Source organism: Chelativorans xinjiangensis (assembly GCF_009812055.1).
GTDB classification, from domain to species: domain Bacteria; phylum Pseudomonadota; class Alphaproteobacteria; order Rhizobiales; family Rhizobiaceae; genus Chelativorans; species Chelativorans xinjiangense.
In genome coordinates this window covers 1-221,634 of the sequence record NZ_WQNH01000011.1, presented here as the reverse complement: position 1 = coordinate 221,634, position 221,634 = coordinate 1, and the positions used below count along the sequence as shown (strand labels likewise).

Sequence of the window (221,634 nt, the reverse complement as noted above, 5' to 3'; positions counted from 1 at the left end):
GATGTGACGAATACGGACCCGCGCTTCCCGGCTACCCATTGAGACAGATCAAGGCGGCGCGGAAGGAAGCTGCCTTTCCTGTACCTGAGACTGAACGAAGGCCGGGAGCGGCACCATGAAAGCCAAGGACATCATGACGACCCGCGTCGTGACGGTCACTCCCCACCACAGCGTCAGACATGCCGCCCAGATCATGCTCGACCATGGCATCAGCGGCCTGCCGGTGACCGACGACGAGGGGCGTCTCGTCGGCATCGTCACCGAAGGGGATCTGTTGCGGAGGGTAGAGCTTGGCAGCGCCGGACTTGTCGGTGCCATCCGTTCGCCGGACCGGGTCCGGCAGCAGGCGCGCGACTACATCAGGAGCCATAGCTGGAAGGTCGGCGACCTCATGACCGAGCATGTGATCACTGTCGAGGAGGAAACGCCGGTCGGCCGGATCGCCGCATTGATGGAGGAGCGGCGGGTCAAGCGATTGCCCGTGATGAGAAACGGCAGGCTGGCGGGCATCGTCAGCCGCGCCAATCTGTTGCGCGCCATAGCCGTGGCGAAGCTCGAGGCGCCGGTGAGAGGCGACGACGCGATCCGCCGCAGCGTTCTCGCCCGACTTGGCGAGGTGAATGAACTCAGTGACGTCAGTCTGGGCGTCATCGTCTCGGGCGGCATCGCACACCTTTGGGGCGACGTCGATTCCGAATCAACCCGCCAAGCGGCGAATGTGGTTGCCGAGGGCGTGCGCGGGGTCACCGGCGTCGTCGATCATCTGGGCCTCATCGCGGCGGACGACCCAGCTGCAGATCGGCACGGGCCAAGGGCGACAGGCGAATGAGCTCCATTGGCCAATCGGTGGAAGAGGCCTTCAGATACGGCATCGCAGCCGGCGCGACAGCCGTCATGACGCCCGCCACCGAATCATGCCACCGGAGGATGTCGACAATCTCCACCGCTGCATCAATGCGTCATTGCAAGCGTCCAGAACCTTGCCAACACCGGCATCCCACTGAAGCGGCCCCATCCGGTGCGCTCCCTCCCTCAGTTGCTGATCGAGCCAAGTACGGCTATCAAGGCGTCGATATCGATCGGCTTGTCGAAGAACGCCAAAGCATTGAGCCGCTTCGCCTGGGCGTGCACCTCTTCGGTGGCCCGGCCGGATACGACGATAGCGGGGACAGGGTTATCCATGGCGCGCAGCTTTTCCAATACGTTGAGACCGTTCGCGCCCGGCAGGTTGACGTCGAGGATCACACAGGCGCCATCGTTCTGCACGCCATGGGCAAGAAGCTCCTCGCCGCTGGAGTATTCGTCAACCTCATAGCCATAGAGTTCCAGCACCATTCGCAGGGAATCGCGAACGGCTTTGTCATCTTCGATGACTAGGATGGTTGGCTTCAAAGCACCGATCTCAGTTATGTCTTCAGCACATAATGGAGTTTTGGGGCGGGTAACTCCGTGATCCACATCAATATCAAGAGTGCCGATTAGCCAGCCGATCAGTGCCTTGTCTGGATCGCGGGACATTGTGATCCGAGTTGGGGCCGACACCTGTTTCGCGAACCAGAGGCACGGTAAAGTGAAACGTGACACCGGCCGAGGCGTTGCGGGTGAACCATATCCGACCGCCGTGCGCTTCAATGATGGCTTGCGAAATGGAAAGACCAACGCCCAGGCCTTGCGCCTTCGTCGTGACAAATGACTCGAACAGGCGGCTCGCTACATGGTCGCTCAATCCCCGGCCGACGTCCGACACCACGACGCGGACAAACGCAGCTTCGTCCAACGCAGCACCGATTGTGACCTCCCGCCGGGATAGGCCCTCCATCGCGTCTATGGCGTTTCGCACGAGATTAACCAGAACCTGCTGGATTTGTATGCGGTCGACGTGAATGCGTAGTGCATCGTCGGGAAGCTTGAGATGGACCCGCACACCACGCCCGGCAGGTCCGGCCATGGCAAGTGCGAGCGCCTCCTCTATCAGGACGTATAGGTCGGCGTCTTCGAACTCGATTTCCCGCCGCTCGACGAAGCTTCTGAGCCGTCGGATGATGTCGGCCGCGCGCCGGGCCTGTTGTTCGATCTTCTCGAAACAGCTCGCTGAGGACAGGTCTTTTTCACTATGATGTTGGCGGGCGGCGTTGCGGCCTACAAGCGCATAGTTAGTGATCGCCGCGAGCGGCTGGTTGATCTCGTGTGCCAGGCCGGCGGCCAACTGGCCCATTTCGCTCAGCCGGCTGACGTGGAACAGCTTGGCCTGGAGTTCCTGTACCCGGCGGTGCTCATGGTCCAAGTCCGAGAGGTCGCGGATGAAGCCGATGAATATCTGGCTGCTGTCCACGGTGGTCTCGCTGACGAAGAGCTCGATCGGGAATGTCGAACCGTCCTTGTGCTGCCCGACGACGACACGCCCGATCCCGACGATTCGTCTTTTGCCGGTCGCCAGATAGTCCGCAACGTAGGCGTCATGGCGTTCGCGAAAGTGGGGCGGCATCAGGATCTTCACGCTCTGCCCGACAGCCTCCTCGCTGGCATATCCGAACAACTTCTCGGCCGCCGGATTGAACGAGCGGATGATGCTGGCAGAATCCATCGTGACGATTGCATCCGGCGCACTGCGAACGACGACCTGGAGCAACCTCGCATCCGGCGGCGAGTTCAGAGTCGTTCGTTCGGAGGCACGCTGTTCTGTTGCTTTCTTGGGCATGCTGAATTCACGCTCGCCGCATCTGATATATGGCTTGAGCGGAACGACGCGCGATGCACATCGACTGCGCCGTGACACGCATCACGTCATCGCCCGGGGACGTAATGGCGCAAGCCTGCAGTACGGTTGCCATTAGCGTTGACGCGTGACGTCAGCATCTCAAGTACCCCACCCGTGTATAAGCCCCAGCGTCTCTCTTTTCGCGCTTGGTGTCTCAGGCACCACTCTGACAGGTGCACCCTATGTCTTTGGTTGATAACAACCTTTGATTTGGATCAAGCCCTGCGTCCGCCGATGTGCTTGGCGGCATCACCTCGCTCAAGACCGGACGTCACCAAACTCACCGCCTTTGCGGATCAAGCAGGATCGTGCTTCGGATTTAGCTTTCCGTTCAGCCGTCCGATTCCGGCGGCGATGTACTGCGATGAACGGGTCAGAGGTGGGATCGTCAGCCGCAGGGCATTGAGGCGATCATCGACCGGCACCAGTTGTCGAGCGAAACCGAAAGCCCTCCTGACCAATTCGCGGCGGCGCCATATCCACCTCCTCGCCGATGCCGAAATCTACGGAATGACCAAGTCGCAGTCGCCGCAAGTACTACCCGCGCACAAGTCTCCTTGAAGGGGAGCAAAGGGTGGGTCGCTCGTGGCGGCTTCCCGCGCCTCGTCGGCTTCAAAAACCGTTGGTCGATGGCGGCGCGGCGCTTGTCGATCATGGCCAGCACCGGCCAGGCGAGGATGGCGAAATTCACCATCTGTAGTGCCAATGTCCACCAGTCGATCTGCATGGTCAGCCGGTGTAGGGATTGGCGAACAGAAGCAGGAGCGCGATGACGAGGCAATAGATCGCCATCGTCTCGATCATGGCGAGCCCGACGAAGAGCGTGCGAGAGATGGTTCCCGCCGCTTCGGCTTGCCGCGCGATGGCGTCCATGGCGGCGACTACCGAGCGGCCCTCCGCAAAGGCCAGTCCGATGGCGCCGAAGGAGACGGCAACGAAAGCGCCGATGATGCTGATGAGTACCGGGTCCATGGAAGCTCCTTAGCTGGCCTCGCCGCCTGCCGTGGCGGCGCCGATGAAGACAGTTGCAAGAACGGTGAAGATGTAGGCCTGTATGAACCCGAGAAGCAGTTCCAGCGCCATGAAGGGGATGGGCACGAACAGGCCGGTCAGGCTGATTACCAGCGCGATGACGAACTCCCCGCTCATCACGTTGCCGAACAGGCGCACCATGAGGGAGAAGGTGCGTGTGATCTCCGACAGCACGTTCAAGGGTAGCATGATGAGCTTCGGCCTGGCGAAGCTGGCTAGATAGCTACCGAGCCCCAGCGCTCTGGCGCCATAGTAATGAACCGATAGGAAGACGACCAGCGCCAGTGCTGCGGGCGTTTCCAGCCGCGCCGTCGGCGCCTGCGTGCCGGGCAGGATGCCCGAAAGGTTCGCCGCCATGAGGAAAAGGAAGAGTGTGCCGATGAGGGGCAGGAGCGACCGGCCGTCTCGGTGCAAGGTCTCGCCGGTCTGGCCGACGATGCCCTCCACGATCACCTCGACGGCGGCCTGCCGCCGGCCCGGGCGCAATTCGAGCCGGCGCGTTACGAGCCTTGATGTCAGAACCAGCACCAGACGGTGCTGACGAGCGGAGAACCTTCCATCAGCTCGTCCTCCCCTTGGATCTGAGCGCTAAGGAGCGGGCAACGAGGAAGCCGAGAAAGCCCGCGAGCAGCGGCGCTGCGCCAAACCAGGAGAGCACGCCGAGGAAGGCGACGGCTGCCGCAGTGCGCATCAGCATCCGGCCGCAAGCGTCAAGCCAGCCGCGGCCTGCAACGAGAAACCTCTGCCGTGCGGCGCAGGGCACGGAAATAGGCGAGGCCGAACAAGATGCCGGCAAGGCCGGAGCCAAGGATCGGCAGAAGGGCGACGGGCTGCGAGATGTTCATTCCTGATGCATCCTCGTCCATGCGAGTGTGGAGCCGACAGCGAGCCCCACCACGAGCAGACCCAGGGTCCAAAACAGGCCCGAGCCGAAAATGCGGTCGAGCCAGCGCCCAACGAAGACGCCGATCAGCGTCGGCGTGACGATCACCCAGCCGAGCGCGCCGATCATCGCCAGGTTCTGGCCGATGGAACGCTCGCCGACGCGCTTCCATAATTCGCGGCGCTCGCGCCTTCGCCGCACGGCTTCGTCGAGCCGTCGGTTGCGGTGGCGGTCGTCTTCTTCGGGACCCGCCGTCATTCGCCGATCTCCGGCGGCCGCAAGCCCGACCCGCTCCGTTCGCCGCCCAGCCGCAGGAAACGATAGATCTGACGAAGTGCCGCCAGATAAAGCCGCTGCGCACCCGCCCGCGCGCTTTGCTCCTCGACGAGCTGGCGATGGAAGCGGGAAAGCATGTCCGCTTCAAGCTTCTGCAGATCGTCGCCGCAAACGGCCTCGCGCGTAGCGATGGCGATTGTCTCGCCGCCGCGTATTTCCAGCATGCCGCCGCGCACGGCGACATGATGCTCGTCGCCATCACCGTTGCGCCAACTCACCACCGAAATAGAAAGCGCCGTGAGAAAGTCGGTATGGCCAGGCAGGATCCCGAAGGCGCCGTCTCGTCCTCGGCGCGCAGATGCGCGACGTCTTCGGCTTCGACCACGACGGCAAGAGGCGTTGTAGCGGTCAGCTTCATGGCGACCTGCCCGCGTTTTTTGCTTCCTTCTCGCGTGCCTCCTCAAGGTCGCCCACCATGAAGAACGAGCTTTCGTCCCAGCCATCCGTCTCGCCGTCGAGAATGGCCTTGGCGCCGGCGAGCGTCGCTTCCAGCTCTACAGCGCGGCCGGGCCGCCCGGTGAAAGCTACCGTCACCATGAAAGGCTGGGTGAGGAAGCGCATGAGGCGGCGCGCTCGCTGGACGGTGGTGCGGTCGGCCGCGCTCAGTTCCTCGATGCCGATAAGCGCAATGATCTCTTGCAGCTCGCGGTAAAGCGCGCGTCGATTACTGAGCCATGGACAGCGACGACTTCGCCTCTCGTCTTGCCGTGCTCGCTTTTCGTTCCACTCACTGCCACGGGCTTGAGCCTTTGAGATATGCTTGCCGGCAACCGGCTGCCTGTAGCCCCGAAAACCTTGGATGCAGACTGCCTGCGCGGTTTCATGCCGAAAACGGCATTCTTCGGCTGAGCCGCGCACCGGCTTTCACACAGCCCCACACTTAGGCGGGCCGTCCAGACCCTCATTGACCTGCGTCAAGGTACCAACCCTTTGACGGCAACATACTTGTAACAAAGCGTCGTGAACGATCCGCCGGGTGGTGCGTTAGCTGGGTACGAGACTCGAAGCATGGCACAAGGAGCAAGCGCAATGAACAAGCTGCAGCCAGTGGCTCTTGGCATCGCGTTCGGCATTCTGGGAGCCGTCTACATTTTCATCCTTGGCATCACGGCGATGTTCGGCTGGGGCACGGCCATGATCGAGCCGATCACTTCGTTCTATATCGGCTATGGTGCATCGATCGGCGGCGCCATCATCGGGGCGATCTGGGCCTTCGTGGACAGCTTCATCGCCGGCGCAGTGATCGCTTGGCTCTACAATATGGTGGCCCGTGAATAGGTTTGAGCGAGCCTTCTGCGCGAGTTCCGAGCCGTCGGTCGCAATGTCGGCTGCACCTGTCGATATCTCACCAAAGATCGCGGCCAGAAGCACAATGCCGACGCGCGGATCGAAACCGTCCGGTTCCGACAGGAGCTGGTTCAGCGTCTGCTCCCTCTCGCCGCCGCCATATCCCGTCAAGTTTGTCGATGAAGATGATGCAGGGAGGCGGCCTGGCGCGCTTGCTCGAACGGGTCGCGAACGCGCGCCGCCCCCACGCCGACGAACAGGACCCCCTTCGGGATCCGCGCTCCGAGTCGGCCGTACTTCTCACGATCTTTCAGGAAGGAGACAATCTCCTTGAGCTCGACCTTGGCCTCGTCCACGCCGGCCACGTCGTCGAACGTAACCCCTGTCTGACGCTCCACATAGACTTTGGCCTTCGATTTGCCGATGTTGATAAGGCCGCCCATCCCTTGTCTTTCGGCGAAGCCACGGAACAGGAATGACCAGAGGATAAAGAAGAACAGGATCGGGATAACCCAGGAAAGGATGGTCGTCAGCCAAGTGCTGTCGGTGCCGCCCGAGATTTGAACACCGGCCCTTTCGAAAGCCGCCGCCGTATCAGGGTCCATCCTGGCCGCAACGAAAAGGCTCCTGCCCTGTTGCGGCTCCTTGAACCGACCCTGAAGCGTCGTCTCCGTAATGGTGGCGGATGCCACTTTGCCGTCTTCCACCATCTGCACGAGGTCGCTGTATGGGAGCTGGGCGACATCACGCGAGGCGAGCTAAAGCTGGAACATGCCAAGCAGAATGAAGGCGAGGATGACGTACCCGATGTTGAGCGTGTGCTTGCGGTTCATGCGCATGGTTCCGAGCGGCTGGGCCGATCCATCTGGCATTCTTTCAAATGGCAGCGGGCTTGACCTTGATACCGCTCAAGAGCACCTCTCCTCAGCCGGCGCTTCATTCACGATGCACAGGGCGAGCGCCAGCGCCAGCCCTTCCGGCAGGTTCTGAAGCCCTATGCCGACGGCAAGGGTCATGCCGCCGGCAATATTTCCGCCACCGAAACCCACCCCCACGGCAAGTCCTTCGGGCGCATTGTGGATCGTGATTGCGATGACGAAAAGCCAGATGCGCGCAAGCGCCTGCGCCTTCGGTCCCTGCCGGCCCTGAAAGAAATGTTCATGGGGAACCAACTCGTTGATCGTCGCCATCGCGGCAGCGCCGAGCGCCAATCCGCCCGCGGCGATGGCAGCCGGCAGCATGTTTCCGCCGTGAAGCTCGCGCGCCGCTTCGATGCCCGGCAGAAGCAGGGAAAAGAACGACGCCGACAGCATCACCCCCGCGGCGAAACCGAGAAGGACACCATTCGCACGCTGGGAGACAGATTTGCCAAACAGAGCGGGCAAGGCGCCCACGCTGGTCATCAGGCCGGCGATCAGACTGGCGAGAAAGCCAACAAGGACCATATTCATGGTCTCACCACAACGCTGCAGCGGGCAAGGTCTTCCGCCGCCTGGCGGAGAGCATGCGGGCTGCTGCCCGAATTCGGATCTCCTTCATCTTTCAGTATCGGTCCGATCTCGGAGCCGTATCGATCAGACCGGAATTGCAGCCGACAGCGCCACCGCCGCACCGCGCAAGCCCGCATCCTGGCTCTTGATGACCTGTGAGCCGCTCCAGAAAGGAAAAGAGCCTGCCCTTGGACAGGAAGGCGCCGCGGAATGCATCGGTGGCGAGCAGGTCCAGTATTCGCGGCACAATTCCACCCCCCAGATACACGCCGCCTCCGGCACCATAGAGCAGAGCGACATCGCCGGCGAAACGACCAAGCCATTTCACGAAGAGTTGCAGCGCCAGCTCCGCGAGCGGATCCTCCTTCGCAAGACTAGCCGAGCTTTTCGACGAACAGGATGCCGCCGTGAAGTGGATGATCAAGAACGTGATCACCGAGGCGCGCGAGGCCGGCGCCAAGATCGGCCTGTGCGGCCAGGCGCCGAGCGATCATCCCGAGTTCGCCGCTTTCCTCGTCGAATGCGGCATCGATTCGATCTCGGTGAGCCCGGACAGCTTCATTGCGGTGAAGAAGCAGGTGGCGGCGGCGGAGGCCGACCGGAAGTGCTGATGCCGTCGCCGAGGCGATCGGCCATGCCCTCGATCCCCACGAAGAACGCGACTTCAAGGGCGGCGGGCACAAGGCTGTAGTCGCCTTGCGGCAATGTCCGGGGAAGCGTTCGCGGTCAGGCTCTCTCTTTTCTCATCGCGAGCTTCTCGACCGAGACCTCATGGTTTGCGCAGCCGCATTCGGCGAAAGCAGCAATGTTTGCGATGGTGGTCTCGGCGATGTTGGTAAGCGCCTCTCTCGTGAAGAAAGCCTGATGGCCGGTGATGAGCACGTTGGGGAAGGTCAATAGCCGCGCGAACACATCGTCACGGTAAGCGGGGACCCGCGCAACCTTGATGCCCAGATCGCGTGCCGCTTCCAGATCGACATTGTTGAAGCCGGCACTTCTCAGCGCCACCAGCCGGATGCCGACCCCACGTAGCGCCTCCCTACGCGGGCGTGCCGACCGCCATGCCGTCGATCGTCGCCCTGGCTTCCTTGCGCGCCTCTCTCGCCGTTTCGGAAGCAAGCCGCGAGCCGATCGTGGCGATCCTCGCTGCCTCTGCCGAATAATCGGAAGCTGCATTCTGCATGAAGACGCCGAACACGTCGAAAGTATCGTTGTACTCGCTGCTGGCCGTGAGATCGTCGATGAGCTTCACGTCTTGCTCGAGACGGTGTTTCAGAAACGATAGCGCCTCGATCTGGTAGCGCATGATCGCCTTGAAGGTATGCGTCTGAAGCCACGCCGCCGCTTGGACGAACTGCTGTCCGTCCCCGATTGAGAACCATGTGAGAGGTGGCGATTGCACGGGCATGTCCTGCATTTGTCCGCTCCTGAAGCTGTCTGTCGGCGAGGCAAGAATCCGAATTATGCAGCATGAAACATAGATGCCTGTTGCGGCAGGCTCATTGACGCGGGTCAAAGGCCGCCGCCACGGCTTGGGCTCGGAAGAGAGCTCAATGAAGGAGCTGCAGCAATGAGGAAGCCCAAGACGTGGATCCTGGTCGCCGACGGGGCGCAGGCACGCATCGTACGCGAGCTCACTCGGGATCCCGAGACCGGAGAGCGTCTCGAAGACATCGTCCATCGGATGCAACACAAGCCGCTCCGGCAGATCATGTCGGATCGGCCAGGACGCGCTTTTGCCTCGCATGGCGCGCGGCGCTCGGCGATGCAGTATCATGCCGACCCCGTTCGCGAGCGACAGAGACAGTTCGCGGCAATGCTGATCGACGAACTCGAGAAGCATCACGCGGCGGGAGCACTCGAACGGCTGGTCGTCATCGCGGAGCCGCGCATGCTCGGCCTCATCCGCGAAGCGCTCCCACCGGCGCTCAAGCCCCTGGTCGTCGAAGAGTTCGGCAAGGACCTGATCAAGCTTCCAACCGAGAAACTGTACGCGGCGATCGCCGATCTGGGCGTGAACGGACTTCATGCGGAACGGTGATCGCATCCCGGCCCGGCCTTGATGCGCATCAAGGCCGGGCCGCCGCATCCGGCTTTCAATGCGGTCAGAACGAAAGGCCCGTCTATCCATGGAAATGCCGATCTTCTCCGCCCGCAGCCTGACGAAGGTCTACCGCTCCGGCGAGGTGGAGGTCTTCGCGCTTCGCGGCGTGGACCTCGATCTCCAGGAGGGCGAGATGGCCGTGCTGCTCGGGCCGTCGGGCAGCGGTAAGTCGACCCTTCTCAACATCCTGGGCGGGCTCGACCACGCGACGTCGGGGACGGTGCGTTTCCGAGACGAGGAACTCACGGCCTATTCCGAGCGCCACCTTACCCGCTTCCGGCGCGAGCATGTCGGCTTCGTCTTCCAGTTCTACAACCTGATCCCCAGCCTCACGGCGTGGGAGAACGTGGCTCTTGTCACGGAAATCTCCGCCGCCCCGATGAAGCCTGAAGAAGCGCTGGAGATGGTGGGGCTCAAGGACCGGATGACGCATTTCCCGGCCCAGCTTTCGGGCGGGGAGCAGCAGCGCGTGGCGATCGCCCGCGCCATCGCCAAGCGGCCGGAGGTGATGCTGTGCGACGAGCCCACCGGCGCGCTCGATTCCAAGACCGGTATCCTCGTCCTCGAGGCTCTCTGGCGCATCAACGCGGAGTTGGAGACGACAATGGCAATCATCACGCACAACGCCGGCATCCGGCAGATCGCGCATCGCGTCTTCACCTTCCGCGACGGACGGATCGCCGAAGCCGAGGTCAACGAGAGGCGGGCGAAGCCCGCCGAGGTGAACTGGTAGGGCGATGTCGGTCCTCGACCGGAAGCTTGTTCGCGACCTCGCCCGCATGTGGGCGCAGGTGCTCGCCATCGCGCTCGTCATGGCCTGCGGCGTGGCGACCATCGTGCTGGCCATCGGCGCCTACCGTTCGCTCGACGAGACGCGCGCCGCCTTCTACGACCGTTACCGCTTCGCAACCGTGTTTTCCGGGCTGACGCGTGCGCCGCTGCATCTCAGGGACCGGATCGCGTCGATCTCCGGTGTGAGCGGGATCGAGCTGCGCATCGTCAAGCCCGTGCTCCTCGACATCCCCGGCATGGCGGAGCCGGCGACCGGCATCGCCGTCTCGATCCCCGACCATGTCGAGCCCGCCGTCAACCGGCTCTATCTGCGCGCGGGACGCCTGCCGGAGCCCGGGCGTGTCGGCGAGGTCGCCGTGACAGAGCCCTTCGCACTCGCCCATCGGATGGCGCCCGGCAGCCGCTTCGACGCCATCATGAACGGGCGCAAGCAAACGCTGACCATCACCGGCATCGTGCTGTCTCCGGAATTTATCTACGCCATCGGTCCCGGCGACCTGATCCCCGACCAGCGGCGCTTCGGCGTGTTCTTCATGCCGCGTGCCACGCTCGCCGGAATCTTCGACATGCACGGCGCCTTCAACGACGTCGCCCTGCGCACCCAGAGGAATGCCGATCTCAGCGCGGTCATCGACACGCTCGATGCCCTGCTCGAGCCCTACGGAGGAACGGGCGCGCACGATCGGGAAGACCAGATTTCGCACATGTTCCTGGACAGCGAACTCACCCAGCTCCGCGCCATGGCGATGGTCATTCCGCCGGTGTTCCTGTTCGTCTCGGCCTTCCTGGTCAACATGATCCTGACGCGGCTCATCGCACTTGAGCGCGAGCAGGTCGGGTTGATGAAGGCCCTCGGCTACGGCCCGATGGCGATCGCCTGGCATTATGCCAAGCTGACGCTGGCCGTGGCCCTGATCGGCATTGCGATCGGCTCGGTCGCCGGCAACTGGCTGGGGCGCGGCATGACGGATCTCTATGCGCGCTTCTATTCGTTCCCCTTCCTGATCTTCCGGCAAAGCCTCGATCTTTATACCATTGCCGCCGCCGTCAGCGCGCTGGCGGCGTTGGCTGGCAGCGCCCGCGCCATCTGGGGCGTGGTGGGTTTGCCACCGGCCGTGGCAATGCAGCCGCCAGCGCCGACGCGCTATCGCAGTCTGCTGGGAAGCGGATCGCGCCTTCTGCGGGTGTTCTCGCAGCTCACGATCATGGCTCTCCGGCACCTGATCCGCTGGCCGGTGCGCACCCTTACGACCGCCCTGGGAACGTCGCTTGCCGTGGCGCTCCTGATCACGGCGCTGTTTGCGTCCGATTCGACAGCCTTCATGGTCGACACGGTGTTCACCCGCACGGAACGCCAGGACGCGACCCTGTCCTTCGGCACCGAGCGCTCTCCTCGCGCGTTGCAGGAGGTGGCCGCCATGCCGGGCGTGCTACGCGCAGAGGCTTTTCGCACGACGCCTGTCATCCTGCGCTATGGCCATCGCGAACGCCGGGTCGCGATCCAGGGGATTGTTCGGGAACCAGATCTTTCCCGCGCACTCGACAAGGCTCTCGATGCCGTGGAGCCGCCGCCTGCAGGGCTGATGATCTCCGAATGGGTCGCCAACCTGCTCGGCCTCAGCATCGGCGATATCGCCGAGGTCGAACTGCTGGAAAAAGGCCACCGGATGGCGACGGTGCCGATAAGCAGCATCGTCGAAAGCTATATCGGGCTCGCCGTCTATATGCGCACTGACGCCCTCGACCGTTTGATCGGCGACGGGCCGCGGCTCTCCGGGGTGCATGTGGCCGTCGACCCCTCGCGCCTCCGCGAGCTTTACAGCACCGTCAAGCGCACGCCGGCGGTGGCGGCGATCGCCCTGCAGGGGCTGTCGCGCGAGCGCTTTCGCGAGACGATCGAGGAGAACATCACGATCATGACGACCGTCTATACGGCACTTGCCGTCATCATTACCTTCGGCGTCGTCTACAACTCGGCACGCATCCAGTTCTCGGAGCGGGCACGGGAACTGGCAAGCCTGCGTGTTCTCGGTTTCGGAAAAGGCGAGGTGTCGAGCGTGCTTCTGATCGAGCTGGGCGCGATCGTCGCAATCGCGCAGCCGCTCGGCTGGCTGCTCGGCTATGTCTTTTCCTGGACGGTGGTGAACGGGTTTTCGAGCGACCTTTTTCGCGTGCCGTTCATCGTCAACCGCTCCACATTCGCCACTTCAAGCCTTGTGGTGTTCGGCGTCGCCGCACTGTCGGCGCTGATCGTGCGCCGCCGCGTCGACAGGCTCGACCTCGTGCGTGTGCTCAAGACAAGGGAATAGCCCGATGAAATCCGCCTGGTTCAAACGCCTCCTCATGGCACTTGCCGCCGCCGCCGTGGTCGCGGGGTTTGCATGGTCGCTGCGCGAGCAGCCGTCGCTGGTCGACGTGGCCGTGATCCGGCAGGCTCCGATGAAGGTGACGATCCGCGAGGAAGGGATGACCCGGGTGCGTGAGGTCTACACCGTCTCCGCACCCATTGCCGGATATCTGTCGCGTACTGCGCTCAGAGAAGGCGATTTCGTGGAAGCCGGGAAAACAGTCGTCGCGGAGATCCAGCCCCTCGACCCGCCGCTGATCGACCGGCGCACGGAGGCGGAGCTGCTTGCCGCCCGCGATGCCGCCCGCTCGGGCGTCGGCATCGCCGAGAGTGAGCTGCAGCGCGCCGAGACCGCCTTGCGGCTCGCCGAAACCGAGCTTGAGCGGGCGCTCAAGCTGCACGGGCCCGGGGTCATCTCGGAGAGCGCGCTGCAAAAGGCGGCTAACGAGGTCGAGCTCCTGAAGGCCGCAGTGGAAGCCGCCAGGGCGACGGTCGGATTCCGCCGCGCCGAACTGGCGAGCGCCGAGGCGCGGCTTTTGCAGCCCGGCCAGCGCGATCCGGAGGCGGAAAGCTGCTGCGTCAGCGTGCTTGCGCCTGTGGACGGAACGGTCCTCGCCGTTCTGGAGAAGAGCGAGCAGGCCGTGGCCGCTGGAGCACGTATCGCCGAGATCGGCGATACGGGAGATCTGGAGGTCGTCGTCGATCTGCTTTCGGCCGACGCCGTTCGCATTGCGCCGGGCACGAAGGCGCTGGTGCGCGATTGGGGCGGCGACCGGCCCCTCGAAGCCACGGTCCGGCGGGTCGATCCGGCCGCCTTCACCAAAGTCTCGGCGCTGGGCATCGAGGAGCAGCGTGTCAACACCGTTCTCGACCTCGACGACAGCGACAATCGCCTTGGGCACGGTTACCGGGTCTTTGCCGAAATGACCGTCTGGGAGTGCGCAGACTGCCTGCAGGTGCCGATCAGCGCCCTGTTCCGGAATGGCAGCGCTTGGAACGTGTTTGTCGTCGACAACGGCCGCCTGCGCCAGGCTGACTTGGAAATCGGTCAAATGAACGATGAGATGGCCGGGGTGCTGGGCGGTATCGAGGCTGGCGATGTCGTCGTCCTCCACCCCGCGGACACACTCGAGGAGGGCAGCCGGGTCGAGCGGAGGGAGTGAGGCGCGGGCCATCTGGCCTAATCCCGCCGGATCAACTCGCCGGGATGCAAAGAGGGCGATAGATTCGACCATGGCGTCGAGAACGACGACCGCTCCAGCCTGTCACGAACCATTGTCCGCGCAAAAGATTCTCAAATAAGGAGGGTGGCGAGCGGAGTTCCTCTGCCTGCGTTGAACTACCGGGTGGGCGCGCCGAGAAGCCGACGTTCGCTGAGCGTCTCAAGAGAGGTCGTTCACTCGCACAGGATTCGGCCCAAGCAAAATTATTCTCCGTGGATAGGAGTATACACAACCCGGTCGACCGCGCTCTGGGCGGCAGGCAGGTGACCGCCAGTCGTAACGGGATCGCCGCCCGCTACTTTCTCATCGGCCAACTAGATGTCCGAAATCATGGCTCCGCGACAGACCCGCCGATGGCACCGCCCTTGATGGAATGCTTCTCAGCGCCCGAGAGCGGTAAGCCAATCCCCAAAACTCTTCATATCATCCGGTGTGTCCGCGCCACTATACGCGCTGTGCTCAGCCGCTGCATGCTCGCGCGCTTCGCGTGGACTGTAGCCGAATTCGAGCTTGAACGCGCGGCTGAAGTTGGCCGGCGTATCGAAGCCGGCAGCTTCCGCAATCTCGAAAATACGCTGGTTGTTGGCTGGATCGCTGAGTGAGGCATGCGCCACCAGCAGCCGCTTTCTTCTTATGTAATGCAGGACGCCGCCGCTGGGCTCGAACAGCTGGTATAGCCGTGTGCGGGAAATGCCGAGCTCCCGGCACAGGCTCTCGGGCGTAAGGTCGGGTGAAGCCAGGTGCTGCCGGATGTTACGGCGCGCCCGCTCCATGAGGCCTATGCCGTGCTGCTCCGTCGCATGCTTATGCTTGACCGAAGTCAGGCTCATGGCCACCATGTCGCGCAGCGCGCTAACAATTCCGGGGAGATCCTCCGCGACAAGGCTGCGCAGCGAAGTCTCCACACTGTTAATATAGTCGTCCAGCAGATGGGCCAAGTTGCCTGACAGGATCGAATTGTTGGCAGCATCGAGAATTGCCGCCGAGTCGCCGAAGAGATCGCGGGGAAGGTAGACGACAACGGCTTCCGCATCGGTGATACGGCCCCAATAGGGGTGCCCAAGCGTCCGGAATACCGCCTTGCCGGGCTCGTTCTGCGCGACATAGCCGTCTACCTCTGTCCAGCTGCGTCCGCTGCGCAATATGGTGATGTGGCAATGATCGATGGGCCTGGCGCGCACCTTGGCTGCCGACCGCCGGTAGCTGTGTGCGGCCACGCGCTGCTGCGCAATAATCACGCTACCCAGGTTCCACGCGACGTGATCGGCGGGAAAGCCGTCCTCGGGTGTCTTATCATCAGGCAGCCGATATTCGGCGACCGTCTCCATATAGGACTGCCACGCGCTGAACTGCTGCTTTTTCGGCAAATCCCGCGTGGAGAACTCGATCGGCTTCAAAATGGGAGGTCCGCGTATCGCGGGTGCGTCCCGAACCGGCTGTTCGCCTCGCGGCCAACGGCGTCGCTCCGGCCTTGGTTTCGCCGTGGAGGAGCCGGCTTCTTCGATCTTCCACCCAGGGGTTTGAGAGTCCCGCCCGCCGTTCATCTGTTACCTAAGCCTCCCTCATGGCTGTCGGTTCTCAGAGTGTCGGATACCAATCGTCCATAACGATCGGTGACGCACTTTGTTCCACGCCGGAAGACAAGTCAGACGACCCGCCGAGCCCTGCTCGCAGATACGGAAAAATGTACGCTGCGATAAATTCGCGGATTCTGAGGTAATGACAGACTTTTCCCAAGAGCATATTTTATCGACATGGCTTGGGAGATAAGCAGTTCGTAGTATCCTAACATGATACACATCTCTCCTGCAAAGTGACTAGTACTATATAAGCACAATGCGATGAAGGATAGCGCACGCGCTCCCTTCACCAGGTGCTTATTGCCCAGCGGGGGGCAAAATATCATGCTTGAAAATGCTGTATCGCAGAGAATTCTTGTGACCGGCGGTTCGGGCTTTCTTGGTTCACATTTGTGTGAAGCTCTTCTACGCTCCGGCCATCATGTGATCTGTCTCGATAATTTTTCCACAGGTCTGCGCCGGAACATCGAGCATTTGACAGACACTGAACACTTCAGCTTCATCGAGCATGACATAGTCACGCCTATCGACTTCGAAGTCGATCAGATATTCAACCTCGCCTGCCCAGCGTCGCCTCCGCACTACCAGGCAAACCCGGTACATACGACAAAAACGAGCGTGTTGGGTTCGCTGAACCTTCTCGAGCTCGCTCGCCGCCACAATGCACGCATTCTCCAGGCTTCGACCTCCGAGGTTTATGGCGATCCTAATGTGCATCCACAGGTCGAGAGCTACTGGGGTAATGTGAACCCCTTCGGTCCCCGTGCCTGCTACGACGAAGGCAAACGGTGCGCCGAGACGCTCTTCTTCGACTACCACCAGAGCCACGGCATAGCGGTAAAGATCGCGCGCATCTTCAACACCTATGGACCGCGCATGCGGCCCGACGACGGCCGTGTCGTTTCCAATTTCATCGTCCAGGCGCTGAAAGGAGACGACATCACCATCTATGGCGACGGTAGCCAGACTCGTTCCTTCTGCTTCGTGGACGACCTGATTGACGGCTTCCTACACCTCATGGCCTCGCCGGCTTCTTTCACGGGGCCGGTAAACCTCGGCAATCCTTGCGAATTCACCATCGGCGAGTTGGCAGAACAAGTGATTGAACTCACCGGATCGACGTCGAGGATCGTGCATCGTCCGCTACCGATCGACGATCCCCGCCAGCGCCGCCCCGACATCTCGCTGGCCATGCGGGAGCTAGATTGGCAGCCGCGCGTGACGCTCTTTGAAGGCCTCGGCAAGACGATCCGCCATTTCGATCGCCTGTTGGCGGACACCGACCCCAAACTCGCCGAGGTCGCATGATGTCGGCGGATCGAATCCTCGTTACCGGCGGCGCCGGCTTCATCGGAAGCCATACCGCGAAGCTGCTCAGCGCCAGCGGCATCGAACCCGTCGTTTTCGACAACCTGTCGACCGGCAACCGCTCCTCGGTGCGCTGGGGCCCGTTCGTCCATGGCGACATCCTGGATACCGCCTTACTTGCCCAAACAATAGCGCGCTACAAGCCGGCGGCGGTCATCCATTTCGCGGCCTGCGCCTATGTGGGTGAATCCGTCGAGCAGCCGGCCAAATACTACCGGAACAATATCACTGGAACCCAATCACTGCTCGACGCCTGCCTCCAGAGTGGGCTCGGCAATGTCATCTTCTCCTCGAGCTGCGCAACGTATGGGGTGCCGGCGCATCTTCCCATCGTCGAAGGTGCGCCGCAGATACCGATCAACCCCTACGGTCGCACAAAGCTGATCGCCGAGCACATGCTGCGCGATTATGCGGCCGCCTACGGTCTGCGCTACGTGGCTCTTCGCTATTTCAACGCCTGCGGAGCCGACCCCGAGGGCGAAATCGGCGAACGGCACAATCCGGAGACGCATCTGATCCCGCGGGCCCTGATGGCCGCGGCGGGTGCGATCCCATTCCTCGAGGTCTTCGGCGACGACTACGAAACCGCCGATGGAACCTGCGTTCGCGACTATATCCACGTCTGCGATCTGGCGCAGGCCCATGTCCTTGCCTACGAACACCTGGCGGCAGGAGGGTGCGACCTGGCCGTCAATGTGGGCACCGGTCGCGGCACGTCAATTCGCGAGATTCTTGCCGCGATCGGCCGCGTTACCGGCCGGAAGGTGCCTATCCGCATGCACCCACGGCGGGCGGGCGATCCGCCGGCGCTCTACGCCGACCCGAGTTTGGCACGTACGGCAATCGGCTTCTCCGCCGAACACTCCGACCTCGATACGATCATGCGTACGGCCGCACCCTTCTTCGGACTGGAGGTACGGCCACAATGAACGTTGCCTCCAAGAGCGCTATCAGATCTACCGGCACGGGCGCCGCGCCGCTGCTGGTCTCCGTTTTCACCAGATACCGGAAGATCGAGTATCTGGTGGGCGGGGCGGTCTGGGCTGCAGCCCTCGTTTACTTCTGGGCGTGGTGGCTGAAACCCGAGCATCATTTTAGTGTGGCTGGCTCGGTTCTGGTCACCGGGGTGCTCGCCTGGGCAACACTTCTGCCCGCCTATTTTCTGGTGATCTTCTATCGCGGCCGAAAGCCGAACGGCCCGCTGCGGCTCCCGGTGGGCAGCCGTATCGCCATGGTCGTAACCAAAGCGCCGGCCGAGCCCTTCCCCGTGGTGGCGCAGACGCTGAAGGCGATGCTCGCCCAGGAAGTGCCGCACGACACCTGGCTGGCGGACGAAGACCCCTCCCCCGAGACACTCGATTGGTGCCGCAGGCACGGCGTGTTCGTCTCTACCCGCAAGGGACGGACTGACTATCATCGCACCACCTGGCCCCGGCGCACACGCTGCAAGGAGGGCAATCTCGCTTTCTTCTATGACCACTACGGCTACGAGCGCTACGACTTCGTCGCGCAGCTTGACGCCGATCACGTGCCCGAGCCCGGCTATCTGTTTGAGATGCTGCGGCCCTTCGCGGACCCTGCGATCGGCTATGTTTCCGCACCCAGCATATGCGACCGCAATGCGCATGAAAGCTGGTCGGCGCGCGGCAGGCTCTATGCGGAAGCAAGCATGCATGGCTCGCTTCAGGCTGGGTACAATGGCGGGCTCGCGCCCCTGTGTATCGGCTCACACTATGCCGTGCGCACCGAGGCGTTGAAACAGATCGGGGGCCTCGGTCCGGAGCTTGCCGAAGACCACTCCACGACCTTGATGATGAACGCCCATGGCTGGCGCGGCGTGCACGCGCTGGACGCGATCGCCCATGGCGACGGGCCGCGCACCTTTGCCGATCTCGTGACCCAGGAATTCCAGTGGTCGCGCAGTCTGGTCATGCTGCTCCTGCAGTATTCGCCCAAGCTCGTGGGCAATCTGCCGCCGCGCCTGAAATTCCAATTCCTGTTCTCGCAGCTCTGGTATCCCTTGTTCTCGCTCTTCATGGCGCTGATGTTCGCAATGCCGATCATCGCGCTCCTGCGCGGCGAAATTTTCGTCGGCGTTACCTATCCCGCCTTCCTGGCCCATTTCGCTCCTCTGTCCATCGTCCTGATTCTGATGGCCTATCGCTGGCGCGCGGGCGGCACGTTCCGCCCGGCCGACGCCAATGTGCTGAGTTGGGAGGCGATGCTCTTCCTCCTGGCGCGCTGGCCCTGGGCGCTTGCTGGATGTGCGGCCGCCGTTCGCGACTGGCTCACCGGCTCGTTCGTCGATTTCCGCGTCACACCCAAGGGTACCTCCGAAGTGGATGCGCTGCCCATACGCGTGCTCGCTCCCTACGGCGTGCTCTCGCTTGCCTCGATATTGCCTGTGCTGGCCGTGGAGGACGCCGGCGATACGCGCGGCTTTTATCTTTTCGCCATCGTCAATGCGTCGCTCTACGCCATCCTCCTGCTGGTGATTGTAACCCGGCACGCCCGTGAGAACGCTGTCAGAGTGCGGACCCGCCTCCATCGGCCCGCCCTGGCGGCAAGCCTCCTCGCTCTCTTCGTGTTGCCGGGGGTCGCCACAGCCGAGCGCGGGAAACAGGGGCTCGAAGCGCTCTCCTGGGGAGCGGGCAATTTCCACCTCTTCGAAAATCGCTATTCGGTCGCCGGCGCCGGTATAGGCCAGCCGGGACTACGCAGGACCGTCTTCAACCCGGGATGGCGGCGCGCGAATCCAAGCACAACACACTGAAAAAAAGAAAGGGCGCTCTGCGTAGGAACCCATGAAAATAGCAGTTATCGGAACCGGATATGTCGGCCTGGTCAGCGGCACCTGCTTTGCTGAATGGGGCAACGAGGTGGTCTGCGTCGATAAGCATGCGGAGAAGGTCTTGGGCCTCCAGCAGGGCAAGCTGCCGATCTATGAGCCCGGATTGGACGAACTCGTGGAGCGCAACTACGCCGAGGGCCGGTTGTCTTTCACCAGCGACATCGCCAAGGCGGTGAAGGACGCAGTCGCCGTGTTCGTCGCGGTGGGCACACCTTCGCGGCCCGGCCACGGAGATGCCGATCTTTCCTTCGTTTACATGGCGGCCCGGGAAATAGCGCCGTTGCTTGCGGAGAACGCCGTGGTCGTGGTGAAATCCACCGTCCCGGTCGGCACCGGTGATGCGGTTGAGAAAATCATCGCGACCAAGCGCCGCCGTGGCACCTTCTCGGTGGCTTCCAATCCGGAATTCCTCAGGGAAGGTGTCGCCATTCGCGACTTCCTCAAACCCGATCGCGTCGTGATCGGCGTTGCCGACGAGCGTGCCCGCGAGGTTCTCATGGAGATCTACGGCGCGCCGCTGGCGAAAGTCGATGCGCCCATCGTGGTGACACAGCGGCGCACCTCCGAGCTCATCAAATATGCCTCCAACGCCTTCCTGGCAACGAAGATCACCTTCATCAACGAGCTTGCCGATCTTTGCGAGCAGGTGGGCTCCGACGTAGGAGAACTGGCGTTGGGCGTGGGGCTCGACAAGCGTATCGGCGCGAGCTTCCTCAATGCCGGCCCGGGTTATGGCGGCTCTTGCTTTCCCAAGGACACGCTGGCGCTCCTGCGGACTGCACAAGATCACGGGGTGGCCCTGCGCATCGTGCAGGAAGCGGTGAGCGTCAACGAAGCACGCAAGCGCAAGATGGCGCTCAAGGTGATGGATGCCGTCGGAGGCGATGTCGACGGGCTCACCATTGCTGTCCTTGGCCTCACCTTCAAGCCCGACACCGACGATATGCGCGAGGCGCCCTCCGTGCCGCTGATCGAGACGTTGCAACGCTTCGGCGCCGTTGTGCGCGCGCATGACCCGGTCGGCATGGATAATGCCGCGCGGCTGCTGGAGAATGTCGAACTCCTTGAAGACCCTTATGAATGCGCGCGCGGCGCCGATGCCGTTGTCATCGTCACGGAGTGGGACAGCATCCGGCACCTCGACCTTGTCCGCCTGCGTCGGGTGATGCGCTCACCAATCCTGGTCGACCTGCGCGGTGCGTTTGAGGTGGGCCGAGCGGAACGGGCGGGCTTCTACGTCTGCGCCGTCGGCCGCCCCGCTACACGCCTGGTCGAACTCGCACCGGACCTTTTCGACACCAGATACCGCCTGCCCGGCGCGAATGCGGCGGGTGGACGGCGCGTCCTCGGAGGAAGATATGACCACTAAGCAAACCATAGAAAGCGCTCGCCGCCCTTTCCTGCCTGTGTTGCGGCCGGCCATCTTGTCTCGCGTTCTGGCAGGACTGCTGATGCTATCCGGCGAGGGCTGGGCAGCCGCGGCCAAGGTCACTCCGCCCGAGGATGCGCGCGCGATGACGGGCGTGGAACTCTATATGCTTTATCGCAACAAGTCCTGGAAATGGGAGCATGGCGCCGGCCGCATGGAAGATGAAGGGCGGGCCTTCAAGGCTTGGTCGGAATCCGGCGACAGTCAGGTCTGGGCGACCGGTCGATGGATCGTGACGGATCAGGGCCTCTTCTGCATGAAAGCCGATTGGCACACGCCGACTGGCACCTATGCGAACAAGACTTGCTTCAAACACAGGATTTCCGACCTCACGATCTACCAGAAGAGAGAGCCGTCGGGCGACTGGTACGTCTTCAGGCACACCGTGCCGAAGGACAGCGACGAGTTCGCAAAGCTCGTGAGCGAAGACTTGGTCTCTTCGAAACTGGAGTTCGTCGAAACATCCCCCAAGGACGGCCGTGAGAAGACGTCGCTCCAGCAGCAGACGACGGACGATGCAGAGAGAAAAATGGAGAACTAAGATGAGCAGAACATCGAAAACAGCAGCCCTTTCGGCTGCAGCCATATTGGCATCGGGAGTCGTGTTCGCGGCCAACAGCCCGCGCGGCATCCCCGATCCGAACTCGACCACAGCTGGAACCCCATCCGACAAACGGCCGGTCATTACCCCGTCATCCATCTCGTTCGGGGCCTATGATCCTCATGGGGATTTTGGCGAAGATCCCAATTCGACAATCGAACATCTCTTCCTCCCGTGGGAGGACGTGGACCTTTCCACCCTCACCATAGCAGACGAATACGCGTTGGCGCGCGGCCGCTCGCTTCTGATCAGCGTGGAGCCGTGGTCTTGGGATCGCGACTGGCGGGTGTCGTCGGAGGAGCTCTACCGCGGCATTGTGAGTGGCCGCTATGACGCCAATGCGGCAGCGGTCTGCTCGGAGGTGGCGAAACTCAAGAGCCCCGCTACCGTCCGTTTCGCACAGGAAATGGATGAGCAGGACAACCAGTTCACCTGGGCGCAGTGGTCCGGTCCCGAGTATATCAGTGCTTATCGGCGCTTCGTAACCGAGTGCCGCAAGCACTTGGCGAACGCCGAGTTCATGTGGTCGCCAAAGGGTAATGCGGATCTTCAGGACTACTATCCCGGCGACGATGTCGTGGATGTGATCGGCCTGTCCGTCTTCGGCTATCAGCCCTACGACCGGGAGAAGACCGGCCGCGACCAGACGTTCGCGGAGCGTCTGGCGCCCGGCTACAACCTTGTCAAGGACTATGGGAAGGCGATCGTAGTCGCCGAGCTGGGCTATGAGGGTGACCAGGCCTACGTCCGCCAATGGGCGGAGGCAGTCACCAAGCGTCACGCCGAATTCCCGGAACTCACGGCAGTTGTCTACTTCAATGACCGCGAGGTCTATCCGTGGCCGGACGATTTCGGGCTCCCCAACTGGCGGGTTGTCGAGGAATCGACGAACTGATGCACAACAAATCGGAACAGTGGAGTACACCCATGCCTCGTACGGCACTCTTGGCAGCTGCCGTTGTCGCCGGCCTCGCGGCCGGCGCCTTCGGTATCGCGGCGGCCTCGGCCCATCCCAACGAAGCCCAATCGGCGCGGCCGCTCACCAGCAACGAAGTCTACCAGATCTATGCCAACCGCTCGTGGATCTGGAAGGAAGGCGCCGGCTTTTTTGCCGTGAAGAAGCGTGAATTCAGCGCTTGGTCCCGCGAAGGAGGGGCGCCCTCTTACGGCATTGGCCGCTGGTTTATCACATCCCCTGGGAAGCTCTGTTTCAGGGCAGAATGGCGCGCGATGGATGGTTCCGCTCCGGCGGTAACCTGTTTCAGCCACCGTGAAAAAGACGGTGTCATCTATCAGAAGCGCGAGCCGGACGGCGAATGGTACGCCTTCAGGCAGATGCCCGCCAGGATGAGCGACGAATACGCCAAGCTGCGCCATGGCGACTATGTCGTCACCCGCGTGCGCCGGATCGAAGCAAGGCTTGGCAACCGCTAAAGCTTGTTGCCCATCCAGTCCATGGAGCCCGGCGCATCACCGACGGTCACAGGGAGAAGACGGCCGGCCAGCGCTGTCTTCTCCTGCCCCTTGCCGCTTCATCACCGCGCAGAGCGCGTGAAGCATGTGGACGTACGTCCGAAACCGCTCGGCGTGCAGATATACGGCGCGTTGCCAAGATATTGGCTGCTTGCCAGCTTGACAGTGGGCTGCGTTCTGGTCGCTTTGGCCTTTACCGCTTTCTTCACGATCGGCTTGTCGACCGATGCCGGATATGCATATGTTCTAACGGAGTGGAACGAAAGCGTCGTCGCCTCGTCGGAGCCCAGCTTGGAGCATCCGGCCATCGGGATGAGCAAAAATGCAGCTCCCACTATAGAAAGTATACGCTTGGAAACTACATTGTAACTCTTGGATCTATAGTATCTCCTAGATGCATGATTCATCGCAAACTGTCCTCTTTATTGCCTACTGTCGGAATTGATACCTCTTATCCATTAAATAGCTGTGTAAGAAATCCCAAAAGAACGACATTTTCACTGAAAGGGTTCATTAACGGTGTCGGTTTGAAACCCGCCGTGAAAAACAATTGCACGCCCGGGACATTGATACGCAGTGAGCTCGGCTGGGAGGCAGACATGGCCCCGCTTTACCGAGCAAACCTCAACCCGCTGAGTCCCCGCCTGAGAAAAGCGCGAAAGATTCTGGGTGCGACCAACCATCTCGAACTCGATATTATGTACGCTGCGATAACTTTTAGTACGCGGCGCTAACGCCCTATTCCGCCTCATTGGTTAAGATTTGCATGAAGATTTGGTTTGGCGGGGACGCTTACGTCATGTGGCGATTTCTCCCAACCATTACTTGCTGTCAGGGCACCGCCAGGGCCGGTGGGATATCCACCATCAGTGTCATCAAAGGCGTGGAGACACCGGATCGTTCGCGCGATGCCCAAAAAATCCGCATGAGGAGAGGCGGGCTTCGACATGAACACAGTGGCTCTTAATCTTGAAAAGCATTCACGTTTTGGTGCCTGCCGAGAAAGGCGGACGGCTGAAGCCGAATTGTACGCTGGCGCCGACAAGCAGAACGAGCAGGCAAGATGCCTTTTGCTCATAGAAAGCGCGAGGCTCAAACGCGAATGCCTGAGGCAGGCGCTGGTCAGTCACCCGCTTGGCATGGAGGTCGTTGCGGTTGGCTCGATCAAAGAATGGAGAGATGAAGAGGAAACCCATCCCTCACTGGGGGCGATACTCCTAAACATTGGCGAGCAGGATGTGATGGAAAATAGCGTCGCCGAGCAGATCAGAGAACTTTCCTCCGGCTTCCGCTCCGTTCCGGTCGTTGTTCTGGCCGATAGCGATAACCTGGAACAGATATTGAAGGCGCTCGAATATGGTGCGCGCGGCTTCATACCGACATCGGTCGATATCAACGTCTGCATCGAAGCAGTCGCGCTGGCCATGTCGGGCGGAACATTTATTCCTGCCAGCAGCGTGCTGGCCATGCGTCACCTGATCGATGACGGTATGCAAGGAACACAGCATTTATACGCGATGTTCACGCTCCGCGAAAGAGAGGTCGTCGAAGCCATTCGGCGCGGCAAGCAGAACAAGATCATCGCCCACGAGCTCAAAATGTGCGAAAGCACCGTGAAGGTTCATATTCGCAACATCATGAGAAAGCTCAAGGCAACGAATCGGACAGAAGTTGCCTACAAGCTCAGTAAGCTCCTTCCCTGCTGAAGGCTGAGTGATGATGATGAGGAAGGTGGGAGTAGGAGGTACGGATCGGCATCGGTGAGTAACCCCGTTGCTATACGGAACTTCAGTGGCCCACCCACGGTGCGATGGCTTTGGCCAGAAAATCCACGAACGACCTCCACCCTCTGTCCCGGTTGCGAGAATCTTCTCGCGCAGGTCGATTCCGCCGGCCAACCGGCGGTCGGGCCGATTTGTCTCGACCCGCCGCCGCATGCCGTGTTCGCGTTGGCCAAACTCATGCGGCCCTGCTCCTCAACGCCGCAGCAGAGCAGCCACGCTGCTCGCCATCGCCAAACAGAGAACGAGACCTGCCGCAGCGGCGTATGTCCAGGCATATCCAACCTTGTCGATCATCGGCGTTGTGGCAAATGGTGAGACGACCTGCCCGACGAAAACGGATGTCGTGAGAATTCCACCGACGACGCCGCGGCATTGCGCGGGGGCAATCGTGAGAGCCAGCGCGACAAAATTCGGCATCACGAGAGCAAAGCCCAACCCGATCGCAACCGCACCGGCAAGCGTTGCCGCAAACTCCGGTCTTGAAGCTATGCCTGCGAAACCGAGCGCCATTAGCACATATCCGATCGCAAAAACGCCGACCTCGCCGAACCGGCCGCTCGCCCGGTGATAGGCGAGTGCGGCCAGTCCGCCTGCCAGCGTGAGCGCCCCGAGGACCATACCCGTCCCCGACGCGCTGTCGTAACCTCGCGCTTCCAGAAGGAAGGGAACCTGGGTCGGCATAATGAAGAAGAGCGCCGTCGTCCCCATCTGGAGCGCTGCGAGTCCCATCATCGGCCCAAGCCACTTTTCGCCGAGAGATACGAGGGATTGACAGGGCGCCGCAGCGCGGTCGCGCCGAATTGCGGGCTCTGCAATCGCCCTGCAAACCAGCAGCAAAAGCAGAACAGGCAAAGCATAGACCGCGAAGGGCAAACGCGGCGAGGTTGCGGCAAGCCAGCCGGCGAGCGTAATAAATGTGAACCCGCCAAAGTTTCGCGCCGAGACCTGCAGACCCGCAAGGCGTTTTAGAGCGGTACCCTCGTAGTAGTCCCCCAAAAGCGCGGTTTGAGAGGTCATAATCATCGCCACCGCGAGGCCGAGCGCGAGTCTGCTCATCAGGATGGACGTCAGATCGGGAAGGTAGAGGCCGGCACTGCCCGTAATCGCGAACAACAGGATGCCGATTAACAGAAGCCAGCGCCGCCCGAGACGATCCGCCGCCAGCCCGGCGAGCGGAGCGCAGAAAATGAAGGTGAGAGAGGGGGCTGGGACCAGCAGTGTCGTCACAAACCGCGCATTGGGGTGATCGGCGAACAACTCCGAAAGCCCGCCCAAAGCGGGGCTGATCGTGGCGTTGGCCATTGTGGTCAGTGAGGCGGCGAACAGCAGGGCGAGCGCTCGAGGGTCGCGCAACACGGCACCACGATCCACGATCATTTCGGACGACATAGCTTGCTTCCTCTTGCAGATTTCCAGCAGGAAGCGCATGCTACGACTTCAAGTCAACTTTAGGTCAATAGGGAAATCATGAAGGTTATCGACATCGGTGAGATGGCAGCGCAAACGGGCCTGTCGCCATCCGCTCTGCGCTATTACGAGGAGATCGGGCTGATCGCGTCGATTGGACGAAAGGGCCTGCGACGGCAGTTCGATCCCCAGACGATCCTGCAGCTTTCGCTGATCCAGCTTGGCCGGTCAGCCGGGTTCTCGCTGGACGAAATCCGGGGAATGTTCGGTGCCGATGGCCAGCCGGATTTGCCGCGCCCAGAGCTTCGTGCCCGTGCGGACGAGATAGACCGTCAAATTCGCGACCTTACAAAGTTGCGCGAGGCGCTTCGCCATGTCGCGGATTGCCCGGCGCCGTCTCATATGGAATGCCCCACATTCCGCCGCCTGCTGCACATCGGAAACCGCCGCGGGCGGCCCCTGCCCCAATCTCGGGTTGTTCGCGGCCCCGGTCGATCAAAATAACGGGGCCAACACCCTTGTGAGAGCGGGATTGATATCGGCACGGGGGAAAGGTCGATCCCATCTTCATGTCAGCTTGGAGGAGGGACAGCCTTTCTCAGGGCAGTCCGTAATCGAAAAGAACGTCATCCGCTCGTGACGCGGTTGCCCATTAGCGCGATCAGGGGATCGCAGGTTCCACTCCGACCAACTTCATTAAATTTTTACCCGAATCTCCCATTCATGCGCTTTCCCATGAATTGCGTGTGAAGGTTATGACCAAGAAGCTTGCAACTTTCTGTCTCTTGGGCGGCATGCTTGCCGCTACGGCCGGTTGTTCGACGACCGACAAGACAATCGCCGGCGCAGCCGCCGGTGGTGTCGGCGGCGCAGTGGCCGGCAACGCGATCGGCGGAAGCGGGGGCGCCTTGATCGGCGGCATCGGCGGCGCGGTCGCCGGTGGCATGATCGGCCGGAACCTCTAGCGCTCTGCGTGCATTTGGGCGCGCAAAGGGCGCCCCAGGTCTTTGAATCCAATCGGCCCGATTCTCGGGCCGATTCTGTGACACGACGTCACGAAGCGCAGCGCGCCGTACCGTCCTCCTCGACGGCAACCGCCGGACGGGTCGCCTCCGCTTTGGCCATCATCAGGGGCCCTACCCCTTTGGGATCGTCGGCTACCACCGGCTCGGTCAGATAGTAGCCGGCGGTGCCGTCGCGGTAGACGCCGGAATAGCCGCCGAGGCCCGCCACGCGGCAGATGCCGCCGAGGCGAACAATGCCGTCCTCCGACCGTTGCAGTGCCCGCTGCGCCAGCGCCAGAAGGCTTTCCCCGCCGAGCGCGGCAGCGCCGTCGACGAGCCTCAGCCTGCCGGCCTTGATGAGCGCGTATGTCAGCATGGCCGTCGCCGACGTTTCCGCGTAATTGCCGGCAAGGTCGGGCCGGTCGATCACCTGCAGCCACATCGCCTCTCCGGTGCGGAAGGCGGCGATGCGCTTGAGCAGCGCGGCCGCCTCCCCGGCAATGCCCGCCTCGGCCGCGCGCTCCACTCCGATCAATTCGATGATGTCGACCAGCGCCATGGCGAGCCAGCCCAGCGCCCGCGCCCAGTGGGCGGGCGAGCGGCCGGTGTCCGGGTCGGCCCATTGCTGCTTGCGGCTTTCGTCATAGCCGTGGGCATAAAGACCCGTCCTCGCCTCGTGGGTAAGCGAGAGCGCGATCTGCAACTGGAAAAGCGCGTCGTAGACAAGAGTCCCGTCGCCCGTCATGCGGGCGAACTCGATCTGGAAGGGCAGTCCCATATAGAGGCCGTCGAGCCAGATCTGCCGGGGATAGATTTTCTTGTGCCAGTAGACGCCCGACTCGGTCCGCGGATGTCCGGCAAGCTGCCGGGCAAGCAGCCTGGCGGCGGCGGCGTATTTCTCCTCGCCGGTCAGACCGTGAAGATAGATCAGCGCCCTGCCGGACAGGACGTGGTCGATGTTGAATTCGCCGACGGAATAGCCCGCCAATTCTCCCTCGGGCGAGACCTGCGCGTCCACCAGGCGCTTCAAGTGCGCGAGCCATCGCTCCTCACCCGTAGCAAGATGCAGAAGGGCAAGCCCGCGATAGACGCAGCCGTCCTCGTAGCACCACGCTCCCCCCTTGTAGGGCGCGTAGGCCGCGGCATAGGTGTCGAAATACGCCATCATGCCGCGACCACTCCCCCCGTCCTCCCCGGACGCTCCAATCTTTCCCCAAACGCCGCGAAGGCGCGGCAAGGCACGCCGAAAGGAGGAAAAACGGGCGCAGGAGAGATGGGATGGTCCGGGGTCATCGGTGCCATTCGGAAAGAACTTCAGCAGAAAGCGGCGGCGGTGAACCCCGCCGCCGCGGTGGACATCAGAACTTCGCCAGGACGCCGTTCACGCCCTCGATGATTTCCGTGGAGGCATCGGCCGCGGAGATATTGCCGTAGGCGAACTCCTCCAGCGTGTCCTTGAAGATCTCGCGCACCTCGGGGTGCTCGTTGAAAGGCGAGACCGTCGGCCCCTTGGCCTCGATGACGAGCTTGTGTGCTTCCAGCAGCCGCGGGTTGATGGCACCGCCTTCGGCGAGTGTCTCGGCGGCGATCCGGCTCGCCGGTATGCCGCGTGTATCGCCAAGCGCCTCGATGCCCTCGGGTTCGTTCAAAAGGCAGTTGACGATCTGGGCGGCCGCCTCGGGGTTCTTGCTGTTCCTGGAGATGGAGAAGAGCATGGACGGCTTCCGGTACACACCCTCCGTCGCGGCATCTTCGACCGTCAGGAGCCCTACGGGCACGAGCTCGCCGTTTTCGATGGGATCGTTGAACTTCCCATAGGTCGAATCCCATTCATAGGAGCCGGCGATCTTGCCCTCCGACCAGGCAGGCAGCTCGAACAGATCCACGTTGCCGCCCCCCGCGACCGTCTTCCAATCGCGGATGACACCCTTGTCTGCGAGGCTCTGGTTGAACTCGATGCCCTTTTGCAGTTCCTCCGCCGTCCAGGCGACGGTGTTGGTGGCGGGATCGACGAGATCCTTGCCCGTCATCTGCGTCGTCACCAGCGAGACGTTCAGGATGGCGCCCAACCCTTGATCCCCCCCTTGCGCGTCGAAAGGATAGTAGTCCTCGCCCAGCTTTTCCTTGAAGACGGCGGTGGCCTCGATCAATTCGTCCCAGGTGGTGGGCAGCGGAAGTCCGGCTTTGTCGAAGGTGGCTTCGTTGAAGAAGAAGACGCGGCCGGTGGTGGAAACCGGAAGGCCGTTCAGCTTGCCGTTCACGGTGGCACTATCAAGCTGGTCCTCCGACCACTGGCTCAGGTCGATGGTGTCCGAGTACTCGTTCAGGTCCGCAAAGCCGTCGCCTTCGAGCGAGAAGAGCGGCAGCCAGGGCCAGTTGATCTGCATGATGTCGGCCTCTGTGCTGCCGGCAAGCTGCGTGGCCACCTTCTCCTGATGGCCGGTCCAGCCGGTGAATTCCGGCTTGATCGTGTGGCCATGCTTCTCGCCGCAGGCTTTCAGGGCCTCCTGCGTCGCCACATGGCGGCTGTCGCCGCCCCACCAGGACATGCGCAGATCCGCCGCCGAAGCGGAGCCCGCACTGAGGGCCATGATCACGGCCAATGCTGTCGTTGTCTTTCTCATTTCATCCTCCCAAGTTTCTTTCGGGTTCAGGCATTCGCCGAGAGACTGACATTCCTCCCCGTCTCCCGGTCGAAGATGTGGACGGCCGTCTCGCGCGGGATAAGCCGGATGCGGTCGTCACGTATGTCCTCTGGGTGGTACTGCTCGGAGGGCACGACGACGACGAGGCGGATATCGCCGACGTCGACATAGAGGTAGACCTCGTGGCCCATGAACTCGATATGCGAGACGTGGCCTTCCAGAGCGTTCTCCTCGTCGTTTGCCGCAATGCGCAGATGCTGCGGCCTCACGCCGAGAAGCACCTCGCCGCCGCGCACGTCGAGACGATTGCCGACATCTTCGCCGAAAGTGAGCACCTGATCGGCTAGGCGGATGTTGACGCCGCCATTCACGGCGAGCGTACCCTCCATCAGGTTCATCTCCGGGCTGCCGATGAAGCCCGCGACAAAGGCGTTCTCCGGCCGGTTGTAGAGCGTGACGGGATCCGCCACCTGCATGATGCAGCCGTCCTTCATCACGCAGATGCGGTCGCCCATGGTCATGGCCTCGGTCTGGTCGTGGGTGACGTAGACGACGGTCGAGGACTGGCCCTCGCGCTTCAGCCGCTTGTGCAGGTCGGTGATGCGCACGCGCATGGAGGCGCGGAGCTTGGCATCGAGGTTGGACAAGGGCTCGTCGAACAGGAAGACGTCCGGCTTCTTGATCAGCGCCCTTCCCACCGCCACGCGCTGCGCCTGACCGCCCGAAAGCTGCTTCGGCAGCCGGTCGAGCAGCGGATCGATCTCCAGGGTGTTCGCCACCGCCTCGGTAGCATCCTCGATCTCCGGCTTCGGCCGGCGCTTCAGCTTCAGGCCGAACGCCAGGTTGCTGCGCACCTTCATGTGCGGGTAGAGCGCGTAGTTCTGGAACACCATGGACACGCCGCGCTGGCCCGGCGCCAGGTTGTTGACGATCCTGTCGCCGATGCGGATCTCGCCGCCGGTGATGGTCTCGAGCCCGGCGATCATTCTGAGCGTCGTCGACTTGGCGCAGCCGGACGGGCCGACCAGCACCATGAACTCGCCGTCGTCGACGTCGAGGCTGATGCCGTGCACGGCCTTAAAGGAATTGCTGTAGACCTTTTCGAGGTTCCTGATCTGCAGGCGGGCCATGAGCTTAACCTTTCACTCCACCGGTGGAGATGCCTTCGATGAAGTATTTCTGGGCCAGGAAGAACACGGTGAGCGCGGGCACCAGCGCCAGCACCGACATGGCCAGGATGCGGTTCCACTGAAACGCCTCGGTCGTGTCGATCGACAGCTTCAAGGCCAGCGAGATCGGATACTTGTCGACCGAGGAGAGGTAGATGAGCGGCCCGAGGAAGTCGTTCATCGTCCATATGAACTGGAACAGGCACACCGAGATCAGCGCCGGCGCCAGCATGGGCACGACGATATAGATCAGCGTCTGCAGCGTGTTGGCGCCGTCGACGCGCGCCGCCTCCTCCATGTCGCGCGGGATGGCGCGCAGGAACTGGATCAGCATGAAGACGAAGAAGGCGTCGCCCGCAAAGGCCGAAGGCACCCACAGCGGCAGGAAACTGTCGAGCCAGCCGAGGTCGCGGAACAAAAGATATTGCGGGATGCGCGTCACCACATTGGGCAGGAGCAGCGTGGCGATCAGGGTAGCGAAGAGGATGCGCTTTCCCGGAAACTCGAAGCGGGCGAAGCCGTAGGCCACCGCCGCACAGGAGATCGCAGTGCCGATCGTCTTCGGCAGGATGATGAGGAAGGTGTTCCAGAAGAAGGTGGCGAAGGTGTAGGGGGTGGAGGTCCTCCACCCGTCGATATAGCCGTTCAGCGTCGGCTCCGACGGGATGAAGCCGGGATTGGCGAAAATCTCCGAGTTGGTCTTGAAGGAGGCCCCGATCAGCCAGATGAGCGGGTAGAGCATGAGGAAGCCCACCCCCGCCAGCAGTGCATAGCGCACGGCCGAGGAGATGGCGTGCATGCGGCGGCCTTCGGCCAATGTGCGCGCGGAATCGAGCTCGGCGGTGGTGCGGACGGTGATCTCTTCTGCCATCGTCAGCTCCGCTTGTCGCCGGCGTAATAGACCCAGTGCCGCGACGACCAGAAGGCGATCAGCGTCAGCACCATGATGATGGCGAACATTACCCAGGCGATCGCCGAGGCGTACCCCATATGGAACTTCTTGAAGGCCTCCTCGTAGATGTAGAGGGGCAAGAGGTAGGTCGATTTCAGCGGCCCGCCCTCGGTGATGACGTAGGGGCCGTTGAACTCCTGGAAGGCCTGGACCATCTGCATGATCAGGTTGAAGAAGATGACCGGCGTGATCAGCGGCAAGGTGATGTAGACGAAGGTGTGCCACTTGCCGGCGCCGTCGATCGCGGCGGCCTCGTAAAGCGTCTTGTCGATGCTCTGGAGGGCGGCCAGGAAGATCACCATGGCCGAACCGAACTGCCACAGGCGCAACAGCGTGATGGTGAAGAGGGCATTGCCCGGATCGCCGAACCAGTTCACCGGCTCGCCGCCGAAGGCGGTGATCGCCATGTTCACCAGCCCGGCATCGGCGAAGATGTAGCGCCACAGCACCGCCACCGCGATCGATCCGCCGAGGATCGACGGCACGTAATAGGCGGTGCGGAAGAAGTTTATGAATTTCAGCCGGTAGTTCAGGATGTAGGCGATGAAGAGCGCGAAGATCAGCTTCAGCGGCACCGTCATGAACACATAGAGAAGCGTCACCGAGAGCGACTTGCGGAAGGTCCTGTCGCGGGTGAAAAGCTCGGTATAGTTCTCCAGCCCCGACCACTGCGGCGGCCGCATCAGACTGTAGTCGGTGAAGCTCAGATAGAAGGACGCGACGAAGGGGACCGCCGTGAAGATCAGAAGCCCGGCGATATACGGCGCCACATAGGCAAGGCCGAGATATTTGCTGTCGCCGCCCATCAGCCGGCCCGGTTGAGGGAGCCGCCGCCGATAAAGGCTATTGCAGCGCTGCGGGTGTCTGCGAAATCATGCATGTCGATGGCACAAGACGACACCGCCGGCCTGCACTGGCAGACCGATACAGACTCTCGGTATCGTCGATTCCTCCCAGAATGACGTGTTTTTTCGCGCTTGCCGCGACGAATGGAGCCAGTATCCTGCTGCAACAGCCGGTTTGAAATTGACAAATCTGGAAAAAGGGATGGACAAAATCGAAGGCGGTGTGTTGGCGGGGATTCCGGAGAACGCGCTGAAGCTCACCCTGACCCGCTCGACCATCAAGATGCAGCACTCGCGCACCTGGCGCGTCGACAAGTCGAACAGCGTGCATGACCTCGTCATCTGCCTCACCGGCAGCGGCAGCTATATGGTCGATGACGGCGCCTACACGCTGGCGCCCGGCGACGCGATGCTGATCCCGGCGGGCAGCCGCTTCGTCGGCTGGCATGCCTCGGGCGAAGCCTATACCGGGGTCGCCCAGCACTTCACGCTCGACCTCTTCGGCAAGCACGACCTCATCGCGCAGATGCGCATCAATCGGGCCGTGCGTTTCTCGCGCTGGCCGCTCCTGGAGCCGGTGGTGCGCTATTATCACGACATCGCGCCGGCTTCCTCGACGACGCTTATCCAGCACCACCTCTTCATGTTCATCCTCATCGAGTTCCTGGAGGACGCGTTCATCGCCTGGAACGCGCAGCCCGTCAGCGCCGTGGGAAACGCCGACGGCATCTCGCTCGGTATCATGCTGGCGGCAACGCGCATCACAGCCGACCCGCTGGACGAGGACATCGCCGAGCGCGTGGTCGCCGATGCACCCTACAATCCGGACTATTTCAAGCGCGAGTTCCGCCGCCAGATCGGCTGGACGCCGAGGAAGTTCCAGGAATTCAAGCGCATGGAACGGGCGATGAACCTGCTTGCCAGCGGCAACACCGTGGGCGAGACCGCCGCGCTCGTCGGCTATTGCGACGTCTACTATTTCTCACGCATGTTCAAGCGCCACATCGGCACCAGCCCCGCCGGCTACAAGCTGGCGGTGAGGGAGAGCCAGGACGGCAAGTTCCCGCGCGGCGAGGAGGATGGGCAGGTCATCTATCCGCTGGTGGAGAGGGTGGAGTAGGAGCGAACGCTCGCCCGGCTGTCTGGCGCGATCCTAGCCCGCACGTCATCCCGGAAAGCCGAAGGCTTGTCCGGGACCCATTCCGTGACATCGACATTCCGGAATGGGTTCCGGACAGCCTCCGCTATCGCTCCGGCTTCCGGAATGACGCTGCGTTGAGTTAATCACCGCGCCAGCCACCCTCCATCGACCGGCAGCACGGCCCCGTGCACATACGCCGCCGCGTCCGACGCCAGAAACACCGCGGCGCCGCCGATGTCCGACGGCTCGCCCCAGCGGCCGGCCGGGATACGTTCCAGGATCGCCCGATAGCGTGCCTCGTCCTCGCGCAGCGCCTTGGTGTTCGAGGTGGCGATGTAGCCCGGCGCGATGGCGTTGACGTTGATGCCCTTGGCCGCCCATTCGCAGGCCAGTAGCCGCGTCAGCCCAACGATGCCGTGCTTGGAGGCCGTGTAGGAGGCGACGCGTATGCCGCCCTGGAAGGAGAGCACCGAGGCGATGTTGATGATGCGCCCGCCAGCCCCCCGCGCGAGCGCGGCCCGCCCGAAGGCCTGGGACAAAAGGAACGCCGCCTTCAGGTTGACGTCGATCACCTCGTCCCAGTCGGCTTCCTGGAAGTCCACCGCGTCGGCGCGGCGGATGATGCCGGCATTGTTGACGAGGATGTCGAGCCCCTCCCCGGCCACCTCCTCGACTTTCCCTGCGGCGGCCTTCGGGTCGGCCAGGTCGAGCGCCAGCCCCTCGGCGCTGCCTCCGAGCGAACGAATGCGCTCTACGGTTTCGTCCATGGCGGACCGGCCCGCGCAGACGACGTGCGCGCCCGCCCGGGCCAGCGCCTCGGCGATCCCTTGGCCGATGCCCGTATTGGCGCCCGTCACCAGGGCGCGGCGGCGCGAAAGGTCGAACGGCTTCACCGCATGCCTCCGATCTCCACCATCTCCACGTCCTTGTAGTCGATATTATCGCCGGCCATGGCCCAGATGAAGGTGTAGGAGGAAGTGCCGGCGCCGGAATGGATCGACCAGCTCGGCGAGATCACCGCCTGGTGGTTGGCGACCACCAGATGCCGCGTCTCCTGCGGCTCGCCCATCAGATGGAAGACCCGATGATCCTCCGCCAGATCGCGGTAAAAATAGACCTCCGAGCGGCGGTCGTGCAGATGTGCCGGCATGGTGTTCCAGATGGAACCGGTCGCGAGCCGCGTCATGCCCATGACGAGCTGGCAGGTCTCCAGAACGTCGGGGTGGATGAACTGGTAGATGACGCGCTCGTTGCTGCTTTCGGTACTGCCGAGCGCCACCTGCGCCGCATCGTCGATCCTGATGAGCCGCGTCGGGCAGGTGCGGTGCGCCGGCGCGGAGACGAGATAGAAGCGCGCGCCATCGCCCGAAAAGGAAAGCGGCCCGGCGCCCATGCCCACATAGAGCATGTCGCCGTCCGCCACCTCGTAGCTGTCGCTGCCGGCGCGGATTTCGCCTGAACCGCGCACGCAGGCGATGCCGATCTCGCGGCGGTCGAGCAGGCTCTCGGTGCCGGCCTCGGGAACATGGTCGATGGTAACCGCTCCGCCCACCGGCTCGACGCCGCCAATGATCATCCGGTCGTGGTGGGAATAGACGAGGCGCGCCTTGCCCGGCTGGAACAGGTCCTCGATGAGGAAATGCCGGCGCAGTTCCTCCGTCGTCATGGTCTTCGCGAATTCCGGGTGGATCGGGCGGCGGGTTTCCGTCGTCATGACTCCTCCTCCTGCAGTTGGCCCTCCGATCGGGGCCGAAAACGGACTTCGGCGGTCCGCTACTCCTCGCGGATCGGCTCCACCACGAAGAGACCGCCCTGATAAAAGGCCTCCGGCGCGTCCTTGGCCGGCGGCGGAGCCTTGGCGTAGACCTCGTCGCGGTAGACGGCCGAGTTGTCCTTCGGCCGCCAGCCGAGATAGCCGACATGGCTGTTGTCCCACCAGCAATCGTCGTTGTGGGATACGCCGTAGATGACCGGGCAGCCGAGCCGCGGCACGGCGAAGACGCGCTCGACCAGCGAGACGAAGTCGTCGGGGCTCAGCCACGTGGCCAGCATGCGGCGGTCGACGGGCTTCGGAAAGCACGAGCCGATGCGCACAAGGGCGGTCTCGATGCCGAAGCGGTGGTGGTACATCTGCGCCAGCCCCTCGCCGAAGTGCTTGGAGACGCCGTAAAGCGTATCGGGCCTGGGCGGTGCGGTGTGGTCGAGGTGCTGGTCCTGGCTGTAGAGCCCGATCACGTGATTGGAGCTGGCAAAGAAGATACGGTTGCAGCCATGCTTGCGGGCGGCTTCATAGAGGTGGAAGACGCCGTGGATGTTGGCGTTGGCGATGACGGAGAACTTGTCCTCCACCGACTGGCCGCCCAGATGCACGACGCCGTCGCAACCCTCGACCAGGCGTTCCACGGCGCGGGCGTCGCCAAGGTCGCATTGTACGCATTCCTCGTTCGGCCCGGCGGGGCCGATATCGGCGATGTCGGAGACGCGCAGCGTCTCGGCGAGATGGGCAAGCCTTTGGCGGGCCATCTTGCCCAGCCCGCCGCCGGCACCGGTGATGAGAAGTCGTTTCAGCATGGGTACTCTCATTGGAACAGGTTGGCCTATTGGAACAGATTGGGCAGTGTCATCGATATGGCCGGAATATACGTCGTCAAGAGCAGCGCGACGAGGATGGCCAGATAGAACGGCCAGATCGTCTTCACCGCGTCCTGTATCTTCACCCCGCCAACGGCGCAGCCGACGAACAGGCACGCCCCGACCGGCGGCGTGCACAGCCCGAGGCCAAGGTTCATCAGCAGGATGATGCCGAACTGTATTGGGTCGACGCCGATGGAGACGGCAACCGGCAGGAAGATCGGCGTGCAGATGAGGATCAGCGCCGCCATGTCCATGATCATGCCCAGCGCCAAAAGGATGAGGTTGAGCATGAGCAGGATGACGAGCGGGTCGTCGGAGACGATGGTAACCGCGCCGGCAAGCAGCTCCGGTACCCGATAGAGTGCCAGGAGATAGGCGAAGCCTGAGGCGCAGCCGACCAGGATCATCACCAGCGACGTGGTGATGACGGACCGTAGCACCGCCACCTTGAAGTTTTTCCACGTCAGTTCGCGGTAGACCAGCGTCGTCACGGCAATCGCGTAGATTGCACCGAGGGCGCCCGACTCCGTCACCGTCATGATGCCGGAGAGCACGCCGCCGACGATGATGACGGCGGTGAAGAGGCCGGGAAGGGCGACGACGAAGCTCGACGCCAACACCGCCCAGCCCGGGAAAGCCTCGCCGCCATAGCCGCGCTTCACGGCCACCAGATAGGCGGCGATGCCAAGGCACAGGCACATCAGGATGCCCGGCACGATACCGGCGATGAAGAGCCTGGAAACCGAGACGCCGCCTGCAGCGACGGCAAACAGGATCATGTTGTGGCTGGGCGGAATGACGATACCGGCAATGGAGGACGTGACCGTCACATTCACATTGTAATCAGCATCATAGCCCTTTTCCTTCATAACCGGAATCAGGATGGAGCCAAGTGCCGAGGTATCGGCCACGGCTGAGCCGGAAATGCCCCCGAAGAGCATCGAGGAGGCGACGTTGACGACGCCCAACCCGCCGCGCAGCGCGCCCACGGCCGCCGCCGCGAGACGCACGAGCCTGGCGGCAATACCGCCCTGCATCATCAATTCGCCGGCGAAGATGAAGAAGGGGATCGCCAGGAGCGAGAAGACCGAGATGCCGGAAAGGATGCGCTGGAACGCCACGAAAAGCGGCAGGCCCTCATAGAGGAAGCCGGCGACGGTGGCGATGCCGAGCGCGAAGGCCACCGGCACGCCTGCAACCATCAGGCCGAAGAAGAGGCCGAAGAGTAATGCCAAACCCATAGGGGGCAGACCTTTTGCTAGCGGCCCAATGCGCGAAGGCGGCGATAGAGGCCGGTGGAAACGAAGAGAACCATCAGAACGCCGCAGATGACGAGCGGCGCGGCGCGCCAGCTTTCCGAGAGGCCCAGAAGCGGTATCTTTCGATTGAGGTTGGTGGCGACGAGATGCCATCCCTGCCACGCCATGAAGGCGCCGAAGACGATGAGCGCCACATCGGAGATCACCTCCAGCACCCTGCGCGGCAGCCGCGGCATCGCTTCACGCACGAAGTCGATGCTGAGATGCGTGTTGCGGCGGATGCCGACCGCCGCCCCGAGAAAGGTCACGTAGGCGACGATCAGAAGCGCGGCCTGCTCGACCCAGGTGGGTGTATTGTTGAGGATGTAGCGGCCGTAGACCAGCCAGCCGAAGATCACGATGAGAATGACCAGAAGCACGCCGGCCACGCGGAGGCAGAATTCGGAAGCCGCGTCCAGAAATCGCTCGACCGTACCCCCCTCGCCCGCCGCATGGCCGGGCTGCCCCTGATCATCCTGCATCGCCTGTCTCCGTTGGCCGCCGAACGTCGGCGCCTGCGGCGCCGACGGCGTTTCTCAACCTATTCGGTTTCCTTGATCGCTTTGATCATCGGCTCAAGGTCAGGATTCTCCTCGATGAACGTGGCGTAGATCGGCTCCATCGCCTTCTGGAAAGCCGCCTTGTCCGCGACCTCGTTGATGGTCACGCCGGCTTCCTCGACCTTCTTCCGGCTAGCCATGACCTGCTCGGTGAACAGCTTGCGCTGCGTCTCGGCGGATCTGATGGCCGCCTGACGGACGATCTCCTGATCCTCCGGCGACAGCTCGTCCCAGCTCGACTTGGCGACGCAGACGCATTCAGGAATGATCAGATGATCGGTGATCGAGTAATAGCGCGCCACTTCGTAGTGGCCGGTCGAATCGAAGGACGCATAATTGTTCTCCGCCCCGTCGATCACCCCTGTCTTCAGCGACTGGTAGACTTCGCCGAAGGCCATGGGCGTGGCGTTGCCGTCAAGCTCGCCGACCATTCCCACATAGAGGTCGTTGTTCATCACCCGGATCTTGAGCCCCTTCACGTCCTCGGGCTTCGCGATGGGATGCTTGGCGTTGTAGAAGCTGCGCGAGCCTGAATCGTACCAGGCGAGCGACACCAGGCCGTACTCCTCCATACCCTTGGAAAACTGGGCTCCGATCTCGCCGTCCATCACGCGGTACATGTGCTGAACGTCCTTGAACAGGAAGGGCAGCGAGACGACGTTGGTGACGGGGATGATCGGCCCCATCGGACCCATGTTGAAATTGCCGAAATCGAGCGCACCGTTGCGCGTCTGCTCGATCGCATCGGGCTGGTCGCCCAGCACCGCACTGTCATAGACGGTCGCGTTTATCCGCCCTTCCGTTTTCTCGGTCACCTCGTCGGCGAACTGCTTCATCGCGACGGTGTTGGGATAGCCTTCCGGATGGATATTCCAGCCGCGCCAGTCTACAGCGGCCGCGGATCCGGCACCCGCAATAAGAACAGCGCCGGCTATGGTCGCGGCGCGGATCGTCGTTATCGCATTCATTTTATTCCTCCCTGTTATGATAGTTGTCATATATCCCTGGATTTTTATAATATGTCTTTGGCAGCCGCGTCAACAAGAGCGAAGCACGCAGCGCGCATTGACACGGAAGGGGCCACCGGCACAATCATGCGCCGGCATGGAAGGAGTTCGAGATGGCGGGTGGCGCTTCCAGGAATCCACGCGGAACGGAACGGCGCGAGGGCCGCATCAACCTCGTCGGCATGGTCGGCGACGATCTCAGGCGGCGCATCGTCGAGGGTGAGCTGAGCGTCGGCGAAAAGCTGCCGAGCGAGGCCGAACTGACACGGCACTACGAGGTGAGCCGCACCGTCGTGCGCGAGGCCATCGCCTCGCTGCGCTACGACAGCCTTGTCGAGGCGCGGCAGGGCGCGGGCGTGTTCGTACGCAACAACCGGCCGGCCGGCGGCTCGCCCTTCCCACAGCCGGACATGGCGCGGATTTCATCCATCATCGAAATCCTGGAGCTGCGGGCGGCAGTGGAGATGGAGGCGGCCGCCCTTGCCGCCGCCCGCCGCTCGCCGGCACAGGAAGAGGCGATCATGGAGCGCTACGACGACATCGATGCGCTGATCGCCGAGGGCAAGCCGACGCGCGATGCCGACATGGCCTTCCACTTGGCAATTGCCGACGCCACCAACAATCCGCGCTTCCGGGAGTTTCTGGAACTGCTGGGCATCAGCGCCATCCCCCGCGCCATGTTGCAGCCGGACGCCGACGCCGCGACGCCGAAGGATTATCTCCTGAAGATCCAGGAGGAGCACAGGCGCATCGCCGAGGCGATCTCCCTGCGCGACGAGGAGGCGGCACGCCAGGCCGTGCGCGTCCACCTGATCGGCAGCCAGCAGCGTTACCGGTCGCGGCTCCGGCCGCAGGTGTGATGTCCCCCCGGGCGTCATCCCGGAAAGCCGAAGGCTTGTCCGGGACCCATTCCGTGACTCGTCCACCTTCCGGAATGGGTCCCGGACAGCCTCCGCTTCGCTCCGACTTCCGGGATGACGCGCGCGCGTGTGTGAGGATGAGAGAGGGCCGGCACCCCCTTCTTGCCCACAACAACATGTCATACATACATTGACACATGTATGATAACTCTTATGATCGTTGCCGTAGCCTCCAAGCATAGGAAAGCCTCAACACCATGGACCCCCTTCAACTGAAGTCGGCGCTCGGGGCCGGCCTTTTGTCATTCCCCGTCACCGCCTTCGACGCAAACGGCAATTTCAACAAGCGCCCCTATCAGGAGCATATTTCCTGGCTGTCCGGCTTCAAGGCGAGCGTGCTTTTTGCCGCCGGCGGCACGGGCGAGTTCTTCTCGCTGGCGCCCGATGAGATGCCCGCCGTCGTCGAGGCGGCAAAGGCGGCGGCGGGCGACACGCCCATCGTTTCGGGCTGCGGCTACGGCACGCGCATGGCGGTGGAGATCGCCAAGGCGGCCGAAGCGGCGGGCGCCGACGGCATTCTGCTTTTGCCGCAATATCTGATCGAGGCCAGCCAGGAAGGGCTTTACCGGCATGTGAAGGCGGTTTGCGAGGCGGTTTCCATCGGCGTCATCGTCTATAACCGCAACAACGCCATCCTCCAGCCCGACGCGGTGGCGCGGCTTTGCGAGGAGTGCCCCAACCTCGTCGGCTTCAAGGACGGCTCGGGCGACATCGGCCTGGTGCGGCAGATCACGGCAAAGATGGGCGACAGGCTGACCTACCTCGGCGGCATGCCGACGGCCGAACTTTTCGCCGAGGCCTATCTCGGCGCCGGCTTTTCCACCTATTCGTCGGCCGTCTTCAACTTCGTGCCGGCGCTGGCACAGGAATTCTACGCGGCGCTCCGTGCCGGCAGGCAGGACGTCACGCTACGCATCCTCAACGAATTCTTCTATCCTTTCATGAAGATCCGCGACCGCGCACCGGGCTACGCCGTCTCCGCCATCAAGGCCGGCGTGCGTATCGTCGGCTTCGATGCAGGCCCCGTGCGCCCGCCGCTCACGGACCTGACGGAGGAGGAAGCGGCCATGCTCGAAAACCTGGTAGCGCCGTACAAGTCATGAAGATAACGCAGGTCCATACCCATATCCTCGAACACAGGCTCGACCGCGTCTTCGAAAGCGCCTCCATGCGCTTCGACCGGCGGCAGCACTGCCTCGTCGAGATCGTCTGCGACGACGGCACCATCGGCTGGGGCGAGTGCCTTGGCCCGGCCCTCCCCAACGCCGCGGTGGTGAAGGCCTATACGGCAGCCCTCATCGGCCGCGACCCGCTGGAGACGGAGAAGATCTGGCTGGAGCTCTACAACCTCCTGCGCGATCAGGGTCAGCGCGGGCTCACGGTCACCGCGCTTTCGGGCATCGACATCGCGCTCTGGGATATCAAGGGCAAGCATTTCGGCGTGCCCATTTCTGTGCTTCTGGGCGCCCGCTTCCGCGAGAGCGTGCGCGCCTACGCCACCGGCTCCTTCCGCACCGAGGGCGTGGACCGCGTGGAAAGCGTTGCCGCGGAAGTTGCGGGCTACCGCAAGGAAGGCTTCCACGCCGTCAAGATCAAGATCGGCTTCGGCGTGGAGGAGGATCTGCACGTTATCGCAGCCGTGCGAGAAGCCATCGGCCCGGACCTGCGGCTGATGATCGACGCCAACCACGGCTACGACGCCCTTGAGGCGGTCCAGCTTGGCGAGCGGGCCGATCAGTACGGCATCGACTGGTTCGAGGAGCCGGTGCTGCCCGAACAGCTTGGTGCCTACCGCGCCGTCAGGGCCGGCCAACCCATCCCCGTCGCCGGCGGCGAGACGTGGCATGGCCGCTACGGCATGCTTGAGCCCATCGAAAGCCGTTGCGTCGACATCGTCCAGCCGGATATCTGCGGCACCGGCGGCTTCACCGAGATGCGCCGCATCGCCGATCTCGCGGCCATCCACGGCGTACGCCTGGTGCCGCATGTCTGGGGCACGGCGGTGCAGATCGCCGCCAGCCTGCAGTTCATGGCCGCCCTTCCGCCAAACCCGCCGCGGCCTGAACCGATCGAGCCCATCCTGGAGTTCGACCGCACGGAGAACCCGTTCCGCCAGGCCGTGGTGAAGACGCCGCTGGAGCATGAGAACGGCCTCGTGCGCATTCCCGACGGCCCCGGCCTCGGCATCGAGATCGAGCGCGACGCGCTCAAGGAATTCGCGTTGAAAGAGGGCTGAGGTGATCGAACGCAAATATTCGGGCGAAAAGCCCAGGACGCCGATGCCGGCGGGCGCCACCGACACGCAGATGCACATGTACCTGCCGGGTTTCCCTGCGCTGCCCGGCGGGCCGGACCTGCCCGAGGGCCTTCCAGGCCCCGACGACTACCGCAAGGTGATGGAATGGCTCGGTATCGAGCGCGTCGTCATCACCCAGGGCAACGCGCACCAGGCGGACAATGCATGCCTCGTCGCCTGCCTCAAGGAGATGGGCCCGGTATCGCGCGGCGTCGCCGTCATCACCGGCGAGACGTCGGACGCCGAGATGGAAGCGCTGCATGCGGCCGGCGTACGCGGGGCGCGCATCATGGACCTGCCGGGCGGCGCGGTCGGGCTTAAGGCGCTGGAAGCCGTCGATAAGCGCGCCAAAGCCTTCGGCTGGTGCCTTGCCGTACAGTTCGACGGCACCCACCTGCTCGAGCATCTGCCGAGGCTCGAACGCCTCGAAAGCCGCTACATCATCGATCACCATGGCAAGTTCTTCTCCGGCGCAACACCGCAGTCGCCCGAGATCGACGCCCTGAAACACCTCGTCGACCGCGGCAATTGCTGGTTCAAGTTCGCCGGCTGCTACGAATCCTCCCGCTCCGGCCCGCCGGACTTCGAGGACATCGCCGCCGTCGCCCGAAAGATGGCGGCCTACGCGCCCGAGCGCATCATCTGGGGCACCAACTGGCCGCACAACCTCGTCAAGCGGACGGAGGACTATCCGGACGACGCCGCGCTGCTCGACACGGTGCTCGGCTGGGTGCCGGCGGAGCATCACCGAAAGGTGCTGGTGGAGAGCCCGGCAGCGCTGTTCGGGTTCTAGCCCGCGTTTCTCTCCTCTATACGCCCCAACGGAAGGGGCGGGGCCCCTTCGCGCGCCCCTCTGTCCTGCCGGACATCTCCCTCACACGGGGGAGATTGGCTTTTGCGTATGGTTTCGCCAATCGACAAGGTTGCAGAACACGTGCCGGAGCAAGCGGCCGGCCAATCTCCCCCTCGTGGAGGAGATGTCCGGCAGGACAGAGGGGGGCGTGAAGGGGTGTCGCCGTTTCCGCACGAACGGGAACTACACCGGTGCCAACGCCCGCGCCTCGCCGCCCCTCAGGAACTCCAGAACCATCGCCGCCGTCCAGGTGAACTGACCGCCGCCGCAGGGCTCGCCCGTCAACGGATCGTAGTATTCGGCGAAGCCGCCCTTCTCGATCAGTTGCAGGCTGGAGGCGCGGATCGTTTCCGCCACCGCGTCCATGCCGGCGGCCGCCAGGCCGTCGGAGACTAGGTAGTTGACGATGAGCCACGCCGGGCCCCGCCAGTAGCGCTTGGCGTCGAAGCGCGAGTCGGCGGGGTCGTGGCTCGGCACGACATAGCGGCAGCGCTTGGCGATCTCCATGATGCGCGCGCCGATAGCGCCGGCGCGGGCCTCCGGAATGGCGGCGAAAACGGCGATCAGCCCGCCCACGGAGGGGCTGTCGATCAGGCCGTCCGTCGTCCGGTCGAGACACAGATACTGGCCATGCCTCTCGCTCCACAGTCTCTCCAGCGCCGCAAGCCCCTTCTCGGCGCGCGCGCGGTTGGCGCGGGCGATGTCCGCCGCCCCCAGTTCATCCGCAAGCGCTGCAAGATCGGTACAGGAGCGGATGAGGATGGCATTGAAGCCCGGATCGACAACGCGGAACGGCGACAGGTCGTGCAGCACCCCGTTGTTCCAGTCATGGCGGCGGAAATGCTCGAGCAGCCAGAGGTAGCGGTCGTATTGCTCCTTGGTCGGCCGGTGGGCGGGGTCGGCATGGTCGACGTCGCGCCGCCGGTAGGGCGCGATGCCCTCGCCCGGCACGCGCTGAAACGGCTCGTCCCAGTCGATCGCGTTGTCGCGGCCCGATTCCCAGGGGTGGATGATCGCCACCAGTCCCTCGCCTCTCGGGTCGCGCGCCGAGCACAGGAACGCGTGCCAGCGGTCGATCTTCTCCACCAGCGCGCGCACGCGCGCCGCATTCGCCGCCTTGTCCTTCGACCGCTCGTAGATGCGCCGCGCGGTGAAGCCGGCCACCGCCGGCTGGGTGATGCCGGAGGTCGGCACGGGCCGTCCCGTCCGCCAGACGTCGGGGCCGGGGAAATAGCCCTCGTCCTCCTGATGGAAGACGATATGCGGCACCATGCCGTCCGGCCATTGATGGGCGAACAGGGTCTCCATCTCACGCCAGGCGCGGTCCTCGTCGAAGGCGGCGAAGCCGAGCGCGGTGAGGCAGGAGTCCCAGTTCCATTGGAAGGGGTAGAGGCCCTTCGTCGGCACCGTATAGGCGCCGCGGTCGTTCTCACGCAGGATCTGCGATGCTTGGCCCGCCAAGCGGGCATGTTCGTTGGGTGTCATGGGAGGATGTTTTCTAGTGGGAGGTAAGGTTGATGAAATGGAGAGGGAAGCGCTCCGTCGCGCGCCCCTCTGCCCTGCCGGGCATCTCCCCCACAAGGGGGGAGATTTGCCGTCGCGCCTGCTTTCGCTAATCGCCAACGTTGCAAAACGAGCGCCGGAGCAGGCGGCCGGCGCAATCTCCCCCCTCGTGGGGGAGATGTCCGGCAGGACAGAGGGGGGCGTGAAGGGGCGCGGCATCTCCAAGCGGGCATGATGATTGCGCTCTAGTGCGGTTGCAGCGACTGCTCAGTCTCCGGGTCGAACCAGCGGATGCGGTCGGGCGTCGGCGCCAGCTTCACCGTGTCGCCGCGCGAAAGCACGATGTCGCTTTCGAGCACGGCGCGGAAGAGATGGCCTTCCACGTCGCAGGTCACCAGCACATGCGGCCCCAGCGGCTCGACCACGCGCACCTCGGCCGGAAGGCCGCTCTCGGCGTGGGAGAGGTCCTCCGGACGGATGGCGAAGGCGATCTCCTCGCGCTCGGCCTTCGGGCCCTCGAAGGTGACCCCCGCCACGCGCCACGCGCCGTTGTCGGCTTTTCTGGCCGGGAGGAAGTTCATCGGCGGGTTGCCGATGAAGGAGCCGACGAAGCGCGCGGCGGGGTTCCTGTAGACCTCGATGGGGCGCTCGGCCTGGACGATCAGGCCCTTGTCCATGACCGCGATGCGGTCGGCAAGGCTCATCGCCTCCACCTGGTCGTGGGTGACGTAGATGGTCGTCGTCTTGCTCTCGGCGAGCACGCCCTTGAGTTCGGCACGCATCTCCAGCCTGAGGAGCGCGTCGAGATTGGACAAGGGCTCGTCCATCAGGATGACGTCGGGCTCCATGGCGAGTGCCCGCGCCACGGCCACGCGCTGGCGCTGACCGCCGGAAAGCTGGCCGGAATAGCGCTTCAGGAGCTGCCCGATATGCATGAGCTCGGCCGTGCGGGTGACACGGCGATCGATTTCCACCTGCGGCAGCTTCTTCATGCGAAGGCCGAAGGCGATGTTTTCGAACACGGTGAGATGCGGGAAGACCGCGTAGTTCTGGAACACCATGGCGATGCCGCGCTGGCGCGGCGGCAGGTGGTCGACACGCCTTCCGCCGATCCACACCTCGCCCTGCGTGGGCGTCTCGAGCCCGGCAATGATGCGCAGCAGCGTGGTCTTGCCGCAGCCGGACGCGCCGAGCAGCACCATGAACTCTTGGTCGGCCACGGTAAGGTCCACCGAGTGAAGGGCGGTGAAGTCGCCGAATTGCTTGGCGACCTGTTTGATGGAGATTTCGGCCATGGTTCTGTCTCTCCCTATAGGTTGGAAATGCCCCGCGCTCCCGCCGTCATCCCGGAAGCCGGAGGCTGTCCGGGATCCATTCCGTGACACGGCCATGTGCCGGAATGGGTCCCGGACAACCGCCTTTCGCTTTGCTCAAGCCGGCTTCCGGGATGACGGCGCGGGGGCTTTCCAGCATGACGCCGAAGGCGCGGGCAGGACATTCGTTCGTTCTCATCGGTTCGCAATCCCCCACATCGCGAAGAGATATTTTCGCACTGCGAAGATGAAGATCAGCGCCGGCACCACCAGCACGGCGCCGCCGGCGAATTTGAGGTGCAGCGGCGAAACGTCGAGGTTTTGCAGCAGGAATGCCGTCAGCGTCCGGTTCTCGATGGTCAGCACCGCCGCGGCAAACACCTCGTTCCAGGAAATGACGAAGGCGAAAACCGCCGAGGCGGCGATCCCTGGAAGCACCAGCGGCAGCACCACCTTGCGGAACGCCTGGACGCGGGTGCAGCCGAGCGTCCACGCCGCCTCCTCCAGCTCCACGGGAATGCCGGAGAACAGCGAGAAGGTGATGAGAACGGCGAAGGGAAGCGCCAGCGTCGTGTGCACCAGCGCCAGTCCGAGGGCCGTGTCGTCGAGCCCGGTGCGGATGAACAGCACTGCCAGCGGCAGGGCGAGCAACGGCAGCGGGAAGGCACGCGTCATCAAGACCATGATGCGGAAGACGCCCTTGCCGCGGAACTCGAAGCGCGACAGCGCGTAGCCCGCCGGCGCCCCAAGGCCGATCGAGAGCGCCATGGTGATGCAGGCCACAAGGATGGAGTTGAAGAGCGCCTTGGCAACGCCGGCAAAGCCCATGAAGAAGGCAATGCTGTCGGTCTCGAAGCCAGGCACGAAGCTCTTCGGGAAGGCGTTCACCTGGTCCGGCGAGGACAGCGCGTTGACCACCAACAGATAGATCGGGGCCAGCACCCAGGCGCACAGGATGATGATCGTCGCGGCGAAGACCAACCGTCCGCGCTTGCGGATATCGGCGGTGGCCGCAACGGTTTCCGTGGCGGTGACGGCAGTCATACCTGCGCCTCCTTCGGTACGCGCAGCGTGCGCAGGAAGACCAGGGTGAAGGCGATGGAGATGGCCAGGATCACCAGCGCATAGGCTGCGGCCACATGCCTGTCCTGCAGGGCGAACTGCCATTGATAGGTCTCGCCCATCAAGACCGGCAGGTTGGTGCCGCCAAGGGCGGCCACCACCGCGAACACCTCGAAGGCGAGGATGGTGCGCAGGATGAGCGCGGTCTGGATGCTGGGCCTCAGCAACGGAAGCGTGATGCGCACGAAGCGCTTCCACGGCCCGGCGCCGAAGACCTCGGCCGCCTCGTAGTATTCCTTGGGGATGAGCCCCATGCCGGCCACCAGGATGACCAGCACGATGGCCGTGGCGCGCCACAGTTCGGCCAGCACGACGGCCAGGAAGATGGTCGCCTTGTCCTGGTAGCCGAGCCAGGTGACAGGCTGATTGATGACGCCGAGGCTCGACAGGATGCTGTTCAGGAAGCCCGTCTGCTCGAAGATGGCGAGCCAGATGATGCCGGCGGCGAGGTCCGAGATGCCGAGCGGGATGGTCCAGATATAGAGGATGACGTCGCGGCCGGCCCCCATGCGCGTCACCAGCGTCGCCATGAACAGCGCCAGCGCGAGTTGCACCGGCACCACCGCCAGCGCCAGAAGCATTGTGTTCCAGAAGGCGGTGGAGAACTTCCAGTGCCCGGCCATGGTGCGGAAGTGCTCAAGCGTCAGCGCGCCGTCCTGCGAGATCGCCTGCCAGGCGACCAGCAGGAAAGGATAGATGAAGAACACGCACAGGAAGAGCGTTGCCGGCAGAAGCAGCAGATAGGGAAGTGTGCGCTGTTGCATCTTTCCGTTCCTCTGGTCGGGCCGCCAGCATGCGAGTGCCGGCCGACCTCTCTCTTGCGATTTCCCGCGCAAGCCGCTTTGGGTCAGTCAACCCACGCGCGCGTCATCCCGGAAAGATCGAGCGAAGCGAGGGCTTGTCCGGGATGACGCGCGTGATTTGATCCGACCGTCAGTTTCATCTACCGATCCCCAACGCCTCCGCCCAAACCTTACCGGGCGGAGACGCCTTCATCCGTCACTCAACCGGGCAAGCGCCTTCCGACGGCTCGTCCGGTGCCCAGCAGGGCGCGCCCGACTCTTCCATGATCGAGCGCAGCGTCTCGGCCTGCTCGTCGAGCACGGTTCGCACGTCCTGTCCGGCCAGCACGATACGCTCGAACGTATCGATATAGACCTGGTTGAACTTGCCGTCGTTGTCGCCGAGCCCCATGGGAAGCAGGCCCGGATTGGCGTCCTCCGCTCCCGACATCGCGGCAATCGCCGCGCCTGAGATCTTCACCGCCGCCGGCATGTCGTCCGGCAAGTCCACCTCGACCACGGGAAAGAAGTTGGTCGCCTTCAACGTGGCGATCTGGGTCTCAGGCTTCAGCATGTAGGCGGCCAATGCCTTGGCCGCTTCCATGTCGGGCGCCGTCTCGGGGATGGCCACACCCGCCACCACCGGCATGAAACCGCGGCCCGTCGGCCCCGCGGGCGCGGGGAAGGCGACGAAGTCGTCCGGCCGCTGGTTGAAGGCGTCGGCGAGCCGCGCCGTATGGTCGAAGGCCACCCACACGTCCTCCGTCAGGAGCTGCTCCTGCATGAAGGCGAAGCCGGTGGAGGCGGGGTTGGTGTACTGCCACAGCTCCTTGAACTTGTTCCAGGCTTCCTCGGCTTCGGGCGAGCGGAACTTCGTCACCATGGAGTTGGTGTAGGAGGGGTAGAGATACCCTTGGAAGAAGCGGTGCTTCAGCCCCTTGGGACCGGCGGGGAAGCCGAATTTGGGCCCGCCGGTCTCCTCGGCGAGCGTCTTCGTCCATGCGATCAGTTCGTCATAGGTGAGCGCGTTGATGTCGGCGCCTTCCGGCAGGTACTCGAGCGCCTTCTTGTTGGCGGCCATGACATAGCTCGCCTGCATCCAGGGCAGGTATTTCTGCTCGTCCGTGCCCAGCGTGCCGAGCTGCTGGAAGGTCTCGTTCACCGTGACGCCGCCCAGATCGATGTCCGACAGGTCCACCAAATTGTCGGTCAGCGAGGTGAAGTCGCCGTGCAGCCCGCCGAGCACGCCGATGGTGCCGGAACCGGCCTCGAGTTCGGCCTGGATGCGCGTGAGCCAGGGCCCGCCGTCGCTCGCCTGGTAATCGACCGCCTCGTCGAAACCGGAAAGGACCTCGCCGCGCATAGCCTGGGTCTCTTCCACGGGCTTGGCCTGGGTGGACCAGAACAGGATGTCGGCCTGGGCACTCCCTCCCGTACCGGCAAAGGTGCCGGCGGCGAGCAGCGCGGCTGCCAGCGTCGTCGTTCTCGTTTTCGTCATTTTTCTCTCTCCCTTTCTAGATTTGCCTGATGCGCGGGCGGGCGTGCCGCGGCGCCGGGCCGTGGCTGCCGCGCTCGATGAAACGCGGCACCTTGAGGCTCGAAAGCGGCCCCTTTTCCTCACCTTCTATGAGGCGGATCAGCATTCCCGCGCTCTCCCGCGCACGCTCATGCGTCGCTTGGTCGAAGGTGGTGAGCCCTGGCGTCGCGAAGGCCGCCGCCGGCACGTTGTCGAAGCCGATCACCGAAAGGTCCCGCGGGATGGCAAGCCCCATCGCTTCCGCTTCGCGCATGACCATCAGCGCCAGTTCGTCGATCAGGCCGATGATCGCCGTTGGGCGGTCCTCGGCCGACAGCATCCCGCGGATCTGGGCGCGGTGGGCCGCCTCGTCGAAGCGCGGGGCGCGGACGATCGAAAGCCTCACCGCCGGATCGCCCGCCTCGGCGGCGGCCGATTCCAGCCCTTCCTCGCGGTCGTGGCGGAAATTCATGCGCTCTTCGATGCTCACAAGGCCCACATGCCGATGGCCAAGGGCATAGAGCCGGCTGAGAGCGGTGCGAAAGGCGCCCTTGCCGTCCGTGTCGAGCCAGCTGTATGACGCGCCGTCATCGGCGATCCGCCCGTGGGCGACGAAGGGAAAACGGCGCTCGATAAGGAACTTCACGCGCTCGTCGTCCTCGGCGATGCGCGTCAGCACCACGCCGTCGGCCCGGCCGGACTGGACGAGGTGCTTGAGCACGTCGAGTTCCGACTGGCCGGCCGAGGCGGTGGCGATCATCAGGTCGACGCCCTTGGCGACCAGCCCCTCGCCGAGCCCCGTCACGAACTCACCGAGGAAGGAATCGACGAAGTTCGGCCCGCGGATGGGCAGCACCAGCCCGACAAAGCCGCTCCTGCCGGAAACCAGCATGCGGCCGGCCATGTTCGGCACATAGCCAAGCTCGCGCGCCTTCTCGGCGACCCGCCGGCGCGTCTCGGCAGCAATGTCCTCATAGCCGCCAAGCGCCCGCGAAACGGTCGCGACCGATAAGTCCAGCGCAGCGGCGACTTCCTTGAGGGTGCTCCTCCGGCGCAAACGGCTCCTCCCTGATGCGGCCTTGTCCCAGCCAAAACGTTTTAGATTTGGCACATGCATTCTCTAAAACGTTTTAGAAATGTGCCCCAAAAAGAAGCCAGCGTCAATCCCTGCCGACCAGACAGTGAAGCAGCCTTTCTCTTTCCCCCTTCGCCGGCTTCGCCGGAACCCCCACCCCTAACCCCTCCCCTCAAGGGAGGGGGACGAAGACGTACTCGACCTGCCTCCCTCCCCCTTGAGGGGAGGGATTGAGGGTGGGGGTTCCGGCGAAGCCGAACAGAGACTCCACACAAGAGAGGGAGAACAAGGGGTGGGCGTCCACCCAGCTATTCACGAACGCCAAGAAGGAAAAACTAATCGCCAAACACGGCGTCGTAGGCCGCCACCGCCGCGCGCGCCTTCTCCGCCACTTCAGCCGCCTCCGCCCCCGGCCGGTAGAGGCTGGAGCCGAGGCCGAACGTGCGCACGCCGACCGCCGCATACGCGGCGAAGTCGCGTTCCGACACACCGCCGACCGCGCCCACCGGCACGTCTTTCGGCAGAACGGCCATGACGGCCTTGATGCCGGCCGCGCCGAGCACCGAGGCGGGGAAGAACTTGAGCGCCGAGGCGCCCGCCGAGACGGCCGCAAGCGCCTCCGTGGGCGAGAAGACGCCGGGCATGGTCGCCATGCCGTGCCGCGCCGCGCGGGCGATGACGGCGGGTTCGACATTGGGGCTGACGAGCAGGTTTCCGCCGGCATCACGCAGGCGGTCGACATCCTCGACCGTCAGCACCGTCCCGGCGCCCACCAGCACGCCCTCCGGCGCCAGGCGGCGGGCCAGTTCGATGGAGCGGAAGGGTTCGGGCGAATTGAGCGGCACTTCGACGGCCTCGAAGCCCGCCTCCAGCAGCGCCCCGACGATAGCCGGCGCCTCCTCGGGCTTCAGCCCGCGCAGGATGGCGACAAGATCGCGGCGAAGCTTCGGCCAGGCGATGCGGCTCATGCGACCCCCCTTTCCGGCCAGAGCGCCGTTGCGGCCTCAAACAGTCCCTGGCGCACGAGGGTCTGGCCGTCCAGCGTGCGGGAAGCGATGCCGGCGGCGGCGAGCGCGGCCTCGTAGGCCCTCCCTTGCGCGCCTCCGGCGATGAGTGTGACCGCCGCTTCGTCATCGAGCATCCGGCGGGCGGCGGCGATCTCCGCGCCGATCAAAAGGCCGGACAGGCGTGCCTTCGCGTTGGGGGCGGCCTCGCCGGCAAGAAGCCCGGCGGCGCGGATCGAAAAGAGCTTACCCGTCAGCCCCGCGCCGTCGGCGAGCATTTCGTCCACCGCGTCGCCGAACGCCGGAGAGGCGGCATCCGCCTCCCCCTCGCCGAGCGTGTCGCGGAGGATGGAATGCCGGCTCAGAAGCGCGAAGAGCTCGCCGGTCATGAAGGTGGTGAAGGCCTGAAGCCGCCCCTCCTCCATCTTCGCCCATTTGGAATGGGTGCCGGGCAGGCAGAAGAGGCCGGAGTGCTGGCCCCCGGCCACGGCACCGGCAAGCTGGGTCTCCTCGCCGCGCATCACATCCTCTTGCCCCCTTTGGCGCTGGCAGACGCCGGGCAGGATGCGCACGTCGCGCGCCGCCCCGTCGACGCGGACGGCATTGAGATGCAGCGCATCGAGCCTTGCCGGCGTCTCCAGATAGGCCGCCTCGCGCCAGCCGCCGCGGGCGCCGGCCATGCCGGCCACCACCACCGGCAGGTCGGAGGCGGCACCGAGCTCGGCCAGATGCGCCTCCATCACGCTTTCGAAGCGGTCGGGCATTGAGGCGCGCATGCCCTCGCCGCTCGAATGCTCGGCCAACACCGCGCCCTCGCCGTCTAGGAGCCAGAGCCGCATATTGGTCGTGCCCCAGTCGATGGCGGCGGCGAAGGCTTGGCGGTCGGCCATGGCGGCTCAGGCCTCGGCGAAGTCTGCCGGCAGCAGCGCCGCTGGCATATCCTGATAGGCCACCGGGCGCAGGAAGCGGCGGATGGCCAGCGTGCCCACCGAGGTGGTGGAGGCGTTGGTGCTGGCCGGATAGGGCCCGCCATGCATCATCGCGTCGCTCACCTCGACACCGGTCGGAAAGCCGTTGGCGATCAGCCGTCCGGCCTTGCGCTGCAGGATCGGCATCAGCGAGGCGGCAAGTTCGGTGTCGGCGTCGTCCATCTGCAGCGTGCAGGTGAGCTGGCCTTCGACGCCGCGGGCGATCTCGCGCATCTCATCCTCGTCCTTCACGCGCACGACGACGCCGAACGGCCCGAACACCTCATGATGCAGCTCGGGATTGGCGAGCCACTCCTCGCCCGTGGTCTCGAGGAGGTCCGGCCCGGCGTTGCGGCCTTCCGCCCTGGAGGCAATCCGCGCCCGCGCGCAATTGAGGCCGGAGACGCGGTCGCGGCCTTTGCGATAGGCGTCGGCGATGCCAACCGTCAGCATCGGCTGTTCCGCCACCTTCTCGAGCGCGGCCTGCGCAGCGTCGAGGAACGTGTCCACCGCGCTGCCGTCGAGCGCGATCGCGACGCCTGGATTGGTGCAGAACTGGCCGACGCCCATGGTGAGCGATCCGGCCCAGCCTTCACCGATCTTGGCGCCGCGCGCGGAAAGCGCCGCCGGCAGGAGGAAGACCGGGTTGACCGAGCCAAGCTCGCCATAGAAGGGGATGGGCTCCGGCCGGCTCGCCGCCAGGTTGAAGAGCGCACGCCCGCCGCCAACCGAGCCGGTGAAGCCGACGGCCTTGATCAGCGGATGGGTGACCAGCGCCTCGCCCGCCTCGCGGACATTGCTCTGGATGAGCGAGAAGACGCCCGGATGCTGGCCCGTCTTCCTGATCGCCGCGTGGATCGCCTCGGCCACCACCTCACCGGTACCCGGGTGGGCCTGGTGCCCTTTGACGACGACCGGGCAGCCTGCGGCAAGGGCCGATGCCGTGTCGCCGCCGGCGGTGGAGAAGGCGAGCGGGAAATTCGAGGCGCCGAACACGCCCACCGGGCCCACGGGAAGCTGCATCAGCTTCAGGTCCGGCTTGGGCATGGGCTGGCGCTCGGGGTTCGCCGCATCGTGGCGGCGGTCGAGGTAGTCGCCCTTCTCGATGTGCTTGGCGAAGAGGCGAAGCTGGCCGGTGGTGCGGCCGCGCTCGGTGTTGATGCGCGCCTCGGGCAAACCTGTCTCCTGGCTGGCGATCACGGCGATCGTCTCGGCCCGCGCCTCGATCTCGTCGGCGATGGCGTTCAGGAAGGCGGCGCGCTCAGTGCGGCTCGAATAGCCGTAGGTCCAGAAGGCCTCTTCCGCGGCCTTAGCGGCGCGGTCCACTTCCGCCGCCGTGCCGACGGAGAATTGGTGGGACGGCCCGGTGGCGGGATCGGAGGAAAAGGTCCTTTCGCCTCCGATCCACTCGCCGGCGATCAGATGTTTTCCGTGTGGCTCGAAGTTCTGCGGCATGTCCCGTTCCTTGCTTTGAGAAAAGTTCTGGCGAGAGCCCCTATCTATTCGTGAAAGGGCGCGACGTCGACCTGCCGGCCGACAAGAAATGCATCCGCGACGAGCTTTAGGGGCGCGATGTCGACATCGCTCTCTCCCGCCTCCAGGAGGCTGGCAAAGCGCTCGTAGATGCCATCATACTCGGCCTCCAGCCCATCCGGGCGGGCCTCTCCGTCGACCGACATCCGACTGCCGCCGTCAGCGAGCACAAGGCTACCCGCGTCGGTGTCGATCCTGATCTCCCAGGTTTGCGGCCCCTCCTGGCGCCAGTCGAAGACGGCGTCGACATCGAATCCCGCCAGGCTACGCATGGAGAGTTCGACGCCGATCGGCATCTTGCGGTTCTCCGGCACCTCGAGCGTGGCACCGGTGACGAAGACCGGCGGCACGATCGCCGTGAGGATGGAGAGCGCGTTGATGCCCGGATCGAAGACGCCGAAGCCGCCGGCCTCCCAAATCCACGCCTGGCCCGGATGCCAGCGCCGCACATCCTCCTTCCAGACGATCTCGACATGGCGGATCGTCTTGCCGGAAAGCCACTGCCGGGCGGGCTCGACGGCTGGCGCAAAGCGCGAATGCCAGGTGGCGAAGAGGGTGACGCCGTGCTCCCTCGCCAGCTCGGCCAGCGCCTCGACCTCGCCCACCGTGGTGCCGGGCGGCTTTTCCAGAAGCACGTGACGGCCTGCGCGGATCGCTGCCACGGCCATATCGTAGCGCGGCGCCGGCGGCGCGCAGAGGGAGACGGCCAGCACATCGGTGCGCTTGCGCAAGAAGGTGCCGAGGTCGGTGAAATTATCGACGCCATCCACCGTCCCGTGCCGGCTGACGGCCGCGGCAAGCGCGAAGGCGGAGGAGCGGGCGATGGACGGCAGATGCTGATCGCGGGCGATCTTGCCGACGCCGACGACGGCGATGTTGGTGGGGATGTTGTCGGTCATATTCCCGCGCTCCTTAGTTCCAACCATTCGCTGAGGCAGGGTGGCGCATGTAGCCAGAAATCGGAAAGGCCGGCGCCCCTTCAGGAAATCAAAATCCGCGCCCGTATCGGCACCCTGCACGTGGTCGTGGAAGAGCTGCGCGTAGCCGCTCTCCGGCCGCTCCACCGCCGGCTTCCAGCCGGCCAGCCGCCGCTCCAGCTCTTCCTCGGAGAGGTCGAGGTGCAAGCGGCGCCCGGCGACGTCGAGCTCGATCATGTCGCCATCCCGCACTACGGCAAGCGGGCCGCCGGCGGCGGCTTCGGGCGAGGTGTGGAGCACTACCGTGCCGTAGGCCGTGCCCGACATGCGGGCGTCGGAGATGCGCACCATGTCGCTGATGCCCTTCCTCAGAACCTTGGGCGGCAGGCCCATATTGCCGACCTCAGCCATGCCGGGATAGCCCTTGGGCCCGCAGTTCTTCAGAACCAGGACGCAGGTCTCGTCGACGTCCAGCGCCTCGTCGTTGATCTTCGCCTTGTAGTCGTCGATGTCCTCGAAGACGACGGCGCGGCCCCGGTGCTGCATAAGGTGCGGCGAGGCGGCGGAGGGCTTCAGCACGGCACCGCGCGGCGCCAGGTTTCCACGCAGGACGGCGATGCCGCCCTGCTGCGTCAGGGCTCGTTCGACAGGGCGGATGACATCGTCGTTCCAGTTCTGGACAGCCTTCACCTCGTCCCACATGGAGCCGCCGGATACGGTGAGCGCGTCGCGGTTGAGCTTGCCGCCTTCCCCCAGCATCTTGATCACCACCGGCAGGCCGCCGGCATAGAAGAACTCCTCCATCAGGTATTTGCCCGACGGCATCAGGTTGACGATGGTGGGGATGTCCCGGCCGAGCCTATCCCAATCGTCCAGCGTCAAGTCGACGCCGACGCGGCCGGCCAGCGCCAGAAGGTGGATGACGGCGTTGGTCGAGCCGCCGATGGCGCCGTTGACGCGAATGGCGTTCTCGAAGGCCTCGCGGGTGAGGATGTCCGACGGCTTCAGCTCGTCCTTCACCATCTCGACAATGCGCCGGCCCGAAAGATGCGCCATCACGCGGCGGCGGCTGTCGACTGCGGGAATAGCGGCGTTGCCGGAAAGCGCCATGCCGAGCGCCTCGGCCATCGAGGCCATGGTGGAGGCTGTGCCCATGGTGTTGCAGGAGCCGGGCGAGCGGCTCATCGCCTGCTCGGCCTCCAGGAAGTCGTCATGGCTCATGGTGCCTGCCTTGATGGCCTCCGACATCTGCCAAAGGGCCGTGCCGGAGCCGACGCGCTCGCCGCGGAACCAGCCGTTGAGCATCGGTCCGCCGGAGACGACGATGGCCGGCAGGTCGGCGCTGGCGGCCCCCATGAGCACGGCGGGCGTGGTCTTGTCGCAGCCGGCCAGAAGCACCACGCCGTCGAGCGGGTTGCCGCGCAGCGCCTCCTCCACGTCCATGGCGGCGAGGTTGCGGAACATCATGGCCGAGGGACGCAGCGCGCTCTCGCCGGTGGAGAAGACCGGAAACTCCAGCGGCAGGCCGCCGGCCTCGTAGATGCCGTGCTTCACGCGCTCGGCAAGGTCGCGCAAATGCGCGTTGCAGGGGGTGAGCTGCGACCAGGTGTTGCAGATGCCGATCACCGGGCGGCCGTCGAAGAGGTCGGCCGGCAGGCCCTGGTTCTTCATCCAGGAGCGGTGATAGATGTGGTCGCGCGACGTGCCGCCGAACCACTCCTGCGAGCGCAACTTGCGCGGCCAGGGCTTTGGGGTGAATGCGCTCATGCGTGGGTGCTTTCTTTCAAATTCGGCTGAATGGAAATACCGGCGCCCCTTCGCGCCCCCCTCTGTCCTGCCGGACATCTCCCCCACACGGGGGGAGATCGGCCGTCACGACGGCTTTCGCCAATCGGCAACGTTGCAGAAAAGGCGCCGGAGCAAGCGGCCGGCACAATCTCCCCCCTCGTGGGGGAGATGTCCGGCAGGACAGAGGGGGGCGCGAAGGGGCACCGGTATTTCCGAGCATAACCGTCCTCAAAGCACCACCACCGCCGTCTCGCGCTTCCTCTCCCGCGCATGCGGGTTCCTCAACGGCAGGCCGAAATCGGGCGCCGAGATCTCCCACACATCCCCCTCCCCGCAGGAGATCCCATCCGCGAAGGAGAGCGTCGCCGTGCCGAACATGTGCACGTGCAGGTCGCCCGGCTGGCAGAAGAGGCCGTACTTGAAGTGGTGGTGCTCCAGATTGGCGATCGTGTGGGACATGTTGTCCTCGCCGGACAGGAATTCCTTCTCCCAGATCACCTTTCCCTCGCGCAGGATGCGGGACATTCCGCGGATGTCTCCCGGCAGGTCGCCCGCAAGAAGTTCGGGGCCGAAGGAGGCGGGGCGGAGCTTGGAGTGGGCGAGGTAGAGATAGTTGATGCGCTCGGTCACGTGGTCGGAGAACTCGTTGGCGAGCGAGAAGCCGACACGGAAGGGCTTGCCGTCCTTGCCGATCAGGTAGAAGCCGGCGATCTCCGGCTCCTCGCCGCCGTCGAGCGCGCAGTCGGGCGAGACGAGCGGATCGCCGGGCGCGACCGCGCCGACGCCGGTGCCCTTGTAAAACCATTCGGGCTGCACGCCTTCCTTGCCGGCGTCCGGCTTGCCGCCCTCGATGCCCATCCGGAACATCTTCATGGAATCGGTCATGCCCGCCGTGTCGGCCTCGGCGTGCATGGCGTCGCGGGCGGACGCCGAGCCGAGATGGGTAAGGCCGGTGCCGGTGAGGAACATATGTGCCGGGTCGGGATGGCGCACGGGCACGTCGAGCGCACCCTTAGCGGCCAGTTTTTCCAGGTCCACCGCCTCGCCGAGCCCGTGCCGCTCGATGACCGCTGCAAGGTTCTGCCCGGTCTCGATCGCTTCCTGCGCGAGGCCGTAGGTGCTCGCTGCACCGCCCACCAGCCGCGCGTCCTCTCCCCGGCGGCAGACGACGCCGCCCTTCTTCAGTTGCGAAAGGTGCATGGTTTTGCCTCGTCAGGTCGATTTGTTCTTGTTGTAGACGTCGAAGATCACCGCCGCCAGCAGCACCAAGCCCTTGATGACCTGCTGATAGTCGATGCCGATGCCAAGAATGGACATGCCGTTGTTCATCACGCCCATGATGAAGGCGCCGACGACCGCTCCGACGATCTTTCCGACGCCGCCGGACATCGACGCCCCGCCGATGAAGACGGCGGCGATAACGTCGAGCTCGAAGGCGACGCCCGCCTTCGGTGTCGCCGTGTTCAGCCGGGCTGCGAAGATGAGGCCGGCAAGCGCCGCCAGCATCCCCATATTGGCGAAGGTGAGGAAGGTGAGCCGCTCGGTCGGGATGCCCGAGAGCTTGGCCGCCTTCTCGTTGCCGCCCAGCGCGTAGATCCTGCGGCCGACCGTGGTCGAGTTGGTGAGGAACGTATAGGCCGCCGTCAGCACCGCCATGGTGATGAGCACGTTGGGGAGGCCCCGATAGGTCGCCAGCATGTAGGACAGGAAGACGATTGCCGCGGCGATCAGGCCGTTCTTGGCGAGGAAGAAGCTGAAGGGCTCGTCCTCGATGCCGTATTTCATGTGCCGCCGGCGGTCACGCATGGCCATGTAGACGAGGATGGCCGCGGTCGCCGCCCCCAAGAGAATGGCCGTCGCGTTGGGCCGGCCGATACCGAAGGCGTCGGGGATGAAGCCGGTGCTCAAGAGCTGGAAGCCGCGCGGGAACGGGCCGACCGACTGGCCCTGCAGCACCCAGAGGGTGAGCCCGCGGAAGACGAGCATACCGGCCAGCGTGACGATGAAGGAAGGGATGCGCCAATAGGCGATCCAGTAGCCTTGCGCGGCGCCGATCAGGATGCCGAGGATGAGGCAGGCGGGGATGACCACCGGTGTCGGCAACTCGTACTGGACGAGCATCACCGCCGCCACCGCGCCGACGAAGCCGACGACCGAGCCGACCGACAGGTCGATATGGCCGGCGACGATGACGAGCAGCATGCCCAGCGCCATGATGACGATGTAGCTGTTCTGCAGGATCAGGTTGGTGAGGTTCACCGGCCGCATCAGCGTGCCGTCGGTCACCACCTGGAAGAACGCCATGATGACCACCAGCGCCAGCAGCATGCCGTAGTCGCGCAGGTGGTTCTTCAGATGGCTGCCGATGGAGACGACCGCGCCTTCCGCCGCCGTTTCTCTTTCGCGCGCTGAGACTTCAGTCATTTCCTAGGACCTCACGATCATCGACATGATCTTTTCCTGGTTCGCTTCACTGCCCTTGAGCTCGCCGACGAGCGCACCCTCGTTCATGACGTAGATGCGGTCGCACATGCCGAGCAGCTCCGGCATTTCGGAAGAGATCATGACGACCCCCTTCCCCTGCCCCGCAAGCTCGTTGATGATGGTATAGATCTCGAACTTCGCGCCGACATCGATGCCGCGGGTCGGCTCGTCGAGGATGAGCACGTCCGGTTCCGTGAACAGCCACTTGCTCAACACAACCTTCTGCTGGTTGCCGCCCGAAAGGTTCATCACCTTCTGAAACACCGAGGGCGTGCGCACGCCGAGGGCCGTGCGGTAGCGCTCGGCCACCTGGCGCTCCTCGGCGTTGTCGATGACGCCGTTCCTCGACACCCGCGCCAGGTTGGCGAGCGTGGTGTTGCGCATGACGTCCTCTTCCAGAACGAGGCCCAGTGCCTTGCGGTCCTCGGTAACGTAGGCGAGACCGTTTGCAACGGCGCGGCCGACGGTGGAGACGTCGATCTCCTTGCCGCGCAGCTTCACCGTGCCGGAGATGTTGCGGCCATAGCTCTTGCCGAACAGGCTCATGGCAAGCTCGGTGCGGCCGGAGCCCATCAGGCCGGCAATGCCGACCACCTCGCCCGCGGCCACGCGGAAGGAGGCGCCGCGGATCACCTGGCGCTCCGTCTGCAACGGGTGCCAGACATTCCACTCGGCCACATCGAGCAGCGTTTCGCCGATCTCGGGCGTGCGCTCAGGGTATCGGTGAGCCATGTCGCGGCCCACCATGTCGCGGATGATCCGCTCCTCGCTGATCTTTTCGGAATGGCAGTCGAGGGTGGAGACCGTCTTTCCGTCGCGCAGCACCGTGATGGAATCGGCGACGCGGCTGACCTCGTTGAGCTTGTGCGAGATGAGGACGGAGGAGATGCCTTCCGCCTTCAATTCGAGCAGCAGGTCGAGCAGCTTCTGGCTGTCGTTCTCCTGGAGTGCCGCCGTCGGCTCGTCGAGGATCAGCAGCTTCACCTTCTTGGACAGCGCCTTGGCGATCTCCACGAGCTGCTGCTTGCCCACGCCCAGCGTGTCGACGCGCGCGACCGGCTTTTCCTTGAGGCCGACGGTCTTCAGGAGCTTTTCGGTGCGCGCGTTCGTCTCCGGCCAATCCACGACACCGCCCTTGGCGATCTCGTTGCCGAGAAAGATGTTTTCCGCGATCGACAGGAGCGGCACCAGCGCCAGTTCCTGGTGGATGATGATGATGCCGTCGCGCTCGCTGTCGGAGATGCCGGAAAAGGCGACGGGCTTCCCCTCGAAGACGATGTCGCCGTCATAGGAGCCGTGCGGATAGACCCCGCTCAAAACCTTCATCAGCGTGGATTTGCCGGCGCCGTTCTCGCCCACCAGCGCGTGGATCTCGCCGCGTGCCACCGTCAGGTTCACGTCGTCCAGAGCCTTCACGCCGGGAAAGCTCTTGGTGATGCCCTGCATCTCCAAAATGGCTTGCATGTGAATGTTCTTCATCAAGGCGGCCCGCCCGTTCGAACGGGCGGGCCATTTTTCCTGTCTTGTTCTTACTTCACCTGGTCTTCGGTGTAGTAACCGGAACCGATCAGAGCCTCTTCCCAATTGCCGGCGTCGACCAGCATCGGCTCGAGCAGGTAGGACGGCACGACCTTGACGCCGTTGTCATAGGTCTCCGTGTCGTTGATCTCCGGCTCACTGCCCTGCAGGAGCGCGTCCACCATGCCGACGGTGACACGAGCAAGCTCGCGCGTGTCCTTGAAGATGGTGGAGTACTGCTCGCCGGCGAGGATCGACTTCACCGAGGGAACCTCGGCGTCCTGGCCGGAGACGATCGGCATTTCGAGGTCGCCCGAGCCGTAGCCGACACCCTTCAGCGACGACAGGATGCCGATCGACAGGCCGTCATAGGGCGAAAGGACGCCGTGCAGCTGCTTGTCCGTGTAGTGGGCGGACAGAAGGTTGTCCATGCGCGACTGCGCCACCGCGCCGTCCCAGCGCAGCGTGCCGACCGTGTCCATGCCTTCCTGGCCGGAGGCGACGACGATGTCGCCGGAATCGATCAGCGGCTGCAGCACGGACATGCCGCCGTCGTAGAAGAAGTAGGCGTTGTTGTCGTCGGGCGAGCCGCCGAACAATTCGACGTTCCAGGGCTTCTCGTCGGGGAAGCGCTCCTTCAGGCCGTTGACCAGCGATGTCGCTTGCTGCACGCCGACCTTGAAGTTGTCGAAAGTGGCGTAATAGTCCACATGCTCGCTGTCGCGGATCAGGCGGTCATAGGCGATCACCTTGATGTCGGCCGCGGCGGCGTTCTCCAGCGCGTTGGAAAGCGTGGTGCCGTCGATGGCCGCAATCACCAGAACGTTGACGCCCTTGGTGATCATGTTCTCGATCTGGGCGAGCTGGTTCGGGATGTCGTCCTCGGCGTATTGCAGGTCGGTGGTGTAGCCGGCCGCCTCGAACTGCTCAACCATCGAGCCGCCGTCGGAGATCCAGCGCGCCGAAGATTTGGTGGGCATGGCGATGCCGACATAACCCTTGTCCTGCGCCTCCGCAGCACCCGCGAAAAGGGTTGCCCCGAGCGCGAGCGAGGCGAAGACGGATGTCATTTTTCTCATTGAATTCCTCCCATGACCAAAGGGCCCGGCCCAATGCACCCGCATCCGACCGCACCCGATGGCGTTGTTCAAGAACGAGCGGATCCCCTGATCCGGGCGTCAAACTATGAGAGGAGGGTTATACCAATCAAATGCATTTTTTGTTCATCTGCATAGCATAAGTGGTATACCTTCCTCCCATGGTCTCCGATCCCCGTTCTCGGCTGAAGCTCAGCCATTTCCGCCTGGTCGCGGCAATCGCCGAGCATGGGCAGCTCAGCCCCGCCGCGGCCTCCCTTTCCATGACCCAGCCTGCAGCCTCGCGCATGCTGACGCAGATCGAGGCAATCGTCGGCGCGCCGCTGTTCGAGCGGCATGCCCGGGGCATGAGCGCGACCGAGGTCGGGCGCATGATCGTCCGCCACGCCGACACGCTGCTGACGGAGCTGCGCGAGACGATGCTTGAGGTCGACGAGTACAAGCTCGGCAAGGGCGGGCGCGTGCGCGTGGGCGCCGTCACCGGAGCGGCGGTCGGCTATGTCATGCCGGCCATCCAGAAGCTGAAGGCCGCCTCGCCCAACGCCGACGTGCATATCGACGTGGCGCCGAGCGAAGCGCTCATCCGCGATCTTCTGGCTGGCCATTTCGACTTTGTCCTGGGCCGCGTGCCCCCGCCTTACGACCCGCGCGACTTCATCATCGCCCGCGGTCGTGTCGAGACGGTCGACCTCGTCGTGCGCAAGAACCATCCGCTTGCCGGCACCAACGCGGCCTCCATTGCCGATCTCGGCGGTTTCGAATGGGTCATGCAATCGGTGGGGGCTCCGGTGCGGGTGGCGGTGGAGGACGCTTTCCTGGGGGCGGGCGCCGCCCTGCCCCGCAACATCATCAACACGACCTCGCTGCTCGCCATGATCGCGCTCCTGATGACGTCGGACGCCATCGCCCCGCTGTCCCGCGAGGTCTCGGAGTTGCTTCGCGGCAATGGGGGCGGGCTCGGGCTCGCGGTGCTGCCGATCCACGAGCCGATCGTCGTCGCGCCCTACCACCTCCTGTCGCTCAGGAGCCGGCGACTGTCGCCGCTGGCCAGCCGGTTGCGGGGGTTGGTGTCGCAGGAGCTGGCGCGGGAGGCGTGAGGCGAAGCTGAGACGGCGTGAGAGTTAAAGGCACATCGGCAGTCGTGTGCGATTGCCCCGCCTGGCGCGAAGAGACCGGCTGCAGAAAGAAGCATCCTCTGCTATCATGCGGCAGGCTTCTTGGTCATAGGGCACTGAATATGGTCACGGTCAATCTGGCTCACGCCAAGACGCATCTGAGCGATCTGCTCGACATGGTGGAATCGGGTGAAGAAATAATCATCACCCGACGCGGCAAGCCGGTCGCATGTATGCGGCCCGCTGTTCTTGGCAAGAAGCCGCTTCCCCTCGAAAAGCTCGCCGCGTTCCGCGCCCGCGCGCCTCAAGGTGGCGAGAGGAGCGCAAAGTTCGTGCGCGAGATGCGCGACGACGAGCGCTACTGATGCTTCCACCGCAAGCGACCGTTGTCGATACTTACAGGGCGGATGCCATCCGCAACCCGATCCGGCTTCAATTCATCACGCGCTAAGCCGCCAGCGCCTCTGCCGGCGGCTCCTTCGCGCCCGTCATGAAGGCCACGGCATCCGACATCGTGTAGTCCTTCGGATCGATGACGCAAAGCCGCCGCCCCAGGCGGTGCACGTGAATACGGTCGGCAACCTCGAAGACGTGCGGCATGTTGTGCGAGATGAGCACGATGGGCATGCCGCGCGAGCGCACGTCCTGGATCAAATCGAGCACGCGGCGCGATTCCTTGACGCCCAGCGCCGCCGTCGGCTCGTCCATGATGATGACCTTGGAGCCGAAGGCGGCGGCGCGTGCCACGGCCACGCCCTGGCGCTGGCCGCCCGACAGTGTCTCCACCGCCTGGCCAATGTTCTGGATGGTCATCAGGCCGAGATCGGAAAGTTTTTCGCGGGCGATCCGCTCCATCGCCTCGCGGTCCAGCGAGCGGAACCAGCGGCCCATGAAGCCTGATTTGCGAATCTCCCGGCCCAGGAACATGTTGTCGGCGATGGAGAGCGCCGGCGACAGCGCCAGCGTCTGGTAGACGGTCTCGATGCCGGCCTCCCGCGCCTCCAGCGGCGAGCGGAAGTGGACCGGCTCGCCGTCCAGCCGGATCTCGCCCTCGTCGGGATGTATGGCACCGGAGATGGCCTTGATGAGGGTCGACTTGCCGGCACCGTTGTCGCCGATGACGGCAAGGATCTCGCCCGGGTAAAGGTCGAAATCGGTCTGGTTGAGGGCCACCACGCGGCCGTAGTGCTTGACGAGGCCACGGGCGGTGAGGATGGGTTCGGTGCTCATGCCGACACCTTTCTGATCCACTGGTCCAGCGCCACGGCGATGATCGTCAGCCAGCCGATGGCGAAGACCTGCCACAGCACGTCGACGCCGGCGAGCCTGAGGCCGGAGTTGAACACGCCGACGATGAGAGCGCCAACGAGGGGACCGACGATGGAGCCGCGCCCGCCAAACAGCGAGATGCCGCCGATGACGACGGCGGTGATGGACTGGAGGTTCGCTTCCTGGAAGCTCTGCGGCGAGACCGAGCCGACGCGGCCGATCGAGGCCCAGGCGCCGATGGCGCAGACGAGGCCGGCGACGGCGTAGACCTGCACCAGCGTGCGGTTAGTGCGGATGCCGGAAAGCTCCGCCGCTTCCTTGTCGTCGCCCACCGCATAGACATGCCTGCCCCAGGCCGTGCGATTGAGCACATACCAGAGCACCGCGAAGATGAGCACCATCAGGATGGAGCCGTAGGTGAACTGGGCTCCGCCGATGCGGATGCTCTCGCCGAACCATTTCAGCAAGGGGGCTGTGGCGTCGATATCCTGGCTGCGGATCGACTGGGCGCCGGAAAGCCACAGGTTGAGCGCGAAGAAGATGTTCCATGTGCCCAGCGTGACGATGAAGGGCGGCAGCTTGACGCGCGTGACGAGAAAGCCGTTGAGCGTCCCCGCCAGCATGCCGCATATGAAGCCCACGCCGATGGCCAGCGGCGCGGGGAGCCCCATCTTGACCGCCAGATTGCCCATGATGACGGAGACCAGAACCATGCTTGCGCCGACCGAGAGGTCGATGCCGGCGGTGAGGATCACCAGGCTCTGGGCAGCGGCAAGGATGCCGATGATGGAGACCTGCTGCATGACGAGCGACAGGTTGAAGGCGCTGAAGAAGTTGCCGCCGGCGACAAAGCCGAAGACGGCGATGCTCAGCAGGAGCACGATCACCGGCACCATCGTCGGATTGCCGTGCAGGAAATGCTGCAGCCGGTCGAGGATCGTCTTTTCGTGGCTTTCGAAGGCGGCGACGCTGGCGTCGCTCTTCTCCAGCCCGTCCTCGAACTCCTGTCCTCTGCGCGCGGCGCCGCCCGCCTCGCTCATCGTCGATCCTCCCATCGTGTTGCACTCATCGTGAGGAGAAAAAGCATTGCCGTCAAACAAGAACGTCGCGGAGCGGCTCGAGGGCCGCTCCGCACGCCCCTACAGGCGCATGGGAACGACTAGCCCCAGCAGCGCTCGAGACCTTCGTCGGTGCCGATCGACTCCACGCCCTCCACCGGCTGGTCGGTGACCAGCGTCACGCCGGTGTCGAAGAAGTCGAGGCCTGGCGTCGGCTCCGGCTTCTCGCCGGTCTCGGCGAACTTGGCGATCGCCTCGATGCCCAGCGAAGCCATGAGCAGAGGATATTGCTGCGACGTAGCGCCGATGATGCCTTCCTTGACGTTCTGCACACCCGGGCAGCCGCCGTCGATGGAAACGACGAGCACGCCCTCGGTCTTGCCGAAGGACTGCAAGGCTTCGTAGGCGCCGGCGGCGGCGGGTTCGTTGATGGTGTAGACGACGTTGATGTCCGGGTCGCGCTGGAGAAGGTTTTCCATGGCCGTGCGGCCGCCTTCCTCGTTGCCGTTGGTGATGTCGTGGCCGACGATGCGCGGGTCGTCCTCGTCGCCGATGCGGTCGGCGTCCCCGGTTTCGATGCCGAAGCCGGTCATGAAGCCCTGGTCGCGCAGCACATCCACCGAGGGCTGGCTGGGCGTCAGGTCGAGCATGGCGATCTTGGCGTCCGCCGCCGCATCGCCCAACGTCGCCGCGGCCCACTGGCCGATCAGCTCGCCGGCCTTGAAATTATCCGTGGCGAAGGTGGCGTCGGCCGCGTCGATGGGCTCCAGCGGCGTGTCGAGCGCGATCACCAGAACGCCGGCGTCGCGCGCCTTCTTGACCACCGGCACCATGGCCTTGGTGTCGGAGGCCGTGAGCAGGATACCCTTGGCGCCCGAGGCGATGCAGGTCTCGACCGCCTGGACCTGGGTTTCGTGGTCGCCGTCGACCTTGCCGGCGAAGGTGGAAAGCGAAATGCCCAGTTCCTCCGCCTTGGCGGTGGCGCCCTCCTTCATCTTCACGAAGAAGGGGTTGATGTCGGTCTTGGTAATCAGGCATGCGCCCACATCCTGAGCGGCGGCGGGCTGTGCAAGGCCGAGAAAGCCGGCGCCGGCAAGGGCGAGCGCGGTGGTCTTCAGTAGCGCGTGTTTGGTCACGGTATCCTCCCGAGAAGCGAGTTGGCGTCCGACGACGCCACGAACACGTGTCGATCCTGTGGCGGCCGATCACGTGACGACCAGAAAACAGAAGGTGGGACGCCGTGTCAATAGATAAATCATGTTTATTTATTTATTGACTTAACGTCTGCGGCATCCCATTGTGCGCGCAAAAAGGCACCCTAGTGGTCTGACCCAAACAGATGGTACCCATCCGTTTGGAAGAGTCGGCCCACAAGCCATTGATCCGGTGGGGCGATTTGTCCTGACAGATGGGTACCATCTGTCAGGATCGCACCACTGGGAGGAAGGGAACGGGCTTGGAAGGCGGTTTTGCGAGGGAAAGCGACGGCGCGCGCACGCCGCGCCCGAATCTGGGCACCAACCAGAGCGGCATGCGCGACTACAACGAGCGCCTGGTGCTGTCGCTCCTGCGCCAGCACGGCAGCCTCGCCAAGACCGAGATCGCCCGCATGACCGGGCTTTCGGCACAGACCGTCTCCGTCATCATGCGCGGGCTGGAGGCCGACGCGCTTCTGGTGCGCGGCAGCCCGCAGCGCGGCAAGGTGGGTCAGCCCTCCATCCCCATGAGCCTCAACCCCGACGGCGCCTTCTTCCTGGGCCTGAAGATCGGCCGGCGCAGCTCGGAGCTGGCGCTGATCGACTTTCGCGGCACGATCCGCCGCATGCGCCAGCATTCCTACGCCTATCCGACGCCGGAGGAGACGATCCGCTTCGTGACGGAGGATCTGGCGGAAGTCGCCGAGAGCGCCGATCGCCGCACCTGGGAGCGCGTCGCCGGGCTCGGCATCGCCATGCCGTTCGAATTGTGGAACTGGGCCGATGCGGCGGGCGCGCCGCCGGGCGCCATGGATGGCTGGCGGCACACGGATATCCGCGCCGCCTTTGCCGAGCGCTGCCCCTTCCCCGTCTATCTGCAGAACGACGCCACATCGGCTTGCGGGGCGGAGCTCGTCTTCGGCAACCCGCCGACCCGGGACGACTTCATCTATTTCTATCTCGGCGCCTTCGTCGGCGGCGGCATTGCGCTCGGCGGACGGCTTTTCACCGGCCGCACGGGGAATGCCGGGGCACTGGGCTCCATCCCCGTGCCCGGCCCCGACGGCAGAACGCGGCAGCTCATCGACGTCGCCTCCATCAGCGTGCTCGAAAAGGCGATCGTCGCGCGCGGAGAGGACGCCACCCATCTATGGACCTCGCCGGACGACTGGGGCGAACTGGGCGACGACCTGGAGCGCTGGATGGAAGGCGCCGCCCAGGGCCTCGCGCACGCCATCCTTGCCGCCTCCGCCGTCATCGACTTCCAGGCTGCCGTCATCGACGGCTGGTTGCCGCTTTCGGTGCGTGGAGAGGTCGTCGCGCGCACGGCGCGCCACCTCGCCACGCTCGATTCGGAGGGCTTGAGGCTCCCCGCCGTGCGCGAGGGCACCGTGGGCCGGCATGCGCGCGCGCTCGGCGGCGCCAGCCTGCCGCTCGCCGAGCGCTTCCTCGTCGGCGCGCAATCTGCCATATGACCCGCATCCGTTTTCCACATTCTCCCGGGAGGAACGACGATGATCCTGTGCTGCGGTGAAGCGCTGATCGACATGCTGCCGCGTAAGACGGCCGACGGCGAAAGCGCCTTCGCCCCCCATGCCGGCGGCTCGGTCTTCAACAGCGCCCTGGCGCTCGGACGGCTCGGCGCGCCCGTGTCGTTCTTCTCGGGCCTCTCCGACGATCTGTTCGGCACCCGCCTGCAGGAGGCGCTGCGCGACAGCCGGGTCGACCTCGCCTACGCCAAAATCTCCAGCCTCCCCACCACCCTCGCCTTCGTCAGCCTTAGCGAAGGCCATGCAAGCTACTTCTTCTACGACGAGAACTCGGCCGGGCGCATGCTCACGGAAGCGGACCTGCCGCGACTGGAAGATGATGTGGAGGCACTTCTTTTCGGCGGCATCAGCCTCGCCACCGAACCCTGCGGAGCCACCTACAAGGCCCTGATGGCGCGCGAGAGCGCGGCCCGCGTCACCATGCTCGACCCCAACATAAGGCCGGTCTTCATCAAGGATGCCGAGGCCCACAAGGCGCGCATGCGGCGCATGATGGCGATGGCGGACATCGTGAAGATTTCGGAAGAGGACCTTGCCTGGTTCGGCGAGGTGTCTTCGCACGAAGAGGCGGCACACGGCCTGCTTCAGGCGGGCACGAAGCTCGTCATCGTGACAAGCGGCGCCAAGGGGGCGACGGCCTTCTGGAACGGCGGGACCGTGACGATGGAGGCGGTGCAAGTCCCGGTGGTCGACACCGTTGGCGCGGGCGATGCCTTCAACGCCGGCGTGCTCGCCGCCTTGCGCGAAGCAGGGTGCCTGAACAAGGAAAGCATCGCCAACCTGCGCGAGGATGCGGTGCGTGAGGCTCTCAGCTTCGCCGCCCGCGTCGCGGCGGTGACAGTCTCGCGCGCCGGCGCCAACCCGCCGTGGCGGGAGGAGCTTTGAGGGGCAGGCACAGAGACGTTTCAGCCCCTTCGCGCCCCCCTCTGTCCTGCCGGACATCTCCCCCGCAAGGGGGGAGATTGCCCCGGCCGCTTGCTCCGGCGCCTGTTTTGCAACGTTGACGATTGGCGAAAGCCCCTGTGACGGCCAATCTCCCCCCTTGCGGGGGAGATGTCCGGCAGGACAGAGGGGGGCGCGAAGGGGTGGGAACCTCTACGGGTAACTACCCCGCCCGCCCCTCGGCGATGAAGAACGGATTGGCGAACGCCTCCAGCCCCTCGCCGCCCTTCGGGCCGTAGGTGAACAGTTCACCCTCCAGCGTCAGCGTGCGCCCGCCAGCCGCCCTGAGCACGGCATCGCCCGCCGCCGTATCCCATTGCATGGTACGCCCGAAGCGCGGGTAGAGATCCGCGTCGCCGCGGGCGAGCATGCAGAATTTCAGCGACGAGCCGACGGAGACGGTCTCCGCCCCCGGATAACGGGCGATGAAGGCTTCCGTTTCCGGTGTCGAATGGGAACGGCTGGCAACGATCGCCGGCGGCGTGCGTGCCGGGCGGGCGCTGATCTGGCGGCGGCTCACGATCGATTTGCCGTCGCGGGTTTCGGCCTCGAACGCCGCACCTGGACGGCCGGAGTAAAGAACGCCGCGCGCCGGTGCGTAGACGACGCCGGCCACCGGCGCTCCCTCTTTCACCAGAGCGATATTGACCGTGAAGTCGGGCCGACGGCCAATGAACTCGCGCGTGCCGTCGAGGGGGTCCACCAGCAAAAAGCCGTCGTCGCCGCAAACCGGCAGGACACCGCCGGAGGCTTCCTCTTCCGACACGCAGGGCGCGCCGGCGAGCGTGGCGCGCAGTCCCGTAAGGATAATGCGCTCGGCGGCTCGGTCGGCTTCGGTCACCGGCGAGGCGTCAGCCTTCTCCTCGACGCTGACGCCGGCCTCGTAATGCTCCATGATCGCGCGCCCGGCGGCGAGTGCAAGATCCTCGAACAGCGTCAGAAGGGCCGCTTCGTCGTCCAGCAGCCGCGTTGCCTCTCCGCTCAGCAATAGCCGCGCTCCTTAAGCCAGGTTTCCAATTCTTCCACCAGATCTTCGGGCGAGCGGTCTACCGTGGGCAGGTGAACGTCCGCCAGTTCCGGCACCTCGTAGGGTGAATCGACGCCGGTGAAGTTCTTGATCTCGCCCTTGAGCGCGCGGGCATAGAGCCCCTTGGGGTCGCGCCTGGCGCACTCTTCGAAAGGCGTATCGATGAAGACCTCGATGAACTCGCCCTCGGTCATCAGGTCGCGCGCCATGCGGCGCTCGGCCCGGAAGGGCGAGATGAAGGAGACCAGCACGATCAGCCCCGCCTCGGCCATCAGGCGCGCCACCTCGGCGACGCGGCGGATGTTTTCCACCCGGTCTTCCTCGGTGAAGCCGAGGTCGCGGTTGAGCCCGTGACGCACGTTGTCGCCGTCGAGGATATAGGTGTGGCGGCCGGCCGCATGCAGTTTCTTTTCCAGAAGATTGGCAATGGTCGACTTGCCGGAACCCGAAAGGCCGGTGAACCACAGGACAGCGGGCTTCTGATGCTTCAGTTCCGACCGCGACGCCTTGGTCACGTCCAGCGCCTGCCAATGGATATTGGCCGCCCGGCGCAAGGGATGCAGGATCATGCCGGCGCCGACGGTGGCGTTGGTCAGCCGGTCGATCAGCACGAAGGCGCCGGTGGTGCGGTTTTCCTCGAAGGAATCGAAGGCAATGGGCGCCTGGAGCGAGAAATTGCAGACGCCGACCTCGTTCAGGTCGAGGCTCTTCGCCGCCTCGTGGGCGAAATTGTTGACGTTGGTGCGGTGCTTCAGATGGCTGACGGTGGCGTTCACCTGGTCCGTCTCCGTCCGCAAGAGGTACATGCGGCCGGGAAGAAGCGGATGCTCGTCGAACCAAACGACATTGGCCGCGAGTTGGTCGGCCACGTGCGGGCGGGCATTCGGCGCCACCAGCATGTTGCCGCGCGAAACCTCGATCTCGTCGTCGAGCAGCAGCGTCACCGCCTCGCCCTCCGACGCTCTCTCCCGGTCGCCGTCATAGGTGGCGATGCGCTTGACGCGCGAGCGCTTGCCCGACTTGGCCACCACCACGTCGTGGCCGACGGCGATGGAGCCGGAAGCCACCGTTCCCGCAAAGCCGCGGAACTCGTGGTTCGGCCGGTTCACATACTGCACCGGAAAGCGGAACGGGCGTTCGGCCGCATCGCCCTCGACATCCACCGTCTCCAGATGGTCGATGAGCGAGGGCCCGGTGTACCAGGGCGACTTGTCCGACGCCCGCGTGACGTTGTCGCCGTAGCGCGCCGACATCGGAATGGGCACGACCGAGGCAAAGCCCAGATCCTTGGCAAAGGCCTCGTACTCCGCCACGATCCGCTTGAAGACCCCCTCGTCGAAGTCGACGAGATCGATCTTGTTCACCGCCAGCACGATGTTGCGGATGCCAAGGAGCGAGGCGATGATGGAGTGGCGGCGCGTCTGCGCCAGCACACCCTGCCGCGCGTCGACCAGCACCACCGCCAGGTCGGCGCTGGAGGCGCCGGTGGCCATGTTGCGGGTGTACTGCTCGTGGCCCGGCGTGTCGGCGACGATGAACTTGCGCTTCGGCGTTGCGAAGAAGCGGTAGGCGACGTCGATGGTGATCCCCTGCTGGCGCTCGGCCTCCAGGCCGTCGACCAGAAGGGCGAGATCGATGTCGTCGCCCGTGGTGCCGTGTTTTTTCGAGTCTTGCTCGAGGGTTGCGAGCTGATCTTCAAAAATCAGTTTAGTATCGTAGAGAAGCCGGCCGATCAGCGTCGACTTGCCGTCGTCCACCGAGCCGCAGGTGAGGAAGCGCAGCAGCGTCTTCTTCTCCTGGCTCGCCAGATAGGTGCGGATATCGGCGGTCTCGGTGTCTGGAAGAACCTCGTCAACTTTCAGCATCAGAAGTACCCTTCCCGCTTCTTCTTCTCCATCGACCCCGTTTCGTCGCGGTCGATAAGCCGGCCCTGGCGCTCGGAGGTGCGCGCGGTAAGCATTTCAGCGACGATGCCTTCCAGCGTCTCTGCGTCGGAGTCGATCGCGCCGGTCAACGGATAGCAGCCAAGTGTGCGGAAGCGTACCTTGCGCTCTTCAATTTTTTCGTCAGGCTGCAACTTGAGCCGGTCGTCGTCCACCAGGATCGTCATGCCGCCGCGGTCGACCACCGGCCGCTTCTTGGCGAAATAGAGCGGCACGATGGGAATGTTCTCCTGCAGGATGTATTGCCAGATATCGAGCTCGGTCCAGTTCGACAGCGGGAAGACGCGGATCGACTCTCCTTGGGCGATGCGCGTGTTGTAGATCTTCCACATCTCCGGGCGCTGGTTCTTCGGGTCCCAGCCGTGGCTTGAATTGCGGAAGGAGAAGATGCGCTCCTTGGCCCGGCTCTTCTCCTCGTCGCGGCGGGCACCGCCAAAGGCCGCGTCGAAGCCGTATTTGTCGAGCGCCTGGCGCAGCGCCACGGTCTTCATCACGTGAGTATGCACGTTCGAGCCGTGGTCGAACGGGTTGATGCCGTCGCGCACGCCGTCCTCGTTGATGTGCACCAGGAGATCGAAGCCGAGCTCCTCCGCCATGCGGTCGCGGAAGGCGATCATCTCGCGGAACTTCCAGGTGGTGTCCACATGGAGAAAGGGAAACGGCGGCTTGGCCGGGTAAAAAGCCTTCATCGCCAGATGAAGGAGGACGGAGGAGTCCTTGCCGATCGAATAAAGCATGACCGGTTTGGAAAAGCTCGCGGCGACCTCACGCATTATGTGGATCGACTCGGCCTCCAAGCGCTGAAGATGCGTAAGCGGTGCCGACATATGTTCTAGCCCTGTATCGTTGTCCGCGATCTATGTTGCAGTGCAGTACCAAAACTGTGTGGGCATAACATGGCAGTTTCATACCCCTCAAGGCGAGGGAACCCAATAGGTTCCACCTGCCGATGTGCATTTTGCGTCGTTCGCTCCGAATGCGGAATGTTCTTCCGGAGCGCTCGTAAGTCGGTCCGAGTGCACGTCCAAACCCACAATCATGCTCCCTTCACCGCCCGTCTGACGACAGCAGCGACACGCTCCTGATCGGCCTTGGAAAGATAGGGATGCATGGGCAGGCACAGGATGCGCTCCGGCAGGCTTTCCGAAACGGGCAGCCCTTTCGGCGCGCGCGGATAGGCGGCATAGGCCTCCTGCAGGTGCAGGGGCTTTTCGTAATAGACGACGGACGGGATGCCCTCTTCCCTGAGGCTGGCGCGCACGGCGTCCCGCGCCGGCGTCTCGATCGCATATTGCGCCCATGCGGAACGGCTTCCGGCCGGCACCGAGGGCACCTTCACGACGTCGCCCAGCACCTCATGATAGCGCGCGGCAACTTCCTGGCGCAGGTCCATCTCCTCCGGCAGGATGGCGAGCTTTTCGATGAGGATCGCCGCCTGGAGCGTGTCGAGCCGCGAGTTGAGGCCGATGCGCACATTGTCGTACTGGCTCTCGCCCTTGCCATGGAAGGCGATCGAGCGCAGCACCTCGGCAAGGTCCGCATCGTTGGTGAACATGGCGCCGCCGTCGCCGTAGCAGCCCAGCGGCTTGGCCGGATAGAAGCTGGTGCCGGCGACGTCGCCGAAGGCGCCGCACATGGTGTTGCCGTAGGAACCGCCGGTCGCCTGCGCCGCGTCCTCGACGATGCGCAAGCCTTCGCGCTCGGCGATCCTGGCGATGTCGTTGTACTCGGCGGCAAGGCCGAAGAGATCGACGGGGATGATCGCCTTCGGCGTCAGGCGGCCTTCTTCGCGCACATGGGCGATCGCCGCCTCCAGGCTTTCAAGGTCGATGTTGTAGCTGTCGGGATCGATATCGACGAAGACCGGCGCAGCGCCCGCCAGCGCCACCACTTCCGCCGTCGCGGCGAAGGTGAAACTCGGGCAAAAGACGGCGTCGCCCGGGCCGATGCCGAATGCCATCAGCGGCATGAGAAGCGCGTCGGTGCCGTTGGCGCAGGCGACGGCATGCTTCACGCCGATGTAGTCGGCGATCTTCTCCTCGAACTCGGCAACCTCAGGCCCGAGGATGTAGCGGCCCTCGGCCAGAACCTTGGCCAGCCTCTTCTCGAGCCGCGCCTTTATGCGTTCGCGCTGCGCGCCAAGATCGATGAATTGCATGCGTGCCTGCCTCGCCCCGTGATAAAGTTTTCGATTGAACCCGCCCGGTGAATATGCGTGCGCGGGACGTTTCGCAACAGAAAGGGACGTTCACTCTGTCGCAGGCGTTGTTACACGCGGTGACCGTGCGGGCGCCGCTGCTTGTTGCGTCGCACAATCATCACCTTTAACAAATACGCACCTTGGGGGCAGACTAGGGCAGACTAGGAGAGAATGAGCATGAGCGCACCGTTCAAGGCGTATGACGTTCGCGGCCAGATTCCCGGCGAGATCAACGTTCCCTTCGCATATCGTTTTGCCCAGGCGACGAAAAAGTCCCTGTCGCCGGGGACGGTTGTGGTCGGGCACGATATGCGCCTCGACAGTCCCGCCCTCGCCGACGCGCTTGCCCAAGGGTTGCTGGACAGCGGCGTCGACGTCCTGCCGGTCGGGCTGTGCGGCACGGAGGAGGTCTATTTCCACACCGCCCGCTCGGGCGCGGATGCCGGGCTCATGGTCACCGCCAGCCACAACCCGCTGGACTACAACGGCATCAAGATGGTGCTGAAGGGAGCGGCGGCGGCCACACCCGACAACGCTTTCAACGCCATCGAGGAGCTTATGCGCTCCGACCGCACGCTCTCGGCCGTGGACAGCTACGGCGAGCGTGGCAGCTTACGGCCCGTCTGCGACCGTGGCGCTTATATCGAACGGCTCTTGGAAGAGGTTGCCGGCCAGGCACTGAAGCCGCTCAAGATCGTCTGCCACGCCGGCAACGGCTGCGCCGGCCCCATCATCGACCTCCTCGAAGAGCACCTGCCCTTCACCTTCATCAAGATCGACCATGAGCCCGACCCGCGGCTTCCCAACGGCATTCCCAACCCGCTCCTGAAGGAAAAGCGGCAGAAGGCGAGCCAGGCCGTGGTCGAGCATGGCGCCGACCTCGCCGTCGCCTGGGACGGCGACTTCGACCGCTGCTTCCTCTACGACCACAAGGGCCGCTTCGTGGAGGGCTATTACCTCGTCGGCATGATCGCCAAGCGCATGCTGGAAAAGGCGCCCGGCAGCACCATCCTCTACGACCCGCGCCTGACCTGGAACACCATCGACATCGTCGAAGGCATGGGCGGCATCGCAAAGCCGTGCCGCACCGGCCACGCCTACTTCAAGCGCATGATGCGCGAGGAGAACGCCATCTACGGCGGTGAAATGAGCGCGCACCACTATTTCCGCGACTTCAGCTACTGCGATTCGGGCATGCTCACCTGGCTCGACGTGGTGTGCGAACTGTCGGTCACCGGCTCGACCCTCGCCGAGACGCTGGAGGAGCGCATCGCCAAATTCCCCTGCTCCGGCGAGATCAACTTCACCGTCGACGACGCCAAGGCCGTGCAGGAAAGGGTTGCCGACCATTTCGGGCGCGCCAACCCGGCCCTCGAGACCGTCGACGGGCTTGGCATGGTCTTCGACGACTGGCGCTTCAACCTGCGCGCCTCCAACACCGAACCCCTGCTGCGCCTCAATGTGGAGACGCGGGCGAATCAGAAGCTCCTGGAGGAGAAGGTGGCGGAGCTGAGCGGCCTGATCGATGGGTGACAGCGGGCTTGAAATAAGCGAATCTTTGCGCATAATACGTATTGTTACGCAAATTCTGGAGATTGAGCTGTGCACACCGTCAGCGCCACGGAGTTGGCACGAAATACGCGCGAGATTCTGGACATGGTCGTGGGTGGAGATGAGATTGTGATGGTCGAGCGCAATCGTACGGTCATCGCTTGGATTACGCCGCCCGAGCGCACCATGAACGCAGCCCAGGCTCTCGCCGGGCTGCAACCTGCCATGACGCCGGAGCAGGCAACCGCTTGGCTCAAAGAGAGCCGTGGAGTGTTCGACGAAGCAGTGCGTGATCCGTGGGAGTAATCTTCGATGGCTGTATCTGGCTTGGGCTCGCCGCCGGCCAAGTGGATCGGCAAGCGGTGATCGCGGCAGCTGGAGAGGCACCGGTTTTTACGTCGGTAATCAGTTTGGGCGAATTGAGATTCGGGGTGGAGGTCTGCGCCGACCCCGCCGAGCGCGCCGTGCGCGCAGCCTATTTGCGGCAGGTGGAGAGCCGGCCGGTTTTAGGCGTTACAAAGGATACCGCTGCGGCCTTCGGCGTGCTCGCTGCCGCCGTCAAGCAGGCCGGGCGTTCGCCCCGGCCGCGCTATAACGATCTGTGGATCGCGGCCCAGGCCATCGAGCACGGGTACGTATTGCTGACAGTCAATGCCGACGATTTCTCCGGTCTGCCGGGGCTGCGGCTTTTGACGCTGTAGAGGGCGGGCGAAATCGGCCCGTCCGCCTTCGCTTGGCTGATAGTCTGGCTCGCCAAGCCGAAGCTTGGCAATAGCCAAGCGAAGGCTCGTCGGGCATCATGGACGAAGGTCTACTTTCAGAAATGCTTTTTGGCAAAAGCCCGCCCGGACCCTGATTTCAGATACTTCTCAAAGGCAAATGCTTTCGCCTTGTCTTCAAAACCGATCTGAACGACCAGCTCCCACGGTCCATACATCGAGGAATGGCGCGACTGAGAATCAGATTGGCCTGCGTTGTGCCTTCTCAGGCGATCGGCGACATCGTTCGTACAGCCGACATAATATTTGTCCCGATATTTCAAGCTTTGCAGAATATAAACGTATTGCATGTCGGCCCGGTCCGCCTTCGCTAAAGCTCCGGCGGGATAGCCTTCGCTTGGCTATTGCCCTGGTAAGTTGCGTCTGGCTCGCCAAGCCGAAGCTTGGCAATAGCCAAGCGAAGGCTGGCTGGGGCGGCAGGATTCGAACCTGCGCATGGCGGTACCAAAAACCGCTGCCTTACCACTTGGCTACGCCCCAACGCCTGACAACCATTCCCGGCTGCCAGCGGACGCAGCCCATATAGAGACACTGGCCCTCCAAGGCAACGGCGAATGAAACCCCATCACGCAACCGAAACAGCATATTGCGGTTGGTGATGCCTTCATGTTCGACCTTTGCCACAATTGCTGCTAGGGAAAGCGCTAAGCTTTGATTTGCCGTCTGTTGCGGGTACGTTGCGGTGCGCTGCCTTTAGGCAGGGGGGCTATACGCAATTCGGTACGATAAACCATGACCTTGAACCGAATCCGAAACTGGATTCATGCCCGTCCGCGCAGCACCAAGAGAATGGTGCTTGTGGCGACCGACATCGTCGGGCTGATGCTCATCATCTGGCTCGCCTTCTGCTATCGCTTCGAGCGGATCTTCATCCCCAACCGCGAGCAGATGATGTTCATCGCGGCCGGGCCGATCATCGCCATCCCGATCTTCATCCGCATGGGGCTCTACCGCGCCGTTCTGCGCTATCTCAGGGAACGGGCGATCTGGACCATCATCCAGGCGGTGACGATCTCCGCCCTGATCTGGGTCAGCATGGCCTTCCTCACCCTTTCATACGGCTCGGAGGGCATTCCGCGTACCATCGCCGTGCTCTATTGGGCCGGCGGCATCATCGCAGTCGCCGGCAGCCGCTTCGGCGCCAAGTGGCTGCTCGGTCTCGGCATGCCGAAGGCAAAGGACAAGAAGCGGGTGCTGATCTACGGCGCGAGCGATGCCGCCGCGCAGCTCACCGAGGCGCTGCATGCGGCAGGCGATTGCCGGGTGATGGCCTTCGTCAGCGACGACGAGGGCCTGCACGACATGGACATCCTCGGTATCCGCATCCATCCCTCGGAGCGGCTGGAGGAGCTCATCAGCACCATCGGCATCGAGGAGGTCATCATCGCCACCTCCTCCGCCAGCCCGCGCGAGCGGCGCGATCTGGTGGCCAGCATCGGCCGTTTCCCGGTCAAGATCCGTGTGCTGCCGCCGATCGCCGATCTCGCCTCCGGCAAATACATCGTCAGCTATGTGCGCGACATCGACATCGACGATCTTCTGGGGCGCCCGCCCGTGCCCGCCGATCCGGCACTGCTCAAGACGCCGGTCGAGGGCCGCGTCATCATGGTGACGGGTGCTGCCGGCTCCATCGGCTCGGCGCTCTGCCGCACGATCGCGCAGGCGAAGCCCGCGAAGATGGTGCTGTTGGAGTTCAACGAGCTCGGCCTCTACCAGATCGAGCGCGAGTTGCGCAGCTATGGCTGCTTCTCCGTCGTCGCCGTGCTCGGCTCCGTCACCGATCGAGAGCTCGTGCGCCGCACGATTGCCGCCCACAAGGTGGAGACCGTCTATCACTGCGCCGCCTACAAGCATGTTTCCCTGGTCGAGGAAAACCAGATCGAGGGCGTTCGCAACAACGTCCTTGGCACGCTGACGCTGGTCGAGGAGGCGTGTACGGGGGGCGTCGAGAACTTCATCCTGATTTCCTCCGACAAGGCGGTGCGGCCGAAGAGCGTGATGGGCGCCACCAAGCGCTGGGCGGAGCTGATCGTGCGCCACTACGGCAAGGAAGCGGCAAAGGCGGGGAAGAAGCGCGTCTTCGCCTGCGTGCGCTTCGGCAACGTGATCGGCTCCAGCGGCTCCGTCGTGCCGCTCTTCAAGGAGCAGATCGCCGCCGGCGGCCCGGTGACACTGACGCATAACGATATGACGCGCTACTTCATGTCCGTGCGCGAGGCGGCGGAATTGATCGTGCAGGCCGGCGCCCTGTCGCAATCGGGGGACATCCTGCTTCTCGACATGGGCGAGCCGGTGAAGATCCGCGATCTGGCCGAAGACATGATCATGCTTGCCGGCCTGACGGTGCGCAACGAGGAAAATCCCGACGGCGACATCGAGATCGTCACCATCGGCATGCAGCCGGTGGAGAAGCTCAACGAAGAGCTCTTCTACGATCCCGATGGCGTCAACACCACGCGGCATCCGAAGATCCTGCGCGCCAAGGCGCAGAACAACAGAGCCGGCCGGATCCCCGCCATGCTGGAACAACTCAAAGAGGCCATCGATCGCGCCGACGAGGCAGCGGTGCGCCAGGCGCTCTTCGGCCTTCTGGAGGAAAAGGGCGGGCTGGAGGAAAAGGGCGGGAAGCCGGCCCTGCAGCCGCCGGTGGAGGCGAACGAAAACCTTCGGCACTCGGCTTGAGCGGAGGCGGAGACGTGGTGCAGACCGCTTCCGGCGATGCCGCCCTGCAAGGAGGATACCCCCTCCCCCGCGGCAAGCGCGCGTTCGACCTGGCGATTGCGCTTCCCGCCGCCGTCGTGGCCGTGCCCGTGGTGCTTGCCGTCGCCGTTCTCGTCCGCGCCACGTCCGATGGTCCGGCATTCTACGCCCAGACCCGCCTCGGCCGCGGCGCGGTCCCCTTCCGCTGCTACAAGCTCAGGACCATGCGCACGGACACGCCCTCCGTGCCCACCCATGAGGCAAGGCCGGACGCGGTGACGCCGGTCGGCCGCTTCCTGCGCATAACCAAGCTCGACGAGTTGCCGCAGCTCTGGAATGTTCTCAAGGGGGAGATGTCGCTTGTCGGTCCCCGCCCCTGCCTGCCGGAGCAGGAAGAGCTCATCCGCCACCGCGAAAGGCTCGGCGTCTTTGCGGCCGCCCCCGGTATCACCGGTCTGGCGCAAGTGCGCGGCATCGACATGTCGAAGCCGGCATTGTGCGCCGAAACCGACGCCGAGTATCTCAGCCGGTGGTCGATCGGACGGGATCTCGCGCTTCTGATACGGACGTTCCGGCGCTCATAGCCGGTTGCGCCTGGCCAAGAGGTTTTCCCAGTTGAGCGCGTGGGTGACGATCTCCTCGAGATCGTCATGGGCGGGCTTCCAGCCGAGTTCGTCGAAACAGTGTTCGGCGCTCGCCACGATGGCCACCGCGTCGCCCGGGCGCCGGCCGCTCTTCGTCACGGTGAAATCCGTGCCCGACACGCGCTTGACGGTGTCGATCACTTCGAGGACCGAATAGCCCCGCCCGTAGCCGCAATTGGCGACAAGGCTGCCGCGCCCCTTGCGCAGCCGCTCGAGCGCCAGATAATGCGCGTTCACCAGGTCGGAGACGTGGATATAGTCGCGCACGCAGGTGCCGTCGCGCGTCGGATAGTCGTCGCCGAAAACCTCCATGTGCGGGCGCTTGCCGGTGGCCGTCTCGCAGGCGACCTTGATCAAGTGCGTGGCGCCCTTGGTGGACTGGCCGGTGCGCTTCTTCGGATCGGCGCCCGAAACGTTGAAATAGCGCAGCGCCGTATAGGCGAAATCGTGGGCTGCGGCGGTGTCGCGCAGCATCAGTTCGGTCATCAGCTTTGAGGTGCCGTAGGGCGATTCGGGCTCAAGCGGATTTTCCTCCGTCACCGGTACCTTGTTCGGGCTGCCGTAGACGGCGGCGGTGGAGGAGAAGATGAAGTGCTTCACGCCGCAGCGCACCGCGCTTTCGATCAGCGCGCGCGATTTCACGGTGTTGTTGAGATAGTAGCCGAGCGGATCGGAGACCGATTCGGGCACGATGATCGAGCCGGCGAAGTGAATGACGGCATCGACGCCGCGGCGCTTCATGGTCTGCTCCACCAGCTTCTGGTCGCCGATATCGCCGACGACCAGCTCGGCCGCCTCCGGCACCGCCCAGTCAAAGCCCGTGGAGAGCCGGTCGAGCACCACCACCTCTTCGCCGTGGTCGAGCAATTCCCAGACCATGTGGCTGCCGATATAGCCGGCACCGCCCGTTACCAGAACCGTCAACGCACCTTCCCTTCCCTAACGAAAGGGCCATGGGCGTGCGCGCCCATGGCCCTTTGTCACATCACCGATTTACGGGCTCAGGCCCGGCCAATGCCGAGGCCCTTCAAGGCTGCCCAGCCCGCCGGCACTAGGCAGGCCGCAAGCCCCGCCTTCACCAGGTCGGGAAGGATGAAGGGGGCGACGCCGAACTGCCAGGCGCCCTCGGCGCCGATCAGCGTGGCAAGCCATGCAAAGCCGAGAAACAGAAGCACCGCCTGTGCGACGACCATCGTCGCGCCCAGCTTCAGGACGTTGCGGTCCCACCCGCGGTCGGCGGCATAGCCGACGATCGCCGCCATGACGAGGAAGCCGACGAGATAGCCGCCCGTCGGGCCCACCATATAGGCAAGGCCGATGCCCTTTTCCGGCGTGCTCTGGAATACGGGGAAGCCCATAGCGCCCTCGGCGAGGTAGAGCAGCAGCGTGGCAACGCCGAGCCGCATGCCGAAGGAGGCGGCAATCAGCAGGATCGCCAGGTTCTGCAGCGACAAGTCCACCGGGCCAAGCACCACCTTCGTCTTGGCCGCGAGCGTCAGCACCAGCGTGCCGGCGACGGCGAGCAGGATTTGCGCCACTAGACGCGCGGTGCCGGATGTCGGCAATGCGAGGGAGATGAGCGGTCGAGAAGCAATCGCCTGCGACATGGAGCCTCCTTGAATGGGTTTTATATGAACGCGCGCGTTCCTCTATATTCGCTTCCATGTTAAGCGGCAACACGCTCAGCACCGCAACTTCGTCAACAGAAGCAATTGCAACATGGCCGTGCAATTTGATACGCAGTTCGAACCGCGCTACGGGGAACCCGTCGAGGTGGCGCCCGGCGTGCGGCGCCTGACGGCCGGGAACCCGAGCCCCTTCACCTTTCACGGCACCAACTCCTATCTCGTCGGCAAGGACACGCTCGCCGTCATCGATCCCGGCCCGGACGACGAGGCGCATCTTGCCGCCCTTATCGAGGCCGTCGACGGGCGGCCGGTGAGCCACATCTTCGTCAGCCATACGCACCGTGACCACTCGCCGCTGGCAAGGCGGCTTGCCGAGGTCACGGGCGCGAAAATCGCCGCGGAGGGCCCGCACCGCGCGGCGCGGCCGCTGAGGATCGGCGAGATAAACCCGCTGGACGCCAGCGCGGACACGGACTTCCGCGCCGACATCCTCTTGCCGGATAATGCGCTCGTCGAGGGCGACGGCTGGGCGATCCGCGCCGTCCATACCCCCGGCCACACCGCCAATCACTGCGTCTTCGCGCTCGAGGGCACCGGCATCACCTTCTCGGCCGACCACGTGATGGCCTGGTCGACCACCATCGTTGCTCCACCCGACGGGGCGATGGCCGATTTCATGGCCTCGTTGGACAAGCTCCTGGAGCGCCGGGACCGGCTGTTTCTGCCCGGCCATGGCGGGCCGGTGGTAAAGCCGCAGCATTTTCTGCGCGGATTGAAGACGCACCGCAAGATGCGCGAGCGGGCGATCCTGGAACGGCTTTCCTCCGGCGACCGGACGATCCCCGAGATCGTACGCGCCATCTACCGCGACACGGACCCGCGTCTTCACGGAGCGGCGGCGCTCTCGGTCCTGGCGCATCTGGAGGATCTCGTTTCCCGCGGCCGCACTTGCGCCGAGGGCGAACCGTCGATCGACGCGGTCTTCCGACCGGCCTGACTATTCTCCCCCCGACAAATCGCTGAGCGCTTCCATGCGCCTGTCGAGATCGTTCAGGAAGCGCGTTATCCGCTGGGCGTTGTCGCCCATGTCGTGGCGGCCGTAACGGGAGGCGGAGCGCATGTCGACATAGGTGGCGTTACCCCGATCCTCGATGCGGATGGCGACATCCGACAGGAAGCCGAGCAGGAAGGAGTGGGCGACCACCTCCACGGTGATGCTGCTTGATCCCGCGGCGGGCGGCATGGGTTCGAGCGGCCGCCATCGGCGGGCGGCGATAAGCGCGCTCACCGCCTCCATCACACTCTCCCTGGCGTGCTCATAGCGACGCCCGCTGAGTTGGGGATAGGCTTCCTGTTGCAGGAGCGAATCTTCCTGACGTCCCGGCCGCAGGGCATTCATGGGCGGAGTGCGCAGCGCGGCGGCACGCCGGAACTGCGGGGGCCGTGAAATGTCCGTCGAGATGTCGACCAGCGGCGGGTGAACGGCGAAGCGGTAGGTCGAGACGGCGTAGGGCAAAAGCACCAGCACCGAGAACAATGCCCCGAGCCCCGCCGCCTTCAGGCCCAATAGCCCATGTTCCCATATCTGCACGAAGCCGGCGACGGCGAAAAGCAGGCCGGAAAGCGCCAGGAATCCCGATAGGCCGAGGAGCCACAGAAACGGTACCGTCTCCAAGAGGCCGAAACGGTGCGACAGGCCGGAGACGACGAAGAGCATCGCCGAAAAGGCGCCGAGCCGGCGCGACCACCGTGCAGCCGGCGAAAAACGCCGTTCCAATATAGCCGTCATCCGACACCCGTGCCCAAGTCTGCCCGTCCGCTGTCTTATCGGTTCGCCGGCAGGCGGTCAAAGCACTGGCAAGGGCCCGAAACCGCCGCGCTGCAGGAATGTGGAATACCCTACCCGCCCACGGCGCGAGGTGGACCGAATCGTTCCCTAACTATAACTATCGCCAGTGCGGGAACCTTTTCGGGTCCCCACGCGTTTTGTTTCTTCTAGGGGTAGGGGGAAGTAATGGTAGGCAATGGACAGGTCGGCTGGACGAGATTCCAACACTCCCGCACTCCCCCTTGAGATCGTAGAGTTGGAGTTGGCGCTCCGGCATCAGGATTTTCTGCAAACAGGGTTCGAAGGAGCCGTTCTGCTGGCGCTCAAGCGCATCGGCGGAACGATGCTCTTTCGCATGCGCATGAACGGCATGGCCGGCTGCGACTGGATCGCCGCCGTGGCGCTCGAAGGCGGCGGCGAAGAGAGGATCGCGCTCGTCGCGCAGCCGGCCGAAGGCGGGCCGCTCAGGGTGGAGGACGCGGCGACGAGCGACCTGCCCGTGGCGCGCATCGCCGAGGCTTATGCGGAGATCATGGGGCGGCTCGGCACGCCTGCGGCCGAGGACGGCAAAACACAAGCCGATCCGAACGCCGAAGCGTGAGCCGGCCTTACCGGCGGCAGGCCGCCTGCGCCGCCGCCAGCCGCGCGATGGGCACGCGGAAGGGCGAGCAGGAGACGTAGTCGAGCCCCACTTCCTCGCAGAAGGAGATCGACGCCGGATCGCCGCCGTGCTCTCCGCAGATGCCGAGCTTCATCGCCGCGCGCTTTGCCCTGCCGTTCTCCGCCGCCAGCCGCACCAGCGCCCCCACGCCCTCGATGTCGATCGAGACGAAGGGGTCCTGTTCGATAATGCCCTTCTTGCGGTAGACCTCCAGGAAGCTCGCCGCGTCATCGCGCGAGATGCCGAAGGTGGTCTGCGTCAGGTCGTTGGTGCCGAAGGAGAAGAACTCCGCCTCCCGGGCGATCTCGCCGGCGTTCAACGCCGCGCGCGGCAGTTCGATCATGGTGCCGACGAGATAGTCGATCTTGACGCCCGCCTCTTCGAGCACCGCCTTCGCCACGCCCTCGATCAGCCCCTTCACGAAGGAAAGCTCCGAGGCCATGCCGACGAGCGGCACCATGATCTCCGGCACCACCGGTGCGCCGGTGCTGCCCGCGGCCTCTATCGCCGCCTCGAAAACGGCCCGCGCCTGCATCTCGGCGATCTCCGGATAAGAGACGGCGAGCCGGCAGCCGCGATGGCCGAGCATGGGGTTGAACTCGTGCAGCGCCTCCGTGCGCTGGCGCAGCCGCTCCGGCTCGACGCCCATGGCGGCCGCCACCTCGCCGATCTCTTCCTCCGTCTTCGGCAGGAACTCGTGCAGCGGCGGGTCGAGTAGGCGGATGGTGACCGGCAGGCCGGCCATGATCTCGAACAATTCGACGAAATCCGCCCGCTGCATGGGAAGGAGCTTGGCAAGGGCCGCCCGGCGCTCCTCTTCCGTATCGGACAGGATCATCTCGCGCATGGCAAGAATGCGCTCGTCGTCGAAGAACATATGCTCGGTGCGGCACAGCCCGATGCCTTCCGCCCCGAACGAGCGCGCCGTCCGCGCGTCGGCCGGCGTTTCGGCGTTGGCGCGCACCTTCATGCGGCGCGCGGCATCGGCCCATTCCATGATGGCGGAGAAATCGCCCGAAAGCGCCGGCTGCTGCATCGGCACGGCGCCGGCGAGCACCTGGCCGCTAGAACCGTCTATGGTGACGACGTCGCCCTTGCGGAACGTGCGGCCGAGCGCGGTCATGGTGCCGGCGCGGTAGTCGACGCGCAGCGTGCCGGCGCCGGAAACGCAGGGCTTGCCCATGCCGCGGGCGACCACCGCCGCATGGCTCGTCATGCCGCCGCGCGTTGTCAGGATGCCTTCGGCCGCGTGCATGCCGTGGATATCCTCCGGGCTCGTCTCGACGCGCACGAGGATCACCTTCTCCCCGCGCCCCTTCATCTCCTCCGCCTCGTCCGGCGAAAAGACGATGCCGCCCGTCGCCGCCCCCGGCGAGGCGGGCAGGCCGGTGGCGATCATGTCGCGCGCCGCATCCGGGTCGATGGTCGGGTGAAGCAGTTGATCGAGCGAGGCAGGATCGATGCGGCAGACGGCCTCCTCGCGCAAGATCAGCCCTTCATTGGCCATGTCGACGGCGATCTTGAGCGCCGCCCTGGTGGTGCGCTTGCCGGCGCGCGTCTGCAGCATCCACAGTTTGCCGCGCTCGATGGTGAACTCCAGGTCCTGCATGTCGCGGTAATGCGCCTCGAGCTTCCCCGCGATCTCCACGAAGGCGGCGAACGCCTCCGGCATCACCTTTTCCAGCGACGGCTTGTCGGAGCCCGCCTCCAGCCTTGCGGCCTCCGTCAGGCTCTGCGGCGTCCTGATGCCCGCCACCACGTCCTCGCCCTGCGCGTTGACCAGGAATTCGCCGTAGAGCGCCTTCTGCCCGGTCGAGGGGTTGCGCGTGAAGGCGACGCCCGTCGCCGATGTCCTCCCCATATTGCCGAACACCATGGCCTGCACATTGACCGCCGTGCCCCATTCCTCGGGAATGTCGTGCAGGCGGCGATAGGTGACGGCGCGCGGGTTCATCCAGCTCGAAAAAACCGCGCCGATGGCGCCCCAGAGCTGCTTGCGCGGGTCCTGCGGGAACGGCTCGCCGAGTTCACTTTCCACCCGCTCCTTGTAAAGCGCGATGACATGCAGCCAGTCGGCGGCGGAAAACTCGGTGTCGACGTCGTAGCCGAGCCGCCCCTTCTCGTCGGCCAGGATCTCCTCGAAAACCTCGTGATCGAGGCCCAGCACCACGTTGGAATACATCTGGATGAAGCGGCGGTAGCTGTCATGGGCGAAGCGCGCGTCGCCGGATGCGGCCGCCAGCGCCTCCACCGTCTCGTCGTTGAGGCCGAGATTGAGCACCGTATCCATCATGCCCGGCATGGAAGCCCGCGCCCCGGAGCGCACGGAAACGAGCAGCAGCCGCCGCGGGTCGCCGAAACGCCGGCCGGCGATCCTGCCGACGTCCTCCAGCGCCTCCTCCACCTGGGCGACGAGCTCGGGGGGATAGGCGCGGCCGTTGGCATAATAGTGGGCGCATAATTCGGTGGTGATGGTGAAGCCCGGCGGCACGGGCAGGCCGAGACTGCACATCTCGGCGAGGTTCGCCCCCTTGCCGCCCAATAGGTTCCTGTCGGATGCCCTGCCCTCGGCACGGCCGTCCCCGAAGCTGTAGACCCACTTGGTCATGCTGTCCCCGCTGGAGAAATAGCAACGGCGCGTGCGGCGCCTCGACATCTGGAGCGATAAGGGGGGCTTGTGGCGAAGGCAAGATGCGGCCGCACCTTCCTCCTCATCTCAATCGATTTGGGTGACAACATGCCGCTTGACGCGGTGCGCCCGATGCGGCAGATTTAGAACATAGAGTGAACATGGAGGACGTCATGCGCGAGACGGGAAAGCTCGACTACATCGAGATGCCGGCCACCGACGGCGCGCTCGACAGCGTCAAGGCGTTTTACGCGAATGCCTTTTCGTGGACATTCACCGACTACGGCGCCAGCTATTCGGCCTTCAGCGAAGGGCTCGACGGCGGTTTTTACGGCAGCCCGCTGGAAGGCACCGAAAAGCTCTTTATTCGCACGAGCTGGAGGAGACGCTCAAGCGCGTGGAGGAAGCAGGCGGCCGCATCGTCAAGCCGATCTTCCCGTTCCCGGGCGGGCGGCGGTTTCACTTCACCGATCCGGCAGGGAATGAATTGGCGGTGTGGAGCGAGGAATAGGGCGGGCGGTTGGTTGGCGGCATACCCCCACCCTCAATCCCTCCCCTCAAGGGGGAGGGAGGCTTCTTTCGTGCCCGGCGCCAAGGTTGAAGCCAATCGCGCGACGCCGACGTCCCCCTCCCCCTTGAGGGGAGGGATTGAGGGGGGGGTCGCTTATGCCAAGGCCGACAAAAAGCAACTGTAGAGCTAGGACCTACCCGCCCCCCGACACCGGAAGCTTGGCCAGCACCCGGCGCAACCCTCCGGTGGCCAGAGCGACATCCGGCGCCTTTTGAAGAGCCGTCAGGTAGCGTAGACGAAACTCCGCGTCCTCGCCTTCTTCCTCGCCCAGCATGCGGGCAACCTCGTCGCGGAAGGGCAGAAGATCATCGGCGGTCGAGAATTCTTCTTGCAGCATCTCGTCCAGCCGCACGATGAGCTGCGACAGCCGGCTCGTCCAGGCGAAGCGCGGGTCGTCGATCAGCGCGAAAAGCAGCGTATAGGGGTTCTTCAGAGCTTCCTCGTCCCCAGCCTCGGCCAGGATGAGCGCCCTGTGCAGAGACTTCAGCGCCGAGGACAGCTCCCCGGCAAGGGTGGCTACGGAATCGGCCGGATCTGCCACATCCTTACTCCCTGCCTTGTCCCTCAACTCGCCTCACGCATCTGCTCCGCCGTCTGCAGGTCGACCGAAACGAGCTGGCTCACCCCCTGCTCGGCCATTGTGACGCCGAACAGCCGGCTCATGCGCGCCATGGTGATGGGGTTGTGGGTGATGATGACGAAGCGCGTGTCGGTGGAGGCCGCCATCTCGTCCATCAGGTTGCAGAAGCGCTCGACATTGTGGTCGTCGAGCGGCGCGTCCACCTCGTCGAGCACGCAGATGGGCGCCGGGTTCGTCAGGAACACGGCGAAGATGAGGGCGGTCGCCGTCAGCGCCTGCTCGCCGCCGGACAGAAGCGTCATGGTCTGCGGGCGCTTGCCGGGCGGGCGGGCGAGGATCTCCAGCCCGGCCTCGAGCGGATCGTCGGATTCGATGAGCTGCAGTTCGGCCGTGCCGCCGCCGAAGAGGTGCGCGAAGAGCCGCTGGAAATGGCCATTCACCACGTCGAAGGCGGCGAGCAGCCGCTCGCGGCCCTCGCGGTTCAGGTTCTGGATTGCGTGGCGCAGCTTGTGGATGGCCTCGATGACGTCCCCGCGCTCGGAGACCAGCGTGTCGAGCCGCTCGGCAAGCTCGGTCTTTTCTTCCTCGGCGCGCAGGTTCACCGCGCCCAGCCGCTCGCGCTCGATCTTCAGCCGCTCAAGGCGCTGCTCCACCTCGCCCACGTCCGGCAGCGGATCGTCCGGCGAAAGCCCGGTCTGGCTGACGACCAGATGCGGCGCCACGTTGAGCGCCTGCTGGATGCGCGCCTCGGTGTCCTGGCGCCGCTCCTCGGCGGCCGCCTGGCGCTCCTCGGCGCGGGCGCGGGCCTCGCGCGCGGCAGCCAGCGCCTGGATCGCCTCCGTCGCCTGTTTGTCGAGTTCCGCCTGTTCGTTCTCGGCCGCCTGCAGCCGGTCGGCGGCGCTTCTGCGCAGGGCCTCCGCCTCGGAAATGCGCGACAGGAGTTCGCGCCCGCGCGCCTCGATCTCGTCCGGCGCCTCGGCCAGCTTTTCCATCTCGCCCGCCGCCTCGACACGCCGCTCGGTCAGCGAAGCGATCTGTCGGTCGGCGTTTTCCGCGCGCGCGATCCAGCTCTTGCGCTCCTCGCCGATGGCGGCAAGCCGGCGCTGGCGCGCTTCCGTCTCGCGCTTCAGTCCTTCATGGGCCGCGCGCGCCTCCGCCGCCCTGCCCCGCGCCGTTGAAACCTCGACCGTCACGCGCTCCAGCCGGCCCTGCAACTCGGAGATGTCGGGGGCAGCGGCAAAGGTGGCTTCCGCCTCGGTCACCGCCTTCAGCGCCTCCTCATGGTCCTCGGCCAGCCGGCTGCGCGAATCTTCCAGCGCCGAGCGGCGGCTCGCCAGTTCGCCGGACGCCTTCTCCGCGCCGGCCAGCGCGTCGCGGGCGCTGCTGACAGCGCGGCTCGCCTCGCGCAGGCGCTCGCGCGCCTGCCGCTCGCCCTCGACCGCCTGCCTGACGGCATTCTCGGCAGCGGCAAGAGCCTCTTCGGCGGCGCGCAATATCTCCCTAGCGGAGACAGCTTCGCTGTCGAGCTCGGCCAGACGGTTCTTCTGCGCAAGGCGCTGGGCGGCGGCCGTCGGCGCGTCGGCGCTGGCCCTATAGCCGTCCCAACGCCACAGCGCGCCATCCGCGCTCACCAGCCGCTGGCCGGTCTTCAGGTGCTCCTGCAGCCGCGCGCCATCGGCCGTCTCGACGATGCCGATCTGCGCAAGCCGCCGGGCAAGCTGAGCCGGCGCGTTCACCACTTCCGAAAGGGGCCGCACGCCCGCCGGCAGCGCCGGGTCGTCGCCCGCCGGCGCCGCGTCGCCCCAATGGGCTGGGGCGGCCTTGTCCAGCGGCACGTCGAGGTCTTCGCCAAGGGCCGCGCCCAGCGCCGTCTCGAAGCCGCGCTCCACCCGCACCCGCTCGAGCACGGCGGGGAAGAGATCGTTGCCGCCGGCATTCAGCACCTTGGCGAGCGTGGTGGCCTCGGTCTCGATGCGCTGCAGTTCGGCGCGCGCCTCGCTCACCGGCTGGCGCGCGGCAGTCTCCGCCGCACGGGCGGCGGCAACGGTTTCTTCCGCCTCGGCCGCGCGCTTCTCCGCCTCTTCCTGGACGGCAAGCGCACCCTCCAATTCGAGCCGCTTCTGCGCCGGGTCCGGCAAGGTGCTGATCTCGGCAGCGATTTCCGAAAGCTGCCGGTCGGCGGTTTCCAACTGGCGGGCCAGCCGGTCGCGGCGCTCGGCGCTGTCGCGCATGGCGCGCTCGGCCTGGCTGCGCGTTGCCGTCGCCTCGGCCTTCTCCGCCGTCAGCGCCGTCAGCTCGGCCTCGCGCTCGGCAAGCTCCGCGCTCGCCTTGTCGAGGGCCGCCCGCGTCTCGGTCTCGCGCCCCTCGGCGCCGGCCTCGGCTTCCTTCAGCCCGGTTTCTTCCGTCTCCAGCCGTTTCAGGATGTCCGCATTGTCGCGGACCATCTGCTCCTCGCGCGCAATGTCGGCGTCGAGCTGTCGCACGCGCTTCTGCAGCTCCTCCGCGCGGTCGCGCACGCGGCGGGCCTCTTCCTCGATCTGCGTGCGGGCGATGGTCAGCCGCTGCAAGGCTGCGGCGGCGGAAGCTTCCGCCTCGCGCAGCTCCGGCAGGCGCTTGGCGGAGATCGCCTGCGCCTTCGCGGCCTCCATCTGCTGGTTGGCGCGCTCGGCGACCAGCGTCATCGCCTCAGAAAGCGCCGACTTCGCCTCCGCCTCCTGCGCCTTGGCCTGCGTCCAGCGCAGGTGCAGGAGAACGGCCTCGGCCTTGCGGACCTCGGCCGACAGGTTCTTGAAGCGGGCGGCCTGGCGGGCCTGGCGCTTCAGGCTCTCGATCTGGGTTTCCAGTTCGGTCACCACGTCGTCGAGCCGCTCCAGGTTCTGCTCGGCGGCGCGCAGGCGCAGCTCCGCCTCGTGGCGGCGCGAATGGAGGCCGGAGATACCGGCCGCTTCTTCCAGCAGCGCCCGGCGGGCCTGGGGCTTGGCCTGGATCAGTTCGCCGATGCGCCCCTGCCCCACCATGGAAGGAGAGCGGGCGCCGGTCGACTGGTCGGCGAAGAGAAGCTGCACGTCGCGGGCACGCGCCTCCTTGCCGTTGATGCGGTAGACGGAGCCCGCCTCGCGCTCGATGCGGCGGGAGACCTGCAATTCGTCGGCGTCGTTGAAGGCGGCGGGCGCGGTGCGGTCGCCGTTTTCCAGGAACAGCGTCACCTCGGCCGTGTTGCGCGCCGGCCTCGTCGCGGAGCCGGAGAAGATGACGTCGTCCATGCCCGAGGCGCGCATGTTCTTGTACGAGCTTTCGCCCATCACCCAGCGCAGCGCCTCGACGAGGTTCGACTTGCCGCAGCCGTTCGGCCCGACGACACCCGTCAGGCCGGGCTCGATGACGAACTCGCTGGGCTCGACGAAGGATTTGAAGCCCAGTAGGCGAAGCTTGGAGAACCTCATGCGCGCGCACCCCGGCGCGCGGGGCGGGTGCGCCCTGCGCGGTCGGCTGCCGCCCTAAAGCAGCGGATCGATGATCGCCGCCATCTGCTCAATCGACATCGCTCCCGAATACTTCTTCCCGTTGATGAAGAAGGTGGGCGTCGCATCGACGCCGAATTCCTCGGCGCCGCGCGCGCGCACGGCTCTCACATCGTCCAGAAGTTTCTGGTCCGTCAAGCAAGCCTCGAAGGACTCCTGTGAAAAACCGGCAAGTTTTGCGATGTTGAGCAGCGCGCTCTGCGCATCCTGCACCGGCGCCCAGTTGCTCTGCTGCTTGAACAGGACGTCGACCATGGCGAAATACTTGTCGTCCGCGCAGCGCGCCAGCATGAAGCCGGCCTCGGCGCGCGGGTCGAACGGGAACTCGCGCATGATGAGGCGCACCTTCCCGGTGTCGATGTACTGTTCCTTCAACGCCGGGTAGGTGTTGACGTGGAAATTGGCGCAGTGGCTGCAGGTCATCGAGGCGTATTCGACAATCGTCACCGGCGCATCCTCCGCGCCTTCCGCCTTCTCGGGCAGGGCGCCGGGCTCGAGCAGCTTGTCCATATCGACGCTGCCCGTGGACTGCGGCGCGTCGACCGCCCCGGTGGTCATGGGCGAGGTGTCCTGCGCACCCGCCTCGCCCTCACCCTCGCCGCTGTCGCTGTCGCTGCAGCCGGCCAGGAGGACGGCTGCCGGCAGGGCGGCCAGGGAAATGAGGATGCGCCTGCGCGCGATCGGTCCAGTCATGCGAATCACCCGAGTTTGTTCAAAATCCTAGCGATGGCAGAGAAAATAGCGATAGTTGGCGTGGAATTAAGGCATCCGCGGCTAAGCGCCAAACGCTAAATGCCGCAGGCTCCTCACGTTTCCGCGAGCGGCTTCTTGCGCGCCGCCATCACGTTCGCCCCCAGCCGCTCCAGGCTGGCCCGCAGCCCGTCATCCTCGATGTGGTCGGTCAGGCTGGCAAGCCTGCGGCGCTCCGGCTCGGAAAGCGGGCGCGGGGCCGGCCTCCTTTCGCTGCGCGGCGAGGAAACCTGCTTCTGCACGATCTTGACGCGGCCGATGGCGCCGAAGCCGAGGAACGCATTGGCGCGGGCGATGATCTCCGACGTCTCGTGCTGCACGTGAAGGGCGGCCGGCCCGCTGCAGGCGATGATCAGCGTCGCCGGCTCGAACGGGTCGTCCTCATGCGCCCGGCGCGGCCAGGCGATCTTCTCCGGCCGCGTGCGGGAGGCCAGGCGCTCCCCGACGATTTCCGCCCACGACTGCACGAGATCGATGGAAAGGCCGGCGCGCCGCCGCAACACCGGGTCGAGCAGCGCCGTCGCCAGGTCGCTCACCGGGACGGGATTGCCGCCTTGCCATTTCCCTGCCATGTGCTCATCCCTTGTTCCACGACGCACCCTAGTGGTGCGATCCTGACAGATGGTACCATCTGTCAGGACAAATCGCCCCACCAGATTAATAGCTTGTGGGCTGACTTTTCCAAACAGATGGGTACATCTGTTTGGGTCAGACCACTAGCGCATAACGGCCGCCGATGACACGTCCCTTGACGGCAGAACATACGAGCGCAGCGGCAGGTGGCCTGCCCGCCGCCCGGCTGCTCGCCTGGTACGACCGGCACCACCGGCGCCTGCCCTGGCGCCTGGCCCCGGAGGCGATCCGGAGCGGCCGGCGGCCGGACCCCTACGCCGTGTGGCTGTCGGAGATCATGCTGCAGCAGACGACGGTGGGCGCGGTAAAGCCCTATTTCGACGCCTTCATGGCGCGCTGGCCGACGGTGGAGGCGCTGGCCGCGGCCGGGACCGAAGACGTCATGAAGGCCTGGGCCGGGCTCGGCTACTATTCGCGGGCGCGCAACCTGAAGAAATGCGCCGACGAGGTGGCGGCGCGGCATGGCGGCGCCTTTCCCGACACGGAGGCGGGCCTGAAGGCGCTGCCGGGCATCGGCGACTACACGGCGGCCGCCATCGCGGCAATCGCCTTCGGCCGGCCCGCGGCGGTGGTCGACGGCAATGTCGAGCGCGTGGCCTCCCGCCTCGATGCCATCGAAACGCCGCTGCCCGCCGCCAAGCCGGAGATCAGGAAGGCCGTCGCCGCCATGGTGCCCGCCGACCGCGCCGGCGATTTCGCCCAGGCGATGATGGATCTCGGCGCCACCATCTGCACCCCGCGCCGCCCCTCCTGCATCCTGTGCCCGCTGATCGAGGACTGTACCGCACAGCGGCTCGGCGCGCCGGAGCGTTTCCCCTTGAAGGCGCCAAAGGCGGAAAAGCCCGTGCGCCGGGGCGCCGCCTTCGTCGCCATACGCGAGGACGGTGCGGTGCTCCTGCGCCGGCGGCCGGACAAGGGCCTCCTCGGGGGCATGAGCGAAGTGCCGACCAGCCAATGGACGGCACGCCTCGACGGGGCGCACGAGGCGACCGCCGCCCCCTTCCCCGCGCAATGGTCGGGCAGCGGCGTGGTCACCCACGTCTTCACCCATTTCACGCTTCGGCTCTCGGTATTCCATGCCGCCGTCACGGAGATGGCAGCGCCCGCCGGCCATTGGTGGTCGGCGCCCGCCGCACTCCACGGCGAAGCCTTGCCGACGGTCATGAAAAAAGCGATCGAGGCGGCTATACCCGGCGCCACCAAGGCAAAGCGAGGAACGACGGCAAAATGAGCGAAATCCGCCACATCGTGTTCGATATCGGCAAGGTTCTCCTCCACTACGACCCGGAGATCCCCTTCTCCCGCCTCATCCCGGACGAGGAGGAGCGGCGCTGGTTCTTCGCCAATGTCTGCACCAACGACTGGAACCTTGAGCAGGACCGTGGGCGCGGCTGGGCGGAGGCCGAGGCGGAGCTGATCGCCCTTCACCCCGACCGCGAGGAGCACATCCGCGCCTTCCGCCGCCACTGGCACGAGATGGTCTCGCATGCCTACGAAGGGTCGGTGACGATCCTGGAAGACCTCATCGACGGCGGCCACGACGTCACCATGCTCACCAATTTCGCCGCCGACACCTTTGCCGAGGCGAAGGAGCGCTACACCTTCCTCAAGCGGCCGCGCGGGGTGACGGTTTCCGGCGAGATCAGACTGGTGAAGCCGGACCCGGCGATCTACGCGCACCACGCGGAGAGCTTCGGCCTGGAGCCGGCGGCAACGCTGTTCATCGACGATAGCGCGAAGAATGTCGAAGGCGCGAAGGCTGCCGGCTGGCAGGCGGTGCAGTTCGTGGGGGCGGAGGCACTGCGGGAGGATTTGGAACGGGCGGGATTTGCCGTGTAACGGAGATGCCGGCGCCCCTTCGCGCCCCCCTCTGTCCTGAGCTTATCGAAGGGGCCGGACATCTCCCCCACGAGGGCAGGGCTATCGCATATGAGTAAAGAGCTCATGGAAGAAGTCTCTATTCCAGTTTGCGCGGCGCATTTTACTGGCGATTGGCTTGTCGAGGGGGTGAGCGGCCAAGATGTCGCGAGCAAGACGTCGGATGAGTGCCAGGTTTTGCGGGGCATTGTCCTTTCGGGTTCGGGCATCGTCCTCGTGGAAGACCACATCGAGGCTCCAATGCAACTGGTTTTCGATCGTCCAGTGGGCGCGCACGGTCTCGGCCAGTCTTTTGGGCGCCAGCACCTTCGACAGGGCGACATAGCGAATGGCGATGCTGGTGGTGCCGTCGGGCTTGGTGCGCGTGGCTTCGATGCGACCGATCGCCTTCAGTCCGGGAAAGGCGGTCCTCGAGCGCCTTGAGCGGCAGGAGGCTCGCCCTGCGCACTTCCGCGCGGCCATGGCGGCTTTCGCGCGTCTCATAAAAAGCAAGTGGTCCTCGAGCGCCTTGAGCGGCAGGAGGCTCGCCCTGCGCACTTCCGCGCGGCCATGGCGGCTTTCGCGCGTCTCATAAAAAGCAAGCGTGCCGGCAGCGGCAAAGCTTTTTTCGGCGCAGCCGTAGAGCTTGCGGCGATTGGCTTTGAGCCCGAGCGCATAATGCGCTTGTCGACCAATCAACGCCTTGGCCGTGTCGGGCCGGCAGTGCAGCGCATCGGCCGTCACCATGCAGCCCTTCAGATCGAGGCTCTTCAAAAGGTCGAGCGTGGTCGAGACCTCGTCGGAGCCCGAGGCCCGTCTGGCCGCGATCGACAGCCGCGTTTCGGCGTCCCACACGCTGACCATCACAGGCGGCATGAAGAAGGCGCCCTTCTCATAGCCGCGCCTGAGCGCCTTGCCGTCGACCGCCACCACGCCGCGCGGCCGCGACGGCAGGCCGAGTTCGCAGCGCACCGCGCAAAGGAAGGCGCTGAAGGCCTGCGCCAGTTCCTCAGGGTCGATGAGCCGGAAGATGCGGCTGAAGGTGTCGTGGCTCGGGCAGCCGCGCTTGAGCGTGACGATCTCTTTGAGCTCTTCTTCCCGCCCCTCCACGAATTCGGCAATATCCACACAGCTCTTGGCCCCGCACAAGGTCGCTGCCAGTGCAAGAAACACAAGCTCGGCCAAGTCGTGCCGCGCGTTGATGTCGCGCGGATCGCGTATCTCTCGGAAAAGCGACACAATAGTGGGCATCAAGGCTTCCTCGCGAATCGGAAAGCCTCTCAAGAATCCATCCAAACCTTCTTGGCAATAAAGAAAATACTGATATGCGATTCCCCTGCCTAGGCTTCCTCGCGAATCGGAAAGCCTCTCAAGAATCCATCCAAACCTTCTTGGCAATAAAGAAAATACTGATATGCGATTCCCCTGCCTCGTGGGGGAGATGTCCGGCCCTTCGACAAAGCTCAGGACAGAGGGGGGCGCGAAGGGGTGCCGGCATCACCGAACCCTCTACCCCCTCCACCACCGATATGATCTGTGGGAACCGATAAGCGCCCTGCGCGGGGAGGGTGCCTCCCCGCGGCAGGACGGGTAGGATAAGCCGGCCATCAGCCAAGGAGGAGACGATGAGAAAGCTGGAAAGCCGATTGACGCCGGCATGGCCGCTCATGCCGGGCGCCGCCGCCATTTTCCTGGCGCTGGCCGCGCCCGTCATGGCCGAGGGGGCATCCGGCAGCCGGATCGAGGCCATCACGCTGTCCTCCGGCGGCCTGGCCGAGGTCCACCGCAGCGCCCCCGTCGACGGATCGGGCACCTTGCGCATCGACGTCCCCCTCGAGCAGGTCGACGACATCCTGAAAAGCCTCCTCGTCCGCGATCCGGCCGGCGCCATCGGCGCGGTGACGCTGGATGGCCTGTCGCCCGTCGAGGAGACGTTCCGGCGCCTGCCCTTCACGCCGGAGGAGATGGGGTCGCTTCCCGATCTGGCGGCGTCCCTGCAGGGCGTTGGCGTCCGCGCATCCTCCGGCGGCCGCACGGTCGAAGGCGTCGTTCTCGGCGTCGGCACCCGGCAGGCCGGGGAGGGCGAGACATCCCGCACCGAGCGCATCCTCTCCGTCATGACGGATTCCGGCGAGATCGAGGTCTTGAACCTCGGCGCCGACGCCGTGCTCGACATCCTCGACGAGGCGATGCGCGAGAAGGTGCGGGAGGCGGCAAGCGTCAGCGGCCGCGGCCGCACCGACGATATCCGCTCGATAGCGGTCGAGCTGTCGGGCGAGGGCAGCCGGGCCGTCGGCCTTTCCTACGTCGTGCCCGCGCCCGTCTGGAAGACGGCATACCGCCTGGTGACCGGCGGCGAGGGCACCGCCCGCCTGCAGGCCTGGGCGGTGATCGAGAACGCCACCGGCGAGGACTGGCAGAACGTCGCGCTCACCCTCTCCTCCGGCGCCCCGGTCACCCTCGCGCAGCGCCTGCACCAGCGCTACTGGCACGAGCGGCCGGAGGTCCCGGTCACGGCGGGGAGCGCGACACCGCCGCGCCCGGACGCCGCCAAGGCCATGTCCATGGCTGAGGAAGACGAGGAGGCGGGCTTCGACATGCGGCAGCAGATGATGGCCGCGCCCGAAGCCGTCATGTCGGCCGAGATGCCGGCATCCGCCCCGATAGGCCGCGCGGTGGCTGAGGAGGGCGAGACGACGGCAACCTACCGCCTGCCCTCTCCCGTCGATCTTGCCGCCGGCCAGACCCTTTCCGTGCCCTTCGTCGACGAAGAGGTGCCGGCCGAGCGGGTTTCGGTCTTCCAGCCGGAGCGCAACGACACCCATCCCGTCGCCGCCCTGTTTCTGGAAAACGCCACCGCGGCAAGCCTGCCGCCCGGCCTCCTCACCGTCTATGACGACCGGGACGGGTATATCGGCGACGCCCAGCTCACCGGCCTGCCCGCCGGCGAAAGCCGCATGGCGAGCTTCGCCGCCGACCGCAAGGTGGAGGTCACAACCCAGTCGCAGCCGCGGGAAACCGTCAGCCGCATCGCCATCGTCGACGGGACGGTTCGCGCCACACGCCTTTCCCGCCTCACCACCACCTACTCCGTCAAGGGCGCCGCCGACGCGCCGCGCACCTTGATCATCGAGCATCCCCGCCGCAACGGCTGGCGTTTCTCCTCCGGCGCCCTCGATAGCGCCACCCCGAGCCATCACCGCCTGCGGGTGGAAGTCGCCGCCGGAGGCACGGCCGAGGTCGTCGCCACCGCCGAGAGAAGCGACACGGAAGTCTTCGCTCTCTTGAATGCCGATGCCGATGCGCTGTTCGGCTGGTCGGGCGCGGCCGCCGACCCGGACACGGCATCGAAGCTCGCCGAACTCGCCGAACTGAGGCAACGGGCCGCTGAGGCCGCGCGCGAGGTGGACGACATGGAACGCGACCTCGAACGCGCCGCCGACAGCCAGGCCCGCATCCGCGACAACCTCGCCGCCGTCCCCGCCGACAGCACGCTCGGCCAGCGCTACGTCTCCATGCTCGAAGAGGAAGAGAATCGGATCGCCGGCCTGACCGACCGCCGGCGCGAAGCGGAAGCCAGGGCGAGGGAGCTCGAAGAGGAAGTGGCGGATTTCATCCGCAACCTCTAGGCGGCACCGGCCAACACCTTCGTTTCGGCTCGACCGGACCCGCACGGCGTTATCTCGGCTCCACCCCGGAAAGCCTCCACCTTCGCCCTGCGGGCTCCTCGGACAAGCCAGCACCCCTTCGCGCCCCCTCTGTCCTGAGCTTTGTCGAAGGGCCGGACATCTCCCCCACGAGGGAGAGATCGGCCGTCATGGGGGGCTTCGCCAATCGCAAGCATTGCAGGAATGGCGCCAAAGCAAGCGGCCGGCACAATCTCCCCCCTCGTGGGGGAGATGTCCGGCCCTTCGACAAAGCTCAGGACAGAGGGGGGGCGCGAAGGGGCGCCGGCATTTCAAGGAAACCCACCACCCGCGCGTCACCCCGGCCGCGCGGCGACATGCGCGTACTACGTGCCCATCTCCACCCCACCCGCGCGCGTCATCCCGGAAGTCGGAGCGAAGCGGAGACTGTCCGGGACCCATTCCGTGACTCGTCCACCTTCCGGAATGGGTCCCGGACAAGCCTTCGGCTTTCCGGGATGACGCGCGTTTGGAGGCGGCAAGTAACATTCCTTGCGGTCGACCATGCCGTCTGGCCTAATGTGTTGGTTCAGCGCGGGGATAAAATCTGTAGCCACAAAAACTTTCTCCCCCGCCAACCCATTGTTTCCATTCACTCCGACCAACTTTTTTGATTTTTTCCCGCCAATTTTATTCACGCTCCCCGCCGCCCCCTTATCATGGTCCCCATCGCTCTTACGGGAACCGGGTCCGGACCGGGGATCAGGGAGAGCGGCGGAGACCTCTCCCTTCGGGCTCGGTACCCGGAGGCCTGAGGGCCCGCGACAGGCCGGCGGTGCCGGGAGCGCTGGGTGACAGCGTTGCCGGCATTGCGGAGAAGCCGCCAGGGCTTCTCGTCCGGCCCGGCAAAGCCCCCAATTGGGTGCAGCCGGGAAGAACGGGAAGCCCGAGTGATCGGCCGACTGTCGGGACAGACTCCGGCGGGGCGCGTTGGACGCGCCTTATTTGAGGCGCCCTCAAAGCGCCTCGTGCGGTGCCGAAGACGCGCCCCGCTTCCCACTCACCTCATGGTGAGCGTGTCGAACCAAATGGCCAGACGGTGAAAACCGGGCGTGGCAAGGATGGCGCACATCCCTACGGTCGGCGGCGGGGATAAATTATGCGAAGGCGGATCACCATACCGCTAATCTTTACGTGCAAAAACAAATGGTTAGGCGACATACCGCAAATTCCGGACGCAAAAAGCGCACGCATTTATCCCCGTCGGCGCGCATCGGCGGAAAATGGGATCGAGACAAGAAACGGAGGTCCCCTTCATGCTTTCCGCCGACACGATAGAACGCATCATCGACACCGCCCGCCGCGCCGGCCTCGAACCCGCCCTCCTCCTCGCGGTGGTCGAGGTGGAGACCGGCGGCAGGACGCACGCGGTCGTTAACGGCAGGCGCGAGCCGCTGATCCGTTTCGAAGGTCATTATTTCGATCGCCGCCTTTCCCCGCCGGACCGGGAACTGGCCCGCCGCGAGGGCCTTGCGGCCCCCTCCGCCGGCGCGGTGCACAACCCGCCGGGGCAGGCCGCGCGCTGGCGGATGCTCGAGCGCGCGGTCGAGATCGACCGCCGCGCCGCCTACGAATCCACCTCTTGGGGCATGGGGCAGGTGATGGGCGCCCACTGGGCCTGGCTCGGCTTTGAGAACGTCGATGCGCTGGTAGACCGGGCGCGCAGCGGACTGGAAGGCGAACTCGATCTCATGCTGCGCTATATCGGCAAGGCCGGGTTGATGGAGCCGCTCGGGCGTCGCGACTGGGCGGCCTTCGCCCGCGGCTATAACGGCCCGGCCTTCGCCGCGAACAGCTACCACGTGAAACTCTCCCTCGCCTATCGCCGCCACGCCCGCCAGCTGGCAGCGGTGCCCGGTGCGCCGCTCGGCCTCCTGCGCAAGGGCGACCGCGGCACGGCGGTGCGGCATCTGCAAAACCTGCTTCGCGCGCTCGGCCACGCGGTGGCCGCCGACGGCGATTTCGGTCCCAAGACCGATGCGGCGGTCACGCTGTTCCAGCGCCACCAGGGGCTGACGGCCGACGGCATTTTCGGCCCAGCAACCATGGAGGCGATGGAAAAGGCATTGCCGCTGGCCGACACCGGCCGGACACTGCGGGACGGCATCGCCGCGCTATGGCAGCGTATCGCAAAACCCTGAGCGGCCGCGGCATTTGAATTCGCGTTGAATCGGTCTATGAGATGCACCGAAACCCCACACTGGAGCCAGCGATGAAGAAGAAGAAAACGGAAAAGCTTCTGGAGATCCTGTCGGGGCAGCCGGTCATCCCGGTGCTCAAGATCGATCGCATCGCCGATGCCGTCCCGCTGACCCGCGCGCTCGCCAAGGGCGGGCTGCCGGCGGTCGAGATCACGCTGCGCACGCCCGACGCGCTGGATGCGATCCGCCTGGTCGTCGACGAGGTGCCGGAAGCCATCGTCGGCGCCGGCACCATCCTGACGGGCAAGGATTTCACCGGCGCTGCGGTGGCCGGCGCGCAGTTCATCGTTTCACCCGGAACCACACAGGAGCTCCTGGACGCGGCCGCCCAGTCGGAGGTGCCCTTCCTGCCGGGCGCGATCACGCCCAGCGAGGTCATGGCCATGTGCGACGAGGGATACGATATCCTGAAGTTCTTCCCGGCGGAGCAGGCCGGCGGCGCGGCTTTCCTGAAGTCGCTCTCCTCGCCGCTTGCGAGTGTGCGCTTCTGCCCGACCGGCGGCATCTCGCCGAAGAACGCTGCCGACTATCTGTCGTTGCCCAATGTAGTGTGTATCGGCGGCTCCTGGGTCGCGCCCGACGCCGAACTTGCCGCCGGCAACTGGCAGGCGGTGGAAGACCTGGCGCGCGAAGCGGCCAAGCTTGCCCGCCGATAATCGGGCGGATTATTCTACTCGAACTTCGCCACCGACAGGAAGGTAACGGCCCTGCCGCTGAAGCTGCGGGCATCGGCCACCTCGACGCCTTGCTCGAAGCCGCCGGTGTAGACGGCCTTGGGCGCGGCGGCGATTTCGGCGCTGAAGGCGGGAACGTCCGCGTGCTGCGTCCTGTCGAGCACCGATTCCCGGCTGAGCATGCGTTGAGCCGTCGCCACCGTTACGGGCAGCACCATCGGTTTAGGCTCGGCGAGTGTGTCCACCGGGGTCGGCTTGGGGCCTTTGGGCGTCGTCTTCACGTTGCCGGAGAGGAGCGCTTCCGGCGACATGCCACCGCTCTCCTTCAAAAGAGCCGCGCGCGGCGACGCAGCGATCCGCTGCTCCTTGGTAGCCGGCCCGGCATCTGCCGCCGCCTGGCGCTCCTGCCCGCCCGATGCGCGCGTCGGCGCCGTAGGCAGTACGGCGAGGGTATATTCGGGCCTTTCAACGCCCGTCGCGACTGCCGGCACCGGCATAGCGGCCGTCAGCATCTCCTTGGCATCCCTCCCGGGGGCATCCCTCTCGACCACGCCATCCTTCTGCGCGGCCAGGATCTCGGCGATCGCGTCCGAAGAGCGCGGCGGCTCCGGCCGGCGCGTGGGCGTGACGAAGGCGGTCGCCACCTGCATCGTCTCATCGTCTTCGCTCTCCACCGCCTCTTCCGCGGGTGTATAATCCGGCCGCCGGGTCGGCCGTGGCACATTGAGCGCCACCTGCACCGCCTCCTCCTGGGGTGCTGCCTCTTCGGCGCTTTCGGGCGTCGATGCCTCAACCTGCAGCGGTGTTCCGATATCGACCGTCGGGCGCGGGGCGCCGCGAGGCACGGGCACCGAGCGGGCGGGCAACGCGGCAAGGATGGTGGCCGGCGTCTCGGGCTCCGGCTGGGCCTGCTGCGGCTGAGCCACCTGCTGCCGCTGCGCCTGCTGCACTGCCTGCGCCGGGCGCGGCGCAGCAGCGACCTGCGTATCGGCGTTATCCTCTTCCTCGTCGGCGCCACCGCCGAAGAGCGCGGCAAGAAGCCCCCGCCCGCGTCTGCGGCTGCCGCTATCGTCCGCCACCTGGATGGAACCGCCGTTGCGCTGGCGCGATTCATAGGAGGCGAGCGCCTGCTGGTATCCCGGCAAGGGCTTGCCGTCGGAAGGCACATGCAGCGTCTTGCCGTCGGGGAAGACCGAAGCCAGTTCCTTGCGGCTCATGCGCGGCCAGTGGCGCACATTGCCCACGTCGAGATGGACGAAAGGCGAGCCCGAACGCGGATAGTAGCCGACACCGCCGACCTGCATCTTCAGGCCGAGATTGCGCAGCGTGGAAAGCTTCACATCCGGCAGGTAGAAGTCCACCGCCTTGCCCAGCATATGCTGGCTTTTCTCGGCCACGCCGCTGGAGCGGCTGCGCAGCATGGCGTTCGTCGCTGGCGAGCGATAGGCCGAGACGACGTTGATATAGTCGCGCGAGCCCGAGGCGCGGTAGACCTCCCACAGGAGGTCGAGCAGGCGCGGGTCCATCTTGGTGGGCTCGTTGCGGCGCCAGTCGCGCAGGAATTGGTTGACCTGGTTGAGGCCGCTCTGCAAATAGCGGCCGTTGCGCTTGTAGGTGATCTCGGCCCGCTCTTTGGTATGCAGGAAATAGAGCCTCAGCGTACGGGTCTCGGCGGTAGCCGCCTGGGCGGCGGTAAAAAGGACCGTCACTGCAAGCATCAGCCCGGCCAGAACCTTGACCGGCCCGAACCCTCCCTTGCGCAATCGGCGATGCGAAACGTCGTCGTTTTTCAAACCTTGGCCTTCGGCAGAAATTGTCCCCGAAACGAGAGCCGCACATCGCCCCCCGAACGTATGCGCAGTCTCCATGACAATGGTTAACCGAGACTTATTGAAACGGCAATGCTCCAGGAGCGTGGCGACAACGTGGCACGGCGCCATTTGGCTCGGGCGTGGTGAACGAAGGCTAAAGCCGCTGGCCGATCCGGCCTCAGTCCGACTGGCCGCGCCCCTCTGCCGGGTCCATACCCATTTCCTTGAGCTTGCGGTAAAGCGTGGAGCGGCCGATGCCGAGCCGGCGGGCAACCTCGCTCATCTGTCCGCCATAATGCTCGACGGCAAGATGGATCATCTCCCGCTCGGTCGCTTCGAGCGTCCGTATATGGCCATCCTCGTCGAAAACACGCAGCGCGGGGCGAGGCGGTTGACGGAGCAGCGGTGCTTCCCCGCCGCCCTCGGCAGCATCCTCGTGCGCCGCCTCCCGCTCCGGCGGAGCGAGCAATACCTCGTCGATACCATCCACCTGCGCGCGAATCTGCGGGAACTCGGCCACCGCGAGCAATTCGCCCTCGCTCAGCACCAGCGCGCGGAAGACGGCATTTTCCAACTGCCGGATATTCCCCGGCCAGTCATAGGTCGACAGCATATCGAGCGCCTCGGCGGTGATACCGGAGATATGCGCTCCGGGAACCCCACCGGCAAAGCGGCCGATGAAATGCTGTACCAAGAGCGGGATATCCTCCTTACGCTCGCGCAACGGCGGCACCATGATCGGGAATACGTTGAGCCGGTAGAACAGATCCTCGCGAAAACGCCCCTCCTTCACGCGTTCAAGCAAATTCTGGTTGCTGGCCGAGATCAGCCTGATATCGACCTTCACCGTGCTGCGGGCGCCCACCGGATCCACTTCGCCTTCCTGCACTGCGCGCAGGAGCTTGACCTGGACGTCCGCCGGCAGGTCGCCGATCTCGTCGAGGAAGAGCGTGCCCGTGGTCGCTTCGATGAACTTGCCCGTGTGCTTCTCCGTGGCGCCGGTGAAGGCACCCTTCTCGTGGCCGAACAAGATGCTTTCCACAAGATTCTCGGGAATGGCGCCGCAATTGACGGTGACGAAGGGCTTTGTCCGCCGCGTGCTCTCGCCGCGGATGGCGCGGGCGATCAGCTCTTTGCCCACTCCCGATTCGCCCTCGATGAGGATGGGGATGTCCGAGGCGGCTGCCTTGCGGGCCAGCCGGATGGTGCGCTCCATGGCCGGGCTGCCGGTAATGATATCGCTGAAGGAAAAGCCCTTTTCCCTGCTGCGCTTCCGCCGCACCACGCCTCCCAGCGCCTCGACCTTCAGCGCATTGCGGATCGCTTTGCCGAGCCGCTCCGGCGAAACGGGTTTGACGACGAAATCGAAGGCACCGGCACGCATGGCCGCCACCGCAGTCTCAACCCCGCCTTGGGCCGTCTGCACGATGACGGGCACGTGGATGCCGGCCCGGCGCATGCGCCGCATCACCTCGATGCCGTCCATCCCCGGCATCATCAAGTCCAGGACGACGGCGCGCAGCTGCGCCGAGCGCGCGCCGCTCACGGCTTCGAGCGCCTCTTCGCCCCCCTCGGCAAGTGCCGGCTCATAACCCAGTTTCCGGACCACCGCGTCGAGAAGGCGGCGCTGCACCGGGTCATCATCAACTATCAGGATCGTATCGGACATGAATACAACAGCTTTAAAGAAACGCGCAAATGCGCTTGTTGGCGGACTGGAACAACATGGCACAGGCTTCTAAACAGGCATTCAAGAAACCCGGTGAATGAATCCTTGATATCAAAAAAGACAGATTCCTTTCAGGAAACTAAGAATCCGTTCCGCAGCTCGAACGGGCTTTGAGCCCGCAGACAGGAGTACCCCCTCATGGCTCTATCCCCAGATCGGTCCGGCAACATCGCCCGCGCAGCGGAAGCCGCGGTCGCAGACGCCCGCAAAGCAGCCGATCTCGGCAACCTGCCCGAGTGGAACCTTGCCGATCTCTACCCGGCGATGGACAGCAGCGAGGTAACCGACGACCTGACGCGCGCCGAGCGCGAGGCCCGTGCTTTCGAGGAAGCGTGGAAGGGCCGTCTGGCGGACGAGGCGGCGAAGGGAAGCGAGGGACGGCTGGGCGAGGCAGTGCGCGCCTATGAAGGGCTCGACGAGCTTTTCGGCCGCATCGGCTCCTATGCCGGCCTCATCTACGCCTCCGACACGTCGGATCCAAAGCGCGCGAAATTCTACGGCGACGTCCAGGAGAAGCTGACCGACGCCAGCACGCGGCTCCTCTTCTTCACGCTCGAACTGAACAAGATCGACGACGCACTGATCGACACCGCGCTCGAACAGGATGCGCTTTTCGGCCACTACCGCCCTTGGGTGCTGGACATCCGCAAGGACAGGCCGCACCAGCTCGAAGACCGCATCGAACAGCTTTTCCATGAAAGCTCGATGGTCGGGCACGGCGCCTGGAACCGCCTCTTCGACGAGACCATGACGAGCCTGCGCTTTGCCGTCGACGGCGAGGAGTTGACGCTCGAGCCGACGCTGAACCTTTTGCAGGATGCCGACGGCGAGAAGCGGCGCAAGGCGGCCGAGGCGCTCTCGGCGACGCTCGGCGAGCACATCCGCCTCTTCACGCTCGTCACCAACACGCTTGCCAAGGACAAGGAAATCTCCGACCGCTGGCGCAGCTTCGCCGACGTGGCCGATTCACGCCATCTCGCCAACCGGGTTGAGCGAGAGGTGGTGGATGCGCTGGCAAGCTCCGTGCGCGAAGCCTTCCCGCGCCTCTCGCACCGCTACTACGCTATGAAGGCCAAGTGGCTCGGCATGGACGCGCTCAGCCACTGGGACCGCAACGCCCCCCTGCCCGAGGCGCCGCAAACCGTCATCGGCTGGGACGAGGCCAGGGAAACGGTGCTCTCGGCCTATCGCTCCTTCGCTCCGGAGATGGCGGAGATCGCCGGCCGCTTCTTCGAACACAACTGGATCGACGCGCCGGTGCGGCCCGGCAAGGCGCCTGGCGCCTTTGCCCATCCCACGGTGCCCTCCGTGCACCCCTACGTGCTCTTGAACTACATGGGCAAACCGCGCGACGTGATGACGCTCGCCCACGAGCTCGGCCACGGCGTGCATCAGGTGCTGGCGGGCGAGCAGGGGGCGCTGATGTCGGCGACGCCGCTGACCTTGGCCGAAACTGCCTCCGTCTTCGGCGAGATGCTGACCTTCCGCTCGCTCATCGACCGCACCACCGACCGGCGCGAGCGCAAGGCCATGCTGGCGCAGAAGGTGGAGGACATGATCAACACGGTGGTGCGCCAGATCGCCTTCTACGAGTTCGAGCGCAAGGTGCACATCGAGCGCCGCAAGGGCGAGCTGACGTCGGACCGGCTGGGCGAACTGTGGCTGGAGGTGCAGGCCGAGAGCCTGGGACCGGCGGTGAAGCTGCGCGAGGGCTACGAGACGTTCTGGGCCTATATCCCGCACTTCATCCACTCGCCCTTCTACGTCTACGCCTATGCCTTCGGCGATTGCCTGGTGAATTCCCTCTTCGCCGTCTACAGCCAAGCCGAGAAAGGCTTTCAGGAGAAGTATTTCGAGCTTCTGAAGGCCGGCGGCACGAAGCATCATTCGCAGCTTCTGGCGCCCTTCGGCCTCGACGCCTCCGATCCCGCCTTCTGGGGCAAGGGGCTTGCCGTCATCGAAGGGCTTATCGACGAGCTGCAAGAGCTGGACGAGGAGTGATATCGTAACTTCGATATGTCGATGCCCCTTCGCGCCCCCCTCTGTCCTGCCGGACATCTCCCCCACACGGGGGGAGATTGGCCGTCACGGATGGTTTCGCCAGCCGTCAACGTTGCAGGAGAGACGCCGGAGCAAGCGGCAAGTATAATCTCCCCCCTCGTGGGGGAGATGTCCGGCAGGACAGAGGGGGGCGCGAAGGGGCGCAGAGATAAACGGGCCTCTGGCCTGTCTCAAGCGCCAGAAATACACGTTCATTCAGGCCCAAGCCGCCAAGTCGCGCTCTTTCGCAATGACCTGCAAGGCGAGGCGCTGAGCTTCGCCGCGCCGGAGGAAATCCTCCTGGCCCACGAGCCGGCCGAACTCCTCCCCGCGCTTGAACGAGCGGAAGCGGCACGCGGCGGGGGAAAATGGCTAGCCGGCTACATCTCCTACGAAGCAGGCTACGTGCTCGAGCCGGCGCTGGTGCCCTACCTGCCGGAAATACGGCGCGCGCCGCTCTTGTGCCTCGGCGTCTTCGGTGCGCCGGCGGATATCGACGCGACGGAGCAGCCGGCCACCGACACATCCCCCGGCCTTTTTGCCCCGCGCGCCACCTGGAGCTTTTCAGATTACGAAACGCGCTTCGCCCGCCTCCACCGCCATTTGCGCCGCGGCGATTGCTACCAGGGCAACCTCACTTTTCCCGTCGCCGCCCGCTGGCAAGGCGAGCCGCTGGCGCTCTTCGACGCACTGACGGCGCGCCAACCCGTGCGCTACGCTGCCTTCATCGATCTCGGCGGCCCGGTGGTGCTGTCGCGCTCGCCAGAGCTTTTTTTCGAGGTCTCGGCCGACGGCTGGATCGAAACGCTGCCCATGAAGGGCACCATGGCACGCGGCAAGACGGCCGAGGAGGACGCCGCCCTCAAGGAAGCGCTGCGCAACGACCCGAAGAACCAGGCGGAAAACCGCATGATCGTCGACCTGTTGCGCAACGATATCTCGCGTATCACAGAGGTCGGCACGCTGGACGTCCCGGAGCTCTTCCATGTCGAGACCTACCCAACCGTGCACCAGATGATCAGCCGCGTGCGCGCCAAGCTCTCGCGAGGCGTGACCTTCGCCGACATCCTCTCCGCACTCTTCCCCTGCGGCTCCGTCACCGGTGCGCCGAAGATCAGCGCCATGAAGATCCTGCGAGAGCTGGAGGCCGCCCCGCGGGACGTCTATTGCGGCGCTGTCGGCTGGGCCGCGCCCGACGGGCGCATGCGCTTCAACGTAGCCATCCGCACCATCTCCCTCTATCCGGGCGGCGAGGCCGTCTTCAACGTGGGCGGCGGCGTGGTCTTCGATTCCACGGCCCGCGGGGAGTACGCCGAATGCCTCCTGAAGGCCGGTTTCGCCACGGGCGAGGTACCCGCCTCCCCGTGAGCCGCCGGCGCTTTCTCCCTTTATTGTGACGCCGTTCTGTGTTTTGACCGTAGGTCTTCACGCACGCCCAACGAGGAGAACCCCCCTGAAATGGCTAACAAAGACTGGCCCATTCACGGTGAGATCACCGGCCCTGTCGTCATGATCGGCTTCGGCTCGATCGGCCGTGGAACGCTGCCCCTCATCGAACGCCATTTCAACTTCGACAAATCACGCATGGTGGTCATCGACCCGGTCGACACCGACCGCAAGCTGCTCGACGAGCGCGGCATCAAGTTCGTGAAGGAAGCCGTGACCCCGGCGAACTACGAGGCGTTCCTCACCCCGCTTCTCACCGAAGGCGAGGGCCAGGGCTTCTGCGTCAACCTCTCCGTCGACACCTCCTCGCTCGACCTCATGAAGCTCTGCCGCAGGCTCGGCGTGCTTTACATCGACACCGTCGTGGAGCCGTGGTTGGGCTTCTACTTCGACACAACCGCCGACAACGCCTCGCGCACCAATTATGCGCTGCGTGAAACCGTGCGCCGGGAAAAGCAGAAGAACCCCGGCGGCACCACCGCCGTCTCCTGCTGCGGCGCCAATCCGGGCATGGTCTCCTGGTTCGTCAAGAAGGGGCTCGTCAATCTGGCGAGGGATATGAAGCTCGATTTCGAGGAGCCCGGCCCGGACGACCGTGAAGGCTGGGCCGCGCTCATGAAGAAGGCCGGCGTCAAGGGCATCCACATCGCCGAGCGCGACACCCAGCGCGCCAGGAACCCCAAGCCCATGGACGTTTTCTGGAACACCTGGTCCGTCGAGGGCTTCGTCTCGGAAGGCATGCAGCCGGCCGAACTTGGCTGGGGCACGCACGAGAAGTGGAAGCCGGAGAACGCGCGCGAACAGAAGGAGGGGTGCAAGGCGGCGATCTTCCTGGAACAGCCGGGGGCGAATACCCGCGTGCGCACCTGGTGCCCGACGCCCGGATCCCAATACGGCTTCCTCGTCACCCACAACGAGTCCGTCTCGATCGCCGACTACTTCACCCTGCGTGGGGGTAACGGCGAGGCCGCCTACCGCCCAACCTGCCACTACGCCTACCACCCCTGCAACGACGCGGTGCTGTCGCTGCACGAGATGTTCGGCGCCGCCGGCAAGCCGCAGCCGGTCCAGCACGTGCTCGACGAGAACGAGCTGGTCGACGGCATCGACGAACTGGGCGTGCTTATCTATGGCCATGACAAGAATGCCTACTGGTACGGCTCGCAGCTCTCGCTGGAGGAGACGCGCGAGATCGCCCCTTACCAGAATGCGACCGGCCTGCAGGTGACCTCCGCCGTGCTGGCCGGCATGGTGTGGGCGCTGGAAAACCCGGAGGCCGGCATCGTCGAGACCGACGAGATGGACTATCGGCGCTGCCTTGAAATCCAGCTTCCGTATCTCGGGCCGGTGAAAGGCTATTACACCGACTGGACGCCGATCGATGAACGGCCGGGCCTTTTCCCCGAGGACCTCGACGAGGAGGACCCATGGCAATTCCGCAACATCTTGGTGCGTTAGCGCGCTGTGCGGCGACTTTCGCTTGCCTTTTCACTGAAAGACCGGCGAAAAAGCCACTTCCCTTACATGAGGAGGCCGTCATGGTCACGTTTCGAAAATCTGTTTCCTGCGCGGCCCTGGCGTCCATGCTGGCCGTTTCCGGCTGTGCGATGGTCGGTTCGGGAGGGGGGCCTGCTCCGATACGGCAGAGCGGCGTGGAGGGACAATGGCTTGGTGCCGAGGGGATCATGTCCAGCTTCAGAGGCGGCGCCTTCGAGACCCGAGCAGCCGACACCGGGGAGGTTCTCGCCACCGGAAGCTATCAGGAGCAGCCGGGCGGCATGGTGCAGATATCGGTGCAGTCCCGCGTCCGCGAGCCGCAGACCGTCAACTGTCTGAAGGTCGGCGCAGCCGGCGGCCGCTTCAACCAGATGAACTGCACGAGCTCTGCAGGGCAGAATTTCGTTCTGACCCGGGCGGGCTGACCTCTTCTAGACCAGTTCATCGTTTCACGGAATCGATGAACTGGTCTAACTCATTGTTTTGTCGCAATTCCGGACGGAAAACCGGTTTCCACTTTTCCTGGAATTGCTCTAGGAGACCGCTGCCGGCGGCGGAGGTGGCCGGATGATAGGCTTTGCCGCTCTTGCCATCCTCGCCATCGTCGTACTGCCGCAGCTCTGGGTGCGCCATACGCTTTCCCGCCACGCCGCCGACCGGCCGGACCTGCCCGGCACCGGCGGCGAGCTGGCCCGCCACCTTCTCGACCGTTTCGGACTGGCGCATGTGACCGTCGAGACCACCGATGCCGGCGACCACTACGACCCTCAAGGCAAGGCCGTCCGCCTGCTGCCGCGGCACCATTCGGGGCGTTCGCTGTCGGCGGTGGCGATCGCCGCACACGAGGTCTCGCACGCCATCCAGGACGCGCGCGGCGAGAGGCTGCTGGCGATGCGGCAGGTGCTGGCCCGCATGGCGCAGGCCACGGACCGGCTGGCCGGCGTCTTCTTCGTCGCCGCGCCTGTCCTGGCGATCCTCGTTCGCACGCCGATGGCCATGCTGGCGCTGATCGCCGTCGGCATCGGGCTCCTGTCGGTCCGCGTCATCGTCAATCTGGTCACCCTGCCGGTCGAATTCGACGCCAGCTTCGCCAAGGCGCTGCCGATCCTCGACGAAGGCGAGTACGTCGCCGCCGCCGATATGCCGGCCGTGCGCTCCGTCCTGCGCGCGGCCGCCTTCACCTATCTCGCCGGCGCACTGATTTCGCTCGTCAACCTTGCGCGCTGGATCAGGCTCCTGCGATAAGGGGCGCAAAGGGAGGAGTTCATGGGCGCGCATTTCGACAGCCTCGAGACCCGCGAGCCGCAGCAGCGGGAGATGGAGCTCTTCGCCCGGCTGCCGGCGTTCCTGGCGGACGCCATGGAAAAGGCGCCTGGCCTGCGCCGCTGGCTCGGCGGGATCGCGCCCGAGGAGATCCACTCGCGCCGCGACCTTGCCCGGCTGCCCGTCCTGCGCAAGGCGGAACTCCTGAAGCGCCAGCGCGAGGAGCCCCCCTTCGGCGGCTTTGTTGCAGCCGACGCGTTGAAAGGCACGCGCGTCTTCATGTCCCCCGGCCCCATCTGGGAGCCGCAGCCCGGCACCGACCCCTGGCAGGCCGCCCGCGCCTTCTTCGCCGCCGGCGTGCGGCCCGGCGACATCGTCCACAACGCCTTCGCCTACCACATGACGCCAGGCGGCTTCGTGCTCGACGAGGGCGCGCGCGCCTTCGGCTGCACCGTCTTTCCCGCCGGCACCGGCAATACGGACGGCCAAGTGGAGGCGGCAAGCGCGCTGAGGCCCCAGGTTTATTGCGGCACGCCGGATTTCCTGAAGGTCATGCTCGACCGGGCGGCGGACGCGGACAAGGACCTTTCCTCCTTCCGCCTCGGCCTCGTCTCCGGCGGCGCGCTCTTCCCCTCGCTGCGGGCGGAATATGCGGAGCGCGGCGTCCGCGTCTTCCAGTGTTATGCCACGGCGGAGTTCGGCGTCATCGCCTACGAGGCGGCGGATACGGAAGAAAACCCGCTGCCCGGCATGGTGGTGAACGAGAACCTGATCGTCGAGATCGTCCGTCCCGGCAGCGGCGAGCCGGTGGAGGACGGCGAAGTGGGCGAAGTGGTCGTCACCAGCTTCAACCCTGCCTATCCGCTGGTGCGGCTCGGCACCGGCGACCTCTCCGCCGTTCTGCCGGGGGTGAGCCCTTGCGGGCGCACCAACATGCGGATTACGGGCTGGATGGGCCGCGCCGACCAGCGCACCAAGGTCAAGGGCATGTTCGTCGACCCCGAGCAGGTGGCCGAGCTGATGAAGCGCCACCGCGAGCTTTCGCGGGCGCGCCTGGTGGTGACACGAAAGGGCTCGGCTGACGTCATGGCCTTGCACGTGGAACCGGCCGGCGGGGCATCGGTCGACACCGAGGCCGTCGCCGCTTCCCTGCGCGAGATCACCAAGCTCGGCGGCGCGGTGGAAATCGCCCCTCCGGGCTCGCTGCCCAACGACGGCAAGGTGATCGCCGACGAACGGGACTACGCCGGCTAACCGTTGCACTCCCTTTCCCCTCCCCCTCGAGGGAAGGGCAGCCGCGAAGCGGCCGGGTAGGGTCGTCGCGGTCGAGCACGACATGATCCCCCTCCCCCTTGTGGGGAGGGGTTAGACGCGCTCGCCTGCCGTCGTTGGTGATTGTCTTTTCTTGCCATTGGGGATGCGCAGATGCGCGTCGCCACGACCCCCACCCCTTACCCCTCCCCATCCTGAGCTTGTCGAAGGGGGGAGGGGAGGCGCGAGCGTTGGGCCTTTCCTGGCGAAGGACGTGCTTATTCGTTGCCGCGCGGGGTTTCCCCGCCGGGCTATGTCAAAGAACGTGGGAAGCGGGGCGCGTTGTCCGAGCCACTCTATTATTTTTTAGGCGCGTCCAACGCGCCCCGCCGGAGTCTGTCCCGACAGTCGGCCGGTCACTCGGCCTCCCCGCCCTTCCCGGCTGCACCCAATGGGGGCTTTACCGGGCCGGACGAGAAGCCCTGGCGGCTTCTCCGCAATGCCGGCAACGCTGTCACCCAGCGCTCCCGGCACCGCCGGCCTGTCGCGGGCCCTCAGGCCTCCGGGTACCGAGCCCGAAGGGAGAGGTCTCCGCCGCTCTCCCGAACACCCGGTGCGCATCCGGTTCCCGCAAGAGCGATGGGGAGGATTGTAGGGGGCGTTTGGGCAGGGGGGCGTATTTTCCTGCGAAAAAAGTTGGAGAAATTATTCCGAAGCGAAGGAAAACAATGGGTTGGCAGGAAAGAAAGAATTTTTGTCGCCACATTTTATCCCCGCGCAGGCGAGGCATCGCCGGCTGAGGTGAAGGGCGCCCGCCGCCTTCCCAACGCGCGTCGTCCCACCCGCGCGCGTCATCCCGGAAAGCCGAAAGGCTTGTCCGGGACCCATTCCGGAAGGTGGGCGAGTCACGGAATGGGTCCCGGACAGTCTCCGCTTCGCTCCGACTTCCGGGATGACGCGCGCGCGGTGGGGTGGGGATGGGCACGTAGTACGCACATGTCGTCGCGCGGCCGGGATGATGCGAGTGATGGGTTTTCCTTGAAATGCCGGTGCCCCTTCGCGCCCCCCTCTGTCCTGCCGGACATCTCCCCCACACGGGGGGAGATTGGCCGTCATGGCGGTTTTCGCCAATCGCAAGCATTGCAGGGATGGCGCCGAAGCAAGCGGCCAGCACAATCTCCCCCCTCGTGGGGGAGATGTCCGGCCCTTCGACAAAGCTCAGGACAGAGCGACTGTCTTGGCTGTCAAGTGTTTTGCGCGCGCCATGGTTGTCCTGTCCGGAGTATTGCGTTGAGGATGGTGAGCAGTCAGGACAGAGCGACTGTCTTGGCTGTCAAGTGTTTTGCGCGCGCCATGGTTGTCCTGTCCGGAGTATTGCGTTGAGGATGGTGAGCAGTTTTCGGGTGGTGGCGATGAGGGCGACCATTTTGGGTTTGCCGGCCGCCACCAGGCGGTCGCGGAAGGCCTTGAGGATCGGGTTGTGGCGGATGGCCACCATGCCGCCCATGAACAGGGCCGCCCGCACGGAGCCCCTGCCGCCGCCGATGAAGCTCCTGCCGCGCCACTGGCCGGACTGGCGCGTCCACGGGGCGAGGCCGGCCAGGGCGGCGATCTGGCGGCGGGTGAGGCTGCCGAGCTCGGGCAACTCGGCGATCAGGCTGCGGGCGATGGTTGGGCCGATGCCGGGCATGGAGGAAAGCAGGTCCTCCTTGGCGCGCCAGACGGGCGAGCCGCGCACGGCATCGTCGATGTCCGTGTCGAGGCTGGCCAGTTCGCGCTCGAGCGCCTTGAGGAGGCGGGCGATGCTCTTCCTCACGCGCGCCGGCGCCCGCTTCTCGCGCTGCCGCTCGGCGCCGATCATGGCGACGATCTGGCGCCGGCGGGCGACGAGATCGGCCAGAAGCCGCGTGGCCGCGTCCGGCAGGGGCCGCACCTCAGGCTTCGTCGCCTCCGCGAAGCGGGCAATCACGGCCGCGTCGATCGGGTCGGTCTTGGCGCGCTGGCCAAGCGCGGTGGCGAAGGCGCGCACCTGGGCGGGATTGACCACCGCCACCGGCAGGCCGGCCGCCACCAGTCCCGCCGCAACCACGGTCTCGAAGCCGCCCGTCGCCTCCACGGCCACCAGCGCGCAGCAAAGGCCCGACAACCGCTCCGCAAGCGCCGCAATGCCCGCGCCGTCACGCGCGAATGCGAAAGCCTCGCCTCCAGGGGCGATATGCACGTCCAGACGCTCCTTCGACACGTCAATCCCCACAAAGCATGCCTTGTCCATCCTGTCCCTTCCTTGCGCAAACGGGCTCGCAGCGCGGCCCAAGCGACTGTTCGGGTTCGATGGAACGACCGGCGGGGACCCACGCTCTGTCACGGGATCAGTGTCCCCAGGGGGAATCGGTCTCCCGCCAGCCACCGCAACTATGAGTATATCAGATGCGGCGGAGCTTGAGTTACAAGGGGGGCGTGGGGGAATCGGTCTCCCGCCAGCCACCGCAACTATGAGTATATCAGATGCGGCGGAGCTTGAGTTACAAGGGGGGCGCGAAGGGGCGCTGCAATATCACGATAGAAGGCCACGATGACCATCGCCGCTGAACAGCATGTAGACGGAGCCGCCGCCAAGCCCGCCCGCCGCTTCAGCCTCGCCCGCCTCGCGCCCTATCTCCAGGCCGCGCCGCTGACGCTGATCCTTGGTGCGTTCCTCGTGGCGCCCATTCTCATGATCGTCGTGGTGAGCTTCTGGGACTACGACTTTGCCCGGCTCTATCCCGATTTCGTGACCTACAACTACACCGAGGCGCTCGGCTCCTGGGTCACCTGGAAGACCTATCTCAACACGCTCAAATTCGCGGCCATCGTCTGGGCGCTTACGCTCTTCATCGGCTTCTGGGTGGCCTATTTCCTGGCATTCCACATCCGCACGACGGCGATGCAGATCGTCCTGTTCCTGGTCTGCACCGTGCCTTTCCTCACCTCCAACATCATCCGCATGATCTCGTGGATCCCGGTGCTCGGCCGCAACGGGCTGGTCAACGCGGCGCTGGTGGAGAGTGGGCTCGTGCCGGCGCCGCTCGAATGGCTGCTGTACTCCGAGTTCGCGGTCGTGCTGGCCATGGTCCATCTCTACACGCTGTTCATGGTCGTGCCGATCTTCAACACGCTGATGCGCATCGACCGCTCGCTGATCGAGGCCGCGCGCGACGCCGGTGCCAATGGCCGGCAAATCCTCTGGAACGTCATCATCCCGCTGGCCAAGCCGGGCATGGCCATCGGCACGATCTTCGTCGTGACCCTCGTCATGGCCGATTTCATCACGGTGCAGGTGATGTCCGGCGGGCAGAGCGCTTCCGTCGCGCTTATCATGAAGAACCAGATGTCCCTGCTGCAATATCCGGCCGCGGCCGCCAACGCGGTGGTGCTGCTCGTCCTCGTCCTCCTCCTCGTCGCCGGCATCCTGCGGGTTGTCGACATCCGCAAGGAGCTGTGAACGATGGACCACGAGAAACGCACCGCCGGGTTCTACCTCCTCGCTGCTTTCTTCATCCTCTTCGTGCTGTTCCTTTACGGCCCCCTTTCGGCGATCCTGGTCCTGTCCTTCCAGGGGCCGAGCGGCGGGCTGACCTTTCCGCTCAACGGCGTGTCGCTGCACTGGTTCGCCAATCTGTTCGAGCAGCAGGCGGTCGGCGATTTCGGAGGCAGCTTCCGGCGCTCCTTCGTCCTGGGCCTGATGGTGATGAGCGTGACGGTGGCCGTCTCGCTGCTCGCCGGCCTCGCCTTCCGACGCCGGTTCATCGGCGCCACGGCACTTTTCTATGTGGCCGTCGCCAGCCTCGTGGTGCCTTCCATCATCATCTCGCTCGGCATCGGCGTGATGTTCCAGCAGATCGGCTTCCGCCCCTCCTGGTACACCTCCGCGTTCGGCGCGCATCTGACATGGACGCTGCCCTTCGGCGTGCTGATCATGTTCGCGGTCTTCAACCGCTTCTCGCCGGCTTACGAGGAGGCGGCGCGCGACCTGGGCGCGACGCCGTGGCAGACCTTCCGTCACGTCGTCCTGCCGATGATCGCGCCGAGCCTGATCGGCGTCGGCCTGTTCGGCTTCACGCTTTCCTACGACGAGTTCGCCCGCAGCCTCATGACGGCCGGCACCTACAACACGCTGCCGCTGGAGATTTACGGCATGACGACCAATGTGACGACGCCCGTGCTCTATGCGCTGGGCACCGTCACCACGGTTTTCTCCTTCCTCGTCATCCTGGCCACGCTCGGCTGTATCGTCTATCTCCGCCGCCGCCGCGCGCGCGGCTGAGGGGGGCTTATCCACGCAATGCGCATCCTCGTCGTCAACCCGAACACGACCGCCAGCATGACGGCCACCATCGAGGCCGCCGCGCGCCGGGCTGCAGCCGGCTCGACCGCGATCGAAGCGGTCACGTCCAGCATGGGCCCCGCCTCCATAGAGGGCTACTATGACGAGGCGTTGGCCGTGCCGGGGCTGCTCAAGGAGATCGCGTGCGGCGAAGAAGCGGGCGCCGACGCGGCCGTCATCGCCTGCTTCGACGATACGGGCCTCGATGCCGCGCGCGCCATGGCCGGCATCCCGGTCATCGGCATCTGCGAGGCAGCTCTCAGCCTCGCCGCCTTCATCGCCCAGCGCTTCACTGTGGTCACCACCACCGAGCGCTCGCGCGTGCCGGTGGAGGGGCTGGTGGCGCGCTATGGGATGGGGCCGCGCGCCCGCGTCAGGGCGGCCGACATTCCCGTGCTTTCCCTGGAGGACCCGGCTTCGAGCGCCGCCGCAAAGCTGCGCGTCGAGATCGTCCGCGCGCTTAAGGACGACCGGGCAGAGGCGATCGTTCTGGGCTGCGCCGGCATGGCCGACCTTGCCGCCGAGCTTCAGGGCGAGTTCGGCGTGCCGGTGGTCGACGGGGTCGGCGCGGCCGTCAAACAAGCCGAGGCGCTCGTCGCGCTCGGGCTTGCGACCGGCAAGAGGGGCGCCTACGCCTTCCCCGCGCGGAAAACCTACACCGGAGCGCTCGCCGGGTTTGCGCCGCCAAAGGCGGTCGCGTGACGGCAGACTGAGCAACCGTCATTCGAAGCACACCTGGCTGGCGCTGTAAGCTGGTGCGATCTTGTTTTCCTTCTTGCATGTTTGTTCATGGTATGTTCTCATTGGGGCCTGTGACGAGGGCGTGGGCTGGTAGTCGTGATGTGCGCGTATGCAAGGCGTGTTCGAGTTTTACTGCTTGCCGCCTGGGCCAGAGCGGCCCAAGCTGCCGGAGCGGCTGTTTTTCTGCCTGTTTCCGGATACCCAAACAGCCATCTATACGCGAGGGTTCGCAGAGCGCTTCGTTTGCGAAAATCGCCTGCAGGGGACGCTGCTTCAGGCTCCGCGCCTCCACATCTCGCTGCAGCATGTGGGGGATTACGGGTATCTGCGGACCAAATTCGTTTATGCGGCGAGGCAGGCCGGGAAAGCCGTTTCGATGCATCCGTTCGAGGTGGTTTTTCGCTTCGTCAAAAGCTTCGAGGGCGCCCCATCGATCAATGGCAGGCGGCGAAGGCGGCCGCTGGTTTTACTCGGGGAGGGGGAGGCTCTGTCGGAGCTTCACAAATCCCTCGGCGCCGCGATGGAGAAGAACGGGTTGAGGGCGGCAAAGCTTTTCACTCCGCATATGACGTTGTTCTACGGGCTGAAACCGGTGCCCATGCAGGCGATCGAGCCGATCCGCTTCGTGGCGAGGGAATTCGCGCTCGTCCACAGCGAACGGGGGCTCACGCGGTACAACGTGATCGATCGCTGGTCGTTTCAGGGTTGAGCGAGCGGGAGCGGCACCCGTGTTCATCCGTTCACCGGCAAGAGGCCGCCCGTGAGGCTCCGCTACAGCGGCGCCGCCGGGGCCTCGCGGGGGATCGGCGAGGGGGCGCGGGCTTTTCCCGGCGGGTGGCCGGTGACGCGTTTATAGGCGCGGGCGAACGCGGCTTGCGAGCCGTAGCCGAGGCGTCTTGCGACGGTGTCGATCGCTATCCGATCGCGTCCGATCCACTGCGCGGCGAGCCGCATGCGCAGGGCGGCCACATAGCGCAGCGGCGTGGTGCCGGTGGCCGCGGCGAAGCGTTCCGCGAAGACCGAGCGGGAACTGCCCATTTCCGCCGCCATTTCGGCCACCGTCCAGGCGCGGCCGGGATCGCGGTGCAACGCGGCGATGACACGGCCGAGGCGCGGATCACGCAGCGCCTCGATCCACCCTGTCGCATCGCCGCAGCCGCATTCCACCCAGCCCCGTACGATGGTGGCGGCGACCACATCGGCAAGCCGCGCGAGAATGCCGGCCGAACCGGCGCGCTCGGTCGCCATCTCGCGCTCCATCGCCGCCAGGAGCGGCATGATCTCCGGCTGCCGGGCGAGAAGCGCGCCGACCGACATGACCTGCGGCATGAGGCCGACGAGCGGATGCAGCGTATCGAGCTCGAATTCCATGCGGCCGGTGAAGATCAGGACATCCTTTGTGCGGCCCGCATCCTCCGGGGCTTTACCGACGGCGCAGACGTCGGCGCACAGCGGGGTCCTCTCGAAGCTGTCGACGGGACGCACCGCGACGCCCGGTGTGGAGACGAGGGAATGGCCGTCGCCCCGCGGCAGCAGGATTGCATCGCCGCAGGCAAGCGGCCTCGGTGCAAGCCCTTCCGACTGAAGATAGACGTTGCCGGCGGCGATGAACTGGAAGCGGGCCTCTTGAGCGGCGGGGAAGTGGATGCCGAAGGGCGGCGCAAGCCGCAGCTTGCCGTAGCTGGCGCCGCGAAGGCGCATGCCCATGAGCAGCTCGCTGATCGGATCGGCGCGGGCTGCTTCCGTTTGTATTTCGGAGTTTCGATCAAGCATTCCGGAGATTATGGCATGGACCGTCCGAAACCGCCACCCATCTGCAAGCGATCGACTTCATCAACCAGAGGATCCTGCAGATGCATGACGCGACGATTGCGGAGAGGGGGGAAGATGCCGGCTCCGCGCCGGCCTGGGGGGCCGTGGTTTCCATGAGCCTTGGCGTATTCGGGCTGGTGGGAGCTGAGTTCCTGCCCGCCAGCCTGCTGACACCGATAGCCGCGGAACTCGGCGTGACGGAGGGGATGGCCGGGCAGGCGGTGACGGCGACCGCGGCGGTGGCGCTCATCACCAGCCTGTCGATCACGGCGGTGACGCGCAAGCTCGACCGGCGCCTCGTCCTCCTCGGTTTCTCGATCCTGCTCATCCTGTCGAACCTCTTGGTGGCGATCGCTCCCAACCTGCCGCTGCTGCTTGCCGGCCGCATCCTGCTCGGCATCGCGCTTGGCGGGTTCTGGACGCTGTCGGCGGCGACCATGATGCGGCTTGTGCCGGAGCGCTATGTGCCGCGCGCCCTTTCCATATTGTTTTCCGGTGTGTCGGCGGCAACGATCTTCGCCGCCCCCGTGGGCAGCTATCTCGGCGCCGTCGCCGGGTGGCGCACTGTCTTCGTGGCGGCGGCGGGCCTGGGCGTGCTGGCGCTTGCCGTGCAGTTCGCCACCCTGCCGGGTTTGCCGCCGCGCGGGCAGTCGCGCTTCGGCACCCTGATCGAGGTGCTTTCCCGGCGGGCGGTCGGCCTCGCCATGGCCGCCATCCTCCTGGTCTTCGTCGGTCACTTCGCTTTCTTCACCTATATACGGCCGTTCCTGGAGACGGTGACCGGCGTTGGCGTGGCGGGCATTTCCGCCATCCTCCTGGCCTTTGGCATCGCCAACTTGTTCGGCAACTATCTCGGTGCGTTCCTGCTGGAGCGCTCGATGCGGCTGACGCTCGCCATCATGCCGCTGACCATGGGCACGCTGGCGCTGTCGCTTTCCGCGCTTGGCGGCAACGTGGCCGCCGACGCTGCGATGGTGGCGCTCTGGGGCCTCGCTTTCGGTGCGGTTCCGGTCGCCTGGTCCACCTGGATCACGCGCGCCGTGCCCGACGAGGCTGAAAGCGCCGGTGGCCTCTTCGTCGCTGCGATCAACCTCGCCATCGCTACCGGCGCGGCGGCGGGCGGCCTCATCTTTGACATCAGCGGTGTGGCGACCGTCTTCCTGGCGAGCGGTGCGGTGCTCGTCATCGCGGCGGTAGCGATCATGGCCGGCGTCGAGACGCGTGCTGTGCCGAAAGCGGCCTAAGATGTAATCGGCTGGGGGCCGCGCTGCTCCGGCGGCGCGGCCCTGCCGCATGTAGCCTGGAACGGTTCATCGTTTCATGGAATCGATGAACTGTTCTAACTCGTTGTTTTGTTGCAATTCCGGACGGAAAACCGGTTCCCCGCGGGGAGGTGGAGTTCGGCATCAACCTCATGGGCGCCTCCAGCTCGGAGCTGCAGTTCACGCCGTTGTGCGAGGATCCCTTCGTTCCGGCGACCCATCGCGAACATCCGCTCGCTACGCTGCCGCTGGTGCGCTGGAGCGACCTGGAAGGGCATGCGCTGATCACCGTCGGGCGGACGAGCGGCAACCGCACTCTGCTCGATTCGGCGCTGGCCAGGGCCAACGTCCACATCCACTGGACCTACGAAACCACGCATCTGTCCACCTCGCTCGGGCTGGTCGAGGCGGGGATCGGCGTCTCCGTTCTGCCGCGTATGGCGACCCCGCCGGACGAACACCCGATCATCGTCGTGAGGCCGCTAACGGACCCCTCCGTCACCCGCACGATCGGCATCGTGCACCGCCGCGGCACCACACTCTCCCCGACGGCCCAGCGTTTCGTGGACATGCTCGTCAGGGAATGGCAGCAGCCGCGCGAAGCGGCTCGGGCGTAGTGGTGAGAACCGGCTGCATGCCTTTGATTCTGCTTTTATGGCGGCTATCGTCGGCGCTCATCGTCTCGGTTGCGAGGGTCTATTTTGCGCCTGATGTGTCTGAACGGGTGGGGCGGGAAGCTCCACGATTTATTGATCCCGTACTTGAAGGCATCGGCCCCCGATGTCCTGTGCCTCCAGGAGGTCGTTCATACGCCGACCGCCGACCGCACCTGGTTGACCTATTGGCATGACGGCGTTGAACTTCCGCAGCGGGCGAATTTCTTCCTCGAAATATGTCGCGCCCTTCCCGATCATGTCGCTGTCTTCTGCCCTGCCGCTCAGGGAGACCTTTGGGACGGCGAGACGCGCTATGATTCCCAATGGGGCCTGGCGACATTCGTCCGCAAGTCGATCCCGATCATCGGCCAGAAGCAGGGATTCGTGCATGGCGAATTCTCAGCCAACGGATATGGCGACCATCCTCGCCCACGGAGCGCGCACGCAGTCAGGCTGTTCGACTTCGACAAGGGGCACCCGGTCGTCATCGCGCATATGCATGGGCTCAGGAATCTTGATGGCAAGCATGATACTGCGGCGCGCCTGGTCCAGGCGCAAAGGCTGGCGGACCTGGCCAAGTCCGTTGCCCGGGACGGCGATCGCATGATCGTCTGCGGCGACTTCAATGTGCTTCCCGAAAGCAGGAGCTTCGACATCCTGCGCGCGATCGGCCTTGCCGACCTGGTGACGACACGCGGGTTCGAAGGCACGCGGACGTCTCACTACCGGAAATCCGGACGGTACGCGGACTACATGCTGGTCAATGCAGCGGTGAACGTTGTGTCTTTCGATGTGATCAGGGAACCGGAGGTGTCGGACCATTGCCCGTTGGTTCTTGACTTCGATTGAAGCCTCTAGTGGTGCGGTCCTGACAGATGGTACCATCTGTTTGGGCAAATCGCCGCATCGATGAACTGGTCTATCGCCGGGGAGAGGTGGCCGCGAAGCGGTTGGAGTGGGGGTCGACGCGACGTCGGTGACCCGAGGTCGTTGCCCTGGCCTTTGCGTCCGAAGCATCGACAAGCGGCCCATTCCCATTCATTGTCGGCTCGACTGTCCGGCCGCCCGGAGAGGTTCGCGGAGCGCGCCATGAGCTTTTTGTTCGAGGAACTGGACTATCGCCCCACGCCGATCGGGGCGCTGAGCCTTCGGCGTCGGCGCGTGTTGTCGCTTGGCGTCGATGTGTTCGAGATCAAGCTCGGCGAAGAGCATCTCATGTCCAGCATGTTCACCGCGTCGGAGATCGCGCTGGCCCGGCTCGGTCTTGCGGCGCTTGAAGGTGCCGGCCTCGATGTGGTCGTCGGCGGGCTTGGTCTTGGCTATACGGCGCAGGCGGTTCTGGAGCACGACACGGTCGGCTCGCTGGTCGTGGTGGAGATGCTGGACGCGGTGATCGACTGGCATCGGACCGGATTGCTGCCGCTTGGTCCCGAGCTTGTCGCCGACGGGCGCTGCCGTCTGGTTCAAGGCGATTTCTTCGCCATGGCCGGCGGCAAGGGCGGGTTCGATCCGGATGCGCCCGAGCGCCGCTTCGACGCGGTCCTCGTCGACATAGACCATTCGCCCGACGCCCTGCTCGATGACCGCAGCACAGGCTTCTATCGGCCGGAAGGGCTCCATGCGCTTGCCGCCCACATCAAGCCCGGAGGTGTATTCGGCCTCTGGTCGAACGACAAGCCGGACCAGTCTTTCGTCGATCGGTTATCGGGCGTATTCACCGACGCCTGGGCGGAGCCGGTGACTTTTCATAATCCGCTGCAGGACCGCCCCTTCACGCAGACGGTCTATCTTGCCCGCACCGTCGCACCCGATGAGGCGGCATGACGGCAGGGGCGGCAAGCATGGTTAGCTCCGCAACTCTTGACGCCTGTCCGGTGTGCCGCGCGCCGGCGCCGCGGCCGTTTCTGTCGGTGGACGGTAGAGACTATTGGCGGTGCGCGATCTGCGAGGCGCGCTTTCTCGACCCACGCCAGCATCCCTCGCGTGAAGCGGAGCGTGCCTATTACCTGCATCACGAGAACCGTCCCGACGATCCCCAGTACCGCCGGTTTCTGTCGAAGATCGCCGATCCCCTGATGGAGCGGCTGGAACCGGGTGCGAGAGGGCTCGACTATGGCTGCGGCCCCGGTCCGGCATTGGCGGCGATGCTGGAGGAAGCCGGCCACCCAATGGCGCTCTATGACCCGTTCTTTCATCCCTATCCAGCGGTGCTGGACCGGATGTATGATTTCGTCACGTGCACCGAGACGGCCGAGCACTTCCACCGGCCGGCAGAAGAGTTCGACCGGCTTGGCGGCCTACTTCGGCCGGGAGGCTGGCTGGCGGTCATGACCTGTTTCCAGACCGAGGACGAGCGGTTCGCCGACTGGCACTACAGGAGGGATCCCACCCACGTTGTCTTCTATCGGGAGGCAACGATGCGTTTCATTGCCGGGAGCCGGGGATGGGTCTGCGACGTGCCCGCCAAGGACGTGGCGCTGATGCGCAAGCCGGTCGAGGCCTGAGAGCCGGCCCGTCAGCCATACCCGAACAGCCGGGCCACCGCCCCGGTGCGGTCGCTGATTGCCTGCCGCTCGGCCTGTGTGAACGACGGCTCGTAATAGGTCGGGGCGCTGATGGTTGCGCGAGTGGTCTCGACCAGGCCGTCATCCGCCAGTGCGCAGTGGTCCAGGATGGCGGCAAGCATGGCGCCGGGGTCGCTGCATAGGTCTTCGTAACGAACGACGAGCGTGGCTGCGGCCAATTCCGGATCATCGAGCTGGCTTGCGACATGACCGTAGACCGAGGCCCAATGGGCGGCCCAGCCCGCGACCTCGTCGCCGTCTTCCCACAGCTGCGCAATCTCGGCTGCCGCCCGGCCGTCGCCGATATTGGGGGGTCTGCGGTCGAGCCCGAATTCGAAATGTCCGCTGCGGCGCATGTGGGCACGCACGCGCGGGTCCTCGCTTTCCCACGCGACGAAGAGCCGGTGCTGCTTCATCAGCGAGGCGATGTGCCAGACGGGATCGCGGATCGGGACGACGAAGCGGGCGTCGGGAAAGAGCTTTTTCAGGTAGCCCAGGCGGGCGACGTTGTAGTTGCCCTTGGAGAGATAGCGCGAGGCGCCGCGCAGAGCGAGGAGCTTGCGGATGTGGTCGCGATAGAAGGTTTCGAAAGGGGGGTGGTGCGCGTTTTTGTCGAATACCGTGTTTGTCGAGGCATCATGAAGATCCCGGAAGAAGGCCATCCAGATAACCTCCTCGAAGGCCTCGGGGCTTTCCGGTGTCACCTTGATCCGGTCACGATGCGCGCGTTCCGCCGCCTCCGGCTGCCGGTTGCCGGCGCGGTCGACGAACCAGTTCCACAGCCATGGCGTGAGGACGAGCGGAAAATCGCGGTAGCGGTGGCTCGCCGTATCGGGATGGCGGGCGAGCAGTTCGAGCAGGATGGTGCTGCCCGAACGGGCGAGGCCGGCGATGTAGATCGGCCGGTCGACCGTCACCTTCTCGATCCGCTCATTAAGGGCGCGCGTTTCCTGGTTCCCGAGCCCGATCCAGAAACGCGGGTAGCGCTCGAGAAGACCGCCGAACCTGTGCGTCCACGGGTCGATCTCGGGGGGAGGGGACTTGCCCTGCGGCCTCACTGCGTGCGCGGCCGCCGTCATGCGATCCGCCGAACGGATTTGAAGGCGAAGGCGAAAACGACCATCGCGGCAAAGAAGGTCACCTCCCATCCGCGCAGCCAAGATGGACCGAAGGAGAGGATCTGCCGGCGCGGCAACGCGATGTCGATGCGGTCGAACGGAAGGGCGTCGTCGAGGTAGCCGGCCGGGTTGCCGATAAGCGCATTCCACCACAGCCGCTTGTGGATCACCGGCACCGGCTCGAGGACGGCGATATCGGCCACCGAACGGCCGTCACGGTCCATCACCTGGGCGTGCGGCGTGCCGGCGTCCGCACCGACCCAACGTCCCTCGAAGCCGCCGGGCACGGAAACCGTCACGGGTTCGTTGGCCGGCGGATAGGTGGCGCCGTATTGAGTGGAGATCCACACGATGACGACGAGCAAGGGCAGGGAAGCGGCGATGGTGGCGGGAAAGACCAGCATGATGCGGCGCAGGGCCAGCGACATCATTCTTCGCATGTCCGGCCATACGTCCTCGAATTCCCCGTCGAACCCGGCGACACGGCGCCTCATCTCCTCGAACGATCGCTTGATCTGCGCGATGCGCGACTGCGGCGACAGGAGGCGGTAGATCTCCATGGACAGGACCGCGCCCAAGGCCGCCCACACGAGCAGCCTTGCCGCCGGCGGGAGGACCAGGCTCAGCCAGCCATCGATCGCCGAAAGGGTCGACGAAGGCAGATCCAAGAGACCCATGGATTGGCCTCAACGGCTCTGTTTGTCCGCCGGGGCCTGGTGTGTCGCTTCCATATGCCGGGCGTCCGCGTTGTTGGCCGCGCGGCGCCGGCGCAGCATCCTGCGTACCGGCCAGGCGACAATGAAGATCAGGACGGTGCCGACGGCCGCGATCAGTGCCCAAAGTGCGCCCAGCAGGCTCAGTCCGGCGCCGGGGCCGACATAGGCGAGGGCTGCCGTCGGCACGAGCGCGGCGAGCGCGAAGGAAATCAATGCTGCAATCTTCTTCATGGAGAGGTCTCCGTTTGCGATTGAGCCGCCGCCTGCTGCTGAGGTTGCAGCAGCGCGGGATCGAGGCTGGCCGGATCCAGCCGCTCGGTCCATGCCATGATGGGGATCCGGTCGCCGTCCGGTCCGCCGCGGACGGGGTTCACGAATTCCCAGGCGATCTCGCCATCCGGAGTTACCTCGACGATGCGGCCGCCGTCCGATTCGGTGATCAGCGTGTTGCCGTTCGCCAGCCGCTGCTGGTCTGAGCGGATGGTGCTGGCGAGCGGAGATTGCGATGTACCGGCGTATTCCCACACGATTTCCATGGTCTTCGGATCGAACTCGATCACGCGGGAAATGCCGTTCGGACGGTTAAAGTTCCCGTAGTTGTCGAACAAGAGGATGTTGCCGTTGGGAAGAACGTCGGGATCGTGCTGCCCAAGCCATGGCCCTCTGGTCGCCCAGGTAACCTCTTCCGTCTCGGGATCGAGCACGGCGATTGTGTTGATTTCCCGGAACGAAAGCATGATCTGCCCCTCCTCGCCGAAGGGGAAATTGGCCGCTGCTTCGTCACCGATATATTCCACCGTGTTGGTGTGGGTGGGGTCGGCGAGGCCCCAGCTGGAAATGGTGTAGAGAAGCTGCCGGAACTCCGAGTCGGCCAACGCGGTAAAGAGCCGGATCTTCTTCAGCTCTTTGCCGTCCGGCGAAAGGACGACCAGGAAATCTTCCAGCCGCGGCTTGTCGAGGTGCGCAAAGCCGTCGATCTCGTCCTCGACGATTTCTTGCGTAAGCACATAAATCGTGCCGTCCGGGCCGATGTCGAACTGATGATGAGCGCGGCCGGGATAGCTCCAGATCACCTGCGAATCCCGGTCGAGCTTGACGACGCCGTAGCCATAGGGCGTGTCGCCGGCCCCTTCGTAGATGGCGAGGACATCGCCATTGGGAAAGATATGGGCCCGGCGGATATAGACGTGCGAATCGGGCTGCGGCTCCTTCATCCAGCCGGCGTCCGGGTCTGCCGACCAGATCTCGCTGAACTGCTTCGTCCAGGAATGCAGCACGTTCCCGTCCGCATCGATCAGGTAGACCGTGGGCTCGCTCCCCGACATGTAGAGGGTCGGCCCTTCCTGCATCAGTTGTTCGCGTTTGACGGTGACGCCCTTGTCCTTGCGGCGCTCGGGATACCACAGGTCGGTGCGGTAGACGTCCTTGGTCTCATTGTACCTGGCGTAAAGCGCCTTGCCCCCTTCAAGGGCACGCGAGATCTGCGGCCCGGGGAAGTATTCGGCTACCGTCAGGAGCGATCCGACGAGGAAGATCAGTATGCCGAGGGAGGCAACGAATGCCGCATAGAACAGCTTGTCGGAGCGCGTTCGCGCGCCGCCGACATCCACGTGCTTTTGTTCCGGATCGTGAATGTTCATCGTATGACCGTGGGCTCCGAGAAAGACTGTCGGTCTGTGCGCAGCGCACCAGAAAGGTAGCCCGGCGCAGCACTTCGCGCCGAACCCTGGCTCGGGCGAGACGTGATAAATCGATCCCACCAGAATGTGGCTTCAATTCGAGTGGTGAAACGATCGGAATTCAAACATTCATTCAAGCGGTAACAGTTATCGATCAGGGGAGCGCGTCTCTCTCAGCATGATTTCCAAAAATTCTTTGTTTTCTATGAAGTGTATTCTTTAAGATTGATATAATTCGATGAAGTTATACAGGCCATCGTACAGTTTCGCTTAAAAACTAATTGTGAACTCAGAAATATTGACATCAACTTGATGCCCGGTTGCATTTTCGGAGGGAGGGGAGCAGGCCCGGCCGTCGTGGCTTCAAGCGGCGTGTTAACGGCCTTATTGCAAATTTATGAGGACAGCCGGAACCTCTCCACTATTTGCTCACTTGTGAGCTGCCAAACCGGGTGAGGGGTAGGCGATGCACCGGAGGACCCTGTTGTTGAGCGCCGTGCTCGGCATTGTGTCGAGCCCTGCCGCCGTGTTGAAGACCTCCGGGGCGCGGGCTGCTGAAGGGGCATCGGCGACCGGCGATGACGCCGTCCCCTTTTCGTTCGATATGCTGAGCGAGGCGATGGAGGCGCGGGCCGCCGAGCCCTACCAGGCGCCAAACGCCGATCTGCCCAAGATACTTGCCGATCTCACCTTCGACCAGCATCGCGCCATCCGCTATCGGCCCGAACGGGCCTTATGGAAAGGCGAGGCGCCGTTCGAGCTGCAGGCATTTCACATGGGCTGGCTGTTCAAGGAGACCGTGAACCTTCATGTGGTGGAAGGCGGCGCTGCCAGGCCTCTTGTGTTCAGCGCGGATGATTTCGAGTACCGGCCCCCGCTCGAGGCGGACCGTTTCAAGGACATCTCCATGCCGGGCGTTGCCGGCTTCCGGCTGCACCATCCGCTCAACGATCCCGCGATCATGGACGAACTCGTTACTTTCCTGGGCGCGAGCTATTTTCGCGCGCTCGGACGCGGCAATCTCTACGGCCTGTCGGCGCGGGGAATCGCGGTCGATACCGCGACGGCGAAAGGCGAGGAGTTTCCTCGCTTTACGGATTTCTACATCGAGCGTCCGGGCGAACGCGACAAGGACGTCACGCTCTACGCCGCACTCGACGGGCCCAGCGTGACGGGCGCCTACGCGTTCCGCATCATGCCCGGCGAAGACACGCAAATGGAGGTGACGACGCGACTTTACATGCGCCGCGAGGTCGAGCGGCTCGGGATCGCCCCGATGACCTCCATGTTCTTTTTCGGCGAAAACAACAACCGGGCTTTCGACGACTACCGTACGGAAGTCCACGACAGCGACGGGCTGAAGATCGTGCGCGCCGACGGGGAAGAGATCTGGCGCAGCCTCAACAACCCCTCCGTGCTCGCCAATTCCTTCTTTGCGGAGGAGAACCCGGAGGCCTTCGGGCTCTTCCAGAGGGACAGGAATTTCGAGGATTATCAGGACGGTGGAGCCGCCTATCACAGGCGTCCCTCATTGCTGGTGGAGCCGCTTGGCGAATGGGGCAAGGGCTTCGTGCATCTCATCGAGATCCCGACCGACCTCGAAATCAACGACAACATCGTTGCCTATTGGGTGCCGGAGGGCGAGATCACACGCGGCCAGGCGCTGGAGTTCAGCTACCGGCTGACCTGGGGCGCGATCAGGGAGCGGTCGGACGCGACGGCTCGCGTCCTCGGCGTGCGGACCGGTATCGGCGGCGTTTCCGGTCTCGAGGAGGACAAGGTCGACAAGGCGGTGCGGAAGTTCGTGGTCGACTTCAAGGGGGACATCCTGCGGAAGTTTTCCGGCGAGCCCGGCATCTCGGCGAGCATCAGCGTTAGCGGCGGAAAAATCGAGCATTCCACCGTCTCGTCGGTCCAGGACGACACATGGCGCCTTGCTGTCGACGTCCGGCCGGACAGCGGCGATCCGGTCGAGATCAGCGCCTTCCTGACGAGTGAAGACCGCCGCCTCTCCGAGACCTGGATGTATCAATGGAGAAGGGGCGACGGAAGCCCGTCATGAAGCGCGGGTGAAACGCATCGCTCAGCCCGCGTGCGCGGCTACCCATCGGTGCCACTCGTTTTCGCTGCCATGGAACACGTTGAGATCGATCCTGCCGTCGACGCCGTGCGAGAGGCCGGAGCCTGAATATTGCCAGAACACCCATTTCCGGTCCGGGTAGACCTTGGAGGGGGGCTCTGCCACGGAGCGAAGCCAGAACGGATAGTCGAGGAACGCGCCCCGCAGGTTGTCGCGGTAGAAGTCCGGGGCGGTGTAGATGACCGGACGCTGGCCATAGTGCCTTTCCAGCTTGTCCATGAAGACCTGCATCTTCTCGAGGACCAGGCTGCGCGACGGACGCTTCTTGCAGCTGGACGTGTGGTTCCACTCGACATCGATGACCGGCGGCAGGGCACCCTCCACCTTCGGCACGTTGCGGATGAACCAGTCGGCCTGTTCGCCGGCCGTCCGGCACCAATAGAAGAAATGGTAGGCGCCGCGCCGCAAGCCGGCCTCGGCGGCAGCACGCCAGTTCTTCTTGAACATCGGATCGAGATGGTCGCCGCCATCCGTCGCCTTGATGTAGGCGAAGTTCGCGCCTTGCGAGCGCAGCTTGGCCCAGTCGATCTCGCCTTGCCAGCGTGAGACGTCGACGCCGTGGACGGCCAGCGACGAGGGCGAGGCGGAGCCGAAGTTTATGGGCTTGGCATCGCGAAAGCGCTGCCTGTAGATCTGCCGGCGCACGAAGGGCTTCGGCGGGCTCGCAAGGGCGGCCGTCAGCGCTTCAGGTTTGGGATCCGATGGCACCATCGCCATCATCTGTTGCAGCTCTCCCTCCTCCGGCGGTGCTGAACCGATCTCTGCTGGCGGTACCAGATTGTCCGGCCTTGTAACGGAGCTCGTCGTCTCCTGCGACGGCCGCGCGAGAAGCTCGTCCACGCTCGGGCCGTTGGAGGTGCAGCCGATAAAGGCAATGCAGGCGGAGAGGATAGCTGACAAGCCTGGGAAACGCATGGGCACCTGTACGCAGAACAAAACGGACCGACGGCAAAGCCGGGCATCCCTTGCGTGCATTGCTAACGGTAAATTACCAAAAAAGACTGAATGCCATCTTTAACCCTAATGGAAGAACGAAGCGCGGGCAGTGCTGCTGCGGCCCACCCTGCCTCGGCTCGGCTGCCAACCGCTCCCAATTCATCCCGCCGCCGTCTATACCAATCCGGTATTCGTATATGTTTTACTTATCCACTACCAGGAATTTCTGAAATATCATTGTCATATTGCAGCGGTATGGTCTCATATGAGCCTTCGAGCAAAAGAATATATGTCACTTATAGTAGTGATAATTCAAATATGACCATCTCGACGCGGTGGGAGGCGTTGACATGCTTGAGATCGATGGAATCACGAAGAAGTTCGGAGACATTTCAGCTGTCGATGAAGTCTCCTTGCAAATCACGCCCGGCCAGATGGTGGGCGTTATCGGCCGTTCCGGCGCCGGCAAGTCGACGCTGCTGCGCCTCATCAACCGCCTGATCGACCCGACGCAGGGCAGGATCGCCTTTTGCGGGCGCGACGTTACACGCCTCAGGGGCCGCGAGTTGCGCCTATGGCGCGCTTCCTGCGGCATGATCTTCCAGCAGTTCAACCTGGTGGAGCGCATGGACGTGCTGACCAACGTCCTGATCGGGCGCGTCGCCCACCAGGGCCTACTGTCCTCCATGGCGCTCCACTTCAGCGAGGCGGATCGGGCCGGCGCCATCCGCGCGCTCGACCGTGTCGATCTCGTGCCTCAGGCCCTGCAGCGGGCGGGCACGCTCTCGGGCGGCCAGCAGCAGCGGGTGGCGATCGCCAAGGCACTGGTGCAGAACCCGAAGATCCTTCTGGCCGACGAGCCGATCGCCTCGCTCGACCCGGCCAATGCGACGCGGGTGATGGATGCGCTCAGGGCCATCAACCGCGAGGACGGCATCACCGTGCTCGTCAACCTGCACACCCTCGACACCGCCCGCAGCTATTGCGACCGCATCGTCGCCATGCGCGCCGGCCGGGTCCATTTCGACGGCGCCGCCCATGAATTGACCCAGGCGCGGGTGCGCGAGATCTACGGCGAGGCGGGCCTGGAAGCGGATATCGACGAATTCGTCACCTCCACCGCGATCCCCGCTCAGCGCAAGCACGCGGCGCTGGAGACAGAAGCCGCCTGACCCTCTCGCACTGCGGAATTTTCACTCAGGGCCGGCACGTCGTGGACGCGAGGCCCCTTTCGACAAGAGGAGAGCACCCCATGAAGCATATCGCCATCGCCGCCGGCCTCATCGCCGGCCTCGCTCCCGCCCATGCGGCGGAGGAATGGAAAGATCACCACAAGACGCTGCGCTTCGGCGTCCTGTCGGGCGAGAACGAGAAGGACCGCATCGCCCGCTACACCGGCTTCGAGAACTACCTGGAGAAGGAGCTTGGCGTCGAGATCGAGATCTTCACGGCCGGCTCCTATGACGGCGTCATCCAGGCGCTCGCCGCCGATCAGATCGAGTTCGCCTTCCTCGGCTCTTCCTCCTACGCCGCCGCTTATACCGAAACCAACGGTGGCGTCGTTCCGCTGACCACCAAGCAGCAGGAGGACGGCTCCACCGGCTACTATTCCATCATCCTCGTGCGCTGCGATTCCGGCTACACGTCGCTCGACGACCTCGAAGGCAAGGTGCTGGCCTTTGCCGATCCCGATTCGACGTCCGGCTATGCCGTGCCGTATTTCAACATGGTCAAGCAGGGCTACGAGCCCGGGACGTTCTTCAGCGCCACGCCTTTCTCGGGCGCCCATGAGACCGGCGTGCAGGGCGTGGTGAACGGCCAGTACGACGCCGCGGCCACCTATCAGAACAACGAGATCAACGGCATCCCGCAGCGCATGGTCGCCAAGGGCATGATCGACGAGGGCGCCGTGTGCCCCATCTGGGAATCGCCGGAGATCACCTCCGGCCCCTTCACGGCGCGCGCCAACCTGCCGCAGGACCTGATCGCGGCGATGCAGGCGGCCGTGCTGGCCGCGCCCGAAAAGGACCCGGAAGCCTTCCGCGAGATGGACGGCGGGGAGACGTCGACCGGCAAGGGTTTCATTGCCGTCGACCACGACCGCTACCAGTGGATCATCGAGATGCGCGACTGGCTGAAAGAGCAGCGCCGCTCGGGCTGAGGCCTCTCTCCTGAAGACGGGCGCCGGGCTTCCTCCGGCGCCCCATCAGCTACGGGTTCCTGCATGGCCGCTATCGAGGCTTCGCCTGCTATCCGCCGGTTCGAGTTCGACTACGCCAAGGCGCGCACCCGCGCCCTCCGGGTACAGATCGTCTCGATCCTGGTCTTCGCGATCGTCTTCTTCGTCACCGCGCGTATGGGCGGCTTCTTCGACATGACCGACGTGACGCTCGCCTCCGGCGAACGCGTCAGCACGTGGAAGATCTGGGCCGGACTTCCCCGCCTCGGCGAATATCTCGGAAAGACGCTGCCCGTGCTGCGCTGGGAGAGCCTCGGCGCCGACCTCGCCGAGTGGTTCTGGCGCTGGCAGACCTGGCTGCGCCTCCTATTGGAGACCGTCCTCATCGCCTATATGGCGACCCTCTTCGGCGTCGTCGGCGCCTTCGTCCTGAGCTTTCCCGCCTCGCGCAACCTTTCGCCCAACCGCTTTGTGCTCAACCTCACGCGCCGCTATCTGGAGATCATCCGCACCGTGCCGGAACTGGTCTGGGCGCTGATCTTCGTCTTCTGCTTCGGCGTCGGCCCGCTCGCCGGCGTGCTGGCGATCGGGCTGCACGCCACGGGCTCGCTCGGCAAGCTCTATTCGGAGGCCAACGAGAACGTCGATATGCGGCCCGTGGAGGGCGTGAAGGCCGCCGGCGGCAGCTGGTTCCAGCAGATCCGCTACGGTGTCGTGCCGCAGGTGATCCCCAACATCATCAGCTACACGCTCCTGCGCTTCGAGATCAACGTGCGCGCCTCCTCCATCATCGGCTTCGTCGGCGCCGGCGGGCTGGGGCAGGAGATCCGGACTGCCATGTCGCTGCAGGAATATACCGATCTCTCGGCGCTGTTCGTCATCATCTTCGCCACGGTGATCCTGATCGATTTCCTGAGCGAGAAGCTGCGCCACCGCATCATCGGCATCACCGGCAAGGGGGTGTGAGAATGGCCGACATCGAGCTTGCAACGATTGCCGAGGCGAAAGCGCTGGCGCCGGCGGCCTTCGCCAAGCCGCTCCGCGTCCGGCTCTTGCGTTTGGGGCTTGCCGTCCTCTTCGCCGCGCTCACCGGCTGGTGTCTTTATGCCTTCGACGTCTCTCCGGCGCGCATCCTGGAAGGACTCACCCGCCTCGGCCGCATTTTCTCCTTCATGTTCCCGCCGCACATCTGGCAGAGCTGGCGGGAATGGGCGGAGGTTCTGCAGGGCCTCGGCGAGACCGTCTCCATGGCCTTCCTGGGCACCGTTATCGGCGCTGTCGTCGCGTTTCCGCTGGCGCTGCTCGGCGCCAAGAACATCATGCCCTTCGGCTTCCTGCGGCTCACCGCCCGGCGCGGCTTCGATGCGCTGCGGGCGGTGGAGCAGATCATCCTGGCATTGATCTTCATCCGCGCCTTCGGCCTCGGGCCGCTCGCCGGGATCCTGGCGATTGCCGTCTCCGAGATCGGCACCTGCGCCAAGCTCTTCTCCGAGGCGATCGAGAACACCTCGAAGAAGCCCGTCGACGGCGTCAGAGCTTCGGGCGGCGGGCCGCTGCAAACGATCCGCTATGCCGTCGTGCCGCAGGCCATGCCGGTGATCCTCTCGATCACCCTCTACAACTTCGAATCCAATACGCGCAGCGGCACCATCCTCGGCATCGTCGGCGCTGGCGGCATTGGCTTCCTTCTATCGGACCGCATCAACGCCTATCGCTGGTCGGAGGCCTGGACGATCATCTTCCTCATCATCCTGACGGTCTATATCATCGACGCCATCTCCGCCCGATTGAGGGCCCGGATCATCGGCAAGACGGAGAACGTGCATTGAGCGAAGCGCCCCTGAAGGCCCCGGCCCGCAAGCAAGGTCTCGGCGAAACTCCCGCCGTCCATCCGACCGCCCGCGTCGTCGACTGCGATCTCGGCGCCTGGACGGAGGTTGGCGCCGGCACCACCATGATGCAGTCGTCCATGGGCGACTATTCCTATGTCGTCGAAGACTGCCACATCGTCTGGACCACCATCGGCAGGTTCTGCTCCATCGCCCGCGGCGCCCGCATCAATCCCGGCAATCACCCCACCTGGCGCGTCAGCCAGCACCACTGGACCTACCGCGCCGCCGCATACGGCCTGGGCGAGGACGACACGGAGTTCTTTAAGTGGCGTCGCGACCATTGGGTGACCATCGGCCACGACGTGTGGATTGGCCACGGCGTCACGGTCCTGCCTGGGGTTTCGATCGGCACGGGCGCGGTGGTCGGCGCCGGCGCCGTCGTGTCGAAGGACGTGCCGAACTACACCATCGTCGGCGGCGTCCCCGCAAAGCCCATCCGCCGCCGCTTCACGAAAGCGCAGGAAGAGGCGCTCCTGAAGATCGCCTACTGGGACTGGCCGCGCGAGAAGCTCAGGGCGGCGCTGCCCGACATCAGGGCGCTCGCGGTGGATGCGTTTATCGGGAGATACGCCTAGACGTGGAGCCTCAACAGGCTTTCACGCTAGGGCCGAAAGCCCAGGCCCGCTTGCGAACGGCTGCGGCCCGCCGCCAAGGATTGGAACGATCAGCTTCGCGCGCAACTAGCGGGAACTGTTGCGCACATCGGAAAGCGAAACGCACAATCGGGTTAGTTCGTCTGATGCGCGCTCGGAGACGATACGAAGCAATCGCTGATCAGCGGTGACGAAGCGTGCCTCTTTCTGGCGCGCGATTGCCAGATAGACCCAATCATAAGCGGGGTGCGAGAGCGTGATGGCAAGATCCGTTGCTTGCTCCAGCACTCCCCGCATAGGTACGAACTCAATGCCCGCCCGCTCCAGCAAGCGGCTTGCCATGACGGCCTCGTCGCGCAGCAACTCGCCACGTTGAACCTTCTTCCATAGGATATTGGAGCATTCTGCGACCAGCAGCTCCGGCGCCAGAAAGCGGAATCCTGATCTCAGGCCAAGCGCGGCTTCCGTTCCTTCTTCCTTGACAACCCATTTTACGGCGATACTGGCGTCAATGACGAGCGTTTCCATCAGCGCTCGTCACGCTCTTCGCGCAGCAGCGTCTCAGAGGGGGTCTGCTTTCTAGACGCGGTCAGCCTGCGAAGCTCGGCCGCGAGATCGTCAAAGGAAGGTTCAACCTCGGCTTCCAGGGCTTGGCGCAAGATCTCACGATGCTCCGCTTCTGCCGAACGGCCGTGGCGAGCAGCACGAATCTTTAGCTTCACGATTAAATCGTCGTCCAGATTGCGGACATGCAAATTACCGGCCATCGCCGTGCTCCCAATGCTCTCATTGAGAGCAAAGATAGCAATTTGGAGTCCCTAAAACAAGGAGGGCTAGAGCTGCGCCGACTTGAGGGAAAGCGCCTTCAAGTCTTCCACAAACCGCTGCGCTTCCCCCGGCGAGCGCAGGATATGGACCGCAAGCTTGGCCGCGCTCTCCTCGGCGAGCCGGAGCACGTTCGGGCGCTGCGCGCGGTCCCAGTTCCAGCTCCAGTGGAGGAATTCAAGCGACAGTTGCTCGGGGCAGCCTTCCGGCAGGTCAGGACGCGTGCGGCCGTGGTATTCGAGCCGGCGGCGCACGAGCCGCGCCATCCTCAGCCGGCGCGGCATGTCGAGGAAGACGAGCATCTCCGCACGCGCAATCCTGAGCGCGTAGGAGCGGGAATGGTCGCCTTCCAGAACCCAGGCATCGCCGGCGACGATCTCCTTGACCAGCGCAAGCTTTTCCTCCTCCGGGCGCGGGGTCCAGCCGGGCTTCCAGTGGATATGGTCGAAGTGGAAAACCGGGAGGCCGAGTGCTTCGCCCAGCCGGCGCGCGAGCGTCGATTTGCCCGAGCCCGGTCCGCCGACGATCATGACGCGCTGCATCAGGCCACGCGCCGGCCCTGGCGCCAGACGCCGAGCACCACGGGAACGCCGTCGACGAGCCGGACGCGGGAGAAGTCCGCGCGCTTGCCGGTCTCGATGCTGCCCCGGTCGGTGAGCCCGACCATGCCGGCCGGGCTCGCGGAGACGGTGGCGACCGCTTCGGGCAGGGCGATTGCCTCTTCCCGGCTGAGCAGGAACACCGCCTGCATCAGGCTCGACGGCACGTAGTCCGACGACAGGCCGTCGAGGAGGCCACGCTTGGCGAGCTCGATCGCCGAGACGTTGCCCGCGTGGGAGCCGCCGCGCACGATGTTGGGCGCGCCCACCACCACTTTCATGCTGTGCTCGCGGGCGTGGTCGGCGGCCTTGAGCGTGGTGGGGAACTCGGAGATGGCGATGCCGTCTGCCACCGCCTCCTCGACATGCTCGGGCGTCGTGTCGTCGTGGCTGGCGAGCACCGTGCCGTGTTCGCGGGCGAGCGCGACAACGGCCTTGCGGTGACGGCCGACATGCTTCTCCTGCTCGGCGCGCCGCCGCTCCACCGTCTCCTCGAACTCCTTGTCGCTCCATTTCTTGTCACGGTTGAACTGGCGCCATTTGGAAAGGTCGGCCCATTGGCGCTGGCCGGGCGTGTGGTCCATCAGCGAGACCAGCCGGACGAGCGGGTTGTCGGCGAGCGGTTCGTAGATGTCCATCACGGAGGGGTCGGCCAGTTCGCAGCGCAGGTGCAGCAGGTGATCTGCCTTGAGCACCGCCCTGACCGCCGGGTTGCCAACGGTCTCGACCGTGCTGGCGATCATCTGCCGGCGGGCGCTCGCGGCCGAATATTCGCCGACGGCGACGGCGTCGAAAACGGTGGTGATGCCGGCGCCGGCGATCTGCACGTCATGCGCCAGGACGGCCGCAGCGCTCGACGGCCACATGACGCCCGGCCGCGGCTGCAGGTGCTTTTCCAGGTTGTCCGTATGCACCTCGATGAAGCCCGGCAGCAGGTAGTCGCCCTCGAAATCGACCGCCGGCGGCGGTGTGCCGGAGCCGGCGTCGATACCGGCGATCATGCCGTCCCGCACATCGAGCGAGCCCTTTATGATTTCGTCGCGCAAGACGAGCGCGGCATTGCCGACTGCAAGGTTTGACATGTTCGACCTGGAATCAGTTGACGTGGCGCCCGTTGCGCCAGACGGACCTTATCACGGGAAAATCGTCGACAAGATGAACGCGGATGAGATCGGCCTTGAGGTTTGGCAGGATCTCGCCGCGGTCGTCCAGCCCGCAGGCGCGCGCCGGCGCGCTCGTCACCATGCGCACCGCCATGGGCAGGTCGATGTCGAGTGCCCGTTCGCCCGCCACCATGAAGGCGCAGTCGATCATGGAGCGCGGCACGTAGTCGGAAGCAAGGATGTCCACCAGACCCTCCGCCAGAAGGTCGTGGACCGCCACGTTGCCCGATTGGGAGCCGCCGCGCAGCATGTTGGGCGCGCCGGCCACCGTCAGCATGCCCCTGGCGCGCGCCTCGCGCGCCGCCTCTAGGCTCACCGGGAATTCGGCCACCCTGATCCCTTCCTCCAGCGCCATCTGGATGTGCTCCAGCGTGGCGTCGTCGTGGCTGAAGAGCGGCAGGGCGCGGTCCCTGGCGAGGGCGATGACGGCGGCGCGCACCTCGGCCGAGTTGGCCTCCAGCTCCTCAAGCATCACCCGCATCTCGCGTTCCACGACGGCGCGCGACTTGCCGGTCTCGGCCATGCGACGCTCCACGTAGCCGCCGATGTCGCGGCTCTGCCGCTTGCCCGGCACATGCTCCATCACCGAGACCACCCGGACGATCTCGCGGTCGATATTGGCCACGGCCAGCCCCGGCGTCTCCTCGTCGGTGATCTCGCAACGCAGATGCACCAGGTGCTCGGCCCGCAGCATGCCGTTGGTGCCGGCGAACTCCAGCGCGTCGATCATCGGGCCAAGGATCTCGCGCCGCTCGGGGTTCCGGTCGGTGGCCCCGACGCACAGCGAATCGAAGACCGTCGTCACGCCGCCGCCGACGATCTGCGCATCGTGAGACATCACCGCCCGCATCATGTTCCAGCGCACATGGGCGCGCGGGAAGACGTGCTTTTCCAGATGGTCCGTGTGCACGTCGATGAGGCCGGGCAGAAGATAATCGCCGGCAAGGTCGACGGCGCCGGGCAGGCTCGTGCCGCCCATGTCGACGTTTCTGATGCAGCCGTCGGCGATCTGCACGGTTCCGGCGATCACCGCGTCGTCGAGGACGATGCGCCCGCCGGTCAGGACCAATTCTCCGCTCACGCCGCATCCCTCCGATAGGCCGCGACCTCGAACAGCCGGTCCGCCACGGCCTCGCGCACCTCCGCGTCGTGGAAGATGCCGACGATGGCGGCCCCGCGCGCCTTGGCTTCCTTGATGAGTGCGACCACCACCTGCCGGTTCGCCGCGTCGAGGGAGGCCGTCGGCTCGTCGAGCAGCAGGATGGGGTAATCGAGCGCAAAGCCGCGCGCGACGTTTACGCGCTGCTGCTCGCCGCCGGAGAAGGTGGCCGGCGCCAGGTCCCACAGGCGTTCGGGGATATTGAGGCGGCCGAGAAGGGTGCGTGCCCGCTTCTCCGCCTCCGCGTCCGGGACGCCGGCAAGCCGTGCCGGCTCCGCCACCACTTCCAGCGCGGGCACGCGCGGGATGACGCGCAGGAACTGGCTGACATAGCCCACGGTGCGGCGGCGCACCTCGATGACCTGCCAGGGCTCGGCGCTGCCAAGCTCGACGATATCCTTTCCGTGCACTACCCGCACGTGGCCCGAGGACGGCTTGTAGTTGGCGTAGAGCGAGCGCAGGAGCGTCGATTTGCCGGCGCCCGACGGCCCGTGCAGGCACACGCATTCGCCTGCCGTCACCTCGAGGTCGAGCTGGTGGAAGACGGGGATGCGGGCGCCGCCCTGGGTGTGGAGGACGAATTCCTTGGAGAGGGCGGAAACGGAGATCATTGGTGGCATGTCTTGGTCCCTCGGCTTTGGAGTGGGGCGGCAAAATAGAGACGTCGGCATCCTGTCGCGCCCCCCTCTGCCCTGCCGGACATCTCCCCCACATGGGGGGAGATTAGCCGGCCGTTTCCTCTGGCGCTCGTCTTGTAATGTTGACAATTGGCGAAACCGTCGGAGACAGCCGATCTCCCCCCTCGTGGGGGAGATGTCCGGCAGGACAGAGGGGGGCGCGAAGGGGCATTGGCATATCCGGCCATCCGATCCACCTCCTAGACCTGCAAAACCGACGAAACGAGAAGCTGGGTGTAGGGGTGGTGGGGGTCGTCGAGCACCTGGTCGGTGAGCCCTTCCTCGACCACCCGGCCGTGGCGCATCACCATCAGGCGGTCGGCCAGGAGGCGCACCACCGCCAAATCGTGGGTGACGACGATGGCTGCGATGCCGAGTTCGCGCACCAGTCCGCGCAACAGGTCGAGCAACCGCGCCTGCACCGAGACGTCGAGCCCACCCGTCGGCTCGTCCATGAAGATCAGCCGCGGCCGCGTCACCAGGTTGCGGGCGATCTGCAGGCGCTGCTGCATGCCGCCGGAGAAGGTCTTGGGCTTGTCGTCGACGCGCGAGGCGTCGAGTTCCACCTTGGCGAGCCAGTCGAGCCCCTCGGCGCGGATTTCGCCGTAGTGGCGGGCGCCGATGGCCATCAGCCGCTCGCCCACATTGCCGCCGGCCGAGACGTCCATCCTGAGGCCGTCGCGCGGGTTCTGGTGGACGATACCCCAGTCCGTGCGCATCAGCCGCCGGCGATCGGGCTCGGAGAGCCTGAAGATGTCGCTCATGCCCTTGTGACGCAGGTCGTATTCGACCGTGCCAGTGTCCGGCGAAAGCTGCGCCGAAAGCACGTTGAGGAGGGTGGACTTGCCCGAGCCCGACTCGCCGACGATGCCGATCACCTCGCCTGGATTGAGCGTGAAGGAAACGTCCAGACAGCCGATCGTCTCGCCATAGGACTTGCTGACGCCGGTGGCCCGCATCAGCGGCTGCCGCACCGGAGTGCCGACGGTTTCGGAAAGCATGAGTGCGCTCATCGCTCGCCCTCCTTCCGTGCGCTCGTATCGGAGGATCGGGCGAAGGCTCCGGCGGCGGGGTCGGCGGCCATCGGACCGCGATGCCCCTTTTCCTGGCGGTCGGCGCAGAAATGCGTGTCCGAGCACACGAACATCCGCCCGCCCTTGTCGTCGAGCACCACCTCGTCCAGATAGCTGTCACGTGCTCCGCATAGCGCACAGGCCTGCGGCCAGCGCTGCACCTCGAACGGGTGGTCGTCGAAATCGAGGCTCTTCACGCTGGTATAGGGCGGGATGGCGTAGATGCGCTTTTCCCGCCCCGCGCCGAAGAGCTGGATCGCTGGATTGTTCTCCATCTTCGGGTTGTCGAATTTCGGGATCGGCGACGGCGACATCACGTAGCGGCCGTTGACCATCACCGGATAGCTGTAGGTGGTGGCGATGTGGCCGAAGCGGGAGATGTCCTCGTAGAGCCGCACGTGCATCAGGCCGTATTCGGCATAGCCGTGCATCTTGCGCGTCTCCGTCTCGCGCGGCTCCAGCTTGCGCAGGGGCTCGGGCTGCGGCACCTGGTAGACCAGCACCTGCCCCTCCTTCAGCGGCTTTTCGGGGATGCGGTGGCGCGTCTGGATGACGCTCGCCTCCTCCGTCGCCTCCGTCGTCGCGACGCCTGCCACACGCTTGAAGAAGCGGCGGATGGAGACGGCGTTGGTGGTGTCGTCGGCGCCCTGGTCGATCACCTTGAGCGTGTCGGAGGGCCCGATGACGCTCGCCGTCACCTGCATGCCGCCGGTGCCCCAGCCATAGGCAAGCGGCATCTCGCGGCCGCCGAAGGGCACCTGATAGCCGGGAATTGCCACGGCCTTCAGGAGGGCGCGGCGGATCATCCGCTTGGTCTGCTCATCGAGATAGGCGAAGTTGTAGGCCTCGTCCCAGGAAGCTTTTTCGACGACGGCGTTCATTCGGCGGCCTCTTTCTCAAGACGGTCCTGATGTTCCTGGCGGAGCTTGCGGATAAGGTTCAGCTCGGCCTGGAAGTCGACGTAGTGCGGCAGCTTGAGGTGCGAGACGAAGCCCGCGGCCTCCACGTTGTCGGCGTGGTAGAGGACGAATTCCTCGTCCTGCGCCGGGTACATTGCCGTCTCGCCCATCTCTCGCGCGCGAAGCGCCCGGTCGACCAGCGCCATGGCCATCACCTTGCGCTCGTTGTGGCCGAAGGAGAGGCCGTAGCCTCGGGTGAACTGCGGCGGCTTCTCCTTCGAGCCCTCGAACTGGTTGATCATGTGGCACTCGGAGATGACGACGTCGCCGATATCGATGGCAAAGCCCAGTTCCTCCGGCACGATCTCCACGCCCACCTCGCCCATGCGGATCTCGCCGGCGAAGGGATGGTTGCCGCCGTAGCCGCGCTGGGTGGAATAGCCGAGCGCCAGGACAAAACCCTCGTCGCCGCGCGCCAGGTTCTGCAGGCGCTGGTCGCGCCCAGCGGGGAAGGACATGGGCTCGCGGGTAAGATCGAACACCTCGGCGCCTTCGCCGTCCGGCTGCTCCTCCTCGATCAGCCCTTCGTGGTCGAGGATGTCGGCCACATGCGGCATGCCGTCGTCCAGCGGCGCATCGGCCTCCGGCGCTTCGGGCAGGCCCACCCCTTCCTCCGCCGCCAGCGCGAAGTCGAGCAGGCGGTGCGTGTAATCGTAGGTCGGGCCCAGCACCTGCCCGCCCGGAATATCTTTATAGGCTGCCGAGACCCGCCGCCGCACCAGCATCTTTGCCGTATCGATCGGCTCGGAGACGGCGAAGCGCGGCAGTGTCGTGCGGTAGGCACGCAGGAGGAAGATCGCCTCCACAAGGTCTCCCTGCGCCTGCTTGATGGCGAGCGCGGCCAGTTCCCGGTCGTAGACGGAGCCCTCCGTCATCACCCGGTCGACGGCGAGCCCCAACTGCTCGCCGATCTGCCGCACCGAGACCTCGGGCACCGCGCCGTCGCCGCGCCGCGTCTCGGCGATGAGCTTGTGGGAATTGAGAATGGCGCGCTCGCCGCCCTTGACTGCAACATACATGGCGTCAGCCCTCCACCTGAATGCCGCGCGGCAGGCCGACCAGCGCCCGGCCGGCGGCGAAGATGACGTCGACCCCCAACGGATAAAGCGCGTGGTTGTCCGCCCACTGCGCCCAAAAATCCGCCGGCAGGCCGGCGATGGCGACGGTGATTGCCCCGTCGATGCCCGGTCCGCGCCAGGTCATGGCGGGGCCGCCCGTCAGCGACGGCACCTGGATGAGAAGTGTCGCGGAACGGTCCGGATACCGGTCCTCGCCGATGGCGAAGCGGTCGAGCGGCGGCATTTTTGAGAGATTTGCGACCACCGCGAAGCGCGCCTCGCCCTCGGCAGCGACCAGCGGCGCCCCGCAATGGAAGCGCAGGAAGTCGGGCGCCGCGCCGTCCGCGATGGCGGCGTCGAGCCATACGGGCGTATCGAAATCGAACAGCGTCAGTGCCATCGCCGCCATCGCCGGATCGAGCGGCGCCGGCGGGTCGAGCTCAGTTTCCAGCGTGTGCACCCGTCCCGCGTAGGACAGTGTGTTGAGTACCGTGCGGAAGGCCTCTTGCGCCTCGAATACCGGTTCCGTGAAGCCCGGCTTCAGCCCTTCCATATCGGGCGCCGCGAGCGTTGCGTTTCCGTCGTTCATCCCGGATTGTCTCCCCGCACCATGGTGAAGAAGTCGACCTTGGTCGCCGCGGCCTTGCGGCTGACACGTTCCCGCTCCGCCGCCTGCCGCCGGGTGAGGGGCGCGATCACCGTCTCCTCGATCCTTGCGCTACCCGCGCCCTGCATCAGCGCGTCGAACACCGCCGCCAGCTCCGCTTTGCGCTTGTCGCGCCCGGCGGCATAGCAGTGGCCCATCGTGCCGTCGGCGAGCCGCACCGCGCAGCGCGTCACCGTCATCTCGCCGAAGTTGAACGGATCGCCGGTGCCGCCGGCCCGCCCGCGCACCATCACCAGGCCGGTCTCCGGCCGGCGCAGCACGGCGTAGCGCGGGCGCTCCTCGATCCTCTCCCACGCCGCTTCAAGCTCGCCGCTCGTGGCGCGGGCGAGAATGCTCATCCACCGCGCCCGCGCCGGTTGCGGCGCCGCCTTTGCTCGCATATTCATTGCGCAGACCTATTCATCTAAACGTCTAGACCTTTTTGATCGCAGAGGTTATGATCAATTCCTCGAACGCCTCCCTTATGCCTCCGCTCCATTACGGGGACATGACAGGACGGACGATTTTAACCGGAGACGCCGAAATGACAACACGCCCCTCGGGTTCGCCCCTCTGGCAGTTCATCGCCGACTCCATCGCCCGTGAAATTCACGAGAACGTCTATGCGCCGGGCGACCGGCTGCCCACCGAGGCGGACCTGGCGCAACGCTTCGGCGTCAATCGCCATACGGTGCGCCGCGCCGTCGCCTCGCTGCAGGATCTCGGCCTCATCCGCATCGAGCAGGGGCGCGGCACCTTCGTGCAGGAAGACATCGTCGACTACCCCTTGAGCAGGCGCACCCGCTTCTCCGAGATCGTCCGCCGCCAGGCCAAGACCCCGTCGGGCACTTGCCTGCGGTCGGCGAGCATCCCGGCCGACCAGACGGTGGCGGAGGCGCTCGCCATTCGTCCGGGCGCCCCGGTGGCCCTCATCGAGACGGTCGGTATGGTGGACGGCCAGCCGGTGAGCCTCGCCGCCCACCATTTCCCGCTCGACCGCTTTCCCGGCCTTTTCGAAGCCTTCGAGGCCGAGCGCGGGGTAACGCCGATGTTCCGGCGCCTTGGCGTTGAGGATTACCTGCGCAAATCCACCAGGATCACGGCTCGCCTGCCCGACACGCATGAGATGCGCCACCTGCGGGTCGCCCGCATGACCCCCGTGCTATGCCTGGATGCCGTCAATGTCGACGGCAACGGCACCCCCATCGAGTTCGGCCAAACCCGCTTCGCCTCGGGCCGTGTGCAGATATTGGTGGACATGCTGGCGGGGTAGGGAGGAGCCGTGGCGGCGTTAAGCATCTTCAGGATGCCATATTTCCCAATGTGCCGATCATCTCCGAGGCAGGCGTGTCGGACTATCATGTGACCATCCGGCACGATACCATGACGCGGGTGGGGAAACCGGGCGGAGGTGGCCGAGATGTCGGGCACGAGTAAGGCCATGGCGGAGCGCGTTAAGCTGCGGGTGAATGGCGCCGAGACGGCCGTGGAGGCCGATCCGGCGTCGCCGCTCCTTGGCGTCCTGCGCGAGACGCTGGGATTGACCGGTTCGCGCTTCGGTTGCGGAGCGGGCCTCTGCGGGGCCTGCTTCGTGCTGATCGACGGGCACGCGGTGCCGTCCTGCGACACGCCGCTCTGGGCGGCGGCGGGCAAGGAAGTGACGACGGTCGAGGGGCTCGGCACGCCGGAGCATCCGCATCCCCTGCAGCAGGCGTTTATCGACGAGCAGGCAATGCAGTGCGGCTACTGCGTGTCGGGCATTCTCATGAGCGCGGCGGCGTTGCTTCGGCGCAATGCCGATCCGAGCGAGGCGGAGGTTCGTGAAGTGCTCGACCGCAACCTGTGCCGTTGCGGCGCGCATAACCGCATGGTGCGCGCCGTGCTCAAGGCGGCGCGGGAGATGGGGGCTGCATGAGCGCGACGACGCAGCAGGGAAAGGCGCTTCCCGGTAGCCTGGCGGCCAATCCGCTCCTGGCGCAATGGCTTCGCTTTAAGCCCGAAGGCACGGTCGAGGTCTCGCCGGGGAAAGTCGAGATCGGCCAGGGCATCCTCACCGCCCTGACGCAGATCGTCGCCGACGAGCTCGACGTTGAGCCGGCACGGGTGAAGCTGAAGGTGGCGAGCACCGCGGGAAGCCCGAACGAGGGCGTGACCTCGGGCAGCCTTTCGGTGCAGCAATGCGGCATCGCACTGCGCCATGCCTGCGCGGAGGCGCGGGCGATGTTCCTGGCCGCGGCGGCCGAGCGGCTCGGCGTCGAAGCCGGCACCCTGGCGGTGGAGGATGGTACGATCGTCGGGCCGGAGAACGCGCGCACGAGCTATTGGGAGCTGGCCGGCTTTGTGTCGCTCGACGTTCCGGCGAGCGGGAAGGCTGCGCCGAAGCCCGCTGCCGCGCGCAGGCATACGGGCCATTCCGCTGCCCGCGTGGACATACCCGACAAGGTGTTCGGCCGGCCGCGCTACATTCACGACTTGAAGCTGCCGCGGATGCTGCACGGCCGGGTGCTTCGACCGCAGGCGCGGGGTGCAGCGCTTGTCGCCCTGAACGAGGAGGCCGCGCGGACGGTTGCCGGCTTCGTCGCTCTCGCGCGCGACGGCAATTTCGTCGGTGTTCTGGCGGAAACGGAGGCGGCGGCCGAGCGCTGCCTTGCGCTCTTGCGCAGCGGGGCGGAGTGGCGGGGCGGAGAGGAATTTCCCGACGAGGCGAAGCTGACGGACTGGCTGAAGAGCCAGCCGGTGGAGACGAAGACGGTGGACAGCCGCGAGACGGCCCGGGCCGGCTCGCCCGCCGGCCGTATGCGCCGGCAATACAGCCGGCCGTTCATTGCTCACGGCTCCATCGCTCCGTCCTGTGCGCTTGCCCGATGGTCCGGGTCCGGCGTCCATGTCTGGACGCACAGCCAGGGCATCTACAATCTCAGGGCGGAGCTTGCGGCCGTGCTCAAGCTTCCCCTGGAAGAGGTCGTCGTCGAGCATGCAGAAGGGGCCGGCTGCTACGGGCACAACGGCGCCGACGACGTGGCGCTCGATGCCGCGCTTCTTGCCCGTGCCGCAGACGGGCGGCCGGTGCGCGTGCTGTGGACGCGCGAGGACGAATTGACGCGCGCGCCCTTCGGTGCCGCGATGGCGGTGGAGATCGAGGCCGAGCTTGACGGGGAAGGCGAGATCCTGCGCTGGCGGCACGAATTGTGGAGCAACGGCCATGCGGCAAGGCCCGGCCGAGGGTCGAACCCCGTGCTGCTTGCGGCGAGCGAACTTGCCGAGCCTTTTCCGCGCGTCGTCTCCACCAATCCGCCGCTGCCCGCCGGCGGTGCGGAACGCAACGCCGTGCCGATCTACGATCTCCCTGCATGGGACATCGTCTCCCACCGGCTGCTTGTCATGCCGGTCCGCGTCTCCGCGCTGCGCTCGCTCGGCGCCTTCGCCAACGTCTTTGCCATCGAATCCTTCATCGACGAGTTGGCGGCCGAGCGCGGGGAGGACCCGGTGGCCTTTCGCCTGCGCCATCTCGGCAACCCGCGGGCGCGCGCCGTGCTGGAAGCGGCCGCGGGGCGTGCCGGCTGGGGTTCCCGGCGGGGCGGCGAAGGTACGGGCTACGGCGTGGCGCTTGCCCGCTACAAGAACATGGGCGCCTATTGCGCGGTCGTCGCCGAGGTGGAGGGCGAGGAGGACATTCGCGTGCGGCGGCTGGTGCTCGCCGTCGATGTCGGCGAGGTGATCAATCCCGACGGGGTCAAGAACCAGATCGAGGGTGGCGCCATACAGGCGACAAGCTGGACGCTCAAGGAGGCCGTGCGCTTCGACCGCACGCGGATCACCAGCGACAACTGGGAAGACTATCCGATCCTGAAATTCTCCGAAGTGCCGGCGGTCGAAGTGGAGATCCTCTCGCGCCCCGAAGAGCCGCCGATGGGCGCGGGGGAGGCCGCGCAGGGGCCGGTGGCGGGCGCCATCGCCAATGCCGTCTTCGATGCGCTCGGCGTGCGCGTGCGCAGCCTTCCGATCACCCGCGACAACATCATCGCGGCCATGGAGTTGAGCTGACGACGGCGATCGCCGTTCTGAGCGCGGTGGGCGGACGCCCGAAAGACAGGTCCCGCTCCAAGGTCACGCGCTGTTCGCGGCTTGCGCGGGCGTCTGTTCCGAAGGCGAACTGGTTTTCACGACGATGAAATCGAGGAAGGCGCGGAGCGCGGCCGACATGTGCCGATTGCTCGGGTAGACGATGTTCATCGAGCCGCCGTCGACGCCGTATTCGGCAAGCACTTGCTCGAGACGGCCGGTCTCAATGTCATGGCGGATGAGGGCCAGGGGCAGGAGAGCGATGCCGAGGCCGGCAAGGGCGGCCTGCACTTCGGCATAGGAGCCGTCGACGGCGATGCGCGCATGCACCGGCACCTCGCGCCAGCCGCGCGGGCCCTTGAGGCGCCAAACCTCGTTGTCGAGCGAGGGGCCGAAGGCGACGCAGTCGTGGGTCTTGAGATCCTCGATGCGCTGCGGGCAGCCGCGCCGGCCGAGATAGCCGGGGCTTGCCACCAGGGCGAGCCGCGACGTGCCGAGACGGCGGGTGATCAGGCTGGAATCGGGCAGCTTTCCAGTGCGGAACGCCAGGTCTATGCCGTTGCCGATGAGGTCGATCGGGTCGTCCGTCAGCTTCAGAACGATGCGAACTTTTTCGTGGGCTTGCAGGAATTCCCCAATCCAACGCATCAGCTTCCGAGCGCCGAAGCCCACCGGTGCGGTAATGCGCAACGTACCGGCCGGCTCGGCCTGCGAGGCGGCGATCCGCTCCTTCGCCCTCTCGATGCTGGCCAGCCCCCGCGCGGCATCTTCGTAATAGGCGCGGCCGAGGGCGGTCAGCGTGACGCGCCGGGTGGTGCGCTGGAGCAACCGTGCGCCGAGCGCCTCCTCAAGCTGCGCCACCTTACGGCTGATGGTCGCCTTCGGCATGGCGAGCGCCCGCGCCGCACCCGAGAAGCTGCCCGCTTCGACCACCTTGGCAAAGAGCGCGATATGATTGAGGTCGGCCACGATTGTTGTCCTTAAAGCGACAGTGATTTTCAAATGTCATAGCTACCACAACGAGCGCACCGCCGTCATCCTGTCCCTGAAAGGGGTTTCCCGGAAGACCGCGCCGGCCGCCGACCGGGCGGACCGCCGACCTTTTCCGCAAAAATGAGGAGTTCAATCATGCAGGACAAATCGACGATCTCACGCCGCACTGTGCTTCTGGGCGGTGCGGCTCTTGCCACCTTGGCGACGACCCGTGCCGGCTGGTCGCAGGCGGAGACCGGCGGCCGGCCGGTGGTGCTGATCACCGGCACGAGCTCGGGCTTCGGCCGGCTGATGGCGGAGGGCTTCGCCCGAAAAGGCGCTCACGTGATTGCCACGATGCGGGATTTGGGTGGCCGGAACACTTCCGCCGCCGAAGAGCTGCGGGCGCTTTCGGGCGATGGCGCGGCCGTCGACGTTGTCGAGATCGATGTGCTGAGCGAGGGGTCGGTGAATGCCGGCGTCGCCCGCGCGATCGAGAATGCCGGACGGATCGACGTTCTCGTCAGCAATGCCGGCATCGTCGTTCCCGGGCCCGTGGAGTTGCAGACGCCGCAGGATTTCGCCTCGAACATCGACACGAACATGGGCGGCGCCTTGCGCATGTTCCGGGCTGTCGTGCCGCATATGCGGGAGCATGGCGGCGGTGCGATCATCCAGATGTCGAGCGCGCTCGGGCGGGCGATCGATCCCATGCTCGGCGGCTACTGCGCCTCCAAGCTGGCGGTGGAGGCCGCTGCCGACGCGCTTGCCTATGAGGTGGCCGCGTCCGGCATCGAGGTTTCCATCGTGCAGCCGGCGGGCGCCTATCCCACCGAGCTTCAGGCCAACGCGATCCGTTATTGGGAGGAAATGCTGGCCCGCCTCGATGCGGAGGACCGGGCGAAGCTCGATATCTATGCGCCGCATGTGGAGGCCATGCTCGACGGGCTCGCGCCCGACGGCGACCTCGATCCGCGGGAAGTCTCCGATGCGGTGATAGAACTGGCGTCGATGCCGTTCGGTGCGCGGCCCGGGCGCTTGGTTGTCGGACCGTACAAGGACGGCATCGACCCGGTGAACGCCGCGCACGACCAGCTTCAGAACGACATGATGGAGCACAATCCGATCGTCGATCTGCTGACGCTCAAGTAGCTGCTGTGGCGGCGCCTGCTCCGTGCATCGCAAATAAATGCCGCCACCTCGGGGTGTGGGCAAGCAGTGGCGGTTGCAAACGGCCTTTGTCGACGGGAAACTATGGCCAGAAGGACGCTTTCCGCAGCATGGCAGAAAGGAAAGACGGATGCGTATCGAACTCGAAAGGGCGGCCATCGATATCGCCGTCGGCGATATTACCGAACAGGCGGATATGGACGCCGTCGTCAATGCAGCGAATGCCGAGCTGATGCCCGGTGGCGGCGTGGCCGGCGCCATCCATCGCAAGGCCGGGCCGGAGCTGGCGCAGGCCTGCCGGCCGCTGGCTCCGATCCGGCCCGGAGAGGCGGTGATCACCGGCGCTTTCCGGCTCCCCAACGCCCATGTCATCCACTGCCTCGGCCCGATCTACGGCATGGACAAGCCGGAAGCCGAGCTGCTGGCGCGGTGCTACTCGTCGGCCATCGCGCTGGCGGATGAGAAGGGCATCGGATCGCTTGCCTTTCCGGCGATCTCCACCGGCGCTTTCGGCTATCCGGTGGAAGAGGCCGCACCCATCGCCTGCACGGCGGTGGCCGAGGCGTTGGGCAGGGCGGAAACCGTGCGGGTCGTCAGGCACGTGCTGACCAGCGAGGCGCTCGTCGAGATGTTCGCCGAAGAGACGTTGAAGGCGACCGGCCGCGCGGGTTGACGGCGGCGGTCTTCCGCTACCGTCCCCTCCCGCCTTCACCGGCCGACGGCGTAGGCCTGCATGAGGCGCGGCGTGGCGGCGGCGCGCAGGACGCCGTCCTCGCCGCGCGCGGCGGCGACCATGCGCCCGATCGTCCATTCCGGCGTCACCTCCAGCCGGTGGCCGCGCGCCCTGAGCGCGGCGATGGTCTCGGCCCCAAAACTCTCCTCGACGGCCAGATGGCCGGGCTTCCTGTCGCGCGGGTAGAAGGAGGTGGGGAAGTGGGTCGTGTGCGACATCGGCATGTCGATCGCCTCCTGCAGGTTGAGCCCGTGGTGGACGTGACGCAGGAAGAACAGGAGCTGCCACTGCTCCTGCTGGTCGCCGCCGGGCGTGCCGAACGCCATGTAGGGCCGCCCCTCCCTGTGGGCGAGACTCGGGGTGAGCGTGGTGCGCGGGCGCTTTCCCGGCGCCAGGCTGCCGGGAAGGTCCGGCTCCAGCCAGAACATCTGCGCCCGGCTGTTGAGCATGAAGCCGAGCGAGGGGATATAGGGCGAGGACTGCAGCCAGCCGCCGGACGGCATGGCCGCCACCATGTTGCCCTCCGCGTCGATGGCGTCGATATGCACCGTATCGCCGCGCCGCACCGAGCGCATGTCGGCCATGGTGGGCTCGGACGAGACGGCCTCCAGGCTCGCGACCTGCGACAGCCGCTCCAGCGCTTCCATCATGCGTCGCACCTGCTCATCGTAGCCAGGCACATTGCCCGGCCTGAGCTCCAGAGACGCTTCGTGACCGATCAGCTTGCGCCGTTCGTCGTTGTAGACGTCGGAGAGGAGGTGCTCTATCGGCACGTCGATGAAGTCCGGATCGCCGTAATAGGCTTCGCGGTCGGCGAAGGCGAGCTTCATGGCCTCCGTCAGCGTGTGCACCAGGTCGGGCCCGCGTGTGTCCATGGCGGAGATGTCCAGGCCCTTGAGCAGCGCCAGGGTCTGCAGGAAGACCGGTCCCTGGCCCCACGGACCGATCTTGTTGAGCGTGTAGCCATGGTAGTCGTAGGTGAGCGGCGCCTCGTAGGTCGCTTGCCAGCCGGCCATGTCGTCGGCGGTGATCACGCCGCGGTGGCGGCTGCCGCTTTCGTCCATCACTTCGTTCTCGCGGACGAAGCGCTCGATCTCCTCGGCCACGAAGCCGCGATAGAAGGCATCGCGCGCCTTCTCGATCTGCTTTTCCCTGTTCCCACCCGCCGATTCAGCTTCGCGGACGATGCGCCGCCACGTTTGGGCCAGCGCCTCGTTGCGGAAGAGTTCGCGCGGCGCGGGCGCCCGCCCTCCCGGAGTGAAGAAAGCCGCCGAGGTCGGCCATTCGCGGGCGAAGAAATCCTTGAGCCCGGCGATGGTGTCGACCACGCGCGGCAGCAGCGGATGGCCCTTTTCGGCATAGTGGATCGCCGGCGCCAACACCTCCGAAAGCGAAAGCCGGCCATAGTCGCGCAGGAGCTGGAGCCAGGCGTCGAAGGAGCCAGGGATCACCGTCGCCAGAAGCCCGTTGCCGGGCACGAGCGTCAGTCCCTCGGATTTGTAATGCTCGATGGTGGCACCCTTCGGCGCCGTCCCCTGGCCGCAGAGCACCTGCGTTTCGCCGGTGCGCGCCGAATGGAAGACGATGGGCACCTCGCCGCCGGGCCCCACCAGATGCGGCTCCACCACCTGCAGCACGAAGCCGGCGGCGACGGCGGCGTCGAAGGCGTTGCCGCCGCGCTCCAGCATCGCCATGCCGGAGGAGGAGGCGAGCCAGTGGGTGGAGGTGACGACGCCGAACGTGCCGAGGATCTCCGGCCTTGTGGTGAACATGGATCAGTCGCTCCGTCTTATTGAATTGTCAGTTGTCGCTCAGGCCGTCGCACGCGGCTTTTCAGAGCCAGCTCTACAAGCGCCTCGGTCTGGCTCATGCGGCGGAGGTCCTTCGAGCCGCGGGCGCGCTCGCCGGCTCCGCCTCCTCGCCGCCCAACATGATCGACTGGAGATCGGCGTTGATGGCGCTCAGGTGCCGCCGCATGGCGCGTTCGGCCGCTGCGCCGTCGCGGCTGGCGATCGCCGCCACGATCTCCTCGTGGTTCCGATGCGAGCGGGCGCGCCGCTCCGATGTCCTGGCCATCGCCCTCAACTGCCGCCAGTCCGGCTCCTGGCGGATGCGCTGCACCACGTCGAACAGCGCCAGCATCAACCCGTTGCCGGCGCATTCGGCGATGCGGCGGTGGAAGGCGCTGTCCCACAGTTCCCAGCCGTCGTCGTCGGAGGCGGCCATCGTTTTCCTGGCCAGCCTCTCAAGGGCGGCGATATCCTCGTTCGAGCAGCGAAGTGCGGCCATGCGGGCAAGGGCCGGCTCCATCTGCAGCCGCGCCTCCATCACCTCGGACGGATTGGTCCGCTCGGCGAGATTGCCGTAGAACTGCGGCTGCAGGGCGGGACGACGCCCGACAAAGGTTCCCTTTCCCTGCTGGCGCCACACCAGCCCCTCGGCTTCCAGGACCTCCATTGCGCGGCGGACGGCGCGCCTGCCGAGCCCCATGGAAAGCGCCAGTTCCCGCTCGGGCGGGAGCTGCCATCCCACGTCGTCGCGGTGCTCGCGCACGATCTGGCGAAGCTTTTCCAACGCGATGGAGGAATTGGAGCGGACGTTGTCCAGGCTCAAAAGTTCACCCTTCAAAGAGAGACCTTTTCTTGCAATGGTTCCCTCTCTATAACGTCACCTTCGCCTCCCTTGTCAAGCGGTTCCGCTGGGCAAGGGCGGCGCACCATCACTTCATCCCGTGCCCGCCCGGGGCCCTTTATCTTGAGAACCTTCGATCATGCTCCAAATCGATCTCGCAGAAGCCCTCACGCTGATCGCAATCCTCGCCGCAACCGGCGCCGTCGCCGGCGTGATCTCGGGGCTGCTCGGGGTCGGCGGCGGCATTGTCATCGTGCCGGTGCTGTTCTTCGTCTTCATCGGGCTCGACATCGAGGAAGAGGTGAGGATGCACGTCGCGGTGGGCACTTCGCTGGCGACCATCATCTTCACCGGTTTCATCTCGGCGCGCGCGCATTGGAAGAAGGGGAGCGTCGATACCGCGCTCCTCAAGAGCTGGGGGCCGGCGGTTGCGTTCGGCGTCGTCGCGGGAACGATCCTCGGCGGCAACGTCGCGGGCGAGGTGCTCACCCTCGTCTTCGCCGCCGTCGCCGCCCTCGTGGCGGTCAACATGGCCTTCAAGCCCGCGGAAAGGGTGGCACGGCGCATGCCGAAGACGCCGCTCAAGGAGATCCTGGGCACGATCATCGGCCTTTTCTCGGTGATGATGGGCATCGGCGGCGGCACGTTGTCGGTGCCGATCCTGTCCTTCTTCAGCTACCCGATCCGCCTCGCCGTCGGAACCGCTTCGGCCATAGGGCTGATCATCGCCATCCCCGGCACGCTGGGCTACGCTTATTTCGGTTGGGGGCTGCCGGACCTGCCGCCCTTGTCGGTCGGCTACGTCAACCTTGCCGGCCTGCTGGCCATCGTTCCCTTGTCGATGCTGACGGCGCCTCTGGGTGCGAGGATTGCGCATGCCATACCGCCGATGGCATTGCGCTACTGCTTTGCCGCGTTCCTGGCCATCACCAGCATAAGGATGATCACAAGCGTTCTGTGACCTGAGCCGCCGCGTTATGCGTGGCGTTGCGCCAACGTCACCGTCCGCCTCGATATTTTCTCCGCAAGGGCGTGATCGTGCGTGACGAGAAGGACGCCGAGGCCGGTGTCGCGTGCGACTTCGAGCAGAACGTCGACCACCTCCTTCTGGCTGACGGGGTCGAGGCGGGACGTGGCCTCGTCGGCGAACAGGAAGACGGGATCGAGCAGCAGGGAGCGCAGGATCGCGAAGCGCTGCAATTCGCCTCCCGAGATCCGGCCGGGCAGCCGGTCGAGCAGATCATTCTGCAGCCGAAAGCGCGCAAGCAGTTGCTCCACCTCGTCCCACCGCCGCCGGTGCAGCTTCACGAGGCCCCCCTGCGGATCGCCTGGTGGGGCGGGAAGGCGGCGGGCGGGTCCTGATAGAGCTTCTGGAAGCGCAGCAGGGAGATGTCTCTGCGATAGGCTGCGGGTCGGCCGGAACCGCTCCGGAGGAAGCCGAATCAGGTACTAGTCACCTGGAACTGAAGTTCATTTCATTATAGGATTGTGCTCGCGACTGAAGAAGGAGCGAGTCGATGGCCAATGCGACTGGACGGCCGATTTCGCCGCTGGTGTTGAGTGCGGATGAGCGGGCTTATCTTGAGCGTCAGGTTCGCCGGCGTCGTGTGGCGCGGTCAATGTCTGAACGATGCCGGATCATTCTGCGGTGCGCAGATGGCCTTGCCAGCAAGTCCGTGGCAGCCGAGCTCGGCGTTCATGAGCATACCGTCGGCAAGTGGCGGCGGCGCTTTTTGAAGGAGCGCATTGGCGGCCTTCTGGATGAAGCGCGCCCTGGCAGGCCGCGCACGATCGATGACGATCAGGTCGCTGCCGTGATCGAGCGCACGCTGCGATCGACCCCGGCGGACGCCACCCACTGGTCGATCCGCTCCATGGGCAATGCCACTGGCTTTTCGCACACGACGATCCGCAGGATCTGGACCGCGTTCGGCTTGCAGCCGCATCGCTCGCAGACGTTCAAGCTTTCCAGCGATCCGCTGTTCGTCGACAAAGTCCGCGACATCGTCGGCCTTTACCTGTCACCGCCCAACAGGGCGCTGGTTCTCAGCGTCGATGAGAAGAGCCAGATCCAGGCGCTCGACCGCGAACAGCCCGTCCTGCCGATGATGCCCGGCATTCCCGAGCGCCGAACCCATAGCTATGTCCGTCACGGCACCACTTCCTTGTTCGCAGCCCTCGATATCGCCTCGGGTTTCGTGATCGGTAAATGCTACAAGCGCCACCGCGCGGCCGAGTTTCTCGACTTCCTCAAGCAGATCGACGCCCATGTCCCGCAAGGTCTCGATGTCCACATCATCATGGATAATTATGCCACGCATAAGACGGCAGCGATCCGGACCTGGCTGGCGCGGCGGCCGCACTATCATGTGCATTTCACGCCGACGTCGGCCTCCTGGATCAACCAGGTCGAACGCTGGTTCGCCGAGCTTACCCGCAAGCAGCTACGGCGCGGCGTTCACACCTCGACCAGCCAGCTCGAAGCCGATATCCGCACCTTCATCGAGCGGCACAACGAAAAACCCAAACCCTACAAATGGACCAAGTCCGCCGACGAGATCCTCTCATCAGTCAAACGCTTCTGCCAAAAAACAGAGCAGACCTTATGTGGCGAACTTTAGATTCACGTGACTAGTTTGAAATCTAGTTGCTCTATAGCTTTGCCTGTTGCGCAGGATCCGCGCTGCCAGATATTCGCTGCACCACCGGGGAGGGGGAATGTCGATCATCTCTCACAGCATCGTTCAGCGCCTTGCGCATCTGCGGGCAACCTTCACCGAACAGCAGGTGCGCAGCCGCCTGAAAGGGCAGGCCGAGGAGCCGCGCTCCCGCGCGTTGCGTAGCGCCCGCCGCGTCTCCGCCGCCTCCATTGCGAGGTTGTGGGAGGCAATCCGTGCCGTGCGACCGGAGGCGGAGGAGCTGGAAGGCGTCCTGGCCGACGGAGAGACGCGCGAGACGGCCGAACGCTACGCGGCCAATATCGAGAACATGATCGGTACGGTGAAGATGCCTGTGGGCGTGGTGGGGCCCATGCGCATCAACGGGCTCAACGCCAACGGCGATTTCATCGTCCCTCTCGCCACGACGGAGGCGGCCCTTGTCGCCTCCTATGCGCGCGGCGCCGAACTTGCCTCCCGCGCCGGCGGAATTGCCGCCGTGATGTTGACGGAGGGCGTGCTGCGCAGCCCCGGCTTCAAATTCGCCAATGTACTGGACGCCGGCCTTTTCCTGGAATGGGTGGTGCATGCGAGCGGCGATCTTAAGGCCGCGGCGGAGGCGACTACCCGGTATGGCCGGCTCGTTTCCATCGAACCCTTGATGGACAACGAGATCGTCTTCCTTTTGTGCCGCTACACCACCGGCGACGCCTCCGGCCAGAATATGGTCACCATCGCCACCGAGGCACTGTGCCGGCATATCGAGACGCATTGTCCGATCCGCCCGCTGCACTGGTTCATCGAGGCGAACTATTCCGGCGACAAGAAGAGCACCTATCTCGGCCTCACCTCGGGCCGCGGCCGCAAGGTGACGGCATCGGTGACGCTGCCGCGTGCGCTGGTCGAAAAATACCTGCATGTCAGTGTCGAGCGTTTTCTCGACTATGCGCAGATGGCCAATCTCGGCGCCATGCTGAGCGGGCAATTGGGCGCCCAGGGGCACTATGCCAATGGACTGGCGGCCTTCTACATCGCCACCGGGCAGGATGCGGCCTGTGTATCCGAATCCGCCATCGGCTTTACCCGTGTGGAAAGCCGCAACGGCGATCTCTTCACGTCGGTGACGCTGCCCAACATCCTGGTCGGCTCCGTCGGCGGCGGCACGGGCCTGCCCAGCCAATCGGCAGCCCTGCGCCTCATGGGGCTGCAGGGGCCGGGCAAGGCGGCATCACTTGCAGAGGTCGTCGCCTCGCTGTGCCTGTGCGGGGAGATTTCCATCATCGGCGCGCTTGCCGCCGGCGAGTTCGCCAGCGCCCACCGCAAGCTTGCCAGGGAGCGCTGAGATGTCGGCGGCGGGCGAGATGGCGCTGCTGCTGGCGCAGCGCCTGTGGATCTACCAGCGCGAGCGCTTTCCGGTCGCCAGGACCGCGCTGCTCGTCGCCGTCTTCTCTGCGGCGAGCGTCAACGTCTCCGCCTTCCTCGCCGGCAGGCCGCTTCCCTCCCTGGCAATCTACGCGGTGGCTTTCATCGTCGCCTTCACCGTCTTCCTGCAACTGCGCGCCTGCGACGAGGTCAAGGATGCCGACCTCGACCGCCGCTACCGGCCGGGGCTTCCCGTTCCGCGCGGTCTCGTCGACCTCAAGGTGATCGTCGGTATCGGGCTTGCTGCCGTGCCGGTGGCGGCTGTCGCGGCGGCGATGCTCGCGCCCGCGCTGCTGTGGCTTCTGGCCCTCGCCTGGCTGTGGTTGGGATTGATGACGGTCGAGTTCTTCGCGCCGGAGTGGCTGCGCGCGCGGCCGTTCCTCTATCTCGTCTCGCATATGATGATCATGCCGCTGCTCGACCTTTTGGTGACGGGCTGCGAGTGGCTGACGGCAAGCGGTGCTCCACCGGAGAAGCTCTGGCTGTTTCTGGTCTTGAGCTTCGTCAACGGCTGCGTGATCGAGATCGGCCGCAAGCTGCGGGCGCCGGAAAACGAGCGGGAGGGGGTGGACACCTATTCGGCCTTGCTCGGCCCGCGAAGAGCGGCCTTTCTGTGGTGCGCACTGCTTCTCGCCGGCTTCGGCCTGTTACTGGCGGTGGGCCGCGCGGTGGGGGCTTTCCATGCTGTCGCCATCGTCGGTTTCCTGGGGCTTGCGGTCTGTCTCGTGAGCGCATTGCTCTACCTTCGCGCTCCCACCAAAGGTGCCGAACGCCGGGTAGACGCGATGGCCGGTTTGTGGGTTCTGATCTGCTACGGTGCGGCCGGCTTTGTGCCGCTGTTCGCATGAGGGGAGGGGCGACCAGCATGATCGTCAACGGATCGGAGGGGGCGGAAGCGGCGGAGATCGGCGGCAAGGCTGCGACCCTTGCCGCCCTCGCGCAGGACGGGTTCGACGTGCCGCCCTTCTTCACCATCACGCCCGCGGCCTTCACCCGCACCGGCTTGCGCGCCGAGGTAAGGAAGGGGCTCGCCGGCCATCTGAAAGACATCGGCCCCGGCCCCTTCGCCGTTCGCTCTTCGGCCCGCGAAGAGGACGGCGCCGAGCATTCCCATGCCGGCCAGTTCCTGTCGCTTCTGGATGTTGAGGCTGCCGATGTGCCCAAGGCCGCGCACCGCATCTGGAAGTCCGGCGGCACCGAGACGCTGCGCGCCTATCGCGCCGAGCGCGGCCTTGGATCGGGCGATCATGCGCCCGCTGTCCTTGTCCAGCGGCTGGTTCGGGCGCGGGTGGCGGGCGTCGCCTTCTCGGCCGATCCCGTCTCCGGCCGGCGCGACCGCATGGTCGTCTCCGCCGTCGCCGGCCTTGGCGATCGGCTCGTCGGCGGCGAGACGGATGGCGATGATTATCTTGTCGATCGCCTCAGCGGCGCCCTCCTGCAAGGACCCGAGGAGGGCGTTCTGTCCAGGGACGACCTCGAGGCGCTTTCCGCCATGGTCGCCCGGATCGAGGCGGCACGGGGCGCCCCGCAAGATGTCGAATGGGCGTTCGAAGGCGGGCGCCTCTTCCTCCTCCAGGCGCGTCCGATCACCACGCCGCTGCGCACGGCACCCATCGCCGATCCGAAGATCACCATCTTCGACAACTCCAATATCATCGAGAGCTATCCGGGCCTCGTCTCCCCGCTCACCTACAGCTTCGCGCAATATGTCTATGCGCGGGTCTACCCGGTTCTCATGGCGCTTCTGGGCGTGCGCGAGGATGTAATCCGCGCCCAGGGCGCCGCCTTCGAGAACCTTCTGGGGCGCATCGACTGCCGGGTTTACTACAACCTGATCAACTGGTACCGGCTCATCGCGCTTCTGCCCGGCTTCTCGCTCAACCGCGCGCATATGGAAACCATGATGGGCGTGAGCGAGCCGCTGCCCGCCGAGATCGCCGACGCGCTGGCGCCGAAGCCGGCGAAGGGCTGGGCGGCGGTCAGGGAATATGCCCGCATCGGCAGAACCGGCCTTGGGCTCGTCCGCGAGGCAATCCGCCTGCCGCGCACGATCCGCGCTTTTCACGGGCGGCTGGACCGGGCGCTTGAAGTGAAGCCCGCCGACATCGACGCAATGCCGCCTACCGCGCTGGCAGCGGAATATCGGCGGGTGGAAGGCGAACTGCTCGACCGCTGGGACGCGCCGCTTGTCAACGATCTCTTGTGCATGATGATGTTCGGCGCATCGCGCAAGCTTATCGAGCGCTGGGCGGGGCAAGCGGGATTGGAAGTCCACAACGACGTCATGATCGGCCAGGGCGACATCGTCTCCGCCGAGCCCGCCCGGCGCATCGCCCGCATGGGAACACTGGCGGCTGGCGAGGAAGGACTTATCGAGGCTCTGGAGGCCGGCGATTTCGCTGCCCTCACGCAGCACCCGGAGCTTGAACGGGAGGTCGCGGACTACATCGCCAAGTTCGGCGACCGCTGCACCCAGGAACTCAAGCTCGAAAGCATCACGCTGGAGGAGGAGCCGCGCCCGCTGCTCGCGGCCATCGCCGCCGCGGCGCGCAGCGGGCGCAAGCCCGTGCACCGTGAAGAGCGGGAGAAGGATCCTGTCGCTGCGCTCTTTACCGGCCGCCCGATCCGGCGCTTCATCGCCCGCCGCGTGCTGGCCTTGGCCAAGGCGCGGGTGCGCGACCGGGAGAACCTGCGCTTCGAGCGCACGCGCGTCTTTGGCCATGCACGGCGTCTCTTCCTCGCCATGGGGCGGCAGTTTCACGCCCACGGTGTTTTGGAGGATGCCCGCGATGTCTTCCATCTCACGGTGCCTGAAGTGCTTGGCGCCATCGAGGGCTTCGGCACGAGCACGGACCTTGCGCCGCTCGCCGCCGCAAGAAAGGCGGAGATGGCGCGCGCTGAAAAGCGGCCCGATCCGCCCGAACGGCTCACCATCAAAGGCGCTGCCATAAACGCGGCGGACGTGCCGTCCGCTTCACCTGGTGATGACGACGACGACGAGGAGGTGCGCACGGGAACGGCCTGTTGCGCCGGCATCGTTCAGGCGCCCGCGCGCGTGGTGCGCGATCCGCGCACCCAATCCGTGAAGCAGGGCGAGGTGCTGGTGGCGCGCTTTACCGATCCGGGGTGGATCGCGCTCTTCGCCAACGCCTCGGCCATCGTCGTGGAGCGCGGCAGTCTTCTTTCCCACTCGGCTATCGTTGCCCGCGAACTGGGGCTGCCCTGCGTCGTCGGCGTGCGTGGCGCGACCGAATGGCTGACCTCGGGCGAGCGTATCGCGGTGGACGGGGCCGCGGGGACCGTGAGGAAGCTCGATGCCTGATACCGAAATCGCCGCCAAGGCCAGTTTCGAGAAGATCCGCTACGCCCAGCTCTGGGAGGATGCGGATTGCCTGTTGGCCAGCCTTGCGGAGGGCCGCGAGGCGCTTTCCGGCGCGACCCTCGTCTCGATCTGCTCGGCGGGCGACAACGCGCTCGCCATGCTCACCCTCGATCCCGAGCGCGTCGTCGCCGTCGACCTGTCGGCCGCCCAGATCGAGTGTCTGAAGATCCGTATTGCCGCCTACCGGACGCTCGACCACGCCGCCCTTCTGGAACTGATGGGCTCGCGCCCTTCCGGCCGCCGCGGCGCCCTTCTCGACGAGGTCGCCACCCGGCTTCCCGATACCTCGCAAGCCTTCTGGGCCGCGCTCCGTGACGAGGTGGTCGAGCACGGGCTCGGCGGCGCCGGCCGGTTCGAGCGCTATTTCCGCATCTTCCGGCGCAACGTCCTGCCGCTCGTCCATAGCCGCTCGACGGTCGACGCGCTTCTCCGGTCGCGCCCGCGGGCGGAGCGCGAGCGCTTCCTGCAGGAGGAATGGGACACCTGGCGCTGGCGCCTCCTGCTCAAGTTCTTCTTCTCGCGTTTCACCATGGGGCGGCTTGGCCGCGACCCGGCCTTCTTCGACCATGTGGAAGGCAGCGTCGCCGATCACGTTGCACGCCGCATCGTGCACGCGGTCGCCAATCTTGACCCTGCCCAGAACCCCTATCTGCATTGGATCCTCAAGGGCACGCACGGTGAGGCCCTGCCGCTGGCGCTCCGGCCCGAGCACTTCGAGACCATCCGCGACCGGCTCGACCGGCTCGACATACGCCACGGCTCTCTCGAAACCTTCGTGGCGACCGGCGAGAAGGCGGACGGCTTCAATCTCTCCGACATCTTCGAATATATGGGCGAGGATACCTTCCGCGCAGTCTATGGCAGCCTGATCGGCGCCGCCAATCCGGGCGCCCGCCTCGTCTACTGGAACATGATGGCGCCGCGCCGCATGCCGCCGGAGTTCGGCGACCGCATGCGCACGGTGGAGGATGTGGAGACGCGCGGACGCGCCATGGACAAGGCCTTCTTCTATTCGGACTTCGTCGTCGAGGAGGTGAGATGAGCATCGCGCCGCAGGTCGGTCTGATCGCCTTGTCCATGGCGATGCTGCTCGCCATCATGATGGCGGTGAAGTGGCTTGCGCGGCACTTCGCGTGGTCGGCCGAGTTGCAGCGCAAGAGTGTCCACGTCGCCACGGGCGCCTATGCGCTGACGCTGCCCTGGATGTTCGCGAACCGCTGGCCGGTTCTTGTCATCGCCGGTGGCGCGGCGGCGGTCCTCCTGCTCTTGCGCACACCGGTCCTCGCCCGCAGCGGCCTCGGATCGACGCTGCACAGCGTCGAGCGCCATTCCTATGGCGACATCCTGCTGGCGCTGGCCGTCGGCATCGTCTTCTTCTTCTCCCACGGCAACCCTGTCCTCTACGTGCTGCCCATCGCCGTGGTGACGCTCTCGGACGCGGCGGCAGCGATGACAGGGGTGCTCTACGGCAGTAGATTCCTCTCCGTGGAGACCGGGACGAAGAGCTTCGAAGGCTCGGCGATGTTCTTCCTGGTGACGTGGATCGTCGCCATGGTCCTGCTGCTCCTGATGACGGACATCGCGCGCCCGAACGTCGTTCTGCTCTCGCTCGTCATCGCCGCCTTCGGCACGCTGGTGGAGGCCGATTCCTGGCACGGCTTCGACAACCTGTTCCTTCCCGTCGGGCTTCATCTTTTCCTGTCGAGCCATCTGGAAACGCCGCCGCTGCCGCTTCTGGGGCTGACGCTCTTCTTCCTTGCGACACTGCTCGTGGTTCTCATTCTGGCGCCCAGGCTCAGCCTGTCGAACCACGCCGCGCGCGCCTACACCATCGCCGTCTTCATGATCTGCGCGGTGACGGAGGTGCATAACGCGCTGCTGCCGGTGCTGGCGATCCTCGCTCATCTGGCGGCGCGGCATGTCCGCCCGTGCAAGAGCCGCTATCCGGATCTCGACGTCCTGGCGCTCGTCGTCGTGGTCGCCGTGTTCTGGCTGTTCGTGGGCCGCTATGCCGACCGTAACGCGATCAGCATGTACAACCTCTCCTTCGCCGGTGCCGCCCTCGTCTTCGTGGTGCTGGCCGCCGGGCGCCGGCTGGCGCTGGCCGGGGCAGGGGCCGTCGTCCTCTTTGCTGTCAGTGTGGCGGTCGCCGGACGCAACCTGGAGGCCGCCGCGTGGCACGGGCCGCTGTGGCCGTGGATCGCCGCCAGCTTCGCGGTGTGCCTTACGATCCCGCTTCTTTGGCCCCAACTCCTCGACCGCTATCGCGGCCCGCGCACCCTGGCGCTGGCACTGCCGGTCCCTGTCACCTTCTTCATGGCAAAGGTATTTTTCCTATGAACACGGCTCCACAGGACATCGAGACGGACGGCGCGGCATGCCGCATCCACCGCGACGCGCCGGGCTGGGACGGGTTGCGAACGGCTGCCATAGGCGGCTTTCGCTGCGGGAGCGCGGCGGCGGGCGCGGGCATTCTGGCCAAGGCGGAGGAAGCGCTGCGCTGCGAGGGCTTCCAGGCCATTCTCGGTCCCATGGACGGCGACACCTGGCACAGCTACCGCCTCGTCACCGAGAGCGACGGTTCGCCGCCCTTTCCCCTGGAGCCGGTGAGCGGGCCGTATGACAGGGAAGCATTCGAGGCGTGCGGCTTCACGCCGGTCTCGTCCTACATCTCCGCCCGCGCCCCACTCGATGAAGCCATCGGCCCCTCCGTCCCGCCCGCGGTCGACGGGGTGACCGTCCGTCCGTGGGACGGAGAGGAGGCACAAGGGCTGCTCGCCCATCTCTTCGATATGTCGGCGGCAAGTTTTGCCGCGAACCCATTCTTCAAGCCGATCTCCCGCGAAGCCTTTCAGGCTCTCTACGAACCGGTGCTGCCGGCCGTCGATCCGCGGCTTGTCCTTTTCGCCAGGGATGCCGACGGGATCGTGGGCTTCCTCTTCGGTCTGCCCAACCTGGCGGAAGGCAAGGAGCCGAAGACGGCCATCGTGAAGACCTATGCCAGCCGCCGCCGGGGTGTGGGGCACCTGCTCCTGGACACCTTCCACAGGACTGCCCGCGATCTCGGCTTTACCGACGTCATCCATGCTCTGATGCACGAGAAGAATGTTTCGCGCGACCGCAGCCAAAGGCATGCCGCGCGTGTCTTCCGCCGTTATGCGCTGATGGGGAAGCGGCTTTAGGGAAGGCCGCGAGCGATGAACCTGCTCGAACCCATTCTTGACGAACTGACGGCCAGGAGCGGGCGCACCGCGATCATCGCCGCCGATGGTACGCGCGCCACTTACGGCGACCTGTTGGCGCGCTCGAAGGCCCTGGCGGCGGCCTGGAAGCGTGCCGGTATCGCGCCGGCAGACCGTGTGTTGATCGCCATGCCGGTCGGCATCGCGCTCTATACGAGCCTCGTGGCGCTGTGGCGGCTGGGCGCCGTTGCCGTCTTCCCCGAACCGGCGCTGGGGCTGCGGGGCTTGCGCCATGCGCTGGAGGCGACGAAGCCCAAGGCGTTTCTTGCCGCCGGCTGGTACCGGTTCCTGCGCTACGCCTTGCCGGCGCTGTGGTCCATGCCCCTCACGCTCTCGCCGGAAGACCATTCGGTCGGGCCGGCATTGGCCGATAGCATCGAAACCGTCGCAACCGAACACCCGGCCCTGATCTCCTTCACCAGCGGCTCGACCGGCCGGCCGAAGGCGATCGTGCGCAGCCACCGCTTCCTCGCGCTGCAGAATGCGCGCGTCGCCGAGCTGCTGGCGCCGGAGCGCGACGGCTGTGTCGACCTCGTTGGCTTCCCGGTCTTCGTGTTGGCCAATCTCAGCCTCGGCGTGACCTCGGTCCTGCCCAACTGGCCCCTCAGCCGCCAGGAGACGGCTGATGCGGGCCGCATCGCGCGCCACATCGCGGACAACCGTATCAACAGGGCGCTGATCCCGCCTTCGATCTGCGCCGGGCTGGTGGACGGCCCGGACATGGCGCTCGATACGATCTTCACCGGCGGCGGCCCGGTCTTTCCCGATCTGCTCGATCGTCTATCCTCGAAGCTGCCGGGCGCGGACATCGTTTCCGTTTACGGCTCGACGGAGGCGGAGCCGATCGCCCACCAGCGTCTGTCCGAAATATCGGCGGCGGATTGGCAGGCCATGCGCGAGGGGGGCGGCCTGTTGGCCGGCCGGCCCATTCCCGAAATCCGGGTGAAGATCCTGGATGACGAGATCGTGGTCACGGGCGAGCATGTCAACAAGGGCTATCTGGACGAGCAGGACGACCGCACCACCAAGATGGCGCTCGACGGCGAGATCTGGCATCGCACGGGTGATGCCGGGCGGCTCGACGCCAATGGCCGCCTGTGGCTGCTCGGACGGCAGGATGGGCGGGCCGGCCGACTGTTTCCCTTCGGCGTGGAAGCGGCGGCGCGCTGCTGGCCGGGCGTCGCCCGTGCGGCGCTGGTTTCGATCGAGGAGAGGCCGGTGCTCGCCGTCGAAGGGGACGGCGCCTTGCTTGAGGTTTGGCAGGAGAAGGCGTGCACGATGGGAGATATCCGCGTCGTCCCGGTCCCCGCGATCCCTCTTGACCGGCGGCATCGCTCGAAGGTGGATTATCCGGCGCTGAAAGCGGCGCTTCGCCGCCTTCAGAGCGGGATGAATTGAGGTCGCGTCTTCCCCACGCGCGTCATCCCGGCTGAACGAATCGGCCGCCTCCAGGCAAGGTGTGCTCGAGAATAACGCCCCACAGCCGCGCGTTGGCAGTCACGAAGTCGAGATAGGCTTCGGCGAAGGCAAGCGTGTTCGCCACCGCGTCGCCCAGGCGAGCGTGCTGTTTGCCGTGGATCAGCTTGTCAGGGGCGTGCTCGCCGCCATCACGGGCCTGGTGCGCGGCCTTCTGACGGTGCTGCCCATTCCCGCCGTCCGGCAGCTTGTCGGCCTGGTCCACGCTTTCCTGCGCATCGCGGTCGGCTTCATCGATGAGGTGATCCTTGCCTATGCGATCCGCACCGGTGCGGCCAACCCATGGGGTTCGGCGCGCACGGCGCTCGTTCTTTACGGCCAGAACTACAAGACGATGCTGAAGAACGCGGCCTGGCTGACGCTCATCGTCTCCGGTCTGTCCTTCATCGTCTTCCTGGTCATGCTCGCGCCGGCCGCGCTGGTCGTCTATCTCATTCCCGGCGCCTGGTCGGCGGGCGGTATCGTCTTTGCGCTGCTGTTCGCCTGGGCCGTCAAGGCCGCGTTGCTGGAACCCTTCGCCATCACCTGCCTCATGCAGGTCTATTTCAAGACCATCGAGGGACAGACGCCCGACCCGGCCTGGGACGCGCGCCTTGAAGAGATGTCAGCCAAGTTCCGCACGCTCAAGGAAAAGGCGCTGGGCGGCGTCGGCGCTTGAAGCCGATACTTGCCCCGCCTTTCCTTACCCGGCGATATCTGCCAGCAGGAACCCGTTGGGCCCCAGCTTGACCGCACCCGCCTCCACCTGCGCGGCCGAGGAAAGCAACACCCCGTCGATGGGCGGCGCCGCGGTCGCCCGCTCTTCGGGGGAAAGGTTGAAGAGGCAAAGGGTGCGCCCGCCCCGCACGAAGGCGAGCATCGGTTCAGTAACGTCGAGGAAACGGGTCTTGCCGGTTTTCAGGTCTTCGCGGCCGCGGCGCAGCGCCAGCATCTTCTTGTAGAAGGAGAGCACCGAATTCGGGTCGCCCGCCTGCGTGTCCACGGCACGGGCGCGCTGCGGCGCGCGCACGGGAAGCCACGTGGTCTCCGCGTTTGAGAAGCCCGCATGTGGCTCGGCGGCACTCCACACCATCGGCGTGCGGCATCCGTCGCGCCCCTTGTCGTCCGGCCAGAAGGCAATGCCCTGCGGATCGGTCAATTCCTCGAATTCGAGCTCGGTCTCGCTCTGCCCCAGTTCCTCGCCCTGATAGACGCAGATCGACCCCTCAAGCGACAACAGCAGGGCGGCGGCGAGCTTGGCCAGGCTGTCCTGGTCGTGCCCGTGTTTGGCCCAGCGCGTGACATGCCGTACGACGTCATGGTTGGAAAAGGCCCAGCACGGCCAGCCGCCGGGAGCGAGCTGGAAGAACTCTTCGACCTGACGGCAGAAGTGCTTCGGCGAGAAATCCGGCCTCAGCATCTCGAAGGAATAGGCCATATGCAGCCGCCGGGCGGTGGTGTACTCGCCCATGAGCTGGATCGAGAAGTGCTGCTCGCCGATCTCGCCGACCATCGCGCGGTCGCTGAACTCGTCGAGAAGCGCGCGAAGCCTTTCGAGGAAGGGGATGTTTTCCGGCTGGTTCTTCTGGAACTTGTGGATCTGCATCGCCGTCGGATTGACGGGCGGCAGATTGGCGCCGTTGTCGAAGGGCGGGTTGTCGCGCAGCGTCTTGTCGTGGAAATAGAAGTTGGCCGTGTCGAGGCGGAAGCCGTCCACGCCGCGCTCCAGCCAGAAGCGCATGGTGCCCAGAAGCCACTCCTGGACGTCCGGATTGTGAAAGTTGAAGTCCGGCTGCTCCTTCAGGAAATTGTGCAGGTAGTACTGCCGCCGGCGCGGCTCCCACTGCCAGGCGATACCGCCGAACATGGACTGCCAGTTGTTGGGGGCCGAGCCGTCCGGCTTTGGGTCCGCCCACACATACCAGTCGGCCTTGGGATTGTCGCGCGAGCGGCGGCTTTCCTGAAAGAAGGGGTGCTGATCGGAGGAGTGCGACAACACCTGGTCGATGATGACCTTCAGCCCCAATTCGTGCGCACGGGCCACCATGGCATCGAAATCGGCGAGCGTGCCGAATGTCGGATCGATGTCCGTGTAGTTCGACACGTCGTAGCCCATGTCCGCCATCGGCGAGGTGAAGATCGGCGAAAGCCAGATGGCATCGACGCCCAACTCGGCCACATGGCCCAGCCGGCGGGTGATGCCTTTCAGGTCGCCGACACCGTCGCCATTGCTGTCCTGAAAGGAACGCGGGTAGATCTGATAGGTGACGGCGCCTCGCCACCATGCATTGTTGCCGGTCATGGCACTCTTCTCTGATATGGGGTCTGAAATTTGATTGTATCCGTCATCCAAAGCGCTTTGGATGACGGGACATTGCCCGAAGCGTTTTGGAAACACAAGTCCCCCGGCGATCGCTGGCGCGGGCGCTGGCAAGGCTGGATTCCGCTTGCCGCCGCCTGCGCCCCGAACTCGTCGAAGGGCGCCGGCCATCCGTGGCAACGGCGGTGCCGCCTGCGCGATCACGGCACCTGATAGCCGAAGAAGTGGTTCCAGTCGGCGCGCACATAGCCGTCGTTGGCGGCCATGTAAGCCATTGCCTCGACGGTGTCTCCCGCCGAAAGCTTCAGAATCCTGGTGATGTTCACCTTGCTGCGGACGGTGAGGATCGTGGCGTCCCCCTGTACCTCGGTGTTGGGGTTGGTTGGATTTGCGCCGTTGATCCCCAGGCCCACATGGATCGCGCCGGGAACAGCGGAATTTTCCTTGAACTGGTAGCCCGCCCCGAACACGTAGTAGCCGTCGTGCGGCGCGGTGAAGGCGCTCGTCCCGGCATCGAAATCGCCCTGATCGTTGAAATGGGCGTTGTTCATGGCGATGGTGGTCCAGCTGTTGGCCGCCACGTAGTTGTCGAAGTCGGAGTAGGCCGAGAACTTCGGGTGCTCGGGAAAGCCCATGGCGCCGGTGTCGCCGCCCGCCCGCATGGCCTCCGTCCAGGCGCTGCCGTCCGGGCTCACCTTGAGGGAGAAATCGTCGTCGCCGACAAGGCCGAGTTCGGCACGGCCGGAGAACGCCGTCTGGAATAGGCAGGAGAGCGTGTTGCCCGCCGCCTCCTTGTTCAGCTTGTAGCGCAGGTCGCCGGACCCACCCTCATTGATGGTCTTCGCCGTCCACAGCACGCTTTCCAGCTTTGCCGCAAAGGGGTTCGTCGCATCCGCAATCGTGCCGACACCGAGCAGTGCAATGTTCTGGAAGTCCTGCGCCGCCGCGTCCCTCCAGGTGCTCCCGTCCCAGGCGATGAGGCGCGCTTCGTCGGCGACGTAGGCAAGCATACCCGTCACCGGCGGCAGCAGGAACCATGCCCCGTCCATGAAGGCGGCAAGGTGGTCCTCCTTGCCCGCCCATTCGCCGGCGGCGCCTTGGGCGACGATATACTGATCGCCTTCGGCCGGCTCGGCCGGAGGCGCGGCAAGGTCGCGGTCCTTTATGCCAGGCTGCACCAGCGCGTCGATGAGCCGGATTGCCTCGTTGTGGGTAACGTGTTTCTGCGCCTGGCTCGGCATGATGTAGGGAAGTTTCAGCCTGGCGGTGTTTTCGGGATCGATCATTGCGGCCTCGTAGCGGTTCAACTCTCGCGAGAAGCATGCGGCCGCCCCGGCCGCCGGGGATAAATCGCCGGAAAAATCGGCAGCGGATGGGCCGCCTGATCGCCCATCCGATTGATATTCCATTCTTTTAATTTAAGTGGAAAATTGAGCGGTGCCGTTTTTATCCCCGCTGGCCCATGCCCGAGAGGACGGGGCCGGTATGGCCCCGCCGAGAACCTTCAGGCCGCTAGCGCATATTCCGATACCAGGCCCTGCGCCTTCGACACGGCCTGCTGCTCGGCCTCCGCGCCCATCGACACTCCTTCGATGCGGATCACCTCGACGTCGGTCATCCCCAGGAAGGCGAGGATGGACTTCATGTAGGGAGCCGCGTGGTCGAACGCCGCCGCCGGCCCTTCCGAATAAACGCCGCCGGAGGCCAGGACGATATAGACCTTCTTGCCCTTGACCAGACCCTCCGGCCCGTTCTCGGTGTAGCGGAAGGTGCGCCCTGAGCGTGCCACGTTGTCGAACCACGCCTTCAGCGCGGAGGGGATGGTGAAGTTGATCATGCCGGCGGTGATGACGATCTGGTCGGCGGCGAAAAGTTCGTCGACCGCAAGATCGGAAACCGCCACCGCGCGCGCCTGCTCAGGTGTGCGTGCCTCCTCCGGCGTGTAGATGCCGGAAGCGAAGTCCGAGCCGATATGCGGCAGCGGCTCACGGGCGAGGTCGCGCTTGACGAGCCGGCTTCCCGGCTGGGCCTCGCGCAGCTTCTCCGCCAGCTCGGTGGCCAGACGGGTGGAATGGGATGCCTCGCCGCGCGGGCTGGAGGTGACGAGCAAAATGGATGACATTGGCCTTGGTCCTTCTCTCCGTTGCCCGGCCGTGCCGGGCGAGATGTTTCGGAGGGAATTTGGTCATGGACACCCATTTCGAAAACTGGGAAAATATCGTTTGGATTTATCGATGGAATAGATAAGGCATGGACGCCAATCCGACCCTCGACCAGCTGCAGGTCTTCCTCGCCGTGGCGGAGGAAGGCAGCTTCTCCGCCGCCTCGCGCAGGCTCAACCGCGCCCAGTCGGTCGTCAGCTACACCATCGCCAACCTGGAAGCGCAGCTCGAACTGAAGCTGTTCGAGCGCACGGGCACGCGCCAGCCGCAGCTGACGGAGGCGGGCATGGCCCTTACGGAAGACGCCCGCCGCATGGTCACCTCCCTGCATCTTCTGCGCGCCCGCGCCCGCGGCATGGGCCAGGGGCTCGAAGGCGAGGTGGGGCTGGCGGTCGATTTGCTTCTGCCCATGCCGGTGCTGACGTCGGCGCTGAGAGCGTTCCAGGAAGAGTTCCCCACGGTCGGCGTGCGCCTTCACACGGGCGCGCTTGGCACGGTCGCCGACCTTCTCGTTCGGCGGGAGGTCGACCTCGGCATCGCCGGCAAGGCGATGATCAGGCAGGACGAACTCGTCACCCGCAAGATCGCGGAGCGGGAGATGATTCCCGTTGCCGCCCCGGATCATCCGCTGGCCCAGGCGGAAGGGCCGGTTCCTGGCCTGGTCGTGCGCGAACACTTCCAGATCGTCGTCACCGACTCATCCGAGCGCACCAAGGGGAAGGACTTCCACGTCTACGCCCTCAAGACATGGCGTGTGAGTGATATCGCCACCAAGCACGCCCTGCTTCTAGCGGGTCTCGGCTGGGGCGGCATGCCCTTGTGGATGGTCGAAGGCGACATCAAGGCCGGCCGTCTGGCCGGGCTTTCGCTGGAGCCTTATCCGCCGTTCAGCTACGATCTGTACGCCATCCACGCCTGCGACAGGCCCCTCCGCCCGGCCGCCTCTTGGCTGGCAGAGCGTTTCGGGCGCGAGCTCAAGGATTTTTGTCCCCCGGGCATTTGAGGCGTCGTCAGCGCCCGCCCACGTGGTCCCGCCAGGAATAACGCGGCTTGTAGCCCAGCACCTTGCGTGCCTTGTCGATGGAGATCAGCGATTCGTTGTCCTCGATCGCCCGCTTGCGTTTCGTGCCGGGATAGACCTCGTCGAGCAACGCGTCGTTGGCCCGGCTCATCACCGAATCCGCATTGGCGATGCCGAAGACATGCGCCCCCGTCAGCTTCGCCTCCAGCGCCAGCCTTGCGGCCTGCGCGGCGTCGCGCGCGTCGATATAGGTCCACAGGTTGAACTTGCGCGCATGCGGGTCTTCATCGAAGGCGGGAAAGCGCGCGTAGTCCTCCGGGTCCATCACGTTGGAAAGCCGCAAGCCCACGATCTTCAGTTCCGGATCCCAGCGGCAGAACTGCTCGGCCATCTTCTCGCCCATCAGCTTCGACAGCGAATAGGCCGTCTCCGGCCGCTCGACCTCCTCGTCCACCGGCGCGTAGGCGGGGCCGTTGGGGTAGGGGATGCCGAACACGGTCTCGCTCGACGCCCACACCACGTTCTTGATGCCGAGCTGCCTTGCCGCCTCGAAGATGTTGTATGTCGACACCGTGTTGGTGGCGAAGGTCACGTGATTGGTGGCCAGCCCCGGTGCGCGGATGGCGGCCAGATGCACAACCCCGGTCACCTTCGACACCCGCTCGTCGATCATCGACAGCGCGGCGATGGCCTGGCCGAAATCGGTAAGGTCGGCACGGCTGAACCGCACCGTCTTGTCCGTCGGCGGCACGAGGTCGATGGAGGTGACTTCGTAGCCGTGCTCCATCAGGTCCCGCACGCAAGCGCGCCCTGCCTGGCCGCTTCCTCCCGTTACGATGATCATCTCGCATTCTCCCTGTTCAATGTGTCTGTCGAGCCTACCACTCGCCGTCGATGGTCGTCAGCAGCCCCGTGCGGCCGGCATTGCGAAACGCGCCCGGCGAGCAGCCCCTGGCGCGCCGGAAGGCCTTGGAAAAGTAGTTGGCGTCGGCGAAGCCGCAGGCCCTGGCTATAGCACCGATCGGTGCATCGGTGGCAAGCAGCATGCGCATGGCCCGCTCCATCCGCTTCTCGAACACGTACTCCGAGGGCGGCCGCCCCACCTCGGCGGTGAACAGCCGCACGAAATGCGCCCGGCTCAAGCCCGCCGCGCGCGCCAGCATGCCGACATCCGTCAGCCGCGCCAGGTTGTCCTCGACGAAACGCTGTGCCCGCAGTACCGGCGCCGGCAGATCCGCCGCTTCCGCGGTGGCCTCGAAGGCCTCGTCGTAGAGCGCTGTGATGGCTCCGTAGGCGGCAGCGGATACGGCGCCAGGCACGTCTGCCGCGCCGGAAAGCAGCGCCAGGCAGGCGCCTGCAAGCCTGTCCGCTGCCGGCTGCGCGGGCCTCAGTACCGGGCCCTTCGCTGCCAGGATGGCGCCGGCCAGCCGCAGCGCCTCGCGCCCGGAAAGGATGATCCAGAAATACTCCCAGCTCTTCCCCCGCTCCAGCCAGTAGCGGTTGGCATGGGGAAAGGTGAGCAACATCGTCTCGCCCGGCGACAGCACATGCCGCACGTCCTCGTAGTCGAGCCGGCCTTCGCCGGCGATCGTGTGCTGGATAAGCACAAACGGCACGTCGCCGCGTTGCAAGCCGTCCCAGGAATAGACCTCGTTGACGCGCAACTCGTAGCCGGCGCCGCTGGCCATGCAGAAAAGCCCTGCCCCGCCCTTCGGCGGCGCGACGCGGCGCATCCCGTGGCCATGCTCGATCAGCTTCGAAAGCACAAAATTACCCTTTCCAGCACAAGCTTTCTCTACACCACGGCGCCGTTACAGGATAGTGCTTCGGCAAGGCTAGGTTACTATCCCCGCGAGGAGGACGAGCGCATGACATTCAAGGTGGCTATCATCGGCGCCGGCTCGGTCGGCTTCACCAAGACGCTTGTTTCGGACCTCTTCAAGGTCCCTGAGTTCAGCGACATCGAGATCGCCCTGACGGACATCAACGAGCGCAATCTCGACATGATCCGCCAGATCATCGAGAAGATCGTCGCGGTAAACGGCCTGCCTGCTAGGGTGACGGCCACCACCGACCGCCGCAAGGCCCTGGAGGGCGCCCGTTACATCATGAGCTGTGTGCGCGTCGGCGGGCTGGAAGCCTTCGCCACGGACGTCGACATCCCGCTCAAATATGGCGTCGACCAGTGCGTGGGCGACACGCTTTGCGCCGGCGGCATCATGTACGGCCAGCGCAACATCCCCGTCATCCTCGACTTCTGCAAGGACATCAGCGAGGTGGCGGAGGAGGGGGCGCTGTTCCTCAACTACGCCAACCCCATGGCCATGAACACCTGGGCAGCGCTGAAGTATGGCGGCGTCAACACGGTGGGCCTGTGCCACGGCGTGCAGCACGGCGCCCATCAGATCGCCCAGGTCCTGGGTGTGATGGACGAGGAACTCGACTACGTCTGCAGCGGCATCAACCACCAGACCTGGTACATCGACCTGCGTGTCAACGGGCGCAGGATCGGGAAGGAGGAGTTGATCGCCGCCTTCGAGCGCCATCCCGTCTATTCGAAGCAGGAGAAGCTCCGGATCGACGTGCTGAAGCGCTTCGGCGTCTATTCCACCGAGAGCAACGGACACCTTTCCGAATACCTGCCCTGGTATCGCAAGCGCCCGGACGAGATCGGCAACTGGATCGACATGAGCGAGTGGATCCATGGCGAGACCGGCGGCTACCTGCGCTACTGCACCGAGCGCCGCAACTGGTTCGAGACCGACTTTCCAAAATTCCTCGAAGAGGCCGGAAAGCCGCTCACGGAGCACAAGCGCACCACCGAGCACGCCAGCCACATCATCGAGGCGCTGGAAACGGGGCGCGTCTATCGCGGCCACTTCAACGTGAAGAACGGCGGTATCATCACGAACCTGCCCGAGGACGCCATCATCGAAAGCCCCGGCTTCGTGGACCGTTTCGGCATCAACATGGTCGAGGGCATCACCCTGCCGCTCGCCTGCGCCGCCACCTGCTCGGTCTCGATCTCCGTCCAGCGCATGGCCGTCGAAGCGGCGATGACGGGCGACATCGACCTCCTGAAGCTCGCCATGCTGCACGACCCGCTGGTCGGCGCCGTCTGCACGCCCGAGGAGGTGTGGGCGATGGTGGACGAGATGGTCGTCGCGCAGGCCGCCTGGCTGCCGCAATATGCCGACGCGGTGCCCGCTGCGACGGAGCGGCTCGCCAATTCGAAAGTCGCCACGCGCGATTGGCAGGGCGCGGCGCGCAAGCGGGTGCGGACGGTCGAGGAGCTCAGGCAGATGGCGGGGGCGCATCGGTAGATGTAGTGTGCGGCAGCGGCGGCGTGGATCGCCGCCGAATGCACCGGGAGAGGCGCTATGACAAGTGCTGGACCGGACGGCGTTCGCAGGCTTGCGGGAAGATGCCTGTGCGGCGCCGTCCACTACACCGTCGACGACGCATTCGGCTACGCGGCCAATTGCCATTGCGCCGACTGCCGCCGGGCGACTGGCTCGGCTTTCAAGCCCTTCGCCGGCATCGAGCGGGAGAAGATGACGGTTATCGAGGGTGAAGGCCGCCTGCTGATCTTCGGCGACGAGGATAACCACGACGCGCGCTGCAGCGCTTGCGGTTCGTTCCTCTATTCCGTCGTGCGCGACGGCGCGTTCGTGCACATCGTCATGGGCACGCTCACCGACGACCCGACAATCCGGCCGAACGAGCACATCTTCGTGGGCTCCAAGGCGCCGTGGTACACGATCAACGACGACCTGCCGCAATATGAGCGGCATGTCTTCGAGGGACCGCCGATCAATCGGTGAGTGGTGGTGTTTAGGGGGATGGAAGGCTGGAGATGTCAGCGCTCCTTCGCGCCCCCCTCTGTCCTGCCGGACATCTCCCCCAAGGAGCGCCGACATCTCCATCTAACCGCATCTACTCGAACACAAGGAGGAAAGGTCACACCGACATTGACTTTTGTCAATGCACATGAATAATGTCTAGCCGGAGGAGACCGATGGCATATCGTCCGGCAGATCAGATCGTCCACAAGGCCGCGTGGCTCTATTATACGCATGGCCTGCGCCAGGACGAAGTGGCGCAGCGGCTGAATATCTCGCGCGCCTCCGTGGCGCTCTACCTGCGCCGGGCGCGCGAGGCGGGCATCGTCAACATCTCCACCTCCACGCAGCTTTTCCGCACCGACATGATGGCGCGGCGTCTCGAGGACGCGCTGGGGCTGGAGACGGTGTGGCTGGTGGGCGAGGAGGGGCTGACGCAGGACCCCGCCGCCGAGATCCCGACGCTGGCGGCGAGCGTGTTCCTGGAGATGGTGAGGAACAACGAGCGTGTCGGCGTTGCCTGGGGACGCACGGTCTATGCCATCGCCGACGCCATGGCCTATGCGGATCGCCAGGGCGTCACGGTGGTGGAACTGTGCGGCAATCTCGGCTCGCCCTATTCCTACCGCCCCGACCAGTGCACCATGGAGATCGCCCGCCGGCTCAACGCGCGCGGCCTCAATTTCTACGCGCCGCTGGTCCTGAGCACGGAAGAGCTGGCGCGCGCTTTGCGTGAGGAGCCGGTCGTCCGCGAGCAGCTCGACGGTATCAGCTCCTGCGATCTGGCGCTGTTCACCGTCGGCACGCTCGATGAGGACAGCCACGTCATCAAATGCGGTGCGCTCGGCCTTGAGGAGCTTCACCGGCTCAAGAAACAAGGGGCGACCGGCGTCATCGCCGGACAGATCATCGACGCCGAAGGCGCGTGGCTCGACTGCGACTACAACCGCCGCATGATCTCGGCCGATTTCGACGCCATCCGCGCCATCCCGCGCCGGCTCATGGTGGTGCAGGAGGACGAGAAGTTCGAGCCGCTTCTGGCGGCGATCAACGGGCGCTTCTTCACCCATCTGGTGCTGACCTCGCGCATGGCCGCGCGCCTCATCCAGCACACCGGCGCAAGGGCGGATGAGCACGAACCGGCCAAAGCCACCGCGTGACGACCCGGCCGTCAGCCGCAACCTGACAAACGATATATGGGAAGACGATGCAGAACCTCTGGAATAGCAGCCATGCCGAAAAGCTGGTCGAGGACTATGCCGCGAAGGGCGTTGGCCGCGACTTGGCACTCAGGGTCTACACGACACGCCTGCTCGGGGGCGAGCCGCGGCTGGTGCTGCACGGCGGCGGCAACACCTCGCTGAAGACCAGGGCGAAGGACATTCTCGGCCAGGAATGGGAAGTGCTTTGCGTCAAGGGCAGTGGCTGGGATATGGGCGTCATCGAGCCTGCCGGCCTGCCCGCGGTGAAGATGGATGCGCTTCTGGCCGCCCGCAAGCTCGACGCGCTTTCCGATGAGGATATGGTGGCCATGCAGCGCGCCAACCTCATCGACGCCTACGCTCCCAACCCCTCCATCGAGACGCTGCTGCACGCCTTCCTGCCGCACAAATTCGTCGACCACACGCATTCCACCGCCATTCTGGCACTGGTCGACCAGGAGGACAGTGAGCCCTTGTGCCGCGAGGTCTTCGGCAAGCGGCTCGGCTTCGTGCCCTACATCAAGCCCGGCTTCGATCTCGCCAAGGCGGCTGCCGACATCTATGACGCCGACCCTTCCATGGAAGGCTTCATCCTCGACAAGCACGGCATCTTCACCTTCGCCCAAGGCGCGAAGGAGGCCTACGACCTGATGATCGAGTTCGTGACCATGGCCGAGGATTGCGTGGCGCGGAAGGGCAAGAAGCCCTTCGTATCCGTCGCGCTGCCCACAGCGCTCGCCAAGCCGGCTGAGATCGGGCCCTATCTGCGCGGCGCCATCGCTATCCCAGAGGGGGAGGAGCGCTTCGGCCGCATGGTTTCGGATTTCCGCACCTCGCCGAAGATCCTCGACTATGTGAACGCTAAGACGGCGGAGGAGCTTGCCACGCGCGGCGTCTCCACGCCCGATCTTTCCATCCGCATCAAGACCGGCCCCATGGTGCTGCCGGCGCCGGAGGCGGGTAAGCTCGAGGAGTACGGCGAGACGATCCGCGCGAAGGTGACGGAGTTCTCCGCCCGCTACCGCGATTATTTCGAGACCAACGATGCGCGCGACGACGTCAAGCGCACCATGCTCGACCCCATGCCGCGGCTTACCCTCGTCCGGGGCCTGGGCCTCTTCGGCCACGGGCGCAGCCTAAAGGAGGCGAAAGTCGCGGCCGATTGCGGCGAGATGCTGGTCGAGGCCGTGACCGGGGCGGAGACCGTCGGCGCCTTCCATCCGCTCGCCCTTTCTGACCTGTTCGAACTCGAATACTGGTCGCTGGAGCAGGCCAAGCTCGCCGCCAACAAGCCGAAGGCGCTGTCCGGCCAGGTGATGCTGATCACCGGCGGCGCCGGCGCCATCGGCACCGCGACGGCCAGGCTCTTCGCCGCCCAGGGCGCGCATGTGGTGGTGGTCGATCTCGATGCAGGGAAGGCCGAGGCGGTCGCCAGGGAGGTGGGCAACGCCGCGGTCGGCGTCGGCGCCGACGTGACGGACCCCGCCTCCGTGCGCGCCGCCTTCGACCGCGCGGTGGAGGTCTATGGCGGTGTCGACATCGCCATTTCGAACGCAGGGGCGGCCTGGCAGGGCAGGATCGGCGAACTCGACGACGCCACCTTGCGCAGGAGCTTCGAGCTCAACTTCTTCGCCCACCAGAGTGTGGCGAAGAACGCCGTGCGAATCTTCCAGATGCAGAAGACCGGCGGCGTGCTCCTCTTCAACACGTCCAAGCAGGCGGTGAACCCCGGCGCCAATTTCGGCGCCTACGGCCTGCCCAAGGCCGCCACCCTGTTCCTCTCCCGCCAATACGCCCTCGACTACGGGCCGGACGGCATCCGCTCCAACGCGGTCAATGCCGACCGCATTCGCTCCGGGCTGTTGACCGACGAGATGATCGCCAGCCGCGCCAAGGCGCGTGGGGTGTCGGAGAAGGACTATATGGGCGGCAACCTGCTTGGCCTTGAAGTGCGTGCCGAGGACGTGGCGCAGGCCTTCCTGCACCAGGCGCTGGCTGAGCGCACGACAGCGGATGTGACGACGGTGGACGGCGGGAATATCGCGGCCGCGCTGCGGTAGCGCTGGATGAATTGAGGCCGGATCAGGCGGGACGTCATCCTGGAAGCCGGAGCCCGTAGGGCGAGGGCTGTCCGGGACCCATTCCGAAACGTCTCCGTCACGGAATGGATCCCGGCCCTCACTTCGTTCGGCCGGAATGACGCGCGGTGGGGAACCGACCTAATCTCGTCTGACAAGGCCCTTCTCGGTCCCGACCTGAACTGCCTACTCGCGCGGCGGCAGCGGCATCCACTCCGGCACCGCGACGTCGGCATGGGCGAACTGCGGCAGCTTCTGCGACAGCTCCTCCATGTTCTTGATGTCCTCGTCGTTGAGCTGGGTCTGGGTGATCAGCGTCGGCGGGACGATGACGTTCTGGCCGGGGTCCTCGCCGGCCAAGAGCATGGCGAGCGCGCGTACCGAGACCTCGCCGACGACGGCCGGGTTGGTGGCGGCCGTCGCGGCCCAGGCGCTGCCGGGCTCGCGCATGGCGGAGATGTCGGCCGTCGAGATGTCGGCGGAGTAGATCTTGATGCCGTCGGCAAGCCCCGCCTCGTCGACGGCGATCTTCACGCCCTTGGCGAACTCGTCATAGGGCGCGAACATGACCTCAATGTCCGGGTTGGCGGTGACGACCGAGCGTGCCTGGTTGGCGACCGAGTTGGCGATCGGGTTGTCGAGCGTGCCGAACTGCGCGACTTCCTCGATGCCCGGATATTTCTCCTTGAACTCTACCCAGGTCTCGTTGCGCCGGTCGAGCGGCGCGATACCGGCGACGTAGACGTAGCCGGCCTTCCACTCCTCGCCGTTGTCCTCGATCGCCTGTTCGAGCGCCAGGCGGGCAAGGTCGCGGTCGGACTGCTCGATCTGCGGGATCGCCTCGTTCTCCACGTTGACGTCGAAGGCGACGACCTTGATGCCGGCGTCCACGGCGCGCTGCGCGGCTTCCTTCATGGATTCCGTCAGGCCGTGCTGGATGACGATGCCGTCGACGCCAAGCGCGATCGCCTGGTCCACCATGTCCGCCTGAAGGGCCGCGTCCTGGCGGCTGTCGAAGACGCGCAGGTTGACGCCCAGCGCCTTGGCCTGGGCCTCGACGCCCGACAGATAGGCCTGGAAGAAATCGCCGGTCGACAGATAGCGCACCAGCGCAATCTCCACGTCGCCCGGATTGTCGAAGGGGGCGGGCATGTCCTGCGCGCCTGCGGCCGCCGGCCACAGCATGCTTGCCCCCAGAAGGCCGGCGGCGAGCCTGCCCAGATGTCTGCGTGAGAATTTCATGTTTTCCTCCACTTTTACCCTCCCGATGTCCCGCCTACCGGCCGTTGCGGCCAAGCAGTGCGAAAGTGAATACGAGCGCGACGACCAGCACCGCCCCCTTGACGAAATCCTGCGTGTAGTAGGGCACGTTCATCATGGTCAGGCCCTGTAGGAGCACGCCGACGAAAAGCGCGCCGATGGCCGTGCCGAAGGCGTTTGGCTTGGCCGCGCCCAGGACGGCGAAGCCGATGAGGGCGGCGGCGACCGCGTCGAGCAGAAGATTGTTGCCCGAGGCGATGTCGCCGCGGCCGAGGCGGGCGGCCAAGAGGATGCCGCCGATGGACGCGAAGACGCCGGAGATGACATAGGCCCAGATCTTGTAGGCCTTGACCGGTGCGCCGGCGAACTCGGCGGCGCGCGCGTTCGAGCCCACGGCATACATCATGCGGCCGAAGCGGGTGTATTCGAGGAAGAACCAGATGAGGACGGCGAGCACGATGAGCACCACCACCGCAGCCGGCACCAGGTTTTCGATGAAGAAGTCGAAGCGGTGGCGGCCAAGCGCCAGGAAGGCGGTGCTGAAGGTGCCCTCGGCGGTCGAGCCGTCGGGCATGGTCATGCCGGCGGCGATGGAGCGGCCCTCGGTGGGAATGCGCTGCAGGCCGATGAGCAGGAACATCATGCCCAGGGTGGCAAGCAGGTCCGGCACGCGCATGTAGCAGATGATGAGGCCGTTGATAAGGCCGACGAAAGCGCCGATGGCGAGGCAGGCGACGACGGCAACGAAGGCGTTCTGCTCCAGAATCACCATGACATAGGCGGCTGCCATCATGGCGGAGGTGGCGATGGAGCCGATGGAAAGGTCGAAGCCGCCGACGACCAGGGTGGCCGTCACACCGAGCGCCAGGATACCGGTGATGGAGACCGACTGCAAAATGAAGACCGCAGCTTGAGGCGAGGCGAAGCCGCGCGTGGCCAGCGAGAAGAAGACGATGAGGCCGGCAAGGAGGGTCAGGAAGCCGTAGCGAATGATGAGGTTGCGCAGCGGAAGGCGCGGACGGGCGGGCGTCGTCTCATGCATTTCAGCCGTCGGTTTCTCGGCCAGGTTACTGTCCATGAGTTGAACTCTCCACTTCCTTCACGCCGCACCCTGAAGCCCCTTGCCCGCCACCTCGGCCAGGAGGCGATCCATGTCCACGTCCCGGTTCAAATGCTCGCCGACGATTGTGTGCTCGGACATGACGAGGATGCGGTCTGCCGTCTCCAAGGCCTCGTCGAGTTCCGTCAGGAACAGGAGCGTCGCCCGCTTGGCGGCGCTTTCGCGCAGTTTGGCCGCGATGTCGTGGCGGGCGGCGATGTCGACGCCCTGGAAGGGTTCGTCGAGTATGAGCATTCGGGACGACTGCGACAGCCAGCGCGCGACCGTCACCTTCTGCTGGTTGCCGCCCGAAAGGGTGGCGAGATCGTCGCGTTCGGAGCGGCAGACCACCTTGAGGTCGGCGATCTGGCGGCGCGCGGCGGCGCGCTCGGCCCGGCGCCTGGCCATGCCGAAATGCGAGAAGCGCGGCAAGAAGGGCAGGCTCATGTTCTCGTAGATGTTGAAATCGGGCACGATGCCGGTCTTGGCGCGGTCCTTGGCGACGAGGAAGACGCCGCGGCGGATGGCCTCAGTGGGGGTTGCCGGCGCGTAGGGGCTGCCGTCGAGGTGCATTTCGCCGACGAGCGGAGCCTGGATGCCGAAGAGGGTTTCGGCCAGCCGCGTCTTGCCGACGCCGACGAGGCCGGTGACAGCCACCACCTCGCCGGCGCCGAGTTCGAGCGAGAACGGTCGCGCGCCCTCGGCAAGCTGCAGACCGCTTGCCGCGAAGATCGCCCGCGTTGCCGACTGCGAGGCGACGCCGCTCGCCCCCAGGCTCTGCCCCAGCATGGCGTTGACCGCGCCCTCGTAGTCGAGCGGCTTTTCCTCGAAGAGGCCGGAGATGCGCCCGTCGCGCAAGGATATGATGCGGTCGGCCACGCGGCGGATATCGGACATGCGGTGTGAGATGTAGAGGATGGCGACGCCGCGGGCGCGCAGGCGCTCGATAAGGGCGAAGAGGCGCTCGGCCTCGTTGCTCGACAAGGACGAGGTGGGCTCGTCGAGGATCATCACCTTCGGCTCGTGCGCCATGGCGCGGGCGATGGCCACCATCTGCCGGTCGGCCAGCGGAAGCTCGGTAACATCGGTGGACAGGTCGATGGCGAGCCCCATGCGGCTTGCAACCTCCCGCGCCTCGCGGCGTACGCGGCGGGGGTTGAAGAAGGTGCCACGGCCGGCGCCGTTGAGCCGGTCGAGGACGAGGTTGGTGGCGACGTCCAGCGTGCCGACCACGCCGTCATCGATGTTCTGGTGAACGGTGACGACGCCGGCGCGCATCGCCTCGGCGGGTGTCAAAGGCGCGAAGGGGGAGGCGCCCAGCGCCATGGAACCGCTGTCGGCACGGTGGATGCCGCTCATGATCTTGACGAGCGTGGACTTGCCGGCGCCGTTGGCGCCCATCAGCACGGTCACCTCGCCGGCACGCAATTCCAGCGAGATGCCGCGCAACACCTCGTTGCGGCCGAACGATTTGCCGAGACCCGCAATGCGGAAAATGGCGTCCTCTGCCATGACTTCCTCCCAGAATGACGCTAGGCACAGGCCAAGCATTTGTCAACATCATTGACAAATGACAGAGCGTTGGTAGCGTGATCCGAGACGGCAGGCGCGGGGGAGGTAGGCCCTCGGCTTGACCCGGGGATCCACGGCCAAGAGGCGCAAGGTCGGATAGACGATGAACTGTTGAGGCTCCACAATCGGTGGGGGTACGGGAGGAGGCAAGAGAATGAAGGAAGACGCGTTTCAGGCGTTGACGGTGGAGACGCTGGCCCCGCGGCTGAGCGCGCTTCCCGCCGTGGCGGAGCGGGTCGGTGCGGCGCCGGAGCATTGGAAGGTGCGCGAGGTGGGCGACGGCAACCTCAATCTCGTTTTCATCGTCAAGGGTGAGGCGGGCAGTGTCGTCGTCAAACAGGCGCTTCCCTATGTGCGGCTCGTCGGCGACAGCTGGCCGCTGCCGCTGAAACGCTCCTTCTTCGAGTATCACGCGCTGACGCGGCAGGAAAAGCGGGCGCCGGGATCGGTGCCGGCGGTCTTTTACTTCGATGAGGCCCAGGCGCTGATCGTCATGGAGTATCTGTCGCCGCACATCATCCTGCGGCGCGCGCTCATCAAGGGGGAACAGCTTCCGAAGATCGCCGAGGACCTCGGGCTCTTCATGGCGCGCACGCTCTTCCGCGGCTCGGACTTTCACATGGAGACGCGCGAACGCAAGGCGGACCTGGCGCTGTTCGCCGACAACACAGAGCTTTGCGACATCACCGAGAACCTCGTCTTCACCGATCCCTATTTCGACGCCCCCATGAACCGGCACACGCCGGAGCTCGAGCCGGTGGTGGCGGAACTGAGGGCTGACCGCGACCTCAAGGTCGAGGCGCAGAGGATGAAGCATCTCTTCGCCGCCAAGGCCGAGACGCTGGTGCACGGCGACCTGCACACGGGCTCGGTGATGGTGACGGCTAAGGACACGCGGGTCATCGACCCGGAGTTTGCCTTCTACGGCCCCATCGCCTTCGATGTCGGCATGCTGCTCGCCAACTACTGGATGGCTTTCTTCTCGCAGAAAGGCCACGAGGCAGGGGGTTCCCGTGCCGGAATGCGCACCTATCTATTGCAGGTGATCGAGGAGACGTGGGCCGTCTTCCGGGCGGAGTTTTCCCGGCTGTGGCGCACGGAGCGTGCGGGCATGCTGTATCCTAGTTGCCTCTATGAGGATCAGGGCGATGCGCTGGGGGCCGAGCAGGCGCTGGGCCATGTGCTACACGAGATCTGGACCGACATGCTGGGCTTTGCCGGGGTGGAGATGCACCGGCGCATCCTCGGCCTCGCCCACAATGCCGACTTCGAGGATATCGAGGACACGGGGATGAGGGCGACCTGCGAGGCAGCGGCGCTGAAACTCGGGCGTCACATCGCGGTGAACCGGCGCCACATCGCCTCGCTCACGGAGATCAACCACTTGGCGCAACTGCTTGATGAAGGGCGCGCTAGCGCCTTGATGGGGAGGCAGTCATGAAAGTCGCAGGCAAGCATTACCGTACCATCTGGGTGAACGCGGACGGCTGGTCCGTCGACCTCATCGACCAGCGCTGGCTGCCGCACGAGTTCCGCGTGGAAAACGTGCGCGACGTCGCGGGCATCGCCACCGCCATCCGCGACATGTGGGTGCGCGGGGCGCCGCTGATCGGCGTGACGGCGGCATACGGCGTTGCGATCAGGATGCGCGAGGATCCGTCCGACGGGGCGCTCGACGCCGCGTGGGAAGAACTGCACGCGACGCGTCCCACAGCCATCAACCTGCGCTGGGCGCTGGACGAGATGCGCAATCTGCTCAAGCCCCTGCCGGAGCCTGAACGCGCAGAGGCGGCGTATCGCCGCGCGGCGGAGATTGCCCATGAAGACGTGGACTTGAACCGCTCGATCGGCAGGCACGGCATGAAGATCATCAAGGAGATTGCCAGGACCAAGAAGCCGGGTGAGCCGGTGAACATCCTCACCCACTGCAACGCTGGTTGGCTGGCGACGGTGGACTACGGCACCGCCACCTCGCCGATCTATCTGGCGACGGAGGAGAACATCCCCGTCCACGTCTATGTGGACGAGACGCGGCCGCGCAACCAGGGTGCGCATCTCACCTCTTGGGAGATGGCGGGGCATGGCGTGCCGCATACGCTGATCGTCGACAATGCCGGCGGTCACCTGATGCAGAGGGGCATGGTGGACCTGGTGATCGTCGGTACAGACCGCACCACCGCCCATGGCGACGTGTGCAACAAGATCGGCACCTACCTGAAGGCGCTCGCAGCGAAGGACAACGGCGTGCCCTTCTACGTCGCCCTGCCTTCGCCGACCATCGACTGGACGGTACGCGACGGGGTGAAGGAAATTCCCATCGAGGAACGCTCGGGCGACGAGGTGTCGCTGGTGTGGGGGCGTGACGAGGACGGGAGGACGCGGCAGGTGCGCATCTCGCCCGACGCGACCCCCGCCGGCAACCCGGCCTTCGATGTGACGCCATCGCGGCTGGTGACCGGGCTGATCACTGAACGCGGGGTGGCGGAGGCCTCGGCGGAGGGGCTGGCGAAGCTGTTTCCGGAGCGGGCGAAGGCCGCGGCTTGAGGACATCGGAACATTCCGGGCTCTCGCGCGTCTGGTAGGCGAAAGCGAGAAAGGTGTGACGATGGCCAAGGCAAGCGACCGAAATCTCGCGCAGGCAGTACTCGACCGCTATCCCAAGAGCTATGCTGACATGCTGCGCATCGACGTGGCGAAGAACACGCCGGCGCCTCTTTACCAGTGGCTGATCGCCTCGCTCTTGTTCAGTGCGCGCATTTCCGCCGGCGCAGCGCAGAACGCGGCCCAGGCCCTGTTCGACCAGGGCTGGCGCACGCCGAAGAAGATGGCGGCGACAACCTGGGCCGAACGGGTGAAGGTGCTCAACCGCTCCAGCTATGCCCGCTACGACGAGAGCACCTCGCGCTATATCGGCTTTTCCACCGATCTCATCCAGGAGCGCTACGGCGGCGATCTCAGGAAGCTGCGCGAGGCGGCCGGGCGCGATCCCAAGCGCGAGCGCGAGCTCTTGAAGGAATTCAAGGGCATCGGCGATGTCGGCGCGGACATCTTCTTCCGCGAGGCGCAAAGCGCCTGGGACGAGCTCTATCCCTTTGCCGACCGCAAGGCGCTGGATGCGGCGAAGAAGGTCGGACTGCCTGCGAGTGCGGAGGGGCTTGCGCAGCTGGTGACGCGGCGCGACCTGCCACGGCTTCTATCAGCGCTGGTGCATGTGGCGTTGGCAAAGGAGGTGGAGGAGGTGCGGCGGGTGGCGTGAGCGACCCGCCTCGCACGGCCCCGCCTCACACGGCATCGCGCTGGCAGTCGGTCCAGGTATCCTTTCCCGGCTTCCCGGAGAGCTTTCCGCTCGCCACCAGGTTCCGCCGCATCTCCAGCGGCGTCATGCCGTAGGCGGCGCGGAAATGGGCGTAGAACTGGCTGAGCGAGGCGAAGCCGGACTGGAAGGCGGCGTTGGCGATCGACAGGTTGCCCTCGAAGAGCAGCGCGCGGGCGCGGATGAGCCGCATGCGGATGACGAAGCGGCGCACGGGAATGCGCATGACACGGGTGAACAGGTTGAGCGCGTAGTTGGGGTGCAGGCCGACGACGCGGGCGATATCCCTTGAGGAGATCGGCTCGGCCAGGTTCTCGTGGATATAGCGCACCATCGCCACGACGTAGCTGAGCGGCGAGGCGGTGCGGGTTACCGGCTCCAGCGTCTCGATCCATGGCGGCAGGAGCTCCTCCCAGCCGACTAGCGTCGTGCGCCGCAGCATATTGGCGATCTCGGATTTCAGGATGTCCGTGCGCTCGGCATCGCCGCTGCGGTAATCCTGGTACCAGCGCTCCAGAAGCGCGTTGTCGACGGCGTCGTCCGGCAGCGCGATCACACCGCCGCCGATCATGGTTTCGGTAAGGCGGCCCAGATTGGGCATGTAGAGAAAGGTGTCGAGCGGCAGGTAGATGTTGCACTGGCGGGCCTCGCCGCTCCTTCCCCGGTCGGTGCTCACCGTGCGGTGGGGAATGCCGGCCCAGAACATCACCAGGCGCTGCGGGGGTATCTCCACCGGCCGGCCGTCGAAGAGATAGCCCATCCCTCCCTCGGTCAGCCAGTTGAACTCGATATGGCCGTGCCAGTGCTCGGACGGCATCAGCTGCGGGTCGAACCAGCGGATGCCGAAGCGGCCGAAGGCTTTCGTGGTGGCATAGAACCGGCGATCAGGACGCGGCACCGGCTTCGGCGCCTTCGCCTTTTCCTTCCGCGTCCCGCGCCTTTCGATCACATCCGACATGCTTCCTCCCCGATCTTTAAAAACCGGAACAAGTGCTTAGAGAACCGGATTGCGTGGCGTCGCGCAAGGGGTACCGTCATGGGGTACGCAACTGTGCCCCGGATGGGAGTTCCGGCAATACGCGTAAAGCGATGAAAGGGAGGAAAGATGTACAGGAAGCTGATTGCCCTTGGCGGGGCAAGTCTGCTGCTGAGCGCGTCCGCGCTGGCAGTGCACGCCGAGATGGTCGAGCCGACCGTCCCCCCGGATCCGCCGAAGTTCACGGCGCAGACCGAGCCGGTCTTCGTCGGCATTTCCGATATCATGGAATACCGTGCGCTGGACGAATATCACGAGCCCGAATGGGTGACCGAGAAGTTCGTCGAGACAGGCAAGCTGCCGCCGGTCGCCGAACGCCTGCCGAAGGAGCCGCTGGTCTTCAAGGCCGGCAACATGCCCGACGGCGTCGGCACCTATGGCGACGTGATGCGCCATGTCATTGGCGGAAGGCCGGAGGGCTGGAACTACATCGCCGGCCAGAGCCAAGGCTGGGGCGGCATCGATATCGGCATGATGGAATGCCTGACCCGTGTCGGGCCGCTTTTCACGGTCAAGGCCGACGAGGTGGAGCCGATGCCGAACCTCGCCAAAAGCTGGGAATGGTCGGAAGACGGCCATCAACTCACCATGCACTTGATCGAAGGCGCGAAATGGTCCGACGGCGATCCTTTCGATGCCGAGGACGTGATGTTCTACTGGGAAGACCATGTGGTCGACCCGAACGTCTCGCCGCTCAACGGCGCTACCGTCGACACCTTCGGCGGCGCGGGAACCAAGCTCGAAGCGCTCGACGACTACACGATCAGGTGGACCTTCGAGGAGGCCTTCCCCGAGCAATATCTCTACCAGATGGCCTATGGCACATTCTGCCCGGGGCCAGCGCATATCCTCAAACCCGAACATCCCAAATACTCGGACAACACCTACGATCAGTACAAGAACGCCTTCCCGCCGGAGTTCATGAACTGGCCAGTGATGGGGGCGTGGGTGCCGGTCGAGCACCGGTCGGACGATATCATCGTCTTGCGCCGCAACCCCTACTATTGGAAGGTAGACGAAGAGGGCAACCAACTGCCCTATCTCGACGAGGTGCACTACAAACTGTCCACCTGGGCCGACCGCGACGTGCAGGCGGTGGCGGGCACAGGCGACTTCTCCAACCTCGAACAGCCGGAAAACTATGTCGAGGCGCTGCGCAAGGCGGCCAACGAGGACGCACCGGCGCGGCTCGCCTTCGGTGCGCGCACCATCGGCTACACGGTCTATCCGAACCTTTCAGCCAATGGCTGGGGAAGCCCAGATGCACGCGGCCAGGCGCTCAGGGAGCTCAACCGCAATCTCGATTTCCGCAAGGCCGTGTCCCATGCGCTCGACCGGCAGCGGCTGGGCGAGGCGCTGGTCAAGGGGCCGTTCACGGCCATCTATCCGGGCGGGCTCTATTCCGGCACGTCCTTCTATGACAAGGAGTCCACGGTCTACTATCCATATTCGGTGGAGACCGCGCAGGCCCTTCTCGAGAAAGCCGGACTGACCGACACCGATGGCAACGGCATCGTGAACTTCCCTGACGACACGGAAGGCGTGGCCGGCGAGGACGTCGAGGTCGTCATGCTCATCAATGGCGACTATCAGACCGACAGGAGCCTTGCCGAGGGCATCATCGCCATGATGGAGCGGATCGGCCTGCGCGTGGTTCTGGATATCCAGAACTCCAACACGCACGACCAACTCATGCAGGGCGGCAAGTTCGACTGGGCCCTGAACCGCAACTCCGAGGAATTGGCGACAGCGCTTAAGTTCACGGAGCGGCTGGCACCCGTCGGGCCGCGCTCGACCTGGACGCGGCGCGCGGGCTCGGACGGCACACTCGACCTCTTGCCTTTCGAGGAGGAAATGGTGCAGGCCGTCAACGCCTTCACTGCGAGCACGGACAATGCGGAGCGCCTCGAGCTGATGAAGCAGTACCAGAAGCTCTACACTGAAAACCTCTGGGGGATCGGTGTGACGCAATATCCCGGTGCGCTCATCATCAACAAGCGCTTTGCCAACATCCCCGCGGGTTCGCCCATCTTCATGTTCAACTGGGCCGAGGACAACATCATTCGCGAGCGGGTGTATGTGCCGGAGGACAAGCAGCAGGACTACGAGCTGTTTGCCGAGACGCTGCCCGGAGAGCCGGGCGCGGACGGTCCGGTGAACTGAGGCAACGACAATGACGAGGGGGTCCGCCCCCTCGTCCACCAGGAAGAGTTGAAACATGCTGCGCTTCGTGACCATACGCGTTTTGTCGGCGCTGCCCGTTTTGTTCGTCTTGAGCGTGGTGACGTTCGCCATCATTCAAGCGCCGCCGGGCGACTATGGCGACTACATCCGCTCCCAGCTTATCAACCAGGGCGGCGCCTCGATCGAGCAGGCGGAGGCGCAGGCCGAGGCCTGGCGCGAGGCGCGCGGGTTCAACGATCCGATCCCGGTGCAATATGCGCGCTGGCTCACCGGCATCGTGACGCGCGGCGATTTCGGGCACAGCTTCTTCTACAACAAGCCGGTGGGTGACGTGGTGGCGGAACGATTGCCGCGCACGATCCTGTTGGCGCTTACCTGTCACATCCTGGCGTCGATCTTGGGCATCACACTCGGCATCGTCGCGGCGACGCGGCAATATAGCTGGGTCGACACGCTGTTCTCGTTCATCTCGTTCCTCGGGATGACGATCCCGCGCTTCCTGCTGGCGCTGATCATCCTCTACATCCTCGCTTTCAAGCTCAACGTACAGGAACTCGGCAGCTTCTTCTCGCCGCGTTATGGCGGTGCGCCGTGGTCATGGGCGAAATTCGTCGATCTGGTGAAGCATGTCTGGCCGGTGATTGCCATCGCCACCTTCGGCGGGCTTGCCTACAACATGCGCGTCATGCGGTCGAACCTGCTCGATACGCTGAACGCGCAATATGTGGAGACGGCGCGCGCCAAGGGCCTGTCGGAAGGCGCGGTGGTGCTCAAGCATGCCGTGCCAAACGCGCTGCATCCGCTTGTCGCCTATCAGGGCGTGGTGCTGCCCTATATGCTGACCGGCGAGATCGAGGTCGCCATCGTCTTCTCGCTCGCCACCGTCGGCCCGGCCATCGTCGGCTCCATGAACCGCGGCGACGTCTATGTGACGGCCACGTTCATGCTGGTGCTGGCGGCGACGCTGATCATCGGCAACATCATCGCCGACTTCCTGTTGGCCCTGCTCGACCCGCGCGTACGACTGGGAGGAGCAGCCGAATGAGCACGACCATCCTTCCCACCCCGACCGAGCACGAGGAAACCACGCCCGGAATGCCGCCGGAGGTGCCGACGACCCGGCCCGGCCACGGCGAGGAGAGCTATTCGCGGCTCGTTTGGCGGCGCCTTCGCCGCTCCGTCAGCGGCATGGTCGGCCTGGTTCTGGTGTCGCTCCTGGTGATCGTGGCGATCTTCGGCGATTTCTTCGCGCCGATGAACCCGAAGGAGCCTGGCATCGCCTTCGCGCCGCCGGACCACATCACATTCTTCGCGCCCGATGGCAGCCTCTCTCTCGTGCCCTACGCCTATCCGATCGGCGAGACGGGGGAGCTTGACCCGGTGACGTTTCAGCCTGTTACCGGGCCGGACCTGGAGAACCCGATTGCGCTCGGTTTCTTCGTCGAGGGCAGCCCCTACCGGCTCTTCGGCCTCGTTCCAGCCAGTGTGCGTTTCTTCGGCGCGCGCGACGGCCAGCCGGTGCACTTCCTGGGTACCGACAAGTTTGGCCGCGATATCTTTTCGCGCGGCATTGTCGGCGCACGCATCTCGCTCGCCATCGCTCTTATCGTCGTTAGCATCACGACGACCGTCGGCACCCTGGTCGGCATCACCTCCGGATATCTGGGCGGGCGCGCGGACACCTGGCTGCAGCGCTTCGTGGAGCTGGTGCTGGCCTTCCCGCAGCTGCCGCTATATCTCGCGCTTGCTTCGCTGATCCCGGCCACCGCGTCGTCCAACGTCTTCCTGGCCTTCGTCGTGATCGTGCTCGCCGCGCTCGGTTGGGCGCAGCTTTCGCGCGAGGTGCGCGGCAAGACACTGGCGCTGGCGCGCGTCGACTATGTACGCGCGGCGATGGCGGTGGGTGCGGGCGACGGACGCATCATCCTGCGCCACATCCTGCCCAATGTGCTCTCCCATGTGATCGTCGCCGTCACGCTGGCAATCCCGACAGTGGTGCTCTTGGAAAGCTTCCTCGGCTTCCTCGGCTTTGCGGTGAAGCCGCCGCTCATCTCCTGGGGGCTGATGCTGCAGGACACGTCCAACTTCTCCGTCATCGGCTCCTACCCGTGGATCCTTTCGCCGGTGGTGTTCGTGCTGATCACCGTCTTCGCCTTCAACGCGCTGGGCGACGGCCTGCGCGATGCCATCGATCCGTATTGAGGGGGAACAGATGCTCGACAGAAGCAATCCCTTCGCCCCGCCCGAGCGGCACGATCTTGGCCGGCACGGCCGCGAGCTGATCCTCGACGCGCGCAACGTCGCCGTCGACTTCAAGGTCGAGGGCGGAGTGGTGAATGCCGTGCGCGACGTTTCCTTCCAGCTCCACAAGGGCGAGACCATTGCGCTCGTCGGCGAGAGCGGGTCGGGCAAGTCGGTCACCGCGCGCACGGTGATGCGGCTCTTGTCGCGGCGGGCGACGATCAAGCCAGGCACGAACATCACGCTTTCGGGAATGGACATCGTGTCCATGAGTGATCGGGGGATGCGGCGCTTGCGCGGCAAAAAGGTCTCAATGATCTTTCAGGAGCCCATGTCCTCGCTCAACCCGGTCTATACGATCGGCCGGCAGATCTGCGAGATCCTGCATCTGCACAATCGCATCAGTGGCAAGGAAGCTACGGAAAGGGCGCGGCAGCTTCTGGAGGAAGTGCACATTCCCGAGCCGGAGGCGCGGCTGAGGCAGTACCCGCACCAGCTTTCCGGCGGTCAGCGCCAGCGCGTGATGATCGCGATGGCCTTGGCCAACCGGCCGGATATCCTCATCGCCGACGAGCCGACGACGGCGCTCGACGTGACGGTGCAGGCGCAGATCCTCAATCTCATCAAAGAGCTGAAGGACAAGTACGGTATGGCGGTGATCCTGATCACCCACGACCTGACCATCGTCCGGCAGTTCTCCGAATACGTCTATGTGATGCAGAACGGCGTCGTGCAGGAGCACAACGAGACCGAGGCGCTGTTCCGCAAGCCACAGCACCCCTACACCAAACGTCTTATGGGCGCCGAACCCAAGGGTTCGGCAAAGCCGCTCGGCGGGGGTGAGCCGATCGTGCTGGAGGGCAGAACGGTCAACGTCACCTTCAAGCTCCGGCGCGGCGGCATGTTCAAGCCCGACTATTTCGACCTGGTGGCCGTCGACAATCTCGACCTGGGGCTGAAGCGTCACGAGACCCTCGGCCTCGTCGGCGAGAGCGGCTCGGGCAAGACCACCTTCGGCCAGGCCCTCATCCGGCTGATCGACAACCAGGGCGGCGAGATCTTCTTCAATGGTGATGCGATCCACGGGCGGAACCGCAAGGCCATGCAGCCGCTGCGTTCGCGCATGCAGGTGGTGTTCCAGGACCCCTTCGCCTCGCTCAACCCACGCATGTCCGTCAGGCAGATCATCGAGGAGGGGCTGATCGTCAACGGTATCGGCGCGAACACGCGCGAGCGGGTGGATCGCGTGCGCCAGGCGCTCGTCGACGCCGGGCTGCCAGACACGATCCTCAACCGTTTTCCGCACGAGTTCTCCGGCGGTCAGCGCCAGCGCATCGCCATCGCCCGGGCGATCGCGCTGGAGCCGGAATTCATCCTGCTCGACGAGCCGACCTCGGCGCTCGATCTGTCGGTGCAGGCGCAGATCATCGAGCTGTTGCGTAAGCTGCAGGACGAGAAGGGCCTTTCCTACCTGTTCATCTCGCACGACCTGAAGGTGGTGCGGGCTCTGTGCCACCGGGTGATGGTGATGCAGTTCGGCAAGATCGTCGAAGAAGGCCCGGTGGAAGACGTGTTGTCCAACCCAAAAACCGAATATACGGCGCGGCTCGTCCGTGCCGCGTTTGAAATTGCCGCTTGAATTTCGGAGAAAACAGAATGGCATACCCGAGAATTGCCTTCATCGGTGCCGGATCGACGGTGTTCATGAAGAACATCATCGGCGACGTGCTGCAGCGTCCCGCCCTTGCCGGCGCCACCGTCGCGCTGATGGACGTCGATCGCCAGCGGCTGGAGGAAAGCGCGGTCGTCGCCAATAAGCTGGTGGCCACACTGGGGGTCCCGGCGAAGGTCGAGACCTATACGGAGCGGCGTGCCGCGCTCGATGGCGCGGATTTCGTCATTGTCGCCTTCCAGGTGGGCGGCTACGAGCCGTCGACGGTGATAGACTTCGAGGTGCCGAAGAAGTACGGCCTGCGCCAGACGATTGCCGATACGCTGGGTGTGGGTGGCATCATGCGGGCCATCAGGACCGTGCCGCACCTGTGGAACGTGTGCGCGGACATGATGGAGGTGTGCCCCGAGGCTATCCTCCTGCAATATGTGAACCCGATGGCCATCAATACCTGGGCGATCGCCGAAAAATACCCGCAGATCCGGCAGGTGGGGCTGTGCCACTCCGTACAGGGCACGGCGTGGGAGCTTGCGCGCGATCTCGGCATCCCGGTGGAGGAGATCCGCTACCGTGCCGCCGGCATCAACCACATGGCCTTCTACCTGAATTTCGAGCACCGGCAGCCGGACGGGAGCTACAGGGACCTCTATCCCGAACTTCTCAAGGGCTATCGTGAAGGGCGTTTCCCGAAGCCCAGCCACTGGAACCCGCGCTGCCCCAACAAGGTGCGCTATGAGATGCTGACGAGGCTCGGCTATTTCGTCACCGAGAGCTCCGAGCATTTCGCCGAATACGTGCCATGGTTCATCAAGCGCGACCGGCCCGACCTCATCGAGAAGTTCGGCATCCCGCTCGACGAATATCCGAAGCGATGCGTGGAGCAGATCGAGCGCTGGAAGGCGCAGGCCGACGCCTATCGCAAAGCCGAGCGCATCGAAGTGGAGGAGAGTCACGAATATGCCTCCTCGATCATGAACTCCGTGTGGACCGGCGAGCCTTCCGTCATCTACGGCAACGTCTCCAACAAGGGCTACATCACCTCGCTGCCTGAGGGGTGTGCGGTGGAGGTGCCGTGCCTGGTGGACGCCAACGGCATTCAGCCGACGGTGGTCGGCTCCCTGCCACCCCAGCTCACGGCGCTGATGCGCACCAACATCAACGTACAGGAACTGACGGTGACCGCACTCATGAAGGAGAGCCGCGAGCACATCTATCACGCGGCGATGATGGACCCGCACGCGGCGGCGGAACTAGACCTCGAACAGATATGGAGCCTCACCGATGACCTCGTCGCCGCCCATGGCGACATGCTGCCCGAATGGGCACGTGGGGAGACGAAACGGCGGGTAGCGTAAGCGGGCGGTTCCTTTCCGGGCCAGCACCCGTTTCGATGACGCAAGTACGGAAAGGCCGAAGCTCGCTTCGGCCTTTCCATTCAGGTTTTGCCGTTCGGCACGTGCCGCGGCAGAAAGCTCAGTAGCCGCGGGGGCACTGTGCGGAATAGCGGCGGCCGTACTCGTCGCGATAGATGCACTGGTTACGGCCCTCGGACGCGCGTCCGATAAGCGCGCCGGCAATAGCGCCGGCTGCGCCGCCGACGACCGCGCCCTCGAGCTCGTTACCGGCCACCGCCGCGCCGACTGCCGCGCCACCCAGCCCGCCGATTGCCGCGCCCTGCTCGGTGGGCGTGCACGCCGCGGCGGCGACCAGGAACGGCACCAAAAGAATGAGCTTTCTCATAAGACTCTCCAACGTGACGTTGCACCGGATATAATGCGCCCTGCGACGAATTGTTCCGGCTATGAACGCTATAGATGCTTCCCTGTCGCACTCCTCGCGTCAAGCGCCATGCGCCCAAGCGGCGAGAATCTTCTGGAAACGCGCCGATTTCGCCACATTTTCGCCGCCGCAGGGTTCATTTTCCGCCTGAATTGTTGGACTTTCGTCTCATTCCGCACGGTTAAGGTCGCAAAGAGACCATTTCCGACGTCTGTTTTTATACAGGCTCGTTGTGCGGAGGAATGTTCCGGCGCGTGGGCCGTGGGGCCTGTTTCTTGCCTGTGCCGGACAAAAATGGAGTTAAATATGGCTGATACGCCCGTCCAGGAGGAGCACGGCCTTGCGCCAGGGCAGGACAATGTCCGGATCATGGGCCTGGATGTCCACAATCCCGTCTTCTTCGTTTCTGCCGTCGTCATTGTCGCGTTCGTCATCGTCACATTGATTTTCCGCGACAGCGTCGGCCCGGTGCTCGAGGGGCTGCGCACCTGGCTCACCTCGACTTTCGACTGGGTCTTCATGATCTCGGCCAACCTGTTCGTCATTTTCTGTCTCGTGGTGGCGTTGACGCCGCTTGGCAAGGTGCGCCTCGGCGGCAAGGACGCCGTGGCCGACTATTCCTATGCGGGCTGGTTCGCCATGCTTTTCGCCGCCGGCATGGGCATCGGGTTGATGTTCTTCGGCGTGCTGGAGCCGATGTATCATTTCAACAACCCGCCACTCGGCGTGGCGTCGCCGGTGGTCGACGGCACGGTGGTGCCGGGCGCCGTGGCGCAAGCGCGCGAGATGGCCATGGCGGCCACCATCTTCCACTGGGGCCTGCACCCCTGGGCGATCTATGCGGTACTCGCGCTGTCGCTGTCGCTGGCGGCCTACAACAAGGGACTGCCCCTTTCCATCCGTTCCGCCTTCTATCCTATCTTCGGCGAGAGCGTGCGCGGCTGGGTCGGCCATGTCATCGATACCATGGCGGTGTTCGCCACCCTGTTCGGCCTGGCGACCTCGCTGGGTTTGGGCGCCTCGCAGGCCATGGCCGGCCTCAACGAGCTTTACGGGGTTGCGGTGAACGACACCAACACCGTGCTTCTCATCATGGGGATCACGGCGATTGCGCTGGTCTCGGTCGTGGCGGGGCTCGATGCGGGCGTCAAGCGGCTGTCGGAGATCAACATGGTGTTGGCCATCGCCCTCCTGCTCTTCGTCATCCTTCTTGGGCCGACGCTAGCGATCATCACCGGATTCTTCGGTAACGTCTGGGCCTATGTGAAGAACCTGCCCACACTTTCCAACTGGGTCGGCCGTGACGATACTAGCTTCGTGCACGGCTGGACCACCTTCTATTGGGCGTGGTGGATCTCGTGGTCGCCCTTCGTCGGCATGTTCATCGCCCGCGTCTCCAAGGGCCGCACGGTGCGCGAGTTCATCACCTGCGTGCTCATCATCCCGACGCTGGTGTCCATCCTTTGGATGACCACGTTCGGCGGCACGGCGCTGGATCAGTTCCTGGTCGAGGGCTATACGGGCGTTCAGCAGACGGTGGTCGACTACGTGCCGGAACTTTCGCTGTTCGCCATGCTGGCGGACCTGCCGTTGGCCGCGATCTCCTCGCTGATCGGCATCATCCTGGTGATCGTCTTCTTCGTCACCTCGTCCGACTCGGGTTCGCTGGTGATCGACACCATCACCGCCGGCGGCAAGATCGACGCCCCGGTGGCCCAGCGCGTTTTCTGGGCGATCTTCGAAGGGCTGGTGGCGATCGTTCTGCTTCTGGGCGGCGGCCTAACGGCATTGCAGGCCGGCGCCATCGCCACCGGCTTTCCGTTCGCAATCCTGCTGATGCTCATGCTTTACGCCACCTGGCGGGCACTGGCGACAGAGGAGCGCTGAGGAAAGACACGACAGAGCCGGCAATCCGGTCGACGAAGGGCCCGCCATAACCGGCGGGCCCTTTCTTGTGGCGCTCACCGCCGTCACCACAACGTTACAGAATCGTATGTTGTGGTGCGTGATGGGCGTCCGTAATGTGCGGCGCACCGTATCGCTTCGGATACGGCGCGATAGATAACGCCCGCGGGGCCTGCGTCAGCTCTATACCCGCACTCAGGAATGCACCATGTTCGTCTCCTTCTTCCCCCGTCCGCGCCTGTTCTTCGCCAGCTTCATTCTTTGGAGCCTCTTCTGCATTCTCCTGTGGTACGGACTGGCAAAGGGCCTCGGACCGTCGCTGAGCCTCGGCGGCTTCTTCGGCTACGGCTATCCCGCCGTGCTCGGCCCCGAGGCGGAGGAGGCGGCGCGTGCCGCCGCCGCCGAAGCGGCGTCGTCAGCCGGGGGTTTCTGGTTCTATCAGTATTTCCTCGCCGTCATCGGCGTCTTCGTCGGTGGCTGGATGTGGTTCTCCCCGCACACCTGGGCGCGCTGGTCGGTTGCCGGCTCGGCGCTCATCCTGTTCGTGAACTGGTTCCTCGTCCAGCTCGACGTGATGATCAACGAGTGGTTCGGTACCTTCTACGACATGGTGCAGACGGCCCTCGGCACGCCGAACGCGGTGGAGGCGAGCGACTTCTATTGGCAGATCGCTGCCTTCTTGCGCATTGCGCTGGTCTATGTCTTCTTCGGCACGCTTTTCCGCTTCTTCGTCAGCCATTTCATCTTCCGCTGGCGCACGGCGATGAACGCGCACTACATGGCGCAATGGCAGAAGCTGCGGCACATCGAGGGCGCAGCGCAGCGTGTACAGGAAGACACCATGCGCTTCGCCTCGATCACCGAGAGCCTGGGCATCAGCCTGCTCGACTCGCTGATGACGCTGATCGCCTTCCTGCCGCTTTTGTGGGGGCTGTCGGCGAACGTGAAGGAACTGCCGATCATCGGCGAGGTGAGCCAGGGGCTCGTCTTCGTGGCTATCCTGTGGTCCGTGTTGGGCACGGCGCTGGTGGCAGTGGCCGGCATCCGGCTGCCGGGCCTGGAGTTCCGCAACCAGCGGGTGGAGGCGGCCTACCGCAAGGAACTGGTCTATGGCGAGGACCATGCCGACCGCGCCAAGCCGCCCACTGTGCGCGAACTGTTCGACAACGTGCGGAGGAACTATTTCCGTCTTTATCTCAACTACATGTATTTCAACCTAGTGCGTATCTTCTATCTGCAGATCGGCAACCTGGTGCCTTATATCGCGCTCGGACCCTCCATCGTCGGCGGCGCCATAACGCTGGGCGTCATGCAGCAGATCATCCGCGCTTTCAGCCGCGTTGAAGGTTCCTTCCAGTATCTGGTGAATTCCTGGACGACGATCGTCGAACTGATGTCGATCTACAAGCGCCTGAAGGCCTTCGAGGCGACGCTCAAGGGCGAGCCGCTGCCCGATATCGACCGGCACTACATGGAACGCGAGCAAACGGGCATGCGGCCGGAGGATCAGCCGGTGGCGTGAGTTTCGTCAGCGCTGCGATGCGTGCCTTCACCCTCGTCCTTCGACAAGCTCAGGATAAGGGTGAAGGCAAGGCCACGGCTTCGCGAGTCACGATGTCGAAGGAGAGGCGCATAGGCAAGCCCTCATCCTGAGCTTGTCGAAGGGCGAGGGCGGATGCTGTGTGCCTTACCCTCTCCTGGCCTACATCCTCACCCGTCGACGCTTCCCTGCAATGCGGCCGAGGCCGGCGCGGTTTCGTCGAGGTATTGCCGGTAGCTGACGCAGCGCACCGCCGGCTTGGCGCAGACGGCCTCGGCGAAGCGCTCCAGCGCGCGCCAATAGGCGCCGTCGTTCATGAGGGTGAAGTGGAAGCCGATCTGCAGCGGCGTACGCTCCCCCGCGTATTCCTTTTCAAAGGCGGCCTCGAAGGCGCGATAGGCGCGGTCCTCGAAGGCCTGCGTCTGGCTCGGCCGCTCCAGCCCGCCCGAATGGCGCACATAGAGATTGTAGTCCATGGCGATGATGCGCTTTTCGGCGGGCCCTTCCGGTATCAGCGGCAAGGAGAACCGTATCACCCCGCCCTTGGCCGCGGGTGCCGCCGGCCCGCGCGACACGGTGCTGGCATCGTAGCGGAAGCCCTCGTCGGCCAGCACCTCGAAGAGGCCGGGACCGGTCGCCAGGTAGGGCGCGCGGAAGCCGACGATCTCGCGTTCCGCGAAGGGGCGCCAGCCCTCGGGCTTGCCTTCGAGACCGTTGATCTCCCAGACCTCGCGCAGGATGGCGCGGAACTGTCCGAACTCTTGTTTCCAGTCGGAAGCGCTCCATTTGCCGCCGTCGAAATGGCCGCAGCCGTGGCTGGCGATCTCATGGCCTTCCCCACGCGCCTGCCAAATCTGCATAAGCCGCCGGCGCACGTCCTCTTCGGATGCGCCGTTGCCAACATTGGACCTGCCCGCCGCCATGCCGGGGCCCCGATAGACGTCGCGCGTTTCGGACGAGAGCAGATAGACGCAGGACAGGAAGTAGGTGAAGCGCGCGCCTGTCCGCTCCCCCAATTCGCGGCTGCGCTCCCACTGCTCGATAAAGGACGCGCCGTCGAAGGAGACGATCACATATTGCGGCCGCTGGACGGCATGAGCGGGAACGGCGAGGAGGAGAAGCGCGAACGCGACAAGACGCAATAGGAACGACATTCAACAGCCATGTATGAAAGAACAACCCGCACGCCGGGTAGGGGGGAATTATGGCGCAGTGTGGGCCCGCGACGGGGTTTGCACAGGTTTGGATAGTGAGAAGCGGTGGCGTGCCTCTACCGGCCGGTCGCGCACCGTACGCAGCGCTCCGCCATCGGATCGATCTCCAGCCGCCGATCGGGGATTTCCTCGCCGCAGTCGAGGCAGTATCCGTATTCGTCTTCCGCCAGCCGCCGCTCGGCCATCTCGATGCGGGCGAGGTCGCGCCGCCGCGCGCGCTCGGCTGCTTCCGCCATTGCCTGCTGCTGCATGGCGTCCATGCGCGACAAACGACCCACCGACTGCTGGTCGAGTTCCACGGGCTTGCGCGCCTCTTCGGAGAGGCGGGAAAACTCTTCGAGTTCGGAGCGCTTTGCAGCAAGCCGCCGCCGCGCCAGGTCTGGGTCGATCGCCATCGCGTCATCGTAGGCATGCGGCTTCGAGGCCGCAATCGTCTCTTTCCGCCAACCCCCTTCCATGCGCGCGAATTTCCGCTAAAACGCGGGCAGAAAAGTAATCCGGGCACCGCCCCGGCGGTGAACAGGTTTTTCATGTCAGACGACAGTTTCATCCGCGAGGTCAATGAAGAGCTTCGCCAGGACCAGCTCAAGGCGCTGTGGCGGCGCTACGGGACCATGGCGATCGCCGCCGTGGCCCTCGTTATTCTCGCGACGGCCGCCTATGTGGGCTACCAATACTGGTCGACGTCACGCGCCAACCAGGCGGGCGACGCGTTCGCCCGCGCTCTGGAACTGGCCGACGAGGGCAACACGGATGAGGCGCTCGCCGCCCTGGAGGAACTGGAGACTTCCGGCTATGGCTCATATCCGGTTCTGGCGCGCCTGCGCGCGGCGGCGGCCCTGGCCGACGGCGGCAAAGCTGAAGAGGCGGTCGCCAAGTATGATGCTGTCGCCGGCGACAATTCGGTGCCCGCTGCCATCCGCGACATGGCGCGCCTGCGCGCCGCCCTGCTGCTCGTCGACCATGGCAGCTATACCGATGTCGCCACCCGCGTCGAGCCTTTGACGGCCGAGGGCAATGCCATGCGCCACACCGCCCGCGAGACCCTTGCCCTTGCCGCCTGGAATGAGGGCGACCGGGAAAATGCGCTTGCCCTGTTCGGGCAGATCATCGACGACCCGCAGGCTCCCGTCGGCGCGCGCCAGCGGGCGGAGATGATGTCCGAGCTGATCGCCGGCTCCGGCGAGTCCGGCTAGCCATGGCATTCAAGGTCGCCATTGTCGGCCGGCCGAATGTCGGCAAGTCGACCCTCTTCAACAGGCTGGTGGGACGCAGGATAGCGCTCGTCGACGACACGCCCGGCGTGACGCGAGATCGGCGCGTGCATCCAGCGCGCTTGCAGAATCTGCGCTTCGACGTCATCGACACGGCCGGTTTGGAGGACGCTGCCGCCCCCACGCTGCAAGCGCGCATGCGCATGCAGACGGAGATCGCCATCGACGAGGCCGATCTCGTCATCTTCATGATCGATGCAAAGGCCGGGCTGTTGCCTGACGACCAGACCTTCGCCGAGATCGTGCGCCGCAAGGGCAAGCCGGTCGTGCTGGTTGCCAACAAGACGGATGTGCGCAGTGCCGAAGCCGGCGTGTTGGACGCGTGGAGCCTGGGGCTCGGGGAGCCTGTCGCCGTCTCTTCCGAGCATGGGAACGGTATGGCGGAACTGCGCGACGCGATCGCCGCCGTGGCCGGTGAGATGGCTGAGGAGGCGGAGACGGAGGTGCTTACCGACGGGGCGCTGGTAGGCGACGACATCGACGCGGATGCGGAGGAGCCGGCCTACGACCCGGACAAGCTGGTCCGCGTCGCCGTGATCGGCAGGCCCAACGCAGGCAAGTCGACGCTGATAAACGCGCTGATCGGCGAGGAGCGCATGCTGACCGGACCGGAGGCGGGGATCACGCGCGATTCCATCTCCGTCGAATGGCGTTGGCGCGGGCGCGGCATAAAGCTGTTCGATACCGCCGGCATGCGGCGCAAGGCGCGCGTGCAGGCCAAGCTTGAAAAGCTGTCCGTGGCCGAGACGCTGCGCGCCATCCGCTTTGCCGAGGTGGTGATCATCGTCTTCGATGCGACCATGCCCTTCGACAAACAGGACCTGCAGATCGCCGACCTCGTCATCCGCGAGGGCCGCGCCCCCGTCGTCGTCTTCAACAAATGGGACCTGATCGAGGACCGCGAGCAGACACTGGCCGAGCTGCGCGAGAAGACGGAACGCCTGTTGCCGCAGGCGCGTGGACTGAGGGCGGTACCCGTGTCTGCGGAGACCGGCCGCGGCCTCGATAAGATGATGGAGGCCGCCCTTGCCACCCACGCGGTGTGGAACCGGCGCGTACCCACCGGTCCGCTCAACCGCTGGCTGGAAGCGGCAACCGCGCGGCATCCGCCGCCCGCCGTGGCCGGGCGCCGGCTGAAGGTGAAGTACATGTCGCAGATCAAGACGCGGCCGCCCGGCTTCGCGCTGTCCTGCTCGCGCCCGGAAGCCATGCCGCAAGCCTATGTGCGCTACCTCGTGAACGGCCTGCGCGAGGCCTTCGACATCTTTGGCGTGCCCATCCGCATCGCCCTGCGCACGTCGGACAACCCCTATGCGGGGCGCGCCAAGCGCCGGCGGGATTAAGCGCCGGCCTTGCCCGAGCGCTGCAGTCTCACCTCGACCGGCGGGCCGCTGCGGATGGTCTGGTAGACCACGCAGTAGCGCTCGGTGAGCTTGAGGAGCTGGTCGAGCTTCTCCTGTGGCGCGTCGGTCTCGACGTCGAAGCTGAGGCGGATCTGCGCAAAGCCCACCGGTGCATCCTTGGCGACACCCAGTGTGCCGCGGAAATCCAGATCGCCTTCCGCCGACACGGCGGCAGCGTGAAGCGGGATTTCCAGTGCCGTCGCCACAGCCTTCATGGTTACGCCCGCGCACGCCACCAGCGCCTCCAGCAGCATGTCGCCGGAGCAAAGCTCAAGGCCCGTTCCGCCGGTCGCCGGGTGCAGGCCGGCAACGGCGAGTGCCCGTCCGGTCTCCACCTTGCAGGCGACATTCTGCTCGTCGAGCGTGCCGCTGGCGCGAAGCGTTATGCGGGCGGCCTGCGGATCGGACTTGTAGCGTTCCTTGATCGGCGCCTGAAGGGCGCGCAGCGTGCTGGCATCCATCATCTTTCTCCTCCCGTTTCCCGCCGCCGGCGCAGCATACCTCATGCGATGCGGCCGTCGCATCAAGTTGTCGCGGGCGCCGCCGCGCTCTGTGGCGGTTCTGCTGCCTGTGCGGGGTGGATTCAATTTCGTTTCGGTCGTTAACGGGTGGTCAAGGTTAATGAAATAGCTTGCCCGGCAGTTGGCGTTGCGCGCGTTTCAGTGAGGGGTCGGGTGCTTGTTTCGGGTGTAGAGTGGCTGCGTCGGTTTTTCGGCCGGAATCGTTCTCTTCTTTCTCCTTTGCTGGTGGGCTTCGGCATGTGGATCGGCTTTCCGACCGTTGCCGCCTATCAGGATATGACGAGCCTGATCGCCAATCAGGAAGGCGCTAACCGTTGGGCCGCCGTCATCGAACGTTCGGTGGCCGGTTCCGTTCACCAGGCGGAGATGCCGTTTGCCAGCGCCGACGCCAAGCTTGGCGCGATCTCCGGCTCCGGGCTTGCTGCGCCGGGCATCGGCGAGGTTGCCTTCCGCACCAAGGGCAAGGGGGCGGCCACGCCGGACGAGGAGCGTATCAACCGCGCCGACAAGGAAGGACGTGTGGTCAAGACCCTTCCCATGGCCCCGCCCAGGCTCTTCAACGCCGGCTCGATTTTTCAGCAAAAGAGCGCCGTGCTCATGGCACCCCCGCAGGCGGGCGATACCTTGATGGCTTTCGTAAAGCCGGAGATAGAAGGCCAGGAAGTGCAGATCGCCTCCGCCTTTCACCTGAAACACGACGAGCCGGCCGGGCCCGCGCTGCCGTCCATGATCGCCAGCCTCGTGAACAATGAGAAGGCCGACGTCCTGGCCACCGCCTATGCACCGCCCGAGCCCGACTATGCGAAGGCTTCGCCGTTTGCCAGCATCCTGCGCGACGAGAACGACGGGCGCTTCGTCCCGCCGGTGCCGCCGAGCGATCATCCTTGGGCACGCCAGCCGCTTCCCGCCGCCGTCTTTTCCGAGCGCGAGCAGCAGTGCCTTGCCGCCGGTATCTACTTCGAGGCGCGCGGCGAGCCGGTGGAGGGGCAGGCGGCGGTCGCCCAGGTCATCCTCAACCGCGTCCGCAATCCCGTCTATCCGGACTCCATCTGCGGCGTCGTCTACCAGAACGAGAAGTGGCGCAACCGCTGCCAGTTCTCCTTCGCTTGCGACGGCATCCGCGATCGCGTGAAAAGCCCCGGCCATTTCGAGACGGCCGAGCAGGTGGCGATGGCCGTCACCGCCGGCAAGATCTGGCTCGAAGGCGTGGGCTCCTCCACCCACTACCACGCCACTTATGTGCGCCCGCGCTGGGCCTCGGCCATGGAGCGCATGAAGAAGATCGGCCAGCACATCTTCTACCGCACCTATGGCGGCGGCTGGAACTGAGCATACGCGTGGGCCGGGCTTGGCACGCAAAAGCGCCCGATTCCGCCGGGCGAAGAGTGTGCACCGCCGAAGGCGCTTTGTCGCACCTAGCTAACATATTGTTACTACTGTAGAAAATGCTCTGTTGGAGTCGGGGTCGCGCGGCTTGACTGGCGCCGGGCCGCTCTCTATGTTGCGCGCGACTTTGAGGCGACGGAAGCTGACCGGTAGCTGGTGCGGAGGTTGCAGTGGCCAATCGAGGAAAGCCGGGCGATCTGGACGGACGCCGGCGCAACCTCGATGCGGCGCTGGCAGCCAGGCGGCGGGAAAGGCCGAACGGCGGCGAGGGCGCGGAGAGGGGCGGTAAGAGCGATTTCGCGAATGCGCTGAAGCTCTCCAGCGAGTTTATCGCCGGCGTCGTGGTCGGTGTGGCGCTGGGCTGGTTCATCGACCGGATGGCCGGAACGTCGCCTTGGGGGTTGATCGTTTTCCTGCTCCTGGGTTTCGGAGCGGGCATTCTCAATGTCCTGCGTTCCGCGGGGCTGATTGCCGAGTTTGGATCGAAGGCGCCGAAGAAGGGCGACGACGATCTTTAAGGAAGGAAAGCGGCGCTTGGCCGCTGCGTGAAAGCGAGGGGCTCCCAGTGGCCACAGACCCGATCCACCAGTTTCAGATCTCGAAATGGATTCCGATCGAAATCGGCGGGCTGGACTTTTCCTTCACCAACGCTTCCGCCTTCATGGTCGCCACGGTGGCCGGCGCCGGCGCTTTTCTTTTCCTGACGACGTCGAGCCGCGGCCTGGTACCCGGCCGGCTGCAGTCCATCTCCGAGATGGCCTACGAGTTCATCGCCTCCATGCTGCGCGATGCGGCAGGCAGCCATGGGATGCGGTTCTTCCCCTTCGTCTTCTCGCTGTTCATGTTTGTGCTGGTGGCCAACCTTCTGGGCATGTTCCCCTATTTCTTCACCGTCACCAGCCACGTCATCGTCACCTTCGCGCTTGCCATACTCGTCATCGGCACGGTGCTGGTCTACGGGTTCTGGAAACACGGGTTCGGCTTCCTGAAGCTGTTCGTGCCCGACGGCGTGCCCGGCGTGCTGATGCCGCTGGTGGTGGCGATCGAGGTGGTCTCCTTCCTTTCCCGGCCTGTCAGCTTGTCCGTGCGTTTGTTCGCCAACATGCTGGCCGGCCACATCACGCTCAAGGTCTTTGCCGGTTTCGTCACCTCGCTTGGGGCGTTCGGCGTGGCGGGTGCCGCAGGCGCCGTGCTGCCGCTCGCCATGACGGTGGCCTTGACCGGTCTCGAGTTTCTGGTGGCATTCCTGCAGGCCTATGTCTTTGCGGTCCTGACCTGCATGTACCTCAACGACGCACTGCACCCCGGCCACTAGGAAGCTTCATCGGCGGGTCTCTCCGCCACAATCCAGGCAGTTTGAAAAAGCTACGATCCACAAGGAGTTGCAAGATGGAAGTAGAAGCAGCGAAGGCAATCGGCGCGGGCATCGCCTGCCTCGGCATGGGCGGCGCCGGCATCGGCCTCGGCCACATTTTCGGTAACTATCTGGCGGGCGCCCTGCGCAACCCGTCGGCCGCCGACGGCCAGTTCGGCCGCCTCATCTTCGGCTTCGCCGTGACCGAGGCCCTCGGCATCTTCTCGCTGCTCGTCGCACTCCTCCTGCTCTTCACCTAAGAGCGCGGCATCGCTGGCAATGCCGGCCACGGGATGCGTGGCCGGCCGATGTGAACAGGGGAAGCGTATGTTTGTGACACCGGGGTTCGCGCAGGAAACACCGCCTGCATTGGACGAAGCCCATACCGTGGAGGACACCGACCACGGCGGCGGGGGCTTTCCGCCGTTCCAAACCGAGACCTATCCCTCGCAGCTTCTCTGGCTGGCGATCACCTTCGGCCTGTTCTACCTGTTCCTGAAGCGGGTGGCACTGCCGCGCATCGCCGGTATCCTAGAAGTGCGGCGCGACCGCATCGCCCAGGACCTCGACGAGGCCGCGCGCATGAAGGACGAGGCGGACGCGGCGGTGGCGGCCTACGAGCAGGAACTGGCCGAGGCCCGCAGGAAGGCGGGCGGCATCGCCCAGGAAGCGCGCGATAGTGCCAAGACCGAGGCGGAGGCCGAGCGCCGCAAGGTGGAAGAAGCGCTCGATGCCAAGCTGAAAGACGCCGAGGGCCGCATCGCCGACATCAAGGCCACGGCCCTTGCCGATGTCGGCGTTATCGCCGAGGAGACCGCCGGCGCCATCGTTGGCGAGCTTGTCGGCGGCGAGGTCGACAAGAAGGCGCTTGCCGCCGCCGTCAAGGCTGCACGGCAGTAGGAGAAGGCCATGGACGCGACATTCTGGGCTCTGATCGCCCTCATCATCTTCCTCGCCATTCTCGCCTATCTGAAGGTGCCGGCGATGCTGAACGGCGCGCTCGACAAGCGGGCCGAGCGCATCAAGAACGAGCTCGACGAGGCACGTGCCCTGCGCGAGGAGGCTCAGCAGCTTCTGGCCGAGTATCAGCGCAAGCGCAAGGAAGCCGAGCAGGAGGCGGAGGAAATGGTCGCCGCCGCCAAGCGCGAGGCGAAGATCATCGTCGCCGAGGCGAAGACGAAGACGGAAGAGTACGTCGCCCGTCGCACCGCGCTGGCCGAGCAGAAGATCGCCCAGGCCGAGCAGGACGCCGTGAACGAGGTGCGCGCGCGCGCCGTCGATGTGGCGGTCGCCGCGGCCAGCAGCATCCTGGCCGAGAAGGTGGACGGCAAGGTGAGCGGGGCGCTGTTCGACAATTCGCTGGAGGAAGTGAAGTCGAAGCTGAACTGAGAGGCTTCGCGTTCTCCGGGATCACCGAATGCCGCCGGTCTCCGGCGGCATTTTTGTTTGTTGATGGGGGAAGTGTCGGTGCGCGGCCGCCCGGCCCCTCTCAAGCCCGCGCTTCATAGGGAATATCCAGCAGCCCGCACAGCTCCTGCAGACACTCCTCGAAGACCGGCTCCAAGTCGCTGTAGGCGAAGCTTATCTGGTTGAGCACCTCCATGCATAGAAGGCCGTAGAGCCGCATCCAGCAGGACAGGAAGATGTAGGCCGCCTCGGGCGGCAGGCTCCCGCCGATTTTCTCCGAATAGGCGCGAAGCTGGCTGGCGATCGAGGGGTCCATGTCTTCGAGGCTGGGGATGGGAAAGCGGCGCGTCTGCCAGATCTCCACCACCTGTTCCAGGAACACCAGGCCGAAGGCCTGGCCCGACCCGCTTGCCGACGGATCGCACCGCCGCTCTTCCAGCGGGGGCGCGGGGCTGGCGAAAAGCCAGCGAAACTCGGCCGGATGCGCAACCGCCCAGCCGCGCAGGGCGCGGCAGATGGCCAAGAGCCGGCAGCCGGCCGTGCCGGCGCGGCTTTCGCCGGCGTTGCGCATCTTGGCGATCAATTCGCGATAGAAATCCGCCCTGAGCGCCTCGATCAGTTCGGCCTGGCTGGCGTAGTAGCGGTAAAGTGCCGGACCGCTCATCCCCATCTTGCGGGCGACGGCGTTGACGGTGACTGCGGTGCTCCCCTTGGTGACGAGCAGCGTGCGCGCGGTTGTCCGGATTTCCACCAGCGTGGCCTCACGGAGCTTTTCCCTCCGGCTCATCGTCTGCTTTGCGGTGACGGCTTGTCTGGTCATCGGGTGTGTTGACACGAAATTGCTAATAACGTTAGTTAGAGTATCTAACATTAGTGAGTGGCGCAAGTGAGGCGCCTGAAGCCGCTCATGTCGCGGCTGCGGGGCTGGGCGGAGCGGGAAGCGGAGGAAGTCGCATGCTGGTCCTTATCCTCGGTCTTCTGCTGTTCCTGGGAACGCACTCGCTTATCATGGTCGCTCCGCATCTGCGGGAGAACGTCGTGGCAGCCAGCGGCAAGGGCGCCTGGATGTTGCCCTACGCCATCGCCTCGATCATCGGCCTGGTGCTGATCGTCTGGGGCTACGGGCTGGCGCGGCAGGATCCGACCGTTCTCTACGCGCCGCCTCTAGCGCTGCGGCACGCAACGCTGCTCTTGATGCTGCCGGTCTTTCCGCTCCTCATTGCGGCTTACGCTCCAGGGCATATCAAGGCCGCCATCGGCCATCCCATGCTCATCGCCACCATCCTCTGGGGGGCGGCGCATCTTCTCGCCAACGGCACGCTGGCGGACCTGTTCCTTTTCGGAGGCGTTGCCCTTTGGGCGGTTGCCGACTGGGCTTCGGTGACGCGGCGACCGCAGGGGGCCGCATCTTCCAAGGCAGCTTCATTGAGGAACGACGTGATCGCGGTGGTCGGCGGATTGCTCGTCTACGTCGTCTTCGTCGGCGGGCTGCATCGCGTGCTCTTCGGCGTATCGCCTCTTTGAGAAGGTTCAGACCTCGAACGGTTTGAAGGGCGAGAAGCTCATGCGGTGAAGGCGCGCGATGGGGCCATGCTCGGCGATTGCCGAGCGGTGGCGCATCGTGGCATAGCCGACGTGGCTGTCGAAGCCATAGTGCGGCACCAGCGCGCCCGTACGCACCATCATGCGGTCGCGGACCACCTTGGCGACGATGGATGCAGCGGCGATGGACTGCGAGCGCTGATCGCCCTTGACGATGGCGCGGCAGGGGCAGGTAAGGCCCGGCGGCACGTCGCGCCCGTCGGCAAGCGCATAGGCCGGGCTTATGCACAGGCCGTCCAGCGCCCGGCGCATGGCCTCCAGGCTCGCCTTGAGAATGTTCGATCCGTCGATGGAGTTGGCGCAGAGCGAGGCGACGGAAACGGAAAGCGCTGCCTCGAAAATGTCGAGGAACAGGCCCTCGCGGGCTTCCGATGAAAGCCGCTTCGAATCATCGAGACCGTTCGGAATGCGCTCGGGGTCGAGCACCACCGCCGCCGCCACCACGGGACCGGCCAGCGGCCCGCGTCCGGCCTCGTCGAGGCCCGCCACAGGCGCGTGGCCATCGCGCATGATGCCATTTTCCAGCACGAAGTCGGGGCGCACCGGCAGGTCGAAGAGAAGCGGAGAATCGGAATGCGAAGGAGCCATTGTCGGCGATGCTCGCATCGCTTCCGATTCTCCGCAAGCCTTTCCCGGTCAGGGGGCGGAGAAAACCGGGAAGGCGCCGTCGGGCCGGGGGACGGGCTCGCGACGGGAAGACATGGAAAGCATAAACGCTAAGGCCTATCCGAAGCCAAACTCAAAGAAGCACGAGTTGTTCCCCCTGGCCGTTGAGCGGTTTGAACAGATCCGTGCGCAGCTTGCGACGCTGGACGTTGAGGCCGATGCGCTTAGCCGCGATCTCGAAGCGGCGGCCGATCTGCCAGGCATAGGGCCCGCTTCCCTTCATGCGCTTGCCCCACTCGGCATCATAGTCCTTGCCGCCGCGCATGGAACGGATAAGCGACATGACGTGGCGGTAGCGGTCCGGATAGTGGCGCAGCAGCCAGTCCTTGAAGATCGGGCTCACTTCCAGCGGCAGGCGCAGGATGATGTAGCCGGCCTCGCGCGCGCCTGCCGCATAGGCCGATTCCAGGATACGCTCCATCTCGCTGTCGTTCATGCCGGGGATCACCGGGCCGATCATCACCGAGACGGGAATACCGGCATCGCTCAAACTGCGCAGCGCCTCCAGCCGGCGCGGCGGCGTGGCCGCCCTCGGCTCCATGGTGCGCGCAAGCTTGCGGTCGAGCGTGGTCACCGACAGGGCCACCTTGGCAAGTCCCCGTTCGGCCATGCGCGACAGGATGTCGATGTCGCGCGTGACCAGCGCCGATTTCGTGACGATGCCTACGGGGTGCCCGTGTGCCTCCAGCACCTCGAGGATCTCGCGCATGATGCGCCACTTCTTCTCGACCGGCTGGTAGGGATCGGTGTTGGTGCCGATGGCGATGGTGCGCGGCTCGTAGCCGGGCTTGGAAAGCTCCCTTTCCAGAAGCCGCGCCGCATCCGGCTTGGCGAACAGCCGCGATTCGAAATCGAGACCGGGCGACATCCCCATATAGCTGTGCGTCGGCCGCGCAAAGCAGTAGACGCAGCCGTGCTCGCAGCCGCGATAGGGATTGATGGAGCGGTCGAAGGAGATATCGGGCGAGGTGTTGCGCGTGATGATGGTGCGCGGCTTCTCCACCTGCACTTCTGTCTTGAAGGGCGGCAGATCCTCCAGCGTCTCCCACCCGTCGTCGAAGACGTGCCGCGTGAGCGGCTCGAAGCGGCCCGTCGGGTTGATGCCGGCGGCGCGCCCGCGGCGGCGATCCTCGCCGACGCGCAGGCCCGCTTCCTCGATCATCGCATTGGCCATCGCCGCGCCACCACCCTTAGAGGCGGCAAGATCTGCCCGCGCAATCTGGTCCATGGCTCTGCACCTCCGCGAATCGTCGATCAGTGTCGATGAATCTATTCCTATTTTAGGAATGAGAACAAAGCAAGAACTTTTTGCGGGGGTTGTGGATAGGTATAACGGCTCGGGTGGAGGCGGCGGCTTTTATCCGCCACCGCGCTGCAGGTGCTCGTCGAGGCGCGGCATGATCTCGACGAAGTTGCAGGGCATGTGCCGGTAGTCGAACTGGTCCTTAAGGATGTGGTCCCAGGCGTCGCGGCAGGCGCCGGGCGAGCCGGGCAGCACGAAGACGAAGGTCTGGTCGACAAGGCCTGCCGTGGCGCGTGACTGGATGGTGGAGGTGCCGATCTTGTCGAAGGAGATGCGGTGGAAGAGCTGCGAGAAGCCGTCCATGCGCTTGTCGAACAGCGGCTCCAGCGCCTCCGGCGTCACGTCGCGGCCGGTGAAGCCCGTGCCCCCGGTGGTGATTACGGCGTCGATCTCGCTGTCGACGCACCAGGCGCTGACGATGTCGCTGATACGCTTTATTTCGTCGGGGGCGATGGCGCGGTCGATGAGGTGATGGCCCGCGGCCTCAATGCGCTCGGCGAGCGTGTCGCCGGATTTGTCGTCGTCGAGCGTGCGGCTGTCGGAGACCGTGAGCACGGCGAAGCGCACCGGGATGAAGCTGCGGTCAGCCATTGTGGGTTGCCTCCGCGGAAGGCGTGGTTATCGTCGCCTGAACGAACCACTCAGGACGGCGGCCGGCAATAACCTTTTCGGCCGCCTGTGCTTGTCCCTCCGTCTTAAAGATACCAAAGCAGGTAGCGCCCGAGCCGGACATACGGGCAATCAGCGCGCCTTCCGACAGGAGTTCCTTCAGCGCAACGCCGGTCTCCGGCACAAGCTCCAGCGCCGGCGCCTCCAGATCGTTGCGCACCGAGCCGAGCCAGTGCACGACGTCGGACACGTCATCGCCGCCCTGAAAGGGCGGGAGAGGGGCGTTGTCGCGGCTTTCGAGCGCGGCGAAGACATGCGGCGTGGCGAGCATCTGCCCGGGATTGACGAGGAGGAGCGGCAGTGCCGGCAGGCGGACCGGCTCCAGCGCCTCGCCGATGCCGCGCGCCAGAAGCGGCCGGGACGCCAGGCACATGGGCACGTCGGCACCGAGCGCCAGGGCGATCTTTGCGAGATCGCGCTGTCCGGCGGCGATGCGCCAGTGGCGGGAAAGCAGATGAAGCGCGGCGGCCGCATCACTCGATCCGCCGCCGATGCCCGAGGCGACCGGCAGGTTCTTCTCCAGCGTCAGCGCCACGGGCTTCTCCGCCCCGAAATGCCGGCGCAGCAGATCGCGGGCGCGCAGCACGAGGTTCTCCGCGTCGCGCGGCACCTGCGCACCGTAGGGGCCTGCAAGGGAGAAGGTGTCGCGTTCCGCCGGCGAGGCGCGCACCCGGTCGCCGTGGCGGGTGAAGACGACAAGGCTTTCCAGGAGGTGATAGCCGTCGGCGCGGCGCCCGGTGACATGGAGCGCCAGATTGACCTTCGCCGGTGCGGCGCGCTCCAGACTTGTCGGCATGAAGGTCGTCTCAGTCTTTCGCCAGCCGGTATTCGCCCGTCTCCGGGTCTTTGACGAGCGTGCCCATGCTACCTGTTGCTGCTTCCCTGCGGGCGCGTTCGGCCCGCTGGGTCACCCGCTCGGCCTCGCGCACAAAGGCCCTGTAGCCGTAGTAGGCCACGAAGGCGATGAGGGAGAAGAAGATCAGTTGCGGCATCTGTGTTGCCTCCCTGGCGGTCATTCCATGATAGGCCTGTTTGCCGAAAGGTGCAAAGGAAGGGCTGCAGCACCGGCCTGAAAAATCGGGATCGGATGCGCGGCGCTCTACAGTCCGTAGCGGCGCCACAGCGCCTGTTCTTCGGCCGCCTGCAGAAGCCCGTCGGTGGCCGCGGCGGCGATGTCGACCCCTTGCGTCGCCGCGCTGAAAAGCGTCAGCCGGCGCCCGAACAGGCCGCGCGGCTGGCTCACCAGCTTGAGCCGGGTCTTGTTGCCGTAACGGCTCTTCAGATAGGAGCGCATGTCGCCCAGCACATCCACGAGGCCGAGCGCGCGGCCCCGCTCGCCGCTCCAGAACAGGCCGGTGAAAATGTCGTCGTCATCGGCGAGCCTGGCCCCGCGCCGCTCCTTCACCAGCGCAATGAAGGCTTGGTGCAGCTCTTCCTGGATAGCCTTGAGATGCTCTACATCCTGCTTCTTCTCCGGCTGGAAGGGGTCGAGGATGGCCTTGTTGCGGCCAGACGTGTGCAGGCGCCGCTCGACACCGATCTTACTGATCATCTCCTGGAAACCGAAGCCGGACGACACGACGCCGATGGAGCCGACGATGGAAGAGGGGTCGGCAATGATTTCATCGCCGGCGAGCGCGATCATGTAGCCGCCGGAAGCCGCCACGTCCTCGACGAAGACGAACACCTTCCGCTTCTTCTCCTCCGCCAGATCGCGGATGCGCTTGTAGATGAGGCGTGATTGCACCGGCGAGCCGCCGGGAGAGTTGAGCGCGATCGCTACCGCCGGCGCCGAATAGGAAAATGCCTTCTCGATGAGACCGGCGGTGGAAGCGAGCGAAAGGTGCTGGCGCAACGGGCTGCCGCTGGCCATGATGGTGCCTTGCAGCCTGACAACGGGGATGGTGACGATGTCGGAACGGAGCGATTTCGGCAGAAGGCGCGACAGCAACTGTTTCAATGGCGGGGTCTCCAGTGCCTCGGGTCGGTTGTCATGTAGGCATTTGCCGGCGCCGCGCAATGGCGCCCGGCTGAATGAACGTCAATCGCCAAAAAGGGTTGCCCGGCCGTTGATCACCATCTCGGCGCGTTGCGTGAAGCCATGGCTCTCTCCATGCAGCACGAGCGGCGGCTGAAGGCGCAGGCCTCCTCGCGCGCCCTTGCGTGCCCTGACGACAATACGGATCGCCTCCACCTGCGGGCGCGGGTGGATGGGCAGGACCTCCGGGCTGCCGAAGCGGCCAGCAAGCGCGGAGAGGATTTCGACGATCGAGCCAGGGCGGGCGATGATCGCCAGCCCGGCGCCGGGCTTCGCGATGGCAGCCGCCGTCCTCAGCCAGCGCTCGAACAGACCATCCTCCATCACATGCGCCTGCCGCTTGAGCGTATCCGGCGTCGCCCTGTCGCGCGCCGCGTTGAAGGGCGGGTTCATGACGACGAAGTCGAAGGATCGGTCGGCAAGCCCTGCGCCCTGCCGCTCCCGGCCGGAGAGCTCCACATCCGCTTCGACGACGGTAATCCGGGACGCCAGTGCGTCGTTCTCCGGCAGGGCGAGGCTTTCGCGTGCGCAGGCCGTCATCTCCGCTGCACGCTCCACCAGGACGACGTGCGCCCCTGCGCAGCGCGCGGCGACGGCAAAGCCCGCCGCGCCGGCCCCGGCGCCCATATCGGCCAGGAGCCCGCTGAAGCCTTCCGGCGCCGCACCGGCGAGCAGCATGGCGTCGAGGCCGGCACGGTGGCCCTTGCCCGCAGGCTGAACGAGATGGAATCGGCCGCGGTGGAAGGCGTCGGTGGTGAAGGCCATCGCTTCGCGCATCGGCTCAGCCGGCGTCGCCGCCATCCATCACGCCGGCATCGGCCAAAAGTCGCCGCGCCGCTTCCACCTCTTCCGTATCGACGAGCACGCGGCGAGGCAGCACCCCGAGCGAGCCTTCCATGATGCTCATGTTCTGGTCGGCGACCAGGTAGTCGATGCCGGCATCGCGCAGCAGGCTCTCGACGAAGGAGATAGTGACGGCGTCGTTGGTGCGGATAAGCTCGATCATGGGCAGCGACGTTGGCAGGTCGACCGGCGCTTGTAAATGCCGAGCGGTTGTCCTAACCCGCCTGACGCGCCAATTCGCCGCTTGCGGCAAGGGCGATTGCGGCCATACAGTCCGCACCGGGCGTCTGCCCGGAAACCAGTGGAATGGAGGATCTCCCGGTGGGCGTCGTAGTGAATCTCGAAGGCGGCAAGCGCGGTGCGGCTTCGATCGAGGGTCTGATCGACCTGACCAAGGACGATATGGGGCGCGTCAACGAGCTCATCCTCTCCAAGGCCGGCTCGGACGTGGAACTGATCCCCGAGCTTGCCCGCCACTTGATCTCCTCCGGGGGAAAACGCCTCCGCCCCATGGTGACGCTGGCCGCGGCACAGATGTTCGGCTATGCGGGCGAAGGCCACGTGAAGCTCGCTACCAGCGTGGAGTTCATGCACACGGCCACGCTTCTGCACGACGACGTGGTGGACGAGAGCGACATGCGGCGCGGCCGCAAGACCGCGCGCATGATCTGGGGTAATCAGGCGAGTGTTCTGGTCGGCGACTTCCTGCTTGGCCAGGCCTTCCGCATGATGGTCGATGTCGGCTCTCTGGACGCGCTCGATATTCTTTCCGCCGCTGCCTCCGTCATCGCCGAAGGCGAAGTCATGCAGCTTGGCGTGGCCAAGAACCTGGAGACGACGGAAGACGAGTATCTGGCAGTCATCAAGGCCAAGACCGCCGCGCTCTTTTCCGCCGCGGCCGAGGTTGGTCCGGTGATCGCCGAGGCCTCGCGCAACGACCGCGCCGCACTCCGCTCCTTCGGTGCCAATCTGGGCCTCGCCTTCCAGCTCGTCGACGATGCGCTGGACTACGGCGGCAACAGCAGCGATCTCGGCAAGAACATCGGCGACGATTTCCGCGAGGGCAAGGTGACCTTGCCGGTGATCCTGAGCTACCGCCGCGGCTCCGAGGAGGAGCGCTACTTCTGGAAACGCACCATCGAGAAGAACGAGTGCGAAGGTGCCGCGCTCGACAAGGCCATCGGGCTGATGAACAAGCATGGCGCAATCGGCGACACGATCGGCCGCGCCCGCCATTTCGGCGAGATCGCCCGCGACGCGCTGGCGCCCCTGAAGTCCACGCCGCAGAAGGCGGCGCTCTTCGACGTCATCGATTTCTGCATCAGCCGGGTGACGTGATCGGCGACCGGCCGGAAATTTGCCATTACACGTTGAAGCCTCATCGCAAAAAGGCCATGCTCTTGCCATAGGGGACAGCCTTCCAGCGCTGCCGGGCGCTGCAGCGGGTACGGCCGGACAGAAGGGATAAAATGCGGCGGATGAAAACAGGTTTGAAAGCGACCGCGGCACTGGTGGCGTTCATGGCGTTCTCACTCGATGCGGGATTCGCCAAAGAGACCGTGAAGCCGGTCGAGACCGTGCCCACGCATTCCTTCTCCGGCGCCTATCTTGCCGGCAGGGCGGCGGAAGCCGACGATGACCTGGAAAGCGCTGCCACCTATTACGAACGCGCGCTCTCCTACGATCCTGACAACGTAGCTCTGCAACAGAACCTGCTCCTGGCGCTCGTCTGGCAGGGCCGGCTGGACGAGGCGCTGCCCCACGCCGAGAGACTGAAGTCCGAGCCGGAGGTGGAGCGCTTCTCGCGGCTGACGCTTGCCGTGGACGCTCTTCGCAAGGACGATTTCGCCGCCGCCGAGCGTTGGCTGGAGATCGTCGTGGAGTCCGACCTCGACCGGCTGATCACCGGCATCATGACCGCCTGGGCCATTGCGGGGCAGGGCGACCTGGACGGCGCGCTCGACTATCTGGATGGTCTCGAGGGGCCGAGTTGGTACGGTTTGTTCAAGGACTACCACCGTGCACTGATGTTGAGCCAGGGCGGCAGTGAAACGCAAGCCACGGAGGCCTTCGAGGGGCTGTTCGGCGGGATCGCGCCCCGCTCCGTGGCGCCCGAGACGCTTGGCCGCCTGGGCGAGGCCTATGCCGCCCATCTGTCGCAACTTGGCGAGACGGAGAAAGCGATAGAGGTGCTCGACCAGGCGGAGGAGCTGGGCGGCGCCGTCGCTTCCATTCCCGTGCTGCGAGAGCGGCTGACGGCCGGCGAAACGCTCGTCCCGCCGGTGGTCGCACCCGCTGGAGGAGCCTCGGAAATCCTGCTCAACATCGCCACCGAGCTTGCCAGCGGCGGCGGCGATGCCTTTGTCCGGCTCTACCTTCGTTTCGCGGAGGCGCTGCGGCCCGGCAACGACGCCATCCTCCTGCAGCTCGCGCAAGTGGCCGAAAGGCAGCAGGAAGCCGAGCGCGCCATCGCCTTCTATGAGCAAATCGACGAAAGCTCGCCATGGGCGCGCATCGCCGAGTTCCAGATCGGTCTGAACCTCGCCGACCTCGATCGCAACGACGAGGCGGTCGACCATCTGAAGAGGGTTTTGGACGCCGATCCGTCCGACATGCGCGCCTATCTCGCCCTCGGCGGGGTCTATGCCGCACAGAAGGACTACCGCTCAGCAGCCGACCTCTACGACCGTGCCGTGGCCCAGGTCGAGGAACCGGAGCGCCAGCATTGGAACATCTTCTACCAGCGCGGCATCGCCTATGAGCGGCTGAAGGAATGGGAGAAGGCCGAGCCGAACTTCAAGACGGCGCTGGAGCTCTACCCCGACCATCCTCAGGTCATGAACTATCTCGGCTATTCCTGGGTCGATATGAACATGCACCTGGAGGAGGCGATGGACCTCATCCGCCGCGCCGTGGAGTTGCGCCCGAGCGACGGCTACATCGTCGATTCGCTCGGCTGGGCGCATTACCGGCTGCGCGAGTATGATAAGGCGGTCGAGCAGTTGGAGCGTGCCGTCTCCCTGCGCCCGGACGACGCAGTGCTCAACGACCATCTGGGCGACGCCTATTGGCGTGTCGGCCGCCAGTTGGAGGCGCGCTATCAATGGTCGCATGCACTCAGCCTCGATCCCGAGCCCGAGCTTCTGGCCGAGGTCGAGAAGAAGATGTCCGAAGGCCTGCCGCCCGAGGAGGGCAAGAAGCTCGCAGACGCCGCCGGCACGGCACGCAACGCGATGAACGACGGCAGTGCTGGGAAAGCCGGCGGGCCGGCGGATGCGGCTGCGACGCGGACCTACACGGTGAAGCCGGGACAGACGCTGTGGTCCATCGCCGTGGAAGAACTGGGCGACGGGAACCGCTACCACGACATCCTCGAACTGAACCCGTTCCTGCGAGGCAATCCGGATCGCGTCGGCACGGGGCAGGAGCTGAAACTGCCGGCAGGAGAGTAGCGGCTTCGACAAAGCTCAGGGCAAAAGGGGGGCGCGAAGGGGCGAAGGCATCTCCATTTGGAAGTTCGGCCGAAAAGCGGACAATCGATCGCTAAATAGGCACTCGCTACCCCGCTTGACGCCTCCACCCCCGCGCAATAGGACGAAACGCCCGCAATCGCCGGAGACGCCCGTGTGAACGCCGAACCCCTGCCGCACATGCATCCCGCCCGCTCTTTCCAGGGCCTTATCCTGACGCTCCACAACTACTGGGCGGAGCGCGGCTGCGTTATCCTGCAGCCCTATGACATGGAGGTGGGCGCCGGCACGCTGCATCCGGCCACCACGCTGCGCGCCTTGGGGCCGCGGCCGTGGAACGCCGCCTATGTGCAGCCCTCGCGTCGGCCGAAGGACGGCCGCTACGGCGAAAACCCCAACCGGCTGCAGCACTATTACCAGTATCAGGTGATCCTGAAGCCCAACCCCTCCAATCTCCAGGAGCTCTATCTAGGCTCGCTGGCGGCCATCGGTCTCGACCCGCTCACTCACGACATCCGCTTCGTGGAGGACGACTGGGAGAACCCGACGACGGGTTCCTGGGGGCTCGGCTGGGAATGCTGGTGCGACGGCATGGAGGTCTCGCAGTTCACCTATTTCCAGCAGGTGTGTGGTATCGAATGCGCGCCGGTCTCGGGCGAGCTTACCTACGGGCTGGAGCGGCTCGCCATGTATGTGCAGGGCGTCGACAACGTCTACGACCTCAACTTCAACGGGCTGGATGGTCCGGACAAGGTGACGTATGGCGAGGTCTTCCTGCAGGCGGAACAGGAATATTCGCGGCACAATTTCGAATATGCAGACACCGCCATGCTCTTCCGCCATTTCGAGGATGCGGAGAAGGAATGCCGGGCGCTGCTGGCGGCGGGCGCGCCGTCCTCCACCGACAATTCCGCGCTGCACAGGATGGTCTTCCCAGCCTACGACCAGTGCATCAAGGCCTCCCACGTCTTCAATCTCATGGACGCGCGCGGCGTCATCTCCGTGACCGAGCGGCAGAGCTACATCCTGCGCGTGCGCGACCTGGCGAAGGCCTGCGGCGAGGCGTTTTTGAAGACGCAAGCGGGCGGATTGGCGGAAGCTGCCTGAGGGTCAGGCGGCGAAGGCGGCGCCGTCGTCGGCGGCCATCGCTTCGACCGGCAGCATGAGCTGCGTGGAGGCACCGGTTGCCGCGATCGTCTGGATCGCGCGGCGCACACCGGCCATTTTGAGTTCGCCGCTCGACGAGGCCTGCACGGCGAGGCAGGCGCTGAGTGCGAAGACCTGAATGAGCGTCGAAGCGGCTTTCATCGTCCCTGTCCTTCTCCCGAACTTTCCGGCCTCTTTTCCTCCTGGCCGTCCGGAAAGTTCATCCTTCCCCCATTGTGCGGATTGCGGCTGAACCGGGCGTGGCAGCGCCGTTCAGATGCCGTTCACCGCGCAAGACTCCCCTGTCTGAAGCGACCGCCGCTTCAGCGCGCCTTGCAGGTTCATGGGAGATTTCGTCCCGAGGACGGGTATGTATTCACCGGTCCGACATGACGGGTGATTTTTTTTGACGTCTGGTGCGGGATGAGATTAGGGGCCGGTCGTCCCAACCGCTGTCATCCCGGCCGAACGAAGTGAGGGCCGGGACCCATTCCGTGACGTTGGCGTTCCGGAACGGGTCCCGGACAACCTCCGCTGTCGCTCCGGCTTCCGGGATGACGGCGGTTGGGACGACCGGCCCCCAATCTCATCACGTCCTGGACGCAGCCGTATGCGTTGTCACGTATCGGATTGCGATCCAAAAAGGTGACAGGGCGGAGAGGAGTTGCTATTGCCGCGCCGGACCCTCACGAAAGAATTGACCGATGCCCGACCTGCTTCTTGAACTTCGCTCGGAAGAAATCCCCGCCCGCATGCAGCGCAAGGCGGCGGGCGACCTTAAGAAGCTGGTCACCGACGGTCTGGTGGAAGCAGGGCTGACCTATGAGGGTTGCCAGGAATACTGGACGCCGCGCCGGCTGACGCTCGACGTGCGCGGCGTCACCGTCCGCTCCAGGGATGTGCGCGAGGAGCGCAAGGGGCCGCGTGTCGATGCGCCGGAAAAGGCGGTTCAAGGCTTTCTGCGGGCGGCCGGTCTTTCCTCCGTCGGTGAGGCCAAGGTGCAGACGGACCCGAAGAAGGGCGATTTCTACGTCGCCGTGATCGAGAAGAAGGGGAGGGCCGCCGAAGAGATTGTCGCCGAGATGATGCCCGGCATCATCCGCGACTTCCCGTGGCCGAAATCCATGCGCTGGGGGGCGGCCTCGAAGAATCCCGGATCGCTTCGCTGGGTGCGCCCCTTGCAGTCTATCCTGTGCACCTTCGGCCCGGAGACGGAGGAGCCGGTGGTGGTCGACTTCGCGGTCGACGGCATCCGCTCTAGCAACGTCACCTACGGCCACCGCTTCCACGCGCCCGAGGCGATCACCGTGCGCCGTTTCGACGACTATGTGGCGAGCCTTGAGAAGGCCAAGGTCGTGCTCGACCCCGAACGCCGCAAGCGCATGATCCTGGACGACGCCAGGAACCTGGCCTTTGCCAACGGGCTGGAACTGGTGGAGGACGAGGGGCTTCTGGAAGAGGTTTCCGGCCTTGTCGAATGGCCGGTGGTGCTGATGGGCGAGTTCGAGGAGGACTATCTGGCGATCCCGCCCGAGGTCGTCCGCCTGACGATCCGCGCCAACCAGAAGTGCTTCGTCACCCGGCCCCCTTCGGCGGGCTCAGGACGGGAGGCGGGGACGCTCTCCAACCGCTTCGTCATCACCGCCAATATCGAGGCCAGGGACGGCGGCAGGGAGATCGCCTACGGCAACGGCAAGGTGGTCCGCGCCCGGCTCTCCGACGCGTTCTATTTCTGGAAGACGGACCAGGCCGACCTGCCGGACCTCGCCACCTTGAACGAGTCGGCGGAAAAATTCGGCCTTAACCTCGACAAACCGCTCGACCAGCGCATGGCGCGGCTCGACCACCTGAACGTCACCTTCCACGCCAAGCTGGGCACTCAAGGTGAGCGCGTGGAGCGTATCCGGCGGCTGGCGCGCGAACTGGCGCCCATCGTCGGTGCCGACCCGGATTTGGCCGAGCGCGCGGCGGTGCTCGCCAAAGCGGACCTCACGACGGAGGTGGTGGGGGAATTTCCAGAGCTGCAAGGGGCGATGGGGCGAAAATACGCCGAACTGCAAGGGGAACATGCTTCCGTGGCCGCGGCGCTGGAGGAGCACTACAAGCCGCTGGGGCCGAGCGACGTGGTGCCGACGGACCCGGTGTCGGTGGCAGTCGCCTTGGCCGACAAGCTCGACATGCTGGTGGGCTTCTGGGCGATCGATGAGAAGCCGACGGGGAGCAAGGATCCGTACGCGCTGAGGAGGGCGGCGCTGGGGGTGATCCGGATTGTGGTGGAGAATGAGGTGGGTCTAAACATCCTCCAGTTCTCAAAATGGATCATCGCTAGTCCGACAGCCCGTACGGTAATTGGCAAGGCGGTGAGGAAGGTGGATGGTCAGGACGTTCTTGATACCTACGCCTATGACCTCCTCTCTTTCTTCCACGACCGCTTGAAGGTCTACCTCCGTGACCAGGGCGCCCGTTACGATCTCATCGACGCGGTGCTAGCAAGCGGGCGCCCGATCTCCCCCCTTGTGGGGGAGATGTCGGCGCAGCCGGCAAAGGGGGGCGCTGTCCCGCCGGCATCTCCGCCAGCCAAGGGGGAAGGGGAGCGCTCCACGTTGCCCCCCTCTGCACTGCCGGGCATCTCCCCCACAAGGGGGGAGATCGGACCTTCATCGAATGACGACCTCCTCCTCATCGTCCGCCGCGTCCAGGCCCTGTCGGAACTGCTCGAAACCGAGGATGGCAAGAACCTGCTCGCCGGCACCAACCGTGCCGCCAGCATCGTTGACATCGAGGAGAAGAAGGGCACGCGGATTGCCGGGGCCGTCGACCCTGCGCTGCTGAAAGAAGGGGCAGAGATTCGACTTTTCGAGGCTGTGAATCAAGCTGAGAAGAAAGCCGGCGAAGCGATTCAAAAGCAAGACTTTTCCGCCGCCATGAAGGCGCTGGCTGGCCTTCGCGGACCGATTGACTCGTTTTTTGAAGATATTCTCGTAAATGTCGAGAATGATTCACTTCGTGCCAATCGCCTAGCGCTTCTGTCCCGCATCCGCGAGGCGACGGTTCAGGTGGCCGACTTTTCGAAGATCGCCGGTTAAATTCAGGTAAAGACGATCACCGCCAGCGCCACGGCGATGTAAGACAAGAGGCCGGAGATCGGCCCCAGCCGTTGGAGGAAGGCCGGAGGCGGGCTGCCAGGCGCGGTGCGCGCCATGGCGATACGCGCGGCGATGAGGATGGCGAGGATGGCTGCCGCGGCGAGGAGCTTCAGCGCGAAGGCGGTGCCGAGCCAAGCGCCGCTGTAGTCGACCAGCCACATCCACAGGCCCGTCACCCAGAGGAGCAGGACGCCTGTCAGGGCAGCAAGCGCGAAGTTCTTCCTGAGCGCAAGGAGCGCGGGCGGCGGCGGTCCCTCCGCGCGCTTCGCCTGGATGCCGACCATCATACTTCCCAGGCCGCCGCCGGCGCCCAGCATGAGGCCGAACAGGTGCAGTATCTTCATGAATGTGAGCATCGCCCGCCCTCTCAACCAATCGAACGGGTGGACGTTGCGCCGGAGGGGCAGGGCAGTCAAGCCGGCTTATTCGGGTCTCCTGACAACCGGCGACGGGGGCGCGGCCGGCGCTGGTGCGGCGGCCGCGGGCGCGCTCGCCTGGCGCGGCGCGGCGG

208 protein-coding genes, 1 tRNA gene and 3 pseudogenes are annotated in these 221,634 nt (G+C 65.2%); 103 read left to right on the top strand and 109 right to left on the bottom strand.

Annotation, left to right across the window (positions count from 1 at the left end):
* Window positions 1–115 precede the first annotated feature (115 nt).
* Complete coding sequence (locus GM910_RS10680) at window positions 116–829, top strand: CBS domain-containing protein (RefSeq protein WP_159587486.1); 714 nt, start codon at window positions 116–118, stop codon at window positions 827–829.
* A gap of 203 nt (window positions 830–1,032) precedes the next feature.
* On the opposite strand, the gene GM910_RS10675 is transcribed toward GM910_RS10680, so the two are convergent.
* The 9 genes from GM910_RS10675 to GM910_RS27725 all read right to left on the bottom strand — a co-directional run bounded on the left by GM910_RS10675 (window position 1,033) and on the right by GM910_RS27725 (window position 5,867).
* Complete coding sequence (locus tag GM910_RS10675) at window positions 1,033–1,518, bottom strand: response regulator (RefSeq protein ID WP_159587484.1); 486 nt, start codon at window positions 1,516–1,518, stop codon at window positions 1,033–1,035.
* Window positions 1,466–2,698, bottom strand: a complete 1,233-nt coding sequence (locus GM910_RS10670) for a PAS domain-containing sensor histidine kinase (protein ID WP_159587482.1) — start codon at window positions 2,696–2,698, stop codon at window positions 1,466–1,468. The genes GM910_RS10675 and GM910_RS10670 overlap by 53 nt, the downstream gene beginning before the upstream one ends.
* Before the next feature lie 789 nt (window positions 2,699–3,487).
* Window positions 3,488–3,730: a F0F1 ATP synthase subunit C gene (locus GM910_RS10665; RefSeq protein WP_159587481.1), complete on the bottom strand. Its 243-nt coding sequence runs from the start codon at window positions 3,728–3,730 to the stop codon at window positions 3,488–3,490.
* Between the two features lie 9 nt (window positions 3,731–3,739).
* A complete protein-coding gene (gene atpB, locus GM910_RS10660) occupies window positions 3,740–4,318 on the bottom strand; it encodes a F0F1 ATP synthase subunit A (RefSeq protein ID WP_246225979.1) in 579 nt (192 codons plus the stop codon).
* A 31-nt stretch (window positions 4,319–4,349) separates the two neighbouring features.
* Entirely contained in the window at window positions 4,350–4,481 is a 132-nt protein-coding gene (locus GM910_RS27215) for a hypothetical protein (RefSeq protein WP_246225977.1), read from the bottom strand.
* Window positions 4,482–4,500: 19 nt separating this feature from the next.
* Complete coding sequence (locus GM910_RS27615) at window positions 4,501–4,635, bottom strand: hypothetical protein (RefSeq protein WP_281354887.1); 135 nt, start codon at window positions 4,633–4,635, stop codon at window positions 4,501–4,503.
* Window positions 4,632–4,931: an AtpZ/AtpI family protein gene (locus GM910_RS10650; protein WP_159587479.1), complete on the bottom strand. Its 300-nt coding sequence runs from the start codon at window positions 4,929–4,931 to the stop codon at window positions 4,632–4,634. Before GM910_RS10650 ends, GM910_RS27615 begins: the two co-directional genes overlap by 4 nt.
* A complete protein-coding gene (locus tag GM910_RS10645) occupies window positions 4,928–5,452 on the bottom strand; it encodes a F0F1 ATP synthase subunit epsilon (RefSeq protein WP_246225976.1) in 525 nt (174 codons plus the stop codon). Before GM910_RS10645 ends, GM910_RS10650 begins: the two co-directional genes overlap by 4 nt.
* A complete protein-coding gene (locus GM910_RS27725) occupies window positions 5,364–5,867 on the bottom strand; it encodes an ATP synthase beta subunit C-terminal domain-containing protein (RefSeq protein WP_343032980.1) in 504 nt (167 codons plus the stop codon). The genes GM910_RS10645 and GM910_RS27725 overlap by 89 nt, the downstream gene beginning before the upstream one ends.
* Before the next feature lie 171 nt (window positions 5,868–6,038).
* Here GM910_RS27725 and GM910_RS26925 point away from each other — a divergent pair, with 171 nt between their 5' ends.
* Complete coding sequence (locus tag GM910_RS26925; protein WP_246225989.1) at window positions 6,039–6,287, top strand: bacteriophage holin; 249 nt, start codon at window positions 6,039–6,041, stop codon at window positions 6,285–6,287.
* 176 nt (window positions 6,288–6,463) lie between these two features.
* Here the strand turns inward: GM910_RS26925 and GM910_RS27810 are convergent, their stop codons facing one another.
* The 3 genes from GM910_RS27810 to GM910_RS10625 form a co-directional block, all read right to left on the bottom strand.
* The gene (locus GM910_RS27810) at window positions 6,464–7,006 is read right to left on the bottom strand and encodes an ATP-dependent metallopeptidase FtsH/Yme1/Tma family protein (protein ID WP_425482670.1); all 543 of its coding nucleotides are present in this window, start codon (window positions 7,004–7,006) and stop codon (window positions 6,464–6,466) included.
* A gap of 198 nt (window positions 7,007–7,204) precedes the next feature.
* Window positions 7,205–7,747: a ZIP family metal transporter gene (locus GM910_RS10630; protein ID WP_159587478.1), complete on the bottom strand. Its 543-nt coding sequence runs from the start codon at window positions 7,745–7,747 to the stop codon at window positions 7,205–7,207.
* 91 nt (window positions 7,748–7,838) lie between these two features.
* Window positions 7,839–8,210 (bottom strand): glucokinase, encoded by a 372-nt coding sequence (locus tag GM910_RS10625; protein WP_246225974.1) that lies wholly within the window; start codon window positions 8,208–8,210, stop codon window positions 7,839–7,841.
* On the opposite strand from GM910_RS10625, the gene GM910_RS10620 reads away from it, so the two are divergent.
* The gene (locus GM910_RS10620) at window positions 8,203–8,397 is read left to right on the top strand and encodes a putative PEP-binding protein (RefSeq protein ID WP_246225987.1); all 195 of its coding nucleotides are present in this window, start codon (window positions 8,203–8,205) and stop codon (window positions 8,395–8,397) included. The genes GM910_RS10625 and GM910_RS10620 overlap by 8 nt on opposite strands.
* A 115-nt stretch (window positions 8,398–8,512) precedes the next feature.
* Here GM910_RS10620 and GM910_RS10615 read toward each other — a convergent pair whose 3' ends face one another.
* Together GM910_RS10615 and GM910_RS10610 are read right to left on the bottom strand one after the other, a co-directional pair.
* On the bottom strand, window positions 8,513–8,905 hold the full coding sequence (locus GM910_RS10615; protein ID WP_281354885.1) for a Rossmann-fold NAD(P)-binding domain-containing protein: 393 nt from the start codon (window positions 8,903–8,905) through the stop codon (window positions 8,513–8,515).
* The gene (locus GM910_RS10610; protein WP_246225972.1) at window positions 8,826–9,203 is read right to left on the bottom strand and encodes a phasin family protein; all 378 of its coding nucleotides are present in this window, start codon (window positions 9,201–9,203) and stop codon (window positions 8,826–8,828) included. Before GM910_RS10610 ends, GM910_RS10615 begins: the two co-directional genes overlap by 80 nt.
* A 153-nt stretch (window positions 9,204–9,356) precedes the next feature.
* Between GM910_RS10610 and GM910_RS10605 the strand changes: the two genes are divergently transcribed.
* From GM910_RS10605 to GM910_RS10590, 4 genes are all read left to right on the top strand, one after another.
* Complete coding sequence (locus tag GM910_RS10605) at window positions 9,357–9,827, top strand: host attachment protein (protein WP_159587477.1); 471 nt, start codon at window positions 9,357–9,359, stop codon at window positions 9,825–9,827.
* Between the two features lie 88 nt (window positions 9,828–9,915).
* The gene (locus GM910_RS10600) at window positions 9,916–10,623 is read left to right on the top strand and encodes an ABC transporter ATP-binding protein (RefSeq protein WP_201285460.1); all 708 of its coding nucleotides are present in this window, start codon (window positions 9,916–9,918) and stop codon (window positions 10,621–10,623) included.
* 4 nt (window positions 10,624–10,627) lie between these two features.
* On the top strand, window positions 10,628–12,991 hold the full coding sequence (locus GM910_RS10595) for an ABC transporter permease (RefSeq protein WP_159587476.1): 2,364 nt from the start codon (window positions 10,628–10,630) through the stop codon (window positions 12,989–12,991).
* Window positions 12,992–12,995: 4 nt separating this feature from the next.
* Window positions 12,996–14,192, top strand: a complete 1,197-nt coding sequence (locus GM910_RS10590) for an efflux RND transporter periplasmic adaptor subunit (RefSeq protein WP_159587475.1) — start codon at window positions 12,996–12,998, stop codon at window positions 14,190–14,192.
* Between the two features lie 440 nt (window positions 14,193–14,632).
* On the opposite strand, the gene GM910_RS10585 is transcribed toward GM910_RS10590, so the two are convergent.
* Window positions 14,633–15,649 (bottom strand): helix-turn-helix domain-containing protein, encoded by a 1,017-nt coding sequence (locus GM910_RS10585; RefSeq protein WP_159587474.1) that lies wholly within the window; start codon window positions 15,647–15,649, stop codon window positions 14,633–14,635.
* A 507-nt stretch (window positions 15,650–16,156) separates the two neighbouring features.
* Here GM910_RS10585 and GM910_RS10580 point away from each other — a divergent pair.
* The 8 genes from GM910_RS10580 to GM910_RS10540 all read left to right on the top strand — a co-directional run bounded on the left by GM910_RS10580 (window position 16,157) and on the right by GM910_RS10540 (window position 25,260).
* Entirely contained in the window at window positions 16,157–17,140 is a 984-nt protein-coding gene (locus GM910_RS10580; RefSeq protein ID WP_246225970.1) for a UDP-glucuronic acid decarboxylase family protein, read from the top strand.
* Window positions 17,140–18,129 (top strand): UDP-glucose 4-epimerase GalE, encoded by a 990-nt coding sequence (galE, locus tag GM910_RS10575; RefSeq protein WP_159587472.1) that lies wholly within the window; start codon window positions 17,140–17,142, stop codon window positions 18,127–18,129. Before GM910_RS10580 ends, galE (GM910_RS10575) begins: the two co-directional genes overlap by 1 nt.
* Entirely contained in the window at window positions 18,126–19,973 is a 1,848-nt protein-coding gene (locus GM910_RS10570; protein WP_159587471.1) for a glycosyltransferase family 2 protein, read from the top strand. Before galE (GM910_RS10575) ends, GM910_RS10570 begins: the two co-directional genes overlap by 4 nt.
* A gap of 31 nt (window positions 19,974–20,004) precedes the next feature.
* Complete coding sequence (locus GM910_RS10565) at window positions 20,005–21,420, top strand: UDP-glucose dehydrogenase family protein (protein WP_159587470.1); 1,416 nt, start codon at window positions 20,005–20,007, stop codon at window positions 21,418–21,420.
* Window positions 21,410–22,021 carry a DUF995 domain-containing protein gene (locus GM910_RS10560; RefSeq protein WP_159587469.1) on the top strand — a complete coding sequence of 204 codons (612 nt, stop codon included), beginning with the start codon at window positions 21,410–21,412 and terminating at the stop codon, window positions 22,019–22,021. The genes GM910_RS10565 and GM910_RS10560 overlap by 11 nt, the downstream gene beginning before the upstream one ends.
* A gap of 1 nt (window position 22,022) precedes the next feature.
* A complete protein-coding gene (locus GM910_RS10555) occupies window positions 22,023–22,976 on the top strand; it encodes a glycoside hydrolase family 26 protein (protein ID WP_159587468.1) in 954 nt (317 codons plus the stop codon).
* The gene (locus GM910_RS10550; protein ID WP_246225968.1) at window positions 22,976–23,515 is read left to right on the top strand and encodes a DUF995 domain-containing protein; all 540 of its coding nucleotides are present in this window, start codon (window positions 22,976–22,978) and stop codon (window positions 23,513–23,515) included. Before GM910_RS10555 ends, GM910_RS10550 begins: the two co-directional genes overlap by 1 nt.
* Window positions 23,516–24,501: 986 nt before the next feature.
* A complete protein-coding gene (locus GM910_RS10540) occupies window positions 24,502–25,260 on the top strand; it encodes a LuxR C-terminal-related transcriptional regulator (protein WP_159587466.1) in 759 nt (252 codons plus the stop codon).
* Window positions 25,261–25,530: 270 nt separating this feature from the next.
* On the opposite strand, the gene GM910_RS10535 is transcribed toward GM910_RS10540, so the two are convergent.
* Complete coding sequence (locus GM910_RS10535) at window positions 25,531–26,766, bottom strand: MFS transporter (protein WP_246225966.1); 1,236 nt, start codon at window positions 26,764–26,766, stop codon at window positions 25,531–25,533.
* Between the two features lie 39 nt (window positions 26,767–26,805).
* On the opposite strand from GM910_RS10535, the gene GM910_RS10530 reads away from it, so the two are divergent.
* Window positions 26,806–27,249 (top strand): helix-turn-helix domain-containing protein, encoded by a 444-nt coding sequence (locus tag GM910_RS10530; RefSeq protein ID WP_159587465.1) that lies wholly within the window; start codon window positions 26,806–26,808, stop codon window positions 27,247–27,249.
* Window positions 27,250–27,500: 251 nt separating this feature from the next.
* Window positions 27,501–27,710 (top strand): glycine zipper 2TM domain-containing protein, encoded by a 210-nt coding sequence (locus GM910_RS10525; protein ID WP_159587464.1) that lies wholly within the window; start codon window positions 27,501–27,503, stop codon window positions 27,708–27,710.
* A gap of 88 nt (window positions 27,711–27,798) precedes the next feature.
* On the opposite strand, the gene GM910_RS10520 is transcribed toward GM910_RS10525, so the two are convergent.
* The 5 genes from GM910_RS10520 to GM910_RS10500 form a co-directional block, all read right to left on the bottom strand.
* Window positions 27,799–28,917, bottom strand: a complete 1,119-nt coding sequence (locus GM910_RS10520; RefSeq protein WP_159587463.1) for a glycoside hydrolase family 88/105 protein — start codon at window positions 28,915–28,917, stop codon at window positions 27,799–27,801.
* Window positions 28,918–29,107: 190 nt separating this feature from the next.
* A complete protein-coding gene (locus GM910_RS10515; protein WP_159587462.1) occupies window positions 29,108–30,373 on the bottom strand; it encodes an ABC transporter substrate-binding protein in 1,266 nt (421 codons plus the stop codon).
* 26 nt (window positions 30,374–30,399) lie between these two features.
* The gene (locus GM910_RS10510; protein ID WP_159587461.1) at window positions 30,400–31,524 is read right to left on the bottom strand and encodes an ABC transporter ATP-binding protein; all 1,125 of its coding nucleotides are present in this window, start codon (window positions 31,522–31,524) and stop codon (window positions 30,400–30,402) included.
* A gap of 4 nt (window positions 31,525–31,528) precedes the next feature.
* Window positions 31,529–32,362, bottom strand: coding sequence for a carbohydrate ABC transporter permease (locus GM910_RS10505; protein WP_246225985.1), 834 nt, complete (start codon window positions 32,360–32,362; stop codon window positions 31,529–31,531).
* Window positions 32,363–32,436: 74 nt separating this feature from the next.
* The gene (locus GM910_RS10500; RefSeq protein WP_159587459.1) at window positions 32,437–33,321 is read right to left on the bottom strand and encodes a carbohydrate ABC transporter permease; all 885 of its coding nucleotides are present in this window, start codon (window positions 33,319–33,321) and stop codon (window positions 32,437–32,439) included.
* A gap of 241 nt (window positions 33,322–33,562) precedes the next feature.
* Here GM910_RS10500 and GM910_RS10495 point away from each other — a divergent pair, with 241 nt between their 5' ends.
* Complete coding sequence (locus GM910_RS10495; RefSeq protein WP_159587458.1) at window positions 33,563–34,480, top strand: AraC family transcriptional regulator; 918 nt, start codon at window positions 33,563–33,565, stop codon at window positions 34,478–34,480.
* Window positions 34,481–34,644: 164 nt separating this feature from the next.
* Here GM910_RS10495 and kduD read toward each other — a convergent pair whose 3' ends face one another.
* The 6 genes from kduD to GM910_RS10465 are packed head-to-tail and all read right to left on the bottom strand — an operon-like array spanning window position 34,645 to window position 39,961.
* Window positions 34,645–35,394: a 2-dehydro-3-deoxy-D-gluconate 5-dehydrogenase KduD gene (gene kduD, locus GM910_RS10490; protein WP_159587457.1), complete on the bottom strand. Its 750-nt coding sequence runs from the start codon at window positions 35,392–35,394 to the stop codon at window positions 34,645–34,647.
* Window positions 35,391–36,215 (bottom strand): 5-dehydro-4-deoxy-D-glucuronate isomerase, encoded by an 825-nt coding sequence (kduI, locus tag GM910_RS10485; RefSeq protein WP_159587456.1) that lies wholly within the window; start codon window positions 36,213–36,215, stop codon window positions 35,391–35,393. The genes kduD and kduI overlap by 4 nt, the downstream gene beginning before the upstream one ends.
* Before the next feature lie 59 nt (window positions 36,216–36,274).
* On the bottom strand, window positions 36,275–37,069 hold the full coding sequence (locus tag GM910_RS10480) for an NAD-dependent epimerase/dehydratase family protein (RefSeq protein WP_159587518.1): 795 nt from the start codon (window positions 37,067–37,069) through the stop codon (window positions 36,275–36,277).
* A 29-nt stretch (window positions 37,070–37,098) separates the two neighbouring features.
* Window positions 37,099–38,376, bottom strand: coding sequence for a TRAP transporter large permease (locus GM910_RS10475; protein WP_159587455.1), 1,278 nt, complete (start codon window positions 38,374–38,376; stop codon window positions 37,099–37,101).
* A 17-nt stretch (window positions 38,377–38,393) separates the two neighbouring features.
* The gene (locus GM910_RS10470; protein ID WP_159587454.1) at window positions 38,394–38,915 is read right to left on the bottom strand and encodes a TRAP transporter small permease; all 522 of its coding nucleotides are present in this window, start codon (window positions 38,913–38,915) and stop codon (window positions 38,394–38,396) included.
* Window positions 38,916–38,974: 59 nt separating this feature from the next.
* Window positions 38,975–39,961, bottom strand: a complete 987-nt coding sequence (locus GM910_RS10465; protein ID WP_159587453.1) for a TRAP transporter substrate-binding protein — start codon at window positions 39,959–39,961, stop codon at window positions 38,975–38,977.
* 152 nt (window positions 39,962–40,113) lie between these two features.
* Between GM910_RS10465 and GM910_RS10460 the strand changes: the two genes are divergently transcribed.
* From GM910_RS10460 to GM910_RS10445, 4 genes are all read left to right on the top strand, one after another.
* The gene (locus tag GM910_RS10460; RefSeq protein WP_159587452.1) at window positions 40,114–40,860 is read left to right on the top strand and encodes a FadR/GntR family transcriptional regulator; all 747 of its coding nucleotides are present in this window, start codon (window positions 40,114–40,116) and stop codon (window positions 40,858–40,860) included.
* Window positions 40,861–41,117: 257 nt separating this feature from the next.
* Window positions 41,118–42,023, top strand: a complete 906-nt coding sequence (kdgD, locus tag GM910_RS10455; protein ID WP_159587451.1) for a 5-dehydro-4-deoxyglucarate dehydratase — start codon at window positions 41,118–41,120, stop codon at window positions 42,021–42,023.
* Window positions 42,020–43,156, top strand: a complete 1,137-nt coding sequence (locus GM910_RS10450) for a mandelate racemase/muconate lactonizing enzyme family protein (RefSeq protein WP_159587450.1) — start codon at window positions 42,020–42,022, stop codon at window positions 43,154–43,156. The genes kdgD and GM910_RS10450 overlap by 4 nt, the downstream gene beginning before the upstream one ends.
* A 1-nt stretch (window position 43,157) precedes the next feature.
* Window positions 43,158–44,009: an amidohydrolase family protein gene (locus tag GM910_RS10445; RefSeq protein ID WP_159587449.1), complete on the top strand. Its 852-nt coding sequence runs from the start codon at window positions 43,158–43,160 to the stop codon at window positions 44,007–44,009.
* Window positions 44,010–44,252: 243 nt separating this feature from the next.
* Here the strand turns inward: GM910_RS10445 and GM910_RS10440 are convergent, their stop codons facing one another.
* From GM910_RS10440 to chvE, 15 genes and pseudogenes are all read right to left on the bottom strand, one after another.
* Complete coding sequence (locus tag GM910_RS10440) at window positions 44,253–45,554, bottom strand: amylo-alpha-1,6-glucosidase (RefSeq protein WP_159587448.1); 1,302 nt, start codon at window positions 45,552–45,554, stop codon at window positions 44,253–44,255.
* A gap of 263 nt (window positions 45,555–45,817) precedes the next feature.
* Window positions 45,818–46,867, bottom strand: coding sequence for an ABC transporter ATP-binding protein (locus GM910_RS10435; RefSeq protein WP_159587447.1), 1,050 nt, complete (start codon window positions 46,865–46,867; stop codon window positions 45,818–45,820).
* A gap of 213 nt (window positions 46,868–47,080) precedes the next feature.
* Window positions 47,081–47,929, bottom strand: coding sequence for a carbohydrate ABC transporter permease (locus GM910_RS10430; protein ID WP_159587446.1), 849 nt, complete (start codon window positions 47,927–47,929; stop codon window positions 47,081–47,083).
* The gene (locus GM910_RS10425; RefSeq protein WP_159587445.1) at window positions 47,926–48,771 is read right to left on the bottom strand and encodes a carbohydrate ABC transporter permease; all 846 of its coding nucleotides are present in this window, start codon (window positions 48,769–48,771) and stop codon (window positions 47,926–47,928) included. Before GM910_RS10425 ends, GM910_RS10430 begins: the two co-directional genes overlap by 4 nt.
* A gap of 235 nt (window positions 48,772–49,006) precedes the next feature.
* Window positions 49,007–50,287, bottom strand: coding sequence for an ABC transporter substrate-binding protein (locus GM910_RS10420; protein ID WP_159587444.1), 1,281 nt, complete (start codon window positions 50,285–50,287; stop codon window positions 49,007–49,009).
* Between the two features lie 16 nt (window positions 50,288–50,303).
* Window positions 50,304–51,362 (bottom strand): LacI family DNA-binding transcriptional regulator, encoded by a 1,059-nt coding sequence (locus GM910_RS10415; RefSeq protein ID WP_246225964.1) that lies wholly within the window; start codon window positions 51,360–51,362, stop codon window positions 50,304–50,306.
* Window positions 51,363–51,715: 353 nt separating this feature from the next.
* Window positions 51,716–52,348 (bottom strand): 2-dehydro-3-deoxy-6-phosphogalactonate aldolase, encoded by a 633-nt coding sequence (locus tag GM910_RS10410; protein ID WP_159587442.1) that lies wholly within the window; start codon window positions 52,346–52,348, stop codon window positions 51,716–51,718.
* On the bottom strand, window positions 52,345–53,274 hold the full coding sequence (locus tag GM910_RS10405) for a 2-dehydro-3-deoxygalactonokinase (protein ID WP_159587441.1): 930 nt from the start codon (window positions 53,272–53,274) through the stop codon (window positions 52,345–52,347). The genes GM910_RS10410 and GM910_RS10405 overlap by 4 nt, the downstream gene beginning before the upstream one ends.
* Window positions 53,275–53,280: 6 nt before the next feature.
* Window positions 53,281–54,807 carry an aldehyde dehydrogenase (NADP(+)) gene (locus tag GM910_RS10400; RefSeq protein WP_159587440.1) on the bottom strand — a complete coding sequence of 509 codons (1,527 nt, stop codon included), beginning with the start codon at window positions 54,805–54,807 and terminating at the stop codon, window positions 53,281–53,283.
* 44 nt (window positions 54,808–54,851) lie between these two features.
* The gene (locus GM910_RS27205) at window positions 54,852–55,784 is read right to left on the bottom strand and encodes a Gfo/Idh/MocA family protein (RefSeq protein ID WP_246225983.1); all 933 of its coding nucleotides are present in this window, start codon (window positions 55,782–55,784) and stop codon (window positions 54,852–54,854) included.
* Window positions 55,785–55,853: 69 nt separating this feature from the next.
* Window positions 55,854–57,569: pseudogene (gene araD, locus GM910_RS27200) on the bottom strand (L-arabinonate dehydratase); the annotation flags it as partial.
* Window positions 57,570–57,818: 249 nt separating this feature from the next.
* Window positions 57,819–58,790 carry an AraD1 family protein gene (gene araD1, locus GM910_RS10390; RefSeq protein ID WP_159587438.1) on the bottom strand — a complete coding sequence of 324 codons (972 nt, stop codon included), beginning with the start codon at window positions 58,788–58,790 and terminating at the stop codon, window positions 57,819–57,821.
* Window positions 58,791–58,802: 12 nt separating this feature from the next.
* Window positions 58,803–60,014, bottom strand: a complete 1,212-nt coding sequence (gene mmsB, locus GM910_RS10385; protein ID WP_159587437.1) for a multiple monosaccharide ABC transporter permease — start codon at window positions 60,012–60,014, stop codon at window positions 58,803–58,805.
* A gap of 3 nt (window positions 60,015–60,017) precedes the next feature.
* The gene (gene mmsA, locus GM910_RS10380; protein ID WP_159587436.1) at window positions 60,018–61,538 is read right to left on the bottom strand and encodes a multiple monosaccharide ABC transporter ATP-binding protein; all 1,521 of its coding nucleotides are present in this window, start codon (window positions 61,536–61,538) and stop codon (window positions 60,018–60,020) included.
* 65 nt (window positions 61,539–61,603) lie between these two features.
* A complete protein-coding gene (gene chvE / locus GM910_RS10375) occupies window positions 61,604–62,671 on the bottom strand; it encodes a multiple monosaccharide ABC transporter substrate-binding protein (RefSeq protein ID WP_159587435.1) in 1,068 nt (355 codons plus the stop codon).
* 161 nt (window positions 62,672–62,832) lie between these two features.
* Here chvE and GM910_RS10370 point away from each other — a divergent pair, with 161 nt between their 5' ends.
* Together GM910_RS10370 and GM910_RS10365 are read left to right on the top strand one after the other, a co-directional pair.
* Window positions 62,833–63,786 carry a LysR family transcriptional regulator gene (locus GM910_RS10370; RefSeq protein WP_246225962.1) on the top strand — a complete coding sequence of 318 codons (954 nt, stop codon included), beginning with the start codon at window positions 62,833–62,835 and terminating at the stop codon, window positions 63,784–63,786.
* A gap of 140 nt (window positions 63,787–63,926) precedes the next feature.
* Window positions 63,927–64,169 carry a type II toxin-antitoxin system Phd/YefM family antitoxin gene (locus tag GM910_RS10365; RefSeq protein WP_159587434.1) on the top strand — a complete coding sequence of 81 codons (243 nt, stop codon included), beginning with the start codon at window positions 63,927–63,929 and terminating at the stop codon, window positions 64,167–64,169.
* 82 nt (window positions 64,170–64,251) lie between these two features.
* Here GM910_RS10365 and GM910_RS10360 read toward each other — a convergent pair whose 3' ends face one another.
* The 3 genes from GM910_RS10360 to GM910_RS10350 all read right to left on the bottom strand — a co-directional run bounded on the left by GM910_RS10360 (window position 64,252) and on the right by GM910_RS10350 (window position 67,249).
* On the bottom strand, window positions 64,252–65,034 hold the full coding sequence (locus GM910_RS10360) for an ATP-binding cassette domain-containing protein (protein WP_159587433.1): 783 nt from the start codon (window positions 65,032–65,034) through the stop codon (window positions 64,252–64,254).
* On the bottom strand, window positions 65,031–66,113 hold the full coding sequence (locus GM910_RS10355; RefSeq protein WP_159587432.1) for an ABC transporter permease: 1,083 nt from the start codon (window positions 66,111–66,113) through the stop codon (window positions 65,031–65,033). Before GM910_RS10355 ends, GM910_RS10360 begins: the two co-directional genes overlap by 4 nt.
* A gap of 119 nt (window positions 66,114–66,232) precedes the next feature.
* Complete coding sequence (locus GM910_RS10350) at window positions 66,233–67,249, bottom strand: sugar ABC transporter substrate-binding protein (RefSeq protein ID WP_159587515.1); 1,017 nt, start codon at window positions 67,247–67,249, stop codon at window positions 66,233–66,235.
* Between the two features lie 338 nt (window positions 67,250–67,587).
* Between GM910_RS10350 and GM910_RS10345 the strand changes: the two genes are divergently transcribed.
* Window positions 67,588–68,802 carry an ROK family transcriptional regulator gene (locus tag GM910_RS10345; RefSeq protein ID WP_425482669.1) on the top strand — a complete coding sequence of 405 codons (1,215 nt, stop codon included), beginning with the start codon at window positions 67,588–67,590 and terminating at the stop codon, window positions 68,800–68,802.
* Window positions 68,803–68,841: 39 nt separating this feature from the next.
* The gene (locus GM910_RS10340; RefSeq protein ID WP_159587431.1) at window positions 68,842–69,762 is read left to right on the top strand and encodes a carbohydrate kinase family protein; all 921 of its coding nucleotides are present in this window, start codon (window positions 68,842–68,844) and stop codon (window positions 69,760–69,762) included.
* A gap of 220 nt (window positions 69,763–69,982) precedes the next feature.
* On the opposite strand, the gene cysQ is transcribed toward GM910_RS10340, so the two are convergent.
* From cysQ to GM910_RS10320, 4 genes are all read right to left on the bottom strand, one after another.
* The gene (cysQ, locus tag GM910_RS10335; RefSeq protein WP_246225960.1) at window positions 69,983–70,807 is read right to left on the bottom strand and encodes a 3'(2'),5'-bisphosphate nucleotidase CysQ; all 825 of its coding nucleotides are present in this window, start codon (window positions 70,805–70,807) and stop codon (window positions 69,983–69,985) included.
* The gene (gene cysN, locus GM910_RS10330; protein ID WP_159587430.1) at window positions 70,801–72,711 is read right to left on the bottom strand and encodes a sulfate adenylyltransferase subunit CysN; all 1,911 of its coding nucleotides are present in this window, start codon (window positions 72,709–72,711) and stop codon (window positions 70,801–70,803) included. The genes cysQ and cysN overlap by 7 nt, the downstream gene beginning before the upstream one ends.
* A complete protein-coding gene (gene cysD, locus GM910_RS10325; RefSeq protein WP_159587429.1) occupies window positions 72,711–73,616 on the bottom strand; it encodes a sulfate adenylyltransferase subunit CysD in 906 nt (301 codons plus the stop codon). The genes cysN and cysD overlap by 1 nt, the downstream gene beginning before the upstream one ends.
* Before the next feature lie 209 nt (window positions 73,617–73,825).
* Window positions 73,826–74,947: a DegT/DnrJ/EryC1/StrS family aminotransferase gene (locus tag GM910_RS10320; protein WP_159587428.1), complete on the bottom strand. Its 1,122-nt coding sequence runs from the start codon at window positions 74,945–74,947 to the stop codon at window positions 73,826–73,828.
* A gap of 219 nt (window positions 74,948–75,166) precedes the next feature.
* Here GM910_RS10320 and GM910_RS10315 point away from each other — a divergent pair, with 219 nt between their 5' ends.
* The 3 genes from GM910_RS10315 (at window position 75,167) to GM910_RS10305 (ending at window position 77,241) form a co-directional block, all read left to right on the top strand.
* Entirely contained in the window at window positions 75,167–76,522 is a 1,356-nt protein-coding gene (locus GM910_RS10315) for a phosphohexomutase domain-containing protein (RefSeq protein WP_159587427.1), read from the top strand.
* Between the two features lie 69 nt (window positions 76,523–76,591).
* The gene (locus GM910_RS10310; RefSeq protein WP_159587426.1) at window positions 76,592–76,846 is read left to right on the top strand and encodes a type II toxin-antitoxin system Phd/YefM family antitoxin; all 255 of its coding nucleotides are present in this window, start codon (window positions 76,592–76,594) and stop codon (window positions 76,844–76,846) included.
* A complete protein-coding gene (locus GM910_RS10305) occupies window positions 76,837–77,241 on the top strand; it encodes a type II toxin-antitoxin system VapC family toxin (RefSeq protein WP_159587425.1) in 405 nt (134 codons plus the stop codon). The genes GM910_RS10310 and GM910_RS10305 overlap by 10 nt, the downstream gene beginning before the upstream one ends.
* A gap of 116 nt (window positions 77,242–77,357) precedes the next feature.
* Here GM910_RS10305 and GM910_RS10300 read toward each other — a convergent pair whose 3' ends face one another.
* Both GM910_RS10300 and GM910_RS10295 read right to left on the bottom strand, forming a co-directional pair.
* On the bottom strand, window positions 77,358–77,609 hold the full coding sequence (locus GM910_RS10300) for a GIY-YIG nuclease family protein (RefSeq protein WP_159587424.1): 252 nt from the start codon (window positions 77,607–77,609) through the stop codon (window positions 77,358–77,360).
* Between the two features lie 115 nt (window positions 77,610–77,724).
* Window positions 77,725–77,799, bottom strand: a tRNA-Gln gene (locus tag GM910_RS10295).
* A 252-nt stretch (window positions 77,800–78,051) separates the two neighbouring features.
* Between GM910_RS10295 and GM910_RS10290 the strand changes: the two genes are divergently transcribed.
* Window positions 78,052–80,001 (top strand): polysaccharide biosynthesis protein, encoded by a 1,950-nt coding sequence (locus tag GM910_RS10290; protein WP_159587423.1) that lies wholly within the window; start codon window positions 78,052–78,054, stop codon window positions 79,999–80,001.
* A gap of 14 nt (window positions 80,002–80,015) precedes the next feature.
* Window positions 80,016–80,603 (top strand): sugar transferase, encoded by a 588-nt coding sequence (locus tag GM910_RS10285; protein WP_281354883.1) that lies wholly within the window; start codon window positions 80,016–80,018, stop codon window positions 80,601–80,603.
* Here the strand turns inward: GM910_RS10285 and galE (GM910_RS10280) are convergent.
* Together galE (GM910_RS10280) and GM910_RS10275 are read right to left on the bottom strand one after the other, a co-directional pair.
* Window positions 80,598–81,587, bottom strand: a complete 990-nt coding sequence (gene galE / locus GM910_RS10280) for a UDP-glucose 4-epimerase GalE (RefSeq protein WP_159587422.1) — start codon at window positions 81,585–81,587, stop codon at window positions 80,598–80,600. The genes GM910_RS10285 and galE (GM910_RS10280) overlap by 6 nt on opposite strands.
* 77 nt (window positions 81,588–81,664) lie before the next feature.
* Window positions 81,665–82,270 carry a biotin transporter BioY gene (locus tag GM910_RS10275; protein ID WP_159587421.1) on the bottom strand — a complete coding sequence of 202 codons (606 nt, stop codon included), beginning with the start codon at window positions 82,268–82,270 and terminating at the stop codon, window positions 81,665–81,667.
* Between the two features lie 112 nt (window positions 82,271–82,382).
* Here GM910_RS10275 and GM910_RS10270 point away from each other — a divergent pair, with 112 nt between their 5' ends.
* Window positions 82,383–83,288 carry an MBL fold metallo-hydrolase gene (locus GM910_RS10270; RefSeq protein WP_159587420.1) on the top strand — a complete coding sequence of 302 codons (906 nt, stop codon included), beginning with the start codon at window positions 82,383–82,385 and terminating at the stop codon, window positions 83,286–83,288.
* Here the strand turns inward: GM910_RS10270 and GM910_RS10265 are convergent, their stop codons facing one another.
* A complete protein-coding gene (locus GM910_RS10265; RefSeq protein ID WP_159587419.1) occupies window positions 83,289–84,080 on the bottom strand; it encodes a DUF1499 domain-containing protein in 792 nt (263 codons plus the stop codon).
* A gap of 295 nt (window positions 84,081–84,375) precedes the next feature.
* Here GM910_RS10265 and GM910_RS10260 point away from each other — a divergent pair, with 295 nt between their 5' ends.
* Window positions 84,376–84,720, top strand: a complete 345-nt coding sequence (locus GM910_RS10260) for a hypothetical protein (protein ID WP_246225958.1) — start codon at window positions 84,376–84,378, stop codon at window positions 84,718–84,720.
* A 7-nt stretch (window positions 84,721–84,727) separates the two neighbouring features.
* Here the strand turns inward: GM910_RS10260 and ppdK are convergent, their stop codons facing one another.
* On the bottom strand, window positions 84,728–87,388 hold the full coding sequence (gene ppdK, locus GM910_RS10255; RefSeq protein ID WP_159587417.1) for a pyruvate, phosphate dikinase: 2,661 nt from the start codon (window positions 87,386–87,388) through the stop codon (window positions 84,728–84,730).
* Window positions 87,389–87,582: 194 nt separating this feature from the next.
* On the opposite strand from ppdK, the pseudogene GM910_RS10250 reads away from it, so the two are divergent.
* Window positions 87,583–87,920: pseudogene (locus GM910_RS10250) on the top strand (VOC family protein).
* 193 nt (window positions 87,921–88,113) lie between these two features.
* Here the strand turns inward: GM910_RS10250 and GM910_RS10245 are convergent.
* From GM910_RS10245 to GM910_RS10230, 4 genes are all read right to left on the bottom strand, one after another.
* Window positions 88,114–88,521: a hypothetical protein gene (locus GM910_RS10245; protein WP_159587416.1), complete on the bottom strand. Its 408-nt coding sequence runs from the start codon at window positions 88,519–88,521 to the stop codon at window positions 88,114–88,116.
* A gap of 23 nt (window positions 88,522–88,544) precedes the next feature.
* On the bottom strand, window positions 88,545–92,003 hold the full coding sequence (gene smc / locus GM910_RS10240; protein WP_159587415.1) for a chromosome segregation protein SMC: 3,459 nt from the start codon (window positions 92,001–92,003) through the stop codon (window positions 88,545–88,547).
* A gap of 54 nt (window positions 92,004–92,057) precedes the next feature.
* Complete coding sequence (locus GM910_RS10235; RefSeq protein WP_159587414.1) at window positions 92,058–92,774, bottom strand: DsbA family protein; 717 nt, start codon at window positions 92,772–92,774, stop codon at window positions 92,058–92,060.
* Window positions 92,775–92,887: 113 nt separating this feature from the next.
* Entirely contained in the window at window positions 92,888–93,403 is a 516-nt protein-coding gene (locus tag GM910_RS10230; RefSeq protein ID WP_159587413.1) for a DUF721 domain-containing protein, read from the bottom strand.
* 164 nt (window positions 93,404–93,567) lie between these two features.
* On the opposite strand from GM910_RS10230, the gene mutY reads away from it, so the two are divergent.
* Both mutY and GM910_RS10220 read left to right on the top strand, forming a co-directional pair.
* On the top strand, window positions 93,568–94,695 hold the full coding sequence (gene mutY, locus GM910_RS10225; protein WP_159587412.1) for an A/G-specific adenine glycosylase: 1,128 nt from the start codon (window positions 93,568–93,570) through the stop codon (window positions 94,693–94,695).
* Entirely contained in the window at window positions 94,692–95,303 is a 612-nt protein-coding gene (locus GM910_RS10220; RefSeq protein WP_159587411.1) for an HAD family hydrolase, read from the top strand. The genes mutY and GM910_RS10220 overlap by 4 nt, the downstream gene beginning before the upstream one ends.
* A gap of 81 nt (window positions 95,304–95,384) precedes the next feature.
* On the opposite strand, the gene GM910_RS10215 is transcribed toward GM910_RS10220, so the two are convergent.
* Entirely contained in the window at window positions 95,385–96,572 is a 1,188-nt protein-coding gene (locus tag GM910_RS10215; protein WP_159587410.1) for an ISAs1 family transposase, read from the bottom strand.
* Window positions 96,573–96,946: 374 nt separating this feature from the next.
* Between GM910_RS10215 and GM910_RS10210 the strand changes: the two genes are divergently transcribed.
* The 3 genes from GM910_RS10210 to GM910_RS10200 all read left to right on the top strand — a co-directional run bounded on the left by GM910_RS10210 (window position 96,947) and on the right by GM910_RS10200 (window position 101,864).
* A complete protein-coding gene (locus GM910_RS10210) occupies window positions 96,947–98,950 on the top strand; it encodes a DUF4139 domain-containing protein (RefSeq protein WP_246225956.1) in 2,004 nt (667 codons plus the stop codon).
* A 1,313-nt stretch (window positions 98,951–100,263) separates the two neighbouring features.
* On the top strand, window positions 100,264–101,148 hold the full coding sequence (locus GM910_RS10205) for an N-acetylmuramidase domain-containing protein (protein ID WP_159587409.1): 885 nt from the start codon (window positions 100,264–100,266) through the stop codon (window positions 101,146–101,148).
* Window positions 101,149–101,219: 71 nt separating this feature from the next.
* Window positions 101,220–101,864 (top strand): 2-dehydro-3-deoxy-phosphogluconate aldolase, encoded by a 645-nt coding sequence (locus GM910_RS10200; RefSeq protein WP_159587408.1) that lies wholly within the window; start codon window positions 101,220–101,222, stop codon window positions 101,862–101,864.
* Window positions 101,865–101,878: 14 nt separating this feature from the next.
* Here GM910_RS10200 and GM910_RS10195 read toward each other — a convergent pair whose 3' ends face one another.
* Window positions 101,879–103,675, bottom strand: coding sequence for a peptidoglycan L,D-endopeptidase MepK (locus tag GM910_RS10195; RefSeq protein ID WP_343032979.1), 1,797 nt, complete (start codon window positions 103,673–103,675; stop codon window positions 101,879–101,881).
* A 196-nt stretch (window positions 103,676–103,871) separates the two neighbouring features.
* Window positions 103,872–105,362, bottom strand: a complete 1,491-nt coding sequence (locus GM910_RS10190; protein WP_159587407.1) for a sigma-54-dependent transcriptional regulator — start codon at window positions 105,360–105,362, stop codon at window positions 103,872–103,874.
* Window positions 105,363–105,560: 198 nt separating this feature from the next.
* Here GM910_RS10190 and GM910_RS10185 point away from each other — a divergent pair, with 198 nt between their 5' ends.
* The 6 genes from GM910_RS10185 (at window position 105,561) to GM910_RS10160 (ending at window position 112,922) form a co-directional block, all read left to right on the top strand.
* Window positions 105,561–107,423 (top strand): M3 family oligoendopeptidase, encoded by a 1,863-nt coding sequence (locus GM910_RS10185; RefSeq protein WP_159587406.1) that lies wholly within the window; start codon window positions 105,561–105,563, stop codon window positions 107,421–107,423.
* 168 nt (window positions 107,424–107,591) lie between these two features.
* Complete coding sequence (locus GM910_RS10180) at window positions 107,592–108,830, top strand: aminodeoxychorismate synthase component I (protein WP_159587506.1); 1,239 nt, start codon at window positions 107,592–107,594, stop codon at window positions 108,828–108,830.
* Between the two features lie 90 nt (window positions 108,831–108,920).
* On the top strand, window positions 108,921–110,366 hold the full coding sequence (locus tag GM910_RS10175; protein WP_159587405.1) for a homospermidine synthase: 1,446 nt from the start codon (window positions 108,921–108,923) through the stop codon (window positions 110,364–110,366).
* Window positions 110,336–110,830: an Omp10 family outer membrane lipoprotein gene (locus tag GM910_RS27965; protein ID WP_484482033.1), complete on the top strand. Its 495-nt coding sequence runs from the start codon at window positions 110,336–110,338 to the stop codon at window positions 110,828–110,830. Before GM910_RS10175 ends, GM910_RS27965 begins: the two co-directional genes overlap by 31 nt.
* A gap of 142 nt (window positions 110,831–110,972) precedes the next feature.
* Window positions 110,973–111,650, top strand: coding sequence for a zinc metallopeptidase (locus GM910_RS10165; RefSeq protein WP_159587403.1), 678 nt, complete (start codon window positions 110,973–110,975; stop codon window positions 111,648–111,650).
* A gap of 21 nt (window positions 111,651–111,671) precedes the next feature.
* The gene (locus tag GM910_RS10160) at window positions 111,672–112,922 is read left to right on the top strand and encodes a phenylacetate--CoA ligase family protein (protein WP_159587402.1); all 1,251 of its coding nucleotides are present in this window, start codon (window positions 111,672–111,674) and stop codon (window positions 112,920–112,922) included.
* Between the two features lie 1,330 nt (window positions 112,923–114,252).
* Here GM910_RS10160 and GM910_RS10155 read toward each other — a convergent pair.
* Window positions 114,253–115,191, bottom strand: coding sequence for an IS110 family RNA-guided transposase (locus tag GM910_RS10155; RefSeq protein WP_159587401.1), 939 nt, complete (start codon window positions 115,189–115,191; stop codon window positions 114,253–114,255).
* Between the two features lie 300 nt (window positions 115,192–115,491).
* Here GM910_RS10155 and GM910_RS10150 point away from each other — a divergent pair, with 300 nt between their 5' ends.
* From GM910_RS10150 to GM910_RS10135, 4 genes are all read left to right on the top strand, one after another.
* On the top strand, window positions 115,492–116,400 hold the full coding sequence (locus GM910_RS10150; protein ID WP_159587400.1) for an ABC transporter permease: 909 nt from the start codon (window positions 115,492–115,494) through the stop codon (window positions 116,398–116,400).
* A 3-nt stretch (window positions 116,401–116,403) separates the two neighbouring features.
* The gene (locus GM910_RS10145) at window positions 116,404–117,222 is read left to right on the top strand and encodes an ABC transporter permease (RefSeq protein ID WP_159587399.1); all 819 of its coding nucleotides are present in this window, start codon (window positions 116,404–116,406) and stop codon (window positions 117,220–117,222) included.
* Window positions 117,223–117,240: 18 nt separating this feature from the next.
* Window positions 117,241–117,984: an aspartate/glutamate racemase family protein gene (locus GM910_RS10140; protein ID WP_159587398.1), complete on the top strand. Its 744-nt coding sequence runs from the start codon at window positions 117,241–117,243 to the stop codon at window positions 117,982–117,984.
* Between the two features lie 175 nt (window positions 117,985–118,159).
* The gene (locus tag GM910_RS10135; protein WP_159587397.1) at window positions 118,160–118,732 is read left to right on the top strand and encodes a 2'-5' RNA ligase family protein; all 573 of its coding nucleotides are present in this window, start codon (window positions 118,160–118,162) and stop codon (window positions 118,730–118,732) included.
* A gap of 62 nt (window positions 118,733–118,794) precedes the next feature.
* Here GM910_RS10135 and GM910_RS10130 read toward each other — a convergent pair whose 3' ends face one another.
* Window positions 118,795–119,796, bottom strand: coding sequence for an AraC family transcriptional regulator (locus GM910_RS10130; RefSeq protein WP_159587396.1), 1,002 nt, complete (start codon window positions 119,794–119,796; stop codon window positions 118,795–118,797).
* Window positions 119,797–119,876: 80 nt separating this feature from the next.
* Here GM910_RS10130 and GM910_RS10125 point away from each other — a divergent pair, with 80 nt between their 5' ends.
* The 5 genes and pseudogenes from GM910_RS10125 to GM910_RS10105 all read left to right on the top strand — a co-directional run bounded on the left by GM910_RS10125 (window position 119,877) and on the right by GM910_RS10105 (window position 124,257).
* Entirely contained in the window at window positions 119,877–121,079 is a 1,203-nt protein-coding gene (locus tag GM910_RS10125; RefSeq protein WP_159587395.1) for an MFS transporter, read from the top strand.
* A 134-nt stretch (window positions 121,080–121,213) separates the two neighbouring features.
* Window positions 121,214–121,714, top strand: a pseudogene (locus tag GM910_RS10120) (LysR substrate-binding domain-containing protein); the annotation flags it as partial.
* 84 nt (window positions 121,715–121,798) lie between these two features.
* Entirely contained in the window at window positions 121,799–122,602 is an 804-nt protein-coding gene (locus GM910_RS10115; RefSeq protein WP_159587393.1) for an endonuclease/exonuclease/phosphatase family protein, read from the top strand.
* A 240-nt stretch (window positions 122,603–122,842) separates the two neighbouring features.
* Entirely contained in the window at window positions 122,843–123,577 is a 735-nt protein-coding gene (locus GM910_RS10110; RefSeq protein WP_159587392.1) for a polyamine aminopropyltransferase, read from the top strand.
* 17 nt (window positions 123,578–123,594) lie between these two features.
* A complete protein-coding gene (locus GM910_RS10105; RefSeq protein ID WP_201285457.1) occupies window positions 123,595–124,257 on the top strand; it encodes a class I SAM-dependent methyltransferase in 663 nt (220 codons plus the stop codon).
* A gap of 11 nt (window positions 124,258–124,268) precedes the next feature.
* Here GM910_RS10105 and GM910_RS10100 read toward each other — a convergent pair whose 3' ends face one another.
* Genes GM910_RS10100 through GM910_RS10085 form a run of 4 tightly spaced genes read right to left on the bottom strand, consistent with a single transcriptional unit; the run spans window position 124,269 to window position 127,791 of the window.
* Window positions 124,269–125,396 carry a sulfotransferase family protein gene (locus tag GM910_RS10100; RefSeq protein WP_159587390.1) on the bottom strand — a complete coding sequence of 376 codons (1,128 nt, stop codon included), beginning with the start codon at window positions 125,394–125,396 and terminating at the stop codon, window positions 124,269–124,271.
* The gene (locus tag GM910_RS10095; protein ID WP_159587389.1) at window positions 125,393–126,112 is read right to left on the bottom strand and encodes a hypothetical protein; all 720 of its coding nucleotides are present in this window, start codon (window positions 126,110–126,112) and stop codon (window positions 125,393–125,395) included. Before GM910_RS10095 ends, GM910_RS10100 begins: the two co-directional genes overlap by 4 nt.
* Window positions 126,113–126,121: 9 nt before the next feature.
* Window positions 126,122–126,382, bottom strand: coding sequence for a hypothetical protein (locus GM910_RS10090; RefSeq protein WP_159587388.1), 261 nt, complete (start codon window positions 126,380–126,382; stop codon window positions 126,122–126,124).
* Window positions 126,379–127,791 (bottom strand): arylsulfotransferase family protein, encoded by a 1,413-nt coding sequence (locus GM910_RS10085; protein ID WP_159587387.1) that lies wholly within the window; start codon window positions 127,789–127,791, stop codon window positions 126,379–126,381. The genes GM910_RS10090 and GM910_RS10085 overlap by 4 nt, the downstream gene beginning before the upstream one ends.
* A 505-nt stretch (window positions 127,792–128,296) precedes the next feature.
* Here GM910_RS10085 and GM910_RS10080 point away from each other — a divergent pair.
* Window positions 128,297–129,892 carry an OpgD/OpgG family glucan biosynthesis protein gene (locus GM910_RS10080; protein ID WP_159587386.1) on the top strand — a complete coding sequence of 532 codons (1,596 nt, stop codon included), beginning with the start codon at window positions 128,297–128,299 and terminating at the stop codon, window positions 129,890–129,892.
* Window positions 129,893–129,913: 21 nt separating this feature from the next.
* Here GM910_RS10080 and GM910_RS10075 read toward each other — a convergent pair whose 3' ends face one another.
* Window positions 129,914–130,885: a glycoside hydrolase family 25 protein gene (locus tag GM910_RS10075; protein ID WP_159587385.1), complete on the bottom strand. Its 972-nt coding sequence runs from the start codon at window positions 130,883–130,885 to the stop codon at window positions 129,914–129,916.
* 371 nt (window positions 130,886–131,256) lie between these two features.
* Between GM910_RS10075 and phnC the strand changes: the two genes are divergently transcribed.
* From phnC to GM910_RS10050, 5 genes are all read left to right on the top strand, one after another.
* Window positions 131,257–132,078 carry a phosphonate ABC transporter ATP-binding protein gene (gene phnC / locus GM910_RS10070; protein ID WP_159587384.1) on the top strand — a complete coding sequence of 274 codons (822 nt, stop codon included), beginning with the start codon at window positions 131,257–131,259 and terminating at the stop codon, window positions 132,076–132,078.
* A gap of 80 nt (window positions 132,079–132,158) precedes the next feature.
* A complete protein-coding gene (phnD, locus tag GM910_RS10065) occupies window positions 132,159–133,067 on the top strand; it encodes a phosphonate ABC transporter substrate-binding protein (RefSeq protein ID WP_159587383.1) in 909 nt (302 codons plus the stop codon).
* Between the two features lie 63 nt (window positions 133,068–133,130).
* Window positions 133,131–134,051 carry a phosphonate ABC transporter, permease protein PhnE gene (gene phnE / locus GM910_RS10060; RefSeq protein WP_159587382.1) on the top strand — a complete coding sequence of 307 codons (921 nt, stop codon included), beginning with the start codon at window positions 133,131–133,133 and terminating at the stop codon, window positions 134,049–134,051.
* Window positions 134,052–134,053: 2 nt separating this feature from the next.
* Window positions 134,054–134,914, top strand: coding sequence for a phosphonate ABC transporter, permease protein PhnE (phnE, locus tag GM910_RS10055; protein WP_159587381.1), 861 nt, complete (start codon window positions 134,054–134,056; stop codon window positions 134,912–134,914).
* Window positions 134,911–135,552, top strand: coding sequence for a DapH/DapD/GlmU-related protein (locus tag GM910_RS10050; RefSeq protein WP_246225953.1), 642 nt, complete (start codon window positions 134,911–134,913; stop codon window positions 135,550–135,552). The genes phnE (GM910_RS10055) and GM910_RS10050 overlap by 4 nt, the downstream gene beginning before the upstream one ends.
* A gap of 105 nt (window positions 135,553–135,657) precedes the next feature.
* Here the strand turns inward: GM910_RS10050 and GM910_RS10045 are convergent, their stop codons facing one another.
* The 11 genes from GM910_RS10045 to phnG all read right to left on the bottom strand — a co-directional run bounded on the left by GM910_RS10045 (window position 135,658) and on the right by phnG (window position 144,088).
* Window positions 135,658–136,098, bottom strand: coding sequence for a type II toxin-antitoxin system VapC family toxin (locus tag GM910_RS10045; RefSeq protein WP_159587380.1), 441 nt, complete (start codon window positions 136,096–136,098; stop codon window positions 135,658–135,660).
* Window positions 136,098–136,337, bottom strand: a complete 240-nt coding sequence (locus GM910_RS10040) for a FitA-like ribbon-helix-helix domain-containing protein (protein WP_159587379.1) — start codon at window positions 136,335–136,337, stop codon at window positions 136,098–136,100. Before GM910_RS10040 ends, GM910_RS10045 begins: the two co-directional genes overlap by 1 nt.
* 66 nt (window positions 136,338–136,403) lie before the next feature.
* Window positions 136,404–136,937, bottom strand: coding sequence for a P-loop NTPase family protein (locus tag GM910_RS10035; protein ID WP_159587378.1), 534 nt, complete (start codon window positions 136,935–136,937; stop codon window positions 136,404–136,406).
* Window positions 136,937–138,076, bottom strand: a complete 1,140-nt coding sequence (locus GM910_RS10030; RefSeq protein ID WP_159587377.1) for an alpha-D-ribose 1-methylphosphonate 5-triphosphate diphosphatase — start codon at window positions 138,074–138,076, stop codon at window positions 136,937–136,939. Before GM910_RS10030 ends, GM910_RS10035 begins: the two co-directional genes overlap by 1 nt.
* A gap of 13 nt (window positions 138,077–138,089) precedes the next feature.
* Window positions 138,090–139,238 carry an alpha-D-ribose 1-methylphosphonate 5-triphosphate diphosphatase gene (locus tag GM910_RS10025; protein ID WP_159587376.1) on the bottom strand — a complete coding sequence of 383 codons (1,149 nt, stop codon included), beginning with the start codon at window positions 139,236–139,238 and terminating at the stop codon, window positions 138,090–138,092.
* Window positions 139,235–139,936 (bottom strand): phosphonate C-P lyase system protein PhnL, encoded by a 702-nt coding sequence (gene phnL / locus GM910_RS10020; RefSeq protein ID WP_159587375.1) that lies wholly within the window; start codon window positions 139,934–139,936, stop codon window positions 139,235–139,237. Before phnL ends, GM910_RS10025 begins: the two co-directional genes overlap by 4 nt.
* 257 nt (window positions 139,937–140,193) lie before the next feature.
* Window positions 140,194–140,952, bottom strand: a complete 759-nt coding sequence (gene phnK / locus GM910_RS10015; protein WP_425482672.1) for a phosphonate C-P lyase system protein PhnK — start codon at window positions 140,950–140,952, stop codon at window positions 140,194–140,196.
* 50 nt (window positions 140,953–141,002) lie between these two features.
* A complete protein-coding gene (locus GM910_RS10010; RefSeq protein WP_159587374.1) occupies window positions 141,003–141,947 on the bottom strand; it encodes an alpha-D-ribose 1-methylphosphonate 5-phosphate C-P-lyase PhnJ in 945 nt (314 codons plus the stop codon).
* The gene (locus GM910_RS10005) at window positions 141,944–143,044 is read right to left on the bottom strand and encodes a carbon-phosphorus lyase complex subunit (RefSeq protein ID WP_159587373.1); all 1,101 of its coding nucleotides are present in this window, start codon (window positions 143,042–143,044) and stop codon (window positions 141,944–141,946) included. The genes GM910_RS10010 and GM910_RS10005 overlap by 4 nt, the downstream gene beginning before the upstream one ends.
* A gap of 4 nt (window positions 143,045–143,048) precedes the next feature.
* Window positions 143,049–143,672, bottom strand: a complete 624-nt coding sequence (gene phnH / locus GM910_RS10000; protein ID WP_246225949.1) for a phosphonate C-P lyase system protein PhnH — start codon at window positions 143,670–143,672, stop codon at window positions 143,049–143,051.
* A complete protein-coding gene (phnG, locus tag GM910_RS09995) occupies window positions 143,669–144,088 on the bottom strand; it encodes a phosphonate C-P lyase system protein PhnG (protein ID WP_159587372.1) in 420 nt (139 codons plus the stop codon). Before phnG ends, phnH begins: the two co-directional genes overlap by 4 nt.
* 185 nt (window positions 144,089–144,273) lie before the next feature.
* Here phnG and phnF point away from each other — a divergent pair, with 185 nt between their 5' ends.
* The 3 genes from phnF to GM910_RS09980 all read left to right on the top strand — a co-directional run bounded on the left by phnF (window position 144,274) and on the right by GM910_RS09980 (window position 147,773).
* A complete protein-coding gene (gene phnF, locus GM910_RS09990) occupies window positions 144,274–145,002 on the top strand; it encodes a phosphonate metabolism transcriptional regulator PhnF (RefSeq protein WP_159587371.1) in 729 nt (242 codons plus the stop codon).
* A 147-nt stretch (window positions 145,003–145,149) separates the two neighbouring features.
* On the top strand, window positions 145,150–145,644 hold the full coding sequence (locus GM910_RS09985; protein ID WP_246225948.1) for a (2Fe-2S)-binding protein: 495 nt from the start codon (window positions 145,150–145,152) through the stop codon (window positions 145,642–145,644).
* Entirely contained in the window at window positions 145,641–147,773 is a 2,133-nt protein-coding gene (locus GM910_RS09980; RefSeq protein ID WP_159587370.1) for a xanthine dehydrogenase family protein molybdopterin-binding subunit, read from the top strand. Before GM910_RS09985 ends, GM910_RS09980 begins: the two co-directional genes overlap by 4 nt.
* 63 nt (window positions 147,774–147,836) lie before the next feature.
* Here GM910_RS09980 and GM910_RS09975 read toward each other — a convergent pair whose 3' ends face one another.
* Window positions 147,837–148,760 (bottom strand): LysR family transcriptional regulator, encoded by a 924-nt coding sequence (locus GM910_RS09975; RefSeq protein WP_159587369.1) that lies wholly within the window; start codon window positions 148,758–148,760, stop codon window positions 147,837–147,839.
* Between the two features lie 159 nt (window positions 148,761–148,919).
* Between GM910_RS09975 and GM910_RS09970 the strand changes: the two genes are divergently transcribed.
* Both GM910_RS09970 and GM910_RS09965 read left to right on the top strand, forming a co-directional pair.
* Complete coding sequence (locus GM910_RS09970) at window positions 148,920–149,915, top strand: SDR family NAD(P)-dependent oxidoreductase (protein WP_159587368.1); 996 nt, start codon at window positions 148,920–148,922, stop codon at window positions 149,913–149,915.
* Between the two features lie 148 nt (window positions 149,916–150,063).
* On the top strand, window positions 150,064–150,606 hold the full coding sequence (locus tag GM910_RS09965; protein WP_159587367.1) for a macro domain-containing protein: 543 nt from the start codon (window positions 150,064–150,066) through the stop codon (window positions 150,604–150,606).
* 35 nt (window positions 150,607–150,641) lie between these two features.
* On the opposite strand, the gene GM910_RS09960 is transcribed toward GM910_RS09965, so the two are convergent.
* Together GM910_RS09960 and GM910_RS09955 are read right to left on the bottom strand one after the other, a co-directional pair.
* A complete protein-coding gene (locus tag GM910_RS09960; protein WP_159587366.1) occupies window positions 150,642–152,438 on the bottom strand; it encodes a gamma-glutamyltransferase family protein in 1,797 nt (598 codons plus the stop codon).
* Window positions 152,439–152,532: 94 nt separating this feature from the next.
* The gene (locus GM910_RS09955) at window positions 152,533–153,279 is read right to left on the bottom strand and encodes a FadR/GntR family transcriptional regulator (RefSeq protein ID WP_159587365.1); all 747 of its coding nucleotides are present in this window, start codon (window positions 153,277–153,279) and stop codon (window positions 152,533–152,535) included.
* A 157-nt stretch (window positions 153,280–153,436) separates the two neighbouring features.
* Here GM910_RS09955 and GM910_RS09950 point away from each other — a divergent pair, with 157 nt between their 5' ends.
* A complete protein-coding gene (locus GM910_RS09950) occupies window positions 153,437–154,258 on the top strand; it encodes a sulfite exporter TauE/SafE family protein (RefSeq protein ID WP_159587364.1) in 822 nt (273 codons plus the stop codon).
* Between the two features lie 14 nt (window positions 154,259–154,272).
* On the opposite strand, the gene GM910_RS09945 is transcribed toward GM910_RS09950, so the two are convergent.
* Window positions 154,273–154,605 carry an ATP-binding cassette domain-containing protein gene (locus GM910_RS09945; RefSeq protein WP_246225946.1) on the bottom strand — a complete coding sequence of 111 codons (333 nt, stop codon included), beginning with the start codon at window positions 154,603–154,605 and terminating at the stop codon, window positions 154,273–154,275.
* A 209-nt stretch (window positions 154,606–154,814) separates the two neighbouring features.
* On the opposite strand from GM910_RS09945, the gene GM910_RS09940 reads away from it, so the two are divergent.
* The 9 genes from GM910_RS09940 to GM910_RS09900 all read left to right on the top strand — a co-directional run bounded on the left by GM910_RS09940 (window position 154,815) and on the right by GM910_RS09900 (window position 166,134).
* Complete coding sequence (locus GM910_RS09940) at window positions 154,815–155,918, top strand: IS630 family transposase (RefSeq protein ID WP_159587363.1); 1,104 nt, start codon at window positions 154,815–154,817, stop codon at window positions 155,916–155,918.
* 97 nt (window positions 155,919–156,015) lie between these two features.
* Window positions 156,016–157,296, top strand: coding sequence for a hydroxymethylglutaryl-CoA reductase (locus GM910_RS09935; protein WP_159587362.1), 1,281 nt, complete (start codon window positions 156,016–156,018; stop codon window positions 157,294–157,296).
* 1 nt (window position 157,297) lies between these two features.
* Window positions 157,298–158,224 carry a UbiA family prenyltransferase gene (locus GM910_RS09930; protein ID WP_159587361.1) on the top strand — a complete coding sequence of 309 codons (927 nt, stop codon included), beginning with the start codon at window positions 157,298–157,300 and terminating at the stop codon, window positions 158,222–158,224.
* Window positions 158,225–158,241: 17 nt separating this feature from the next.
* Window positions 158,242–160,698 (top strand): PEP/pyruvate-binding domain-containing protein, encoded by a 2,457-nt coding sequence (locus tag GM910_RS09925; protein WP_159587360.1) that lies wholly within the window; start codon window positions 158,242–158,244, stop codon window positions 160,696–160,698.
* Window positions 160,691–161,800, top strand: a complete 1,110-nt coding sequence (locus GM910_RS09920; protein WP_159587359.1) for a BtaA family protein — start codon at window positions 160,691–160,693, stop codon at window positions 161,798–161,800. Before GM910_RS09925 ends, GM910_RS09920 begins: the two co-directional genes overlap by 8 nt.
* Window positions 161,797–163,098, top strand: coding sequence for a diacylglycerol/polyprenol kinase family protein (locus GM910_RS09915; protein ID WP_159587358.1), 1,302 nt, complete (start codon window positions 161,797–161,799; stop codon window positions 163,096–163,098). The genes GM910_RS09920 and GM910_RS09915 overlap by 4 nt, the downstream gene beginning before the upstream one ends.
* On the top strand, window positions 163,095–163,940 hold the full coding sequence (locus GM910_RS09910; protein ID WP_159587357.1) for a GNAT family N-acetyltransferase: 846 nt from the start codon (window positions 163,095–163,097) through the stop codon (window positions 163,938–163,940). Before GM910_RS09915 ends, GM910_RS09910 begins: the two co-directional genes overlap by 4 nt.
* A 15-nt stretch (window positions 163,941–163,955) precedes the next feature.
* Entirely contained in the window at window positions 163,956–165,398 is a 1,443-nt protein-coding gene (locus GM910_RS09905; protein ID WP_159587356.1) for an AMP-binding protein, read from the top strand.
* Between the two features lie 61 nt (window positions 165,399–165,459).
* Window positions 165,460–166,134, top strand: a complete 675-nt coding sequence (locus GM910_RS09900; protein ID WP_201285456.1) for a hypothetical protein — start codon at window positions 165,460–165,462, stop codon at window positions 166,132–166,134.
* A 24-nt stretch (window positions 166,135–166,158) separates the two neighbouring features.
* Here GM910_RS09900 and GM910_RS09895 read toward each other — a convergent pair whose 3' ends face one another.
* From GM910_RS09895 to GM910_RS09885, 3 genes are all read right to left on the bottom strand, one after another.
* Window positions 166,159–167,757 carry an alpha-amylase family glycosyl hydrolase gene (locus tag GM910_RS09895; protein WP_159587355.1) on the bottom strand — a complete coding sequence of 533 codons (1,599 nt, stop codon included), beginning with the start codon at window positions 167,755–167,757 and terminating at the stop codon, window positions 166,159–166,161.
* 218 nt (window positions 167,758–167,975) lie between these two features.
* On the bottom strand, window positions 167,976–169,061 hold the full coding sequence (locus GM910_RS09890; RefSeq protein WP_159587354.1) for a DUF2793 domain-containing protein: 1,086 nt from the start codon (window positions 169,059–169,061) through the stop codon (window positions 167,976–167,978).
* Window positions 169,062–169,279: 218 nt separating this feature from the next.
* Entirely contained in the window at window positions 169,280–169,897 is a 618-nt protein-coding gene (locus GM910_RS09885; protein WP_159587353.1) for an FMN-dependent NADH-azoreductase, read from the bottom strand.
* 128 nt (window positions 169,898–170,025) lie between these two features.
* On the opposite strand from GM910_RS09885, the gene GM910_RS09880 reads away from it, so the two are divergent.
* Window positions 170,026–170,940 (top strand): LysR family transcriptional regulator, encoded by a 915-nt coding sequence (locus GM910_RS09880; RefSeq protein WP_159587352.1) that lies wholly within the window; start codon window positions 170,026–170,028, stop codon window positions 170,938–170,940.
* A 7-nt stretch (window positions 170,941–170,947) separates the two neighbouring features.
* Here the strand turns inward: GM910_RS09880 and GM910_RS09875 are convergent, their stop codons facing one another.
* A complete protein-coding gene (locus GM910_RS09875) occupies window positions 170,948–171,802 on the bottom strand; it encodes an NAD-dependent epimerase/dehydratase family protein (RefSeq protein WP_159587351.1) in 855 nt (284 codons plus the stop codon).
* A gap of 34 nt (window positions 171,803–171,836) precedes the next feature.
* The gene (locus GM910_RS09870) at window positions 171,837–172,724 is read right to left on the bottom strand and encodes a helix-turn-helix transcriptional regulator (RefSeq protein ID WP_159587350.1); all 888 of its coding nucleotides are present in this window, start codon (window positions 172,722–172,724) and stop codon (window positions 171,837–171,839) included.
* 102 nt (window positions 172,725–172,826) lie between these two features.
* Here GM910_RS09870 and melA (GM910_RS09865) point away from each other — a divergent pair, with 102 nt between their 5' ends.
* The 4 genes from melA (GM910_RS09865) (at window position 172,827) to GM910_RS09850 (ending at window position 178,062) form a co-directional block, all read left to right on the top strand.
* Window positions 172,827–174,281, top strand: coding sequence for an alpha-glucosidase/alpha-galactosidase (gene melA, locus GM910_RS09865; RefSeq protein ID WP_159587349.1), 1,455 nt, complete (start codon window positions 172,827–172,829; stop codon window positions 174,279–174,281).
* Between the two features lie 57 nt (window positions 174,282–174,338).
* Window positions 174,339–174,782, top strand: coding sequence for a GFA family protein (locus GM910_RS09860; RefSeq protein WP_159587348.1), 444 nt, complete (start codon window positions 174,339–174,341; stop codon window positions 174,780–174,782).
* Window positions 174,783–174,976: 194 nt separating this feature from the next.
* Window positions 174,977–175,960 (top strand): sugar-binding transcriptional regulator, encoded by a 984-nt coding sequence (locus tag GM910_RS09855; protein ID WP_159587347.1) that lies wholly within the window; start codon window positions 174,977–174,979, stop codon window positions 175,958–175,960.
* Between the two features lie 47 nt (window positions 175,961–176,007).
* Entirely contained in the window at window positions 176,008–178,062 is a 2,055-nt protein-coding gene (locus GM910_RS09850; RefSeq protein ID WP_159587346.1) for a bifunctional aldolase/short-chain dehydrogenase, read from the top strand.
* Between the two features lie 204 nt (window positions 178,063–178,266).
* On the opposite strand, the gene GM910_RS09845 is transcribed toward GM910_RS09850, so the two are convergent.
* Genes GM910_RS09845 through GM910_RS09835 form a run of 3 tightly spaced genes read right to left on the bottom strand, consistent with a single transcriptional unit; the run spans window position 178,267 to window position 181,951 of the window.
* Window positions 178,267–179,322, bottom strand: a complete 1,056-nt coding sequence (locus GM910_RS09845) for a substrate-binding domain-containing protein (RefSeq protein WP_159587345.1) — start codon at window positions 179,320–179,322, stop codon at window positions 178,267–178,269.
* A 34-nt stretch (window positions 179,323–179,356) separates the two neighbouring features.
* Window positions 179,357–180,382: an ABC transporter permease gene (locus GM910_RS09840; protein WP_159587496.1), complete on the bottom strand. Its 1,026-nt coding sequence runs from the start codon at window positions 180,380–180,382 to the stop codon at window positions 179,357–179,359.
* Between the two features lie 57 nt (window positions 180,383–180,439).
* Entirely contained in the window at window positions 180,440–181,951 is a 1,512-nt protein-coding gene (locus GM910_RS09835) for a sugar ABC transporter ATP-binding protein (protein WP_159587344.1), read from the bottom strand.
* A gap of 214 nt (window positions 181,952–182,165) precedes the next feature.
* Between GM910_RS09835 and mtnK the strand changes: the two genes are divergently transcribed.
* The 3 genes from mtnK (at window position 182,166) to GM910_RS09820 (ending at window position 185,267) form a co-directional block, all read left to right on the top strand.
* The gene (mtnK, locus tag GM910_RS09830; RefSeq protein WP_159587343.1) at window positions 182,166–183,452 is read left to right on the top strand and encodes an S-methyl-5-thioribose kinase; all 1,287 of its coding nucleotides are present in this window, start codon (window positions 182,166–182,168) and stop codon (window positions 183,450–183,452) included.
* On the top strand, window positions 183,449–184,555 hold the full coding sequence (gene mtnA, locus GM910_RS09825) for an S-methyl-5-thioribose-1-phosphate isomerase (protein WP_159587342.1): 1,107 nt from the start codon (window positions 183,449–183,451) through the stop codon (window positions 184,553–184,555). The genes mtnK and mtnA overlap by 4 nt, the downstream gene beginning before the upstream one ends.
* A 61-nt stretch (window positions 184,556–184,616) precedes the next feature.
* Complete coding sequence (locus GM910_RS09820) at window positions 184,617–185,267, top strand: hypothetical protein (RefSeq protein ID WP_159587341.1); 651 nt, start codon at window positions 184,617–184,619, stop codon at window positions 185,265–185,267.
* Window positions 185,268–185,292: 25 nt separating this feature from the next.
* Here the strand turns inward: GM910_RS09820 and GM910_RS09815 are convergent, their stop codons facing one another.
* Window positions 185,293–186,282, bottom strand: coding sequence for a helix-turn-helix domain-containing protein (locus GM910_RS09815; protein ID WP_159587340.1), 990 nt, complete (start codon window positions 186,280–186,282; stop codon window positions 185,293–185,295).
* Between the two features lie 147 nt (window positions 186,283–186,429).
* Here GM910_RS09815 and GM910_RS09810 point away from each other — a divergent pair, with 147 nt between their 5' ends.
* From GM910_RS09810 to melA (GM910_RS09790), 5 genes are read left to right on the top strand one after another with little or no spacing between them, the layout of a single operon-like run.
* Window positions 186,430–188,523 (top strand): ABC transporter substrate-binding protein, encoded by a 2,094-nt coding sequence (locus GM910_RS09810; RefSeq protein WP_159587339.1) that lies wholly within the window; start codon window positions 186,430–186,432, stop codon window positions 188,521–188,523.
* A 55-nt stretch (window positions 188,524–188,578) separates the two neighbouring features.
* The gene (locus tag GM910_RS09805) at window positions 188,579–189,589 is read left to right on the top strand and encodes an ABC transporter permease (protein WP_159587338.1); all 1,011 of its coding nucleotides are present in this window, start codon (window positions 188,579–188,581) and stop codon (window positions 189,587–189,589) included.
* Window positions 189,590–189,639: 50 nt separating this feature from the next.
* Window positions 189,640–190,746 carry an ABC transporter permease gene (locus GM910_RS09800; protein WP_159587495.1) on the top strand — a complete coding sequence of 369 codons (1,107 nt, stop codon included), beginning with the start codon at window positions 189,640–189,642 and terminating at the stop codon, window positions 190,744–190,746.
* A 10-nt stretch (window positions 190,747–190,756) separates the two neighbouring features.
* On the top strand, window positions 190,757–192,424 hold the full coding sequence (locus GM910_RS09795; protein WP_159587337.1) for an ABC transporter ATP-binding protein: 1,668 nt from the start codon (window positions 190,757–190,759) through the stop codon (window positions 192,422–192,424).
* A gap of 17 nt (window positions 192,425–192,441) precedes the next feature.
* Window positions 192,442–193,812: an alpha-glucosidase/alpha-galactosidase gene (gene melA, locus GM910_RS09790; protein WP_159587336.1), complete on the top strand. Its 1,371-nt coding sequence runs from the start codon at window positions 192,442–192,444 to the stop codon at window positions 193,810–193,812.
* A gap of 118 nt (window positions 193,813–193,930) precedes the next feature.
* On the opposite strand, the gene GM910_RS09785 is transcribed toward melA (GM910_RS09790), so the two are convergent.
* Window positions 193,931–194,197: a YMGG-like glycine zipper-containing protein gene (locus GM910_RS09785; RefSeq protein ID WP_159587335.1), complete on the bottom strand. Its 267-nt coding sequence runs from the start codon at window positions 194,195–194,197 to the stop codon at window positions 193,931–193,933.
* Window positions 194,198–194,542: 345 nt separating this feature from the next.
* Between GM910_RS09785 and GM910_RS09780 the strand changes: the two genes are divergently transcribed.
* Window positions 194,543–196,123: a BCCT family transporter gene (locus GM910_RS09780; protein ID WP_159587334.1), complete on the top strand. Its 1,581-nt coding sequence runs from the start codon at window positions 194,543–194,545 to the stop codon at window positions 196,121–196,123.
* A 226-nt stretch (window positions 196,124–196,349) separates the two neighbouring features.
* Window positions 196,350–197,663: a peptide antibiotic transporter SbmA gene (gene sbmA / locus GM910_RS09775; RefSeq protein WP_159587333.1), complete on the top strand. Its 1,314-nt coding sequence runs from the start codon at window positions 196,350–196,352 to the stop codon at window positions 197,661–197,663.
* A gap of 188 nt (window positions 197,664–197,851) precedes the next feature.
* Here the strand turns inward: sbmA and GM910_RS09770 are convergent, their stop codons facing one another.
* Window positions 197,852–198,835, bottom strand: coding sequence for a polysaccharide deacetylase family protein (locus GM910_RS09770; protein WP_159587332.1), 984 nt, complete (start codon window positions 198,833–198,835; stop codon window positions 197,852–197,854).
* A gap of 116 nt (window positions 198,836–198,951) precedes the next feature.
* Window positions 198,952–199,290 carry a TraR/DksA family transcriptional regulator gene (locus GM910_RS09765; protein WP_159587493.1) on the bottom strand — a complete coding sequence of 113 codons (339 nt, stop codon included), beginning with the start codon at window positions 199,288–199,290 and terminating at the stop codon, window positions 198,952–198,954.
* Window positions 199,291–199,425: 135 nt separating this feature from the next.
* Here GM910_RS09765 and GM910_RS09760 point away from each other — a divergent pair, with 135 nt between their 5' ends.
* A complete protein-coding gene (locus GM910_RS09760) occupies window positions 199,426–200,091 on the top strand; it encodes a tetratricopeptide repeat protein (RefSeq protein ID WP_159587331.1) in 666 nt (221 codons plus the stop codon).
* 2 nt (window positions 200,092–200,093) lie between these two features.
* The gene (gene der / locus GM910_RS09755) at window positions 200,094–201,512 is read left to right on the top strand and encodes a ribosome biogenesis GTPase Der (RefSeq protein ID WP_159587330.1); all 1,419 of its coding nucleotides are present in this window, start codon (window positions 200,094–200,096) and stop codon (window positions 201,510–201,512) included.
* Here der and GM910_RS09750 read toward each other — a convergent pair.
* Complete coding sequence (locus GM910_RS09750; protein ID WP_159587491.1) at window positions 201,509–202,033, bottom strand: OsmC family protein; 525 nt, start codon at window positions 202,031–202,033, stop codon at window positions 201,509–201,511. The genes der and GM910_RS09750 overlap by 4 nt on opposite strands.
* A 297-nt stretch (window positions 202,034–202,330) precedes the next feature.
* Here GM910_RS09750 and GM910_RS09745 point away from each other — a divergent pair, with 297 nt between their 5' ends.
* From GM910_RS09745 to GM910_RS09720, 6 genes are all read left to right on the top strand, one after another.
* Window positions 202,331–203,422: a cell wall hydrolase gene (locus GM910_RS09745; RefSeq protein WP_159587329.1), complete on the top strand. Its 1,092-nt coding sequence runs from the start codon at window positions 202,331–202,333 to the stop codon at window positions 203,420–203,422.
* Window positions 203,423–203,649: 227 nt separating this feature from the next.
* Entirely contained in the window at window positions 203,650–203,997 is a 348-nt protein-coding gene (locus tag GM910_RS09740; RefSeq protein ID WP_159587328.1) for an AtpZ/AtpI family protein, read from the top strand.
* 47 nt (window positions 203,998–204,044) lie between these two features.
* Entirely contained in the window at window positions 204,045–204,794 is a 750-nt protein-coding gene (locus tag GM910_RS09735; RefSeq protein ID WP_159587327.1) for a F0F1 ATP synthase subunit A, read from the top strand.
* A 74-nt stretch (window positions 204,795–204,868) separates the two neighbouring features.
* Complete coding sequence (locus GM910_RS09730; protein ID WP_008595464.1) at window positions 204,869–205,093, top strand: F0F1 ATP synthase subunit C; 225 nt, start codon at window positions 204,869–204,871, stop codon at window positions 205,091–205,093.
* Window positions 205,094–205,160: 67 nt separating this feature from the next.
* A complete protein-coding gene (locus tag GM910_RS09725; protein ID WP_159587326.1) occupies window positions 205,161–205,733 on the top strand; it encodes a F0F1 ATP synthase subunit B in 573 nt (190 codons plus the stop codon).
* Between the two features lie 9 nt (window positions 205,734–205,742).
* Complete coding sequence (locus GM910_RS09720; RefSeq protein WP_159587325.1) at window positions 205,743–206,222, top strand: F0F1 ATP synthase subunit B; 480 nt, start codon at window positions 205,743–205,745, stop codon at window positions 206,220–206,222.
* Window positions 206,223–206,322: 100 nt separating this feature from the next.
* On the opposite strand, the gene GM910_RS09715 is transcribed toward GM910_RS09720, so the two are convergent.
* Entirely contained in the window at window positions 206,323–207,060 is a 738-nt protein-coding gene (locus GM910_RS09715) for a TetR/AcrR family transcriptional regulator (protein WP_159587324.1), read from the bottom strand.
* A gap of 134 nt (window positions 207,061–207,194) precedes the next feature.
* Between GM910_RS09715 and GM910_RS09710 the strand changes: the two genes are divergently transcribed.
* A complete protein-coding gene (locus GM910_RS09710) occupies window positions 207,195–207,764 on the top strand; it encodes an NnrU family protein (protein ID WP_159587323.1) in 570 nt (189 codons plus the stop codon).
* A gap of 6 nt (window positions 207,765–207,770) precedes the next feature.
* On the opposite strand, the gene GM910_RS09705 is transcribed toward GM910_RS09710, so the two are convergent.
* From GM910_RS09705 to GM910_RS09670, 8 genes are all read right to left on the bottom strand, one after another.
* Window positions 207,771–208,430, bottom strand: coding sequence for a ribonuclease HII (locus tag GM910_RS09705; RefSeq protein WP_159587322.1), 660 nt, complete (start codon window positions 208,428–208,430; stop codon window positions 207,771–207,773).
* Window positions 208,431–208,581: 151 nt separating this feature from the next.
* Window positions 208,582–209,736 (bottom strand): PA0069 family radical SAM protein, encoded by a 1,155-nt coding sequence (locus tag GM910_RS09700; RefSeq protein ID WP_159587321.1) that lies wholly within the window; start codon window positions 209,734–209,736, stop codon window positions 208,582–208,584.
* A gap of 129 nt (window positions 209,737–209,865) precedes the next feature.
* Window positions 209,866–210,402, bottom strand: a complete 537-nt coding sequence (gene moaB / locus GM910_RS09695) for a molybdenum cofactor biosynthesis protein B (RefSeq protein ID WP_159587320.1) — start codon at window positions 210,400–210,402, stop codon at window positions 209,866–209,868.
* Window positions 210,395–211,276, bottom strand: coding sequence for a 4-(cytidine 5'-diphospho)-2-C-methyl-D-erythritol kinase (locus GM910_RS09690; RefSeq protein WP_159587319.1), 882 nt, complete (start codon window positions 211,274–211,276; stop codon window positions 210,395–210,397). The genes moaB and GM910_RS09690 overlap by 8 nt, the downstream gene beginning before the upstream one ends.
* 10 nt (window positions 211,277–211,286) lie before the next feature.
* A complete protein-coding gene (locus GM910_RS09685) occupies window positions 211,287–211,472 on the bottom strand; it encodes a hypothetical protein (protein WP_159587318.1) in 186 nt (61 codons plus the stop codon).
* 107 nt (window positions 211,473–211,579) lie between these two features.
* A complete protein-coding gene (locus GM910_RS09680; protein WP_159587317.1) occupies window positions 211,580–212,440 on the bottom strand; it encodes a S49 family peptidase in 861 nt (286 codons plus the stop codon).
* Between the two features lie 81 nt (window positions 212,441–212,521).
* The gene (locus GM910_RS09675) at window positions 212,522–213,319 is read right to left on the bottom strand and encodes a tRNA1(Val) (adenine(37)-N6)-methyltransferase (RefSeq protein ID WP_159587316.1); all 798 of its coding nucleotides are present in this window, start codon (window positions 213,317–213,319) and stop codon (window positions 212,522–212,524) included.
* Complete coding sequence (locus GM910_RS09670; RefSeq protein ID WP_159587315.1) at window positions 213,300–213,524, bottom strand: putative signal transducing protein; 225 nt, start codon at window positions 213,522–213,524, stop codon at window positions 213,300–213,302. Before GM910_RS09670 ends, GM910_RS09675 begins: the two co-directional genes overlap by 20 nt.
* Before the next feature lie 158 nt (window positions 213,525–213,682).
* Between GM910_RS09670 and GM910_RS09665 the strand changes: the two genes are divergently transcribed.
* Window positions 213,683–214,699 carry a polyprenyl synthetase family protein gene (locus GM910_RS09665; RefSeq protein ID WP_159587489.1) on the top strand — a complete coding sequence of 339 codons (1,017 nt, stop codon included), beginning with the start codon at window positions 213,683–213,685 and terminating at the stop codon, window positions 214,697–214,699.
* Window positions 214,700–214,739: 40 nt separating this feature from the next.
* Here the strand turns inward: GM910_RS09665 and GM910_RS26920 are convergent, their stop codons facing one another.
* Window positions 214,740–214,883: a hypothetical protein gene (locus tag GM910_RS26920; protein WP_201285470.1), complete on the bottom strand. Its 144-nt coding sequence runs from the start codon at window positions 214,881–214,883 to the stop codon at window positions 214,740–214,742.
* Between GM910_RS26920 and GM910_RS09660 the strand changes: the two genes are divergently transcribed.
* Window positions 214,882–216,813: a tetratricopeptide repeat protein gene (locus GM910_RS09660; RefSeq protein WP_246225944.1), complete on the top strand. Its 1,932-nt coding sequence runs from the start codon at window positions 214,882–214,884 to the stop codon at window positions 216,811–216,813. The genes GM910_RS26920 and GM910_RS09660 overlap by 2 nt on opposite strands.
* A gap of 174 nt (window positions 216,814–216,987) precedes the next feature.
* Complete coding sequence (locus tag GM910_RS09655) at window positions 216,988–217,938, top strand: glycine--tRNA ligase subunit alpha (protein WP_201285455.1); 951 nt, start codon at window positions 216,988–216,990, stop codon at window positions 217,936–217,938.
* A gap of 3 nt (window positions 217,939–217,941) precedes the next feature.
* On the opposite strand, the gene GM910_RS09650 is transcribed toward GM910_RS09655, so the two are convergent.
* Window positions 217,942–218,139, bottom strand: coding sequence for a hypothetical protein (locus GM910_RS09650; protein ID WP_159587313.1), 198 nt, complete (start codon window positions 218,137–218,139; stop codon window positions 217,942–217,944).
* A 542-nt stretch (window positions 218,140–218,681) separates the two neighbouring features.
* Between GM910_RS09650 and glyS the strand changes: the two genes are divergently transcribed.
* Window positions 218,682–221,063 (top strand): glycine--tRNA ligase subunit beta, encoded by a 2,382-nt coding sequence (gene glyS / locus GM910_RS09645; RefSeq protein ID WP_159587312.1) that lies wholly within the window; start codon window positions 218,682–218,684, stop codon window positions 221,061–221,063.
* A gap of 2 nt (window positions 221,064–221,065) precedes the next feature.
* Here the strand turns inward: glyS and GM910_RS09640 are convergent, their stop codons facing one another.
* Window positions 221,066–221,467 carry a hypothetical protein gene (locus tag GM910_RS09640; protein WP_246225942.1) on the bottom strand — a complete coding sequence of 134 codons (402 nt, stop codon included), beginning with the start codon at window positions 221,465–221,467 and terminating at the stop codon, window positions 221,066–221,068.
* Window positions 221,468–221,634: the final 167 nt, after the last annotated feature.

Bases quoted from the DNA above. Each gene is read 5' to 3' on its own strand.
- der (WP_159587330.1), top strand. From the start codon at position 200,094: ATGGCATTCAAGGTCGCCATTGTCGGCCGGCCGAATGTCGGCAAGTCG.
- GM910_RS09855 (WP_159587347.1), top strand. From the start codon at position 174,977: ATGGCATATCGTCCGGCAGATCAGATCGTCCACAAGGCCGCGTGGCTC.
- GM910_RS09760 (WP_159587331.1), top strand. From the start codon at position 199,426: ATGTCAGACGACAGTTTCATCCGCGAGGTCAATGAAGAGCTTCGCCAG.
- phnL (WP_159587375.1), bottom strand. From the start codon at position 139,936: ATGCCACCAATGATCTCCGTTTCCGCCCTCTCCAAGGAATTCGTCCTC.
- GM910_RS09920 (WP_159587359.1), top strand. From the start codon at position 160,691: ATGCCTGATACCGAAATCGCCGCCAAGGCCAGTTTCGAGAAGATCCGC.
- cysD (WP_159587429.1), bottom strand. From the start codon at position 73,616: ATGTCGGCACCGCTTACGCATCTTCAGCGCTTGGAGGCCGAGTCGATC.
- GM910_RS10035 (WP_159587378.1), bottom strand. From the start codon at position 136,937: ATGCAGCGCGTCATGATCGTCGGCGGACCGGGCTCGGGCAAATCGACG.
- GM910_RS10110 (WP_159587392.1), top strand. From the start codon at position 122,843: ATGAGCTTTTTGTTCGAGGAACTGGACTATCGCCCCACGCCGATCGGG.
- GM910_RS10085 (WP_159587387.1), bottom strand. From the start codon at position 127,791: ATGAACATTCACGATCCGGAACAAAAGCACGTGGATGTCGGCGGCGCG.
- GM910_RS10530 (WP_159587465.1), top strand. From the start codon at position 26,806: ATGAAGGTTATCGACATCGGTGAGATGGCAGCGCAAACGGGCCTGTCG.
- GM910_RS10645 (WP_246225976.1), bottom strand. From the start codon at position 5,452: ATGGCTGGGACGAAAGCTCGTTCTTCATGGTGGGCGACCTTGAGGAGG.
- GM910_RS09705 (WP_159587322.1), bottom strand. From the start codon at position 208,430: ATGGCTCCTTCGCATTCCGATTCTCCGCTTCTCTTCGACCTGCCGGTG.
- GM910_RS09750 (WP_159587491.1), bottom strand. From the start codon at position 202,033: ATGGATGCCAGCACGCTGCGCGCCCTTCAGGCGCCGATCAAGGAACGC.
- GM910_RS10040 (WP_159587379.1), bottom strand. From the start codon at position 136,337: ATGGCCGGTAATTTGCATGTCCGCAATCTGGACGACGATTTAATCGTG.
- GM910_RS09815 (WP_159587340.1), bottom strand. From the start codon at position 186,282: ATGTCGGATGTGATCGAAAGGCGCGGGACGCGGAAGGAAAAGGCGAAG.
- GM910_RS10005 (WP_159587373.1), bottom strand. From the start codon at position 143,044: ATGTATGTTGCAGTCAAGGGCGGCGAGCGCGCCATTCTCAATTCCCAC.
- GM910_RS09910 (WP_159587357.1), top strand. From the start codon at position 163,095: ATGAACACGGCTCCACAGGACATCGAGACGGACGGCGCGGCATGCCGC.
- GM910_RS09780 (WP_159587334.1), top strand. From the start codon at position 194,543: ATGGCTGATACGCCCGTCCAGGAGGAGCACGGCCTTGCGCCAGGGCAG.
- GM910_RS10165 (WP_159587403.1), top strand. From the start codon at position 110,973: ATGATAGGCTTTGCCGCTCTTGCCATCCTCGCCATCGTCGTACTGCCG.
- GM910_RS09875 (WP_159587351.1), bottom strand. From the start codon at position 171,802: ATGATCATCGTAACGGGAGGAAGCGGCCAGGCAGGGCGCGCTTGCGTG.
- GM910_RS10470 (WP_159587454.1), bottom strand. From the start codon at position 38,915: ATGCAGGATGATCAGGGGCAGCCCGGCCATGCGGCGGGCGAGGGGGGT.
- GM910_RS10215 (WP_159587410.1), bottom strand. From the start codon at position 96,572: ATGCCCACTATTGTGTCGCTTTTCCGAGAGATACGCGATCCGCGCGAC.
- GM910_RS09925 (WP_159587360.1), top strand. From the start codon at position 158,242: ATGATCGTCAACGGATCGGAGGGGGCGGAAGCGGCGGAGATCGGCGGC.
- GM910_RS09660 (WP_246225944.1), top strand. From the start codon at position 214,882: ATGGCGTTCTCACTCGATGCGGGATTCGCCAAAGAGACCGTGAAGCCG.
- GM910_RS10105 (WP_201285457.1), top strand. From the start codon at position 123,595: ATGGTTAGCTCCGCAACTCTTGACGCCTGTCCGGTGTGCCGCGCGCCG.
- GM910_RS09785 (WP_159587335.1), bottom strand. From the start codon at position 194,197: ATGAGAAAGCTCATTCTTTTGGTGCCGTTCCTGGTCGCCGCCGCGGCG.
- phnE (WP_159587381.1), top strand. From the start codon at position 134,054: ATGGCCGACATCGAGCTTGCAACGATTGCCGAGGCGAAAGCGCTGGCG.
- GM910_RS09795 (WP_159587337.1), top strand. From the start codon at position 190,757: ATGCTCGACAGAAGCAATCCCTTCGCCCCGCCCGAGCGGCACGATCTT.
- GM910_RS10465 (WP_159587453.1), bottom strand. From the start codon at position 39,961: ATGAATGCGATAACGACGATCCGCGCCGCGACCATAGCCGGCGCTGTT.
- kdgD (WP_159587451.1), top strand. From the start codon at position 41,118: ATGGACCCCCTTCAACTGAAGTCGGCGCTCGGGGCCGGCCTTTTGTCA.
- GM910_RS10140 (WP_159587398.1), top strand. From the start codon at position 117,241: ATGCGCATCCTCGTCGTCAACCCGAACACGACCGCCAGCATGACGGCC.
- GM910_RS09670 (WP_159587315.1), bottom strand. From the start codon at position 213,524: ATGATCGAGCTTATCCGCACCAACGACGCCGTCACTATCTCCTTCGTC.
- GM910_RS10270 (WP_159587420.1), top strand. From the start codon at position 82,383: ATGGCCGTGCAATTTGATACGCAGTTCGAACCGCGCTACGGGGAACCC.
- GM910_RS10365 (WP_159587434.1), top strand. From the start codon at position 63,927: ATGGTCACGGTCAATCTGGCTCACGCCAAGACGCATCTGAGCGATCTG.
- mmsB (WP_159587437.1), bottom strand. From the start codon at position 60,014: ATGACTGAAGTCTCAGCGCGCGAAAGAGAAACGGCGGCGGAAGGCGCG.
- GM910_RS10410 (WP_159587442.1), bottom strand. From the start codon at position 52,348: ATGAGCCGCATCGCCTGGCCGAAGCTTCGCCGCGATCTTGTCGCCATC.
- GM910_RS10125 (WP_159587395.1), top strand. From the start codon at position 119,877: ATGCATGACGCGACGATTGCGGAGAGGGGGGAAGATGCCGGCTCCGCG.
- GM910_RS10630 (WP_159587478.1), bottom strand. From the start codon at position 7,747: ATGAATATGGTCCTTGTTGGCTTTCTCGCCAGTCTGATCGCCGGCCTG.
- GM910_RS10420 (WP_159587444.1), bottom strand. From the start codon at position 50,287: ATGACGAAAACGAGAACGACGACGCTGGCAGCCGCGCTGCTCGCCGCC.
- GM910_RS10355 (WP_159587432.1), bottom strand. From the start codon at position 66,113: ATGAGCGAGGCGGGCGGCGCCGCGCGCAGAGGACAGGAGTTCGAGGAC.
- GM910_RS09800 (WP_159587495.1), top strand. From the start codon at position 189,640: ATGCCGCCGGAGGTGCCGACGACCCGGCCCGGCCACGGCGAGGAGAGC.
- GM910_RS10210 (WP_246225956.1), top strand. From the start codon at position 96,947: ATGAGAAAGCTGGAAAGCCGATTGACGCCGGCATGGCCGCTCATGCCG.
- kduI (WP_159587456.1), bottom strand. From the start codon at position 36,215: ATGACGACGGAAACCCGCCGCCCGATCCACCCGGAATTCGCGAAGACC.
- GM910_RS09970 (WP_159587368.1), top strand. From the start codon at position 148,920: ATGCAGGACAAATCGACGATCTCACGCCGCACTGTGCTTCTGGGCGGT.
- GM910_RS09895 (WP_159587355.1), bottom strand. From the start codon at position 167,757: ATGACCGGCAACAATGCATGGTGGCGAGGCGCCGTCACCTATCAGATC.
- GM910_RS10620 (WP_246225987.1), top strand. From the start codon at position 8,203: ATGATCAAGAACGTGATCACCGAGGCGCGCGAGGCCGGCGCCAAGATC.
- phnH (WP_246225949.1), bottom strand. From the start codon at position 143,672: ATGAACGACGGAAACGCAACGCTCGCGGCGCCCGATATGGAAGGGCTG.
- GM910_RS10400 (WP_159587440.1), bottom strand. From the start codon at position 54,807: ATGCCGCAGAACTTCGAGCCACACGGAAAACATCTGATCGCCGGCGAG.
- ppdK (WP_159587417.1), bottom strand. From the start codon at position 87,388: ATGACCAAGTGGGTCTACAGCTTCGGGGACGGCCGTGCCGAGGGCAGG.
- GM910_RS09765 (WP_159587493.1), bottom strand. From the start codon at position 199,290: ATGGCGATCGACCCAGACCTGGCGCGGCGGCGGCTTGCTGCAAAGCGC.
- GM910_RS10145 (WP_159587399.1), top strand. From the start codon at position 116,404: ATGGACCACGAGAAACGCACCGCCGGGTTCTACCTCCTCGCTGCTTTC.
- GM910_RS09890 (WP_159587354.1), bottom strand. From the start codon at position 169,061: ATGATCGATCCCGAAAACACCGCCAGGCTGAAACTTCCCTACATCATG.
- GM910_RS09980 (WP_159587370.1), top strand. From the start codon at position 145,641: ATGAGCGCGACGACGCAGCAGGGAAAGGCGCTTCCCGGTAGCCTGGCG.
- GM910_RS09715 (WP_159587324.1), bottom strand. From the start codon at position 207,060: ATGACCAGACAAGCCGTCACCGCAAAGCAGACGATGAGCCGGAGGGAA.
- GM910_RS09650 (WP_159587313.1), bottom strand. From the start codon at position 218,139: ATGAAAGCCGCTTCGACGCTCATTCAGGTCTTCGCACTCAGCGCCTGC.
- GM910_RS26925 (WP_246225989.1), top strand. From the start codon at position 6,039: ATGAACAAGCTGCAGCCAGTGGCTCTTGGCATCGCGTTCGGCATTCTG.
- GM910_RS10500 (WP_159587459.1), bottom strand. From the start codon at position 33,321: ATGGGCGGCGACAGCAAATATCTCGGCCTTGCCTATGTGGCGCCGTAT.
- GM910_RS10190 (WP_159587407.1), bottom strand. From the start codon at position 105,362: ATGTCCGATACGATCCTGATAGTTGATGATGACCCGGTGCAGCGCCGC.
- GM910_RS10520 (WP_159587463.1), bottom strand. From the start codon at position 28,917: ATGATGGCGTATTTCGACACCTATGCCGCGGCCTACGCGCCCTACAAG.
- cysN (WP_159587430.1), bottom strand. From the start codon at position 72,711: ATGCTGAAAGTTGACGAGGTTCTTCCAGACACCGAGACCGCCGATATC.
- GM910_RS10290 (WP_159587423.1), top strand. From the start codon at position 78,052: ATGACCTTGAACCGAATCCGAAACTGGATTCATGCCCGTCCGCGCAGC.
- GM910_RS10010 (WP_159587374.1), bottom strand. From the start codon at position 141,947: ATGAACGCCGTCGTCGAAAAAGCTTCCTGGGACGAGGCCTACAACTTC.
- GM910_RS27965 (WP_484482033.1), top strand. From the start codon at position 110,336: ATGGCAATTCCGCAACATCTTGGTGCGTTAGCGCGCTGTGCGGCGACT.
- GM910_RS10430 (WP_159587446.1), bottom strand. From the start codon at position 47,929: ATGACTGCCGTCACCGCCACGGAAACCGTTGCGGCCACCGCCGATATC.
- mutY (WP_159587412.1), top strand. From the start codon at position 93,568: ATGACACGTCCCTTGACGGCAGAACATACGAGCGCAGCGGCAGGTGGC.
- GM910_RS09935 (WP_159587362.1), top strand. From the start codon at position 156,016: ATGTCGATCATCTCTCACAGCATCGTTCAGCGCCTTGCGCATCTGCGG.
- GM910_RS10320 (WP_159587428.1), bottom strand. From the start codon at position 74,947: ATGCAATTCATCGATCTTGGCGCGCAGCGCGAACGCATAAAGGCGCGG.
- GM910_RS09965 (WP_159587367.1), top strand. From the start codon at position 150,064: ATGCGTATCGAACTCGAAAGGGCGGCCATCGATATCGCCGTCGGCGAT.
- GM910_RS10560 (WP_159587469.1), top strand. From the start codon at position 21,410: ATGACCACTAAGCAAACCATAGAAAGCGCTCGCCGCCCTTTCCTGCCT.
- phnC (WP_159587384.1), top strand. From the start codon at position 131,257: ATGCTTGAGATCGATGGAATCACGAAGAAGTTCGGAGACATTTCAGCT.
- GM910_RS09930 (WP_159587361.1), top strand. From the start codon at position 157,298: ATGTCGGCGGCGGGCGAGATGGCGCTGCTGCTGGCGCAGCGCCTGTGG.
- GM910_RS09985 (WP_246225948.1), top strand. From the start codon at position 145,150: ATGTCGGGCACGAGTAAGGCCATGGCGGAGCGCGTTAAGCTGCGGGTG.
- GM910_RS09720 (WP_159587325.1), top strand. From the start codon at position 205,743: ATGGACGCGACATTCTGGGCTCTGATCGCCCTCATCATCTTCCTCGCC.
- GM910_RS10600 (WP_201285460.1), top strand. From the start codon at position 9,916: ATGGAAATGCCGATCTTCTCCGCCCGCAGCCTGACGAAGGTCTACCGC.
- GM910_RS09820 (WP_159587341.1), top strand. From the start codon at position 184,617: ATGGCCAAGGCAAGCGACCGAAATCTCGCGCAGGCAGTACTCGACCGC.
- galE (WP_159587472.1), top strand. From the start codon at position 17,140: ATGTCGGCGGATCGAATCCTCGTTACCGGCGGCGCCGGCTTCATCGGA.
- phnF (WP_159587371.1), top strand. From the start codon at position 144,274: ATGACAACACGCCCCTCGGGTTCGCCCCTCTGGCAGTTCATCGCCGAC.
- GM910_RS09640 (WP_246225942.1), bottom strand. From the start codon at position 221,467: ATGAAGATACTGCACCTGTTCGGCCTCATGCTGGGCGCCGGCGGCGGC.
- GM910_RS10540 (WP_159587466.1), top strand. From the start codon at position 24,502: ATGAACACAGTGGCTCTTAATCTTGAAAAGCATTCACGTTTTGGTGCC.
- GM910_RS10555 (WP_159587468.1), top strand. From the start codon at position 22,023: ATGAGCAGAACATCGAAAACAGCAGCCCTTTCGGCTGCAGCCATATTG.
- GM910_RS09690 (WP_159587319.1), bottom strand. From the start codon at position 211,276: ATGCCGACAAGTCTGGAGCGCGCCGCACCGGCGAAGGTCAATCTGGCG.
- GM910_RS10590 (WP_159587475.1), top strand. From the start codon at position 12,996: ATGAAATCCGCCTGGTTCAAACGCCTCCTCATGGCACTTGCCGCCGCC.
- GM910_RS10515 (WP_159587462.1), bottom strand. From the start codon at position 30,373: ATGAGAAAGACAACGACAGCATTGGCCGTGATCATGGCCCTCAGTGCG.
- phnD (WP_159587383.1), top strand. From the start codon at position 132,159: ATGAAGCATATCGCCATCGCCGCCGGCCTCATCGCCGGCCTCGCTCCC.
- GM910_RS27215 (WP_246225977.1), bottom strand. From the start codon at position 4,481: ATGCGCACTGCGGCAGCCGTCGCCTTCCTCGGCGTGCTCTCCTGGTTT.
- GM910_RS10570 (WP_159587471.1), top strand. From the start codon at position 18,126: ATGAACGTTGCCTCCAAGAGCGCTATCAGATCTACCGGCACGGGCGCC.
- GM910_RS09885 (WP_159587353.1), bottom strand. From the start codon at position 169,897: ATGTCATCCATTTTGCTCGTCACCTCCAGCCCGCGCGGCGAGGCATCC.
- GM910_RS10675 (WP_159587484.1), bottom strand. From the start codon at position 1,518: ATGTCCCGCGATCCAGACAAGGCACTGATCGGCTGGCTAATCGGCACT.
- GM910_RS10595 (WP_159587476.1), top strand. From the start codon at position 10,628: ATGTCGGTCCTCGACCGGAAGCTTGTTCGCGACCTCGCCCGCATGTGG.
- GM910_RS09805 (WP_159587338.1), top strand. From the start codon at position 188,579: ATGCTGCGCTTCGTGACCATACGCGTTTTGTCGGCGCTGCCCGTTTTG.
- GM910_RS10090 (WP_159587388.1), bottom strand. From the start codon at position 126,382: ATGAAGAAGATTGCAGCATTGATTTCCTTCGCGCTCGCCGCGCTCGTG.
- GM910_RS10100 (WP_159587390.1), bottom strand. From the start codon at position 125,396: ATGACGGCGGCCGCGCACGCAGTGAGGCCGCAGGGCAAGTCCCCTCCC.
- GM910_RS10155 (WP_159587401.1), bottom strand. From the start codon at position 115,191: ATGGACAAGGCATGCTTTGTGGGGATTGACGTGTCGAAGGAGCGTCTG.
- GM910_RS27810 (WP_425482670.1), bottom strand. From the start codon at position 7,006: ATGGTGGAAGACGGCAAAGTGGCATCCGCCACCATTACGGAGACGACG.
- melA (WP_159587349.1), top strand. From the start codon at position 172,827: ATGACATTCAAGGTGGCTATCATCGGCGCCGGCTCGGTCGGCTTCACC.
- GM910_RS10300 (WP_159587424.1), bottom strand. From the start codon at position 77,609: ATGCAATACGTTTATATTCTGCAAAGCTTGAAATATCGGGACAAATAT.
- GM910_RS10130 (WP_159587396.1), bottom strand. From the start codon at position 119,796: ATGCTTGATCGAAACTCCGAAATACAAACGGAAGCAGCCCGCGCCGAT.
- GM910_RS10340 (WP_159587431.1), top strand. From the start codon at position 68,842: ATGATCCTGTGCTGCGGTGAAGCGCTGATCGACATGCTGCCGCGTAAG.
- GM910_RS10505 (WP_246225985.1), bottom strand. From the start codon at position 32,362: ATGCACGCCATCTCCTCGGCCGTGCGCTATGCACTGCTGGCGGGGGTG.
- GM910_RS09940 (WP_159587363.1), top strand. From the start codon at position 154,815: ATGGCCAATGCGACTGGACGGCCGATTTCGCCGCTGGTGTTGAGTGCG.
- GM910_RS09960 (WP_159587366.1), bottom strand. From the start codon at position 152,438: ATGTTCACCACAAGGCCGGAGATCCTCGGCACGTTCGGCGTCGTCACC.
- GM910_RS10535 (WP_246225966.1), bottom strand. From the start codon at position 26,766: ATGCGCTTCCTGCTGGAAATCTGCAAGAGGAAGCAAGCTATGTCGTCC.
- GM910_RS09880 (WP_159587352.1), top strand. From the start codon at position 170,026: ATGGACGCCAATCCGACCCTCGACCAGCTGCAGGTCTTCCTCGCCGTG.
- mmsA (WP_159587436.1), bottom strand. From the start codon at position 61,538: ATGCAAGCCATTTTGGAGATGCAGGGCATCACCAAGAGCTTTCCCGGC.
- GM910_RS09710 (WP_159587323.1), top strand. From the start codon at position 207,195: ATGCTGGTCCTTATCCTCGGTCTTCTGCTGTTCCTGGGAACGCACTCG.
- GM910_RS10435 (WP_159587447.1), bottom strand. From the start codon at position 46,867: ATGGCCGAAATCTCCATCAAACAGGTCGCCAAGCAATTCGGCGACTTC.
- GM910_RS09850 (WP_159587346.1), top strand. From the start codon at position 176,008: ATGCAGAACCTCTGGAATAGCAGCCATGCCGAAAAGCTGGTCGAGGAC.
- GM910_RS10235 (WP_159587414.1), bottom strand. From the start codon at position 92,774: ATGACTGGACCGATCGCGCGCAGGCGCATCCTCATTTCCCTGGCCGCC.
- GM910_RS10405 (WP_159587441.1), bottom strand. From the start codon at position 53,274: ATGGCCGACCGCCAAGCCTTCGCCGCCGCCATCGACTGGGGCACGACC.
- GM910_RS10095 (WP_159587389.1), bottom strand. From the start codon at position 126,112: ATGGGTCTCTTGGATCTGCCTTCGTCGACCCTTTCGGCGATCGATGGC.
- GM910_RS09730 (WP_008595464.1), top strand. From the start codon at position 204,869: ATGGAAGTAGAAGCAGCGAAGGCAATCGGCGCGGGCATCGCCTGCCTC.
- GM910_RS26920 (WP_201285470.1), bottom strand. From the start codon at position 214,883: ATGAACGCCACCAGTGCCGCGGTCGCTTTCAAACCTGTTTTCATCCGC.
- GM910_RS10680 (WP_159587486.1), top strand. From the start codon at position 116: ATGAAAGCCAAGGACATCATGACGACCCGCGTCGTGACGGTCACTCCC.
- GM910_RS10275 (WP_159587421.1), bottom strand. From the start codon at position 82,270: ATGTCGCAGGCGATTGCTTCTCGACCGCTCATCTCCCTCGCATTGCCG.
- GM910_RS10220 (WP_159587411.1), top strand. From the start codon at position 94,692: ATGAGCGAAATCCGCCACATCGTGTTCGATATCGGCAAGGTTCTCCTC.
- GM910_RS10580 (WP_246225970.1), top strand. From the start codon at position 16,157: ATGCTTGAAAATGCTGTATCGCAGAGAATTCTTGTGACCGGCGGTTCG.
- GM910_RS09905 (WP_159587356.1), top strand. From the start codon at position 163,956: ATGAACCTGCTCGAACCCATTCTTGACGAACTGACGGCCAGGAGCGGG.
- GM910_RS10460 (WP_159587452.1), top strand. From the start codon at position 40,114: ATGGCGGGTGGCGCTTCCAGGAATCCACGCGGAACGGAACGGCGCGAG.
- GM910_RS10075 (WP_159587385.1), bottom strand. From the start codon at position 130,885: ATGCGTTTCCCAGGCTTGTCAGCTATCCTCTCCGCCTGCATTGCCTTT.
- phnG (WP_159587372.1), bottom strand. From the start codon at position 144,088: ATGAGCATTCTCGCCCGCGCCACGAGCGGCGAGCTTGAAGCGGCGTGG.
- GM910_RS10265 (WP_159587419.1), bottom strand. From the start codon at position 84,080: ATGACGGCTATATTGGAACGGCGTTTTTCGCCGGCTGCACGGTGGTCG.
- sbmA (WP_159587333.1), top strand. From the start codon at position 196,350: ATGTTCGTCTCCTTCTTCCCCCGTCCGCGCCTGTTCTTCGCCAGCTTC.
- GM910_RS10175 (WP_159587405.1), top strand. From the start codon at position 108,921: ATGGCTAACAAAGACTGGCCCATTCACGGTGAGATCACCGGCCCTGTC.
- GM910_RS09675 (WP_159587316.1), bottom strand. From the start codon at position 213,319: ATGGCGGCGACGCCGGCTGAGCCGATGCGCGAAGCGATGGCCTTCACC.
- GM910_RS10565 (WP_159587470.1), top strand. From the start codon at position 20,005: ATGAAAATAGCAGTTATCGGAACCGGATATGTCGGCCTGGTCAGCGGC.
- chvE (WP_159587435.1), bottom strand. From the start codon at position 62,671: ATGAGAAAAATGACATCCGTCTTCGCCTCGCTCGCGCTCGGGGCAACC.
- GM910_RS10475 (WP_159587455.1), bottom strand. From the start codon at position 38,376: ATGGGTTTGGCATTACTCTTCGGCCTCTTCTTCGGCCTGATGGTTGCA.
- GM910_RS27205 (WP_246225983.1), bottom strand. From the start codon at position 55,784: ATGACCGACAACATCCCCACCAACATCGCCGTCGTCGGCGTCGGCAAG.
- glyS (WP_159587312.1), top strand. From the start codon at position 218,682: ATGCCCGACCTGCTTCTTGAACTTCGCTCGGAAGAAATCCCCGCCCGC.
- GM910_RS10495 (WP_159587458.1), top strand. From the start codon at position 33,563: ATGGACAAAATCGAAGGCGGTGTGTTGGCGGGGATTCCGGAGAACGCG.
- araD1 (WP_159587438.1), bottom strand. From the start codon at position 58,790: ATGCACCTTTCGCAACTGAAGAAGGGCGGCGTCGTCTGCCGCCGGGGA.
- GM910_RS10550 (WP_246225968.1), top strand. From the start codon at position 22,976: ATGCACAACAAATCGGAACAGTGGAGTACACCCATGCCTCGTACGGCA.
- GM910_RS10425 (WP_159587445.1), bottom strand. From the start codon at position 48,771: ATGCAACAGCGCACACTTCCCTATCTGCTGCTTCTGCCGGCAACGCTC.
- GM910_RS10315 (WP_159587427.1), top strand. From the start codon at position 75,167: ATGAGCGCACCGTTCAAGGCGTATGACGTTCGCGGCCAGATTCCCGGC.
- GM910_RS10230 (WP_159587413.1), bottom strand. From the start codon at position 93,403: ATGGCAGGGAAATGGCAAGGCGGCAATCCCGTCCCGGTGAGCGACCTG.
- GM910_RS09860 (WP_159587348.1), top strand. From the start codon at position 174,339: ATGACAAGTGCTGGACCGGACGGCGTTCGCAGGCTTGCGGGAAGATGC.
- GM910_RS09700 (WP_159587321.1), bottom strand. From the start codon at position 209,736: ATGGACCAGATTGCGCGGGCAGATCTTGCCGCCTCTAAGGGTGGTGGC.
- phnE (WP_159587382.1), top strand. From the start codon at position 133,131: ATGGCCGCTATCGAGGCTTCGCCTGCTATCCGCCGGTTCGAGTTCGAC.
- GM910_RS10650 (WP_159587479.1), bottom strand. From the start codon at position 4,931: ATGACGGCGGGTCCCGAAGAAGACGACCGCCACCGCAACCGACGGCTC.
- mtnK (WP_159587343.1), top strand. From the start codon at position 182,166: ATGAAGGAAGACGCGTTTCAGGCGTTGACGGTGGAGACGCTGGCCCCG.
- mtnA (WP_159587342.1), top strand. From the start codon at position 183,449: ATGAAAGTCGCAGGCAAGCATTACCGTACCATCTGGGTGAACGCGGAC.
- GM910_RS10605 (WP_159587477.1), top strand. From the start codon at position 9,357: ATGAGGAAGCCCAAGACGTGGATCCTGGTCGCCGACGGGGCGCAGGCA.
- GM910_RS10610 (WP_246225972.1), bottom strand. From the start codon at position 9,203: ATGCAGGACATGCCCGTGCAATCGCCACCTCTCACATGGTTCTCAATC.
- GM910_RS27615 (WP_281354887.1), bottom strand. From the start codon at position 4,635: ATGAACATCTCGCAGCCCGTCGCCCTTCTGCCGATCCTTGGCTCCGGC.
- smc (WP_159587415.1), bottom strand. From the start codon at position 92,003: ATGAGGTTCTCCAAGCTTCGCCTACTGGGCTTCAAATCCTTCGTCGAG.
- GM910_RS09770 (WP_159587332.1), bottom strand. From the start codon at position 198,835: ATGTCGTTCCTATTGCGTCTTGTCGCGTTCGCGCTTCTCCTCCTCGCC.
- GM910_RS09810 (WP_159587339.1), top strand. From the start codon at position 186,430: ATGTACAGGAAGCTGATTGCCCTTGGCGGGGCAAGTCTGCTGCTGAGC.
- GM910_RS10360 (WP_159587433.1), bottom strand. From the start codon at position 65,034: ATGAGCACCGAACCCATCCTCACCGCCCGTGGCCTCGTCAAGCACTAC.
- GM910_RS10030 (WP_159587377.1), bottom strand. From the start codon at position 138,076: ATGTCAAACCTTGCAGTCGGCAATGCCGCGCTCGTCTTGCGCGACGAA.
- GM910_RS10045 (WP_159587380.1), bottom strand. From the start codon at position 136,098: ATGGAAACGCTCGTCATTGACGCCAGTATCGCCGTAAAATGGGTTGTC.
- GM910_RS09725 (WP_159587326.1), top strand. From the start codon at position 205,161: ATGTTTGTGACACCGGGGTTCGCGCAGGAAACACCGCCTGCATTGGAC.
- GM910_RS09745 (WP_159587329.1), top strand. From the start codon at position 202,331: ATGTGGATCGGCTTTCCGACCGTTGCCGCCTATCAGGATATGACGAGC.
- GM910_RS09840 (WP_159587496.1), bottom strand. From the start codon at position 180,382: ATGCATGAGACGACGCCCGCCCGTCCGCGCCTTCCGCTGCGCAACCTC.
- GM910_RS09845 (WP_159587345.1), bottom strand. From the start codon at position 179,322: ATGAAATTCTCACGCAGACATCTGGGCAGGCTCGCCGCCGGCCTTCTG.
- GM910_RS10150 (WP_159587400.1), top strand. From the start codon at position 115,492: ATGACCATCGCCGCTGAACAGCATGTAGACGGAGCCGCCGCCAAGCCC.
- GM910_RS10180 (WP_159587506.1), top strand. From the start codon at position 107,592: ATGTCCGGCAGGACAGAGGGGGGCGCGAAGGGGCGCAGAGATAAACGG.
- GM910_RS09685 (WP_159587318.1), bottom strand. From the start codon at position 211,472: ATGCCGCAACTGATCTTCTTCTCCCTCATCGCCTTCGTGGCCTACTAC.
- GM910_RS10205 (WP_159587409.1), top strand. From the start codon at position 100,264: ATGCTTTCCGCCGACACGATAGAACGCATCATCGACACCGCCCGCCGC.
- GM910_RS10510 (WP_159587461.1), bottom strand. From the start codon at position 31,524: ATGGCCCGCCTGCAGATCAGGAACCTCGAAAAGGTCTACAGCAATTCC.
- GM910_RS10080 (WP_159587386.1), top strand. From the start codon at position 128,297: ATGCACCGGAGGACCCTGTTGTTGAGCGCCGTGCTCGGCATTGTGTCG.
- phnK (WP_425482672.1), bottom strand. From the start codon at position 140,952: ATGCGGGCCACCGGCGTCAGCAAGTCCTATGGCGAGACGATCGGCTGT.
- GM910_RS10450 (WP_159587450.1), top strand. From the start codon at position 42,020: ATGAAGATAACGCAGGTCCATACCCATATCCTCGAACACAGGCTCGAC.
- GM910_RS10185 (WP_159587406.1), top strand. From the start codon at position 105,561: ATGGCTCTATCCCCAGATCGGTCCGGCAACATCGCCCGCGCAGCGGAA.
- GM910_RS10200 (WP_159587408.1), top strand. From the start codon at position 101,220: ATGAAGAAGAAGAAAACGGAAAAGCTTCTGGAGATCCTGTCGGGGCAG.
- moaB (WP_159587320.1), bottom strand. From the start codon at position 210,402: ATGGCTGACCGCAGCTTCATCCCGGTGCGCTTCGCCGTGCTCACGGTC.
- GM910_RS10440 (WP_159587448.1), bottom strand. From the start codon at position 45,554: ATGACACCCAACGAACATGCCCGCTTGGCGGGCCAAGCATCGCAGATC.
- GM910_RS10665 (WP_159587481.1), bottom strand. From the start codon at position 3,730: ATGGACCCGGTACTCATCAGCATCATCGGCGCTTTCGTTGCCGTCTCC.
- GM910_RS10670 (WP_159587482.1), bottom strand. From the start codon at position 2,698: ATGCCCAAGAAAGCAACAGAACAGCGTGCCTCCGAACGAACGACTCTG.
- GM910_RS10160 (WP_159587402.1), top strand. From the start codon at position 111,672: ATGGGCGCGCATTTCGACAGCCTCGAGACCCGCGAGCCGCAGCAGCGG.
- melA (WP_159587336.1), top strand. From the start codon at position 192,442: ATGGCATACCCGAGAATTGCCTTCATCGGTGCCGGATCGACGGTGTTC.
- GM910_RS09950 (WP_159587364.1), top strand. From the start codon at position 153,437: ATGCTCCAAATCGATCTCGCAGAAGCCCTCACGCTGATCGCAATCCTC.
- GM910_RS09835 (WP_159587344.1), bottom strand. From the start codon at position 181,951: ATGGCAGAGGACGCCATTTTCCGCATTGCGGGTCTCGGCAAATCGTTC.
- GM910_RS09915 (WP_159587358.1), top strand. From the start codon at position 161,797: ATGAGCATCGCGCCGCAGGTCGGTCTGATCGCCTTGTCCATGGCGATG.
- GM910_RS10525 (WP_159587464.1), top strand. From the start codon at position 27,501: ATGACCAAGAAGCTTGCAACTTTCTGTCTCTTGGGCGGCATGCTTGCC.